A 230,686-nucleotide genomic window follows, 5' to 3' on the forward strand; every position below is an offset into this window, starting at 1 on the left:
ACCAATTTTGAATACACTGCCAAGGCGGTGATTCATAAAGAGTTGGAGCGGTAGTTCAGTTGGTTAGAATACCGGCCTGTCACGCCGGGGGTCGCGGGTTCGAGTCCCGTCCGCTCCGCCAATACAACGAAGCCTCGTCAGAAATGACGGGGCTTTTTTGTGTTTGTAAGAAAAGCATTAGAGCGACAGTTCAGTCAGTATCATCTCTATGCCTATTCCCATGGTATACAGTAATTAGCATTGCACTTGAGCCCTTGCATATTGAGTGATTTACCGGAATAGATGATTTTCCCACTTTCAAGATTAGTCACAATGATGACTAATGACTTTGTGCCTTCCTCACCATAAAAACCATAAACGCCTTGTGGTGGCAGCGTTGGTGCACCGATCCTTCCTTCAACTTGGCCGCTGATCTTTACCGCTTTATCGAAATTGAATAACGGCATGCAAGATTTGATCAACTTATTTTGTTTCATTACGGTCTCACAGAGCTGTTTACCTGATTTGAAATGTGTGAAATTGTTAGTGCTAATATTAGTGTTAGATGTTGCTGCAGTAGCATAGGAACAAAAGACAGCTGAGCTTACTAAGACTGCCACTCGCAGAAGGGATACGTTATTCATTTGCCTATCTCTCTTATAAATCTAATCCTCTGTATCAAATGTATATTCTTTAGGCAGTGAGTAAATAGTTCGGTAATTTATATGCTATTCATTTTTAGGTTGCTGTAATTTTCTGTTTGGAAAGATAATAACGATTGTGATAACTTCACGCTCTATTTTTATTAAGGCATGACATTAGAGTTGCAGTATGAATAAATCAGAGCTCGTTAAGTTTATGGCTGAACAGTCACAGTCTTCTCAGAAAGTGTCTAAATCTGCGTTGGATGCGATACTGTTTCAATTAACAAAAGCATTATCAGAGGGAGAGAAAGTATATTTACCTCAATTTGGTACTTTTGAACTTCGCTATCATTTACCTAAGCAAGGTCGAAACCCTAAGACTGGAGAAACGATTGAAATTGATGGCTACAATCAGCCGAGCTTGAAGTTCTCGGCGAATGTTAAGCAGCAAGTTAATCTTGTTGATTAAGTTTTTCTATAATCGGTTGGTTAGCATCTGGGAATTGATATTTTACTAAGTTACTTTTGCTAACCCACTTTACTTCTTGTCCCTCTAAGCCTTCCGCTTCTCCTTTATAGTCAGTCACTTGATGGATATCTAGCAATACTTGTTTATCAGGGTAATCAAAGCACAGCTTCATAAACGGCCTAGTTTCATTGGCTTGAATCGCCACTTCTTCTTTGAGTTCTCTGATTAATGCCTGCGAGGTAGACTCGTTTTGTTCTAGCTTGCCGCCCGGAAATTCCCATTTACCGCCTTGATGTAGGTGATCAGGACGCTTAGCAATGAGGATATGACCTAGTGGGTTTATGATCACCCCAACAGCAACATGAATACGCTTCATGAGTTTTCCTTAAAAAAATCAGGCTCGTCGTAGCCAAGTTCATCAAGCTGTTGAAGATCAAACTCTGGCTTTACAGGAATCGCGTGCTTTTCTGTGGCCCAATCACCGAGATCAATTAATTTACAGCGCTCACTGCAAAAGGGCTTAAACTGCTGTTGTGTTGTCCATTCAACCTCGGTTTGACAGGTAGGGCATTGTACCGTTAATGGCATATTACACTCTTTGATTGAGAAATAATGGAGATGGTAACCTAAAACGAATGTGGTGTTACTATTATTTTTTATCGACAAGTTGCCAGTTCAAAATTCACATTACCATCAAAATGCTTTTGCGGTCCAAAATCCATGAAGTGGATAGCAAAGCGATTACGGTTGCCACTGATGGTAGGGTAACTGGTTGGATTGGCGTATAAACGAACTCGAATTAAGGATAGGTTATCACCATTACCTTGATAAAATCCGCTTTCCGCTGTTTGTGGTTGAAACTCTGTAGAATTGCGGGTTAACTCCAATAACAGCTTCACGGCCTTAAGAAGTGGCATGAAGTGAGCAACCCAAACCTGATACTCGCGTTGCCTTTCTGCCCATGGCTTAGCTAACCAAAAATGCAGTTGGGGTAAATCGAAATTACAACTGGCGCCTGGCATACTGAATCGTTGCCTAATGGCAGTGAGAAAGCGATCGGCTTTAAGAGGTTCGCAAGGTCTAAATAGCTGCGAAATATTTTGTCTTTTCTCTGTTATACGGTCAATCAGATCGGTGATATGGTTGTGGTCGGTATCAGGTAGTTGTTGCCATTTTTGGAGTTGGTTAAGATGCTTATCAAGCTCTTTGATGACATCATTGCGGTAATCGCAGCGTTCACACAACTCCCAAAGTGAAAACAACGGGTAAAAGCAGGCATGTTGGTGATCTTTTTTTAAGTTGAACTCAAGTTGCTCAGCTAAGTATTCCAAGCGTAAAAAAGAACGTATTTTTTCATTCAGTGGCTGTTCGTATATGAGTTCCGTCATAAAGTATCGTTAGCTTTTTTCAGATAAAGTTAGGTATTTTCTGTGCAGAGCTATAACTGCTTGCTCTAAGTCTTGTATCTCTCCCTGATTACTAATAATGTCATCGGCTTTCGATAACCTGTCTTTCCGTGACATTTGGCTTTTTATTATATTTTTTACAATTTTGGTACTGCTGCTGTCTCTCGATGCTGTACGCTTAATTTGCTGTTCTTCTGTAATATCAATTACTAAAGTGCGATTTACTAAACTATCCAAACCATTCTCAAATAGCAAGGGGACAACCAATAAAGTATATACACTAGAAGATTTTTTAACCAGATCTAACATGCGCTGACGGATCTTAGGATGTAGGCACTGATTTAACCAATGTCTTTGTTCTGGATGATTAAAAACGATTTCCCGCAAGGCACTGCGATTGAGTTCGCCGTTTTCCAGTAGTATTTCGCTACCAAAGTGTTCAGTAATTTCTCTTAAACCTTTGCTACCTGATGCCACCACTTCTCTGGCAATAATATCGGCATCGACAATATCAATGCCTTGTTCAGCAAATAAATCGGCGACGGTGGACTTGCCACTGCCAATGCCGCCGGTTAATCCAATAATAAACTGACTCATACGAAATTAGCCAAATACCAATCTACAATTTGCTGGCCCCAAATTAAGGCAATCCAACCCGCCAGCGCTATGTAAGGTCCAAAAGGAATTGGGTTGTTCGAATGGAGTTTTTTGGTAAGGATCAGAGCAATGCCGATCACAGCACCCACTGCAGAAGATAGTAAAATAACTAAAGGTAACATTTGCCAGCCAAGCCAAGCTCCAAACACGGCCATGAGCTTAAAGTCACCATATCCCATGCCTTCTTTACCTGTTAGCATCTTAAATAGCCAGTAGACGGACCATAAACTCAAATACCCTGCGGCGGCGCCAATCAATGCACTGTTTAGATCCGTAAAGTGATCGTTAAGGTTCAGCAGCAGCCCCAACCATAACAATGGCAAAGTGATCTGATCAGGCAAAAGCATTTCATCAAGATCGATGCCCGTTAAAGCGACTAACCCAAAGGTTAACAAGGCTGCACTGGCAAATTGCAGAGTTGGTCCAAAGTGCCAAGCCAATACCGCAATTAAACTGGCCGTTAATAACTCAATGATAGGGTAGCGAGCCGAAATTGTATTCGAACATTGGGCGCATTTACCTTTAAGTAGCAACCAGCCCACAATAGGGAGATTATGCCAAGGTTTTATGCCTGCATTGCATTTGGGACAAGCTGATGTAGGAACAACTAAATTATAGGTTTCCGGAAAGCCATCAATCGGCTTATTCAGTGCTTGCTCTCCAACTTGCTTAACAATCTCTGGCTGATATTCGCTTAGATACTGATTACATTCTTGTTGCCATTCACGTTTCATCATTACGGGCAGTCTGTGGATCACCACATTTAAAAAGCTGCCCAGCAATGCGGCGAAAACAAAAGCCAGCCCAATAAATAAGGCTGGCTGCTCGGAGAATATTAATATCAGTTGGTTCATTTTAATCCTAGCTGCTTGCTCCTAGGTCTTAAATCCTAGGTAAAAAATTAACAATAGGGGTTTTAGCTGACCACTTGTCCCATTTGGAAAATGGGGAGGTACATAGCGACAATTAGAGCACCAACAATACCACCGATGACCACCATAAGGATAGGCTCAATCAAACTGGAAAGCCCGTCTACAGCATCATCTACCTGCATTTCGTAAATGTTGGCTAGCTTATTAAGCATATCATCTAGAGCGCCAGATTCTTCACCAATCATCACCATTTGTATCAGCATATCGGGGAACAAATTGGTAGTACGCAGCGCCATGTTCATTTGCATACCTGTCATCACTTCTTGGCGCACTTTTAATAAGGCATTGCGATAAACAGCATTACCTGATGCACCTGCGGCAGACTCTAAGCCTTCAATTAAGGGGACACCAGCCGCGAAAGTGGTAGCCAAAGTGCGAGCAAAACGTGCCATCGCACCCTTATGGAGAATTTCACCAATTAAGGGGATTTTAAGTAAGTATGCATCGACTTGATCGCGAAATTGTTGTGATTTACGGTGAGCATTCACAAAGGATACTCCACCCGCAATAATGCCTATGACAAACACCCACCACCATTCTTGTAGCCAACGAGAAATGCCTAACACCAGTTGGGTAAAGGCGGGCAATTCAGCGCCGAAGCCACGGAAGATTTCCTCAAATTGAGGTACCACAAATAGCAGCAAACCGACGGTGACCGCCATGGCAACAATGATGACTGCGATCGGATAAAACATGGCTTTTTTAATTTTAGATTTTAACGCTTCAGACTTTTCACGGTAAGTTGCAATACGATCAAATACGGTATCAAGTGCACCTGAGTGCTCACCCGCCGCCACCAAGTCGACATATAGATCATCAAAATAACGCCCATGGGGGCGCAGTGCATCAGAAAGAGGTACACCCGACTGGACTTCATTTAAGATGCTGCCGAGTAGGTTTCTCATCTTGGGCTTATCATGGCCTTTCGCCAGCATTTCGATGGTGGTCACTAAAGGAACACCTGCCGATAACATGGTGGCAATCTGGCGAGTGATCATGGCGATATCAATCGCCTTTATCGGTTTATCACCACTAAATAAAGGCTTAGCTTTTTTTCGAACCGACTTGACTACAACCCCTTGATTACGCAGCTGAACTCGAACATCAGCCACACTGGCAGCCTGAAGCTCACCCTGAGTTTTATGGCCCTCACGGTTGTTGCCTTTCCACTCAAAGGTAAATACTTTGGGCTCTTTCGATTTAGTCTTTTTCTTTTTTGACTTTTTGGAAGAAACCGCTGCCAATGCCATGTGTGTTATTCCTAGTGATGTTAAAAGCTGGTAACTCGGTTGATTTCATTAATACTGCTAATGCCTTGAACGACTTTACTAAGGCCAGATTCCCGTAAGGTGTCCATACCCTCTTGCTTGGCGATTTCAAGTAAATCCAGTGAATTGCCGCCTTCCATAATACATTTAGCCAGTTCACCAGACATTTTCATGACCTCATAAATACCCACACGACCTTTAAAACCTGCGGTGCACTTGTCGCAGCCAACGGGTTTATAAACGGTAAATTTACTGTCGATGTCTTGTTCGCTAAAGCCAAGACGCTGTAATTCAGGTATAGGTACATCTTCGGGCGCTTTACAGTGCTCACATAGACGACGAGCGAGACGCTGTGCGATGATTAAGGTGACCGAACTGGCAATGTTATAGCCCGCAACCCCCATATTGGATAAACGAGTTAAGGTTTCAGCGGCTGAGTTGGTATGTAAGGTCGATAACACCAAGTGTCCGGTTTGTGCCGCTTTAATGGCTATTTCGGCCGTTTCTAAGTCACGGATCTCACCGACCATAACGATATCAGGATCTTGTCGTAAGAATGAACGCAGCGCCGAAGCGAAGGTTAAGCCCGCTTTAGTATTAATATGGACTTGGTTGACGCCCTCTAAGTTAATTTCTACTGGATCTTCAGCGGTGGAAATATTGCGCTCTTCGGTATTAAGAATGTTTAAGCCAGTATATAAAGAAACGGTTTTACCAGAGCCGGTTGGCCCTGTAACCAAAATCATACCTTGCGGCTGAGCAAGCGCATCGGTATACATTTTTTGTTGAGTTGGCTCATAGCCGAGTTTTTCAATACCCAGTTTTGCGGATTCTGAGTCCAAAATACGCATTACGATTTTTTCGCCCCAAATGGTGGGCAGGGTACTGACACGAAAGTCAGTAGATTTCTTACGGCTGACTCTTAGCTTGATACGACCATCTTGCGGCACACGGCGTTCAGCAATGTCCAGCTTTGACATCACTTTTAAACGGGCGGCAATACGGCTGGCCAGTGAAATTGGCGGCTCAGAGATTTGTTGGAGTACACCATCAACACGAAAGCGGATCCGATAACGTTTTTCGTAAGGCTCAAAGTGTAAATCCGATGCGCCTTTTTTAATGGCATCGGTCAAAATCTTGTTGATGTAAATAACAATCGGCGCATCGTCTTTGCCGTCGTTATCGTTGTCATCTTTACGATCTGTTTCCGCGACTTCAACGCCTGCTAGCGCCTGTTCGTCCATGTCGGATAAATCAAGGCTGGATAAATCATCTTCTAGCACTTTATCAAGGGCGTGGGTGAGCTTGTCGTCTTCAACTAACACCGCTTCGGTGTGTTTGCCTAAATTAAACTGGAAGTCTTCTAGGGCGCGAAAATAAGTTGGGTCGGATGTGGCCACATACAAACGGTTATTTTTTTCAAATAGTGGCAAGCAACGGTGACGCTCAATCAACTTTAAATTGAGAAATTGCTCAGGAATAGTCGTTATGTCAAATTCAGCCAAATCCATTTTAGGCGTATGGTATTCCTGATGCCCCAACTCAAAGATCTCTTTGGCGGTTAATATACCGTCATGAATTAAGGCTTGAATAAAGGTGAGCTGGTGTTTTTTGGCGGATTTAACGAGGTTATCAAGCTGCTGATCATCAATCAGTCGCTGACGCAGCAGTAAAGTAGAAAAAGCAATATGAAGACCGGATTGTGGCATAGGTAACGCGGCCCTTTAAATGAATGTATTTGTTATTATTATGAAGCAAACTGGCATTAAGTAAATCAGTCCTTTGATTGGTTTATTTTGGTTTTAGATAAAGTTAAGAAGGCAGCAGAGCTGCCTTGTCAAAATTAAATATTATGATGATTAAGTACAGTTACCTGGAAGGAACTTATCGTCTAGGTCTGAAGAACAAGACCATACACCTGCAGAAGTCCTACCAAGAGTGATTTTTTTACCATTTACAGAAGCATTACCGCCCTTAATCGTACACTCTAAGCCTCCATTTGAAGCAACTAGTGCTAAGCCACAATAAGTTCCACCAGTTGCTGTTTGACCAACATAGCCTTTTGCTGTAGCTGTTAAAGAAGGAGAAACCCCCTTATTCATAGATACTTCATATTGGGATTTAAGAGATGACACTTCACCATAAGCTGAACCAGCTTGGGATTGTGCTGTGTAATCTTGATAAGCAGGCAACGCTACTGCTGCCAACACACCAATAATCGCTACCACGATCATTAATTCAATTAGGGTAAAACCCTTAGTACCTTTCATGGACTTCATACCTTTCATGGTTACTCTCCGTTTTGTCAAATTCGTTAGGTCTAAGGGCTCTGCTCTTAAAACCTGTTGCATATTAGAGTTTAGAGCCTTAGCTCGTTGTAAAACATTAATTTTAACATTGTTGGTAACACTGCTGATTAATGTTATTGCCGCACGCGTTCCAAATTGCGTTGTTCTTCCTTATTTTTAGCCATGGCTTAGCGGCTGTTGGTCAGTATATCAGAAACCTAAGTGTTTCAGTAATGTTACACGTACCCAAAATTTCGTTTTTCGCTGACTCAGTAAAAAGTATTATAAATTCTTTGAAATTGGAATATTAATTTAGCTAAATTGTGTGAATTATGTATTTCTTTGAAGTTTATTTGATCAAAAAGTGATGTGTTTCGATGAATTGGCTTGGTTTAATAAAGATGAAGTAACAAAATATTGACTGTTTAATGTACATGTCGCGATTTTGACACTGTTTTTAGGTTTATAGTTTGAGTGTGTTCTTAATAGAGTGAGGGAAAGATAACGACACAGCCAATGTGAACGCACATTCAATAAATAAAACTTAATCTTTTTTGTGGTAATGAAACGGTATGATTAACCTACCTTTTTTGGTCGTGAGTGTTAACCATGAGCTTCGATTTAAGTGGACTGAGCGCCAGCCTTCCTGCACCGACAGGGAGAAATATCCCCTTTCCTGAGTTGCTTGATGCGGCACAGCAGCTTCCTCAGCTTGAACTTTCTTTGCTTGATGGTGTTTTTCATGTAGGCAGTACAGAAAGCTCTCCATCTGAGACGTATCAAGTATTACACGTCATAGGTAGACAGCCAATGTCGCGCTTTAATTTAGAGGCTTTTCACCGCCATGACAACGCTACAAGGGAAAACAGAGAGAATCGGAGAAGTCATGATCGAACCTCGTCTGATCTCGATAAAGAAATGCTTGAATTTCTATGGGAGGAGCAAGATTTAACGGAAATGGAAGCGTTTTTTCAGCAAACCACAGCATCATTGGTTCGGTGCGTGAAACACATTGAACACGAAAATGGAAAGAGCCATGCAAAAAGCATTCGGGCACGTAAGATTTATAGCGCTTTTATTAAAGTGGAGGTGCATGTCGATTATGAGCAATATGATGACAGTTTCAGGCAAAGCTTCATTGCACTTATGAATTGTGCCAATAATGAAAGAATAAGGGCCTTGGTTGAAATCATTAATGGTCAATTATTGAATGGAATAAAAGCAGAAGAGCGGATGGATTATACAGAATTTGAGGTATGAGTTTAGATAAAGTGTTTGGTTGTGCAGGTTTGTAAACTATATTTCATTGATTGATCGGGGTTGGTTTCATCTTGTGGCGTTACACTTGCTTTACAGTATGTCGTATGTCGGAGGAGTTATGGCAAAACCTCAAGTCCAAATTGGTGACCATGTAAAAGCCATTTATCAAGAACTGACCCAGCAGGTGATGGAGTCTCGTCTGACCCCTTATCCTGGCCTTCATAGCTCAGACTTTACGGTTGTTTTAAACAACAAGAGGTTTGTCGTTCGACGAGAAGAACGTTATTATGGACCTCGTAATGAGGCTGGTAGAGCAACGATGTCTCATACAGGGTATCTCGCAAAACTCGACACCGATTATTTTTCGCCTATCAATCCTTATGACGACCCTGCGTGCCATCAAATTGAAAGTTTTTTTACAGAACTTAAGCGATACAGTGTTAGTGTCAGAGGCTGTGCTTATCAGGGAATGCAAGAGTATTTGTTTACAATGTTACCCGCTGATTTTGAAGTGCCAGGTTTGGATTCACCTTTTGAACAAGTCATGAGGCGAGACCCAGATCAAGCCATCGTTATGGTAACTACCATGTTTACTGGCAATTTTACCCCAACATCACGCCATATGTATTTAGCTGTGACACATCGTCAGCTAAAGGTGATCGACAAGTTACTTTCTGCGGGGCTAGACATTAATGAACAATTCAACGGCCGGTCTCCAATTTTGCATGCGATAGAAAATTCTGAAGATTGTTATCATACCAATGTTACGCGCGAGCAAGTGGCACTGCATTTAATTGCTAAAGGTGCTAACACTAAGATTTTTATGCGGGAGGATAAAAGTATTCTTTTGCACCAAGCGGTAAAATGCAATATGCCGAATTTAACAGAAAAGTTGCTTCAGCTACACCCAAAAAATGCCGATAGACCCACACAAAATGGAGATACGCCATTACATCTTGTATTAACCACTAATAACCCCAGTTTGAATATTGTTAATCAGCTACTTGCTCTAGACGTGGATGTTAATGAGTCTGACAGCAAAGGTCGATTACCTTTGAGTATGGCAGTCCATAAAGGCAGAAATGATATTGTGTTAGCCTTATTAAAGGCTGGTGCAAAAGTAGGGTTTGAGGATAAATTGGCACCAAAGAGATCTGGAATGCACCCTAAGTTATCACAAGTACTACTAGAGACCTTCCCTAAAGCTTCGTATCCAGATATTCATGAACTGTCGTTTGAAGAACAGAAACACTGCCTTATCAAGGAGTTTGAGGACGCGGAAATCGTAGAATTAGACTCTGCCCCAAGTGAAGAGGAAGCATTAAGAGGAACATGGGCTGCGACAAATCCAGTCATGAAGCGCGCACTTCAACATCAAAAAGAAATAAAGCTTGTTAAGTTAACCTAGCTATAAGGGACAATACGCTGTTGTCCCTTATTTTCTATTGTTTATTTTACGACTATCGACATACAAAACAGTCGTTATTTCATTTGCAGCTTATGCAGGAATGACACTAGTTTAAATGAAGCAAGTTTCATTTTTAGACTGAGTGTGGCTTAACCTTCTACCTATACACTATTAAACAAGATCCCGTGTTTTTTACGGAGAGTGTATGGCAACCCCTAAAGTTGAAGTCGGTGCCCATGTTCAAGTTATTTATCAACAGTTAGTTGATCAAGTCGTGCAATCACGCTTAAAAACAGTTCATAGAGCACACACAAATGGTGTTTTTAGCGTTGTTTTAGGCAGCAATACGTATGAGGTCTATAGTGAGCATCGTGTTTGTCCAGTTTGTAACAAAGCCTGTACTCAATCTCATCAGGAGTTCGTTGCAAAGCTTAGTGTTGGCCCTCTTTCAACTTCAGATCCATATTCAGGTTCTGAGCGGTTTCATATTCAAGCCTTTTTTTCGGAACTTAAGCACTATAGCGAAAGTGTCCACGATGCCAATTACGATGCGATAAAAGATTATTTGTGTAAAGGAGTCCCCGCTGATTTTAAGGTGCCAGGTATACCTTCGCCTTTTGAAAATGCATTGAAACCGAAGCAGCCAGAGAACGCGGCCACGATAGTCGCCACTATGATGTCGGAAGGCTTTACCCCTACGACGTATCATTTAGTTTGGGCTGTGATAGAAGGAAAAATAGCGGTGATTGATCAACTGCTTGCTAGCGGTTTGGATATTAATGGGTCTCATAATGGTCACACTCCATTAATGTGTGCGTTCATGAAGAACAAGTCGAACGTTAACTCTGTTTCTCAAGAAAAGGTTGCACTGCATTTAATTGATAAGGGTGCCAATACTAATACCTTGATAGTTGGACAGAATCTTTGGCACTTCGCGGCAGCGCATAATATGCCGAAGTTGATGAAAGAGCTACTTAAACGGGATCCAACTTGTGCTAATAAGCCGATGGGGAACGGGAATACTCCGTTACATTTGGCATTGAGCAATAAAACAGACAGTTTGGATATTGAAAATCAGCTACTTGCGCTAAATGTCGATGTTAATATACCTAACAGCATGGGCCTGTTTCCTTTGAGTCTAGCCGTTAAATATGGTAAAGAGCGGATAGTGTCAGCCTTATTGAAAGCTGGTGCAAAAATAGAGTTGGTGGGTGGGCTTACGCCATTGGAGAATAAGCTCCTTGCGGAGCTGGTTATGGGAGACGTTGAAAGTGATTCTGTGCAAGCATGAAAGCTGTGTTATCTCAATGAGAGCTGAGCAAGGTGAAAACTTACCTAGCAAACAGGAGTCTTTAAAATAAAATTTTGGTAATCCTACTTCAGTACCAAAGCAGGCATCAAAGGCTTCTACAAAATTAAAGCCAAAGGTAACAACGGGTGCTAGCTTTGCTCTTTATACTCGTAATACCTGAAAGTTGCATCTTTAAGTATCACGAGTTTTAAGATCGTTATTTCAATCTTAACGACAAATCTAATGCTTTAACGTGTTTGGTTAAGGCGCCAACCGAAATAAAATCAACACCCGTTTCAGCAAATTTACCAATAGTATCTAGGGTAACGTCTCCTGAAACTTCCAACTTAGCACCGCCACCTTGAGCTTGATAGTCTTTATTGATTTGCACGGCATCGAGCATCATGGTGACATCAAAGTTATCCAGCATGATGATATCGGCATTGGCCTCAAGCGCTTGTTTGAGTTCATCAAGTGATTCGACTTCCACTTCTACCGTTTTGTTTTGATGATTACCACGGGCAGTTTCAACCGCCTGAGCAATACCACCACAGGCTAAAATGTGGTTCTCTTTGATAAGAAAGGCATCAAATAAGCCGATACGATGATTGTGACCACCGCCGCAAGTGACCGCATATTTTTGAGCTAGGCGCATACCCGGTAATGTTTTACGAGTATCCAATAGTTTTGTGTTCGTTCCTGCCAGTTTATCGACATATAATTTTGTGAGAGTGGCAACGCCCGATAGCGTTTGAATAAAATTCATGGCGGTGCGTTCACCGGTTAAGATCACGTGAGCCGGACCTTCAAATTCACACAGCACTTGGTTGGCGACGATAAGATCGCCATCATCGACATGCCAATGTAGTACGACTTCGCCACCCAATTGATTGAATACTTGCTCTGCCCATGCTTTACCACAAAATATCCCATCTTCACGGGTGATCAAATGACCCTGAGCTTGCTTATCTGTGGGGATAAGAGATGCGGTAATATCGGCTTCAAGTAACTGTTGCGCCCGCAAACTTGCCGTATTATTTGCGGCTGGCGTCAAGCCAAGATCTTCGTTTAAAGCTGTGGTTACAGAGAGTCGAATGTCATTTTCGAGCATGAGTGGAAATCCTTGCAAAACCAAAGTAAAACAGCACAATCCTGTTGGAGTGTCGCTAATGGCGCAAGGGTATCATATTGATCACTGCGCATGAAGATTTGAAGTGTGATTGAGGTTTTACTGCGAGTTTATAAACAAAATTTCACGACATTAAGACGATAAATCTCCGATAATTAGAAGCAAGTTCTCTAAAATCAATATCTTATCGCAACATGAGCCTATCTGTCGAAACGAAAGACATAACAAAGATGGCAGACTCTGTCTCCGCTGAATTAGATTTACACATACCTGATGAAGATTATCAGTCCATTGTCGCGGTTGAGGCCTATTTATATTCAAACTCAAGCCCTGAAAAACACGCCGCCATAAAAGGATTCTTCCGCCAGCTCATTGATTGTCACTCAACCACGAATCATAACTTTTTGATCCACTTCATTAATAGTTATTTGTATCCTCATGCTCAGAGTAAATTAATGATGCTGCCTGAGCAGAGCGGCTCTAAAGTATGGTTGTGTCGTATTACACACACTTCCAGCTTTGATTGTCATTTAAATACACAAGCATTGGTTACGCTAGCTCATCCTTTGAACCCTATACCCAAAATTGAACTGGATAGTTCAAAATGTCGCTCTCAAGCATCTGTGCTCTCTAATCGAAAGCGTCACTGTGACAATCCAAGTCTATTGCCGCCTAAAGTTGTTAAACAAGAGATTTCAGAGCAAAAGAGCCAACCAGAGCAAGAACAACACCCACATGTGCAACAAACAAAGGCTTCGGTGTTCAGTGAAGAAGTACTAGAACGAGTTAGGAGCACTGCACATCAGCAATATAAAGCAGATATGGTGGCTGTTGGAAAGCATCAACAAAAAAAACGGTATATTGATGCATGTACTCAAGTATTGTTTGAGCTCGTCACGGGTAAAATCGCTGACGGTATTACCACATGGTATGAAGACTGTGGTTGGTTACCAGATTATTGTATCGCGAGTGATGGCTTAAAAATAGGAATGTTCAGTGATTTTAAAATCTCGATTGAGTTAGAGATGACGGATTTAACGCAGGCTAAAAAGCAGCATGGCGATGAAGTTAAAAGAAAAGTTGGGCGGTTGAAACAATATCTTTCAGTGGTAAATACTATTATTGATTTTTTTCCTCAATTACCTAAAGAAATCGAGAGTGAAAAGAGTGTTGAAAATCGTCCACCAAAGAGCGCAGCGCAAATTAATGAAGAAAAACAGGCGTTTGTTAAAAGAGAATTAACTGCAGCGCAAGTTATAGTGAGTTTGGCTGAAATGAAAATCATCACAATATTAAAGTCGACGACTGAACTGCAAAGAAAAGAACAAGCTTCACGCTGGTTAACGGTAGAACAAGAGTGGGAAAATTCAGCAGAAGAGATAGTAAGCTTTAAAGCAACCCTTAATTCTGAAGCTAGTTCAGCTGAATTTCACATTCGGTTTTTGAATACGATCAACTCACCCAACCAAAAATCGTAAGTAACGACAATAAGGCCACTAACAAAATAAATGTGCGTTTGGTTAACGTAAGTAAAGCTAAGGTTGACTGTATACACACTGGTGAATCTGATTTTTCTGGTAACATTTCAGCCGCAAGCGCGGTTTCAGTAATAATATCTCTGGCACAAGAGGTTGGGTTGCTGGCGCGAGATATCCATGTGCTTAACGCCAAAGAAAAGTGTCCACTAAGAAGGTAACCAAACGCAAAAATGCGGCTGGGTATCCAATCTACAATGAAAAATAGGTTAGATAAGATGGGGAGCGTTCTTTGCTCTTTTCTTGCTTTATCCGCATAAAAGCGAATGGTGCTGTAAAATACAATACCAACAGGTCCAAGTAACACAAGGTAAATTGCAATCGCGCCATAGTGACGGTAATTGAGCCATGCGACACTTTGCCCGACTTTTTTTCCTAATTCTTTTTCCCCACTGGCATCCAACTTTTGGTGACAATCAAGTTGATCGGCAAAACGAAAACACCCTTGCACGTCACCATTACTTGCGGATTGCATAAATTGTTTGAAAATGTCACGAAGCTCTGTATGACTAAAACAAATGGATGCCGCTATCACCCAGAGCAATAAACTGATGCCGCCCCATAACACACCTTGTGCTAACCAAAGCAGTACCGCCATAACAATGGTAGGAAGGGTCAAACCCAAGAGTAAAAATAACGGAGAGGTCAGTGAATTATCACCAATGAACAGTCGATGAAATCGTTCGAGTATTGCATCAATTTGAAACGACGTTGACACCCATTTCATACGTTCTACAAATATTGCTATCAATAGTGAAAATAATGCCATTTCTGTTCATCCAAACTGAGCTTATCCTTTCCGTTAGGATAAATGAGATAAATAATAATTCCAATTAAAATAGGGGCCTGGATCGGTTTTTCTGTTCGGGGCAATGTCACTATGACCTGTTATGCGCTCTGAAGTTATTTGGGGGTACGCTTGCATGATGTCCTGAGTTAATGAAATCAAGCATTGGTATTGTTGTTCAGAGAAAGGCTGGTGGTCACTGCCCTCAAGCTCTATGCCGATGGCAAAGTCATTACAGTTCTCGCGCCCTTTAAACTCAGATACACCTGCATGCCATGCTCTGTCATCACAGCATACATATTGGTGTAATGTACCATCACGAAAAATAACGAAGTGAGCCGATACTCTCAGGCCTTGTAGTTGTGAAAAGCTTTTATGGGCTTGGCAATCTAAGCAGCCCATAAATAAGTCATCAACATAGGATGTACCAAACTGCTCGGCAGGTAAGCTGATATTGTGTATTACTAATAAGCTGACTTCATTATTAGGTCGTTTATTAAAGTGAGAAGAATGTCGATGTGTAGCGCTTTGGTGCCAGCCATCGCGAAAAGTACGTGCCATTGAGATCTTGCTTGTCGATTTTTAAACACTATAGCAAAGTCTATGTCGAAATATACGAGTATATTTAACTAAGGGTTTTGTAACGGTTTAAACACAAAATCACTCACCTCGAGTTTTTTCGGTCCTAAATTTGGTTTTTTTGCCGCTTCAGCCCAGAATTCTTTGGTTGTAGCAAAGTGGGTATTTTCACTTTGTGGGGTGGTGTAGTGTTGTAAAAAGCTGTTAAAGTCTGTGGCTAAGGTTTCAAATCCTGATTGTTTTAGAAAAGTGATAACACGTGTGATCCTTAGGAAATTGTGATCGAAACCATGAGAGTTATTGACTCGTTTGTCGAAGTTAGCGATTTGTCGCGCATCAGTAAGATCTTCTTCAAACCCTCCATCTGTCAGTTTGATCCCCCAATGGTTTAGCATGGCATTGAACTGCTTGAATATTTCACGTTGCAGTCGTTTGTCATGTTGGATGTCCAATACCATTTCTTGGGTTAACAATGGTGCTTTAGGGTTGTGGCGGCTGCATTCTGTAGAGGGGAATACCAATTGAATAAAATTGTGCTGGTTTTCTCTTTCATCTCCCGTAAATGCGTCAATTTGCGGTAATGTCCAGTTGGATTGGGGAAGAGGAACATCATTGAGCATCCATTTTCTCCAACGTACTGTCATCTTATGACTTTGGGTGTGACTTCGAGTAATGTCATCTTCTAACCAAGGCCAAGAGATGTCAGGTGTTCTCGTTTTGTCACTGCTTTCTTGCTGTATCTGGTCAGTATTGCCGTCATTGCTATAGGCTGATAAATTGAGTGTTTGAGTTACCTCCCATTCTTTCGGTAATACAAGTACATTCTCTTCTGGTGGACGAGCATAGGTGCCACTGTGTTTTACGATTAATTTAATGCCTGTTTTGATGTGACCATTGTGTAACGTCGGAGCGTATGCGAGTTCGTTTTGCCTGGCGAGGAGGTCATTTAATTTGGCTAAGTGGGGAGCCATTTCTCTGCCACTGTCGGCATGAGTTAAATGAAAAAACGCTTCTACAGCATCTGCTTTATTAGAGGTTTGAGTAAAATTATACACTCGTGAGAAAACATTAGTGTAACTAGAAAGTTCTTCTAAGCTTGCCGCGACTTTTATCGTGTTAACTTCTGCTCCTGTGAGGAATTCATTTGTATATGCCGTTTTTAGTTGTAAGCTTGGTGATACCCCTGTATTAGGTGAAGCCATAACGTTAACCTCTTGAAATAGGTCAATAACTATTTTGGAGTGTTACTTTCCCCAAAAGTGAAAAGCCAACAGTATTTATTTGCTCAGCTGGGCAACTGGTTGTGAAGTACAATGTCACAAAACAGCTTTATGGAATCAGGAAACTCAATGATTACTTGTTTTACTTGCTGATGCTCTGATTCGGTTTCTTGCATAATTTCTTGGATCCCGGAAAATAAATCTGCTGTCCAAGGGTCGTCAGCGAGAAGATCCTCTCCGTCATCCTTTTGCTGATTCCTGACGGCTAATAGCTTACTAAATAGAGCTTCGAAACCAGTCATTGATTCTTGTTTAGTACCCTCTATTTGATTGCTGCCTTCAATGGCCACTTCTGTCAAAGGATTTAGTTTAGCTTCTTGGATTTTGGCAAATTCAGTCAATTTATCGTGATGCTCTTCAGGAACACATTGCATAATCGCTGAGGCGATTCGGGTAAAGTTCTCACCTTTGGGGGGCTCTGGTGTGTCTAGTAAAGCAAGCTGTGTTAACAGTTTATCTATATTTGCAGCAGGTACAGTGCTTACAAACGTGACAGCCGTTCGCTGTAACGTTTGAGAAAGCGCTTTATATTCTTGGGTTAAGAGCATTTGGTCGAGGAGGTTCTCGTTTCCTTGTAGTTGCGGGGGTAATTCTGAAGAAGCTGAAATGGCGGCCATGATGAGAATCCTGTGAAAGCTTAACGATTTACCTAGATTGTATCGATTCGTGACTTGAACAAAAGTGAATTATTTTTCATGCGATGTAATTGGTCAGACCGCTCTGATGAATCCCCTCTAATTCACACGATAAAAGGATTTGAGTCATGGATCACACCCCACGTTTTTTCCATTGTGTAGACTTTAACATTTCCATTTGCTAAAGTGCTGCAACTCAAAAAAATTGGTAAGACCAATTTACATATTAACCGCTATGCTTATATGTACTGGTTCTAAGTTCATATAAATAGGAAGGATAACGTGGCATACAGCAAGGTCAGCCAGCCGAAAATTTCTGATGTCATCATGGGTCAACTGGAACAAATGATCCTTGAAGGCAGTTTACAGCCGGGGCAAAAGCTACCGCCTGAGCGTGAGCTCGCGGCGCAGTTTGACGTGTCTCGTCCGTCACTGCGTGAAGCGATTCAGAAATTAGAAGCCAAAGGCTTACTGAGTCGTCGTCAAGGTGGAGGCACCTTTGTTAAAGCTCAGCTTTGGCAGAGTATGGCTGATCCTATTGTTGAGCTGATGCAAAGCGATCCAGAAAGTCAGTATGATTTATTGGAGTTTCGTCATGCCACTGAAGGCATGATGGCCTATTTTGCTGCCCTTCGCGGTACCGATGCTGATTTGCAGTCCATTAAGCGCTGCATTGTCGAAGTAGAACAAGCGACAGAGATTGAGCAAAAGGCTACAGCGATTGTGAATTTCTATCGGTCCATTGCCGAAGCTTCCCACAATGTCGCTATGTTGCATTTGGTACTAAGCTTAGAACCTGTTTTACATAAAAACGTAGCTGAAAATTTAGTGTTACTGCATCGTCGTCCAGAAGCCGCCCAAATGGCTAATGACCATCGCCGTGGTCTGCTGGCAGCGATTGTAGCTAGAAACCCCCATGAGGCACGCGAAGCTTCCAATAAGCACCTTAGCTATATTGAAGAAATCATGTTGTCGACACGGGAAGAAAACAGCAGGTTGCAACGCAGTCTGCGCCGTTTAAAGAGCAATGACTAAGCGCGGGCTTTGTCGTCGTATATAAATAGAAAGAAGGACAGTGTCATGTCTGAAGATTTACTACAAGACGTAGATCCATTAGAAACTCAGGAATGGCTTGAAGCCATGCAAGCGGTATTGGAACAAGAAGGTCCTGAACGTGCGCATTACTTACTAGAAAAAATGATCGACAAGGCGCGTCGTAACGGAACTTATCTGCCTTATAAGTCTACAACCGCTTACTTAAATACTATCCCTGCGGGCCAAGAGCCACAGATGCCGGGTAACCAAGAAATGGAACACCGCATTCGCGCGTTAGTACGTTGGAATGCCTTGGCAATGGTATTGCGTGGGTCGGCAAAAGATCTAGAGCTTGGTGGTCACATTTCAAGTTTCGCATCCAGTGCTACTATCTATGATGTGTGCTTTAACCACTTCTTCCGTGGTCCAAATGAAAAAGACGGCGGTGACTTAGTTTACTTCCAAGGTCACATCGCTCCGGGGATCTATTCTCGTTCTTTCCTTGAAGGTCGTTTAACTGAAGATCAGCTAGCCAACTTCCGTCAAGAAGTGGATGGTGAAGGTCTATCTTCATACCCACATCCAAAATTAATGGGTGATTACTGGCAGTTCCCAACGGTATCTATGGGTCTTGGTCCTATCCAAGCCATTTACCAAGCACGCTTCCTTAAATATCTGACTGACCGTGGTATCAAAGATTGTTCAGAGCAAACCGTATACTGCTTCTTAGGTGACGGTGAGTGTGATGAGCCAGAAGCATTAGGTGCGATTGGTTTAGCGGCACGTGAAGAGCTTGATAATCTAGTCTTCATCATCAACTGTAACTTACAGCGTCTAGATGGTCCTGTTCGTGGTAACGGTAAGATCATTCAAGAGCTTGAAGGCACCTTCGCGGGCGCTGGCTGGCAAGTGGTTAAGCTGATTTGGGGTCGTTATTGGGATCCACTGTTAGCGTCTGACACCAGCGGTAAGCTGCTGCAGTTAATGGAAGAAACCGTGGACGGTGAATACCAAAACTGTAAGGCTAAAGGTGGCGCGTATACTCGTGAACACTTCTTTGGTAAGTACCCAGAAACTGCTGCTATGGTAGCGAACATGTCTGATGATGACATCTGGCGTCTAAACCGTGGTGGTCATGATCCTGTTAAGATTTACGCTGCTCTTGATAAAGCCAAAAAGACCAAAGGTCGCCCAACGGTTATTCTAGCGAAAACCGTTAAAGGTTATGGTCTAGGTGATGCGGGTGAAGGTAAAAACATCGCTCATAACGTGAAAAAGATGGCGGTTGATTCTATTCGTGAATTCCGTGATCGCTTCAACATCCCAGTACCAGATGACAAGCTAGAAGAAATTCCATTTTATCACCCAGGTATGGACTCACCTGAAGTGAAGTACATGCTTGAGCGTCGTCAAACGCTACACGGTTTTGTACCGCAGCGTTTAGAGAAATTCTCTGAAGAGATGCAAGTACCTGCACTGAGCACCTTTGATAATGTACTGAAAGGCTCAAACGGTCGTGAAATTTCATCGACGATGGCATTCGGTCGTATTCTGACTTCACTGCTAAAAGACAAGCAAATTGGTAAGAACATCGTTCCTATCATTCCTGATGAAGCGCGTACTTTCGGTATGGAAGGTCTATTCCGTCAGGTAGGTATCTACGCTCACGAAGGTCAAAAGTACGTTCCACAAGATAAAGATCAAGTGGCTTACTATCGTGAAGACAAGAAAGGTCAGGTACTCCAAGAAGGTATTAACGAGCTAGGTGCAATGTCATCTTGGGTTTCAGCGGCCACCAGTTACTCGGTGAACGACAAGCCAATGATCCCATTCTACATCTACTACTCAATGTTCGGTTTCCAACGTATTGGTGACTTAGCGTGGGCAGCGGGTGACATGAAAGCCCGTGGTTTCCTAGTGGGTGGAACTTCAGGTCGTACAACGCTTAACGGCGAAGGTTTACAGCACCAAGATGGTCACAGCCACATTTTGGCAAATACCATCCCGAACTGTGTGACTTACGATCCTACTTACGGTTATGAGATTGCCGTTATCGTTCAAGACGGTATCCGTCGTATGTACGGTGAGCAAGAAGACATCTTCTATTACCTAACCACCATGAACGAAAACTACGTTCAGCCTGCGATGCCAGAAGGCGCGGAAGAAGGCATCAAGAAAGGTATCTACAAGCTAGAGACGCTTGAAGGTTCTGGTAAAGGTAAAGTACAGCTTATGGGCTCAGGTACTATCCTTGAGCAAGTTCGCAACGCGGCTGAAGCCTTATCGAAAGATTTCGGTATCACGACTGACGTATTCTCAGTCACCAGCTTCAACGAGCTAACTCGTGATGGTCAAGACGTTGAACGTTACAACATGCTTAACCCAACAGCTACGCCGAAGAAGCCTTACATCTGCGAAGTGATTTCAGCAGACAGCCCTGCAATTGCGGCTACTGACTACATGAAGATCTACGGTGAGCAACTGCGTAACTACATGCCAACCGACTATAAAGTGCTAGGTACTGATGGTTTCGGTCGCTCTGACAGCCGTGCTAACTTGCGCCACCACTTCGAAGTGGACGCTAAGTTCATCGTAGTAGCTGCACTGAAGAGCCTTGTTGACCGTGGCGAACTACCAGTAAACGTATTGACTGACACCATCAAGCAATACGGTATCGATACTGACAAAGTTAACCCACAACACGCATAAGAGGAATTAAGACATGGCTGAGTTAAAAGACGTTCTTGTTCCTGATATCGGTGGGGACGAAGTACAAGTTATTGAAATTTGTGGCGCTATCGGTGACAGCTTAGGTGAAGATGATGCGATCCTAACCGTTGAAAGCGATAAAGCGACCATGGACATTCCTGCGCCATTTGCGGGTGTGTTAAAAGAGCTTAAAGTCGCTGTGGGTGACACCATCTCTGAAGGTGCACTTATTGCTAAGCTTGAGTCAGGTGATGCGCAAGCAGCACCGGCTCCAGCCGCTGAAGCGCCAGCACCCGTTGCTGAAGCACCTAAAGCTGAAGCTGCGCCTGCTCCTGTTGTTGAAACGGCGCCTGCTGCCCCAGCGGCATCTGAAGTGATCAACGTAACCGTACCAGACATTGGTGGCGACACTGACGTTCCAGTGATTGAAATTCTGGTTAGCGTTGGTGACCAAATTGACGTTGATGCAGGTCTTGTGACCCTTGAGACTGACAAAGCTACTATGGACGTACCATCGCCAAAAGCGGGTATCGTTAAGTCGGTTGAGCTTAAAGAAGGTGACAAGGTATCGGAAGGTACGTTAGTGATCACGCTTGAGACACAAGGTGAAGCACCAGCTGTTGCGTCTGCGCCGAACGTTGAAGCGCCAAAAGCGGTTGAAGCACCAAAAGCAGCTGCGCCTGCACCAGCGGCACAACCTCCAGTACCTCATCACCCAAGTGCTAAAGCACCTGCGGTAAGCGGTAAAGTGGTTCATGCATCACCAGCCGTTCGTCGTCTTGCACGTGAGTTTGGTGTTGATTTAACTCAAGTGACAGGTACCGGTCGTAAAGGTCGTATCGTTAAAGAAGACGTACAAGCTTACGTGAAATACGAGCTGTCTCGTCCTAAAGCGACCGCTGCACCAAGTGCTGGTGGCGAAGGTGGTTTGCACGTGATTGCTGCACCTAAGGTTGATTTTGCGAAATTTGGTGAAGTGGAAGAAGTGCCGTTAAGCCGGATTCAAAAGATCTCTGGTCCAAACTTGCACCGCAACTGGGTAACCATCCCACACGTGACGCAGTTTGACGAAGCCGACATCACTGAACTTGAAGCCTTCCGTAAGCAGCAAAACGAACTGTTAGCGAAGCAAAAGCTTGGCGTTAAGATCACTCCGCTTGTATTTATGATGAAAGCGGCCGCGAATGCACTACTGCAATTCCCTGTGTTTAACTCAAGTTTAAGCCCAGATGGTGAGTCGCTGATCAAGAAGAAATACGTTCACATTGGTATTGCCGTTGATACGCCAAACGGTCTTGTAGTTCCGGTTATCCGTGACGTTGACCAAAAAGGTGTACTTGAGCTGTCTAAAGAGTTGACGGAAGTGTCTGTTAAAGCGCGTGATGGCAAGCTAAAAGCCGCTGACATGCAAGGCAGCTGCTTCACTATCTCAAGCTTAGGCGGTATTGGTGGTACGGCGTTTACCCCAATCGTGAACTACCCAGATGTAGCGATTCTTGGTGTATCTAAGTCGGAAATGAAACCGAAGTGGAACGGCAAAGACTTTGAACCTCGTCTGATGTTGCCACTGTCATTATCTTACGATCACCGTGTAATTGATGGTGCCATGGCCGCACGCTTTGCGGTAACACTATCCGGTGTATTGTCAGATATACGTAAGTTAGTTCTGTAATTGAAAAAAAGGCTGCCTAAATGGCGGCCTTTTTGTTGGTATTAATCACATTCCCACGCTAAAATGCGAGCTATCGTGATGTTACTTTTTGAAAGAGTGGCATCGTCCCTACGGGAATGAATGATAATAATTGAGGAAGACATGAGCGAAATCAAAACTCAGGTTGTCGTATTAGGAGCTGGCCCTGCTGGTTATTCTGCGGCATTCCGCGCAGCGGATTTAGGTTTAGAAACCGTGATCGTTGAACGTTACAACACACTTGGTGGTGTTTGCCTTAACGTAGGTTGTATCCCTTCAAAAGCGCTACTTCACGTTGCTAAAGTGATTGAAGAAGCGAAGATGGTAAGCAATCACGGCGTGGTATTTGGTGAGCCACAAATCGATCTTGATAAGCTACGCAGCTACAAGGAAGAAGTGATCGGCAAGTTAACTGGCGGTCTAGGCGGCATGTCTAAGATGCGTAAAGTTAAAGTCGTTAACGGTCTGGGTAAATTTACTGGTCCAAACAGCATCGAAGTTGAAGGCGAAGACGGTAAAACCGTTGTGAATTTTGACAATGCGATCATTGCGGCAGGTTCACGTCCTATTCAATTACCATTCATTCCACATGAAGACCCACGTATTTGGGATTCTACTGATGCGTTAGAGCTGAAAGAAGTACCTGAAAAGCTGCTTATTATGGGTGGTGGTATTATTGGCCTAGAAATGGGTACTGTGTACTCTGCATTAGGCAGTCAAATTGATGTGGTTGAAATGCTTGACCAAGTGATCCCAGCGGCTGATAAAGACGTTGCTAAAGTCTTCACTAAGCAAATCAAGAAAGATTTCAACTTGATGCTAGAAACTAAAGTGACCAAAGTTGAAGCTAAAGATGATGGCATTTACGTAACAATGGAAGGCAAAAAAGCGCCGGCTGAGCCTGTTCGTTACGATGCTGTTCTTGTTGCCATTGGTCGTACGCCAAATGGTAAGTTACTTGATGCTGATAAAGCGGGCGTGAACATCGATGAGCGTGGTTTCATCAATGTAGACAAGCAACTGCGTACCAACGTACCTAACATTTTCGCGATTGGTGACATTGTTGGTCAACCAATGTTGGCGCATAAAGGTGTGCATGAGGGTCACGTAGCGGCTGAAGTTATCTCTGGCATGAAGCACTACTTCGATCCTAAAGTGATCCCTTCCATTGCTTACACGGCTCCAGAAGTTGCATGGGTTGGTCTAACCGAGAAAGAAGCGAAAGAGCAAGGTGTTAACTTTGAAACCGCAACGTTCCCTTGGGCTGCAAGTGGCCGTGCTATTGCATCTGATTGTTCAGAAGGTATGACTAAGCTTATCTTTGATAAAGAGACTCACCGCGTGATTGGTGGTGCTATCGTTGGTGTTAACGGTGGTGAACTACTGGGCGAAATCGGTCTTGCTATTGAGATGGGCTGTGATGCAGAAGACATCGCTTTGACGATTCACGCTCACCCAACGCTGCATGAGTCAGTGGGTCTAGCGGCTGAAATCTATGAAGGTTCAATTACTGATTTGCCAAACCCAAAGGCAAAGAAAAAGTAATTTGAAGCTGTCTTGATAAGCATTTAAAGCCTCGATCTCGGTCGGGGTTTTTTTATGGCTTATTAGGGGGAAATTTAACAACATTCATTACTTCAGCTTTCTTCATCGTTTGTGATATATGTGTTATTAAATGTTGTTATAGTTCTTGTTCATCTTGTCCTAATAAATAAAATGACTCTAAAATCCCTTCTTTTAATTCAATCTGATGAGCGATTTGTGATAATCCCATACTCCGAGCAATGTCCAAGGGCGTTTTGCGTTTCCACCATGCCGGAGGTGCATCATACAGCTTCCATTTCGGCCACTTCGTAAGCACAGCCTTTACCGTTGCTAATGATTTAGATCTGACGGCTAAATGAAGAATATTTTCCCCATTGTCATCGACCTCAAAGATATCTGGATCATGCTTTAATAGACATTGAACCATTAATGAACGGCCTTTTTTAATGGCATAGAAAAGCGGTTTATCGAACTGTATGCGTAACCTAAGTAGATCTGGATATTGGGACAATAGCATATCGCAGATGATGGGAGCATGCTGTTTGCTAGAGTCAATAATCGTTTGGAGTATGCTTTTATGAGAGACCGTTGTTATTGTTAGCAACGAATCAAAAAGGTCTTTTTCGGTGTTCTTGAAAATGAGATTAACAGCATCGATTCTTCCATACTGACAGGCTTTAAATAATGCTTCAGCCAGTACATGATGAGAGGGATTGAAATCTAAAATGGCTTCAATTGCGGGTATATTGTTGGCGGATACCGCGTGTAATAACAATTGATTTCGAGCATAAATACCAATGTGGTTGATTTTCCTCTCAGATGCTTGCATTAACCAATATGAAATCGCGTCTTTATTATGAGTTGGGCTTTGTTCGGCTTCAGCAATAATACCTAACATTTGTTGTTGTTGAGGGCTTGTATAACTTAGGCAAAATAGCTTTAGCGTATGCTCTTTAACGCTGGAACTCGGGATCAATTCCGTAAATGGCAATGACAATAGATATTTCAGTATGTGAGGTTGATTGTATTTTATTGCTCGAATGGTAAGTGGAAATGAAACCAGTTGCTTTAAGTTGACGCTAATATTGTTCTGCAAGTTAACATTATAAGTGTTGAATAAGAATATGAGTGACTCTAAGCTCCCAGCCATCACCGCCGTTCTATATGGGGAGCCAGTTGTTTTTACAAGCAAGATCTCTTTGTCATCATTGCTTTGATAATGAGTAAATATTTTTTCCAGTACTTTTACTTTGTTCAGCTCGCAGGCTAACTGGATGGGATCAGTAACTTTTTCTCCCGATTTTGATGATGCAGGAAAATATTCTTGGTAGCACGAAAGAAATCGCTCCGTTAAAAGAAGCTTATCAATAAGGTCGTATAGCTCATTTTTACAGGCCTGATTAAACAAAAAAAAGAATTGGTGGGTAGTGAGGTGCTGCGCTGATAGCATCCAGCCGGGTAAGTATGTGGCTATATGTGAGTGACAGATCCTTGCATCATAGTCGATGGATTTAAGCTTATGTTGCTGTATAAGGCATTTGGCTTGTAATTTAGTCGGAAGATGGGGAAATGCTAGAGTAAGTTGCTGAAAATTAGCTTCTTGTTTTATCCATCGGCTAATCGCTTGATAATTTTGTTTTTCTTCCAAAAACCTTCCGCATTCACAAATCATGGGAGCCAGATGCTGAGGGACCGACTCAATACTGAAGCGAGACAAAAATTGTAAGTGGTCCATAAAGTCATTGGTATTGTTCGCGCAATCTTTATAAATCAATAGTCTAAGAATGGGGTGAGCTTGATGTAATGGAAGATGAACTAAATCAGTTAAAAGAAGACTATTCGACTCAGGCCTATCATTGGTAATGTTAAAAGTGAGAAAATTGTGGGTGGTGACATGCATGGCGCATTGTTGGCTACCGTGTGATTTTGATGAAAGTACGGTTATATCTGAAGACGGCTTTTTAGGTAGATTAAATACATCGAATATCCATTTGACCTTATCATTTCTTGGTTTGGCAAGAGTTAATGTGGATGCGAAGTATAATTCACACCAAAACGCGGTTAAGGTTAAATCAAGTGCTTGGGTTTCTGCGAGGGACAGTCTTAGAGTGGTGTTCTTTGTCTTACTGATGCCGATCACAATTTGTAATTGTGCTTTTATAGCATCATTAATTTCATGTCTAGTACAAAAATTGTTTACTTGGGTACTAATAAACGAATGCAGTTCTTTTGTCGCTTTTGCTTTTGCGGCTCGAAGCAAGCAAAGGCTGGGGTAGGCAAATAACGATTTTCCTAGGGCGGGAGTTTTCATTATTGGTGATGGCAATTTCTTGATTGCCAACCGTCTTGTGGCTTCATCAATGTCGGGGTCAGCCAATAATTGTGTTAATTCTGAGACTTGTTGAGTGATGGATCCGAAAAAGATGTCCCCGTCATCAAGCGTTGACTGTTGATGAATCATGATATTGGCGAACTGAACAAACAGTACGGCGTGATAGCCGATGTCTAAGTGTGATAGCTGTTCACGGTACGGGTGGGCTAAGCTATCGATATCAGGTGCATGTAAATCATGAATGTCAGGTGGGGAAAAGCCTTCGATTTCTGGAAAAGTAAAATAGCCCAGCCTTTCACATAGCGCTCTGAATGCCTTCACTTCAGTTGTGGTTTGGAACTCAATGCCATTCGTTGGTTGTGATTGGGTTGGGAGGTAGCTTTCTTCTGCTTTAGGCGGACAAAAAGCGGGATTCATTAGTATCATTAGCTGGGAGCTATAAAGTGCTTTTAGCTAAATATAATGTGAAGCCGCTATCGAAGATAGCGACTCGGATTAATCTTTGATTAACATTAATTGTGAAAGCCAAATGCTAATCGTTGGATCCGCATTTGGCTGATGATATAAGTTACTCGCCTACTGGTTGCTGCTTTTCAATAATATCTGAGGTAATGGTTAAGATACGTCCGTTTCTGATCAGAGTGATCTTTGCTTTAGAGCCAGGCTTACTTTCAGCAATTAAATCTTTAAGGCTCCACAATCCATTCATTCCCGCTGGAATATCGTGGCCATCGAATTGAGTGATAACATCGTATTTTTGTAATCCGGCCTTTTCAGCAGGTGAGTTGTCATCAATTTGTGTGACAAGCACACCGTTAAAGCTTGGAAGCTTCAGAATTTGTACGGCCTTGGCATTTACCGCATCACCACCAAAACCTATCGCACCACGGATGACTCGGCCATTTTCGATTAATTTTTCCATAATGCTATATGCGAGTCGAATTGGAATAGCGAAATTGATGCCATGGCCGTTCTCGCCGGCCACTTGAAAGGCAGCAGTATTGATACCGATTAAATTTCCTTTGGTATCAATGAGGGCACCGCCTGAATTACCAGCATTAATGGCGGCATCCGTTTGTAGGAAATCTTGAAAGTTAGAACTTAAGCCATTTCGGCCTGTGGCGCTGATGATCCCTTGGGTGATGGTTTGGCCAATATTGTATGGGTTACCTATTGCTAATGCGATGTCACCGACTTGGGCGATATGATGAAGATCGACAGACGCCGTGGGCAGTTCAGTGGCATTAATACGCAGTACCGCTAAATCGGTTTCTGGATCCATACCAATAATTTCTGCATTAAATTGACGACCATCTTGCAAAACGGCATAAATTTCATCGGCTTTTTTGATCACATGATAATTGGTGAGGATGTAACCTTTTTTGTTCATGATCACACCAGAACCTAGCCCTTGTAAGCTCTGGCGTGAAGTTAATGCATTAATGCCATTAGAACGAGAGGGGACAAAGTTAATGTTATAGATATTAACAACAGCTGGTGCCGCTTGTCTGACCGCTGGGGCAAAAGAAAGAGGAGCATCGCTATGTTTACCCCACTGATTAAAATCTAATAGTTTTCCTGAATTGGCGTTTAACAATAAGAAAATCACAGCCATAAACAAACCTAAAACAATGGCTTTGGCAATGTATATTGCAATGTTTTTTACAAGCATGGAAAACCTAATGAGAAGCTTAATTAGCGAGAAATAGTAACAAAGAACACGGCGGTTGCAAAATAGACAAGAAATTGATCTAACAAATAAAAAGGGAAGCTGAGCTTCCCTTAAACAAGTTAGGTAAATGTTTTTCTTAGCGCAGTACTAAGAATAGGTAAGCATCTCCACGACGAACCTTAAGCGCTACCGCTCCCTGCTTATCTTTAAGTGCCTTACGTAGGGCATTTAAATTGCGAATTTTATTGCGGTTGATCCCTACAATCACATCGCCTTTTTGCAGATCACTCATTGCCGCAGGTGAATTTGGCGCAACGTCAGTAATTTCAACGCCACCTTTACCGTCTTTAAGCGCTGCACCAGCCAACATTGGATGCAATTCAGCAGCCCCTTTTTCGGCAACTTGGCTGGCTTCACCTAAAGTGACATTCAGCGTTTTCTTTTCACCATCGCGTATGATGCCGAGTTTGACTTTTGCACCCGCGCCTAAGCTAGCGATCCTTGCCGCAAGCTCAGTGAAAGAGCGAATGTTTTTACCATTAATGCTGACAATGATGTCGCCAGCTTTCATTCCGGCTTTCGCCGCAGCACTATCAGGGGTTACTTCACCAACAAAGCCACCATGTTTAGTATCAAGTCCAAAGCCTTTGGCTAGCTCTGGGCTTAAATCGCGTCCTGATACACCAAGTACGCCACGGCGAACTTCACCATGCTCGATAATTTGATTGGCTAGGTTACGAACCATGTTGATTGGGATCGCAAAACCAATTCCCACGTTACCACCACTGGGTGCAACAATGGCGGTGTTGATGCCAATCAACTCTCCGCGGAGGTTAACAAGTGCACCACCTGAGTTACCACTGTTGATGGCTGCATCGGTTTGAATAAAGTTTTCTAGTTGCTCGATGCCTAAGCCGCTACGACCTAGAGCACTCACAATTCCAGAAGTAACGGTTTGACCTAGACCAAAAGGGTTACCAATGGCTACGGCGTAATCGCCCACATGAAGCTGATCTGAGTCTGCTACTTGAATCTGAGTCAGGTTTTTTGCTTTGATCTGTAGTAAAGCAACATCAGCATTGGCATCACTACCAATTAATTTGGCTGGAACTTCACGACCATCAATTAGACCTACGGTAATGTCGTCGGCATTATCAATCACGTGGTGATTGGTGATGATGTAGCCTTTTTGGGCGTCAATGATGACCCCTGAGCCTAGACCTCTAAAAGGGCGTTTTTGTACTTGCTCTTGTGGTGCATTAGGGCCAAAGAAAAAACGAAACATATCAGGTACACGCTGTTTCGACACTTGAACGCCAGAAACATTTACAGAGACTACCGCAGGGGTGACTTTTTGTAGCATGGGTGCCAAGCTCGGCATGGCTTCACCGTCTTGCACTTGAGGTGCGGGGATCCCTGCCTGAGAAACAACGGGAGTTAATGATAAAGCTGCGCCTAGAAGGGCAGCAGAAAGTAGAGAATGTTTCATCTTCATCTATTTTGCTCCAAATACATACGTCAGTGAGGGTTTTGAACAACACTCATCAAAAGGAAAGGACTAAGCACTTTTGAATCTGTTAATACAAAATCCGACTATTCTGCACAATCAAAGTTCACAAATAATTAAAAAACATTAATTTTTTGATGATTAAAACAGCAGTTTGCTTCCAATAGTTATAATGGTGAATGAAAAAAATTCAAGTTAGCGTAGTGCTAAAGCGGATTGAATTGCAAAATATTATATCTTGATGAAAGGTCTTAAAAAGCATCCTATTCTGCTACTTTTTATACCATACGCCCCGTGCTAGACTTGCGCGGTTTTACAGCAAATTTAGGTGCAGTATTCGGTGACTCAATTAACTCCTTTACAACATTACCAACAAGATTTAACCCGAGATGGTTTTTCACATGATCCCGCGCAAGAGCAAGCGGTTCGAGCTTTGCAACGTGTTTATGATGATTTATTAGTGGCAGAGCAGCCAAATAGCCTGTGGCAGAATATTGGTAAGTTATTTGGGCGTTCAGTCACCAATAAGGTTAAAGGGTTATACCTTTGGGGAGGCGTTGGCCGCGGTAAAACTTATTTAATGGATACCTTTTTTGATGCTTTGCCGTTTGAGCAGAAGTTAAGGGCGCATTTTCACCGCTTTATGCATCAAGTCCATCGCGATCTAGATACTTTAAAAGGAACACAAGATCCCTTGTTGGTCATTGCTGATCAAATGGCTGAGCAATATCGAGTGATTTGCTTTGATGAATTTTTTGTGTCGGACATCACTGATGCCATGATATTGGGTACCTTGTTTCAAGCGCTTTTTCAAAGAGATGTTGTGCTGGTGGCCACTTCTAACATCATTCCTGATGATTTGTATAAGAATGGTTTACAGCGAGCGCGTTTTTTACCTGCTATTGCAGAGCTGAATGCCAATTGCCAAGTATTGAATGTTGACTCCGGTATTGATTATCGCCTTCGCACCCTAGAGCAGGCAGAAATTTATCATTACCCACTGGATGAGCAAGCGGAAACCAATTTGGCGCAATATTTTGCAAGCTTAAATCAAAACAGTGAAGTAACAACTGCTGCTATTGAAATCGAATCACGTGAAATCGCTATCCGTCAGCAAGCTAATGGAATGCTATTGGCCGATTTTATGGCTTTATGTGATGGCCCGCGAAGTCAGCGCGACTATATGGAGTTAGCTCGTTGCTATCACACTGTGATGATCAGTGGTGTAAAGCAAATGGGATTGCAGCAAACCGGTGATGATATCGCGCGTCGATTCTTAGCATTAGTGGATGAGTTTTATGAACGTCATGTTAAGTTGATCATTTCGGCTGAAGTGGCGCTTGAAGATATTTATACCGATGGTCTTTTGAGTTTTGAATTCCGCCGCTGTCGTTCTCGTTTGATTGAAATGCAATCCCATGATTACCTAGCGTTAGAACATTTACCCTAGCTCTCAAGTTTATGATGGCTTTGGTTTTACCTATTTTGAGGTAAGCTCAGAATATTGTTTTCTAACTAATGATGCTTTAGGTAACTCCCCTATTTGATGGCACTGATTCCAAGGCGCTTCTGTATACGAAGATACTCTAGACTGCTGGCTACCAGTTGGTCTAGGTCGAGGGCGTACGATAGAAGCGCAGCCAGAATCAGATAATTCTACTAGCTTTCCTTCAGCAACCTGCCTATATCTGTTTCCTTTTAACGTTGATGGAAAAGAAGGAGGTGGCGGCGGTAAAGTCATAGGATTATCATCATTATTAGTTAGCTTCTTTTCCTCAGAGTCGTCTATATCAATCAATATTTCCTCTGTTTTAAAGTGAATTAAGTCTTTTTCTGAATTGTTGTCATCACTTTTAGGTGTCGAATGAGTATCTATGATGCTATCCGTCATTGTTGGAGCAAGCTTCGGAAAGTAATCTAATAACACTTTTATTTCTTCTAATGAAAAAGCATAGTTAGTTAAGCACTTTTTTAAATCTGTAAGCTCAGATAAACGACCTTGTAAATATAGGGTGAGCTGTGAATGATCCATGGTTGAAATGTAATTCACGAGTTTTTGTGGACGAGGGGCGAGTGTGCATAATACATCTATCATTTCTGTTTGTAGGTCATGCATGTCTTCATTTGACCAATCTGGCTTTATTGACAAATCCGAGATGTGGCTAATTACACTATTTTTCATTAAAAACAGCACAATATAACAGCCGTGCAATCTGTCATTTGCCTCTACGGAATAATCTTGCTGTTTGAATGAGGCGATGAGAGTCATGGAAGAAGGCTTTTGATGAAAAGATTCCCATTGAGCTTGAGATGCTGAGCACGCTCTGTTCATTTGATCTGCTGGTATCTGATATTGCTCGAAAATGGATGAAAAGGCATTTAAGCACAAGTTCTTCTTGTTTACATACTTGGAGACAACAGCATAGGCTACATTAGGTAAGATAGGTTTTGCCTCTAATGCTGTTGCCATGATTTTTGCCTTGAGTGTAATAAGTGGAGCTTAATAGTAAGTGTGAAATAGAGAATCAAAAATAACCGTTTCGACTAAGAAATAATGTCTGTATCAATTGAAAGCAATGTTCGACTTTTAAACGACTAATTTCTGTTGGTCTGGATATGAAGTTCATAATGTAAAAAATAGATGATTTTTAATCCAATTATCTGTATAATCTGCCGCCTGCCCACGTTACTCTGCACGTAAGGTGCAGATTTTGATAGTCATTTCGTTTGCTCGAAGGGGCAAGTGAAGGTAAATTTTACGTTACTTATCCGGTGATAGGTAATTTGTAAACAACGTATTTAACTTTGGGTTTTTGTAATAATGAAGACTTTTACTGCTAAGCCAGAAACTGTAACTCGTGACTGGTATGTTGTTGACGCTGAAGGTAAAACTTTAGGTCGCATCGCAACTGAAATCGCTGCTCGCCTACGTGGTAAGCACAAGCCAGAATATACTCCTCACGTTGACACCGGTGATTACATCGTTGTTATCAACGCTGAAAAAGTAACCGTAACTGGTAACAAAGCGAAAGGCAAAACATACTACTCGCATTCAGGCTTCCCAGGCGGAATTAAGCAAATCAGCTTTGAAAAGCTGCAAGCTCACAAGCCAGAAATGATCATCGAGAAAGCAGTTAAGGGTATGTTACCAAAAGGTCCTTTGGGCCGCGCTATGTTCCGTAAACTTAAAGTTTACACAGGCGCAGAACATAACCACGCTGCACAACAACCTCAAGTTCTTGATATCTAAACGGGATTAAGCAAATGGCTGCAACTCAGTACTACGGCACTGGCCGTCGCAAAACTTCAACCGCTCGTGTATTCGCGAAAACTGGTAGCGGTTCTATCGTAGTGAATAAGCGTCCATTGGACGAGTATTTCGGTCGTGAAACGGCTCGCATGGTAGTTCGTCAACCACTAGAATTGGTTGAGATGCTAGAAAAGCTAGACCTAAACATCACTGTTAAAGGTGGTGGTACAACTGGTCAAGCTGGTGCAATCCGTCACGGTATTACTCGTGCATTGATGCAACTTGATGAAGCTCTACGTCCTACTCTACGTGCTGCTGGTTTCGTAACCCGTGATGCTCGTGAAGTTGAACGTAAGAAAGTTGGCTTCCGTAAAGCACGTCGTAAGAGACAATTCTCTAAGCGTTAATTTTCTACTCGGTATCGAGAACAAGAAAAGCAACGTTTCGACGCTTTACCAAAAAACCCAGCCTTGGCTGGGTTTTTTTATGGGCGTTAGGAAGTGGAAACTTTCCTCTAGCTAGGAAAATTTTCATGACGAGAAAGATCTTTCGTCGCTCCAGCGAAGGCAGGAAACGAAGTAACGACCGCTTTGTATGTCGGTAGCCTAGCATCTTTTAAACTGACAGCTACTGGGTACCAGTTTTCGCACTGGCGAATCCCCATTTTTTGATAAAAAGTGAGGATAAGAAAACGCTGAAACGCTGCAAGCCCATCCATGGGCGCTTGGCCTCGGCATCCATGCCTCGGACATTCAGCTTATTGCTTACCCTCTCCCTTGTATATTCAATCACTTGAAATTTTTTGGGAGCCCTCAGTGCTTTCGCAGATACGACGATTAATCCTTTAAATGAACTGTATTGCATGACGGCAGTGTTTAGCAACTATGCATGAGTTATCACTTTTCTCAAGCCAAAAAAAATCCTCCCGAAGGAGGATTTAATCAGTTCAATCAGAGTTCAAATTAAACCGCTGATTGGAAGATCACTTCTCCCGCTTTCTTAGTGTAACTTTCGATTTGGTCGAAGTTTAAGTAACGGTAAGTATCGGCTGCAGTCGCATCAATTTCTTTCGCGTACTCTTGATACTCAGCTGGCGATGGCAGACGACCTAGAATAGCCGCTACTGCTGCGAGTTCAGCTGAAGCTAGGTAAACGTTTGCGCCTGTACCTAGACGGTTAGGGAAGTTACGAGTCGAAGTCGATACTACGGTAGACTGCTCTGCAACACGTGCTTGGTTACCCATACACAGTGAACACCCAGGAGTTTCGATACGCGCACCTACACGACCAAAGATGCCGTAGTAACCTTCTTCAGTTAGTTGGTCACGGTCCATCTTAGTTGGTGGAGCAACCCATAGGCGAGTTGGTAGTGCTGTTGCGAACTTATCTAGCATCTTACCCGTTGCGCGGAAGTGACCGATGTTAGTCATGCAAGAACCAACGAATACTTCGTCGATCTTAGTTTCAGCCACTTCTGATAGTAATACCGCATCATCAGGATCGTTTGGCGCACAAAGAATTGGCTCTTTGATTTCGTTCAAGTCGATTTCGATGATTTCAGCGTATTCCGCATCGCTATCTGCTTCCATTAGCTCTGGGTTGGCTAACCACTCTTCCATCGCTTTGATACGACGCTCGATGGTACGACGGTCGCCGTAACCTTCAGAGATCATCCACTTAAGCATCACGATGTTTGAGTTCAAGTACTCAATGATTGGCTCTTTATCTAGCTTGATAGTACAACCTGCGGCACTACGCTCAGCCGATGCATCTGAAAGTTCGAACGCTTGCTCAACTTTAAGGTGCTCAAGACCTTCAATCTCTAGAACGCGGCCAGAGAAGGCATTGATCTTACCTGCTTTCTCAACCGTCAATAGACCCATTTGGATCGCTTTGTGTGGGATTGCGTGTACCAAGTCACGTAGGGTGATCCCCGGCTGCATTTCACCTTTAAAGCGAACCAAGATAGACTCAGGCATATCCAGTGGCATAACGCCAGTTGCTGCTGCGAACGCAACCAGACCAGAACCTGCTGGGAATGAAATACCTAATGGGAAACGAGTATGCGAGTCACCACCAGTACCTACAGTATCAGGTAGAAGCATACGGTTTAGCCAAGAGTGAATTACACCGTCACCTGGACGCAGTGATACACCGCCGCGGTTCATGATGAAATCAGGTAGAGTGTGGTGAGTGTTCACGTCAACTGGCTTAGGATACGCCGAAGTATGACAGAAAGACTGCATGGTGAGGTCGGCACTGAAACCAAGACACGCTAGGTCTTTAAGTTCATCACGAGTCATAGGACCTGTAGTGTCTTGAGAACCAACAGAGGTCATCTTAGGTTCACAGTACTGACCTGGGCGAACACCGGTTACACCGCATGCTTTACCAACCATTTTCTGTGCAAGGGTATAGCCCTTACCAGTATCAGCCACATCTTGAGGACGAACGAATACGTCAGAAGCTTCAAGGCCTAGGGTTTCACGAGCGCGATCGGTTAGACCACGACCAATGATTAATGGAATACGGCCGCCTGCGCGAACTTCGTCCATCAATACGTCAGTTTTAAGTGTGAATTCAGAAATGACTTCATCGCTGTCATGACGACGAACTTTACCTTCATATGGATAAACGTCAATCACATCATCCATGTGCATTTTACTTACGTCTAGCTCGACAGGTAAAGCGCCTGCATCTTCCATAGTGTTGAAGAAGATAGGTGCAATCTTACCACCGAAGCAGAAACCGCCAGCACGCTTGTTTGGTACGTTAGGGATATCATCACCCATGAACCAAAGTACTGAGTTAGTCGCAGACTTACGAGAAGAACCCGTACCTACTACGTCACCAACGTAAACCAGTGGGAAGCCACCTTCTTTCATGGCTTCAATCTTTTTGATTGGGCCAATGACACCTGCTTCATCAGGCTCAATACCTTCGCGGGCATTTTTTAGCATGGCTAATGCGTGCAGTGGAATGTCAGGGCGAGACCAAGCATCTGGCGCTGGAGATAAGTCATCAGTGTTGGTTTCACCTAACACTTTGAATACGCGCAGGCTGATTTTTTCAGCTAGCTTAGGCTTAGAGGTGAACCATTCAGCATTCGCCCAAGATTCAACCACTTGCTTAGCGAAAGCATTACCGGCTTCCATTTTCTCTACCACATCGTGGTAAGCATCAAACATCAGCAAGGTGTGAGAAAGTGCTTTAACCGCCAATGGTGCTAACGCTTCATTGTCTAGTTGAGCAATCAATGGCTCAATGTTATAACCACCTTGCATGGTGCCAAGCAATTTAACCGCATGCTCAGAAGAAATAAGTGGAGAAGTGGCTTCGCCTTTGGCTAGTGCATCTAAGAAACCCGCTTTTACATAGGCGGCTTCATCTACACCAGGTGGTATGCGGTTTTCAAACAGATCAAGAATGATTTCTTCTTCACCTGCTGGTGGATTTTTTAGTAATTCGATTAAATCAGCGACTTGTTGAGCGTCAAGGGGTTTTGGTACAACTCCTTCTGCTGCACGCTCTTCAACGTGTTTGCGATAAGCTTCTAGCACGGCAACATTCCTCTATTGATTGCACTATTAAAGTGCTTGGACAACAGTATGGCTTGAATTACGTCTGCATAAACAACAGAGAATAAGCTCAAGTACTGCTTTTATTTTTTGGGGGGATATTATACACCAGCTTTAAAAAAGTATGAATCAAGTCACATAATTATTGGACAATCTTAACGCTAAATTAACCGAATTTTTGTCAATAAATCGTTATACTTGCGCTGAATTTTAGATTTTTGAGTAAGCAAATGTCATTGAATGAAGCACAAGCTGTTATTTTTGATATGGATGGTGTATTAATTAATTCTGAGCCGGTATGGCAACAGGCAGAATTAGAGGTATTACCGAAATACGGTGTGCCACTTACTTATGAAGATACGTTAATGACCACGGGAATGAGAGTCGATCTATTGGTCGATTATTGGCATCAACGTTATCCGTGGACGAAGTATGATAATAATCAAGTAAGTCAGCAATTAGTCACAGCTGTGGTTGATTTTATTCACCGTGACGGTCAGCCGATGAATGGCGTATTAGAGGCTCTTAATTTTTGTCAGCAGCAAGGGTTTAAGATTGGCTTAGCGACATCATCGCCTATGGTATTGGTGGATGCTGTGCTAGATACCCTGAATATTCGCCATTATTTTGAAGCCATTGAATCCGCTGAAAAATTGGAATATGGCAAACCTCACCCTGAAGTGTATTTAAATTGTGCGAGTGAGTTGGGCGTTGACCCAAGTCGATGTGTAGCGATTGAGGATTCCTTTAATGGATTGATTGCGGCAAGAGCGGCATCAATGCAAACCATTGCGATTCCGGCTCCCGAGTTTCAGGAACAAGAACGCTGGGTTATTGCACATACACAACTGAAAGATCTCACACAATTATCCGCAGTATTTAAGTGACATTAAGTACTCATGCAAATGTAATCGAATAATGTTGGTATTATACAGTGGGTTTGAATGCGGCTTGATTATATTGACATAAGATAAGGCCACCTTCTCGGTATTGGCCTGCTAAAAAAATCAGATCTTTATCTTGAATATCTAAAGGACGGTTTAGATTGCTTTCTATTGTTGCTTCATCAATCTTTACTTCACCTTTAGGAGTTCGCAGTAAACCTTTAGATAATACGCCCTTTGGGGCTGCATTTTCGAATAACACGAATTTTATGGTTTGTCGTTTAGGGTCTTCCACTGTGACGCAACGGGCTGAATTCGAGGCTTTTTCAAACTCGAGGTTTAGGGCTCTAGCTTGTCTCTCGGCTTCGATAAGATCGGTTTTTGATAACATTAATTGTTGTAAGCTGAATTGTACGGCTTTTAAATAAGCGATCTCGTCGGATTTACTCGCTTTGTCTAACTGTTGTTGAATGTGTTGTAACCTGAGTTGAAGAGTGTCATCTGGCTCGATGGATTCATCTCGATAAATGCCAGCGAATTCTTGAGTACCCATTGTGACTTCAACCACGGATGTCGTGTGCATCGGAATGGCTTTCCGGAAGATAACAGGCTGTGTATTTTTGCCTTTAGGAATAAAGGAATAATTGCGATATGTACGACCAGCATCTAAAACAGACTTATGAGTGAAATAGTTATGATCTTGACTGCACATGGCATTGAGTCGCCATTCAGCATTATCCAGCTCTGCAAAGTCAGTCGAGGTATAAAGGGTATGTAAATATTCTGCAGCTTTGGCTTTATTGGTACCACATATGGTATCCATAATTTTATTTGTGATGCCGCTGTATGTTTTAGCAACTTCTTGTTTTGAAAGAGACTTAATAGTATCAATTTCTTTTTGCGAAAATGAACGATGTAATATCGTACTACTAGATAATTGAATACCTGACATAACCTCTCCTTGGTCAACAATTCTATGTATAAGATAGCAAAAATAATACAAAGCGCTCGGCTGAGTGTGTTTAAGTAATGAGTCGTCGCTTTATAAACATTAGTTTTTAACTAACGGCATGATAATTAACTGACTGTTAATTTTAATGATTTACATAGTGTTACCTTCGGTGTCTTATATTCGATCCTTGCGCCCCTAATTTAGATGAGAGAAGCATTAAAGATTCGTTTAATGGATTAATTGGCAAGAGCTACATCAATGCAAACCATTGCGATTCTGCCTAAAGAACAGCAGCTGCAAATTGGTTGGGGTGTGGCCCATAATCAACTTGAAGACTTAACTCATCTGGCATCAGTATTCATGGCCTCGACAGTTGAGTGATTTTTGCTCCCTTACCCTTTTCAAGAATGAGGCCACGTAAAGAGTCGTTATGAAACATTGGGTGATCAACGTGATCATTGACGGTTATTCGGCCGTCTTTGTGATGGTTTAGTCCAATTAATAATGTATCTTCTGAGGTTATTGCGTCAGGCAATAGTGCAAAATGACTTGCTTCAGGTTCTTCAATAACCACACAACGCATTCTTGAGCGATGTTCAGCTAATACTTGGTTTATTTGAATACTGGCGTGGATGGCTTGCTTATGGGTACAGTTTGGCTTGGTTAGCTGATTGAGCGCACTGTTTATTTCTGCCATATTCAAACTCGGCTCGGGTTGTGGTGGTTCACTAATATCTTCAGGCAACTCTTCCAATGCACGTCTACGCTCTCTTGTAGTCATCTGTTCTTGGTGTAAGGTATTATTTTCTTTTTCAAGTAATTGGTATGCCTGAAACCTTAGATCTGAAAGCTGTTGTAAATCATGAACTGGCCGCCATTCTGCTCTTCTAACGTCCTCCATTGTGGAGGAATCACTGATGTTAGGAACATCGAGCTGACGAATAGGGGTGGAATATCTTTTCCCTTTTTCTGAATGAAAGTAATAAGTATGTGTGCTTTCTTGAATTCCCACTTCCAGTTGTACGCTAAAAGGGTTGTGATTTGGGCCGCATAATTCATTAAGCTGGTTCATAGCATTATTGGTTTTCTCAGTGCTATCAGACAATAAAAGCTGTCTCAAAAGCAAAGCCACTTCTGTGGAATTGGTTCCACAAATAAAGTCCTTGAGCCTATTGAGTAACGAACTGAATTTTTTTTCAATTTGCTCGGGTGTCGATTCTTTGATTTGTTGTAATTCTGAATCAGAAAATGTACGAGTAATGGGTATTGTTCTCTGCCCTTGTATTGAGATTCCAGACATGTGCTTTAGCCTATTCATGAAACATAAAATAAATATAGACAAGAGTTGCTCGATTGGAGAATGATTCTTAAATTTTCAATAAAGATGCTGTAAATATAATCAATGGCTTAGGAGGTATGGGAAATATCTCATTCCAAAAATGGGTTTTTCAGAAAAGTATGGCCTTGACGGCTAACGTGTTAAGTTTTTGTTCAAGTTGTTATCGGTATAATCAAATATTGTTTTATTTGATGTGAAGTGAAATGTCTGTAGCTATGCCTGTAGAAGGGGCTCAAAAGACTACTTCTACTTTATTACCTTATCAGCCTTTAAGTTCATTTACTTTTTGGTGGACAGGACATTTTTGGCGATACACTCCTGTGCCTTTGAAGCCTTACCATTCAAGATGCCCTCATGATGAGCTACTTCCTTGTAAATATCGAAAAGTACAGAGTTTTCATGTATCGGGTGCATCTCAGCCAGCTGTATCTTCTGATGTAAATTGTTCAAAATACCCATTAAATAAGGTGGTAAAGATTCAAGCACTATATCGAGGGAGGTCCATACGACAAAAATTCTTGAGGCCAGTTCAATTACCTAAAGGCTGTGTATCACCGTTGTTTGCTCAATCGAATGACCCAAAAATCGAAAGCTTTAGATATATTGATATAGGGTCATCTTATGTTTATGTCTGTTGTGGTGGCGTAACAGTATTAGAACATCTAATGAACTGGGCTGCCTATAAAAAGATGCCCCTCATTTTTGTTGTCGATTTCAATCTCAAAATCAAGCACCTTTGGAACGAATTGAAAGCCATTTTGGCTCGTTCGGAGACTGCAAAGGATTTTATCGACTTTTTTAATCAACCGAACATAATTAAGACTTATCAACCTGATACATTTCAACAGAACTGCGATGAAGTCGGGATAAAACCTGAAAGTTATGACTTTATGCAGTTAGTTGATTTTTTTAGAAACATTACTGATGATGGAGATGCTGATAAATTTAACTACTTGAAAAAACTCGTTATCGAAAGGGTATTTTGCATCACCCAACATTGGGCAGATAAAGCGACGTTTAAGTTTATTAAAGAAGTCGCAAGTGTTAACCAGAGAAAAGTGTGTGTGTTGAGCTCAAATATTCCAGAATGTTGCCTACCGTTTCAAGATACATGGCAGCAAGTTAAGGAAAATATTCGATATCTAAAGCCTGCTCTGTTCATCGAAAGTGACGGGGGACGTTATACCGGAGTAACCAGTCGAGTTTACATTGAAAGAAATGGCTCCGAAGTAGAGAAGCTAGATACTTCCTGCGAAGAGTTAACAGATATGCAGTGGTCTAATAGAATGCAGAAATTCAAAAAGTTCTTTAGAAAAGAATAGCCGAGCAGAAGTGTTCCACTCGGCTTTCGTTAAGCGTTAGAAAGATTACCAGATTTTCACACGCTTATCTTCTGGCAGGTACATCTTGTCTGTGTCTTTAACCTCAAAGGCTTTATAAAACTCAGGGATGTTACGTGGCGTACCCATAGCACGGAAGTGACTTGGAGAATGAGAGTCGGTCAATAGACGTTTTGCTAGCTCTTCATCACGGTAGTTACGACGCCATACTTGTGACCAACCGATAAATACTCGTTGCTCACCGGTAAAGCCATCAATCACAGCTGAAGGCTTGCCATTTAGGCTCATTAGATAAGAACGGTAAGCTACGGTCAAACCACCAAGGTCACCGATGTTCTCACCAAGAGTCAAGTCGCCATTAACGAATTTGCCAGGCAATGCTTCATATTTAGAGTATTGCTCAGACAATGCGTTACCACGCTTTTGGAATTCTTCTTTGTCTTTGGCTGTCCACCAGTCACGAAGGTTACCGTCACCGTCGTACTTAGCACCTTGGTCGTCAAAGCCGTGGCTGATCTCATGACCAATAACCGCACCGATACCTCCGTAGTTTACGGCATCATCCGCTTCCATGTTAAAGAATGGAGGCTGCAAGATAGCCGCTGGGAATACGATCTCGTTCATTACTGGGTTGTAATAAGCATTTACGGTTTGTGGCGTCATAAACCATTGAGTTTTATCGATAGGTTGACCAAGCTTTCCTAACATATCTTTGTACTCAAACTGGGTGTAACGTAAGTAGTTACCTACTAAGTCATCACCTTTAATGGTTAAGCCTGTGTAGTCTTTCCACTTGTCTGGGTAACCAATTTTATAAGTAAACTTAGACAGCTTTTCTTGAGCCGCTTTCTTGGTTTCAGGCGTCATCCACTCAAGTTCGTTGATGCTGACTTCAAAGCCTTTGATCAAGTTTTTAATCAGGCCTTCCATGCGCTCTTTCGCTTCTGGTTTGAAGTGCTCTTTAACGTACTGCTGACCAACCAGCTCCCCGATTACGTTGTTCGCGGCATCAACCGCTTGCTTCCAACGTGGTTTTTGCTCTTGGATACCTTGTAGGGCTTTATCGTGGAACTCAAAGCTTAAGTTAGCAAACTCAGGAGTAAGCAATTCGGCATAGTTATCAACAAGGTGGAAACTTAGGTAGTCTTTCCACGCATCAACTGAGAATTTATCAAACTGCTTACCTAATGCCTCAAAGTATGATGGTTGGCTGACAATCACTTCTTTAACATTGCTGCCAATACCGACGTTTTTAGCGAAAGCTTCAAAATCAACATTGCCAAATAGGCTGTTAAGTTGCTTGCGATCCATCTTGTTGTAACGGGCGTTAGCGTCACGAGATTGAACTCGGCTCCACTGATTTTTTGCAATGAAGGTTTCCATTTTCATCACATTATCAGCCGCTTTGCCAGCGTCTTTAACCCCTGCTTGAGTTAACAAGTCAGTGATGTATTGCTGCATTTGCTTACGGTTGTTGGCAAACTTTTCATCATCTTTTAGGTAGTAATCTCTATCAGGCAGAGTCAGACCAGATTGATAGAAGTACACCGCGTACTGATCAGATTTTTTAGCGTCGTTATTAACGTAAAAACCGAAAGGAATACCACCACCGTTGATCATTAGCTTACCCATTACCGCAGCAATGTCTTTATGGGTTTTCGCTGAATTGATTTCCGAAAGTAAGCCATTTAGTGGCGTAATACCGAGTTCTTTGATTTTATCGGTATTCATGTAACTGGCATAAAAATCACCGACTTTTTGCGCGCTAGAGCCATCAACTTTATTAGGCTGTTTGGCGGTTTCTTCGATAATTTTCTTCAGCGCATCTTTGCTATTCTCTTGTAAAACAGAGAAAGCACCGTAGTTTGATTTATCACCTGGAACAGGGGTGTTCTTCAACCAGTGACCATTGACGCTGTAGTAAAAATCGTCTTGGAAACGAACATGGGTATCGAAGTTTTCTTTTTCGATACCGGATTGAACAACTGATTTTGGAACTTCGGTTTTGGCTGCGGTTTGTTGTGGTTCTTGTTTTGAGCAGCCTGCAAGACCAAGGCTGATGGCAATACCAAGAGCCAGAGCGCTAACTTTTTTCATTTTAATTCCTTTGTTCTGATTGAGAACTGAAAAGGCAACTGGAAATGCTCACTCAAGCTTGAGTTTTATACTTTCCAGTGGCCTTTTCTAATTATTTTTCAACGGGTCAACATAACAAAAGCAAAGGTAAAGGAACAGAGAGAGATGTAACAAGATGTAAAAAAATACCGCTCATACTTGAGCGGTATTCAATATTAAGATGCAAAAACTGTTTTAGTTAAATGGGTTTACCAAAATCATAGTTTCATTGCGATCTGGACCTGTAGAAATAATATCAACAGGAGTTTCAAGCAACTCTTCAATACGCTTGATGTAATTGATGGCCGCTTGTGGCAGTTGTTCGATAGAAGTTGCACCAAAAGTGGTTTCTTCCCAACCCGGCATAGTCTCAAGTACTGGCGTTACGTTTTCGTAACCTTCTGCAGCCAGTGGTGTTTGATGAGAAATAGTGCCATCAGGCATTTGATAACCTACACACAACTTCACTTCTTTTAGACCGTCTAATACGTCTAATTTAGTTAGGCAGAAACCGCTGATAGAGTTAATTTGTACCGCACGCTTCATGGCTACGATGTCTAACCAGCCCGGACGACGTTTACGGCCGGTAGTTGCACCAAACTCGTGGCCTTTCACTCCTAAGTGATCGCCAATTTCACACTCAAGTTCCGTTGGGAATGGGCCTGCACCTACGCGAGTGGTGTAAGCTTTAATGATACCCAATACGTAGTCTAAGTGGCGTGGACCAAAACCACTACCCGTCGCTACACCGCCAGCGGTAGTGTTTGAAGAGGTAACAAAAGGATAAGTACCATGGTCGATATCAAGAAGGGTGCCTTGAGCACCTTCAAATAGGATAGGTTGGCCGTTCTTACGAGCTTGATCAAGCAGCTCAGTCACGTCTACGCACATCGATTTCAAGTAATCAGCCAGCTCAAGTGCATCGGCTAAGGTCTTGTCGTAATCAACTGCTTCTACTTTGTAGTATTCAGTCAGCATGAAGTTATGGTAATCCATGACTTCTTTTAGTTTTTTGGCGAACAGCTCTTTATCGAACAAGTCACCCACGCGTAGACCACGGCGAGATACTTTATCTTCATAAGCAGGGCCAATACCACGACCTGTAGTTCCAATAGCGTTGTTGCCACGTGCTTTTTCACGCGCCATGTCTAATGCGCAGTGAATTGGTAAGATAAGTGGACAAGCTTCAGAGATCATCAAACGCTCTTCAACTGGAATGCCACGCTCTTTTAGCATGTGGATTTCTTTCATTAGCGCATCAGGTGCTAGAACAACACCGTTACCGATAATGCATTTCACATTGTCGCGTAAGATACCTGATGGAATAAGATGAAGTACGGTTTTTTCACCGTCAATGACTAAGGTGTGACCAGCGTTATGTCCGCCTTGATAACGCACTACATAACTTGCCTGTTCTGTCAGAAGGTCGACAATCTTACCTTTTCCCTCGTCACCCCATTGAGTGCCGAGAACAACAACATTTTTACCCATTTTTCGCAGTCGGTTGTGGTTAAAACGGGATTTTAACAGATTTTCGCATTAAAACTAGCCACTTTACGTTTGCGTTACAGAAAAATGAATATCAAAACACAGCCTGCCGTAACTAAAGCACCTCCAAGGCGTTGTAAAGACTGGGGTGTTTGTTCTGAAATAGAAGCTAATACTTGCTTCCACTTATTTGGGATTAATAATGGGCCTAAACCTTCGAAAATAAGCATTATGCCAAGAGCCAGCATGATGGTAGCGAATGTCATAGTTACCTCTTGTTAATGGTTTTTATAAAACAATATTAGTTTTACACATTGGCGCAATTTTGTGAGCATAACAAATTGAATTTATTTGCTTAAATGCTATATCAGTAGAAAAGTCATTTTCAATTGAAGTCAAGCCAGTTGGGGAAGCTCATTCTCATAAACATCCAATTACAACCTGTTTCAGTAAACATGAAATAGGTTGCGTTAGTGTAGATGGTGCTTCTATTGTTGTTCAAGCTCATTTTCCCAACCCTTCTTTTATCTATGGCGGAAGCCAACCAAAAAAATATATGACTTAACACAAATGCCATTGGAAGAGTTGATATTAACAAGCAGTAGGTTGACCATAACGACAGTGATTCATCAAGCAGTAAAAGTCTTTTTAACAGAGAAGACGAGAAAGGCAAAAAATCAAATTAAAGGTGCCCAACAGTTGGAATAATTAAGTGTACTCGGGGCTTATATTATTAACTCATATAACAGATAAACATTTATCGACAGAAAAGGAAGCGAGTCTACGGTATATATTGGATAAGGTTCATGAGTATTGACTACACATATGGATTTGAATTAATAACCTTGCAATTATGTGTCGATAATCTGGGCAACTATTTGGTTTTAACGATAATTTACTTGAAGGTAATAAGGTGAATCCGCTATAGTTCATTCTGTGTCGGAATGTAGCGCAGCCCGGTAGCGCACTGTCATGGGGTGTCAGGGGTCGGAGGTTCGAATCCTCTCATTCCGACCATTTTTCTTCTTGTTTTATAAGCAAAAAATTCATCATACCGTACTCGTGATTTTTAAAATGCGCGAGATTTGCGCGAGATTCGCGCGACGCTTAATCGAAATTTAGCCCTTTTTCTTTCCCTGAATGTTCTTATTTTCATTAAATTTATAGGGATGATTGTTTATTTTTATTGATTATTTATTCAGGTGGAGATTTTTTATTCCGTTTTTCGCACAGCCAAGCATTATCAAATTAATGACGCAGTCGGGATAAGACTACAAGATTAATGGGTTTCTCTGATCGAAAGGCTATTCTTTACGAGTAACTTCCCATATGAACTTTAAATATTCGTTTGCGTTTTTGTCGATATTGTAGCTTTCAAAAAGAGGTGTAAAGAAGTCGAATTCAAAATTTGTAATGCTTGTGTGATAAATTTGGTAGGGGAAATTAAATTTACTGTATGTAGTATCGAATGAAGCAATACTATTGACAATGATTATCAAATACTCAACCACATCATGGAATTGAATCAAATGTATCACCTCTACATCTTGATTATGCTGGAGCCTAATGTGGTTTATGACGAGACCGTTTAAGTTTGTTTTTACCAAAAAAAGCGTTAGAACATTCATACACTCGCAAAATTTTTCTTTTCTTTTTTCTTTCGTTTGCTCCCAAAAACTCTGTAGTTCTAATGTACTAAGCTCTAACAAGCTGCTTATATAGACTTTTATACAGTCGCCTACTCCAAAATTACCGTTCATGGCATTTGGGAAAAAAGTGTTGTGTATCTGTCTTGCATTTTGGATATAGAAATTTTCCTTTTTCAAATAGGTTGGTAACTTTTCTGCGTCTATAGCTCCCATATTTTCCAATTCGACTTTTATTTCTTTAGTTAAGTATTTTGTTATATATCGCTCAAATTGCTCTAAGTGATAGTAATAATTGATAAAGTTGTTTTGCTTGGTTGTTAGGCTTATTTGTTTTTTAGTTTGTGATGATCTGTGAATTGAGGCAATTAAAGCAACTAGCGGAAGGGACAGGGTTGCAATACTCAAGGGGAGCTTAAAGCTGGTTAGGAAAAAATTAAAACCTTGAATAGATACGTCTATGACCAAGTGTCTTTGAAAGAAAGAGAAGCATATCAGAAGTAACGCAATCAAATTTGGAACAATTAGCGCAAGCCAAAACGATTTAAGCTCCGTTAACTTGGAATTATCTTTTTGCATAGCAACCTCAATACACAGATAGAAAAATCAGGAATTGCTGAGCATAGCTTCTAAATAAATCACCACATCATTTGCACTGTGAAATCGTTTTTATCAACTTTTTGTGATGCTAATCACAAATCAAAGCATATTTTAGATGGACACTTTTGATTACTATCAAATGTTGATCGTACTTTTCATTTTAGTGGGAATAATTTGATGGCTTAACGTTAACACTTTTCTGTATAAGGTAAGCGCTATGAGGATTGAATTAATAACTGCTGTATTGGCACTAAGTTTCAACTGTATGGCTGCAACTCATAACCATGGAGACATCGACGGGATCACGTTTTGGTGTTCTGGAACTGTGAAATATTGCAGCGTAGATATTCCGGATAGTTGCGGTGTTACTAAAGTCTATCCTGAGTCTCTTACAGTATGTGTTTTTAATAAAAACTATCTAACTATTTCAAGTATAGATAAGAATAACAGAAGAATTAGTGATGTTTTAAGGCTCAATCAATTAGAGCAATCTAATAAAATTACAGGTTTTTTTGATCGACACTATGATGACTCTTATAGGACTGAATATGATATAACAGTTCAATTTCCAAATGAATGAATCACTACGAAATCTGGGATAATTCATGTTATTAGCTAGTTGGCCACTAGAGAGTAGGGTTAATATTTTTCTAGGCAGCATTTGCGCAAAGCTGACCAGAAACAGACTCACACAAGTTCTCTTATCAAAATCGGAAAAAGGTCACCTCGGTTTAAAAACCTACAAATCAGCAATAACTCTTTGAGCTAACAAAGCAAATCTCAAACAGCAAAAAGTGCTGGTTTAAACATCAATTAACTTTGATTTTAGCATATGGCACTTCAACCCATTGGATACTTATTTAATCAGTGGATGTTGCCGTGAATAATTATATCGGCAACCAGATAAAGTAGCTTCAATTTGGAGTAATCGAAATGAAAGCTTTAATACTAATAGCAGCCCTAGCAGCCCTAGCAGCGCCAGCTATGGCTGCATGGCATGATGGAAAGAAAATTAATGGTATAGAGTATCAATGCCATGCAAACATAAAAAAATATCAGGGACACGCATTTCTATATCAAGTAGAGGAAGATGGAACTTGCACTTTTTATGACAAAACCGCTTTATTATCTTTTCCACCTCATAATAACAGGGATATGGAAAGCACAGTTCCATTGTATGACTTAGATATTCCAACGCCATTTTATGCTAATTATCAGATTCAAGCTGGAGGAAAACCAACTAATTTTTTCCTTAGCTATACAGTTACAGTTAATTGGAACAGTGGCAAGCTAAGCAATTTCAATCAGGAGTAGCACATAATGGAAAAATGTAATTCAACTTGAGCCTTGAATTGACGTGGTCTAATGTCTGCTTTACAACCTCGGTACAACAGATAGAACAACTAAAAATTACTCAATATGGTATCTAGAACAACCACCGCAACCTTATCGGAAAAAGGTAACTTTAGTTTCAAAACCTACAAACCAGCCATAACCATTTGAGCAGGCAATATAAATCTCAAACACCAAAAAGTAACTTTTTAGGTAACCAATAAGGAACCAAGTTACTTTTTTCTTTTGCGTCCAATACCAGTTCCAACATCACTTAACCTTAATTTCAGCAAAGGGCACTTCAACCCATTGGACATGATTTTCGGTGTAGATTTTGGTGCTCTTGGCATCGGTGTGTGCCATGCGTGATTGTGGATCGATACCTTGCTTGTCGAATAAGTGCGCAGCTAAGGCTCTAATCTCATGGAATGTTGGGCGCTGCGATAGCGTGAGGTGATCACAACAGCCGACTTGATCACGTACTTTTGAAAAAGAACGGCTGATGTAGTCAGGGGCAACTTGGGTTAAGTGTGATACTTCTTTACTCAGCGTATTACTGCAGCGCTCAGGTAAACGGTGAACAACAAAGTTACTGATCAAGCGGTCACGGCTACGGTCAATAATTTGCTTTAACGTATCACCAATGGGTATTGCGACATGTGCCGCTTCTTTATGTTGTACTTTTTGCCTGTGGATATAGAGTTTGCCGTACACCAAACCACTAGCGGTTAGCTCTGGTTTTTTAAACCAATAGCAGCCACAGGTTTTGGAGTCTGGTGTTTTAAGGTTGTAGCGTATGCGTGAGATCTCTAATCGCGCATGAGTGGTTTGCAAGCTTAAATCCATCGCGGTCTGCAGCCATAAAGGTGCCGCTGCGTGGATCTCGTGATACCAATCTAACTTTAACCGTTGGCGCTTTTTCTCATTGAGACGTTTACGCTTTTTAAATGAAGCGGGATTCACCGTCATTAAGCTTTCGTCAATGGCGTAAGAAAACAGCTTTTTAAGCCATGCTACCTTGCGGTTCTGAACATTGGGGCTGGCTTCAGGGTGATATTCTGCAAGGTAGTCGTTAACGTGTTGCAAGCTGATCTCAGATGCTGGCACATTGATGAAGAACTCTTTAACTCTGAGTGCATCTTTTTCCATGGTACGTTTAAAGTCATCAGATGGCTGTTCTTCTTTAAAAATCCGTTTTAGTAGTCCATCCACATGATGACCAAAGTAGCTTTCCGTTTCACTGTCAGCATTAAGCAGCTTATCTACTGTGATGCCCACTTTAGGTCGAGCAATACGGTTGTATTCCTTAGCAACGGAAATGGCGACTTCTCTGTCTTTCCCTAACTCCTTGTAGCGACCGTCAACTAATTTAATGCGATAACTACCACGTCGAGCATCATAGTAAACATGCTCTGGTAAATGTTTAGTTATTTTACGCTTGCGAACATCAGCCATTACGCCCTCAACAATGCACTCACATCATCTGAAACTTTAGACATCATTCCGGCTCTTTCGTTGGCAAAGACGTAAGCTTTGCCATCAATAAAGCGCCCCTCAATAATGCCAGATTTTATCCAGCTACGGATAGTTTTTGCTGTTGGCATAGAGCCTTGATCAAATTCTCGTTTTGCCCATGCAGAAGCGCGCATAAGTTTGTGGTTCATAGTAAATCTCCTCGTTGAAATACCCAACATTTCACACAGTTCGATTTTTTCATGGTTGGGAATGATTGATTTAAGCGATGGTTCACCGCACTGTTTACGGTTTTTTGCCCTACAAAGGAATGAATACGGCTTATTTTGAGTAGCCGTTTTAGTTCACTGAGCAGCGGGATATGTTGTTTTCTTGCAGCAGCGGCTTCGGCAAATTGGTTCAGGTTGATGGCGATAAGCTGCGGATCTCTTGCGTGATTAACAGAGTTAACTTGCTCTGATTCTAAAAAATCATAAACGTCCCAAAACAATTGCAGTTGGGGATGATCACGACTGGTCGCTTGCTGTCTTTCTTTCGCTATGGCTTCAAGTAACTGTTGAGTTTCTTCTATTTGCCATTGAGGGAGCTGAAATATGCTTGCCATGGCTTCCATTAGTGAGCAGAGTTGAGCATGATTTTTAGCAATGCGATTACTGCGAATATTGCACTCTTGTTTAAGCCGCTTTCGATGCAAAGGCATTCTTTCTTTAACGATAGAAAGAACCTGATCTTCATTCAAAATGGCTTTGAGCATAAACCCTGATACTTGCTCAATTTCAGCTGACTCTAACCACTCAGCCGCTTCAAGGCTTTCAGCTGTTTGGCTTTTGCTATCAACAGATAGTTTTACAATCCGCTGTAATATGGCTTTGTCGGCTTGAACATCAAAGTTTTGCTCAATAAGAATGGCACCACGAAATTTAGGATTACGAGTTTCATTATCGTTACTTTTTATTCCCCTAGTACAAGTAGGTCGCCCGTTGTACAGCATTTTAAATTCTTCCCAATCAAAGCGAGCAAACTTGGAATCTTTACCGGGATCTCTTTCGGCTTCACTGATCACCAAAGGAAGATTTCCCACTTGTGCTAATGTCCTCGCTCTACCTGATGGTGTGGCATTATTGGGATCAAAGCCTTCGTAATCTGAGCGACCACAACACTTCCATAAAAACTCAATAAGAGTGGTTTTACCGCCACCGGGTTCACCTGATAGTTCGAAGAAACAGTACGTTTTTTGTAGTTTTCGGATCTGCTCAACAAACAAACTGCCAAACCAAAACACCAGAGTGACAAAAGCCTTTGCACCAAAGGCTTGCCATAGCTTGTTAAAACAATCTGAATTGAACTGCTCAAGGTCGGTATTAATATTAAGTTGTAGTGAGTAAATGGATTTAACGGTGAGTGGTGGAATGTCGAAATACTCATCTTCATTGAGATGATAAATCCGTCCTTTCTTAACGGCAATATCATTAAAAATATAGGACTCGTGTTCAACGCTGTAGCCCATGTAATCCAGTGCTTGAACTTGTTTGATATCATAAAGCTGCTTTTCGACTAAGTGATCCAATTGGTGCGTATTTCCACGAAAAATCGCGCCTGATGCTACCGTTAATAAGCGTCTTTTAAACTCGTAACTGGAGCTGAGTTGGCAGCCTGAAAACGTCGTTTTTATCGAATAGTTTTGGTGAGGAAAGTCAATTCGAAAGGCATAGCGAACTTCTTTGGTATCGTTGATTTGGTACGAATAAAGCGCTTTCGGAAAGCACTTGGCTAGCATTTTTATTTTGCTGGATTCTCTTATTGCCTGTGTCTTTATTTCAGCCTGATTACTTTTATTAGAATCATTATCTGAAAGTTGTTCTTCTACCTTACGGAAGTTTTTCACATCAATGGTGAACCAATACAAAGAGGAATGAAAATCAAAGGTAAATTCGGTATAACCCTGCTTTTGATAGATCAATAACGCTTTATCCATTGCTGATCTTGCGACCAACAATTTGCCAAGGTGTCGGTAATGTTCAAGATGTTCAGCTGTAAGCTTTTCTCTTAAAAGCAGTTCATTCCAATCCAGTTTTATTTTGGCTGTGTAGGGTTGAGCTGCTGTGGCTTGCCAACCAATTTTTCTTGCTCTATCAACAAACTTTTGAGTAAACGATTCGCCTGCATTGCCCGTATCAAAGGCGAAGACTAAAGTTGGTTTGGGCTTACCGGCTAATAGCACTTCAAGGTGTTGGAGTGCTTTTTCAGGAAAATTGTTACAGCTCATGGTGCTAACAGCAGTTAAGCCAGAATGGAGTAGGGCAATGGCATCAAAGATTCCTTCTGTAAGCCATAACTCTTGGGGTAGGGTATCGACGCAAAAATTGGGTGCTTGCCACCACTCTCCTTGGTACTTGCCATTAAATATCGCTTTTTTACTGCCAAAACGCTCAGGTTTATCAATTATCCTTTCCCAAGAGGTGCCATTGGTTAACGTGAATTTGACCGTCGAACTACTAAAACCAGTGGTTTTATCAGTATAGAAACCTTGTTGATACCAAGCTTTAATAAGGCTGAGCTTAAAACCTCGCCCGTATTTTAAGTAAGCATCAGCGGTATGGGTTGCACCATGACTTTTGTCGTTGACAGGAAAGCGTTCGCTCCAAGAATTAAATAGATCAGGGTAAAGCTGTTTGATATGCAGTTCATGTCCGCATTTGTTTAATCGTCCACAGCGAAGTAACCAAGGTTCATTTTTAGAAGTATAAAGTTCTCTTTTGCCGCAGTTAGGGCAAATGCCTTGTTGTAAAAAGTCAGTACTTTGCTTCTTGAAATCAAAGTCTCTCGGTAATCGGCGCAACACTTCTTGATATAACTCTGGATACATCTCAATACTCCACAGCTAACGATGAATGAAAAATTACAACTTTGATTGTAAAAATAATTCAACTTTACGAACATCGTATCTAATAAGTCCAATATACTTTCCCTCGGGGCGAGGAAACTCTCTGTGTCTTTTCCAGCGCCAGAGCGTTGCTCTATGGATACCAAAGTGATCACATAGCTGAGAATTAGTAAACCAAATTTGCCTGACGATAATTGTTGGTTTCGCTCTCATAAAAAACACCTTTATACAATTTAGGTTGTATTTGGTAGTTAATATGAGTACATGATGACCAATTACTTGTAAAGTCCACTTTTACCTAAAACGACCTCATTTACTCCAAAGTGCGCTAACTACTTGATTTACCGTGTAGAGAATGAGTTTTAGACAGCTTCTATTAAGCTTGTAGAAATTAGCCTTAATACTATCAATGAACGGTAGGTAAGGTGTTAAAGCTATTAATCTTTTCGCGTTATTTAGGTTAGGTGTTCGATTTAAAACCCACTTTGTCAGGGGCATTACTCGTATTGTCTTGGCGGTGTTGCCATGATGACATTAATCAAGTTGAAACCGTCAGAATTAAAAGTGGTAGGCATTGCTGCACTTGGTGGTGCGTTAGAGTTTTACGATTTTATGATCTTTGTTTTTCTTGCCAATACCATCAGCCCACAATTCTTCCCTGCTACACAGCATATCAACTCACTCTTAGGACTCTTTAGTGCCTTTACTGTTGGGTATCTTGCAAGACCAATAGGTGGCTTGGTATTCAGCCATTACGGAGATTTACGAGGTCGAAAAAAGGCGTTTTATCTCTCCATTTTATTAATGGCTGTTCCATCTTTGCTGATAGCAATCCTACCTAATTATCAACACATTGGATTCATAGCACCGATCATTCTTGTTTTACTGCGAATAATACAAGGGCTGGCTGTAGGTGGTGAGATCCCCGGAGCGATAACCTTTACGTTCGAGCATGTAGATGTAAACAAACGAGGTAGAGCAATCGTCATTGTGTTCTTTGCTCTAAGCTTGGCAGTTTTATTTGCTCAAGGCATCACAGCCTTGCTGCATTCATTGTTAACCCAAGAGCAATTTTACCATTGGGGCTGGCGGATAGCTTTTCTAATCGGTGCGATTTTGGGTGTAGTCGGTGGCTATATGAGGAAGAACGTATCAGAAACGCCTTCGTTTAACTCAATAAAAATCCAGCGTAAAGAAAGCTATGTCCCTGCTGTGTATCTAATCAAAAATCACTTCCCACAACTGTTACAGGGCTTGTCGATCTTATGCTTGGATGCCGTCAGCATGTTCTTATTGTTTCTTTACATGCCCACCTTTTTAGTGAACTTCAAAGTGCATAATCTAATTCCGGCTGATGAGGTGCATCTATTAAACAGTATCAGCTTAGGTGTCTTCTCTGTATTTATGCTGCTGTTCGGCTACCTTTCAGATCACATTGGCAGAAAAAAGCTGATTTTTATCGGCTCGATTCTATTAATTCTTTTACCTTATCCAATGTTTACTACTCTGCTTAACGGTTCGATTAAAGCGGTATTGGTTTCACTCATTACTCTTGGCGTGTCTTTCTCTTTAGTGGCATCAAGTTACGGTGCGATGTTAGCCGAACTCTTTCCACCAAAAGTAAGATATACAGGCGTTGGTCTTGCCTACAATCTTGCCTTTGCTGCGTTTGGTGGAACCACGCCACTCATTGTCACTTACCTGATAAAAGTCACCAAGAATCCGTTAATGCCAGCGTACTACCTAATGCTAATTGCAGTGTTAGGTCTGTTAGGAACATTAACGATAAAGCCAAACAAGCTTTATTGAACCATCTTTTTTAGCCGTGGAGTCAACATGCTTCCAGTTAACGATATGATGCTGTTTGTCGATGTGGTTAAGTACAAAAGCTTCACTGCAGCGGCAGAGAAAAATGACAAAACGGCAGCAGCTGTCAGTAAACGCATCTCACAGTTAGAAGCTTCTTTAGGCGTTGAGCTGTTAAAGCGCACAACTCGAAATTTAGCACCGACAGAAGCAGGTGAAATTCTCTATCGGCAGTGTGCGAATATTCAGTTGGAACTTGGCTCTGTATGTGATCAAGTTATCGATGTTCACAACAACCCTAAAGGCAAGATCAAGATATCAGCGTTACAAAATTTTAGTAACTTAGTGTTATCCGACATACTGGAAAAGTTCTTAGCCAAATACAGTGATGTTGAACTTGAAATCACACTTGATGGCGCACTCGGACCATTACCACCCATAGGTGAATACGATATTGCTTTTAGATGTGGACGTTTAGAAGATTCATCAGCGATATCAAGACTGGTTTTTACACACGACTATACCGTTTGTGCCAGTAAGTCATACTTACAGCGAAATGGAACACCGAAAACCCTCAATGAGCTTACAAAGCACAATTGCCTCGATTGTCATCATGGCATTCAACCGAAAGAAAGAGTTTGGACATTTTTTGATGGTGATGAAGCCTATAATATTCCAGTCAAAACCAATGTGTTCACCAATAATGCGCTCTTTGTAAAACACCTTGCTTTGAGTGGCGTGGCTTTAATCTATGCTCCGACCTTTATTGTGGCCGATGCCATTAATGCTGGCTTGTTAGTTCCATTACTGAGCCAGTATAAAACAATCACAAACTCAATTTATCTGATCCACCCTCATACAAACAAGAACTTACCCAAACGAATACGATGCTTTATTGATTTTGTATTCGAGAACTTATCAGTGCCATCAATACAGCTTGAACAACAAGGACGGTAGAGAAGTTTATGCCCTTTTTACTGGATCATGTATTAATTTGGAGTCGCTCATTTGATGAGTATCAAAAGATATTTGCACTCACTAATGATGACCTAGGCAAAAAGATCTTAGGTTGTGCTGATGGCGCAGCGTCATTCAATGTGACAGCAACATCATTAGGGCTTGATGTTACTTCTTGCGATCCCTTGTACGGCTTCAAGCCAAAAGATATCGCCAACAAAATCAGGACATCTTGCGAGTTAATTTATCCCAAAATTGTCAGCTGTGTAGATGATTTCAATTGGAGCTACTTTAAAAATCCCCAAGAGTTGAAAGCAAGACGGCTATTGGCATCAAAGACCTTTTTGGATGATTTTTCGAAAAACGGAGACAGTGGAAGATTCATTAACGCAAAGCTGCCAAGACTGCCATTCAAGGATAATAGCTTTGACCTAGCGCTATGCGGCAATTTCCTTTTTTTATATTCGGAAATCTTGTCAGCAGACTTTCACATCAACTCAGTACTTGAGCTGATAAGAATCGCAAAAGAAGTACGCATTTTTCCGTTGATTGGTAATGATAGAAAAACACCGATGCAGTTAAAACAGGTTCTTAAAGCACTTGATAAGCTGCCCGTTGAATATCGAATAGTTAAGGTCAATTATCACTTTACCAAAGGTGCAGATCAGATGTTGCAAATCAAGAAAAGACTAAGGTGATCCCAATGCCAAAAAAAATGCTCGATGAAAGCACAGGCATTAATATTGTCTATCAACACAACCAGAATGCAGTAGCTGATATGTGGCTGATACATGGATTCACTGAATGTAGTGATAGCCTATCGGGAGTATTCGAAACACCTATCACTGAACAACTGAACATATTCATTCCCGATCTCCCCGGATTTGGCAAAAGCCGATTCGAAGAACAATATCGAGATTTAAACAATATCGTCACTTTGCTTGAGCAACTAATTTCAAAGTATTCATCAGGCAGAAAGCTCATCATCCTTGGTCATTCATTAGGAGCAACCTTAGCCACAATTCTCATACCTAAGTTAGATAACGTAGTGTTGCTTTTAAATATCGAAGGAATGCTGGTCGAAGACAAAATTAACGCCCGTTCTCTAACCAAAGCCAGCGAATTCGAGCGTCCAAATGAGTATGTTGAGTATATGTGTTCTCGATTAAAGATTGGTGCCGAGTCAGATATCTACATCAAGCGCTATCTTGAAAATGTCAAAAAAGCCGATCCTGAGGTTATTCATGCTTGGTCAAAATCTTCTACAGAGTTGTTAGCCGGAAATGCCATTGATTCTATCTATAGGGATTTGAGGTGTGAAAAGTTATACGTCTATGGTGAACATAGTATGTCTAAGCTAGAGGTAGCTCATGTAGAAAAGGCTGAATACGAGCGAGTTGTAATTCAAGATTCTGGTCATTGGTCAATGCTGGAAAGACCTAATAAGTTTTGGCAAATTGTTGGTGCTTTGGCAAATGGAGTTTTAGATTGTTGTTCCGGTTTGGCAAACAAACATGATTAAAATTGAAAAAATGCATATTGATAACATTGTTCTCTGTGCGTTTTCTATGACTATGCTAATCAAACATCATTAATATATGGAGAGTCAGGCTTTTTTATCGGGGAGCATAGGGCTTTGAGGTTTTTAAACTGAAATGTAGTGGCACTAATAAAAGCGCTTCTTGGGTAAAACCATAAGGCACTTTGCTCCCTGTAATATCTTAGGGTCATGATGCTTTTAGGTTGATTTGTAAAGCAGGCGGTTATCATAGGACTTTCTAACAAACCATTTATTGCACGTAAGCTAGCCCCATACTTCATCAATACACAAATAGAGTCAATGTCTCCTTTTTCTGCAGCACTGTGCAATGGTGTTCTTTGGTTATTATCTTTGAAATACACTAAGTTTGGATACGTACTCAATATTAAGTTCAAGACAAATGCGTTTCCGCTCTGAACTAGTCCGTGAGCAGCAGTTGCTCCAAGTCTATTGGACTTACCGATTAATTGCGGATGATTTGACATTATTTCCTGCAGAAATGCTGTATTTTGCCCAGAGCCGACTGTTGCTAGGAGAAATATATTGCTACCTCTATCATTCAGAGTGTTAGGATTAGCTCCTTTTTCTAGTAAAAACCGATAAGCAGCCATTTTTCCACTCCAACAAGCACAGTGGAGTGGTGTCATTCCTCGATAATCAATAGAATCTATTGGGATTCCTTTTTCAAGTAAAATGCGCATACACGATACGCTATCATTATTGGCTGCAATATGTAGAGCTGTTTCCCCTTTTTTATTACGAGCACTCAAATTAACACCTTTGTGCAAAATGCCTTCCAGTTTATGCAAATCATCGTTCGTACAAGCTTCTGATAATTCATCAAAAGAGCTACGTAATCTTTGCTTCAAAAAGCACTTAAAGCTGCTCTCAATCTCTATGGATAATCTGGTTTGTGCGAGAGGTGATACGAAAGCGTTTCCCATATCTGTACTTTCACCTTCAAGTGTCGACATTTGTCTATGGAAATGCAAAACGATTGACCCTGATTTAAGTGCTGTCTCCGTCATAAATTTAAAATGAGCTATGCGAGCTTCTTCACAGTATGCTGATTTTATTCTGACTCTATACGTCGAGGTTGAGCTTTTTTCATTAAATTTAAGAATAAAGACTTTATCTGATAGCTCGCCAATTTGGCTCAAGGTTTCAGTTGATAGGTTCCATTGCAAATCGATAGGAATATCTATGAAAACGTAATTTAAAGATGATTCTGTACTCATTGAATACTCTGTCATTTTGTGATTTTGTGATTTTTATATCTTGACTCAATAGCTTAGAAATTAAAAATTAACTATTTTTTAATTTTGGCTAGCTACCTAATGGTGTCAATTAAAGCAACAAAAATGATAGATGAATGCTAATAACTCAGTTGGATATGATCTCTGGCTTTTAAGGCCAGTTTCAGCCTCATTTATACAATTCTTTCAGGTTCTCGCATTAGTTCTAGACAAAAAAATGCTAAGACAGATAACTTGAATCAATACGGGCAACATAAAGCTAACCCTATAACTGTCAGCCAAAGAAAGGAAATGACTTGATAGAGTGACGATTAACCCAATGAGGTATTGGATCAGGAAAACCGAAGTAAACACCACAACATTCAATGCCGTATTTGCCCTGCCAGAATGTGTCTTTTGGAAGTGTTGAGTCAGTGCTGCATAGGATAAATTAAAAATTTGTGATACCAAACTTAACAGTACCCACCATATCCACTCGTATTGGCCATGAACAGTGATGATCATCAGTTCAATAACGATGTAAACGGTCAGCAGAACAGCCAAAATATTCTCAAGTGTTTTTTGATAATAGCGTGCAATTTTAGCTATAAAGCCAGTCGATAATAGGCTAACAGTCATTGCTATGCCCATTAGCATTAGGTAATCATCAATTGTACTTTGTTTGGCATTTGAAACAGTCTGAAGCCATTTCTCAATCCAAAGCCCATGAATCGCCATAAAGCTAGGTAAAACACTTGCGGTGATAAGTGCAATCGTCCAAAAGTAGTTAGATTTAAAAATTGTGGAGATGCCTTTGAGTTGGCTAGAAAAACTGGATTTTTCTGTAGCGACGTTGCTCTCTGGAACAATGAAAAAGATAAGTAAGGCAACGCCGAATGCTAATAAACAAAAGCCGATGTTTAAAGCCTGCCAACCCAAATGCGTTATCAGATAATCAGTGGGAGTGGCTGATAAAAGGATGCCAACACCACCAAACGTCATCATGATCCCGTTCAGCATCGGGATCTTTTCACTTGGAAACCACTGCACGATCATTTTAAATGCCGCCATTAACCCACCTGACATTCCAATGCCTAGCAAAGCGTGTCCGATAGTGATTGTCTCAATGCTATTTGTGATCCCGGATAGCAACAATCCAAGCCCACCGATAACGAATAGGCAAGACTGAACTTTCTTAGCACCATAGTTATCAAGCAGTGTACCTAGTGGGATCTGAAATAGGGCATAAGCTAGAAAATAAGTGGCATTTAATAACCCAAGCTCAGATGGACTGGCTTTAGTTAATTGCAGCAAGGTAGGCACTAAAACCGCATTCATTGTTCGAAACAGGCAACTGAGGATAAAGGCGATAGCAAACGGCAAAAAAACGATAGCAAAGGCTTTTTTGAAAGTGATGTTTTTAGACTCGTAAGCAGCGTTTATCTTCAATGCTGTCATAACTATTACCTTGTTTTTGTTAAGAGTCTTATTCCATCAATCACCTTAATCTTGATAACAAATTTAACTAACATAGTTTTCAATGGCTTATAAAATAGTTGGTTTTTCTAAGTAAATTAGTTCAACTAATTAATAGGTTACGAATGAAATCTAGCCATTGTTAATGAAATTCAGTCAGCTTAAAAGCTAGCGTTCCTTTTAGTCAATGAGCTAGAAATTAATCTTTGGTTAACTTTGATTGTGAAGTGGTAAGAAAAGGGTTAACAGCAGAAACAGAATGGACTCACTATACGAGGTGGTCTATGACTCAAATTATCCAGTTGGCACTATCAACCAGCAGCGTTGATGAAATGTTAGAGCAATGGCGAACAAGATATCCAAATCTATCGTCCACACTGACCTTATTTTTAATCGAATACTCAGAAGCCGAAATCCCTCTAAAGCTGTTTGCCTATTACCTTTCTGATGCTCTCAGAGTATTCGATGAACCACTGTTTGGGATCTGTTTAGCTCAAGCTATCAAAAGTTACGAACGCTCAGATCTGCAAGGCGATGAACTTGTATGTGATAGATTTTTTGAAACCTTAACCTACATAGCCGCTGCTCTCTTGCACAATATCAAAATAGAAGATCAGCAAGGATCAGAATGGCGAATAGCTGACGGCATTTACTTCACTGATTGGTTTGTATTGAACCCAACAAGGCTAAAGCAGCAGATTAGTATTGTGCCTTTATACTCAGAAAAGCAAACCGTTAGGCGTGCTCAGCAGATGTTGAAAAATAAGATGTGTTTGGCTGCTGCAATTGGATAACGCATACATTCTGAACGAAAACTTGCCTATCAAACAATGTGTTTTTACTTTTACGTCATTTGCTTGATAACGTATTCAAAACACAAGTTTTAAAGTTTTTTGTTGTCAATTGAGAAAAGTTACTGAAATAATTTTGAGATTTCGATCTGTTGTGTAGGAAAAAGTTTGGGGGTGAATATTATGTCGCTTAGTGATAGTGCCATCAGAGCTTATATAAAAAACTCATATGATTTTGGTCTATTCGACCCCAAGGAACCTCTGAGTGAATTAAAAGTAGAAGACGTCGTTTTCACAATTCAGGCTTTTAAGAGTGGTAGATTCAAGGTCATCCCTCTTGAAAAAGGTACTAAAAATACAGCGAAGGCGATCGAGAAATTTTTAAATAAGCCTCTGCCTAGTGCCAAGAGTACGATTGTTGAAATAGGGCACTATCAGACCTTTAACTAATTTATATCGATTTCTGAACTAGCTACCAAATAAATCTAGGCACTAATAATATTCATAAATAGCCTGCTTAACGACACCTAACACTTGTCCATCTTCAAACTTGATCAAAGGATAATTTGGATTAAAAGATTTCAAATAGGTGGCATCAGCTTCATCGACGATTTGCTTAAAGCAAGCAGATGATGAGGTTGGTAGTTTAGCGATAACCAAGTCACCCGATTCGTATTCTGATGTAGATTCAACAATCAGAGTACAGCCCTCAGAAATACAGCGATTCCCTTGACCTTCCATTCCATCACCACGCACTTTAATCGCGTAGCCATCTTCACCGACATTGGTGCTGGATACTTCCCACCAAGCATCAATCATATCCTCTGTGATTTCTGATTTGTTTTGTGGCCAATTGATTACTTGTTTTAGGGTTAATAATGGAACACGACGGATAATTGCACTGGTTTTGAGATCTCTTGAGTAAGTTTCACCAATGCCTTCCATCAACCATTTAGGGCTAACGCTTAGTTCATTACATATAGGCAAGAAGTAACGAGAATTTTTAGTAATGCCAGTGAGCATACGGCTGATTGCTTGTTGCCTGATCCCAATACGAGATGCAAGTTCAGACTGATTAATACCAGCCTCTTTCATGACAAAATCAAGCCGTTCTGCAAGTGTATTCATACTCAAACCTAACATCATCTAGACAAGCGAAAGTGTAGAAAACTGGATAGCTACTCAAAAAATAGTAAAGATTAAACTTTTGTTTTCCCGAATCGAGATAAATTATCACATAACGTGGTAATTCACACATTTAAGAGTCTTAATCTTTGATGCCGAATGATAACTTTAGTTGTTGGTGTGATCGTTTATTGGAATGCTTCCACTCACTGGAATTTGAATTGACGGGTGTACTATTCAAATGCAGTTAAAATCCAAAAAACATCAGTTTTAGTTAACACAATTTAACAATTTATCTTCAAAAAAATTCTAATCTTAAATGACCACCCATCAATTTTAATTATATCTATGGCATTTTTACCAACAGCAATGGCTTCAAATAATAGTTTTGAAGGCTTTGATACTCAAAAGGTAAGCTTAATTCATGGTTCACGAATCAGTGGCACCTTTAATGTAGTAAACAAGGAAACTCAACGATTAAAGGAATTTGAAGTATTGCATGGACAGCAAAACTCAATTTCAAGGATATTGAAAATCACTGAATTTTTAAAACATAACCCTACGATATTTAATCGTGGTCAAAGGGTAGATACTCTCTGGGATTTAGCTTGTGATTCTTTAGAACTAAGGGACTCAGAGTTTGAAAAGGGTGCTTTTGAAAATGTATTAGATTTAAACACCTTGGCAAAAAACTTTTTTATGAATGCTTTGAAAGAATATAAATTTTGTTCAAGTGCAGAGACTGTTGAAGAGCAGAAACAAATTGCAGCGTTTAAATCTAAAGTTCAGAAACATTTGACTACCCTTAGTGCTGATGAAGTAAAAATCAAACAAGCGCAAAGCATGAGCTTGCAGGGTATTTAGTTTATTTTGAACAAACTCTGCTTCCATAACAACTAGTGCAGGATTCGCAAACTGATGGCGTTTGCCGTAGCTTCTGCCAGCAAATGCCGTAACCATTGCCAGCATTTGCCGTACAGGTGAATTTAATCGTTTTAAAACCCCAAAATAGGGACTTTCAACTGTACAAATATCCATCATGACGATAATCTCAAACCTATAAACGGTTGTACTTCACAAAGTTGGAGGTCGTGATGGCGAGGGTTGAAATTCGTTTAACAGACGATGAAAAGTCTAACTGGAAATCATACTGCAAAAGCCAAGGTGTTTCTGAATCTGGCATGATGCGACAACTTATCAAACATTCCGTTCCTGATATTGCTTATAACGAATCTTTCAAACAAGCCAAGACCAATAAAATTACCATTCGGTTATCCAGCCATGAATTTGTAAAGCTGGAATCCCAAGCTAAAGCTGAGGGCTATATAAACCCAACAAGTTGGGTCAAAGCATCCGTCACCGCAAGTCTACAAAGAAACCCAATTATCACCGACTCAGAGGTAAATGCTCTGAGAGAATCAAACCGTCAGCTGGCAGCTATTGGACGTAATCTGAATCAAATTGCCAGAGTGTTGAATATAGAGTTTAGGGAAAGTAACAAAGTCACCAAAGACATGATAGAAATGCTAACCAAACGTCTTAATAGTCACAGAACGAAAGTGAACAAACTGATTCATCAAAGCTATCATCGCTGGCAGCTTGAGAGCGAAGAAGTATATACTGTCAATGACTGTCGAATAGCTAATAACGAGAGCGTTGTAGCTGAATAACAAATGGATTTATGAAAAAAATACTCTTTCTTTGCACTGCGAACATACAAAGAAGTAAGACCGCTGAGGTTTACTTTACCGAAACAAAACCGAATAACACTTATAAGTCAGCAGGGTTAAGCTTTAGATTGTGTGAGAAGTACAATAGCCAAATTTGCAGTGAAGAAATGCTTAATTGGGCTGATATTGTGTTTGTGATGGAGCCCGAACATATCAAACGCATACAGCAACATACGAACGATAAATACCTACATAAGATCATTAATCTAGAAATTGAAGATAAATATCAATTTATGTCGGATAGCTTAGTAGTTGAGCTCGATAGAAAAGTGAGTTCTTTTTTATAATCAGTGTGCATTGAGTTCGTACCGTAATTTGCTAACTATCAAAAAGTAAGCCGATACAGACAGTTCTAATGTGAAGAAAAGAGAGGTAACTGCAATGAGTAGCCTTAGTAATGATAGCATCTTAGGGCTATTATCTGGTGATGTTAGGTATAAAGCCAATCGAATCAAATCACTTTCTCGGCACAGCAAAAAGCCACCAGAAGTCATGGTGAAGATCAGTGGCTATTGCTACACAGCAGCTCATACCCAAAGCCATTTTGATTACATCAGTCGTAATGGAAAACTGGAAATTGAAGATGAATGTGGTCAGATCTACCAAGATAAACAGTCACTTCATCAACTAGCTCAAGATTGGGAAGAACCTCAAACCAATACCAAAAGACGTACTCGTCATAGCACTCATATCGTTCTATCCATGCCTGATGGCACCGAACCCAAAGCCGTAAAAAAAGCCGTAAGAGAGTTTGCCAAAAAGACGTTTTCCAACAATCACCAATACGTTATGGCACTGCATACAGATACCGACAGTCCACACGTTCACTTAACCGTAAAAAACTTAGGTTTTGATGGTAAACGGTTGCATGTTCGAAAAGGATTACCACAAATATGGCGTGAACGTTTTGCTCAAGAAATGGAAAGGCAAGGCATAGCAGCTGAGGCTACGCCTAGCCTAAGAAAAGCAGCATTGTTAAATTCGAGATCAATCCAACAAACGAACGACACGCAGATTTTAGACAGTCGTTAACAGCTAAATATACAGCCGTAGTTTATTCATATGTTCCTTTATCTCTAACAGATTACCTTGGAGTATATGCTTTCGTTCGAGTATAGCTCTATCCTTTTCAGGCATATTTGAGCCATATGTCGTCTCGCATTTAAGCTCTATACTAAAAATCAACTTAGCAAGTTCACTTTTATTATGTCTGAGTTCTTCACTCGGAGTAGATATATCACCAAGTGCAAAAATATCAGCGACATTATAATCAGCACAATGATGAATCCCATTTTTACATCCAGTAATTTCACCAAGGAAGTAGATTGGAAGACAAGAAGTGCATGAGCAATCACAGCATGAACAATTACAAGCTGAAGAACACTCCGGGCAATAAATACCTGCATCGTGGTCATGGTAGCCGTATAATTTATCATCATAATAACAAGTTTGGCAGTTTCTAGTATATTTAAGAGTGTGGTTCAGAATAGAAATTTTAATTTCAAATGAATGACGACAACTTTGAGTTCCTAAATTACCATTATCCGCTGTCAGTTCTTTTATTATCAGCTTAATTAATTCTTTATCCGTGATTTTAGACATTGATGCTTTTCCTTTTTATGCTGCGGTTGAATTAATGCTTTTAAATTGAAGTGTTAACTAAATAAACCTGTTAAAAACTCCCACCAATGAATATGTGCTTTTGACCAATAAAAAGTCTGGTAATTTGCATGATAGTAAAATGATAAAATCATAGTTGGTATTCCAGTTACAATAATAAATACGTAAGCATAATAAACAGGAAATAAAAGCCATCTTAAGAGAAAACATCCAATGTGGTAAATTACATAACCAATTAGCCAACATATAACCTTTGCGATATAGAGAAAGTGAGTGAGTCCAACTTCTTGTATACAAAGCAGGCGTTTAAACTTCACCATCAAATAAGAACCCATAAATCCAAATATTACCATGATTAATAAATTAACAATGTAATACCAATATTCGAGTAACCAAGGATCAGGTCCCTTGCTCAAAAATGAGAAAGGGGCTAATAAGTTCAGAATCATGAGGATGACGCCTAATACGAGGAATACTACTGTAATAATCATTCCTGCTAGCACGGATGTATGTGGGTATTCTTCATCCCAAAAGCCAATAATTAATCCAGCAAACAGATTTGCACATGCAAGGCTTGCCAAGTGCAGATAAAATTTAAAAAGCATACTTCCAAAAAAATCATCATATCTCCACCCATATCCATATGTTGTTTCGAGGTATGTTTCAAACATTTCTATGAAGAATTGAGTATCTTTAGCAATAAAATAATATAAAATTGCAAAAAGCGGAATTAACGGGTTCATAATAAATCCTTGATTAAAAGTAGTGCTTTTTTTATAACTTATGTCTGACACAGTTGATCATTCGAATAAATAACACGGCAAGGTGTTGGTTTAATTATCTTAAAGTTTTATAAGTGGTTAGAACCTATTTTTTATAAGGAAGAACTTTTTTATGAAATTAGGTTTTCATTTGTAATTACTTTAAGTGATGGTGTTATCGTTTAATTTTTAAAATCGATAGAATGACTTTCTCTAAGCTACAAGTTCTTGGCTTTTGTTAAAGAAAATTGAACGGTCGTTTGAGCTATTACTTTTCATGGCTTTAAAAGTAGATAATAACTTATCATTAGGCTTGTACTTCTTTACTTTACTTACGATCTTCTCAGCACTTTTTAAATATTCATCTAACTCAGAAGATACATTAGATGGAAAATCATTATTTATTCTGTCAGAGTAAAAACTTAATACAAATGCTAACTCTTTTGGCATTTTAATGTTTTGGCTAACAGCCTTAGAGTAATATTTAGTTCGACCACACTCTCGTATACAGGTAGACTTCAAATCAAACTCTAATCGGCTAATGTCTCTTTCAATTGTTTTACGACTTACGTCGAAACCGTGAGCCTCACATTTGGATTTAATAGAGTTAATTGAAATTCCCTCAGAATGACTACTAGGTAAAATAGAGTAAATAAATTCAATTCGTGCAGTTTTATCCGTGATCAAAGCCATTTGCATCCCTTAATATGTCGCTAGTGCATGTTGTTTCTTCAAGGCCAAAGTGAAGTGACAGGGCTATCTTTTTTAAGACAGAATTTTTCTACGCTTCAGCACTTGAGTTGATGAATGCAAAGATACTGTTTGGAATTCTCATAAGCAATAAAATCATGAAATTATGCGCAATATGAGAGCCTTGCAAATACTCACTAGTTATTTATTAAAATATGCGTGGTATGATAGGTTTTATGCGCAATACATTTGGAATTTGGAAACAGAAAATATGTCATTGAGTTTATGGATTGCTGACCTCATCGAATACAATAAAGAAAATGCCAAGTATGAACTCCCTCATAGTGTTGAAAGCTTATCAAAACTCTCCAAGGTGCCGGTATCAACGCTCTATCGGCTGCTATCTGGAAAGCATAATGAACGTCCAAGAGCAACAACCATCAAAAAATTAGAGCATGCTTTTAAAGTCGGATATAGCCCTAAATATATGCAGTTAGTAGAACGTGAATCAACCTCAGAAAATTGGCTTGATTCTATTGAGCAAACAGCATTCACTAATACAGGTGACTTGCTTTGCCAGGTATGCCGCAGTGAACCTCCAGTTATTTCTATCAACGTTAATCCCCATATAACGAAACGCCATGCCGACTCCCAACTTAACCAAAGCGAACGTTTTTCATACATATATTCCTGCGATGAGTGTATCGCTGCTGTAGAGAAATGCTCACAAAGTTCTTACCCAGTCATCATTGCGACATTGCTTCATAAAGGCGATAGCCAATTGCAGCTTACGAAAAATGTTGGTGAAGCTGAGGTTGGTACTCCAATTACCAATCAATCTCTATTAGCTCTGGAGTTGGGGGTAGAGCAATCCACAATTTCCAGAATAAAGAACGAAAGAACTGAATATGTTAACCAACAACTTGCTCATAAGTTGCATTGCCTTTGTGCGAGAAAACTACTGAAAAATAAATTTTCTTTACCTGCGTTTATAACTAAGCGTGACGCCGTTTATGATCTAATGGAGCTATTATTTAATTTTTTATATTACCCACCAAGTTTTGTTCAAGCAGACTTTGAAGTTCAAATCACGCCTCATCAAAAACTCCATTGTGACCTTATGGCTTATGAGCCAACAGGGGAGCCTCTTATCGCGTGTTTTGTTATGGATGGCCATATAGACAACAAAAAAGCACTTCAGCAATATACTGGACTTGGTTTAGCACTTGGCGCTAAATATGTTTTAATAACCGAATCGAGCCCGGATATTCAAATAAATATGCATTGCCAAGTTGCGTATTCACTTAATGAGTTCAAAAATGAAATTTCTATTACAGGCATACCATTAGAGAAACTACCTAAATTTGAGCCAATTGAGTAATACCACCTTAAACCTGCCAAGAACACCAACATCTAAGTAATGGTTTCTTGGCAAGCCAGTATAAGTTTGGAATTACCAAAACTAATATGAGTCTCTTTCGTTTTTCTTGCGTACTCGATCTGCCAAGAACACAGAAACAAGGAAAGGTATTGCAAAGAAGAACATGAAGTATACGAATTTACCAAGTAGGAATGTAATTAAGCCCGTAATTACTGCCCAAACAATGCCGTTGCGACCTAAATAGTTGGCTCTCATAGCGACTAATATTAGGCACACAATCGGAATTGGGAAAAACAAAATAGCCAACATTAGCGAAAGTTGTTCACCCATTGCATCAAGAGAAAAAAGCATTTCTACCCCAATAAATTGTTTTAAATTTGCACAAGTTAGTGTGCTTGAATGAGAGAGCTGTTTGGTATTCCGAACCAGCCCGTTGTCTGTTGATGAGCATAATAGAGGAGGGAATGGACACTATCTGTCTCATTGAGGAATTATTTTGAAAAAGACAAAAAGTCTTCAATGATAAAGGTTAATTACTGATTCAAATGTGAACCAGTGATTAGCCTAAATGCTCAGATAAGTAAGGGAGATGTTATGGTGGAAAAAGACTTTGTTGGAATCAAAGCCTGCTCAAATATTTTAAAAGGGTGGGGCTGCTCGAATAATGAAATACAAACGATACTCGGTATAAGTGAACCAATTGGTACCTTATTGCATAGCCAGCCCGAAGCTGTTGTACTTTCTAGTGATCAGTTGATTAGAGTCAGCTACATCCTCAATATTCACGCTGTACTAAGAAGCACATTTGAAAATCCAGAAAACATCAGAGGGTTTATGACCTTTAAGAACCACAATGCTTTCTTTGATGGTAGGGCGCCTATCGAGATAATTCGCTCTGGTAGGGTGGTGGACTTGAAGACGGTTTTTGAAGTGTTGAACAATCATTTTTCACTGGGAGAAGCGGCCGTTTAAGCCGCTTTTTGTAAAACTTGATTGTTCTGTTGTTGAGGTTGTTTTGAATTTTTTGTTTGATCGATGATATCGGAATACTCACCGCCGTACAGACGAATGATTTTTTGTTGAATTTCTCTTTGAGCTGGGCGTAATTTCTTGTTAATCACGCATGCAATTTTTTTGATTTTATCCCAGTCTGCTTTACTTTTCGTTTTTTCATCACTGATGATTTTTTCACGAAATTCGATTTCACTCTTTATTGCATCAAGCGTTGCTTTGAGTTTATCTAGCTCGTTACTGCTTTCTTCTAGCTCATTACCCTTCTTGAGTTCTACTCGTTGAACGTGTAGTTGCAAACTAGCTATTAATAAAGCGAAAGCGCCAATGATTGTTCCCATTATGTTCCCCTTAGGATATGCAATAAATGTTTGTGAAGATGGAAGGAATAATAAGGAAGCGACCAGACACTAGATGTCTAATAGATGAAAATATTTAAGATATTTAGCAAAGAAATGGAATTTAACAAACACTTGATTTCAGCACCCATTTCTTCTTGTTATTGGGCGCTCTGACAATAAGTCCTTTTTTAATGAACTCATTTAAAACTCTGTTGAAGTCAGGTTTTTCGAACTGCACCATAGCCCTGACGGACTCAGCTAGCTTTGGTCTTTTGAAATAATTAAGAATTTTTGCATTAGAAACAGTTACTTTTTCAATCACAGCAGGGATTTTTGTTATTTCCTTCGGAGGTAAAGCAATGAAACACGAAGCTTTGTGAAGCCTACATTGGAACTCAAAAGCCATTACTAATGCGTTATCTTGGCTCCATAATACAAATTTGCAGCTTTGCTTTTGTGGTGTATCTAGTGATGCCAATACCCCTACAAGATTTCCAATGATATGAAAATCAGCTTGGTTGGAACCGGTAGGATAACAAGAAAATACTTGAAATAACTTACGCTCACATAATTCAATCACAGACTCATGTTTACTAAAAACAAACACTTTATCTGTTAACGTAGCCTCAATCTCAGAAACTTTTTGCAGACCAATGTTCTCTGCATCAACAAAAATAAACTTCAAATGACGATCCTTGTATGCGTTCATTTTTTACGAATTGAGGTTTCATCATATCAGACGTAGTATTTGAAACTACATCCAAAGAACCAATTGATTGAAATTTATACTTGAATTTATATGGATAAAACAAATACTCAGAGTGAAGAGCAGTGGCTTACAAGCAAAGAGGCCAAGTCAGTGTTAAAGGTTAGCGATTGTCAGTTGATGCATTTGAGAGAATCTGGCAAATTAACTTTCAAGAACGTTGGTAGGGCTTATTACTACTTACTCAATAATAATTTTAAAAAGTAACAATAAAATGGACGCAGCCACCTTTAAGCAACTTACGTTATTAGTTAAAGCGGGAAAGCATTTACCCGATGCCATATACATTCATAAAGATGCATTTTCAGCTATACCTAAGCAATTACAAGACTTTATTCCTGCAGTTGCAAAAGCGCTATCGGTGCATGACGAACAGTGGGATTTAGTAAAGCTCTTTAAGAAAGAGTTTCGGGTTTCTCTGCTCTCTTATCCAACATTCTATACCGACTCTTATCCTTCTCTGCAACAAAGCATCAATGTCGACCTTATTAAACTTCAGCATAAAATAACGTCATACGATGGCTCAGAAAACCCTCCAATATTACACCGTAAAGAAACGATGGTTTTGCCAGAAAGTGAGCACTATCAGCACTTTGTTGACATTACCCAAGAAGGTGAAAATGCAGGTTTATATGAGAACACAAGGATCATCGGATTTAAACGAACGTGGCAAAACTTGATCCACAGTAAAGGCTATGAGCTTATTGATGGCAGGTTGTTTAGAAGTTCTTCTATTATCACGGTTGACGATAGTTCAGAAAAAATCGATAGGCATAAGACAGCCATTGTTCGTCATGAGCTTTCCGCGCCAATGAAATTATTGGCCAAGCATGGCTTTTTAAGTGGTGATTACTCTATTTTTGATTATGGTTGCGGGAGAGGTGATGACTTACGAGAGCTTCAAGCTCATGGCCTAGATGCTCTAGGTTGGGATCCAAACTACCAACCTGATAATGAAAAAATTAACTCTGATATTGTAAATCTTGGGTTTGTTCTAAATGTCATTGAAGACCAAGATGAACGCCTAGAGGCATTAATTAATGCATGGGAACTTACTGATAAATTTTTAGTTGTTTCCGTCATGTTGGCAGCGGATTCTTACATTGCACAGTTCACGCCATATAAGGATGGCGTGATCACCTCACGAAATACGTTCCAAAAATATTATGCGCAGTCAGAAATCAAAGCTTATATAGAGAGAACCCTTCAAGAAAATGTAGTAACACTAGCTCCGGGCATTTTCATTATCTTCAAAGACAAAATAGAAGAGCAGAATTATCTAATTGCTAAATACAGCCGTCATCATCAATGGCAGCAACTCACTTCCCCCGAGCCAATACAAGCGAAAGATAAAGCAAAGCTCGTCATTACTCAGAATTCAGAGCTTTTCACTGATTTTTGGAACGTGTGCCTTGAGCTTGGTCGTATACCTGTAAATGAAGAATTTTCAAAGTCTGAAGAAATCAGGCAATTAATTGGCTCTCACAAGAAAGTCTTCAGCTTGTTATGTGAAATGTATGATACTCATGCGTTCACAGCAGCACAGAAATCAAGAAAAGAAGACTTACTGTTATTATTTGCTATGGGGTTGTTCGAAAAAAGAAAGCCTTATACTAAGCAGCCAGAAAATCTAAAGCGTGACATCAAAGCCTTTTTCGACAACTACAATATCTGCATCAATGAAGCTAAAGAAGTACTATTTAAGATTGTAGAGACGAGCCTGATCGAAGAACTATGTATTGAAAGCCACAAGTCACTCGGTGCTAGCCTCATTAACTACGAACATGCACAACCTCACTCATTTATTTTCCATAAAAAGTTTGTGGATGATTTGCCATTGTTGCTTCGAGTATATGTTGGTGCAGCACTTCAAATGTATGGAGAGCTAGATACAGTACAGCTAATTAAAATCCACATTCATTCAGGTAAAGTTACTTTATTGAGTTATGAAGGGTTTGATGACTCACCATTGCCTCAACTTGTAGAGCGAGTCAAAATCAAGATGGCGGATCAAGATGTCGATTTTTTTGACTATGTGATTCTAGAAAAGCGGCCTTTGCTACTCAATAAATGCGAGTTTATTGATGATTCCTTTGCTGACTTCAAAAAGCAAAAGGCGTTTAATAAACGCCTTTTGTTAGAATTGGCAAAATACGAGTTCTTAACTGAACCTAATCTTGCAAAGCCAGCGTTAGAGCATATGCTGGCTAAGGAAGGTTTGGTTATTAGAGGATATAGGTTTTATCAAGCTAAGATATCATCCTAGCAACTTGGCTCCGTCTTGCAGGTATGAATATTTCAATTTCATCAGAAGCATACAATTCAAGGTATTTGTAAAAATTGCTTTGAATACTTTTAATATCCTGCCGATACGGAGCGGGATCATCCGACAGTGCATCATGTAGCATTTTGGATATTTGGCCAAAATTTATCCCCCTATCGCTTGAATTCTGAAGCAAGGCGTTTTTGAACCAGAGAAATGCTTTAGTTCTTTTAAAGAAGAGCTTTGCTGTATCTCTGCATTGATTGTTGGCTTCAACGACTGCAAACGGAAGAGATGGATTTAAAGAATATTCTTTAGGAACAACAACACACCCCGGTTCTGATAACGGAAAATCAGACACAAAGATTTTGCTTACACGAGGTAAAATGTCTTCAGGCCAATTAGAAGGTATAGATCTATCATCCTCTGAATATTGTTCTAGCAGTTGCTCCATAGAATCCAATGTTTTTTCCGTTAGTTCTATTGAGGGATTAACAATGTTTTGAATAAAAGCTTTTGATTTGTCTGTTGCCACCACTTGAGACATACATTCAAGGTTTCCCTGCTCTAATAGGGATAAGCCATTGGAGGTAAAATTCGCACTTCCACTATAGATAAGATCATCATCTAGTTGATAAATTTTAGCGTGCAAATTTGATAAAGCCTTGACTTTAAACCCCTCAGATATACATAGTCTTAATGCCTGTAAAGAGCTTGCTCCTTTCGCAAAATCATTAGGAGTAAATCTGCCAACAATTATAGTTTCTAATTTCTGCTGTCGAATATTATCACACAACCAGCTGATAGCTGGTTGTGTGACGTAAGCAGATACAATTATTAATTTATGACAAGTTGGAAGGGCTCGTGATATTTCTGATAAAAAATCATTCCCTGAAATCAAATCAGTCATTAAAAGTCATCCTGATCATCTGAAGGTTTTGAAAGAAAATGGCTAATTGCTAAGCCCCATTCTCTTCTGATTGTATTTAGGAATTGTAATCGTTTTCCATCAGATGTTTCATTCATGACACGTGCAAAACCTGCAATTGCAGTTTGAATAACTTCGAGTTGCTCTTGTTCAAGTTTATTTATGAAATCTTCGTAAAAAATATGGTTAGTATTGAATAAAACTAAAGTTAGACCTTTCTTCGTTGAAACATCAAAAAAAGCCTCTGAATCACGTGCAACATCTTCAATTAAAAAGCGGTTTCCCGTTAGTATCAATCTATCAGCCTTTTCTTCAGCTTCACTGATTGACATACCACCAGTTTTTGTTAAGTGATCGATTACGTCATTTTTGTTTAACTCAGGGATGCTTCCGTCTTTAGTACGTTTACCATGACTCTCCCTATAATCAGAACCCTGTGTTGCTTTAGAGGCAGCTTCTTCAGATGTCGATTTAGTTAGCTCACCTTTATGTTCTTTGCTTTTGCTTTTTTTCCCCGTAACATTAATACTTTCAAGCTCTTTATCTAATGCTGAAACGTGTTTTTTTATTGCAGTTACAACTTTAAGCACTTGCAGGATTGGATCTTCGTTATTTTCTAGCTCTCGTATATATTCTTGTTCTGATTCAAATCCAGCTTGTTCAGATAATAGACTCATATCGTAGGGTATCAGTTTTAAAGCATCTTGCTTGTTATTTGTAACACCGAAAACATTATCTAATGCAGGTGGAAACGAAACTTCAATCCCGCCGAATCTACCTTTATAGTTCCTTAAATCACTTGGTATAAAGCTATCCCGTAAGGCTAACTCTCGGCCTGCTCTAACTATAGAAACTCCAATATTTTTTTTACAATGTTTTCCCCAAGTTGTAGCGCCGAGAGTCTTTGTTTCATTTTTTAAAACTTCATCTGCAATAGACTTTTTTACTAGACTTCTAGTGATAAAAACATGCTCTTGTTTTAAATTACCATCTTGATCGACAAAGTTTATTGGAATTTCCTCTCTATCTTTTAATTCAAAAAAAGCTTCATTTTTATATTCTCCAGGTAACTGAGGTAAAGAAGTTTCTTTTTTCAAATACAAAGGGTCATTTGCTTTAAAATCAAATTTCTCATAAACAGAAAGATTTTCATCCGATGAATTGCGATATATTAAACTTTGAATTTTAATATGATCATCACAAATAAAATTTCTATACATTCTTCCTACTAGGAGCTCACAGTTTTGATAAATGTATTTTCCTGATGTCCAGCTTAAACGATCTAATTTCGACCAAATGATTAAGGTACCTGATTTAGGAGGCTTCGGAAAAAATGCTTTTCTATATTTTTCAGGAACTTCCATTTTTTCTGGTTCGGGAACAACTTCAAGGTCACCAGTTTTCATTAAATCAATATCAAGATATGTGTGATGAGGTTCTCCACCTTCAACCCAACTCCAGATATCGACCCTTCTTGCTTGCGATATTGATGAGTTCGGAAGACCCATGCCAAACTTTCCCATGCCATTAGGATCATTACGATTAGCACTACCACCGAATTGCATTGCTAATCGTAACGTTTCAGCATCCATACCAATACCGTTATCCCATAAGGAAATTTCTGATACTGAATATTTTTTTCTAGAATTTACTTTTTCTGCAGTTTCAACAAAGCCAACTTCAACTCTAGTAGCCTTTGCTTGAACACTGTTATCTATGAGTTCAGCAAGAGCATAAGCCGTGTTGTTATATCCATTATCTCTTAATGACTCGATTACAGTTGCTGCTTGTAAAAATCTATTTCCCATCTCAACCTCTAACTCTTTTCACACCACATTTCATTCCAGTACTCAAAAGCAATATTTACGCTTTTGAACTCGGGTATATCATCCATAACTGTGTATATTCGACATTCGGCATTACCGCCACTATTAGCCCCTCGCATAGCTCTTCCTGCCATTTGTAAGTATTGAACAAGCGAGTTCATCGGTTTTGCAATAAGTGCTACATTTGTTTTTGGTGCATCAAAGCCTGCTGTTAGTACATTAAAGTTTAATAAAACCTGTACCTTACCATCTTTATAGTCTTGTATCTTATACCTTCTTGATTCAACAGTGTCATTTTGGGAATCAATCGAGGCTGCTTTAATTCCTCTATAAAGTAGTGCTACGGATAAATGTCTACTGTGTTCGACTGAACATGCAAAAACAATGATTTGTGAACCTTTTTCACACTCTTTAATAATTGTTTCAATAATTTGCTGATTTCTTTTTTTGTTTTTAGCAAGAGCTTTCAGCGTTTCATTTCCTCCAGAGTCTCTCAGCTCATAAGCAGAGATGTCTGAATTATCATATAATAACGGTTTGAATTCAGCCTTAGCTAAATAACCCTGATCGACTAAATAATCAATAGGAGAAATATAGCCAATACTGTTCATTGACAGCTTGTTACCATTAAAATATTCTGCCAGTAGCCTATCCTCTTCAGATAAACCATCAGATGAGTAGTTTCTCCCCGGAGTAGCTGTTAAACCAACTAATCTAGAATTGAATTTTTCATTTAAAATGAAATCATCTACAACTTCTTGAAACTTCTCAGCAATAATCTTATGTGCTTCATCGAAAATAACTAAAGTTACTTTTTTCATAAGCTCTTGATATAAGATTTTTAAACCCGGATTATCTTTTTTTCTGAGACTCAAAAATTTATATAGACCAGCAACGATGAAACCATTATCAATCCCACTTAAGCTTTCGTAGCTATTTGAGTAAAAAGCATAGAGAGATAAGTCACTATTTCCTAGATTTCCCCATGCTTTTTCAAATTCATTAAACGCTTGAGAGCAAAGCTCTTCTCGATCTGCTAACCAAAGTACTAAAGCATTAGAATTCGCTCGTAAGTGCTCACACGCTATATTCATCGCAGTCCTAGTTTTACCTGCACCAGTTGGAAGGTGAATTAAGACTTTTTCATTAGAGTTCTTTTCTAAGCTTGAAATTACCTTTTGAGTTAACTCCCTTTGATATGGGTAAACAGAGTATTTGGGCTCAATCCTCTTGATCGTTTGGAATAAGTCATTTTCCTCACTTTCTGCTTCAGTTAGTTCTGAAAGACCTATTTTTTGTGAAAAAGTACTAAGGTTTTTTTGAGACCAACTAATAACAGCATCATAATGTTTTGGCTCGACCTCTTTTTCAGTTATTTCGAACTCAGGAAATAGTTTACACAATAGTTTTGGTGTTAGACGTTCAATAAGAAGTGTTCTTAAGTTTTCGTTATACACAAAGTCATATGCATGTGTAATTGATAAAAGTTGAGCTAATTGTTCTTTTTCGGGTTCCTGAGAATTTGAATCTAAATCAATAGCAAACTGGAGAGAGTTTGGCTCAAAAAAATTAAGCAACTCATCCATAGAAAAGTTTTTCAGTATCCTTTTTAGCATTAATAGTCCTTCAAAATAGCTTATCGAAGCCATTAATTAAAATTGTAATCTTTATTGTATTTGCTGTGTAATACTTTGAAATATAACGAGTATATAGAAGAGTATATACGCAATATATTCGACGCAGCGATACATTTTGAGTGTGCTTCACCTCGGCTTCCACTCAACGGCTATTCTAGTGATTAGGTGCAAAAAAATAAACTGTTAATGATCACAATAATCATACACATGTTTTTAGCTCATCCCTTTAAACTGCTTATAAATAGGTATACACTTTACTTCTGGACAAATCCTCCAAAACAGCAGAAGCATGAAAGCAAAATTTACGGGACACGATACCTTCCCTCTTAGATATGGATGGCTTTATAAAGCTGTTAACCATTTGAATTCAGGTGAAAAACTTCAGACGTCTAATGAAGAGTCAGTAAGAAAAGCCATTGTAAACCTCGGTGTTGGTAAAAACATGGTTAATGCCATTCGTTATTGGGCTGAAGCCTGTAACGTAATGTCTACTGATAATAAATCTGAGCAATCCGTCACAAAGCTGGGTCAGTACCTTTTTGAAGATAAAGAGCATGACGGTGACGGAAGCGATCCTTATCTCGAACAAGTTGGTTCGGTTTGGCTGATTCATTTTTGGTTGAATTTTAACTTTGAAACTCTTACAAGTTATCGTTACTTTTTTAACTTTTCAAATGTACAGTATTTTGAGAAATCGAAATTAACTACAGATATTATTGATGAGTGCAGTTCACTTGTTACAAATGATATTGGTAATCCGAATACCATCAAAAAAGACGTAGATTGTTTTCTAAATACCTATTGCAAAAAGATAAAAAACACTTCTTCTAAAAAGAAAGAAACTGTTAACGAAGATCATTTTACCTCTCCTTTAGCTGAGCTTGATTTAGTACAAGATCTGGGTGGTGGTTTTTACATCAGTAAGTTAGATGAACGTGAAAGTCTGCCTATTGAAATTTTTATCTACTCATTGATCCATTTTATGAGAGTAGAGACAGCTGAATCGAAAATTAATACTATCGACTTTGACTCTTTACTGACAAAACCATGTTCCCCCGGACGAATTTTTAGATTATCGGAAGCGGGCTTAGGTCAAAAACTGGATGAAGCACAAGAGATTACCAATAGCGATATATCTTGGATTGACTCACTCGGCTTAAGACAGGTGAAAATCTCAGATTCATTAATAAAAGAACCTCAAGCATTTTTAAACAAGTATTATGGCAACTGATCTCATGGCACAAGAACTCATTACAATCAACCAGAGATACAAAAGTTCAACAAGGATTGATAGCGAAGCACATGATTATCAAGAGTTTGTTGATAGCTTTATCGTTCACGGTACAGCGATAAATGTTCTTGATACTATCAGCCGGGATATTTCTGGAAGTGCTCAAAGAACTTACACTTTAACTGGTCCATATGGCTCTGGTAAATCTACCATCGCGCTGTTTCTGTCTTCACTTCTATCAAAAAATGTAGATGAGCGGCAATACGCTCAATCAAAGTTGAATCAGCACAGTGAAGCGCTTAAAGATTTTCAATCAAGATTGAACGTTAAAAAAGGCTGGCACATTGTCAAGCATGTATGTGGCTTAGAGTCGCCTGCGCACTCAATTCTAGTTAGTGTTAGTGAGTCTTTAGGCATTGAATACGATGTAAAACAGATTGCTCAACTCAATGATGAAGAGTGTCTTGAACAAATTAAATCAGCATTCACATTTAATGCTAAGCAGCATGATGGAATTGTTGTTCTGCTTGATGAGATGGGTAAGGCTTTAGATTTCCAATCCCGAGCCAATAAAGACCTGCATTTGTTTCAGTCTTTAGCCGACATATGCCAACAATCTTCCACACCAGTAGTATTAATAGGCTTTTTGCATCAGGCATTTATCGACTATGCCAAAAACAAAGACACAAAAGCACAACAAGAGTGGGCAAAGGTACAAGGTCGATATCGTGATCTAAGCTTCAATCCATCCATTGATGAGTCTTTAGTTTTAGTCGGTGATTCAATTAAGAAAGACGGAGCGACTGCTACCGCGTTAGAAGATAACTACTCTTCACTAGTTGAAAATGTGGCATGTCACTTTTCTAATCAGAATCGTAATATCAGAGCATTAATAAAAACATTACCAATTGATCCTTTGGTGAGCTTGCTACTTGGGCCAATCTCAAGAAGACGCTTTTCTCAAAATGAAAGGAGTTTATTCGGCTTCCTTGCATCACATGAAAAGTATGGATTTAGAGAGTTTTTATCAGAGAATTATAGTGAGTCAGTATCGACCAATGCTTTGTATTCTCCTGAACAATTCTGGGATTACTTACATCATAATTTACACCATCTAATCGTTACCTCTCATGATAGTAAAGCGTGGCTTGAAGGATGTGATGCGATTCATAGAGCAAGCCAGAAAGGCACTGAACTTCATGATTCGATAACCAAAGTCATCGCCTTATTGACTATTTTTGGATTCCATCATCACTTGCATGCAAGTAAAGAGTTCCTCGTCGCTTACTTTAAAGCTAGAGGTGCGTCTGTAAATGAAATTAAAAAGGCTATTGATGATTTAGAAGCTTGGTCTGTAGTCATCTTCAGAAACAAGCACAATGCCTTGTTTATCTTTCAAGGTAGTGATGTTGATATCCATAACCTCATTCTTGAAAAAATTGAGTCAATAAGTGATGGCGTAGATTGGACATCTGTTTGTGATATGTCACAAAACATTTTGGCGACAGCACACTATCATCAAACGGGTACTATGCGATGGGCTAAAACTCAATTGGTGAGCAAAGTAGACGCAACTTTAATTAGTACCTTAAAAAGCGAACCAACATCCAATGAGTCATTTTTAACGTTTTTAATGCCAATTGACTCTACAATTGAAAAAGCTTTAAAAGACAGTGAAATTGCTAAAGAAAAGCATATCGCTATTGGTGGGTTTAAGTCTGTTAATAATCTAGAAGAAGCCGCTATTGAGTTGATTGCTTTACAAAAAGTAGTCAAAGAAGAAGTAAAGATTAAACATGATCTCATTGCTCAAAAAGAGCTTGAAACAAGAATCATCACTGCTTCTAGAAATGTAGAGTCCGAGCTTAATAAATTGTTTGCTTTTGCGGATTGGGAGCATCAAGGTAACCCTGTTCGTCAATCAAGCTTGTCATTTGCAACTTCTAGTATTGCAGACACCGTATTTAATTTAAATCATAAACAATACGGTATAAAAGGTTTACCTCTTAAAAGCGAAGAGAAACTACATTTTAAGGTCATCAACGAACTTGTAAACCGGACTAAACCTTCAGGCAGTGCAAACAGTGCAATTCGCAAATTGATGAATGCAATGCTTAGTGATGGAGATGAGGAGGATCTAGGTTTTGACAATGATTCATTCCCTCCTGAAAAAGGCGTTTATTTATCATGCCTTAAGGATAAAGGTTGGCACCGTAAGACAGATGAGGGCTTTGGTTTCCCTAGTGCTTGGTCTGATGAAGAACAAAAACGTAATCCAGATATGTATGCCTTATGGCTAGATGGTTTTAACTTTATCAAAGACAGTAATAAGATGGTGACGATTGCTGATTTGTACGACAGATGGATGAAACCGCCATTTGGCTTAACAACAGGCCTTTGTAGACTTTACGCGTTAGCACTGCTTAAGTCACTTGAAGGCAAAATCGCATTCTATGACTACGATTCGAGTCAGCAGTTCATTTTCATTCCTGAACTGGACGAAGAGCTTGTTAATAAGATTTATAAGCATCCAAAAGAAGCTGGTGTACGTTATTTTGAAATGTCTGAAATTCAGACCCATTTGCTCAGTACATTAGCTCAGGCAACAATCGGTTCGCTGAAAAATAATGATGACATACTTGGAATTGCTAAGCACATTGTCAGGATCGTACATGGTTTACCTGCTTGGGTTAAGAAAACCAGTGGCGAGAGCTTCACTGAGAATGGTCAAAAATCAGGGTTAACCAGAGAAGCAAAAGCATTCAGAAACAAGGTGATTGCAGCTAATGATCCGTACAAGCTGATTTTAGAAGATCTGCCTGCAATTTTTGATATATCAAAAGAGCAAAAGGATGCCGACTCTAAACTTGCAAGTCGGTTAAAAACAGCAATTGAAGACTTATCGGCTCAACACGATATGTTACTGACAGGATTTAAAGAGTTAATTAGATCCAATTTGTCAGCTGAATTTGATGAAGAGTTAAAAGCACGTTGTGAGCGAGTCGCAAAAGCTGCCCAAAGACCGAATGTAAAAGAGTTAGCACTTAGACTTATTAAGTTTATAGAGAATAAGGCTAAATTTGAGCAAATTATTAACTTAGCAGCCGGTACACCTGAAAGAAACTGGACAGATAAGCATTTAAGAAATGGTTTTGATGAACTATTGAATTTGTGTGTACAGTTTAGAAGGATTGAATCTTTCAGTAACTTTGAAAACGACACTGGTTCGAAGCCATTGGCATTTATTACGACTGATAGCAAAGGTAACTACAAAGAGTATTCTGCTTACATGAAACTCTCTTGTGAAAGTGAGCAACGTGTCACAAACAAGGTTGATATGCTTAAAAGGGAATTAGCTACAATGTCTAAAGATGAGCAGTTGAATATTGCCACAAATCTTTTGACAGAATTAATGGATGAAACAGGAGGCACTGAAAGCAATGACAGATAAAGTTAAACATGTCTTAGGCTTGTCTGGTGGAAAAGACAGTAGTGCTCTTGCTCTGTATGTAAAGGAAACTCGACCTGATTTGGATATTGAATATTTCTTTACTGATACAGGTTATGAATTACCAGAAACCAATGATTTTATTGATCAGCTAGAGGAAAAGCTTGGCTTCATACATCGATTAAATTCAAGATCTCTGAATGGCATTGAAGGCCGTGGAGAGAAAGAGTTTGCTAGCCTTCTTAAAGAGCATGGAAACTACTTACCTTCACAACGAGATCGCTGGTGTACCGTTCAAATGAAATTGAAACCTTTTGAACGTTGGGTTGATGGCTTTATTGCAGACGGCTATAAAATCATGAACTACGTTGGGATCAGAGCTGATGAACCTGAACGTACGGGTTACATGACCATTGAAAAACCGATTACCTCCGTGTTTCCATTTCGTGAAGGTGGCATTGTAAAAAGCGACATTGAGAACATTCTTCAAAGAAATGGCCTTGAGCTTCCTGCATATTATGAATGGCGTTCTCGTTCAGGTTGTACGTTTTGTTTTTATCAACGCAAAATTGAGTGGATTCGATTAAAAGAAAAGCACCCTCAACTTTTTGAAGAAGCAAAGGCTTTTGAAAAAGGCGATGATAATAATGTTGTCGGAGAGAAGTTCTATTGGATGGGGCAAGGACAACCTCTAGAAACTTTGGAAGATCCCGAAGTTCAGCAAAGAATTATTCTTAACCATGAAAAACAAGTCGCTCGCTTTTACAAGAAAAAGCGCCGCAATGCTTTACTCGGTGATTTTGGGGGCACTTGTGAATTTGGTGATCTCGATGATATCTACGATGAAGTTGAAGGTGGCGGTGCTTGCGTAACCTGCTACAAATAAGCTTCAAAAAAACTATCACTTGAAAAGCGACTAAATTGTCGCTTTTTTTATAGCCTCAACAAAAGTAGAAATCTCATCACGAGTAATATCTAGAGGAAAACTTACTCTAAATGTTTTATCTGCCTGCTCCCTCGGCATACCTAGCGCAGTTAATACATGAGAAGGTTCAATCGTTTTAGAGGTACAAGCAGAGCCTTGGGCAATACAAAATTGATCATCTTGCTGTCTGATCAACAGGGAAGTGTTTGTGTCATGAAGAGTGAGTGACATACAGCTTGGTAATGTGGTCGAGTTACCATTGATAGAAAAACGAATGTCATTTGAATCTAGCTTATCAATTAAATAGTCTTTTGCTTCAGTCTTTTTGAAATCGCTATAGTATTGTGGGAATAACTCAACCGCTTTACCAAAACCAATGATTAATGGCGCAGCGACGGTTCCACCTCTTAAACCATCTTCTTGTCCTGCTCCATGAATGACAGGCTGTAAGTGCTTTTTTCGTAAATCACGAATGTAGACAGCTCCAATTCCTTTTGGTCCAGCAATTTTGTGCGCCGACAACGAAAGAACATCAATATTCATATCATCAACATCAATCTCTTCTTTCATAAAACTCTGAGCGCAATCACTATGAAACAAAACACCTTTTGAAAAACATAGCTCTCCAATTTCGGCAATCGGATTGAGCGTGCCAAGCTCATTATTAGCATGCATGATTGAAACCATAGCAGTATCCTCACGCAATGATTTAGAAACCGCTTCTGCAGTGATGATCCCATTCTCATTTGGCTTGATAAAAGTAATTTCAAACCCTTGAGTTTCAAGATACGAACAAATTGCAAAGATACATTTATGCTCAATTTGTGAGGTAATAATGTGCTTTTTATTGCTTGGAACACTTCCCCCAAACAACAGGCTTTTAAACGCTATGTTATTTGACTCCGTGGCACCACTCGTAAACACTATCTCACTTGGATACGCCCCGATTTCATCTGCAATTTGCTCTCTAACACGCTGTATTTTATCTGAGACTTCAACACCCAATTTGTGACTCGATGCCGAGTTAGCAAAAGAAAGCTTAAAAGCATCAATAAGTGCTTGTTGAACTTCGGGTAAAACAGGGTAAGAAGCAGCTGTATCTAGATAAATCATAAACGGGAGTGGCAATTGATTATCAGAAGATACTAACATGCATTCACATCCTTGATTACAGAAATTTTATGTTTAATAACTCTGATATTTTAGTTCTAGATGCGCAATATTTCTAACCGCAAACTTAGGTAGTGCTTGATATAAATGTGGGTACTTTTCATCATCACCTAAATCCACCGACGCTTTGTCTTTTATATGGTTTCGGATCAAGTCTTTTTCAATTTCTAGCAAATAGACTTCATCTGAACCTTTGAAGAAAGCTTTTATGACTTTCTGGATTTGATGTTCGTAAGCGAGATGGATAAAGCCAACTTGTTTTAAAGACTTGGGCTGATAATGATCATGAAGGTTGAACTGATAAAGCTCTTCGGCTTTTAAGATGTGATACAGCTTGTTCACATATACTCCTTAACGTTGTAATCCATTACTTTGCAGTATTATCCTTGGCTGCAGCGCTTTCCTGTTTTGGAAATCTAACTTTACCATATGGAGTTCTTTTTGTGTGAGAAATACTAAAACAGTATGGTTCTTTGAGGGGGATTTAGTGACTAAAAAAGTTATAAAGGTCTGAAGACATCATCTTAATAATTGTCGTCTATTGTAACTTCAACGATAAAAATAATTAGTTGGCTAAATTGCAAACAGACGTTATGTATCTCCGCATATATAATATACACCTTGTTGTAATTAGGGATCTTTTCTATGGAAGGTAATTCAAATCACCCCTCAAAAGATAATTTATCTTGGGGAATGCTCATCAAAGGTGTATTCATTCAGCTTGACTGGGGTCTTAGCCGAATTCTAGCTAAATCAATTAAATTCTTATTAATGGCGGTCATTGCAATAGTGAGTTTTTTACTAGTACGAAAAGGGCTGATTGGGATTAGTGAATACGGAGAAGGTTTGGCTGAACTTTCTAATGCTGAAATTGGCTTTATTGTGTTAGCAGTAATCTTAGTTTGCCGATTATTCATTTACTCATCAATTACCAGTGTTTCCAGTTGGAGAACTTATGCAACTCCATTCTTTTGGTTTGGTATATTCGTTTTACTGGGTTGGTCAATGGTTAGCCTAATTTTACTGAGTGATATTCAAGGTGCAAAAGAAAATCTAGAGCTGTACTTCCAAACGCAAGAGCACCGTCTTCAACTAATTTTGATGGCCATCTTTTTATTCAGCCTTTATATCTCGGTACCAAGCCAAAAACTTATTGTTGATGATGAGGTTAACAATGAAGAAGTTGAAGAGTCAGCAGACGTAGCGAAGACGCAAAACACTTCTGAGTCCAAACCTGAACAAGATACAAAACCAAAAGATACAAGAGAACAATCTACCAAGGAAGAAGTAAATGAAGCTGATAAAAACTCTGCTGTTTAGTGCATTAATGACCAACATGTTGATTGCTAGCGTTCAGGCAAAGGAGCCCAAAATGTCTCTGATTGAAGGCTGTCATGAACTGGTGAATATTCAGAAAAATAAAAATGAAAGACGATTACTTGCAGCGCAAACAACTTCTTTATCTGAGTCTCTCCGGGCAGGTTATTGTTTAGGAGTTATTGCAGAGTACTCTAAGGCTCATAATTGTCGTTCCGACTGGTTCGAGCGAGCTAAATTTATTGCAAAATTTTATGATGAAAGAGATCGTCTTTCTGAGAAAAATATCTTGAAGCAATCTTGTAAAATCTGACATGGATAATCTATCGCTACCGCAAGCAATAAACAAGCTATTCGGTGTTGAGCTATCGGAAAACAAGGCATTAAAAGATCTTGTTTATCCGTTAGCTCGATTTCCGAAGTCGAGTCCAGCAAAGAACTTTTTAAATGTTGTTCGAGAAAAAATCGAATACAGTGATAAGTACAATATCCTAGTACCTTATGCTAGTTTGATAAAACTGCATAATGCAGTGATTCTGCAGTGTATCTTCGCAGACACAAAAAAAGTGAAAGATATTTTTGTCGAGAGAAAAAAGCGCACACTGGCAGCAGAGTTTATTCAAATGCTCTTGATTGATAGGCAATCAGCTATTGGTATTAGTTTATCTGCAGACAAAAGTTGCCGATTGGTTGAGATACTATTCTCTAATAATCCGCTAGATGAAGTACAGCTTCCAAATCCATTTGAACAATTACCTATATTGTCTGGTTCAAGTTTGGTTCAGGGCATACTCATGCAAAGCGCTGCAATTTCTCAAGGAGAAAAAATGATGATGCATTACCTTAGTGGTGATTTGGAGCTTGCTTATCAAACCTCTCTTTCAATCCGTTCGACAAACGAAGTTATCAATAAGTATCAATTGCTTATTGCTTCTGAGTATCAAGAGGCTGTAGATTTTGATCATCTTTTAGAAAATATTTAATTTTTTGGGGTTGTGAGTGCAGTGCACTCATTCAATCTGTATCTCGTTCGAACAAAGGTAACTTTGGAGAACAACTTTAACTCTTGATAACCAATCATGTTGATTGGCCGAGAAATAATTTAAAGGATATAGAAATGAATACACTTACTATCAAGCCTCAAGATAATAGCTCAAACATGAAAAATGGAAACAAAGGTTCTTCTGGTACTAATCGCCAATATGACCAAGTTCATGGTAATCGTGGTAAGCAACAAAACCCTAACCAAAAGGGGAAGTAATGAGTTTTGTAAAGCTTAGACCATGGAATTGTCGCACTATCTTTTTTGATCTTGAGTTTTATGTTCCTGAATGTAATCGAAAAGATGTAGGTTTAAATTACAATCCTTGGGATAAAAAAAATACACTTATTGGGGGCTCGTTTTTGTCTGTAAACCCTCAAGTAAACTTTGTTCAAACTGATCACAAAAATAGAAGCGAGGTTAAGTCCTTTTGGATTTGGAATTATAATTCTGAAAGAGAACTATTAGTTGATATTTTTAGGTTTATTAAAAGAGAATCAGAGCTAGTTAGGAAATCTCATCAAGGTAGGCATTCATCAGTGTTATGTGGTATTGGAATTACATCTTCAGATGTTCCTGTCCTTTTTGAGCTTTTCAAACGTTATAATATTCTTTCAAATTCGGATGCTTTTATTTTTCAAAATGAACTCAGGGTACTAGATTTATCGCAATTAGCATTAGTATCGTTCAATTGTAAGAGTGACTATTTATACCCAAAAGCAAAAAATGACATATTGAATAAATATCAACAGGGGAAAAGGTTTGAATGCGGCTCCAGTGTATGGGGTCTTTATGAAGATAAAAAATATACAGATATCGAAGACAGAGTTGTAGATGAAGTTATGTGTACATTTTTTTCTTATAATTCAATATTAAAAGATATCCGAAAATTTAAAGCTCTTGAGGCTGAAGATAAGAAAAGAGCTAAATTGAAGTTAGTTGAAAAACTGGAATGTCACGCTAACTAAATGTCATGACAGAAAGCAACGTGGTCTGGTTTATTGAACAGGCCATCTTTCACAGCTCACACTTTCACGTCTACATCTAATGAAGCTACAGTCTTTGTCATGTTTAGCTTAAGTGCACGGCTCATAATTCCATACCGCTTTCAATTTTAGTGTCTTTCTGTTTTGAAATTAACTTTGAAACAGATGTATTCATGGGCTTATTGAGATTTGTTGTTTTTTGATTTTCATGCTCAAGCGACATCACATAACTCTGGATTTTTTCAGCGTCCCTTGAAGCTCTTAATATTTCTTTAGGATCATCCTTTAAAACCTCAACCCACGCATCAATATAAGCGGCATGTTGCCCGAAGTCGTGGCCTATTTGCAGTTCGTCGCCGATCATGAGTGAGGCAATTTCGGCTCTGAGTTCTTCTTTGGCGTAGGATTCATCACCGAAACGGCCTGTCATATCTCGATCTAGTCGGCTAGAATGACCTGTGCTGTGGGCTGCCTCATGAAAAATGGTCGCCAGATAACGGTCTGCGGTTTCAAATTGGGCTTTGGTGGGTAAATGAATGCTATCGGTTACTGGGCTGTAGTAAGCATTATCAAATTGATCATGGTGAATGGCGACACCGACATTGTTTAAGATTTTCTCAGCTCGTTCGTGGCGTTGCCAGTCGGGTTCCGTTTTGATTTCAAGCTCTGGTAAGCCTTCAATTTGTGCGGCATTAAAGACAACAGCACTGAAGACTTTGGGCTTTTCTAGCTTGATGGTTTCTTTTATGGGTTTGCCATCAGAGCCTATGATCTTTTTGCCGTTGCTGTCATTTTTATCTACCTTATCGAACAGCTTCCAGTATTGAACGATAGTGCCATGTTGTCCTTTCATTACTTTGGCATCGAGGCTATTGGCTTGTTTGAAGGTCATCCACCTTGGATCTTGCCTTCCTTGCATAGCTAACCATATCGCATTTGAACCTTTGTACTTAGTACCGCTCACTGGATTGTGAGGCATTCTTGGCTCGCCAGGTTTCCAAGGTAATTGCCACGGTGCGGTGCCTTGTTTGAGTTGCTGAATAAGCTTGTTGGCGATTTGTTCATGGTACGGGACTTTGTTCTTTGAGTTCGTTGGCATGGTTTACTCCTCATCAGTATCAACTTCTACTGCTTCCCATGCGTCTTGTTCCGATAGTGCATCTTCCTCAAATGCGCCTAGTTCTTCGGCTTCTGCTGCTGTGACTTCTACAATGTTTTGTGGAATATTGAGTCGGTATAGCTTTTCATCGAGTTTAGTGTTCGAGTTGGTGTTCATAGTGGGTTTCCTTGTTTGGTGCAAAACGGGATTTGGCAATCGAATTTTGTGGGGAAAACCTCTGCTTAAATCGTTCTAATGCGGATTGGGGTTTGTTTTGTGTGGTAGCTTGCTGCTTTGGTGGTGAAGTGGCTGGCTGAGCTTGGGGCTTTACTATTTGAGTTTGTTGGTGAGCTTGAGCCTGTTGGGATGGCTTGTTGATGGTTCCCCCTTGCTGTGCCAAGCGTTGATAATCCAAGGGGTGTGGTCTGTAGCCTGTGACTTCTATGCCTTTGATTTTAGCTTGCAGCCATGCTTCACGCTTAAAGTTCTGACTGCCTCGAAGCTTGACTTGTTGCCAACCTCGATGCTCGGCAATCGCCAATAAATCCATAATGATTTTGCTGTGCTCAAGCCGTGTTTGTAGCCTGTTGCCTTTGTCGATAAAGGCAAGTGCTGCTGAATTTCGATGAGGGAAATAGCCTTTACCATTGACAGTCACATAACGTAAATACAGATGTTTAGGCATAGGCATTTTGTGAGTTTTGGGTGCATCTTGCGTGTCGTCTTTTTCAGTTTTTGCTTGTGTCTTTGGTTCTGCCACTGAGCTGTGATTACTGGGTGATTCAGCTTGATCTGTTTCATGGAATGAAGTGTATTGCTCTGCTTTTTCAGGGGGCACTTTCTCTGGAATAATGCTGTTAAGTCTTGACAAGATCCGCTCTGACTTTTGATACTTTAGCTCAGGCCAACAACTTTCAATATAGCCTTCGATTTGCTTTTTCACTCGAACCACGCTGCTGCTCATGTGTAGATCATTAAAGTCGGTTAAGCCATGTTGAATTTGTTCTGTGGAAAACTTAGGCGTGAGCCAGTGCCCACCGACTAAGTTGGCTGACTCTCTGGCTTTTTGTATGCCTTTATTGATTTGATTTTTATGGTCATTGTCGGCAAGGAATAGATGTTTGGCATTGGGGTATTTAGCACTAATCTTTTCAGCGACTTTAGGCATATTCCCCGCATCTACTGTCATCACTACGCTACGACCTGTCGCTTCGGCAATACTCGCAGCTGTTGAGTAGCCTTCTGCATACAAAATAGGTTCATCAGTGTTCAGTGGTCTATCGCCGACCACAAAGAAGTGTCCTGATTTTTTTGCCCCTTTTTTAAGACATTTAAAACCATTGGGGCTGATCCGCTGTAGGCTATGAATATTCTGCTCTGTGTCATACAAAGGAATAACTAAGCGTCCTTTTTTATCCTTACATACGCCCGGATACGCCTGCACCAGTTTGCGCTGAAGATACTCTTGCCCTCTTGGTGAGGGCAATAACCGATACAGCTGTGCGCAGCGTTTGGCGTGATGTTGTTGCTTTTGATTAAGACTTTGCTCTCGTTGATAGCGAATATTGGCCATATGGGCTTTTTGATGAAGCCTTGCGGTTGGATTGGCTTGTTTAAAGCTGGCATGCCATTTTTGTGGTTCACTGTGATTGCGGTGATCTTGATACCAGCCAACAGGGAGGCCATCATTGAACACGGCATAGACTCCACTTTTTTGACCTCGTTTGTCATCCTGTGTCGCAACACGATGAATTTGACCGTCCATCATCGGTGGCTCTTTAAGTAAAAAGCCTGCGGTTTCCAGCACATTATTAAATTCAAGCAGAGGATCGGTATCGCTGTGCTGCTTCATCATATTGGGATCGGGCAGCCAAGGTTGAACTTTGCGTTTATCAGTGCCAGCTTTGGCGAACCACAAGCCTTGTTCACCATCAAAGCTAATGCCTGCAACTCCATTGCTGAGTCTGCCAATTTCTTGTTGAGCTTGCGCTCTATCGTCATAACCCACAGCCAAATAGGTTTTATGTTTCAATTGCTCATTACTCATAGTTTTCATCTCCCACTACATTTTTGAAATCAGTAACCAAGTCGTTCATTGGTGTTTTTTGATATATAGGTTTGGGTTCTGTTTGGCTCGGTTGATCTGCAACACTATTGTCAGGTTCAGATTGCTCAACACTTGTTGTATCGCCATCCTCAGCGCAGCGAATTTGAGTGATGGTGATTGAATGCTGTTTGGGTGTGACCTTGGGAATGTTTGGTGTTGCGTAGTAATTTTTATCTGGATGATTACCACGAATACTTAGCTGTTTGTCTTGATACCAACGTAGCTTTTGACATTGTACAGGAGGGCAACTTTCGAGAAGCAAAATGGCGTTATCAGCGCCCATTTGCATCAACTCTTGTGGCAGCATTAAGGCTCTACCGTGGTCGCTGACATTTTCACTTTTCCCACCTTTGCCTGATAACTGGCGGCTGCGACTGCGATTGTTAATAGTGGATGTGCCAAGGCTGTCGGAGATTTCTCTGGCCACTTTTGGGTTTTTCGGCGCAAAGATGATTTGTAGCGCATGGTTATCCATTAAGGTTTCAGCGCCATCGTGACCATAGATTTCTCTTAGCTGTGCTGGCGATTGAATAATGGTAAGCAGTCGCAAGCCATAACCCGCTACATAGCTTATGCCTTTGCTTAAAATGCTGACTTTGCCGATAGCAGCGAATTCGTCCATGAGTAGTAACACTTGGTATTTCAGTAGTGGGTTTTGCTCTGGCAGCTCACGAGTGTTGAGGTCAATCAATTGTTGAAAGAACAAATTGATGAGTGGTGATAAGCGACTTAAATCATCAGGCGTAACCCCCACATAAATCGACATTTTTTGCTGGCGTATTTGGCGTAAATCAAAGTCATTGCCTGCGGTAACCGCATCAATCACTGGGTTGTAAAACAGCTCTAATGCAGAGCTGAAACTTTTGCGAACTGAGCCACGGGTTCGCTCCGGCGTATCGAGGTATTCTTTGAGTGCTAACAGGCATTGACTGGATAAGCTGACATTGGAATCTAATCTCAACTCTAATTGCTGAGCTAGGTATTCATCGCCTTGAGTGAGCAGCCTTAACACTTCGCCCATAGTTACGGGCAGAGGTGGCGACTCAATTAGGTACAAGACTAAGCCTAGCCACAATGATCGAGCTGAGGCTTGCCATACTGGGGCTTCGTTATCGATATTGGGAAACAGCATTTGCCCAATTTTCTGAATATCGTTAATGCGAAAGCTTGGATCACTAGAGATGTAATACAGTGGATTCCAGCGATGGCTTTGGTAGTTTCTAGGCGCAAGATTAAGCAGAAAACACTCCTGACCGTGAGCCTTTCGAAAACCTGAACTGGTGTGCCAATTCTCTTGTTTGATATCCAGCACTACGACTGAATCTTGCCAACTGAGTAAGTTGGGAATCACCACACCGATACCTTTACCGCTTCGGGTAGGCGCAGACATTAATACATGCTGTTGACCTGCAAACTGTAGATATTGCTCTGACAAGCCAAAGCGTTTTTTGCCCACGACAATGCCAGATTTAGCTAACAGTCCAGCTTGCTTGATCTGCTTAGTGTCGGCAAATTTAGCATCACCGTACAGTGGCTGCTTTTTTGTTTTAAGCTTCTTAGCAATAAAGGCAATAACTGGCGCAAAGCCAATGATGACGGATAGAATGAGATAGAACTGAGTGATGCGTTGATGGCCAAAATAGTAAGCGTATTTGAAGATGGTTAACGGACTGGACTCTTTGACATTAAGGTTGGCAAACCACAAGAACAATACACCACTGAACCATAGGCTTGCGATTAACACGCTAATGATACTTGATAAAATAATCCAGCCACGTTTGCTCATTCTGCTTTCACCTCCTTTGGATTAAAGAACACTTCGCTGACAAAGCGCCTGCCATTAACCACTTGCAGCTGCACGATTACATCTACACATAAATTCAAAAGCTGCTTAATGTCTTCTCTGGATAATGACGACCCCGCTTGGCTTTCTTTTAGCAGTAACATCAGTTGTTCCATAGCCAGCTTTGGGCTACCTGCGTGCATGGTGGTGATACTGCCCGGATGCCCTGAATTAATATTGCGAAGAAAATAGAATGCTTCATCGCCTCGAATGAGTTCTGCAACAAACACTCGGTCGGGTTTCATCCGTAAGCTGGCTTCTAACAACTGCTTTTGAGTGATATTGGCAATGCCTTGATTGCCAGCGGAATAGAACAGACTGACAGTATTGGTATGAGTGTTATACAGCTGCAATTCGTCAACGTTTTCTATGGATATTAGGCGTTCTGAGTTTGGCACTTGTTGCAGTAATGAACGCAGAAATGTGGTTTTTCCTGAGCCTGTGGCACCAGAGACGATGATGTTCTTTCTAAGCTGAATGGCGAGTTTCAAAAAGGCAGCTATGGCACCTTGTTGTTTGAGTTCTATTAACTGTTGTTCGCTTTGATGTTGGTTATCCACTTCAATATGCTGAGCACTGAAATAGCCTTGCTGTTGATAATCATCCAAGCTGAACACCACACTCGATGGTTTGCGAATAGTCAGGCTGATTTTGCCGATTAAGGTCACAGGTGGTATGGCGATTTGGACTCGCTCACCATGAGGCAGTGTGGCCGATAAAATGGGGTGAGCTGCATCCAACTTTTGCCCTGAATAGGTCGCAATCAATTTGCTTAAGCGTTGGCAATACTCCAATGAAATGGCATTGGATTTATGTTTATTCCAACCTGTGTTTGACTCAGTTAATACTTGCTTGGACTGATTGATAACAATTTCTGTAACACTGGGCTGCATCAAATAAGCAGCCAGCAATTTCAAATGTTCCAGCAAAGCCAAAGAACGACAATCTTCGATTTTGATATCAGAGCTAGGGCTTTGATTAGTGGCTAAGTTTAAGCTCATAAACACTCCTAAAATCTAAGTCTCTGGCCACAAACACATTGATGTGTTCCCCTTGGTTTTTATACAAAGTTGGTTTGATATGAATCGAGTCTTGAAGTGCAATAGAAGCGAGATCTTTAGTACCTCCAATGGTGTCTCCGAATTGGATTGTGTTGCTATTTCCTTTAGATTTATTGGCGTAATAGGTTCCGACATCACCAATCAAGCTGAGTAACATCGCACTGCCAAATCGCTGTCCAAAATGACCATCGACATAACCACTATGACCGCTACGGCCAAGGCTGTCGGTTCCCGGTGAAGCTAAATCCAAAATCACACCCGTTGGAGTTTCGATGCGATCCCACAATACAAAAATTCGAGCTTGTCCTTGCTCTAATCCAGCTTGGTATTCACCAACAATATGACTGCCTTTTTCGAGCAGCAATACCTTGCCATTGGTAGAGTAAATATCACGGCTGAGTTGACAACGGGTCATGCCTGCTACGTCGCTGCTAATGGCGGTTTCTAAAATGCAGTCGAGAAATGCGCCTTTGGTAATAAACAAGTTGGGATCAATGATTCGACTAGCGATGCTGCCCTGAATTTTAGTGGCTTGTAATTGTTGGTTTAGTGAGTGGCTATTAGGCTGCTCTTGGTTTATGTCTGGCAAGGAGTCTTGTTGTTGAATGTTTCTTGGAACAGCCTGTTGCGAGCTGTTATTGAGTACCAATAAGCCATCTAACTGTTTACGTTTTTGTGGAGTGAGTGTTTTTTTCTGGCCACTTAAACGAGCTAAATGACCAAACTGCGGTGAGTTGGGTTCGTCCAATTGCCCAGTATGAATGATTGAGTTTGTCTCAATGTTTGGTTTTGTTTTTATACTGGTAACAGGTTTATTCGTTGGCTCAGGTGGCGCTCCAAGGTGATCAGCAATGGTGTAATGATGATGGGTTGAGTCTGTGTCTGATTGGGCATGGCTAAAACCGCCATTGATGGCCACTAACAGCACAATCATTAAGGCAGCGATGGCAGACATTACTGCTTTGGTGAGCCACGTATTACTTTGAACTCGGTTGCCTAGCTCTGGAACCGGATTGTTGGAAAGCTCTGGCTCTTGGTTGGTGTGTTGTTCAGCCATGCGAACCTCCACGCCTTTTGGCAATGCGCTTTACTTGTGGGATTTGTGTCTTTTGATAACTTGCAGGCTTTTCTGCATCAAAGGATTGGTTAAACAAGCACAAGACTAATTGGCCTTGTCGCAGCACTAATCTTCTAACTACTCGCCTGATCACTATGGTGTTGGGAAAGTCAGGATTGATATGACTATTCACCAAGCTTTCACTGTTGTCGCTATTGACGGTATATACCGCAGGCAAGTCTTGTTTGGGATTAAACTTGAGGTAAGTAAAGCGGCCATCATCAAAGACCGTTACAGGCAATAAGGCTTTATCACCTTTATAGAAATAATTCTGGCTATTCACCTGTGGCGAGGTGTGAAGGCTTAACTGATCTTCAAGTAACTGCTGTTGATTGTGTTGGTGTAACTGAGTTTTAAGATCATCGGGATAGATAAAATCCACCGCAAACATCATATTACGGCTTGTGGCTTGATTAGTGTTTTTTAGCAGTGACGCATTGAGCTCAAATTGGTACACATGACGATTAGTCAGCACCGTCATATTAGTGATGGCTAGCTGGGCTTTGGGTTTGATAAAAATGTGGTTATCAACGGGAGTCACACTCCATGCAGCACTGTCGCCCATCGCAATCTGTTTGATGGTTTCTCCGTTGGCAAAGGCAATATCGATCGCAAAACCATAATGGCCAACTAACTTCACCACTTGTTGCGGATTGAAGTTGATATGGCGTACTCGTTTATCAAAATGGCCGATATGCGGTGTTTCTAAAGCAAAAGAAGTAAAAGAAAACAGCATTAACGTCATGCCTGTGAAGACGGGCACCCAGTGACTTTTACCTATACTGAGTCTCAAAGGCACTAGGCACCTGCCTTCGCAGGTGCGACGGTGGGAGGTAGATAGTTTACTCATCCTAATCCCCTCCTGTGGCTTGGTCATTGCGATAGCTCAGTACTTGAAAACCGAGAGGATTCAATTGCCTGTCAGATACCGACATAGGTGCATTACGGTAAGTAAAAGTGATGGTAGCAACCCAATGGGTTAACGGGTGATCTTCACCAATTTGCTTTACTCGTTTGGTATATCGAACTAAAGCAGTTGTGGTTGATTCCCCATTGCTTTTATCGTGAGCGATAAAGCTGATGGCATTAACCTTGATAAATAGCTGCGCTGATTGCCCATAAAGATTAATGGACGCATTGGGATTGGATTTGGGATCGGTTTGTATGCCGTAATCTTGTTGAACATTTTCATCAGACATTAGGCCGATAAGCTTTCGGTCATAACTTCGTGTTTGCCACTGGTAGCCTTCTCGATGGCGCAGGTATTGAGCTAAGAAATATTTATCTAGCACTTCCTGAGCCTGTTGTTTGACTTGTCCCTTGCTGCTTAAGGACGATACCACATCCACAAAACCTGTGTTGTTATCGACTCGAATCACAAAGGGTTCGATGGATTTTAGCGGCATTAAGGTGATTAGGCTGACGACCAAAAGCGTGGTAATCAAAGCCAGCAACAAACAGTATTTCCAAGCACGTTGCTCAGATTGTTTGATTTTGACGTTGAGCTCAGCATCCCAACCTCTGGCCTCGGCAAAGTATTTCTGTAATAACTGCTTATCAGTAAGTTGCTGCTCAAGCTCAGCCATGACGTACCTCAACAGACTTAACCACTATCGGATTTACATTCACAGGCTGCAAGCCTTTACCATCGTCTTTACAATGGGGTGGTTTGGGCATACTAGAGCAGTGGGTTAGCAGTAGGATAAAGCACACAGATAGGCATTTCTTCATTGCTCAGATTCTCCCGAAATGCTGTTGCTACTAAAGCGTTGTTGATAGGCTCGATAACCTGCGCCCACAGGTTTCATGGGCATGGACAACGCTTGCCCGGTGTAATTCATGTCTCGTCGGATATTGCGATATTGATTACGAAGCGTAGTCGGACGCATCGCATTAACGCTGTTGGCGATGGCACCGTGAGCCGCAATTGCGACACCACCACCGAGAGCAGAAGCCATTGCGGGTATTTGCTTCATCACTAAAATGCACAACCCTAACACCACACACAGCATTGAACTGTCACTGAGCGTGGTTAAGGCGGCGTGATTGTGAGAGATTTGCGTTAGATACTTGGAGGCTACTGTGGTCATCAGCTGCCCAGACGATACGCCAAGCAGCAAGATGAAACTAAAGTTGAGTACCATTCCCAGCCAGCTTTCAAAAAAGCGTTGAGTGGCTTGAAACAAAAGTAGAACAAAGAAAGCCGGACCTATAGCCAACAACACACTGACCATGACTTTGCTGAGCAAAATAAAGAAGGCAACTAACAAGGTGAGACAGCTGCCAATGATGAGCAACGCCATAGCCAATATGTACATGCCAAAGTTGCCATTCATCACTCCACCCTGTCGCCATGCATTATCGGCAAGAATGAAGATTTGCCCGTAAAGGTGATCTAAAAGCTGCGCCGCATTTTGAGTTTTGGTGCCAGACACAACAGCCGCCAGAAATTGAGGTGTTTCACTTAAAAAGCGCACCACGGTTTGGTTATAGTGACCAACGCTTAACCCCAAGGTCAGAATAAATCCAATGCGCAGTATTCGAAAAAAGCCTTCTTGTAGTGGCTCCTGACTGCGACCAAACATCGTTGAATAACCCCAAATCACCACCCATAAGATCATCATGCTGGTAAATACGGGGATCAGATATTGAATTAGTCTTGCCGAACCTTGTTGCACATAGTTGTGCAAGGCTTGATCTACCAAGCTGAAAATACTGCGATACAAATTACTGGTGGCAGCCATTGTTATTACTCTTTGGGATGATCAAAGTTGATTCGAGGTGGCACGGGATCACCTGCCACAATGTCGTTCGCCGCTTGCTGAGCGTTGATGCATTCTGGATGCTTTCGAAATTTAGCCGGATTGTTACTGCATTGGGTTAAGGTTTGCATCAAGATTTTCTGATGCGTTTTGAACCAAGCCACATCATGGGCTTGGCTTTGATGGTTATGGTGATTGCTCATTTTTGAACAGCCAGCCAATAAGCTGATGAATAGTGAAATGACAATAAGATTGATGGTTTTCATGCAGAGTCCTCATTTGATAAGAGTGGTTCTGCCATCCGTGGTGGGTTAATTCCAATTCACATTAATCGGGTGTAATTCACCAGCCGACTCAATAGCCATTTGAGTGATACGCTGCTGTGCTAAAGCGTCACTGGCTTGCGCTTGAGCTTTCAGTAGTTGCAGTTTGGCTTGCTCATTAGCAAGCATGGCGTTTTCCGCTTGAATTCGGGCTTGTAAGTCTTGAATGTCTTTTTGTTTTGGTGCTTGAGTGATCTTGTTAATAAGCCTTGTGAGTTGGTCATATCTGACTTGGGTTTCTTGCAGAGATAATTGTGTTTGTCCTAACCAACGTCCGCGGTAGCGATTGATAGCATCAAACAGACTTGCACTGTCACCGCCCAGCTTGAGCCATTCGCTGTTGTGTAAGCCTTGTTGTTTGAGAGTTAGGTTGGGATCGACTTTGACTGCCACATCGTAAACAGAATCAATGGCATCACTCATGCCAGTAATACCGTTGATGCTACTCAGTTGGCGTTTAGCGGTATCGAGTTGCTGTTTAAGCGTATCGATTTCTTCCAGTAAGTGACGTATTTCAATGATTTTTTGATGCAGATTAGCAATATCAATGACAGGGAAAGCCAAGCTGGGTAATGGCAGTGTTAGCGTCATCAGTAGCGCTATTATTAAAGAAAGGCGTTTCATACTTCACCTCGCTGTTCATGCAAGGCATTGAAGTATTCAGGGAGCCAGTCTTTGGGATCACTGCCAGCGGTTTCCACTATCTGATACATCAGGTTCACTTTGTCTGTGGTGCCAGAGATCACCGACAGTTCATCATCAAAACCGTTTAGGTCTAATTTAGCGACAACACTTTCATGGCCTTGCTTGATAATGAATTGGCGGGAATTGGGTTGAAGTTCAGTGCGGATTAGCTCAAATTCACGTTCGGTTAAATGGAGTCCATCCATATAATCATCACGTCGAGCTTTGGGATTGGGCATTAAAATCAAAGTCGCACATTGCTCAATCAAGGTATGAGCTATGGGTGAATTAAGAACATCCTTAACTGACTGAGTGCCATAGACCATAATGCCATTTTGTTTACGAATGACTTTTTGCTTGTTTTGGGCTAAATCTTCAAAGTATTCATCCGCCAGTAGTTTCCAAAATTCATCCATAAAGATTTGCAACTTGCGACCATCAATGAGTTTTTCAATGCGATAAAACAGGTACATGACAATGGGAGTACGAATTTCTTCAATGTCTAAAAATTCTGTCACATCAAAGCCAAACAAAGTTTGGTTGGTAATAGATAGCTCATCAACCTCATTATCTAAAACCCAGGATAGTTCACCACCACAACACCACTTTTGTAGCCTTGAGCTACAACCATTTGGGTCAACGGGATCAAGAAACTCCATACAGCGACTTAATCGACGCTGAGGTTTAGGTAAGCTCATTACGCCTTTAACTGCATCAGTCAAATCTTGTTGATGTTGGTGCAGTAGTTCGCCACCGCATAGTTTGGAAATCAAGGCTGTAATAAACAGAATATTGTCGGCAGTAGGTTCAAGCTGAAACGGATTGAAGCCTGTGGGTTTACCCATTTGCAAAGGGAGATATAACCCTTGAGTGGCACGAACGTAGATCTCTAAACCACGGTCTTTATCAAAGATGATTTGAGTCGGCTGATACTTCTTACTTTGGGAAATGAGAAAACCTTGTAGTACGGTTTTACCTGAGCCAGAAGTTCCGATAATTAAGGTATTACCTAAAGCGTGATGCTCATCCTTGAGCGAGTCTTCCTTAGCTTCACGACTTTCATGACCGTTGAGGACTTGGTTTAACCGCTGCTCTTGTGGATGAGAGTGGGGTTCATGAAAGTTGAAGTAGTATGGCGCACCTGACGCTGTTTGCAATACTGTGACCGCATCGCCCCACTGATTGCCGTAAACTTGCCCAGAGGGATAGTTATGAAAACTGCAAAACCCGGCAAAATTTCGAGAAGATATTCGAGCCGGACGAGGACGAAAGCGACTGTTTGCAGGAAGCTGAGAATAGAACGCTGATTGAATAGATAAATCATCTCTAGTCAAAATAATGGCTTGATCGGCAAGCTCAGACTTTAGTGCCGATAAATGCTTATCAAGGGCTTCTGTCGTGTCAGTCAATACGGTTAACACCAAATGATGTTCACCATAAACCATGCGCCCAGCGGTTAAATCATCAAGGCCAATATCAATGGCATCAACTTGGGAATGAGCGAAATCCCCTGTAGCGGTCAGTCTTTTTTGTTGACGGAGCAATATCTCAGTAGCGACAGGTTTCGATAAAAACTGAAAACTTTGTGTCAGTACCAGTTCAAACGGTGCTGATAAAAGTGCATTAAGCAAACCCGCTTCGGTGTGTTCAGGGTACTCCTTGATACTTAAACACGCGCCCAAACGGGTTTGCGTAATGCCTTTCAGGGCTAAGGTGTTATCAGAAAATAATGGTCTTGCTCTGGGCAATGACTTTGCAATATCAGCAGTGGTGATAGCTCTAGGTTGCCACTCGCCATTAGCTAAATAATCCAATAACGTCAGTAATTCGCTGTAGAAAACCTTCTTCTTTTTAATGATATCTTGATTGATGACTTCCTTAGAGTAGATCCCTAATCTTCTGGGCTGATAATTCTCCATTGATGATAAGACAGTAGAAACGACCTCATTCAAAGCAGAGATAGTTTGTTTTTGCTCGGCAAGTAACTGTTCAATCCTTAGGGATTTTAGCTTCAACTTTGATTTAAGCGGCGCATTGGTATCACGATAGATCACTGTCAGATATAGCTCATTCACCATTAACTGACTTTGGCAGATTTTATTAATGTATTTTTGATTTAACTGTTTATCAAAATCGGTTTTAAACTCACCTTTGGGAACGACTTTAGATTCACGACGAATAAGGTGTGTCCATAAACACACATGAGGGCTAGCGATATTTCGCAGCATTAAGTTGAACTGTTCCTTCCACAAATTCACTTGCTCAGGATCGGCGGATTCGTGTGCCACACCTTGCAGCTTGATGATCTGTAAGTAATCACCGCTATGGGTTTTAATCGTATGTTCATCCACATGCGCTTGATAAGGAATAAACTCATCAACGGAGTTTTCTCGCTGCCACTGCTCTTTGAGTTTCTCTATGGCAACAGCACTCATAGCATTCTCTCCTTATTTCGGGTGTTCACAATAGGACTGGCACTGGCGAAGCCCAAGCATCGCCTACAAACAGATTTGGCTTTGGTATTCATCCATAGTTTGAGCAAACGAAACATCAAAGGATCACGTAAACACAGCGAATACATCAGTGCATGAAGGGGAAAATATAGTAATAAAGCAAAGGGATTTTTAGTGGCTATCATCAGTACTGTAACAACAGCAGCAACAATGATAATGCCGTCCAAGGTCACGCCCCACTTCATCGCTGGTCGAGTTACGGCCACAAATAAGGGATCACGAAATTCAGTAAAGGACATAATGATTATTCCCTCTACTTCACAGCAGAAATAATGAGGTCAACAATAGTCGATCCACCAAAGACCAGCACGATTCCGGCGATATACTTACCGCAAGTCTCACCAGTGATACGCCCAAACCAAGCCAAATAACCCAAAATGGCAATCCCAATAATCGCAGCACTGCGAGCAATACCATTGGTAAGAAGTTGCATTACCCAATCCACTCCTTCAGAAATGGGATCGGCAAAGGCGAGTTCGGGAGTCAGCAGTAAAATGGAAACCAAAATAAGGTGGGCGACCAGCGCCCGAGATCTGCTTGATTGAATCGAATTTATGGCAGTTGTGTTGAGTGAATTTACTTTCATTGTCTACTCCAAACATAAACCCAACGTAAGGGCTAGAGCTATTTATGAAAGACACCTCATATCCTTGAAGCATCAAGATAAAAATGGCGTGCTAGCAAGATTACATGGCAAGACCGGGCTGTAAATGCTTTAAAGAATAAACACTTCGAAATGCAACCTAATGCAACATAACAAAACGACATATCAAACTTGTTGAGTAGAGAAAAAGCTAAAAAGGTAATTTTTAAGCGGAATTTTGTCAGAAATGTAACCATTTCTATTTTGTTAAAAATTGTTGGAATAACAGCAAGTAACAAAAGAAATATTGAACTTGATAACCAATGTTACTGTTTTCCGAAGTGGCTCCGAGATTTAGTTAATACGAACAGTCAAATGAAGTATGGCTTTGCGGAACGTTCACAATAAGAGCCTTGTCCCATAAAAAATTTGGTATAGACAAATACTGTCGTTTGCATCCGTATAATCAATAAAAACTTGATCTCTTAATGTTACTTGGAGCGATAACGATGCTATCAGAATCACTTAAGAAAAAGATTTTAACCACTTATTTTTCTTCAGTACCTGAGCTTATAGAAGAAGGCTTTTTCGATGATTTGATAGCTATTCCTTTGTTGCATGCAATGAGTGTTTTACCTGCAAGTTACATGACTAAACTCCAATTCTACTGGTTTAAAGATGCTCAAGTATGTATTGCAGTCGATGTTTCGGACTCCATTGATGAAGGGATACTGCTGGCTGCAGTTGATATTGCTTTGTCGGATGAAAAATGTTTGATGGAAAAAGCTACCATATCTCAAATAAATGAATGCGCTGGAGAAGCGATAGATAAGCTTTCATACAATCAACAGCGTAGCATGGGTGTGACGGTTATAAATCCAAAAGACTTTTTACAGACGATTTTGACTACCTTTGAACAAAAATACTTGTATCCGATGAACACAAGAAATGAGTTGTCTGAAATAAGTGTTATTGTTGGGCTAGAGGAGTCTTGTGAGCCTACTTCAGAGATGAGCGATGAGTCTGATGAAGTAGTAAAAGATGTTAAGTTTCAGTGGGGATATCAAAAAGCAAAGAGTGATACGCTTGAAGATACTGATCATTGGCGAGAGTTTTGTACTGAAGCAAAATTGAAAGAAATTCAGCAAGACAATTCTTTAAATATTCCAGCCACGTTAATAAGTCAGCTTTATTGGGTTAATAGTGCAGTTGGTGTAGAAAATCGAGAGCTGAACCCAGATTTATCCATTAATACTGATGAAGATGAACACTTAATTCCTCGCAAAGTTACAATAAGTGATTTTTTAGTTGCTTTGCTGGGGTGCCGAGAGGGGCTAGAATTTTTTTGTTATTTATTCGACAAAAATACTTATTCAGTTGCATTCCCTAAAAGGGTGTACGAGCAAAGATCATCATTGTTTAGGCATGTGTTAGACAGAACATTCGATGACAGCTCTGGTAGTCGTTCCAATACATCTTGGTTCAAAAAGTCAGAGTTACTTTCTAAGAATGTTGAGCTAGATAAGTATCTGGTTTGTCTATTGAAAATCATTTATTCAAAAGACTCATGTAATGATAAAAAAGGTAACTTGATAAGCTTCCTTGAGTCGCTCAAATGTGAATCAGCAGAGCTAAAATTAGTTTATCAGTTTGTTCATGAATGCAATAAACCAGAACCTTATGAAAAGTATCACTCGATAAAAGCTATTTCTAACAAACTGTATAGCAACATTATTGGTCAACGTGCAGCCGTTGAATCAGTATGTGAGCATCTATTGTCAATCATGTTCAAAGGCGAACCTAATAGAATTTCACCTATGGGAGTATCCACTTTTTTAGGGCAAAGCGGAACAGGTAAAACTTTTTTGGCTCATCAAGTATTTGAATCTATCAATGAATACTTCAAGTTAGGTTATCAATGCAAAGTATTTAACATGGAACAATATTCTGACGATAAAGACGTGATGAAGCTTTGGGGATCGGGTTCTCAATACGTTGATTCTGGCTTAGGTGAGCTTACTACTCTTGCATCCAAATATCCTCGCAACATTATTGTTTTTGATGAAGTGGAAAAAGCAGCTCCTTCAGTGATTCAGTCATTGTTAACGTTGATTGATACGGGGAAGGGGGTTGATCGTACAACGATGAAGTCTGTGGACTTTTCTCAGTGCTACTTTATTTTTACAACCAACTTAGGTGGTGAGGAAGCCAGTAAGTCAATAGGTAACCATCTTAAATTGGATTTGCTGAAGTTGTTATCAAATAAAGACAATAAACGCTCTTTATCTGCGGAGTTCGCCAATCGCTTATCAGCTGGAAATATTGTTCTATTTAGAGATTTACTGGCAAAAGACTTAGTTAAAGTTGCAATTAATACTCAACCTAAGAGTTGCGAGCAATTCTTATGGGGCAATAATCAAATCGAATTGGTACTGAAAACCATAGAAAGCAAGATCACTCCAAGAGCTATTAAAACACAATTTAAAAAATTGGAGGGCAAAATTACGTCTGGAGCTATCAAAGCAATTGAAAATGAAGATGATTATTCAAAGCTTGAAAATATTAAAGTGTTTTCAGATGACGAACAAAGCGTTGAGTCATGTAGGTATGTTTTCTTGTCCAATGATACGCAGCTAGCTCAATTACGCAGCGAACAATATACTGTCGTGAATAGTGCTGACATAAATGACTTGAATAGTGCGTTTTCGATATCCGCTGATGCATATATTATTGATAGAAACTGTTTGGATGTTAGTTTAAGTCAGCTCGATGATATGTTGTCTAGCAATAGTGATAAAGCCATTTACACTTTTGACCATATGGGAAGCCAGAGTAATGTCCCCAGTTTTTTGAGCGCTAACATCCAGAGAGATTTCGAGATCAAAGAACGTTCATTATCACAATTTCAAAAGTTAATAAAAATGCTAGATAGGCATTCTAGTCTTATTACCTATATAAATGAAAATGTAACAAGAGGTAAAAGACCTAAGTATTCAGTTAGGTATGAGTTAACTGACTCTAGTGTAAACGTTATTTTTCACCAATTTTCATCCAGTTTTGAATTAGACCGTTCTGATTTAGACCTACCTTTTCTAAACTTTGAGGGAGTGCCTAATATCAAGTTTGCAGATGTTGTGGGGCTTGATGATATCAAGAAACGGTTAAAGCTAATCGTTAACTCAATGAAAGCTGAAAACTCTTTAACCCATTGCGGCTTTGATATACCAAAAGGATTCATTCTAACTGGCTTGCCGGGTACGGGGAAGACCATGCTTGCTAAAGCATTAGCGAGTGAATGTAATGTCACTTTTTTTAATGTAAATGCAGCTGATTTACTTGTTGGGAATACCATTGAAAATATCAATAATCTGTTTGATGTGCTGGAAAAGTACTCTCCAGCAATTTTGAATTTAGATGAAATTGATGCGATAGCTCAAGATCGGACAAAAAGTTCACATACTATGCAGGTAGCTGTAAATACTTTACTCACAAGGTTAGACGGATTCAGAGGTAATAAAAAACAAGTATTCGTTTTAGCGGCGACAAATCATTATCAAACATTAGATCCTGCACTGCTTCGTCCGGGACGGTTAGAAAAAGTTATAGAGTGTCAGCTGCCATCGAATGAGTTATTGGGTAAGTATGTCGCAAAGAAAGTTATCGATATGGGATATGAAATAACTGATGAGCAAATCGACGATTTCATTTCTTATGCTACAGATATCACGATTGCTAAAGCAGAACTTCTTATTAGGGAGTCGATGATGCATTCGGTAGAAAATAATATAGCTTGGGTGCCTGAAATACTGCTAGAGAAAGCATTGGAAAGCGCTTATGGGAAAGAACTACCCTATGAACAGTTCAATCAAAATGATTTCAAAGCCGTAGCTTATCACGAAGCAGGGCATTTATTAGCAGAAAAGTTACTTTTCCCAAATAGCATATGCAGTCATGTTTCAATTATCCCAAGAGAAAAGTGCTTGGGAGTTGTAAGTGTTAAAGAGGAGCCGAAATTCCATAATATGACGTCTGAAAGTATTAAAAAGCGTATCCAAGTGCTATTAGCAGGTATTGCTGCAGAACAGCAAATCGGTGGAAAAGACACCTCTGCAGGCTCTTTGCAGGACAGACAAAAAGCGACTCACTTAGCAAAAATGGCAATTGAGAAATTTGGACTTAGTGAACAAGCAGGCTTATCGCTTTCCACTGAATTAAATCATGCTCAAGTGGAAATTGCTAAAGAGATTAACAGTTGGCTACAACAATGTTTGACGCAAGTGACGGCTCTATTGGAGAGTCATTCAGATGCTTTACATATGATCAGCGAGAGGCTAATCAAAGACAAGTTCTTAAACGCTAAGCAAATTAATGAGCTTTTTGATTCTATCTCTCAAGATACTGAACTTAGAATGGCGAGCTAAGTTAAGAGTCATTAGTTGTAGTTGTCTTTTCGAGAAATAAACTATCAACAGAATCCATGTCACTATACATTGTATTGGTGCCATTGGGTTTTGTTAGTTTCAATTTGAGGTGTCAACATGACCCATATGAACGCGCAGTGTGCTGATTTAGCCAATAAAATTGTAAATCTAGAAAATAATTATCACTTAGGCTTGGCTTTTTTCTCATTAGTTGGTTTGGGTGTTTGCTCTTTACTAGACCAACTTGTTAGCGCCGACAAAGTGGAGTTGTATATTTATTTTCTTTCGATGTACCTGCTGGCTTTTATTGTTTCCCTTATCACTTATATTCATTTGATTGATTATGTGACTTACAGAAAGATTAAGACGATGCTGCGTGCCGACAAACCGCCCATATCAGCTGCTCAAAAGCTTTTGGTTGCAGTGGACTTGCTTGATATATCTGAGCCCTCATCTAAGGCACTAGATGAATATGTTAGAGGTCGTGAGGGATAAGGATAAGCTTGCTATGTACAAGGCTTATACTTTTATTGGTTAAGGCTGGATTTGATAACAGATTTTGAATAAGTATTCTTATGCTCAATGACACTGTCAAAAATGTCAGTGAGCAGGCTCGAAATACCCCAAAATGCGCGAGATACCCATATAACTCATTGTATCTAAAAGGACTCAAATTACTCAAAATCCCTAATTTACCTCGCAGGTCAAACCAAGGTTTTTTGTTTGTATACAGTAAGATAGGTATGACAGTGAGCGAGTGATGGGGTGTCAGGGGTCGGAGGTTCGAATCCTCTCATTCCGACCATTTTTTCTTTAAATCAACGACTTACATATTTTCCTTCCAATAGCTCTTAAAAATATTTTCCAGTATGTTTTGCGAGAGTTTTGCGAGCAACATAAAAAACTCTTATTTTTTAATCTGTTAATACCAATTTGAGCACTGTCGTAAAACTGGCCATTTGGCAAATGGCAAGATGATTTATGGTGAGGTTAGGATTTATGTGGGGGAATTGAAATCAGTGGAAATATACAGAAAATTAATTACCCAGAAAAATGCCACAAGCTGTGGCACAATTGAACTATGATATGTGCTTAGCTTGTTCAATGATGTCGTTTTGCATTTTTGTTGCCTTTGACATCACTACATCATAAATTTTCTTTTTTTCTTCTACACTGGCACTATTAACAAAATACGAAAGCTTAGAAGCAGTCGTTAAAGACTTTGCAGATTTTGTTGCTTTAGCTGTCATAATTTCTCTCCAGTTGAAGTTTATATTTTATAAGTCTAACAGCCTTTCTAAATCGCTGCGAGAGTATTTTTTATCTATATGTTCGTCTATATTTTCGATGTTATCTCTATACTCTCGGGGGCTACCGTCAGTATTTTTTAATAATAAATCTACCTTTACAGCGTCATCGTACTTAGCTTTTACTCGGCGGATCACTGCTTGAGAGCCGAAAAATTGCTCAATAAAGGTTTCTGGCTTAATTCTTCTTCCTTCTACTTTTTCTCTGGCTTGAACAAATTTCCAAGCTAACAACGGTTCTTGATATACAAAAATAATGAGCACAGAACGTTCACGGTTCAATGAACGATCAATGTTTTTACAGGCAATATCAAAATTAGAGAATGTGCCATCCAATACAAAGCTTTGATTATTTTTAAAGATGAAATCCAGAGTGCGTTCAACAATAAAACTGACACCTTTTTGGAAAAGATAAGAATTGCTTCCAGTGTAATCCTCGAAGTAACCTCTTAGTTCATCCGGATCTAAGCGAATGATGCTTGTATCTGCAAAGGCTTCTAAAAAAACTTTAGAGGCTTCTGTTTTTCCAGCTCCAGGAGAGCCACACATAAAGATTGAAACAGGCTGCTCATCGGCAGGAAACTTTTTGCTGTCGCTTAATTCTCTGCCAATTCGAGTTCTATTTTTCTTGGCGAACTCAATAGCTCGAAGCTCGATTTCTTGTTCAGCTTGATTCATGTTCAATCCGAAGGTGATAAGGAACTTTTATTTTAGCACCATAACTCAAACGGAAGCATTACATGATTAAGCGGGAAAAAAATGTGCACCAAAAGTGATTCGTCGATAGCTTGCTGTAGTTGAAAATATTTTAATTTACGCTTGGTGCACTATCGAAATTTGTCAGGGATTCACGTCTTTGTTATTGTATCATTCATGAAAAAGCTACTCGCAAAACTATTTGCATCTCACTGATTTATATAGGTTAAAAAATTAAAATTATTAACCAAATTAAGCTTTTTAAGGTTAGGTGTACTCATGGTATATTTATATAAATCAGTTGGTTAGGTGTTGAATTTACGTTTTGATGGGGTGTCAGGGGTCGGAGGTTCGAATCCTCTCATTCCGACCATTTTAATTTAAAATCAATGTCTTAATTGGTTTTTCTCATCTTCCATTTATGTATACGTTTTGCGTATAGTTTGCGCGTAGAATATAAACATAATTTATTTCAAACAGTCAATGTCTATTAGAGCATTGTCGCTATACTTAAACTCTATTGAATATAAACGTTCTATTTTTCCCACAACCAAGCCGCGCCACGAACTCCTGATGAACAACCATACTTATTTTTCAATATTGGGGTATTACACTCTTTTCCGAGCACATATTGATTCAAAATAGTAGGTAAACGCTGATAGATTTCATCGATATTTGACATACCGCCACCTAATACAATGGCGTCAGGATCAATCATGTTGATCATGTGAGCCAAGGATCTTGCTAATCTATCAATGTATAAATCAAGGGTCTTAATTGCTAAAGCTTCGCCTTGATGAAAGCGAGTCATAATCTCTACGCCAGTTGTAGCATCATCAGCATGAAGCTGATAGTCTCGAATAAACCCGGTGCCGCTTATATAAGTTTCGATACAATCGTAATTACCACAAAAGCACTGTGTGGAGCGGTGCTCTTGTGCGGTCATCCAAGGCAATGGATTATGTCCCCATTCACCGCCAATACCATTACCGCCACTGTGAACTTTGCCATTAAATACGATGCCACCACCGCAGCCTGTGCCGATGATAACCCCAAATACAACCGCTTTGCCGGCAGCGGCACCATCGGTAGCTTCTGAAACGGTAAAGCAATTGGCATCGTTTGAAACTCTTATTTCTCTGTCTAGCAATTGACCTAAGTCTTTATCTAACGCCTGACCGTTGATCCATGTTGAGTTAGCGTTTTTAACCAAGCCTGTAAAAGGCGAAATGACGCCAGGAATACCAACCCCAACACTGCCTTTTTGTCCTAGAGTTGTCTCTGCGTCAGCAACCAAGTGAGCAATAGCATTTAAAGTATCTTGATATACCTTCGGCGTAGGCACTCGTTTGCGATAAAGCTCTTTGCCTTCGTTGTCTAATGCTACCAACTCTATTTTGGTTCCGCCTAAATCAACGCCAAAACGGATCATACTTTTCTTCCTCTATTTCAAACTAAAAAGTGGACCTTTTAGTCCACTTCATTTTAGTGACAATTAAACTCAGCAACTATTTTGCGTACAGTACGCCATAAGCTGGGAAAATAATTTCAGTTTGCTTTTGATCCGCTTTTACTTGAATAGGATGTTCAAGTAATTGGATTGGTTCTGAGATCGTTACCTTCACTTCTTGTTCAGAGAGGTTGAATCCACAAATCATGGTTTCATCGTTCAAGTTACGCTTAAACATCAAAATGGGTTCTTCAGTAGCGATAAACTCTATGTCACCCGCAATAAGAGAAAGATAGTTTTTTCTCCACGCCATGAAGTTTTTGAAAGAGCTTAATACCGAGTCTGAGTCGTTTTCTTGAATATCCACTGCTAGTGCTTGGTGACTTTTTACTACTGGTAACCAAGGCTTGGTTTCACTAAAACCTGCGTTAGGTTTATTGGTTTCCCATGGCATTGGGGTGCGGCAACCATCACGACCTTTGAATGTAGGCCAAAAGGTAATGCCATAAGGATCTTGCAGATCTTCAAAAGCAATATTCGCTTCTGGCAAACCCAGCTCTTCACCTTGATAAAAACAAATGCTGCCTTTTAAGCTGGCAACCAATGCTGTGATCATTTTGCACTGTTCAGGGTTTACACCTTCTTTACCCCAGCGACTTGCAACGCGTTTAACGTCGTGATTACTCACAGACCAAGAAGGCCATCCTGAAGTTACGTTTTCCTCTAAACGACTAACCGTTTCTCGAATGTAGCTTGCGCTATAGTCATCAGTGAGTAATTCGAAGCTGTAACCCATGTGGATACGACCTTCTTCGGTGTATTCCGCCATAGTAGCTAATGAATCTTCTGAAGAAATCTCACCCAAAGCCGCCGTATTTGGATACTTATCCATCATAGCTCTTAGGCGTTCAAGAAAGCCCAAGTTTTCTGGCTGGGTGTTGTTGTAGTAATGATATTGGAAAGCATAAGGGTTATCTTCTGAAAAGCCGCGACCTTGACGTTTGTCAGCGGGTTTAGCTGGATTATCCTTTAGCTCTTTATCATGGAAACAGAAATTAATGGCATCAAGTCTTAATCCATCAACGCCTTTTTTCAGCCAAAATTCAACATTATCTAGCACAGCTTGCTGTACGTCTGGATTATGAAAGTTTAAGTCTGGTTGCGATGATAGGAAGTTGTGTAAGTAATACTGCTGGCGACGAGGCTCCCATTGCCAAGCAACACCACCGAAAATCGACATCCAGTTGTTTGGCGGTGTGCCATCTTCATTTGCATCTGCCCATACATACCAATCGGCTTTGTCATTGTCTCTTGTGCTACGACTTTGTTTAAACCAATCATGCTCGTTAGAGGTATGGCTAAGCACTTGGTCGATCATGATCTTCAAACCTAGAGCGTGGGCTTTTTCTAACAATTCATCAAAATCAGCCATATTGCCAAAGAGAGGATCGATATCGCGGTAATCGGCAATGTCATAGCCAAAGTCTTTCATTGGAGATTTGAAAAATGGTGAAATCCAAATGGCATCCACACCAAGACTTGCAATGTAATCCAGTTTACTGGTGATCCCTTTTAGATCACCGACACCATCGCCATTACTATCCGCAAAGCTACGTGGATAAACTTGGTAAATCATGGCGCCTTGCCACCACTGGATCTCAGATTGGCTCATTGTTTAATACTCAACTTGTTTGAGGCAAATGAAATAGAGGATTCACTTACTGGTCCTATAAATTATCGCAGATAGTAAACAATGCCTTTGGATTCGTCATTGTGCATACGAATTCAAACAATAATTAACCATTTTGTAACTTAATTTCATGGTGAGCTCATTATTAATAAAAAAGATAAGATAAAACGGCTCTTTTCACTTAAAAATGGAGACTGAATGTAATTTTTTACACAAATGTTTGTTAATTAACATATTGGCGAAAAATCCTTATCTCAGTTGAAAATAAAGCCACCTTTTCTCAATTAGCCAATGATAAATTGCAATACAAAAAAGCAGCAGTTGAATAAAATAAAATCTAGCTTCGATACAAATTTATGCTCTTATTTTTCAGTTGGTTAATTTGTTTTTGGCTATTGCGATATTGATAATTAATCTTCCTCCCACTCTTAATAAAAAGCACTTACTGCTATTATTCCGTCTTTGAATACGTATGTAGAAGTTTGTTAGCCATACATTCATTTGATTAACATTCAGCCGTGATGAATTTACAACTATAGCTTGCCGTTAAATGCTATGGGACATGAGTTGGCTAAACCAGACATATGGAAACGAAGTATAACCATGCTTTAGCCATCAATAATAATAACTACTTATATGGAGATACTATGTCACCGTTTAAGCCAAGCCTATTAACACTTGCCCTTCTTTCAGCAGGTTTAAGCGCAAATACTTACGCTGCTGATGAACAAGTAAAAGAAAAAGAAGCCCAAAAAGATGACATTGAGGTCATTGAAGTAAAAGGTTTTAAAACAAGCATCATAAAGTCAATTAATGCGAAGCGTTTTAACGACACGATTTCTGAAACAATCTCAGCTGATGATTTAGGAGCACTTCCTGACTCATCTATCGCAGATGCATTGACTCGTTTACCTGGTGTTACAGCTGTTCGTACAGGCGGTCAAGCTAGTGGTCTAAACATTCGTGGTCTAGACGGTGACTTTGTTTTCGCAACCTTGAATGGTCGAGAGCAGGTGACCACTGGTGGAAAGCGTGCTATCGAGTTTGATCAATATCCTTCTGAGTTAATCAACCAAGCGGCTGTTTATAAATCGCCAAAAGCATCACTCATCGAAGGTGGCGTTGCTGGTACTGTTGAATTAACAACGGCTGATCCGCTCAAAAATGATAAAGAGCACTCATTTAACATTAATATGCGTGGTGCCTTTAATGATCGTGCCGATCAAGTTTCAGATGCAAACAAATTTGGTAATAGACTCAGTTTCTCATATCAAGGTAAGTTTTTAGAAGATACTCTAGGTGTAGCAGCTGGTTATTCACACTTATACCAGCCTTATGTATCGAGCCAATTTATTGGATTACGCTTCAATGATGGAAAACGTGATTTAAACGGCAATGGTTCTGAAGAGTCGATAAGTGAAGGCTTTGAGATTCAACAAAAAGGTGGTGAAGATAAGCGTGACGGCTACATGGCTGCAATTCATTGGCAACCTAATGATAATTGGAGCATCAAAACTGATGTTTTTCATTCGAAGTTTGACTCAAATAACTTTGCAAGAGGTTACCGAGTAAAAAATCTTAAAGATGGAAAAATCACCAATCCAGTCATCCAAGATGGATCAATGGTTGGTGGTACTGTTTCTTCAGAAGGCAACGGTAACTTTGCAGTTTTTGTTGTAAATGATGACGATACAAAATTATCAGACCTAACATCTGGCGCATTTAACGTAGAATGGAATGATGGAGAAGACCTAACGATTGCGGCGGACATTAGCTATTCAAAGGCTGATGGAAAATTCGTAAACGGTGGTACACGAGCAGTTCTTTATAATGATATTGATGCTCAAACTCGGACTCCGGAATCTGTAACTTATCGTTTGAATGGTTTAAATCACGCTACTGCGAGTTTTTCTGGTGATTATACCGATGTAAACAAGCTTGGCTTACGTCAAATTGGTATGTGGCCTTATGATCAACAAAACGAGCTTGTGGCCTATAAGCTTGATTTTAAATATAGCCTTGATAACGACTATCTTAGTTCAGTTGAATTTGGCGTACGTTACTCAGAGCGTGAGTTCAACGCGCAGCGCTCACAAGCTGGATACGGTAATGAGTTTGGCAAAAATCCAGATAATCAGCCTGTTCTTCGTTTGACCAACGATATGACTAGCGTAGTAGATTTTGGTGGTGAGCTTTCAGGTTTCCCTAGCTTCTTAAAAATTGATTTTGATAAGGCCGTTGAGCTTGTTAATAAACAACTTGCTGCAAGTGGAAAAGGCCCGTTTAAACCAACGGCTAACTGGGGCAACAGCTGGACAATGATCCAAAGTGGCTCAGTGAATGAAGATGTATTAGCTGGCTATGTTCAGGGTAATCTAGATTTTGACTTAGGCGATACTAAAGTTACGGGTAACCTTGGTGTTCGCGTTGTTAATACCGACCAATATTCATCTGGTTTACAGCAAGTTGGTTTCGGTTTAGGTGAAGCTATTGCTGACGATAACGGCAAAATCAGTAAAGATTACATCCGTAATGAAGTTGGTCAAAAATATACTGATTACTTACCATCACTAAACTTGAACTTCCATTTAACTGAAAATGATCAAATTCGTTTTGCTGCGGCAAAAGTCATGGCTCGTCCGCCAATCGATAAGCTGAAATCTGGCCGTGGTAATTGGTATCATGACAAAGTTGTAAACAAAGGCACTCCTCAAGAAAAGACATACAAAGTCTATAACTCTTGGGGAAATACCAGTCCATTATTAGATCCGTTTTATGCTGATCAATTTGACTTGTCTTATGAGCGATACTTTTCAGAAAGTGAAGGGGCGTTTGTTTTTGCGCTATTTTATAAAAACATTAAATCATTTATTAATAACTTCACAATACAGCCTTTTGACTTTGAAAAAGAAGGCTTCATTGTTCCTGATACTGTGACAGACAATGGCGTTACATATGATGTCATTAAAAATGAGGGGCAATATCAGACGGCAATCAATAATGATAAGGGTGGGTATATCCGTGGGTTAGAGCTTGCTTATACTCAACTGTTTGATTTCTTACCGGATCCTCTTAATGGTATAGGCTTTACAGGTAGCTATTCATACTCTGACAGTGAAGTTAAATTTACAACTAATTTAAGCGGTTCAGATTTAGACATTCCTTTACCAGGTCTCTCTAAACATGTACTAAATACCACGTTGTTCTACACATTAGATGGTTTTGATACACGTTTAAGTATGAGATATCGTAGCAAATATGTTTCAGAGCAAGTCGCTGTTGAATCCCAATTAGCGTTCTTCGACGCTGAAACAGTATTTGATTATCAAGCTTCATATGCATTTGAAAATGGCTTAAAACTGTTACTTCAGGTGAACAATCTAACTGACGAAGCTAACAAAACATATTTTGGTAAGAAACACCAGACCGGCACAATCCAAAACTTTGGCCGTCAATTTTTCTTAGGCTTTAATTACTCTCTGTAATTACTAGTAAGTTTCCAGCCCTGCCTTGTGCAGGGCTTTTTTAGTTAAGTGTATTTTTTAATTTCGAATACGTATTCAAAAATACATTTGGAACAAAGCTCATTAGCATGAAGCCATATGTTTGAGCAAAGTGCTTAGCTCTATCGCTAGCCATAAGGTTTACTATGAAAAATAAACTCATTTTACTTTCTACATTTACCGCCAGCATTTTTCTGGCGGGCTGCAAACCCTCAACGGAACCAGAACCAATCACAGCCACAGAGAAAGCCGCTAAGCCAAAGAAACCTGTTGTCTACCAAATGTTCACTCGCTTATTCGGTAATAAAAATAGCACCAATAAAGAGTGGGGCACCAAAGAAGAAAACGGTGTCGGTAAGTTTGCGGATATTGACGATACCGCTCTGAGTGCAATTAAAGAGTTAGGCGTTAGCCACGTTTGGTATACGGGTGTTTTACATCATGCTTTAGTCGCTGATTACAGCAAATATGGCATTAGCCAAGATGATCCAGAAGTGGTTAAAGGTCGCGCTGGCTCACCATATGCGGTTAAAGATTATTATAATGTAAACCCTGATTTAGCCGTCGAACCTGCTAAGCGATTACAAGAATTTGAAGCCCTAATTGAGCGTACCCATCAGCACGGTTTAAAAGTGATCATAGATATCGTGCCAAATCATATTGCACGTAGCTATCAATCTTTGACTAAGCCTAAAGGCGTTGAAGATTTTGGTGCCAGTGATAACACTCAAGTGACTTATCACAAAGACAATAATTTTTATTATGTAAAAGATGAAGACTTTAAACTGCCAACTAGCTTAGATGGCTATCAGGTATTAGGTGGTGAAAGGCACCCACTGATTGATGGTAAATTTGTTGAAAGCCCTGCTAAGTGGACGGGCAATGGTTCACGTAAAGCCCAGCCTCATTTTTATGATTGGTATGAAACCGTAAAGGTAAATTACGGTGTTCGCCCTGATGGCAGCTATGATTTCCCTCGCTTGCCAGAAAGTTTCGCTGAAAAAGATCACCAAGCACACTTTAAATTTTGGCAACAGCAATCGGTGCCAAGTTCTTGGGTAAAGTTCAAAGACATTGCCCTATATTGGACAGAAAAAGGCGTCGACGGATTTCGTTATGACATGGCAGAAATGGTACCTGTTGAGTTTTGGAGTTACCTCAACAGTCACATCAAAATGCAAAATCCAAATGCCTTTTTGTTGGCCGAGATTTATCAACCTAAGATTTATCGTGACTTCATCCATCTTGGTAAAATGGATTACCTCTACGATAAAGTGGACTTGTACGATCGCTTAAAAGAAATCATTCAAGACAAACGCAATACTGACGTGCTTGATGACGTCGCCACTAAATTTGCTGATATTGATGAAAACTTGCTGCACTTTTTAGAAAACCACGATGAGCAGCGTATCGCCAGCCCTGAGTTTGCTGGTCGTGCTGAAAAAGCCCTGCCTGCAATGGTAGTTTCAGCCACCATAGGCAAAGGCCCAACTATGATTTACTTTGGTCAAACCGTGGGTGAAAAAGCGGCTAAAGATGCAGGGTTTGGTAAAGCCAGCCGCACCACGATTTTTGATTACTGGGGCGTGAAAGCGCATCAACAATGGATGAACGGCGGTAAGTTTGATGGCGCTTTGCTTTCGAACGAGCAAAAAGCATTGCAAAATTATTATCGTACTTTGTTGACCTTTACCAAGAGCTCAACGGCGTTAATGGGAGGTTACGTTTCAACGCATCAAGCCAATAAAGCGGCTAAAGGCTACCACCAAAAGTTATACAGCTACGCCCGTTTTGATGAACAGCAACAGCTGGTGGTGATCAGTAATTTTTCAGAAAACTTAGGCTCAGACTTGAGTTATCAACTACCTAAAAATCTGGTGTCAGCATGGCAGTTGGCTGACGGTGAATATCCAATGATAGATAAGCTTTCTGGCACATCACAGCTGCTTGTTGTGGTTAACGGCAAAGGAAGCATCCAATTAACAATGAAGCCATTGCAGTCTTATATTCTTGAATTGCAGAAGTAGGAAGTACATCAATGAAAACAATAAAAAGGCTTCAAAAGGTCGCACTGTGTGTTGCCATCGCATTAAACGTAACTTCGGCAATTCAAGCTGCAGAATTAGAATCTGCGTTTGTTAAAGGCAAGCAGTTGCTGCTAAAAACTGATGAGCATCAAATCGTTATTGATGCTATTGGCGACGGAGCAGTCAGTGTCCATTATCAAGTTGAAGGTATGAAGCAGCTGCCGTCATTTTCGATTGATGAACATGCAGCATTCACCAGTGGCAACTTAAGCAAAACGAAAACAGGGTTTCAATATCAATTAGATGATCTTATCGTTCAGGTTCAAGCCAGCCCGTTTAAGTTGAGTTATCACCACAATGGACAACTTCTACTTGAGGAAGATTCCGGGTTAATTGCTCATGACAGTATTCGAGGGTTCCGCTTTAAGTTAGCCGACAATGAAAAACTGATAGGCGGTGGCGAACGAGTTGTGGGTATGGATCGCAGGGGTCAACGTCTGCCTTTGTACAACAAAGCATCCTACGGTTACACCACTCATGCCGAGCAAATGTATTATGGTTTGCCCGCGGTGATGTCTAATAAAAAATACGCACTGATTTTTGATAATACCGCTAACGGTTGGCTAGATATCGGCAAGACAGAATCTGACGTTCTGCAATTTGAAGCTGAAGGCGGTCGCACAGCTTACATTGTTGCAGCAGGCAAAGACTATCCAGAACTGATTGAAAACCTCACTGAAGTCACGGGGCGTCAACCTATGCCACCTCGTTGGGCATTGGGGAATTTCGCCTCACGTTTTGGCTATAAAACCCAGCAGCAAACGGAAGATACAGTAAATGCGTTTATCGACCAAGACATCCCGCTTGATGCTTTAGTTCTGGATTTATTTTGGTTCGGTAAAGAGATCAAAGGCACCATGGGCAATCTGGCTTGGGATAAAGACAGCTTCCCTGAGCCTGAAAAAATGATTGCTGACTTTAAGCAAAAAGGCGTCAACACTGTATTGATCACTGAGCCATTCATTTTGTCCACTTCAAAGCGTTGGGACGAAGCGGTATCGGCGGATGCACTTGCGAAAAACTTTGCTGGAAAAGTTAAAACGTGGGATTTCTATTTTGGTAACACAGGGCTTGTAGATGTGTTCTCACAAAAAGGGCAAGCGTGGTTTTGGCAAAAATACCAACCGCTTCTAAAGCAAGGCGTTGCGGGTTGGTGGGGAGACTTAGGCGAGCCCGAAGTTCATCCCCATGACACTGTTCATACGCTGAATTCAGTAACAGGCTCCACTCAAGTGACCGCCAATGAAATCCATAATGCTTATGGTCATCAATGGGCGAAAAATTTATACCAGAAGTTAACACAAGCGCAGCCAGAACAGCGGCCTATGATCATGATGCGCTCTGGCTTTGTTGGCTCGCAACGCTATGGCATGATTCCATGGACGGGAGATGTAAACCGCAGTTGGGGAGGTTTAAAACCTCAAGTTGAGCTGAGTCTACAAATGGGAATGCTGGGCTTAGCTTATACTCACTCCGATCTTGGCGGATTTGCTGGTGGTGAAAAATTTGATCCAGAGCTTTACACCCGCTGGCTGCAATACGGAGTGTTCCAACCTGTATATCGCCCACACGCGCAAGATAACATTGCCCCAGAGCCTGTGTTTCACGATGAAAAAACCAAAGACATCGTGAGAAAGTTCATTAAGCTTCGTTATCAATTACTGCCTTATAACTATACCTTGGCGTTCGAGAACTCAACCAAAGGGTTACCGCTGATGCGCCCTATGATGTTTGCTGATTCAGATAACCGCAGCTTTGATAATGCCAGTAGTTATTTCTGGGGTGGTGCGTTTTTAGTTACGCCTGTCGTTGACCCAGCTGTTAAGCAAGTAGAAGTACAGCTTCCACAAGGTGTGTGGTTTGATTTCTTTAATCTCACCAAATATCGAGGTGGAAAGACTGTATTGGTTCCTACTCAGTTAGAAACCCTACCAGTAATGGTTAAAGCAGGAAGCTTTGTCCCTATGATTGAGCCAATACAATCTACCAAAGATTATTCAACTCAAAATCTCACTCTGCATTATTACCATGATGAAAGTGTCAAACACGCTTCAGGGCAAATGTTCGATGATGATGGTAGTAACCCCAAAAGCATCGAGCAAGGTCAATATGAACTGGCATCATTTAAGGCTAGATTTAATGGTAAGGAATTATCTTTCCAATTTGATAGAAAACTCAATCAATATCAACAAGCTGTAAAGCAAAGAGCATTAACGCTAAAAATTCACAATGTTCGCAATGAACCTGAAAAAGTTATGGTTAATGGCAAGCTCGTTAAATTCAAATGGAAAAACAACCAACTAACCATTGATTCGATTTGGAAAGGTAGCCAATCAATTGATGTTAGCTTGTGAATACGTATGTAAAGAGCTGTTGCTACCGTAACAAGCTCGTTACCATTGCGATAACGCTGAAAAGCAAGAAAGCAAAAACAATAATAAGGAAAACCAAATGGTGAACGAAAAGCCGCATTTGAGCTTTTGGCAGATCTGGAACATGTGCTTCGGATTCCTAGGTCTGCAATTTGGATTTGCGCTGCAAAACGCCAATATGAGTCGCATTTTTCAAACCTTGGGCGCAGAGATGGATGCAATCCCTATTTTGTGGATTGCAGGTCCTGTAACAGGATTAATCGTCCAACCTATCATTGGTCATTTGAGTGATAAAACGTGGACTCGACTTGGCCGTCGTCGCCCTTACTTCCTATACGGTGCCATTGTGACCAGCTTAGCCTTGGTATTGATGCCAAATGCCAGTTACTTATGGATGGCGGCGGGTTTATTATGGATTTTAGATGCGTCAATTAATGTTTCTATGGAGCCGTTCAGAGCCTTTGTTGCGGACAACATGCCGAAAAAGCAGCAGCCAAAGGGCTATTCGATGCAAAGCTTCTTTATTGGTATCGGTGCTGTCGTGGCGTCTATGCTGCCTTGGATTTTAGCGCAGTTTGGTGTTGATAATCAGGCACCTGAAGGTGTGATCCCTGATACCGTCAAATATTCTTTTTATGCGGGCGCTGTCGTTTTGCTTGGTGCTATTGGTTGGACGGTGTTTTCGTCGAAGGAATACTCACCAGAAGAACTTGCAAGCTTTGAGCAAGAAGATGATTCGAAAAATGAGTCTACTCCACAGATTGCTGCACAAGTGTATTTCAGAAATGGCTTTGGTTGGTTAGCGACAGGCTTATTGACAACTTTTATGGTTTTCTCAAACCAATGGGACAAACAGCTTTATGTTCTAACCATCAGTTTAGTGGTATTTGGTTTGCTGCAGTTTATTGTGGCACTGCGTCGCAAAAATAATGCTCAGCTGTCGGGCTTCGATTCAGTTTTTGATGATTTACTCTCAATGCCGACAGTGATGAAACAACTTGCGGTCGTACAGTTTTTCTCTTGGTTCGCTCTGTTTGCCATGTGGATTTACACCACAGCTGCGGTTACCTCAGTACATTTCGGTTCAACCGATACCTCATCTGTAGCATACAATGACGGCGCAAATTGGGTGGGTGTTTTGTTTGCGGCCTACAACGGTTTTGCCGCGTTAGCTGCCATCGTCATTCCTTTTGTGGTTAAAACCATTGGTTTGCGAAAAGCTCACTTAAGCAATTTATTCTTAGGTGCGGCTGGCTTAGGGCTATTTTTAGTGATTGATGATCCTGATTACTTACTGATTTCTATGGTCGGTGTTGGTTTTGCATGGGCTTCTATTCTTTCGCTGCCATATGCCATGTTAGCAGGCTCACTGCCTGCGAAGAAAATGGGCGTCTATATGGGGATTTTCAACTTCTTTATTGTGATCCCACAATTGCTTGCTGCCAGCGTACTGGGTGTATTGTTAAAAATTGGATTTGAAAACCAACCTATTTACGCCTTACTGATTGGTGCCATCAGTTTTATGGTTTCAGGTGTTTTAACCCTGAGAGTCACCGCAGCCAAAAGCGAGTAACTGAATATGAAAAAGTTAATATTAGGTATCTCTATTGCGGCTAGTTTTTCTAGCGTACAAGCGCAAGATTTTTACGGCACTTTGCATCCGTTCGCCAAAGAAAATGTGTATTTTGTTATTACCGATCGTTTTGTTGATGGTGATAAAAACAATAATTTTGAGCATGAAACGGGTTTTAACAAACCGCTTAATTGGCCAAATGGTGATAAAGCCAATGTCGGCTACCTAGGTGGTGATTTTAAGGGCTTATTGTCTCAAGCGGATTACATCAAAAACTTGGGTTTTACTTCCATTTGGATGACGCCAATCATTAAAAACCCAGCAGAAGCCTTTACTGGTGGTGATGAAATTAAGCCGACAGGCTTTGCCATGGATAGAGGTAAGTCGGGTTATCATGGCTATTGGGGCGTAAATTTTTACGAGCTGGATAAGCATCTACCTTCAAAAGGATTGGATTATCAACAACTCAACCAACAGCTTGCCAAACATGGCTTGAAAACCATTATTGATGTAGTGATCAATCACGGTTCTCCTGCTTACACTATGCCAAAAGCACAGCTTGATTTCGGTAAGCTGTTTGACAAAGACGGTAAGTTGGTGGCGGATCATCTGAACCTCAAACCTGCCGAATTATCACCAAAGACCAACGCTAAGCATGCTTGGTTTTACACCAAGCCAGACCTAGCTCAATTGGCTGACATCAATGTTGAGAATCCACAAGCATTGAAATACTTTACCGATGCTTATTTGCAATGGCTTGGGCAAGGCGCCAGTGCGATGCGTTTAGATACGGTAAAGCACGTTCCAGCCAAGGTATGGGGACAGTTCAGTAAAACAATTCGTGCAGAGCATCCTAACCTATTTATGTTTGGAGAAGTGTACTCCTACGATGCTAACGAAATAGCCAAATACACCTACCCTGAATTTGGCGGTATGAGTGTATTGGACTTTCCACTAAAACAGGCCATGGATAACGTATTTGCCAATGGTAAAGGCTTTGAAGCACTTAGCTCAGAGCTTCATTTAACTAAAGGCCCTTATGCAAACCCGTACGAGCTAAGTACTTTCTACGACAATCATGATATGCCAAGGATGAATGCCAGTGATAACGGCTTTATCGATGCACATAATTGGCTGTTTACGGCTCGTGGTATTCCTGTGGTGTACTACGGCAGTGAAATGGGTTTTATGCGTGGTAAAGGTGAGCATTTTGGTAACCGTAATTACTATGGTGTTAACAACATCAATAAAGCCAAACAGCACGTAATTGCAAAAGAGCTTAAGAAGATTGCAAAAGTTCGTAGAGACAACATAGCCTTACAAAAAGGACTTCAATTGAATGTCGAATTACAAGGCGATAAAGCGATGTTCTACCGTGTCTATCAGCATAATGGAGTCAACCAAACAGCGTTGGTGATGTTAAATAAAGGAGATAAGGATCAGACTTTCTCTATGCCTAATAACATCCAAACTGGTGGTTGGGACAATGCCATTACTGGTGCAAAGATTGATATTAATGCTCAATCAAATATCTCAGTTCCAGCGCACAGTGTTCAAGTTCTGCTCTACAACTCAGAACTCACTTCAAAGCCATTAATCAAAGCATTAACAGCTTCAATGCAACAGCGATTAGGCACTAAACCGCTTTAGATGAGTTTCTAGTTACTAATTCAGGGCTCAGCATCACTTGCTGTTGTTGATTGCCCTGAATTTTATCAATCAGTACCTCTACCAACACTTCACCCGCTTTATGAGTATCCTGTCTGATTGTGGTTAACGGCGGATTCATAAACTGAGCAATTTGAATATCATCAAAACCAATCACGCTCACATTAGTGGGAATGTGCTTACCGCGTTCTTTTAGCGCTTTAATCGCGCCAATGGCAATTAAATCACTGGCACCAAATAATGCAGTGAACTTTTGACCACTATCTAACAAAGCCAAGGTAGCTTCATACCCTGATTGCTCAGTTGAAATGGCATCAGCTTGCAATCGTGGCTCAATCGGTACACCTGATCTGATCAAGGCTTCGGCGTAGCCTTGGTAACGATCAAAAAACTCAGGGCAATGCACAGAAGCATCGCCAATAAAGGCAATTCTTTTATGACCTTGATTCAGCAAATGTGTTGCCGCTTGAAAGCCGCCATCTTTATTATCGCAACAGACAGAAGGATGCTCAGCCAGTTGAGGTCCCCAACGAACATAATGAGTACCTTGCTCTTCAAGCTGCTTGAGTTTCGGCTCAAAAGCAACGGCATCTCCATAGCCTAATAAAATTAGGCCATCCGCTTTGTGACTATCTTCAAAATCAGCATGCCAGTCATCGGATTGTTGTTGGAAAGAAAGCAGTAAGTCATAATCTTTTTTTGCAGTGGCTTGGGTAATTGAGCCAAGCATGGATAAGAAAAAAGGGTTGATCAGAGAATTATCAGAGGTTGGGTCGGCAAAAATCAATAGTGCCAGCGTATTACTGGTTTGGGTTCGAAGGCTACTCGCATGTTTATCAACTTTATAATTCAGTTCCTTGGCAATGCGTTTCACTTCATCAATGGTTTCTTTTTTTACCAAAGGGCTATTTCTAAGCGCTCGTGAAACGGTAGATTGAGAGACACCTGCAAGGTGGGCAATGTCGAGAGATGTAGCTTTCCCTTTCATGCGGTAGCTTTCCGAATAATTATTATGCTGCCAAAATATATCAAATAACTCACAAAGCTAACAGCGAGTTATTCCATCAACCACATTCTGGCGCTTCTGGCGAGTAAATTGAACCTATGCCATTGGCTTGATATTGGTTGTATATTATTCGATAACCTAATAAACCACCGCCAGTTTTTCTCTATTCATAAATCGTCTTTGTCCATCTATCATTAACGAGCGGGTGTGAGACGTTAAAAAGCGAGGATCGCCATCCATGAGTATCGAACATTGATAGCCGGTAACCCTTATTTTGTTATAGCCCTTAATTATTAAAGCTTGTTTTAGGTGCCCACTAAAAGGCTTTCTACTTAAACTTCTGAGCCACTCTATATTGCTAAATTGATGGGGAGCTCTTGCATATTCTAAATCACTAGGCTTAAATGAAGCGGGCCCATAACTGTCTGCAGAATGTGGGGACATAATCCTTAAATCTTCAATTGCTAATAGTCCTTTTTGTTCTAGGTAATTGGCCAACTGAAACCCGGTATAGTAACCTTCACTACCCATAATACGATCTTCTCCAGCTTTTCCGGCGCCATAAATATACAAGCTGCTAATCCTTTTGGGATCTACTTCTTTTAACGGGTAACATGGGGAGTAATTCGAAGCCAGTGACGCTAAGTGGGCAAATAGAGAGGTGCAGTCGGTTTCATTTTTACTATTAAATTTTAGTGCAACCTGCTTTACATCAAGATTAACAATGTCATTTTTGGCCACTTTCTGTTTGAGTTCTGCTATGTATTCTTTGTTGTCAAAGAAGACAGGAATGGGCTGTTGATGTTGGAAGAAATTAGCGAATTGCTCATTGAACATAGCGACAATGAATGGCTCTTGATCGCGACCAATTTCACCGGGGAGTAAGATAGCTTCGGTTTGGTGGTTTTCATCCAGCTCTGCATTAACAAGATAGTCTTGAAATGTAGCTTGGGGGCGAATGTCTGACTCTTGCCAATGGAGTAAAAAGTCAGTACCAACCTTTGTATAAAGAGGTAATTTTGTTGTGACTCCACTAATCTCAGAAGACATGTGTTTATCCGTTGGCTGCGCTATGCGATCAGATTAAACCAAGTTGTCTTAAGCTTTGCTGTCTATCAGGCTAATTTATCGATTTTTAACTTTTCAGAGTTTGAATGACATTAGAGCCGAAGCTTATTCGACTCTAATGCTGGTGGACAACTAGAAATTTTACTATTTAAAATCCAGAATAACGGTTTGGGTAACCTGCGATTCCTAAAAAGAAACGCTGAGTTATTGCAGGATTTTCACCATCTAACAGTGCCGCATTTACCGTGAGTGGTGATGAGGTTTTTTCTGTTAATTTTCCATCTTCATCCAGATCGAACACTCCAATACTATGGCTTTCAAAACCAAGTACATAAGCATGGCTATTATCGTAAGTGATATAAATATCTTTAGAATCACCTTCTTTTTCCGCTTTTCTGTTGAGGATTTGATCTCGAGTTAACAGGTTTCCTTCAACGTTAAATTTAACGACTTGGTTTGAATTAAACCCAACAGCATAAAGGTGGTTTTTTGTAGTTAACCATGTCCAGCACGCTGCTGGCCTTGTCCCTGTAATGATTGAACCTTTACCAGAAGGTACTGAGTTCATATTAGGAGAACTGTCGAATAAATCATTACTGTTTGTGGTATCGAGTGAAATCAGTGCCGCTTCGTTATCTCGTAAATTTGAATCGATATCATTGATAAATTTACCGGTTAACAATGCGTTTGATACATAGACATAACGGCTATCACTGGACCAACTGAATCCAATGGATGCCAAGATACCGTCATTAGCAAAGTAACGAGAATTTTGAAGAGAGAATTGATTATTTCGCACTTCAACATCATACAAAAAAGTGTGAGCAGGAGTAGACAGTTGTTCACTGGCAGGATACCCCGCATTAGCGATACCCAGTGTAGTCACCACAACCTTTTGATTATCAGGGCTGAAGCTCACTTGTGCCGGACCATTTTGGCGTGCCGAATAAGTAGCAAGCCTTCTTTGCGGGGTTAATACGCCCGTTTGTGGATCAAAACGATAAAGATAGATGTTTCTGCTATTGGTATCCGTATCGGCTAAATGTTCACTAATTGGGTTGTCGTACTGATCTAAACACGTCTCTAATGTATTTGCTTCCGTAGGCTCAACGCAATGGGAAACATTTTGTTGATTGGCAACAATAACCCAAGTGATTCCATTGATGGTTTTTATGTCTAGGCTTACAGGGCGAATACCAAATGAGTCCATGTTTTGGACACCATTACGATCCGCATGTTGGTCGATGCGAGATAAATCTCCGCTTTGATCATCGATTTGAAATACACTGATGCTGCCATTATTTTCAGTAATACTCGAGTCACCAAGGGTTTCGCCAGCATTAACGACTAATAGCTTATCTCCGAAAATACGGATTGCGCCTTGCGCATCAAAGTCACCATCATCGGCATCTCCAACACCACCAGTGTCGAATGCACTTCTTTCGGTTAAATCACCATTTTCGCCGACAGCAAATGAAATAACTTGGTTATTATTGACGTCATTGGTGCTGGTATAGATGAATCGAGTCTGTGGGTTTGTGGTCTTTGAATCTTCATTGTCATTGTCATGACACGCTTGTAAAAGAAATAAGCTTGAGAGTAATACGCAAAGGCTGACTTTAGGGTACATACAACACTTCCTTATGTAACTACGAAAAAACAACATAAGCAGTAAGTATAGTTAAGTTATATCGCCTCACCAGTATGAAATCATATCCCGCAAAGACGAATCATAGCCTTAGCTTTGCAAGGATTTAATTGCAAAGCTAAGGCTATGTTAAGACATAATTAATTGGTAGGAATGGTTAAACGTCTAACTTTGCGTCTTCAGTTTCATCTTGCTGTTTTTCATGTTCGTGCTTAATGAATCCTGCGGCTTCTTCATCCATTTGGTTCAATTGATTTTGCGACTGCATCGGGATTGCACGAGATTGCTGATTGATCTCATGGATTTGTGATGCATTTTGTAAATCTCGGTTACTGGTAATGGACGCGATGGATTCTCTGTCTTTGAGGAATGAAATAATATCGTCGCGAATACCGGCCAACTCTTGCTCATTTTTATGCATTTCTAAAATTAGCCTTGGGTGTTCTAGGTTTTGCATACCTGTAGAAGCAAAGGTACTGGAAACAATGCGACAGACGATGACCCAAGGGGTAATGCTCGAACGTACCAATACATTTTCAGAGCGAGTAGAGTCGTGAATACTGTTACCAGTTGAGATTTTAGACTCAGTAAATGTGCCTTCGACTTTCAGGTAAATTAAATCACTTTCAAATAGGATTTCTGAATAAAACAAATGAGCCGTATTTGTTTGAATTCGAGCAAGAGCACGAAGTAATAATCCACTCAGGAAAATATGCACTATGGTGGAAACTGAATCTGCAAGCTCTTGCAGTTGAGGGGTTGCCATATTGGCGTGAATATTATCAAAACCAATACTGCGAGTAAGGCTGGTTAAGTCTACTACTTGATAAGCCAATATCATGGTCAGAATGGCGCTGATCACAAAGAGTACATTGCCTGATATTAAGCTGACAGCCCGCATCTTTTTAAATACGTCCCCCAACTCCATGGTTTTTACTTTGGGCTGGATTTCTTGGATCATTTCCCCAAAAAATTTACCTTTGCCTTCAACCTGCTGAATTAAATCAGGATCGAGTTCTTGATACACTCGGTTAGGGACTTCTTTATAACGACGGTTGGCCATCACTAAGTTATCAAGATTGATAAAAATCTCATTGGGATGAATGGATTCCTGCCAGTTTTCACGAAGTTCTGAAACCTCTACTTTAGGATCAGAATAGTTCAAGCGCTTTTTCAGCATAATAAAGGCAATGGCACTGGTAACTGCGGCGCCAACTAACAACCCTAATAACAATAAGGTTGAATGAAAGGTGGGAAAGTTTGCACTGACTTGCTGCAATTCGCTGATCGTCGTTTGAGTCATGGAAAGCGCATATTTCAGACTTAGGCCAACGATAACGGGTAACACAATCGCGCCTGCGATGACTCTTACCAGTTCCATATTCCCCATGCTTGAGATGCTTCTATCGGCATTGCGATTAATGCTAGTACCAGCGTTTCGCCATACGTTTAATAAGTAAATTGTGAGGAGTGCGGTATAAAACGGAAACGCAAATTCACCTAATTCACCAGCAAAGCCAGCCAATGAAACAAAGGCAACAAAAGCAAAGGCGATAAGGGCGACAATTGTTTTAATCCATGCTCCAAAGAGACGTTGCGCCATATTTCGGATTGGATAGGGCATGTAGGTCAAGCGCGGAAAAAGACTGTGAACAAAACGAGCCAGAATGCCAATAGGTTCTACAAAGGTAGAGTTCTTACGTCCTACCAGCATTTCAATGAGCTTTTGCTTGGTGTAAGCAACATAAGAACTTTCTGTTTTAGCTGTGCTGGATTCAGAGCGACTGTGATTATACGCGAGAGACGTCGGGTGATTCCGGCCAACAAAATAACGAAGCATAGCAAGAATACCACCCGAAGCAGAAGCGATACCGCCACCGAGTAATAACATGCCAAATCCCACCAGTAGCCAGCCTCCAACAGCTTCATTTTTCACTGTGGCTGCGGCATCGATGAGTAAGTAGACCCCCATAAGAGCAACAATCACACCTCGAATAGTGGTCGCCGCCCCTTCTTTTTTGAACGGATTTCGTAGCCCAAGATCAATGGAACCGTAATCGAATGCCATTGTTATTCTCCCTAATAAACAGCTGGTGATGAATTATTTATTGATGATTCAAATGCTTATATGTTGTAAGCCATTTGAGTTATTGCAAGAGAGGAAGTATATGGTGATAAATTACTCAGGGGAAGTAAAAAGGCATGATAAAATATACCCTCATTGATCAGTGAGTTTTTGTTATGAATTGCCGTTTAGGATGTGGTGCCTGCTGTATCGCCCCTTCTATCAGTAGTCCGATTCCGGGCATGCCTCAAGGTAAACAAGCAGGCGAGCGATGTGTGCAACTTTCAGTTGATAATCTTTGCCAAATTTTTGGTCAGCCAGAGCGACCAGAGGTTTGCCATGCGTTTTCTGCCACAGTTGATGTTTGTGGCGAAACGAATGAAGAAGCCTTGTGGTTACTTACTTCGCTAGAAGTTCAGACAGCTTAGTTTCAGTACCGTTATAGCGTTCAGCAAGAAGCTGAGCAACGGAAGTCACTTGAATATTATGCTGTTTTAATCGGCTGAGGTTATTTTTTAGGTATTCAATCGTTTCTAGGTAAGGATGGGCTATCACAATAAAGTGATCATGAGTTTTGCTCAGCTTGATGATTTGTTGAAACTGATGTTCAAGCCCTTGCGGCGACGTATCGTTATCCAAAAAAATCATTCGCTTAAGGTTAGGTACTTTGGCTTGCTCTGCCGCTTTTCGGGCTTTACTGTAGCGTGTGGTGATGCTGTCGACGAAAAACAATTCCCGTCGTTTTAACTCTGCCATTAACCATTGCATGGGTTGCTCAAGCTGAGTGACATAACTGCCCATGTGGTTATTTACTCCTTTGGCATAAGGAATATCTTTTATTGCTTTGTCGAGGATATTGTTGATCGCTCGTTGATTCATATCACTATTGATACCGCCAATCCCCATCGCTTTACCGTTAAGCGCTTGCATGGGAATATGTAGCATGATTTCATGACCTTGCTGAAAGGCTTGCTTGGCTAACTTATGGCTAAGTGGAGTAAATGGCAAGAACGAAAGCGTGATTTGCGGGGGCAGTTGTAACACCTGTTTGTCGGTATGGCGATAGCCTACATCGTCAATAATGATGGCAACTTGCGCTGCTTGCAGTTTTGTAGAAAGAGATAAAAGAAGCAGTAGCGCAAGTCGTATTATTGTCATAAACCCTGTTATGTATCAGTCTTAAACCATGAAATAGCCGATTTCAGAGCGTTGTCATCTGAGTCTGCTTGTGTGCCATTGATTATAGAAGCATTATTGCTTGCATTGCCAGTCATGCTCGGCAGATTTATGTCTGGTGTGATCCCAGATTGATGAATGTTATCACCTTTAGGGGTTAAGTAGTGGGCAATCGTAAGTTTAACCCGACTGTTTTGGAAGATGGTGGGGATCATGCCTTGAATACTGCCTTTACCATAACTTCTTTCCCCCATTAGGGTTGCCCGTTGGTTTTGCTGTAAAGCCGCGGCTAACACTTCAGCAGCCGAAGCCGAATTTTTATCAATTAACACCAGCATCGGCACGTCTTTTAATAAATTGATGTCAGTGGCACTGTAATTACTGTTGGCCTGTTTGAATCTTCCTTTCGTCGATACGATGGTGCCTTTACTGATAAAGAGGTCGGCGACTTTTACGGCTTGCTCAAACAAACCGCCGGGGTTACGCCTTAAATCAATGATCAAGCCATTGAGCTGTTGTTGCTTCCATGTCGTTAGCTGATTTTTGATTGAGTCGAACGTGCTATTTTGAAAGCCATTGATTCGAATGTATCCGAGATTGTTTTCGAATAAGTTAGCTTCAATGGCGGCGACTTGAATAAGGTTAGGTTTGATATTTAACTGCCACTGTTTGCCTTTGCTATCCGTTACCGTTACATCAATAGGCTGATTGTCTAAAGCTGCGGTTTTTATCTGCTTTAAAATGGCTTCTTGATTATCTAACGTAATGGCCTGTTTACTTAAGTGAGTAATGATATCTCCGAATTCAATTCCTGCTTTATTGGCAGGTGAACCATTAAAAACATTGATCACTTCAAGGCCATGCTCTTTACCATCAACTTCGAAACCGAAGCCTTTGTACTGGCCTTGATTGTTTTCTTCTTGTTTAGCGATATCTTCAGCGTTTAAAAACTCAGAATAGCCATCAAGTTTTTGGAAAATACCTTGAATGGCTGCTTCAATAAGCTCTTCACGGGTGAGGGGAGTAACATAAAAACGTTCGATGCTATCAATCACATCGGCAAGGAGTGGAAATCCATAATAAGAATGATGGGGTACTTCGCGCCCAGCAATGCTAATGCTAATTCCAAATAGCGCACCACAAAAAAACAAAACAACCCGTCGAGCATACTTGATCATACAGCCTCCATTGATCCAGGAGGCGGCGATTATCGTTTGCAGTAACGCGACGGATTAATGGCTTTCCCCTTGTGACGTATTTCGAAGTATAGACCAGGTTCTACTTGTCCACCTGAACGTCCAACCAAAGCTAAGGTTTCCCCTTTATTGACGTGGTCACCAGAGGATTTAAGTAACGCTTGAGCATGACCATAAAGGCTCATATATCCCTTGCCGTGATCGACAACTATCACCATACCAAAGCCTTTTAACCAATCGGCAAAAATGACTTTTCCGTCGGCAATGGCCTTTATCGTTCGTCCCTCAGGTGCGCTAAGCAATACGCCTCGCCAGCGTAATTGTCCGCCTCTTGGGCTGCCAAAGGTGTGAGTTAATCGACCTTGGGTCGGCCATTTCAATTTCCCTCTTAGTGCACTTAACCCAGACAGATTATGCTGTTGTTTTGATTCACGAATGGCTTGCTCAATGGTTTGTTTAAGGCTGACTTCTTCAATTTGTAATTGCTCTAAACGAGCGCCGCGGCGATTGAGTATCCGTTGTAACTGAGTGAGTGTACGTTGACGCTGTTGGCTTTCATTTTTTAATTGCTCAGCTTGTTGCTGTTGTTGCTCAGCCACTATTGCCAGCTGTTGTTTCTGATCTGTGATGGTATTTTGGGTGTGCTTAAGTTCTGATAGCGTGGTTTTTAACTTTGCTATAGCTTCGACTCTGGCTTTATTGAGATATTGATAATAAGTCAGTAAACGCTCAACCGTCGCGGGATCTTGCTGACTAAGCAGCATTTTTGTGTAGTCGTGGTTTCCACTTAAATAAGCACTTTTTAATTGTTTTGCGAGAGTATGTTGCTGAGATTTTTGCTGTTGTTGTAATTGCTTTTGTTTATCGGCCAGCTCTGCAAGACTCTTGTTAAGTTGCTGCTGTTGCTGCTGACTTTGATTGACTTGAGTGGCCACTTTTGCGATGGCTTGTTCGTCACTTTTTAGTATCTTCAACAATTGTTGGTGTTGTTTTTGAGTATCGCTAACTTGTGAATGTTGGCGATTAATTTGATCTTGTAAGACTTTAAGTTGAGATTGGCGCTCTTTTATCGTGGTGGCCGATAATGGAAGTGATAACCCTAGACTTAAGATCATCATAAGGACTATTGAAAATAGACGAACACAATAGCGCACAGATACTTCCTTTTCGTTAAACCAAATGAAAAAAATGCCGCTAAAGTTAGCGGCATTTCATTGTATCGACCTAAGACTATTGTGCAAGTGTGATCAATGGCTGCCCTGACATTTCTTCAGGAATCGCTTCTCCCATCAAAGATAGCATAGTTGGGGCTAAATCACTTAGACGACCGCCTTCATTGATTTTACCTTGACGACCAACATAAATCAGTGGCACTAATTCGCTCGTATGAGCAGTATGAGCTTGACCTGATTGTTCATCTACCATTTGCTCAGCATTGCCATGATCAGCTGTGATTAAGGCTTCGCCTCCCACTTTCTCTAAAGCTTCAACAACACGGCCAATGCAAGTATCTACGGCTTCACATGCTTTTACGGCAGCATCAAAGTTACCGGTATGACCTACCATGTCACCATTAGGATAGTTACACACGATCACATCGTATTTTTCAGACTCAATGGCGCCAACCAGTTTGTCGGTCAGTTCAGTTGAGCTCATTTCTGGTTGTAAGTCGTAAGTTGCCACTTTAGGTGATTGAATCAAAATGCGATCTTCACCTTCAAATGGTTGCTCTTTACCGCCATTAAAGAAAAATGTTACGTGAGCGTACTTTTCGGTTTCTGAGATACGAAGCTGAGTTTTACCACGATTTTGCAGCACTTCGCCTAAAGTATTCACAAGATCGGTTTTCGGGAACGCTACAGGTGCTTTAATATCAGCGGCGTATTCCGTTAGCATCACAAAATTCAGCTTTGGTGTCGCTTTACGCGCAAAGCCATCAAAGTCAGCATTGACAAAACTGCGTGTGATTTGACGAGCACGATCGGCGCGGAAATTCATAAAGATCAATGTATCGTTGTCTTGCATTGTTGCCACGTTGCCTTCGCGGTCAACAATGGCTGAAGCAGCAACAAACTCGTCGTTTTCATCACGTTGATAAGCGGCTTCTAGTGCAGCTGGCGCATTGTCGAATTGATGCTCAGCCTGACCTTGAGTTAATAAGTCATAGGCGGTTTCAACACGATCCCAACGGTTATCACGATCCATCGCATAGTAACGACCTACTATCGATGCAATTCGGCCGTGACCTAGGCGTTCAAATAAAGCATCAAAATGGACAAGGCTTTGTTTAGCGCTGCGAGGAGGAGTATCACGGCCATCAAGGAAGGCATGAAGATAAACTTTCTTGGCACCACGCTTTACTGCGAGTTTACAAGCCGCTTCAATATGCTCTTCATGGCTGTGAACACCACCCGGTGACAGCAAACCCATAATATGAACTGCGCCGTCTGCGGCAATGGCTTTATCAATGGCGTTGCACAAGGCAACGTTTTTATTAAAATCGTCATCGGCAATCGCTTTTGTGATGCGAGTTAATTCTTGATAAACAATGCGACCAGAGCCTAAGTTTATATGGCCTACTTCAGAGTTACCCATTTGACCATGAGGTAACCCAACATCATCCCCAGAGCCTGAAATAAGGTTATTAGGGTAGTGTGCGTATAACTTATCTAATACAGGAGTGTTAGCATGATAAATGGCATTCATGTGGGTATTTTCTCGGTTTCCCCAGCCATCTAAAATCAGCAGTGCCAATGGGCGCTTTGCAGTTATCATTTTTGTACCTTAACTAAATTAAAAACAGGTTTATACCCATGACACCTATTCAAGAGGGTTATGGGTAGCATGGGTATAAAGCCGTAAAATAAGAAAAGCGTCTGTGAGTGTACTCGAACTGAGACATGAGAAAAAGTTAACATCTAAAAATGAGTGGGAATGATCGCAATTTGTGACCCGAAACAGTTATAATCGTTAAATTAAATCTGTCAATGAAGTGAACACATGCAAGAATACATTCAGTTTTTTCAAGCTAATCCTATCCTTTCTTTGGCCTGGGTAGGTCTGTTTATTGGTGTGATTGTTACCACCATTAAAGCATCAACGCTAAAATACAAAAATGTGACCCCTCAAGAACTTACTCAACTTATCAATCGTGAAAATGCAAAAGTGGTTGATGTTCGCTCAAAAGATGAGTTTAAAAAAGGTCACATTGTTAATGCGATGAACGTTCCATTAGCACAAATTAAAAATAATCAAGCCACGAGTCTTGAAAAGCATAAAAGCAGCCCCATTATTCTAGTATGCAATGCTGGCATGACATCTTCGCAAGCGGCTCAGTTGTTGGTAGCACAAGGATTTGAAAACGTGCATAACCTCAAAGGTGGTATGGGTGAATGGACTGCGGCAAACATGCCGGTTTCCAAAAGCAAAAGATAATCGTGTCTAACAGAGTGTTTTATGGTCAATCTAAGGTTGACGTACACGTTAAAGTGTCATAAAACTCTGACAAGCTGATCCAGCGGTCAACATGGTCCTTAACGATTTGTTAAGGTAGTACGACTGATTAGATCGAATTAATAATAAGACCCAGAAGGGGTAAGAAAGCCCCTCCACAGTCGAGACAAATTACATAGGTAGGAAATTATGGCTGAAGCAGCAACTCAAGAACAACAAGCTCCACAATTCAACATCCAACGCGTTTACACCAAAGATCTTTCTTTCGAAACGCCTAACAGCCCAGCGATTTTCCAACAAGAGTGGAATCCAGAAGTTAAGCTTGATCTTGATACTCGCAGCGAAAAACTGGCTGATGACGTATACGAAGTGATCCTTTCTCTAACGGTTACTGCAAAAATTGGTGAAGAGACAGCATTCCTATGTGAAGTACAGCAAGCAGGTATCTTCACTATCGAAGGTCTGACTGAGCCACAACTTGCTCACTCTCTAGGTGCATACTGCCCGAACATTCTTTTCCCATACGCTCGTGAAACTGTTGCTAGCCTAGTTGGTCGTGGTACTTTCCCACAACTTAACCTTGCTCCAGTTAACTTTGACGCACTATTTGCTCAATACGTTCAACAACGTCAGCAAGAAGAAGGCGCAGAGCAAGTTGAAGAAAAAGCAGAAGAAGCTACTGCATAATTCATGAACACTGAAGCCGATATTACGGTATTAGGGGCGGGCTCTTATGGCACCGCCCTTGCCATTTCTTTAGCCCGTAGTGGTCATAAAACGCTACTGTGGGGACATCAGCCGGAACACATCGCTCGACTGCAAAATGATCGCAGTAACGAGCAGTTTTTGCCGAGCATTCCATTTCCAGAAAGCCTTATTCCAGAAGCTGACTTGGCTACTGCATTAGCCGCTAGTCGAAATGTATTGGTAGTTGTACCAAGCCATGTGTTCGGTTTAGTGCTTAAGCAAGCTAAGCCATTATTACGTGATGATGCTCGTATTGTATGGGCAACTAAAGGCTTAGAGCCTGAAACAGGTCGACTTTTACAAGATGTCGCACGAGATATTGTGGGTGAAGATATCGATCTTGCCGTGGTATCAGGTCCTACTTTTGCTAAAGAATTAGCAGCAGGTATGCCAACAGCGATTTCTGTTGCGGGCACTTGTGCTCAGTTTAGCCAAGAGCTGGTGGAATTACTGCACTGTCCGTCACGCCTTCGTGTTTATGAAAATGAAGATTTCATTGGTCTGCAATTAGGTGGCGCAGTTAAAAACGTGATTGCTATTGGCGCTGGTATGTCCGATGGCATCGGATTTGGGGCTAACGCTCGTACCGCTTTGATCACTCGTGGATTAGTAGAACTGACTCGTTTAGGCGAAGCCCTTGGTGCTCAGCCAACCACCTTTATGGGGATGGCTGGTTTAGGTGATTTGGTGCTGACCTGTACCGATAACCAATCTCGTAACCGTCGTTTTGGTTTGGCTTTAGGTCAAGGTAAAGACTTTGAGACGGCACAAACGGAAATTGGTCAAGTGGTTGAAGGTTATCGAAATACTAAAGAAGTGTTTACGTTAGCTAAACGCTTAGGTGTTGAAATGCCCATTACTGAGCAAATCTATCAAGTTTTGTACCAAGGTAAAGCAGCTAAAGAAGCAGCTAAAGCTCTACTTGGGCGAGATAGAAAAGCCGAAGTGCTTGGATAATCTATGTAAACTGGCCGATGTTATCGGCTGGTTCTATACAAGTGTACAGCGTTTGCAGCTGAACCAAGGCCTAGGGAAAGGTTCTTCTGCTATCTGATCTCGTTGTTTCTGGCATTTGATTTCTTCTAATATAAAGCGTTTGTTATAGCTACCGTCTGGATTAAATGCACCTGTGAGTGTTGATGTATTCTTAAATTTAAAAAAGTTAATATCTCGTTGTTCCAAATTTCTTGCAGCATTACCTAAACCAACCTTTTTCAGTGCTTGAATGAGTTGATCCATACTAGGATCGCCTGTTGACGACCACTCACATAAAATGTCGATAAGGTGGTAATATGTCGCGTTGGGACTATCGAGTAGAGCATTTGACGTTATACCCAATGTTTCTCCCAATTCTGTCCAATCACAACTAGAACCGTATAATGCTATGGCTAGCTTAAGAACATCAAATTTATAAAGATTGAGTGCAGAACAGTAACTACTGTCATCAGTCCAGTTATTGAGAGAGCTTGTGCAATGTATACCTGCTGCCATTTCATTGCCTTATTATTAAATCATTATTTGACGTTATCACTTTTAATTCAAGCCGTTAAGTTAATTGCTGTTCATCCATTCACTTCCCTAGAAACAAAAATCTAGGGAGCAGAGAAATTTAAGGCTACAATCCTCTGCTTTGATTTTTAGGTATGGATTGTTATGCAAAGTTTTGACGTGATCATTATTGGCGCCGGCGCCGCAGGATTAATGTGTGCGGCCACAGCAGGGTATCGAGGTCGTAATGTCTTAGTACTGGATCACGCCAAACAAGCCGGAAAAAAAATCCTCATCAGTGGCGGCGGGCGCTGTAACTTTACCAATCGCAATGTTGAGCCCAATAACTTTGTGTGTGGTAATCCACATTTTGTGAAATCCGCATTAGCTCGTTACCCATCCAGTGCTTTTATCGAGCTGGTGGAACGTCATGGTGTTGATTACCACGAGCGAGATCACGGTCAGTTATTTTGTGATGATTCAGCCAAAGACATCGTCAACATTTTGATGACCGAATGTGAGTGGGCAGGAGCCAAAGTACAGCTTCGAACTGAAATTCTGTCGGTCATCAAAAAAGAATCTGGTTTTGAACTTTCAACCAGTAATGGTGATTTCTGCTGTGAAAGCCTTGTGATTGCCACAGGCGGTTTATCAATGCCAAAACTGGGTGCCACCCCTTTTGGCTACAAAGTCGCTGAGCAATTCGGTCTAAAGGTGTTGCCTACCAGTGCAGGCTTAGTACCTTTCACGTGGCACAGTGATGACAAACAAAAATTCGAGCCTTTATCTGGTATTGCCGTACCAAGCACCATCACTGCCAAAAATGGCATGCAGTTTAGCGAAGCGTTGCTGTTCACTCATCGTGGTATTTCGGGACCTGCGGTACTGCAAATTTCAAGTTATTGGAAGCCCGGTGAAACCATTGAAATTAATTTGCTGCCCAATATGGATACGGAGCAAGGGCTATTACAGCAGCGAGAAAAGCATCCTAAACAAAGCTTGCGTAATACCTTAAGCCAATGGCTACCAAAGCGTTTAGTGGAAACCTTATTTAATGAAACTTTGCTGGATAAAGCATTAAATCAACTTATTCATGCAGAGATAGCTCAGCTCGTCAAAGATCTACATCAATGGCCGTTATTGATGAATGGCACTGAGGGTTATCGTACAGCGGAAGTGACGCTTGGTGGTGTTGATACTAATGAGTTGTCATCTAAAACCATGGAAAGTAAAAAAGTTGAGAAGCTGTATTTTATTGGTGAGGTGATGGATGTTAGTGGTCATTTAGGGGGGTTCAATTTTCAGTGGGCTTGGGCGTCTGGCGTAGCTTGCGGGTCAGATTGTTGATGTTTTGAGGGTGTTGATTTACGTAGTCGTTGTCGGCAATAAAATGAGATAAAGGTTTCTCTTTCATCTTTTACAGTGCAAGCACCTGTAGCGATTAACTTTCGGTGGTAAGTTGATTGATAGAATAATGGCGCAATTCGCCAGAGTCGATTCGACGGCGAGCTTTTTTGAAAAAGAGTAGGACTTGGATAGGCTTCTAAAAATCCGATCCTCGTTAATTCATTAAATACTAATAGGGCTGTTTTATCTGATTGTTGTGGTCCGTAGATAGCTGCGACAGCATCGCGTATTACAATGAGAATATTGGTTTCGATTTCAGGTGTATTAAATTGGAATTGAAATAGGGTTCTTATTCGATGAAACATGCCATCGAGTGTAAGCGGCTCTTTGATATTTGAGCCTGAGTGGGGGAATAGGGCTGGCTCTTTACTGTCTTCACAGTCTAATGCAAAGGCACAGCAGAGTAATCCCATGTAATTCGGGGGGCACTGAAAATCGGACTGTTGGAGATGTTTTCCTTGTGGTTTAGGTTTCTTTTTATCTTCTTCTGCTGTCGGGGGAATATCTTCAAACTGGGCAATAATGTGTTTAATTACTGTCTCACGTTGTTCAGTATTTTTAGGAGCATAAAATTGTATTTGTTGGGCAACGAATTGAATTAAATAACGATTGCCATTTAGGCTAACGATGAGTGCTTTAAACGACGACATCAGTTCGTCATCTATCTTGTATTTAATGATGTTATCAATGAGTTGCTTCGATGAAGCCAATTGCTCTTTTTCTGCTAAATATTGTTCATACCTCAGTTCTGTTTCTTCTTCTGCCGCTTGCTCAATATCCACCATATGTTCATTTATGTGATTGAGTAGTGTTACCAATTGTTGCGTGTCTTTTGGGGCGTTTATTGTGATCAAATGAGCAATATATTGAGTGAGCACAATATTTCCATGCAGTCTATCCACCAGTTCATTAAACGATGTATACAGTTCTTCGTTATTTTCAGGTGTGAGCCTATAACCAATGGCTTGCAGTAATAACGATGCGGCTTGGATGATATCGATAGCATGCTCATTAACACCTGTTACTGTGCATGGTGCTAGAGTTTGCCTAAATTCCTGCATATTATTGGGCTCATTCTCAGAAATGACAAATACGTCAATTCTGGATAAGTCTTTTATCATTAATGCTAATTCTGCGGAAGTGAGGCTTTGGCTAGCATTTTCTAGGGTTGTAGAATCAATGATCATCAGCTTTCTTTTTTCAAGGTCGAAATTATCAAGCATGCTCTGTCGTTCATGTTGCAGCCAATGGTTAACATTAAACTGCGGTGGTAGAGCGTACCAATAAATGCCGCCTTGATAATGGCTGTGGTACTCCTCAATCATTTGCAAGCATGTGTAGTGATGCGCCTTAGTATTGGAGCCTGTTAGCCAAATTACAGTCGGTTTCTCAAACGGTTTTTCTTCACTAAGACTTAATAGTGAAAACAGCTGAGTTATCTTCGATGATGCAGAGAGTTCGGTAAATGTTCGTTGCTCAATCAATAAAGAGCAATTTTGATGAAATTGATTGGGTAACTTTCTTTGTAAGGCTTCAAATCTGATATTGCTGCCCATATATTGTGAAGAAGCCCAACAGGGTAAAGCGCCATATTTAGGAATGAGCTGTATTAAGGCATTGGCTTTTTGCATGCTTTCTAATGCAGCTTCACCTTGAGTTAAAAATGAATAAAAGAGATTAAGAAGAATGTACTGACTTTCATCCGGTGCTTTAAATTTGAAGCAAATTACCGCCCTTGCACCCGCAATTAAAAATGCATTGGCGCATGATGTTAATTCGCCTCCCAAGGGGGTTCCCCTTGCACTATTACAACTCGACAGTATCACTAGAGGTTTTGCCAGTAGCTTAGTTGCTGCAATGTCAGTGTGAGTAAGTAAAAGATTGTCCACCGACTTCCCTTTAAAAACGTGTCTGATAACCGTAGGAAGGAAGCGGTTTTTGGGGGCGCCAAGTACAAGAAAACCACCTCCAGCGCTTCCATGGGTGGCAAAATGAATGATTTTACTGTTAGGAAGCTGTTTCAACACATTGTCTTTTGTGGCTAGATCGCTGACTAATGCTTGAGTGCGAGTTCTTGTCGCTGCACATTGCGCCTCTTTTTCTGCATAAGGTAAGGGGCCCAAATCCCACTCGTCTTTGTTGTACATGAAAGGCGGTGTAGATGGGTTTCCCACCAATAACGCAGGCTCGAAAGACGTTTGCTGAACGTCTTGCTGGTAAAGCTCATGTACCATTACGGATGGTATGAGTTGCAATGGCTTATTGTTAAACAGTCTAGGCCCATGCAGATCTTCGACGCTTTTAGGTAAAAGCTCGACAGGAAAATGACTCAAGTGTGAATCAAGCACTAGAGTGATAGCTGAGTGAGTTCGTTGAGTGGCTTCATTTATTGCCTTCAGTATCGGTGTTAGACCGTTGACGAAAACCTCTAATACTGCTTTGTCGATGCAACTGATAGTGTAATCTTGTTTTTTTGCCTTTTCGTCGCTAATGCCTTGTAGTCGGTTGTTGAGGCTAGGGCCGTACTCTTGGTATTTGGCATACCCCAGTTCATCATAGGTGTATAGATGTAAGCCACTGACATCTTCACCTAAGCGATACCTTAAGTAATGATCCAATGTCGTTAAGCTTCCAAAGATAGCCGATTTTGCACTGGAGCCTACGTAAATTGTTGACCCCCGCTTGACTAGCTCGTCATCCTGTTTCCAAATTCCCAAAGTACACAAATGTGTTCCAGTGAACGTCATCGTGATAATGGGATTCGTGAGGTTTGCATATAATGATCTTTCTATGGGATCAAAAAACTGCTGATGCCACGAGCCTGCATCTAGCTCTTTCTGTTTGCTTTTTTCTTCGACCACTTGTGGCTCTATGTTTGGCTTGGGCTCTTCTGACATAAACTTGAATTGTTTTAAGCTGTTAGGGGCGAATCGCGATAGTATCCACAATGAAGATGTCAGGTTGTAAGAGAGTGTAAACACACTCAATGCCGTGTGGACTTTATCGGTTAACATGAGGGAATCTGTTAATCTGTATAAGGCTTTTGCTTGACTTTCTAAGTAATTAACTGCCGTATTTCGATTGGCGTGATCCACATAGTTTCTTAACATAGGGGTTAGCTTTGGCCACACATTCTGCCATACCTTATGGAATTGAATAATTGCTTTGTCTAGCGCTTTGATCTGTGATTCTGAAAGCGCGAGACGTTCACCTTGGTAATTTATCATTGCCACGTCGAAGCGAGCACTGCCTAAGTTGTGATGTGCCACTTCGGCGATAGATGAATCTCTAGTTAGCCTGAGTACTTCGCGATAGTGTTTTATTGCTTCCTTAGGTTGTTTACGTAACATATGGATATTACCAATATTACCGTGGGCTCGAGCATTACCGGCTAGGTCATGCCCAAATTCGGCTTGGCCTAAGGCATCGTCATAACATTGCATTGCTTTATCAAGCTCGTCTAGAGCTTGGTAATAGGTGCCTAAATTGTTATAGGCTCGACCAATGGCTTCAGGGGTAGGCTCGTGCTCTAGGGTTAATTCCAATGCCTGTTTTAGATACTCCCCGGCTTGCTTATTTTGACCTAATGACAGAAGGGTATTCCCCAAGTTTCCGGTAACCCACGCTCTATAAACATTTCCTAAAGCCCAGTGTGCGAGTGCTTTTTGATAAAACACTACGGCTTCTTGATGCTGACCATGCGCATGCAATAAATTGCCTACGTTGAGGTGTGATGCGACTACCCATGACGCATCATCTAAAGGTATTTGCGTTTGGGCGTGATAGACATCAGTGTATTGCTCGACATCCTCAGGGTGATGTACGCTACCAAGGCGATTCATGACAACGCTGGGGTCCACTTTACTTGGTTGATGTACGACAACAGAGTGATCAAGGCGAACACGTATACGCTCAGTAACAAGCTGATGCTCTTCACAGCCTTCAAATATGACTGCTGGATGATGAACATCGCTCAGTTGATGAATGTCGTCATCATCAATTTGCTGATAACTTTCTCCTTGTTGAGAAACTTCAATGGATTTCAAGTAGCTTTGCTGAGAGGCTTCAACTTGTCCCAATGCTTTTAGTTGAGCGGCGAGTTTGAGAAAAATCTCACTGGCTGACACCGCATTCCATCTTAAAAAGCACGTTTGAGGATCTGAGCCTTCATATCGAGCCTCGTAAACTGGAGGGCTAGAAAAAAAGTCTCGCAAAATGTTCTGGTAACAAAAAAGGGCATCTTGGTGTCCACGCTGTTGTGTATAGCATTCTGCAATAAGCACCCAAATAGCCAATCGAAGTTCAGGCGTAATATCTTTTCGGGTTAGCAAGGTGTTGAGGTCGATAATAACCGTGCTATTGACTGGTGTAGGCATTTGAATACTTACTTTTGAACCATGTTGTACTTGCATACTTTCTTCATCCGTTGATTCATGTTTTATGTAAGCAGACAATGTTGCTTCACTTTCGTATTGTTCACAGGGTTCAGTGGATTGTGTTGCCATCCCCTGAAAGCAAAGGGCTCGTAAATATAAATAGTAAGCACAACCTTCTGTTGCTTTGAACTCCTCAAGTTGCCTGATTGCTGCAGTGTAATACTTATTAACAATCATTTTATGTACATCAGTCAGTAAACTGGCTGTTTCTATATTGTGTTGAACGAGAGCGATTGCATCCGGTTTAGCATTCGAGGTTAGTTCTTTAGGTGACGTTGGGGTTGTTTCGCTATCGGAATGAGGCTCACTGTCTATTGCCTCTTCTGAGACCTTCTGTAGAGCAGGTACAGGTTGATTTACTGCTGTTGTTTCATCCTTACCTAAATCAGCCTGCATTTTTACTTGTGTTACTTCAGTGTCATAGCATGATAATTCAGCGGCTTCATTTTCGGTTTCTTTTTTAGAAGTGACGATATGACAAATCGTATCGATAGTGTCTTTATTTGGTAAGTATTCTTCAGCCATATCCGTGCCTATGCCACTGGTATCTTCAATTCGAGACTTGTAAACGTGAGGTTTTGATTTTTCGCCTAGGTTGGTAGCGGCTAACTTTTGAGGCGATTTAGCGTCGGGCAATGGCCTTTTCTGCGAATGAATTAATGAGATGAAGTTAATGGCGGGTTCTGGTCGAGTCAATACGATTGAATTCAGTGTTCCTGAGTACACGAAAGGCGTATGTATCCCAATAAACTCATCACTAGCAAGATAGGCTAAATTTCTTGCAAATGTTGGAAATACCGACGTGGTGGATGGTATGGGTTTAGCGGATAAGGGTTCCCGCTCGTGTCGCTCAATACCAAGTGGAGAGTATTGGGGGGGCTGCTGGAAAGGTCCTGTTCCATGCTGAGCAAACCTTGTTTGTTGCCATATAAATCTTTCGAGGACACAAGAGTTGTAGGTTGCAAAGTGCATCAGTTCTTCAGAAATCGATTCATCGGTGAATGCTTCATCATAGGTGGTGAGATCGGGTGATGCTTCAGCGTGTTGTGGATGTTTTAAAGGGGCCTGATCAGGTCGTTGAATTTGTCCATGAAACTGGACTAAGGCTAAGGTTAGCTTGCGGTTTTGAGCAAGTTTTCTGAGAAAAAAACACGCAAGGCAGGCATCACCACTGCGTTCATCACTGTGGAGTCTCGACTGTTGCTTTTGTAGCTCTTGGCAATGAACTAACCATGAGCAGATCTGATGTAAGTCAACATGCACAACACGTTATTGTCTGTATCTAATAGATACAATACGTTATCAGCTGTTTGGTAAAAATTAGAGTTAAAGATAATTTAGATTGTAAATTGTATATGCTGCGTTACTTCGCCTTGCAATAGAAATGACGACAGTTGTGAATGTCGGTAATAATTATTGCTTAGGGCATGTACCTTGCCTAAATGGCAATGTTTTTAGTTAATAGTATTCTCGCTGAAACTCTGCATTTTCAGGTATCACAAGTATGAAATAAAACGCCGTTTATGATAGCTAAACGGCGTTTGAAATGGTTGGAAACTAGGTGTTAGTTATTACTGTGATACACGAACTGAGAATTTAGAACCGTCCTTACATTCAGTTGCTTTATCAGAACCGTCAACACCTTGGATAAGATAAACGGTATTACCTGGCTTGAAGTCAGCGTGTTGATCGCTGGCACCCTCACGAATATTTAATGTCAACTTGTTGCCATTGTTTTCATCAAAATCACCAATTTTTACAGCTGAATCATCTAAATTACAACTCATGAAATCTTTGCGATTTACTGCAAATAATTCACCCGGTTTTTGAGCCTGAATCACATACTCATCACCCAGAGCAACTGGTTTTGAATTCACGTCAATAACGGCATTTTTGTCGGAAACCTTAATATCTGCTGTGTGCTCACTGGTATCGACAAGTTTAAGCGTAAACTTACCTTTGCCAGTACGGCAAAGATCGCTGGTTACATTTCTAAGTTGGTCTTGATCATAATCTCCGTAGACAAAGTGATATTTGTTGTCAGGCTGTGATTTGGTAAATTTATCACTTTCTAGTGCATAGTCACCAACGATTCTGATCTTCTGTCCTATTGGCAATACCGGTCCTTGGTTAATTGATACCGTGTTATTTTGATCGCCTTTTTCACCATATTTACTGTAATCTGCGAATTGACACTTTTGGTAAAGCTCTGGGGTGACTTGGAAAATTGAACCATTTCTTTCTGGAACGCTGGATACAACTTGTACTTCTGCGCCTTTTTGAATGGTTAGTACATTTCTCTGATTTGTATGGGCTAAATTTTTGTGAACGATATTTAGCTTAGTTTCATATAAAGAGACATTGTCAACAAGAGTATCAGGCCAAAACCTAGGGCTTTCTTCTCCAACAATAGAAATCGTTGTAGTTGCGAGTCTAGGCTTGAAAGTGTATTGAGCTGTCTTCCATTGGTCATCACCTTTTTTATCTACGGTAACGGTAATGGAGTTAGTATGTGGTACTCCTACCATTAGCTTTGTTGGACCATTGTTAGCCATAGTATGCAGAGCATAGTCAAAGCTTAGAGTATAGTTTTTTGAAGTGTCTAAGGAATACAAGCGTTGATATACATTGCTTGGTGTTGCTACGGCTAGATGTTGTGTACCTTTAGCGCCAGCTAATCCAAAACGATGTAAATTATTTAAGTGAACATAGACTGAAGGTCTTGCGAGACCAGTAAACCATGCTCCAATTTGATTTTTTCCATGAAAACCACTGAAGGCATTGAAGCGATGAGGGTTGTTAAGTTTCACCTTAGGATTTTCAAAACCACCGTCGTTAACAAAATTTTTATTACCGAGTGCCAATGGTTCGGCTGAAACCAAATTAGAAGATAATGAAAGAGCTGCAAAAACTAAAGATAATTTAAATTTGTTATTCATAATTAGCACCTAATAATTATTATGCAATTACCCTTTTTATAATAAAGGTACGAAATTTAGCGCACCCTAACTTATTTAGTTTGTTTATTAAAGTTAAAATTTAACGCTGTAATTTTGACGAGTGTCATAATTATGCTTAATTTGTTTTATTTATCTGTTTTTAATGGTTTTATTTATTTTAGAAAATCTAGAGTAAAATGCCTTGTCAGACCAATGCTTTATTTTTGTGTTAGATATTGATTAGTGTTTTATATTAATCGGTCTTTATTTTAAACTTGTTTTAATAGTAATTGCTCTATTTTAAATTTTTAGGAATAAAAGTATTTGCTCTGGTACGATCAGAATATTTAAAATAGACTTTAAATATTAAAAGCTATACCTTTCACAAAAATTTAAATGCGTTATTGGAGTGGTTTTCAAAATGAAAAAACTTACAAAAATATTTACAGCTGTTGCTCTATTTTCTGCGACTCAAGCTGCTCTTGCTGCACAACACCCTTTTTCATACCGTGATATTGGTAAAATTGTTGATTGTAAAACTCAAGAATGTCAGCCACTTGAACAAATTTATATTAATTTAAAATTTGAAAAGAAAAGTCATAGTAAAGGCTATTTTGGATTCATTCCTAAATTGACGGTTGAGCTTGTAGGTAACCATAAAGAATTTGGCCCTTACGATCTTAAGATGGGTGAACAATATATTTATCGAAAAAATCGTAGAGTTAATTTTGAAACTGGTTTGAATTATCAATTGCTTCCTGTTACTGCAACCTTCGAAAATGGTAAGTATGTTTATGATGATAAAAATGCGATTCCAGAAGCTAAGTTTTTACAAGTAAATGAGATTCGCAAAAAAATAATTAATTACTTTATGACCAGCCCAGGCTTCTCTAGTTATAGAGACTTAGCTATGTTGCTTGCTCATAAAAACCAGCAAGATTATTCAGTGCGTGTCGATTTACGCCAAGTTCCAGTTCGAAATAAGCCAAGTGAAAATTACTGGGCGGGTTATTTAGCTCTTTGGGACGATAAAAATGATATACGAGATGATCATCTGGCCGGTCATGTATTAACCTTCGATGGTGGCATTGTTAACGGTATTTCTTATATGAGAGCTGATATTCCGACAACCAAAGGTTACTACGGTGATACTTTCTATGGCCGCAAAGATTCGCAAGGCAATCAACGTTTTGCTGAGTTTATCACTAAAGAAACTGATTTTGGTGATTTTTTGAGCTTCATGCATTCTAAGATTTAACCTTTTCTTTGGTTAATAAAAAAGCAACCCTCGCGGGTTGCTTTTTTATTTTTTAGGATTTAACTATCTGACTTCTACTTATTGTTCTCTCTAAAATTTTTTAACTCTATAGGTAAAGTAAATTTTTAAGTTTTCAGTCAATTTTTTTAAATAGTGTGATTACTCTAAAGAAATGAAATAATGATTAAAGTAAAATGAATCTAGTGCCGATGTACTATATGAAAGATGCGATTATTTTGTCCAAGATGAAGCGATTGGGTTTACTTAAATATAATAATACAAATTAATATTCATATTATAATATTTTTATTTTTTTTATTCAAAAGCAAGTTATTTATCTGGATAAAGCGCAGTTATACTTTTTTCTGAGAATAAAAGGGTGTCGTTGTGATAAAAGTTCTGGGATTTAAACGTGCGCTGATACTGTCCATGATAATGCTTATTTTAGGGTCATTATTAGTATCGAATTGGTTGTCGTATCAAGAAATTCGACAGACCACTATAGATAACGTCAATCAAACTTCTAAGCTCATACTTAGGCAAGAAGCGTCTAAAATACACACTTGGTTCGAATCTAAGGCCGATGTCGTTCGAGGCCTAGTTGAAAGCTATCAAAAGGGCGATTATCGTCAGGACTTTGTGGCGATTGCCAGAACAGTTAAAGATACGAGCAATGTTTCAGGGGTATTTCTAGGATTTGACGACGGCAATACGTATTCCACTGCTGTTGGTGATGCTTGGAATAATGGTGTTGCAGATACCAGTAAATATAATGTGTTAACTCGCCCTTGGTTCCTGCAAGCTAAAAAAGTGGCTGGAACCGATGTCACTGAAGTATATCCTGATGCGACTACCGGCCATGATGTGGTGTCTGTCATACAGCAAATGGGAGATGGTGTAGCACTGATCGATATAGAGCTTAGTATCTTGGCCAAAACGGTGGCAGCAATTGACTTTCCTGGTGCAGTTACCGTGATCACTGACGAGAAAGGTGTGGTCATGGCATCAAACTCCAGCGTTGTCACCAAAGGCCGTAAATTCAGTGAGTTTGGCATGGCGGATATTGAAGCGACCATGTTGAGCAACGCTGAGACAATGCAAACTTATACTCTTAAGGGCGTTGATAAGCTGGCGTTTACCCAAGCCATTCCATTGGTGAATAACAAACAGTGGTATTTATTCATTGGGGTTGATAAATCAGTTGCTTATGCTTCTTTAAATGACGTGTTAACCCAAGCGATTGTCTCATCTATCATTATGGTAGCGGTTGGGATCGGATTAATTATCTTTACTTTAAATGTGCTGTATCGCCCTATTTTGCAATTGAGAACGACGATTATGGACTTGTCGCAAGGTAATGGTGACTTAACTCGTCGACTCGATATTGATACCGAAGACGATTTAGGCGACATGGCGAATGGTATTAACCGTTTTATTGCCCAGCTACAGCAAATGATGTTGGAAGTGCAGCATGCATCGACCACGATCAATAATAGCGTAGATCGTTTACGAGTCGAGGTTGATGCTAACCGTCAAATCTTGTCTGCCCATACTCAAGAAACTGAACAAATTGTCGCAGCGGTTGAAGAAATGAGCGCGACATCCAGCGATGTGGCTCGCAACGCTACTGAGACCGCTTTGTTTACTCAAAATACCAATGGGCAAGCGCTAGATTCAAAACAGCAGGTTAATGATGCGACCCACACCGTAGCAAGACTGGTGTCGGAAGTTGAAACAACGGCAGATAATATTGGTGAAATTGATAAAGATACAGTAGAAATTACCAATGTTTTAAAAGTGATTGGTGATATTGCTGAGCAAACGAACTTATTGGCTTTGAACGCTGCAATTGAAGCGGCTAGGGCGGGAGAGCAAGGTCGAGGTTTTGCGGTTGTTGCTGATGAAGTTAGAGCGCTCGCAGCACGCACCCAAAGCAGTACAGCTGAAATTGAACAAACGATTAATAAGTTACGCCAAGCCTCAAACTCAACTATTGATGCGATGCAAATGACCAAGAATACCTGTGAGCAAACTGCATCTGAAACCGATAAAGTCGCGGTTGATTTGGACGAAATCGTTAATTCAGTTAATCAAATTAATGATCTTAATACTCAGATCGCCACGGCGGCTGAAGAGCAAAGTTCTGTTGCTGGTGAAATCAGTCGCAACATGTCAGCCATTTGTGAAATGGCCAATGAGCTATCAATGAATGGTGAGACAAACGCACAACAAACCGAAAACCTAGCTGAAGCTAATCAAGAATTAGTTGGAGTCGTAAGTAAGTTTAAGCTAGCGTAAAAAACATTAGCGTCGCTCCTGCGAAAGCAGGAGCCTAGCGGCTGAAGGTTTTGGCTTAAGACCATATTCAGCTGATGTTATTGTGGTGCTACTTATGAGTCAGGTGCACAACTTCATGTCGATCATATCAAGCCTCGCTCTAAATACCCTAAACTCGCTCTTGAGCTAAACAACCTCAGCTCTGCATAAGCCAACCTCTACAGTACTGTAGATAAAAATTTAATGTGTGCATTGTAAATCAGAAAGTTATGGATTTCGTTATACAGAGTTGAGATTAAGTAATTTTTCATAGCCTAACTGAACCATATCCTCCCTAGTAACGTAATCCTTAATGTGAGTGCTGAAAATTATAAAATTTGAAGCCATAGGCAATGGATTGCGGAGGTACAGTTATGACGGCGCATATTGATGAACATGAGTATCGGTTTTTAGGCACCTTGCCCACTATAATCGCTACAGCGGATTTATCTCATTACCTTGTTGGTGGTAGAGATAAGCAGGGTAAATTCAGAAATATTTTTTCTGAAGATAAAAGTCAGCCATTACGTTTGGCATCGCTAGATCAAGCGAAAAAGATGTTTGCAGATATTGGTGTCAAACAAGTTATGTTTGAGTCACACACACCCTACGATGAAATGGTGGGGCTAGGTGATCATGGAACAGATGTCTATTGGCTAAAGATCTGAGAAATCATTATGCAAAATAGTATTGCACAAAAAGATTGTTTAAAGCTGTTCAATGCAGTGATAACACAAGGGAATAAGCTCGATATCTATTATGAATTAGATGGTATTCGGGCTTGGTATGACTTCGATGGTTACACCTGTTATCTGCAACACAATCAACTGATAATGACGCTTCAGTTTCACGGAAAGTATCGACTTGAATACCCCAACAAAGATGACCTTCATCAGTTTGAAACTAAGTTAGCTAAAATTTGCGCTAAGTTATGAATCAAGTAAATCCAAAACTACTTATCAACAGTAAATGGACCAAAACAATCGTAGTCAATAAAGAGAAGCACTTTATCGTGGTTAAGGTGATCAAAGACGAGTTGGAAAATATTACAGGTTGTTTAATCGAAGCTGTTATTAATAACCATCAATATCAAATAGATTGGCGAGAGCTAAAAGAACCTTCACTTTGGCGCTATGGTTGGCAGTAGACTATTTACGATAACAAGTGCCGCTATCACATCGAGACTTACTCATTAACAATCGAGAGAGCGTGCCACGGTGACGCGCAAAAAAGCGATAACCCAGTTGATAAATGGGTCGTAGTAGAGGGTTGTTGATAGAGCGAACCCAATGTTCTTTTCCTACGATTTTCCATGCATGGTAAGTGACATCAATACCGTAAATCATCTCGCCATTAAGCTTGGCGTGCAGCTTTTGCATGGCTAAGATTTTGTCAATTTCAGGAAATTTGAACTCAAAGTCTGCTTGATGCAAATCCTCAAGCTGAATTTGATTGTCGCGATCAAGCCGCTTTAAATGTATCATTTCTTTATTACACAGTGGACAGTGGCTGTCGAAAAAAATGGTCAGCATCATGTGGCTCTCTTGTCATTCATAATTAGTATTACGATAAAATGGCAAAAACCGATCTTAATTGACGTGATACAATCCATTTCTTTGCTTTCAGTTCCGTATCTTATGTCATCTCATGCTTCAACTTCATCGACCTCTAAAGGTAGACTGCACCCGAGAAATATTCACAGTAAACCTTATGAGTTTAATAAGTTGGTGGTCGCTTGTCCTGAGCTGAAAACCAAGCTCATCAGCACGCCTCGAGGTGATACGTCGATAAATTTCTCAGATCCAACTTCTGTCAAATTACTCAACAAAGCTTTGTTGTCATCTGAATATGGCATCAAGTTTTGGGAACTGGCTGACGGCTATTTGTGCCCACCCATTCCGGGGCGTGTCGATATGCTCCATTATATTGCCGATCTACTGGCACAGACTTATCAACTGCCAGTGAAAAAGCTGAAGCAGCGCAAAATAAAAGGCTTAGACATTGGGTGTGGTGCGAATTTGATTTATCCCTTGCTTGGGTGGAGTGTTTACGGCTGGGAGTTTGTGGGCAGTGATATTCACAAGCCCTCTATCAAAGCAGCGGATATGTTGATCAAAGCCAATGGATTGAGCAAGGCTATAGAATGTCGATGGCAACCTAAATCGCAGCATATATTTCATGGGATCATTAAGCAGGGGGAGGATTATGATTTCACTCTCTGTAATCCACCGTTTCATAGGAGTGCTGAAGAAGCCCAAGCTGGTAGTCAGCGAAAGCAAGCCAACCTTAATAAAAATAAGCAAGCAAGAGGGAGTCAGCTTAAATCCAGTGACACCCCATTGAACTTCGCAGGGCAACATAATGAATTATGGTGCGATGGTGGAGAGTCAGCGTTTATTCGGCGAATGATCAACGAAAGCTGCCAATATGCTGAGAAATGTCGATGGTTTACCTCTTTAGTGGCAAAAAAAGAGAATTTGCCGATCATTAAGAAAGCACTAAAAAAGGCTAAAGTACGGGAATATAAGATCGTTACCATGAGTCAAGGTCAAAAAATCAGTCGCATGGTGTGTTGGACTTTCCAAGAATAAGGCAAAAAAAAAGCAAGCCCTTGGGAGCAACCCAAGGCTTGCAAACATACCTGAACCAGTATTACAGAACATCAGGCAGGAGGACAAGGAGATGACTGACCAACGTGAGTCATCTATTTTAAAAGACCTGAGATAGCACAAAAAGTATTCAAAATAATTCAAAGTTTTTTATAGACTCATCATCTGAGTGTTATCTTCCATTCAACAAGCTTCTTTAACATGCTAGCCGCTTAGATTGATCACTCTTTGGAGTTCTTGACTAGACTATAGAAAAGCTTATCAATGACAACGATTCATGAGCTAATCACTTGCTGGAGTTCGTTATGAAACGTCACCATATTATATCCTTGCTGGCTATATGGGTATGTGCTTGTCAGCCTGCACCTGATCAGGCTTTAGGAACCATTGAACGCGATCGTGTTACCTCGGCTGCTACAGCGAGTGAAATTATTCGTCAGTTACCTAAGCATGAAGGGCAGAAAGTACAAGTGGGAGATGTACTGGTTCAGCTCGATACAAAAAATCAACAAGCGCTGTTGGCTGAAGCCAAAGCGCAACAAGCAAAAGCCAATGCGGCATTGTTAAGGTTAACTAACGGTGAAAGACCGGAAGACATAGCCGCTGCGAGTGCTCGAGTACAGCAGGCCAAAGCCAAAGATATTCAGGCGGAAAAAGCATTCATACGAATTCGAGATTTATTTGCCCAAAGATTAGTGAGTCAGTCGAACTTAGACAAAGTAAGAGCGGATAGAGATGCTGCCAGAGCAAATTTACATTCTACAACAGAGGCTTTTTTAAAACTGACGGCTGGTGCAAGGGTAGAAGACGTTGAACAAGCGAAAGCTGAACTAGCTGCTGCCCAAGCACAAGCGGTACTGCAACAGCAACGATTAAAGGAATTAACGATTACTGCGACTCGTAACGGTATATTGGACAATTTGCCTTACAATTTGGGGGAGCGGCCACCACTAGGGGGTATTGTGGCTATCATTCAAGCCAATAGTGTGCCCTACGCTCGAGTATATGTTCCGGCTTCTCATCGAGTAAAAATGGTTATAGGTGCGCAAGTTCCTGTGCATGTCGATGGTGTGAAAGGTAGCTTTGTAGGAAAAGTCAGAAGGATTGCCACCGAACCCTCATTTTCTCCTTATTACGCTTTGACTGAAAGTGAGCGCTCTCATTTGATGTATTTAGCTGAAATCACTTTGCCATTGATTTCTGAATCATTGCCATCAGGAGTACCAGCTCAAGCGGATCTTAGTCATATTCAGCCTCCTGAAAATGCCGATGATGAAAGGGGAGTGCAATGACATCAGCTTCCGCCATTATTGCAAAAGGGGTGAGTAAACGATTTGGGAAGTTTACTGCCGTAAAGCAGTTACATTTGAATATCCCACAAGGTCAGATTTATGGGTTTTTAGGGCCGAATGGTAGTGGAAAATCGACCTCAATCCGTTTGCTAACGGGATTACTCGCTCCGAGCGAAGGTGATATTCAAGTTTTAGGTTATCAAGTACCAGAGCAAGCGGAAGCCTTAAAAACTCAAATTGGTTACATGACTCAAAAATTTTCCCTCTATGATGATTTAACGGTGAAAGAAAATCTGGCCTTTATTGGCCGAATTTACGGGCTGGATCCCGTGACATTAGCAACACGCATTGAGCAGCAGTTACTCACTTATGATCTCAAGCCTATAGAGCATCAACGTGTTGAAGGCATGAGTGGTGGTCAGAAACAGCGACTCTCATTGGCCGCTGCTACTATTCATAGTCCAAAGTTATTATTTTTAGATGAACCCACTTCGGCTGTCGATCCAGAAAATCGACGTGATTTTTGGGAGCAGTTGTTTGATCTATGTGATAAAGGCACAACCATCTTAATTTCAACACACTATATGGATGAAGCCGAGCGTTGCCATCAACTGGCTATCATGGAAGCGGGGGAGATCAGAGCCCATGGCGAACCAGAGCAATTGATGCTTCAAATGGGGGTGAATGTCGTTGAAATACTCTGCCCAGATTTACGTCGTTTGAAAGCTCAATTATTAGCGTTGGAAGAGGTGCATTCTGCTGCGCAGTTGGGGGTACGTCTGCGAGTATTGATCAGTAAACACGTTAGTAATCCTATTGATTGGTTAAAGTGGCGGTTTCCTGAATTGTTAACAGCCGAGTTAGAAATAGCCCGCCCCAGTTTAGAAGATGTGTTTGTGTCAGTAACTGGAGAGGGGCGCGCATGAAGTCACGGCAACGCATTATGGCAATGATCATCAAAGAGTTCAGACAATTAATGCGTGATCGTATTACGCTAACCATGACGGTAATGATCCCATTATTTCAACTCATGTTATACGGCTATGCGATAAATACTCAGGTTCGACATATACCAATAGGGGTTGTCGATCAAAGTGAATCAGCTTTTGGGCGATTATTGGTTGAATCGGTGAAAGCGACTCAAATTCCAAAATTGAAAGCGGCTTACCCGACGGTGGTTCAAGCACAAGAAGCACTAAAACAAGGGCGAGTACAAGCTGTTTTGATTTTACCAAAAGATCTCACTCAACGAGCTGCTCAAGGACGAGTATTAGGGCAGTGGTTAGTGGACGGTAGTGATACTTTAGTCAGTGGTGCGATTAAAAGTTTACAAACAATGCCATTGACGGATTTTGATATTCCTATTCGCAAAGAACCGCCTGCAAAGACTTTTGAAGTCGCCATTTTGTATAACCCTGCACAGCGAAGCGCCGTGAGTATCGTGCCGGGGATTTCGGGGATCATTTTAACCATGACGATGATCATGTTTACCAGTTCAGCGATAGTGAGGGAGCGAGAGAGAGGGAATTTAGAATTACTGATCACCACACCAATCCAACCTTTAGAGTTAATGGTGGCCAAGATCATTCCTTATATCTTGATTGGCTTGGTGCAAGTGTCCATTATTTTAGGCGTTGGGCATTTGCTATTTAATGTCCCGATTAATGGCTCCATTTTGCAAATACTGTTAGTTACACTCTGTTTTATTTCAGCCAGCTTAACCCTTGGTTTGTTGTTATCCACTATTGCTAAAACCCAAATGCAATCAATGCAAATGACGATATTTATCCTGTTGCCATCAATTTTATTATCAGGGTTTGTTTTTTCTTACGATGCTATGCCTAAAGCTGCACAGTGGATTGCTGAGGTGTTACCCGCAACTCACTTTATGCGAATGATCCGCGGCGTGATCCTTCGAGGTGCCGATATGATCGACATGTGGCCAGATACCTTATGGATGCTAGGCTTCACTGTTATCGGTATCTGTGTATCAGCGAAGCGCTTCAGTAAATCGCTGGATTAAAATTGAATTGTGGATTTTCCGTTGGTTAGATTGAAGTTGTTCGGGGTGGCAATTAACTGATCCAATGCCTCATGAGCACCTTTCTGGCTGAAAGTGTAAACCTTAGCCTCATCATATTTGTAAGGTAGGAAGCTTCTCACGCTAAAGACATCGCCTTGCCCTAATCCTTTCTGGCCAAGATAGTATAAGGTTCCCATTTTGATGTCACCGCCAATATCTACGCTTCGAGTGCCCGTTTTGTCTCTGGCTACTGTTTTTCCTTGTTCACACTTAGAATAAAATGCAGTGTTTGCGTCTTCGTTATGTAATTCAAAATTGACACCTATTAGTACTCCAGCACCAGCAGGTGACGCTACACACGCATCGTTTCCCGCTAACGACATAAAGCAATTTTTGCCATTGGTGCAGCCAACTTGCAATTGGGCACCAGAACTGTTGGTTTCAGCGACAACTAATCCATTCGGGAAGTGTGAAACCTTCCAATCACCAAAAGCTTGGCTATAGCTAGCACCACTGGTTGTGAGGGATGCCATTAATAGTAAGGAACTAAGCATATATCACCTTTTTAATTTATCTAACTTTCAACAGTGTAAGTACCACTGCTTAACTAGAGCTTAACAAGCTGAAATTGAATTCGTTAAAGTTTGCTTATTGTTGATGGAGGTTGAAATTACTTGGAGTAAGGAAGACTTGCTTCAAGGCTTCAGCTCCGCCATTAGCGCTAAAGGAATACGTTTGAAAAGAACTCTTAACTGAAAAAGCTGGATCGCCGTCGCGGATAGCACTTAAAGCCCCATATTTTCTTGAATCTAAGATATACCCGCTGTCATCGGCGACTAGAGCGTTTTTCGGTTGTATACACTTAGCAAGGTACTCCTCGGATAAATTTTGTACTGTGAGAAAAAAATTTGGAGAATTTTTTCTACACCCCTGAGTAGAATAGATTCCAACAAAACAGTCTTTGCCATTAGTACAACCAATTTGAAATAAGCCTGTTTTCGAATTTAAGGATGGTGTCTCGGCAACCACAAGACCTTTAGGGAAGTAAAAAACATCCCAATCACCGATTTCTTCCCCCACTTTTCCTTGAAGGAGTGAGGCCATTAATATCATTGAACTTAACATGAGCTATTTCCTCTGAGCCTACCTTAAGTATGTAAAGTTGTTTTGTAATTCGAATATCTGTTGAATGGCATCAGCCCCGCCATTTTGACTAAATGTATAAGTGTGTTGACCATTATCACTGCTGACCGTAAATGATCCGGCATCATTACGCATCATGTGTAATGGTCCATGTATGATTTCATTATCCACTTGGGGTGAAATGCCATCTCCAATAACAATTCTATCGTTTTCACAACTGGCATTATCGGTAGAAATGGAGCCATTGATTTTAATTTGAAGCTGATTGCTAGTGGTTATACATGGAGTATTGCTGCTGAGAGTAATAAAGCAGTGCTTACCTAAAAGGCATTGCACAATGAAAACGGCGCTTTTTGAGTTATCTGTCACTTCGGCCATAACGGGGCCATAAAAATAAGCCGAAACAGTCCAGTCACCGTAATGATAGGTGTTTCCGTTTGCCATCAACGTGCTGGCTAATAACAGTGAGCTTAGCATTAGTACGCACCATAAGGTTGCTTAACAGTGAGCACCAATAATAGGGCGTGGCACCTTAATGGTGGGTTAACCTGAGTATAAAATGCGCGTTATTAATTGATCGGTTTATTTTTTCGCAGGTAAGCCGAAATTACTTTGTGACTTAAATAACTCTTGTACCGCATTTGCTCCGCCACGTTGGCTAAATTGATATGTTATTCCGCTGCCATCATCGACGGTAAAAGGTTGGCCGTCATCGTGCATGTGACTAAAGGCTCCATATTGAAGAAAGTATTGCGTACTACCTGGCCCACTTATGGAGTCATCTATCGCGGCCGTATTGGAATTTATGCAGTGAGTCATGGATTCATCTTTATGAGCATCGATCTTAGTGGTCAATATTGGCGGTGTTGGGCCGCAAGTATTGGCTGTTTTTAATTGAATTGAGCATTGACTACCATGCTGACAAAGAATTTGGAGCGTTGTATCGGGGATATTGATACTCTGAGTTTGGATCGCTACGTCATCATCGGAATATCGAGATACTGTCCAGTCACTGTCATCTTGATAGACGTTGCTGAGCGACAATGAGCCTAGTAAGAGTAATGCACTTAACATGATAGCTCCTCAATTATTGGTAGCTTTCGCCCAAAACAGTTGTAGATGGCTACCGTTAATTCTAAATTGACTGATTTTGGCTTGGACATTGGGTTGTAATAAGTAGTCCTCAAGTGCCTGTGCGCCTTTGGCATTGACACCTGAAACTTTGCTTGGATTAACACGAGTAACTGACATGACTCGTTGCAGATGCGGATCACGTGAAACAAGAATGATTTGGGAAGTATGTGTCTTTTGTTTGTAAGCTAAAAATGGGTAAGCGCCCCAGATGTAATAGCCATCTAATGACTCTGCGACTTGAGCTGCAAGTTCTTTTTTCAATCCATCGTGAACAAACCAGCCGTGTTTACAGGGGGTGCCTGCCTGTTCCCAAAAAAGCTCAGTGAGTTTGCTGACTTCATCGAGTTCATTATCAATGTAAAACTGCTTCTGGCGGGCAATGCGAGACATAGCATCGCTCATGCTATTTTGAGTCTGTACATCAGCTGGGTTTGACTGTGGACCGATTAATACCGATTGAGTTGCAAATACCATCTTTGGCCAACTGCCATAGCCATTAAGAACAAAGCTTGGCAGTTGTTGTTTACCAAAGTGAGAAATAACGATATCGGCCTTGCCGGCTTGTGCCAGTTGATACGGATTAGTGCTGCTATTAACTTGAAGCTGATATCCTGTCTGATTTTGAAAATCACTGGTCAGATAGCGGATAAACCCACTTTCAGCCGGAGCGATAACTACTGCCAATCTGACTAAATGACGATTATCAGTGGCATGGCATATTCCAGAAAATAAGAACACCAATAAAACCAGTACTTGATTCCGTGTGATTTTCATCTTTATTTCTCGAATCAGTTAAAACCACAATGTACTGCTAATTACGATGAAGTAGATGAATTTTTAATTCGATTTTTAGCTAAGTCATGCTTTTAATTAACAAATACTCATGTGGCATTAAGATTTAGAATAGCTGTTTTGCCTATCCTTTATATATTGTTCCATGTATGTGTTGGTTGATTTATGTCTTGTTCAGCAAGTGTTAGCGCTTACCATTCAATGCGTTATGATTTTAATTCTGGGGAAGAGTATATCGATGAGTTTCGTAGAATTGAAAATCTCAAAGATCCCCAATCGAGGTTTCAGGAATATCAGCGCCTGCTTGCTGATAAAGGGTATTGCGAGAAAGTGACTTATCAGACCCATGGTGATACTTGTTGGAACCTTGCGGTGGAATATTGCGAGTTAGCAGAAGAGTCGGCGACGGACAATATTGAGCAAGCTATTACTTTTTATAAAGATGCGGAGCATTGGTTTCATGAAGCACTTCAAGATTACCAGAAGATGCCTAAAGACATGCCTAAATCAAGCTCTAAAGAATACAAACAGCACTTAAAAACATCACAGGATTATGCTAGACAAGCGCAACAGCAAGCGCGCTCAATCCAAGCTAATATCCAACAATTACAGCATCGGTATCAACAATGTTTTCCTCAACCCAAAGCGCAATGGTATGCGAGTACTTCTTCTCATCTTGTACTTAAAGCACAGGAACACACTGAATTGTTGCAGTCAAAAATGAAGCCTAAAGAATGTGAGATGGAGGTTGATTCCGCTTCATCACATGAAACATTGTGCGATCACATCGAATTCATTGCTCAAATGGAATCGTACACTGAAAAAGCCCAAGCATTTGAGCAACTACCTGCTAGGGGAGCTCTGACTCGTAAGGAAGAGCTTGATTTAGCCACCAGTTACTGGAATTTGGGTTATAGCTTAGAAAGTGAATACGAAACTGAGATTGAAAAGCTAAAGGGTAAGAATGCTGATAGTGAAGGGCTAGCCGAAACAATAACCATTATTGCGCAACACTACCAGTTGGCAGCACAGGTGATGGAAAGGGCTCAATCACTATATTTTTCAACCAGAGATAAACAGCAATGTAAAGAGCGTCGGCTGCACTGCAGTAATACAGCATTTAATATGTTGAGGGCGATTGAAGACGGTGGCCTTCCTGGAGTATTGAAGTGCATAAATCATAAAGTAGACATTGCTGCAGTATGGAATTATGAGCGAAATGCTGTCGATTCTTTACCATCGCAGCCAATACCTTTAAGTACATTTGACCGTATTGATGAAGAGGGGGGGCTCCTCGAAGATAAGTATTTAGATTCCAAGACTAAGAATGTGCAACTGCAACAGCATATGAAAATTCAATTAACGGCACTTCACCTCAAGGTGGCTAAAAAAAGCGAAGCATTAAAAAATAAACTAGGGCTACTGAAGCTAAGAAAATCGTCATCTTTCGCGAATAAAAAAGGCGAGATAACGAAACTCACAAATGAGTTGCAAAAGCTAAAAATAACGAAGACAAGGCAATCCATTAAAGCGATGCAAAAAGAAATCGAACAACTAACTGTTCAGTTAAAGCGCTTGATTCAAATGGAGTATACACTTGGGGATCCTAAAAGAGCAAAAAGGCTTGGAACCCCTCCTTGTCCAAAGCCTCATGTGAAAAAGCGACGTTTGCAGAGGTATTCGATTTCTTAATACTTGCTCATTTCACTTTCACCATGAGTTTATCCCTTTTTAGTTATACTGGTAAAACTTTGATTTAACGTGGTTTTAAAATGGCTGTAGACACTTTACACCTCACTCAAGAGGGATGCTTAGCTAAGCTCACTGACTATTGTGAATTACCTGACCCAAACCAAAGGCTTGCAGGGCTTAATCAATTACGTAAAACACCTGGATATAGGGACAAAGTGGGTGAATTTGTTTTTGGTAATACCTGTTGGGAAGTGGCGTGTGTTCAACAAACTAAAGCTCAAGAAGAGCTTGGTAATTTGGGCTTCTTTGAGAAAGGTTGGAATATAGAAGATGATCGAGAAAAAAATCTTCGTGGTATTGAAAAAGCAATGCCATGTGCCCAAAAAGCGCTGAGAGGCTTCAAACAAGCCTTAACCGCTTTTAAAAAAGAAAAAGACTTGTTCACGGATCCTAATTATTGTGGTTTCACTGAAGAGCAACAGGCTCATGTGAAGAATTGTCGGGCTTCAATTAGGCAAAGTAAACAGCAAGTTGAATTGGCCAAAAAATTAGTGAAGTCGCTCGAAGATCAACTAAAGCAATGTTCTGAACTTGAAAATCAACTAAAGCAATGTCCTGAATTTGAAGCTCAACTAACGGAGCTAGAAGCTAAAAAAGACATTCATCGTTTAGCAAAGCGCCTTAAAAGAATGCTATCAACCGTTAATAAAGAAGCAATACTAGCCAGCTCAAATAGATCCTCGTATGGTGCCAGACTATGGAACTTAGCAAATAAAATACAAGATGAAGCTAAGCAAAATAATGACTACGAGCTTCCGTACTTAGAAATTGCCGATCAAGTACTGACATTAGCCGAGTATTGTTATATCTCTTCACGTCATAAGCAGGAATGTAGGGAAGAAAGAGCGTCGATTGAATTGAAGTTAAGGGAACTGAATGCTGAAATTGAGCAAGAAGAAAAGGAACGCGTACAGCTAGTGCTTAACGGAGGGGAAGGGATTGCAATGACAGCACAGACTGAGGAAAACTTTCAAGCTCAAGCTGAATTTGTAATAGAAAGGGTCGGTCGTCCTTGGTCTTTAAATGGCGATAGAGAAGTAACAGCTAATGTTAGAATAGTTGAATTTTCTGGAGAAGTAGAAGTGTGTCCACCTGTTGGTGATGTAGCAGCTTATGAAGAAGTGGAAAGCCCTACAGATGAAGAAGTGGTGCCCCAAAATGCGTGGCAAATAGCAACACTTGAGGCATTCATTCAAAATGCAAAAATGCCAGAAGAGCAACTTTCATCCCGTAAGCGGCCTAATAGCAATGGCTTATTGATTTCTTGTGGCACGGATAGCTCACTCGATACCGAGTTTCAGTCGCCCAGTAAGAAAGTTAATCAATAAATTCTTCTAAATCAGGCGTAGTACGAAGTGCTTCAAACCAAGCATCAGGCGCATCTATTTGGCCATTTTCATCAATACGTGGGTAAGGGATAGCCTTTTTACGACACGCTTTCGCATAAATAGGGTGACCTTGTTCGAACAGTAACTTTTGACAGTAGTCATCAGGTAGTTTGTTGGTGCCATAAAGTCCGGCTAGTTCCCGTTGGTGCTTGGCTTCAAACAACATTAATGCCGCAGCGACCGATACATTTAATGACTGCACCATTCCCACCATAGGGATAATCACTTGTTTATCAGCCAAGGCTATCGCTTCTGGGCTGATCCCATCTTTTTCATGCCCTAGTACAATCGCAGTGGGTTTGGTGTAATCAATCTCGCGGTAATCTACCGCTTCATCACTAAAATTAGTGACAACGATCTGCATACCTTGTGCTCGACAGGCATCAAACGCTTCTTTTACTTGATAATGCTTTTTCACATTGACCCATTGCTGGCTGCCAGAAGCGGTATTTCCAGAAACACGCATATCAGGATCTGGCCAAATGGCATGAACTTCATGTATACCAACAGCATCTGCGGTTCGCACTACGGCTGATATATTATTGGGTTTGTGGACTTGATCTAAGCATAACGTTAAATCAGGTTGGCGATGGTTGAGCATATTGTTGATGCGAGCAAAGCGTTCTGGTGTCATGGTTTTTGCGGTCTATCAAATAAAAAAGGCGCTGTCGCGCCTTGAGTTTTGCACATTATAACACAGAGTTATAAAACCATAATGGCGTCCATTTCTACCTGTGAACCTTTAGGCAGTTCTTTTACACCTAGAGCCGCACGTGCTGGATAAGGTTGGCTAAAGTAGCGTCCCATAATTTCATTTACGACAGCGAAGTGAGACAGATCCGTTAAAAAGATATTGAGTTTGGTAATGTCAGATAGCTCACCACCGGCAGCATTACAGACAGCTTTTAGGTTTTCAAATACCTGAACAGTTTGCTCTGCAAAATCATCACTTACCATTTCCATTGTGCTAGGCACTAACGGAATTTGCCCAGATACATATACGGTGTTATCCACTTTAACCGCTTGAGAGTAGGTACCAATAGCGGCGGGTGCATTTTCAGTAGCGATAATTTGTTTTTCTGCCATTTTAAGTTCTCTTTTGAATGAGTCCATGTAGGAATGACAGTTTAACCGTAGATAAATGGGGATAACAAGCGTGTTTTTAGGAACGCTTATTTTGTCTGATTTAACAATTTTCAACAGAACTATATTTGGCGGGAAACGTTTGTACTTGGCTATCCGTAGGGATAGCCCAAGCAGACTATTTATTACGAGAAATGCGTAATACTTCAGCCAGTACACGAATACGGCGCATAACGTTGGCAAGATGAATACGGTCGGTGACCGATATGCGTAAATTGATTAAATACACTCGACCGTCACGTTCTTCGGTACTCAAATTATGAATATTCGAATTTTCAGCTGAAACAATGGCGGTGATTTTAGCTAATGCCCCTTGGTGGTTGACGATTTCAATGCGAAGATTCGCTTCAAACTCTGCACCATCGGCATTATCCCATTGTACGGGTATGTATTTATCTGGCTCTGATTGATAACCACGAATATTGGCACAATTTTCCATGTGAACCACTAAGCCTTTACCCGGGCTAACGTGGGCAATTACTGCATCCCCAGGGATAGGGCGACAACAATTGGCAAATGTAACCAACATTCCTTCAGCACCACGAATGGGCATAAGGTGAGAATCATGGTCGTCGTTATCTTCAGCTGGGCGATCGCCAATCAGCCTTTGGGCCACTACAATGCTCATGGCATTACCCAATCCGATATCAGCTAATAAGGACTCAATATTGTCATGCTTAGTGTCAGTAAGCACTTTATCAATGTTTTCTTGTGGGATAGTGTCGAGCTTATGTTCACCTAAAGCGTGATTGAGTAGTCGACGACCCAGTGCAATAGCGTCACTGCCTTTAACGTTTTTCAGCACTTGGCGGATCTTAGAACGAGCTTTAGCTGTGACAACAAAGTTGAGCCAAGCGGCATTCGGACGAGCGCCATCTGCGGTGATCACTTCTACCGTTTGCCCCGATTGCAAGGGCAAACTCAGTGGGTAAGCGTTACGATCGACTCTAGCGCCTACACAAGTATTACCTACATCAGTATGTACTTCGTATGCGAAATCTACGGCGGTAGCGCCTAACGGTAACTCCAGAATGCGGCCATCAGGAGTGAACACGTAAATTTCGTCTGGAAATAAATCGGTTTTTACGTTTTCGACAAATTCAAAAGAGCTGCTGGCACTTTGTTGAAGCTCCATTAAGCTTTGCATCCATTTACGTGCCCGGACTTGGCTGGTGGTTCCGGTGCTGCCTTTGTCATCTGACTTATAAGCCCAATGTGCAGCTACCCCTTTATCCGCCATTTGCTCCATATCTTCTGTACGGATTTGCACTTCAACTGGGACTCCGTGAGGGCCAATCAAAGAGGTGTGCAAGGATTGGTAGCCATTAGCTTTAGGGATGGCAATATAATCTTTTATTCGACCCGGACGAGGTTTGTATAGCCCATGCATAGCGCCAAGAATTCGATAACAAGTATCTACAGAATCTACAATGATACGAAATGCATAGATATCCATCACTTCCTGAAACTGCAACTCTTTGTTGCGCATCTTTTTATAGATGGAATACAGGTTCTTTTCTCTGCCTTTAACGGTGCCATTGATGCCAGTGTCACTGAGACGGGTGGTGATGGCGTCTTTGATCCCTTGAATTAATTCTTTACGATTGCCACGAGCCGCTTTTAATACTTTTTGCAATACATGAGCGCGGTTAGGGTAATAGGCTTTAAAACCGAGTTCTTCTAGCTCAGTTTTAATGTTATGAATACCTAAGCGATTAGCTATAGGGGCATAAATTTCAAGGGTTTCAAGAGCAATTCGGCGACGTTTGTCTGGGCGCAATGAACCTAGGGTTCGCATGTTGTGAGTTCGATCGGCAAGTTTGATCAGAATAACCCGAATGTCTTGGGTCATTGCCAGCATCATTTTGCGAAAGTTTTCCGCTTGTGCTTCTTTTTTATCGCGAAATTTCAGCTTATCGAGTTTGGATACGCCTTCAACCAAAGCGGCAACATCTTCACCAAACAGATCGGTGAGTTGTTCTTGAGTGATAGGGGTATCTTCAATGGTATCGTGCAGTAAGGCAGCCATCACGGTTTCGTGATCGAGGCGCATTTCTGCAGCAATAGTAGCAACGGCGACAGGGTGGGTGATATAAGGCTCACCGCTGCTGCGCATTTGTCCCTCATGGGCATCTTTGGCAACAAGGTAAGCCTGTTTAAGGAGAGAAATTTGTTCTGCCGTGAGATAACTCGAGGCTACTTCATTAAGACCTTCAAACAGATACAAGCTTCGCTACTCCTTTCATCAATCCTTGCAAGAACTTAGTATTTACTAGGCTCAAATCATCAACTGAGAGAGTCGATGATTACAGTTGACGACCTTCAGCAATGGCCGCAACGGCTGCGATTTCTGCAGCTTCACGCTCACGAACTGATTGACGCTCTGCAGCATCTAAGGTGCCAGCGTTTACAAGGCCAAGCTCGATTTCTCTAAGAGCGATTACGGTTGGCTTGTCGTTTTGCTCTTCAACCATAGGATCTTTACCTTGTACTGCAATTTGGCGAGCACGACGGGCAGCAACCAAAATCATGTCAAAACGGTTGCCAATTTGTTCAACGGCATCTTCTACTGTTACGCGAGCCATGTATTAGAACTCCAATCCAAAGTTTAATCGAAAAAATGACGCAAAATTCTACACGATTATAGAGATTCTGCCAATAGACCCTTAAGCATACCATCATGTCTATGGGTCTGACTAGTAAGTGTTAGGCGTTGAGCGCGAACAATACCTGTAAGATCAGCCAGCGCAGTACCGAAATCATCATTAACAATGACGTAATCATACTCATTGTAGTGGGAAATTTCAGAAACCGCTTGTGCCATACGCCCAGTAATAATTTCAGCGCTGTCTTGCCCTCGACCCGTTAATCGACGCTCAAGTTCGGCCTTTGATGGTGGCAAAATAAACACTCCCACGGCATTTGGCATCAATTTTTTAACTTGCTGTGCACCTTGCCAGTCGATATCAAGGAATACATCAATACCTTGATTCAAAGTATTTTCGATGACGGCCTTAGAAGTGCCGTAATAGTTACCAAATACTTCAGCCCACTCAACAAATTGACCTTCTGAAATTAATGCTTTGAACTCATCTTGATTAACAAAGTGATAATGAACGCCATCTTCTTCACCGGGGCGCGGAGAGCGAGTCGTGTGAGAAACGGATATCTGCATATCCTTTGGCTTATCTTGTAACAAGGCACTAAGCAATGACGATTTTCCGGCTCCACTTGGGGCTGAAATGATATAAAGGGTTCCTTGGGCGCTCATGGGCATTTGATCCGACTTTTCATTAATGTTCTTGAAATTGACACTGATTTTCATAACCTTAGAAGGTACAATTTCAAGTGTAATATTGTTGGGACGTGTTTATCGATTTGTCGATAAACATTTTCTGAATTATAACGCATCTTTATACAGCCTAAATAGGGTTATTACGTGTTACTGAATTCTTTATTTTGTTTTCGTGGTAAAGACTCTGGATTGCGCACACTTGCCATCCTGTCTGCCAGTTATCTTTTAGTCTTAATTTGGATGGCACTATTTGGCCTGAATGCCAGTATTGTTATCCCTACTTTGCTTGCGGCTCCAGTGATTGGTTTAACTGGGCTTCGCCGAGTACGTGATGCCCAAAAGCCTCAATGGTGGAGTTACGGTGTAATTGTGACTTGGCTGATTTGGGCTTTAATGGTTTATTTCACAGAAAGCTGGAGTGTAGGCTTAATAGCTGGAATGCTGATGTTATTACTCTCCAGTTTCATTGCCTTGCCAGCCAGCCAAGGACGAGGACGTTATGTACAAGGTTATCAAGGCCCCGTTACCGCTAACGGGCCAATGAGCCGTCCAGCCCGAAGAGTTGAGCCGAGTCTTGATGGTTCTTCTGAGCCAGTATTTATTGATGATGCCAGTGTTGAAGAGCAGCAAGAAGAGCCAGAGTATCACCACCAATCCAATCGGACTACTTGGTTAGATAAACTGCCTCTGTCGCGTCATCAAGTCATAATGGCTGTCATTGGCATCATGGTTTTAGTGTTATCAGTGATATTTCTGACCTTTGTATTTTCTTCTGAATCCAACGATGATGCTAATGTTGAGCAGCAGGTTGCTCCAGCAGAGCCTGTGATGGAGCGAACTTCTGTAGAGTTTAAAGATGGATTTAATTTATCCCTTGAAGGCGACAAATTGTTTATGTCGTGGAATGGAGATACGGGGCAGCCACAAACCCTGTGGAGTCTTGCTACCGCTAAAGGGGATAAAGACTGCCAAAGTTTGACCTTTAACAATGGTTCAAAGTATCGACCTATTCAGGTAAAACTGTTGCCAAATACCAGTACTGAAGCCCAGTTTTCCCCTTTGGATACGGCAAGCATTATTAAAGATGTAGCATTGCGTGGTAAAGCTCAGCTGTGTGGGTATTCGTTTAGTTTAAAAGGCACTCAGACAGTGCTATCCAAGAATAAGCAATTTAGGGCTTATGTTGAATAACTTAATCGTCCTATTGATAAAAAATGCCGCTGATTCAGCGGCATTTTTTCGTTAAATATGATGGGATTATTCAGGTTGTGGAGGGTTAACGATAAAGATATTATCGCTAATAGTGCCTAATAGACCATCAATCGTTCTTCTTGAGCTATCTTCATGAAAAATTTTGGTAGAAAGCACAATGCCTTCTCTTTCTATAGCGGTCATAGTTACTCGTTCAAGAAGTTCGTTGCTGTCATCTAGTCTTTCAAAGATTAATTGACCTTTTTCATCAAGCTTCCAGCGAATTGTCACAGATTCAGCTGAGGCTGAACGCTCCCAAGATCCCACTTTCCAAGGTGTTTCGTCCGCTGGCTGTGTATTGAGAGTAATTTTGCTTTGCTGGTCTCCATTGTCATCGTATGAAATGAGGGGAGTATCACTTGATGTGAATTCTTCCGGATCTAATACGCCGTAATTCACTAAGATAGGCTGGCAGTTACTTACGTATAAATCATAAGCCGTTTTGGACAATAACTCATTATTTACGCTATTGCCTGAAGCACAAGGAGTGACTCTGCTCTTTAACTTTATTATAAATTGCTCTATCGGAGTGCTACTGAGTTTTTCCGTGTCCATATTATTGGTGATGTCATTCATGGCTGCCGCATTAAAGGCAATGCTGTTCATCGGCATTGAGAAGCCTCTATAACCTTGTCTCACCTTGCCGTCAGCCTTAGTATAAAACATGTCTTTTTTGGTGTTGCCTGAGGTATCAAATGCTAGAACTTTACTGGGTACTTTGAGCTCCGCCATTTGAAACACTAGCGTTGCCGTTACCATCCACTTCCCTGTTGCAAATAAAGAAGATTGTTTCTTGCTGCCGTCGCCATTTGCAACTTGCTGAATAAGATAATAGTTGGCAACACCCTCAGATGTATTCGAATCTGCTGTAATGAGTTCGGCAACAATATAACGACTGCCATTGATTGCAACAATTGGGCCTTTAAGCTTATCTAAGTCTCCACCAGATGGCTCAGATGACTCGATATCACCCAATTCGAGAGGATTTAATACAACGTCGTTGTCATTATGTGAAAAAACCAGAACATGACAATCAGCGCGACCTTCTTTTGCCTTTTCGCAATCCAATTTGTTATCCACCATTAGCACATCTTTGTTGACAGTGGACGTAATTTTCATGGCTTTAGCATCATCGCTAAATGTTGAATCATCAGACATGAGCTTCATATACACGTTCATGTCTGGGTCGTTTAAAAATTGTGTGTCTGTATCCAAATCATTTAAGGTATGTTCTATAGCCGATATTGTGGTTTTTAGATCTGGATTACTTTTGTTGACGAGATCGACCTTATTGCTATCTGCGTTAGGCTTTGCCTCATAAGCATTATCAGGGCGCATCCAATCACCGTTTCCATCAGGTATTAAAAAGTCATGTTTTTCTGGCTTATCACTGGCTGTCAGCGATGGGGCGTCTCTGTCGGCTTTTTTCTGCGTTTCATTTAACATTTTATTTTCAATATTAAATGAGTTCACTTGAATATTAGGCGCAAGATTATCCTCATCTGTAACAAATTGATGCATGGAATCATTAGTAAGAGCATCATTAATGTTGGCTACTGTGCTTGCTGTTGAAGCCTCAAACGCTTTAATTTGTTCTGCCAGCTTAGAGGTAGGTAATTGCATTTTAGCTAATGCGGCTGAATCGATATTTGCAAAGTCTGTATCCTGACTTGCGCCGCTTTCAGCATGTAGGTGAGCGACTTTATGAATGGTCGGCATGCTGTCGATTTGTTTCTGTATGACAAGCTTCATAAGCTGTTTGTGTGTGACATTGACACTATCAGGAATAGAAACACCGTTAAATGCAGGTGCACCGCTTGGGTTTGTTTGGATTCCTTCGTAGGTGTTGCCCATGTTGTATGTCATGACTAAGAACATATTTTTTGCAAGCTTGGCTATGTTTCTTATCTCAGGATCCAATGATTTTAAAGCCTCTTGATAATTCTTATATTGCATGGCTTTCTTACGTACTTCTTCTTCGATCTCCATATTCGCACCAACCAATGCTTCAGCTTCTGCCCTTGTAATCTTGAACTTTTCCATGTAGTGCTTAACTTGAGCCGATTCAGGGCTTACTGTATTTGAGTTAGCTGGAGCCGACATCACATAGGCTCTTTTTACCGCTTTATTGGTATCTGAATTAATGGCTTCAGTACCGACCTCTGCAATCAGAGGTGACTGACTTAGTGCTGCATCAGTGAGGTTTTCAAATTGATATTCACCGTTGGTACCGGAAGTGACCGATGGCTCTGTATCATCACATCTGGCGTTGTCGTTGGTGTCCATACAAATCTTTGCGCCTTGGATATAACCGGCGCCAGCCATGACTTGGCCTGATAAGGTGTTAAGCTGGGGTTTATTCTCTGTGCTGTTATTACTACCACCGCAGGCAGAGAGTAGTCCTGCTAGTAGAGTGGCTAGAACGGTATATTGCATTTTCATTTGAGTGACTCCTTTACTCAAAACAACTGTTCATTAAAGGTAGTCGATAGTTTGAACATTTTCCTATAAGGATTGTTTAACGGTAAATCGAAACTCTAGTCCTTGGATGGAGGGATCTGAATTGATGGGGTAAACCAGATCAATATGACCAACACTATTGTTACTGGATTTTGATGAATAAATTCTCAGTCCTGCACCTATGCTCGAGAGTATTCCTTGATCTTGATTGTTGATAGTACCCGAGCCATAGGCTTGGCCGATGTCGGCAAACGCAACCAAGGCAATATCGGCAAGTTCAAATAAATTGATATTAGGTATACGGCGAATTTCAGCACTCAATAGCCAAGTATTATCACCATGTTGATATTGAAGTGGATAGCCTCTTAGTCCAGAGTCATCCCCCAGCGAGTTTAATAAATCTAAGGGCAAGTTATTGGTAAATGACAGCTTCGCTTTTGAATAAAAGATCCACTTAGGGTTAATGAAATGAAAAAATTCACTTTGAAGTTCTAGACGATAATAGTCACTATGGGAGGTCGCTAAGGTTGCGTTTCCATTTAAACTGAATAGCCATAAATTGTTATCTTGTTGATGGCCTTTGGTTGTATGGATATTGATATGGTAGCCCGGTAAATTATTGTTGCGCTTATCGTCTAATTCAAACCCTAGCTTGAGAGAATGTGTCCAACCTAAATTAATATCTTCATTTTTATCTAGCACCCGCACATTGTTGAACTCATGATAATCATTTTGAATGTACTCGAACCCCACCCATGGATAAAAGAACCGTCGATCTTTTGGGATAACAGACAACGTATTGGTAGGTGAAAAACGATCTTGTTGTTGAGTTACCCCCAATCGAAATCGGGATAAGGCTTGCTGATCATTATTTAATAACCAACCATATTGCCCACTATAAAAGCGTGTGCTGTGAACAAATTTGTTGACGACATCTCCATTTTGCTCAATTTCATCCACACGATGATCATCATCATGGATGATGGAAAACGCGGTTTTAGTCTGATTAGAATAAAAAGGTTTAATCAGAGACCAATCTAACGCCTGACCATCGCTGTTGCGCTCATAGCCGATAGTGGCAATACCATGTTCAATCCAATTGATGGGAGCTGAAACGCTTGCGTGATATCCGTTTCTGTCTCTTTCATGGTTATACCTCAAGCGAGTACGAATACCTAAGCCCATTAGGTTGTCATCTTTAACGCCAACAGAATAGCGATTCTCATTACCTGTACGATTGAAATCTGCGGTAGGCAGCAGTGACCAATTATCCCAAGTTTCTACCACTACCGTTCTGCTCGTTGATTTGGTTTTGTTTGTTAAAGGTGCGAAGTAGACCTTTGCATCACGCAAATAGCGTTTGCTGCGAAGAATACGTTGAGCTTCATTTAAATCTGCGTTGGTGACCTTATCCCCTTGCTGAAAAATAAGATGATTACGGATAACCGACTTTTTGGTGGTCGTGTGTAATGAGTTTGCCCAGTCATGGATAAAGAAGTTGTCGGTGCTGGATTGATCAAAGATAGAATGATTGATGACGGTAATTTGATTGATAACAAAGGCCTGTTCGTCATTCGCCCATACGGGTGAAAGCTTAAATAAGCAGAAAATGAAAGCTAACAACATAACGTGTTGCTTGAACATTGCCATATTATTATCCGACCCTAATGTTAAGTAGGTCTCGTTGGTATTAAAAAATGAAGTGTTTTCTCTAGTGTAGCCTAGATAATTAAAGGAGAGGAGCAAGCCGCCATTTTATTATGGCGGCATAAATGGGAATTAAACAGGAGATTGTTGGGGATTATAACTCTCTACGAGGAGACACAACGACGTTAGCAAAAATTAGCCCTGCGATTAGGGACATAAAAATCAAGAACACTTGTGTACCAATGTGAGATTGATTCAGCATGGTTTCACCCGCAATTAAAGAGTTCAAACCAATATAGGTTTTACTGCCCGGTACCAAAATAACGATGCCTTGTAATAATGCAATAGAGGCAGGGGCTTTCATCCAACGAGCAAATAAATTGGAGTAAATCCCAACGGCCATTGCACCGAAGAAGATACCTATTGAATCACCGATGTATTTACCACCCAAGATCGCAAAAGAAAAGGCGATGATCCCAGCTAATACTCCCCAAGGTGCATCTTTAGGTCTGGCTTTAAACATGATAGCTAGACAGATAGACAGTAATGGTACTGCAGTCCATACCGAACCCGTTGGCAGTGGCATTGATTGGGTTGGAGTCACTGTACCAAATAGGGCATGACCAATGGCTAGCCCAAGAAATGCTCCAAAATACAGTTTAAATAACAGCATTAAGGCATCCATAATTCGAGCGGTACCAGAAATCAAATCCCGAGAGGCTAACTCCGCTAACCCAATGGTTAAGGCTAATCCGGGGACAAAAGCAATTACACCCGATAAAATGACCACGGGAATGTTGATACTCGGGTCTAACAGTGCAGCAACTCCGCACATCACAAAACCGCCAAACAGCGTGGAAAGCGGTTCTAGCATTTCAGCCATTTTTCGAGAGCGCTCAGCAATGAGCACAAAAGCAAAAACAATAAAGCCTAATGCACCAGACCAAAATACATCATTCCAACTGGTGTTCATCAACATGGCAAAAGCGGCAGCAGAGACTGTAAATGCTAGCCAAGTTAACGCGGTACCATAAGGATTGGGTTTATCTGCTATTTCGTCTAATCGATCTAACGCTTCATCTAGATTTCGTTGTCCAGAGATCAACTCGTCAACTAATTCATCGGTTCGAGCTAATGAACCTAAGTCCAACTCTCCCGGTTTTACTCGAGCAAGGTGGTTATATTCATGCTCATCATGGTGATGAAGCACAAAGGTCATTGATGTTGGTGAAATGACGAAGTTGCCTTCAAGGCCAAGGCTTCGAGAGACTTTAGTTAAATGGGCTTCAAGTCGATACGCGGGAGTACCAAACTTGTGTAAAGCTTTGCCTAACTTGATGATAAACTTGCGTTTAATTCGAAATTCGTGGTCGTTCACTGTCAATGCTCAATAAGTAAAGGTTACATCAAAAACAATATAATTAAATCAACCAATTGGTCGTTATAAATTTGCGCGAATAATAGCTGATTTTTTGGAATTATGAGAGCTTTATTTGACCAAAATATGATGAAAATTTGATAATGTTGTCGATACGCTTAAAAATCAAATTTTTAATAGATTATTGTCAATAACACAACTGACGTAATGTTGTGTTATCGCTCAATTTAACCGTATTTAAGATTGGCTGAACTCTGAGCTGGTGCAGTGATTTTTGACTGCCTAGGTTCTAGAGAATATAGAAATGAGCTTGTGCAGTTGAGTTGACAAGGCATCTTCTGTCATTCGCCCCGCATGTTGCTCAGGATGCCAAGAGAGTTAAACACAGTTTAATTTGTTGGTAATAATGAAAAATATTGAATATTTATTTGGTGGAGAGTAACGTTTACTTCGAATGGACGATGATAAAAATGGATGTCACTAATTTTATCTATTGAGGTACTCAATATGAAAATCTCTAAAATCGTCAAAAAACTTAGTCTTCTTGTCCTTGCCCTGCCTATCCTAGCTTTAGCTCAACCCTCTCATTCAACGGACAAAACAGTTCAAGCAAGTAATTATAATGTCAATCCCGGCTGTGTTGGTTCTTCGACAGGGGCTGACTATTGCAAGAGTGCCGCTAAAGGAGCAAAACTGAAAGGTTGTTATCCTATTTTTAACTCGTCCTCTAAAGCGAGGCTGTATTTTGTTTACTCACCATCGTATAAAAAAGGTGAAATGAATCAATGTGTAACAAGCAATAGTCAATTTAGTAAAAGTGATACGCCTACGAATGTTGAAGTGGTGAATATGTCGACTGACGCCATCATTTATAACGGAGAAATTGATAATAATGTTGGCTTGAAGTGTGATGAAAGCGGATGTAAGGCTTGGAATTAGATAAGAATGAGTCCGCTAAAAGGATATCAAGCGGACTCGTGTTAAGCGTTATAGGCCAAAGATCGTTTTTTCACTTTTCAGTGCTTTTTCCATTCCTAAAATAAGACCGATAGAAACGACTAAGGTAATGACGTTAGATACCAATAATGGTGTCATATCGAGGGTTTTACCTTTAATAAAATCTATTAATGCTTGTTGTTGGCCTGATACAGGTAACCATTGCAAGGTGTCAGGAGCCAAATCATAGCTGGTGGCCATAGACAGCATCATAGGCACAAATAAAGTAAATGAAATATAGGTTTGTGCTTCTTTAAAGCTTTTAGCAAAGAACGATACAAACAGTTGCAGAGATGAAGCCATAATGGCAATGGGAAAAGCTAACAAACAACTTAACGCCACAAACCCAAAGCTCACTTTGATGGTAAAGCCAAGCTCTTGCCAAGGTACAATCGTGTAGGCGGCTTTTGATACCAATAGCGTTAATAGTAAGCCTGCCATGGCGAGTGTGGTGACTGCTAACACTTTAGATAACACAATTTGTCGAGTCGACAATGGGTGGCTGAGCAACAGCGTCAGTGAATTACGTTCTCGCTCCCCAGCGCTGGTATCAATGGCGTGATTCATGCCACAAATAAACACCGCATAGATGATGCTTAAAATGGCCATCCCAAAAATGAAACTGCCTTTAGACTCTTTCGTCGCTTGATCTTCTACCACGACTTTAATAGGTTGCACTACAGTAGGGTTAATGCCACGAGCAATCAAACGTAAACTGGCCATTTCACTGCTATAGCCTTGCAAAGCTCTTTGAACACGAACGATGGAACTTTTCAGTTTTTGCTCTGAATTGTCAGCGATAAAGGTAACCGTAGCTGGCTGACCTTGATTCATGCTTTTAGCAAAGTCGTTACTGATCACTAAAGTAATGTCTTTGACGTTTTCACCCTTACCATGAGTAATGTCTCGGCTTTCGAGGTAACGGACCAGATCAGGTGCACCTTGCGGATTGGTGATGGTGATCTTAAGGTCGCTAGGGCTCGCAAGTTTATTGATCAACAGGAAAAACACGCCGCACATCAGTAAAGGCATGCCAGCAGCGTAGTACATAACTGCCATGACCGAACGTTTGTCTCGGCTCGCATCCACCAACTCTTTTTTGAGTAAAATATTTAGAAGCTTCATCATGCTGCAATTCCTTCATCTGTGCCTATCAATTGAATAAAGGCTTCCTCTAATGAAGTTTCACCTGCCATTTCACATAATTGATCTGGGCTACCGACAGCCACCACTTTGCCATTTGCCATCACGATCACTTGATCGCATAAAGCAGCCACCTCTTGCATCACATGGCTTGAAAACAACACGCAGTGGCCTTGCTCTTTGAGCATTTGCAGATTGCTGCGCAGTAAGCGAGTGCTCATCACATCTAAGCCACGGGTTGGCTCATCTAAAATGACATTGGTGGGCTGGTGGACGATAGCTTGTGCCAATGCGGTCTTCATACGCTGACCTTGAGAAAAACCTTTGCAGCGACGATCAGCAATGTCTTCCAGCTTCAGCATGTGAATGGTACGCTCGGTGGCTTCTTTAGCCTGAACTTTAGAAAGACCGCTTAGCTCTGCAAAATAGGCAATGTATTCTCTTGGGGTTAAGCGTTCGTACAAACCGAAAGGATCGGGAAATAACCCCAATTGCTGTTTGGCCGCAATCGGATTTTTTCGAACGTCAATGCCATCAATTTCAGCTATACCTTCATCGGGTTGCAACAGTCCAAATAAGGTACGTAAACACGTGGTTTTTCCTGCGCCATTAGGGCCAAGAAGTCCAGTAATTTGTCCGTCTAAGGCTTTAAAACTCAAGTCATTTAAAGCCTGTACGTCACCAATACGTTTTGATAAATGTTTTACTTCTATCATGGCTTACTCCTTAGCCTGAGTAGGGGCTGGCAATGCTTCAACACTGCTGGCGTTAAGGTAAAATCCACGGCGAACATCTTTGCTGAGGCATTTTGGATCAAGTTCATTAACCTTGCCGTCGTTGACTAGCTTTGCGACCAATTTATTACCACAAGACTGAAAAGCGACACCATGAGTCGCGTAAGGCGCAATAAAGTGCTTAGCATTTGTTAATTTTTCTTCAGCCAGCGTTCCCCATGAAGGAGGAGTGGCTGGATCAAGCTCACCTGATAACAACAGCGTTGGAATATCGCTGTCGATGGCATTACTGAATGAAGCATCTACGGCAGGCATTTTCCATACAGGGCAAGTTTGCTCTATGGCACTGAGTAGACTGCGGCCAAAATAGCTGGCATCGGCTTTGGCTTTAAGTTCAGGTGTGAGCCTAGGTAAATCCTCGCCACATATCACTGAAGCATGCATCCCCATGGCCAAATCTAACCCTGACTGAGTGATAGAATATAAGCCAAGTACTGCCTGATAATTACCTTGGTTAGCTTGATGGATGGCATAAGGCAGTAATGAACGAATGTTACTGGAATATAAGCCCATACGAATGCTGCCAAGAAACTTGCTTTGAGTGAGCAATAGCTGAGAAGGCTCGCCTGTGGATGGATCGTTTACCGTGCCTTGATAAGGATTATTGTGCAAACGTTGAGATGCGGCTTGGTATTCCTGTTTTAAATTAGGAAACGCCTGATCACAAGCATCGGATTGCTTGCAATCTTTAAACAATAAGTCAACCGCACGGTCGATAGCCTCGCCAATAGCAAGCACACTTTGTTGCATTGGCACAACTCCGTCCAACGTCACTGTAGCCAATGATTGTGGATAATGACGCATATACAGTTGCGCCATGCGGCTACCGTAAGAAATACCGTAGAGGTGGAATTTATGATAACCCAGCGCTTTTCTTACTGTTTCAAAGTCACTGATGGCAATATCACTGCTGTATTGAGTGACATCGGCCTTTTTCGACAGTTGAGTTAAGCATTTCGAAGATTCTTTTGGGTTGTCGATGGTTTCATCATTAAATCCTAATGGATCAACGTTATCAAATTCGCAACTAAGAATGTTAGATCGTCCAGTACCACGCTGATCGATCAATAAAATATCTCGGGTTTCCCGAATTTTAGAAAAAACACGATCAAATCCTGCGGCGTTATCGATGGCTGATTGTCCTGGACCACCGGCAATGGCAACAAAAGCTTCATTAGGATGCTGGTTTTTAATGGCGGGCAAAATGGCGTAATGAATGTCAATCATACGACCGTTAGGCTGATTAGTGTTTTCGGCAACCGTAACCTTGCCACAAATAACTTTTTCGCTTAACCCTTTTAGATAGCAAGATGACTGCTCATCTTTTGGTGTCTGTGGGTTTGCCTGCGCACTTGTTGAGGTGAGCACTAGAATCAAGCTGGCAAACACTAGGGTTGCCCCAAGTGAGGATGTCACTGAGCGGGTGCAATAAGGCTTCCATAGCATCATGAAACTTCCCTTAATAGAATGAAATAAACGCTTTAGCCTAATGAGTCACTGATAGAAAATCAAACAGCAAAAAGATCGAAATTGTAATGGAGTGTGAGGGTATCGATTATCCCGTTCGTTATTTCTTTGATTTTAACGGTATGTTGTACCTAATGTTTGAGTAAAAACTCTCTGACTTTCCAATACAGTTTCGTTACAATGCTGAAAAAGCGGAACAGTTGTAAGCTATTTATCATGTCATTAGAGCAGTACCAGTTAATTTCTTTACTTCGTAGCCAAACTCGTAGTCAACCAGACGCCATCGCCCTTGAAGGGTATGATGCTATGGAAAATTGGCGTAGTGTCAGTTGGCAGCGGTTTGAGGATGTAACTCAACATATGGCGCAGTGGTTGCTCCACAATGGCGTTCAAATTCAAGACAGATGTGCCATTATGTCGAAAAACTGCCCGCAATGGACTTGTGCTGACATTGCCATCTTAAAAACCAGAGGCGTTGTGGTGCCTTTATACCCCACTTCGACTACGGAACAAGCGGCGTTCATCATCAATGATGCTGAAGCTAAGATTTTATTTGTAGATGATGAAGCCGCTTACCAGCAAGCACTTGAGCTAAAATCGCTTTGCCCAAGCCTTGAAAAAATAGTTGTTTTTGATGGGCAAGTTGAACTCTCATCCTCAAATGACCTGCATTTTGATGTGATTTTGCAAGATCGTAGTTACTTGTGTGAAGGCGAACTCAAAGCCCGCTTAACCAGTAGTAATCTAGATGACTTACTGACTTTAATTTATACATCAGGTACCACAGGACAACCTAAAGGGGTGATGTTGGATCATCGCAATATCGCCTCTACCGTCCGTCAGCACGACACTAAGCTTAAAGTTAATGCAGGTGAAGTGTCATTGGCGTTATTGCCATTAAGTCATATCTTCGAACGCGGTTGGAGTTTCTACGCGTTATGTCGTGGGGTAAAAAATGTTTATTTAACCGACACCCAAAAAGCGAAAGAAGCCATGGAAGCGGTTAAACCTCATACGTTATGTGTTGTTCCACGCTTTTTAGAAAAAATTTACAGCGCGATTCAAGATAAAGTCAGTAAATCCTCACCAGCGAAGCGCAAGCTGTTTGCCTGGGCATTAAAGGTTGGTGAGCAGCAATTTGAAGTGGCTCAAGGTCGCAAAACGTTAAATCCATTAATTGCCTTACAATGGAGATTGGCAAACAAGTTAGTCTTCAGTAAGTTGCAACAAGCATTAGGCGGACGACTCAAATTTATGCCTTGTGGCGGTGCAGCGTTAGAGACAACAGTTGAACGTTTTTTCCAAGCGATTGATGTACCAGTGCTTTGCGGTTACGGCATGACAGAAACGACCGCGACGGTAACCTGTAATACCGTTGATAATCGAGTACCGGGTTCTAACGGCCAGCCTTTGGATGAAACTCAAGTTAAGATTGGCGACAATAATGAAATCATGGTTCGTGGTGATACTGTGATGCGTGGTTACTACAATCGCCCTGAAGAAAATGCCACAGCATTTGAAGATGGTTGGTTAAAAACGGGAGATGCGGGTAAGTTTGATGACAATGGTAACTTGATCATTACTGATCGCATTAAAGAGTTAATGAAAACCTCAAACGGCAAGTATATTGCGCCACAACGAGTGGAGGGTAAAGTTGGCTGTTGCCCTTACATTGAACAAGTAGCAGTGATCGCCGAATCAAAAAATTACGTGACAGCTTTGATTGTACCAGCGTTTGAAGCGCTAGAAGAATGGGCAAAAGAGCAAGGAGTAAAGTATTCTTCTCCACTTGAGTTAGTGCGTCACAGCAAAGTGATAGAACTATTTGAGCAACGTTTAAAAGTGGTTCAACAAGAACTGGCCAACTTTGAACAAGTAAAAAAATTCACACTACTTTCGGATGCCTTTTCGATGGAAGCTGGGTTAATCACACCGACCTTGAAGCTACGTCGTAAGATGATTTACCATAAGTACGACAGCGAAATTCGTGCTATGTATCAATAATCATAAAAAGCCGCAGTCATCACACTGCGGCTTTTTAGTAAAAGGGAACCAGAAATATGACAAAAGGATACACCACACACTTCTCTCCTCGCTTTAGTGAAACAGATGGCCTTGGCCACATTAATAACACCGTCATTCCGGTGTGGTTTGAATCAGCAAGAGACCCCATTTTTAAAATCTTTGTTCCTTCTCTTGAGCTTGCCCACTGGAACTTAATTTTGGCCAACATCTCAGTAGACTTTAAAGCACCAACCTTTTACGGAAGTGAGGTTAAAGTGGTTACTAGCATTAGCCGTATTGGCAACTCAAGTTTTGAAGTGCATCAGAAGTGTTATCAAAATGACGAGTTGACGGCAGAAGGTCGAACCCAAATGGTGCATTTTGATTATGAAACCAATCTCAGTCAGCCAATTTCACAAGAAATTCGTGCTCAGCTTCAGCAACTAGCAGATTAACCTTTGATTAATCTGTTTTAAAGTTTGAGTAAACAATCAGGTTTATCAGTTAAAGTGGCTTTATTTAATAAGGTCATCATCTATGGCAGTAAAATTAACTCCAAGTGAGCCACCACAAGCTGATTATCATGTAGTTAAGCAAGAAGCTTACATTCAGAATCCACAAAGATTCGGACGCTTTATTATGGAAGCGAAATTTGTTGAGGCGATATCTGAATCCGAATCAGTTGACGCCAATAGTAAATTTACTGAATTTGTCTCTGGAAAGTCTTCAGATTATCAAGATCATAAAACCCAAACTGATCATGGGACTACGTTGGTTTGTTCAGGGTTTGAGCGCGAAGACGTGGGAGATGAATTTAATGTTACTCCCGTTTGGTTCAGTATTGATAAACAAATTGACGATTTCACGGCGATAAGTGATTTATTAAGCCAATACTCGCAAAGAACCGTGCTGATTGTGCTTGAGCTTGAACATGTTTTGGCCAATATCAGCTTGAGTGATTTTGATTCAGATAAACCAGAACAGGTTACCTACACTCCTATTTCTACTGAGTTGTTTGAGCAAATTGCACAATTGCATGGTTTACATACACAGTTAACCTGTATTGTTTTTTCGGCTCTCCCAAATGAACAATTAACGAAGGCGATGGAGCAATTAATCGCATTTGAACGATTTCCTACTAAATCCATCGCTCATTGGGTGAGTGCGGCAAATCGGAAAGGACATTCTAAAATTAATCGATTGCAAGCTTGGATTGCGAAAAAATCGAAAATAGTTGGAAAAATCATTATTGTGGACGATGATACCTCATCATTAGTTGAAGCTAAGAAAACATTCAAAAATGCAGTGAAGACCTTTCAATTTATGGCTGGAATTCCCAATCGCTTGCAATGGTGTAAAAAAATGGAAGGAATTGATGAGGAATCCAGTGAGGAATTTAAATCAGTGTGCCCTGATATGTATCAAGCGTGGAGAGATTATTTAGCTTTTAAACAAACTCAACCTGTAAACTAAACCGATTTACAGGCTGAATCTACAGTGTCTTACAATGAAAGGTCTTTAAAGCTACTGATCTGCTGATATTGTGAATTCACTTCAGCATCACGAGACATAAGACAAACATTGATGCCTGCCGCTTGTGCTGCTTTTAATTCTTCTTGTCTATCAGAAACAAACAACACTTGCTTAGGTGATAAGCTGGTGGTGTTGAGAATATTCAAATAAGCTTGAGGGTCGGTTTTGTTACCGGTTCGGGTATCAAAATGACCGCTGAATAACGGTGTTAAATCACCACCATCACTGTGGGCAAACAATAACTTTTGTGCATCCACTGAGCCAGAAGAAAAGCTATACACTCTCATATTACTTTCTGTGTAATGTTTAATAGCGTCAATAAAATCTGGGTAAATATGGCCAGTAAACTCTTGCTCATCATAGCCTTGTTTCCAAATCAAACCTTGTAAGGTTTTCAATGGCGTGGCTTTGCGATCGTCTTTGATCCACTGCTGTAAAATGGCGGCAACACGAGCGATATCGGCATCGGGTTCGAGTGCCATTTCGCGAACATCACAGAGACAACTATCCACTAACACATCATCTTGATGTTGCTCTAAAAAAGCGGGCAGTTTTTCTAATGAATAAGAAAAAAGGGTGTCTTCAATAAACGATAAATCGGTCGTTGTTCCTGCGGTATCAACAACTATGGCTCGGATCCCCATAATGCGAACTGGCTCCATTTTCTACAAATTTGAGTACGAGATTGATCCTAAATTGAAATCAGGTGTTTGACCAGAAATTTCAGCGAGCTTTAGAGATTAATTCATCATGTTTTGAGTTAAGACAATAACCACTGTTTCAACTCATCATGAGAATGCACTTCAAGTGTTGGGATAATATCGGTGTCATTAGAAAGTCGATGGCGATTATACCAACAAGTATCAATCCCAAAGCGATTTCCACCAACAACATCAGTGTGTAGATTATCCCCCACCATCATAACGCTCGATTTTTCAGGCTGGCCCATTTTTTCAAAGGCATACTCAAAGATTTCTGGGCTTGGTTTTCCTACACCCACTACCTCAGAAATCACCAATAAATTTAAATAGCTTTCAAGCCCAGTGTTCTGCAAGCGTCTTTGCTGTAACTCTGCTAGTCCATTGGTGATGATGCCGATCTTTACTTGAGATCTAATGGCATCAAGCATTTCAATCGCTCCTGATAGAGGCTGGCATATTTCGGCCATGGACGATAAAAAGTTCGAGTTGAGCGTGGTCGCAGGTACATTTAAACGTTGTGACCACAGTTGAAAACGCTGTTCCTGTAGCGTGTTAGTATCAATTTCGTGGGCTTGATAGCGATCCCATAGCGACTTATTGGTACACTGATATTCTGCATAATCCTGTTCAGTAAACTCAACACCATATTGAGCTAATGCCCGTTTTATACCCGCAAAAGCATCAAAGTCAAACAGAGTTTCATCGGCATCAAATAGCAGCCATTGGTAACGAGAAAGGTTCAATGTTTTCAGCCTTAAACATGACAAAAGGAGATCATTTTAGAGTATAAGTGACTTCCACTCTATCGCTGATGGTGATCATTTTATTTTCATAGGTTTGACCGGTGGATTTCTCTGAGTACATCATCGCTTGATCTGATCTTCTACTCGAATACTGGTTGGGTTCATAGTTAATTTCCCACACTTTCCCCAGTTTTTCTCCAAAACCTTTAGCTAACGATCTCGCATTGTTTTGTGCATCTTTAATGGCTGCTAGGCGGGCTTGTTCTTGGTATTCATCCATGCGACTGCTGCTGTATTGGATATAGTTAATTTGATTCATACCCGAAGCAATACTGCTGTCTAATAGCGCATTTAATACCGTGAGATCATGCACTGTGACCGAAACCGTACGAGTGGCTTTATAGCCAATCATTTCAGGTGATTGATTACGAGGATATCGATACTCAGGCTGAACATAAATCGACGCGCTGTCGATATCCTTACTTTTGATCCCCGATCGTTTGAGTTTTTCCGTTAAAGACACCACCGCTTTGTCAGACGCTGTTTTTGCTTCTTTTGCCGTGGGCTGGTTTACAGAAACCGCAACATACATAGTCGCCATATCCGCTTTAACTTCCACAGTACTCGTTCCTACTGTTTGTATGTGAGGTAGGGTTAATTCGGTGCTGTTACCAGTCGCAGGTAAGAATGATAAAAGCGCAGCACTTAATAAGATTAACTTTTGTTGATATGTGGTCATAAGAACTTATCCAAAAAATGAATCGATGAGATATGTGTTGTACCAGTAGCTCTTTAATTGTACAAGTTCTAGCGGTTTGGCTTGCCTTAAGAAAGAACCGATGTGTTCTGTTAATGTTAACAACAATTAACATGACCATAACGTGATTTGGGTTTAACATCCTGAGATTAAATGTATTTTGCTATGTTGTAGAAGGTGGTTTTGTTATGGCAACGTCAAGAGTTGGAACTAGTGAGGCTTTAAGAGCTGGATTTGGTGAGCAATCAGCACAAAACACGGCTGATCGTTTATCAGTGTCAGAAGCCGATAAAAAAGTAATGCAGAAGTATGTTCCTAAACGCCGCGCTGATAGTGGTTTTGACGACTTAACTTTTGCTCTTAAAGGTACTCTTAAAGGAGCTTCTACGAAACAGGCAAGTCTTAAAGTTGCAGTTGACACTCTAAAGCTGGAATTCGAACGCAATGACGGAAAAATGGACAGTGCTAGCAAAGGCTCTAAATGTGCACCTTTTAAAGCACTCAAGCAATTCATTGATATACAAATGCAGTTTCCAGAAATTGCGAATACACTTTCTTATGCCCTAACCGTTGAGAGCAAGCCTGATGTCTGGAGCTTAGAGTTAATCTATAACCAACGAACAATCTGTACTTTTGTTTCAACCTCTGACAATCCATTTCATATGATGGTTTTGCCTGCTCTTGAAAAAATCGGTGCTAAACATCAACTGTATCAACGCTGCCAAGGTAAATTGGATGATGGTTGTAATCTGAGTTACAAGGACTTCACCGGTTTGCTTATACCCGTTTCTCCGTCTACAGCAGATGGGAATATATCGCTAGAAGATGCATTTAAAATGGTTAAAGCCAGTGCTGAGTTAGTGGCTAAGTTACCCGTATCAGCACGGCAATTAATTACACTACAACTCGTTGACGCAGCTCCTACCGTTGATCATTCTGCAGGCATAACAACTCTACCTAAATTTCAAGTGATTAAAATCGTTATTGGTGACGTTGTGGTTGAAGAGCGTAAATATAAGATGCACGTAGAGGACTCAAAAGCAGCACAATCACAAGTAGAAACGCGTGCTTTAATGTATCAAGCGGCAATTACAAAATTGCCTGAAAGAATCGAGTTATTAAAATGGGCTAAACCGAATGCACAGGACGCTGTTGCAATCATAAATAACTCATTAAAAATGATTAAAGAGGCGAAAAGCCTAGCCGATTTGGTAGCCGCCAGAGATGCATTAAAAACCATTCTCAGTCCAAGATACCACAACCGCTTGAAGTTGACCTGTGAAATAATTGATAAACCCAATTTTGCAGTAGGTGCTCGTTTCGCTATCGAAGGACTAAGAAATCAGAGTGTTGAGTTTGCTTTCTGTGTTGAAGAAGATGGCGTACTTATGCCCTCTGCTGATTACTTAACCTGTCTTGAACATAACGTCATACCAAAGCAATTATTAAGTGATTTTAAGTCTAAAAAAGGAAGTGATAATGCAGCCAATACTCCGGTGACTGTAACAAAAGCATCCAGCAAAGCTGATATTCAATATTTGGTTGATTCATTAGAAACAATGCAACAGCAAGTCACTGAGAAACAATACGGTGGCTCTAAGACTTGCCAATTTAATTTAATTGAAAGATTAGGCGAAAACTTGACGATTCCTGATGTAAGAAAGGCTTACAAAGATTTTGTGATGGCACTTAAGCGAGTTGAGTCGGACAATGCAAAAGCTGAAGCACAGAAACAAGTCGCATTAATGGAAGCACAGGCTGCCGCCAATTTAGCCGCCATAGAAGCTAAGCAAGAGTTACAACAGCTGGTGAATTCATTAAATGTTATGCCTGATAACCAGTTGCTGGAAAGTGGCGATGACTTAATGGCTCAATTTGATGATGCAAAGTTATCAATGGTAAGGGACGATGACTTAGTAGAAAGTCTCAAGCAAACTCGATCTCATCTAACAGAACTAAAAGGTATGATTGAGACTGCACAAATGGCACTCTCTGAACTCCATGATGGTCTATCTGCAACAGATGTGGCCACACGAGCAAGTCAAGGTTATGCGAGGTTACAAGCCTATAGGTTCGATTATGCAGAAGCGATAAGTTTAGACGCAACGATAGAACAACAAATCCACATTATAGAAGAAAACCTTCGAACTCATGCCGCAGAAGAAAAGCAAACTCAACTTAAAAAAGCTCAAGAACAGCGTTTAGCTCAAGTACTTCAACAAATTGAACAACATGCTAGTTTGGGAGTTGAATTAAAAATACGAGATGTGAAAATCTTAATCCAAGCCATTCAATCATCGGATTTACCTAAAGATCAGGTCGTTCGACAATTTAATAATCTGCATTCAATCATGTCACCCCAGTATAAGAGCAGGTTCCAAATCCATGAATCACAGATAGATCTGGCAAGCAAAACTTTCATGCTGGAAGTTGATGGAGCGGTATTGGCCAAGTTTACTCTGAATACAGCAGACGACATCGATGAATTAAGTCAGGTGAAGGCTCTAATTGGTACGTTTAAGAGACAGAATCAGAGACCAGAAGTGTCTGACGGAGATAGAGAATGGGTACAAATGCAATGTACAGATTTAGAAAAGTACCTACCTCCTATACATGGTGAACTAGGCGTATTAAAAGTACCAGTCGCTGAGGCTATTGAGAAAATATCGGCCTATTTTTCCATTTTGGAAAAAGAAAGTGCAGATGAGAGACAAGTAAAATTACTCGATGGAAAATTAAATGGCTTAATTCAAGAGTTAGGTGGTACCGATATTTTGAATGAACCAGAAATTAAAAAGTTGTGTAGTTCTCATTGGCTGAAAATTGGTGACGCTACTATGGACTGGAGTGGTGTGATTCACTTTTCTTTAGATGTTTAGTATTTTTCCCAGAAGGTTATAAAAACATAAAAAAGCCAATCTTACGATTGGCTTTTTCCTTTAGTTCTTCAAACATCCAGTACAAGTGAACACACTGTTAAGCTTGGTTAATAATCGTTCTCCCCAATGTAAAAATCCGATATAACTAGTGCCTAATTTATCTTCAAGATCCTTAAGTTATGGGATCGCTAATATAGCATTATTATGAAAGGAGCAAGTTATGGCGGGCGAAGTACGAGCGGAGCTGGCTCAGCAAGTAAGTTCTCAATATTTACCTGAAATACATCATTGTCCACCAAAGCCGTCTAAAGCGCTGCCGCTCAGTGAACTAAGAGATAATTTTGCTCAATGGCGTGACCCAAGCTCTGCTCTTTCTGAGGCTGATATTTCAGAGCGTATAAATCACATAACAAATAGAATTGGTAATAAATTGCCTTCACAGCGGTTGAATGCGTTTATTGAACTAAGAGAAGCCATGCAACCTGAGCATAGGGACAAGTTTGTTTATCAAATCGATCCTAACCCTTCTGCTTGGTCGTTAACCTTGAGTGTTCAAGATGAACAATTCAATACCCAGCTCTATGCTTATGACCCAAACACCGGTGTTCATCATCAAGATGCATCAGCAGTATATGCCTTGCAGGAGAACGAAAGCTTCTATTTTGCGATTAAATCTAGTGAGCAAGGGCGTCCTTTAACACGAGAAAAAGTGAATCAGCATCTCTCTGTCTTATTCAATGAACAGCAACAACCTGAAAGTAGAATTGACGCTTTTACAGAGCTTTTTAATGCCTTGCCACAGAGTTTCAAAAGTAATTTAATGTTACTTCCTCAGCAACCTGTACCCGGAGTGGCTCAGACTCAATCGTCAACGGTAAATTCTTACGTAAATATTATGTTTTTTGGTAGGCACATTAACTGGATACCAGTACCAGAAAGTTATAGTTCAGCACATCTATTAACAACGCCGATCCTAATGGCTTGTCAAAGCCGAAGTGAAGGTCGGCCTTTACAGCTTTTTGAAACAAAGTTAAGGGCATTTGAGAGTGAGAAAGACTTTTTTAGTGCAGTTCAAATTTGTAAAGAGTTGATTGAGTTATCTACTTTATCTGAAAAACAAAACTCTCCTTTTTCAGTGTCGTTTTGCAATGAGTTAATTTCAAGAACCAGTGTGCGCATCAAAGTTTATGATTGTGTTTGTCGATTTGATAATCTCCCTAAATTTAACCAAAGTAGTAATGGTGATTCAGCAGAGATGCAAGCTTGTGGTGATTTGAAAACAAAAGTGGAGCAGACTCAAGATCGGAACCATCTTCAGGAGGTTCGTCAGTACTTCAATCATATCAAGCAACAAGTTACTCACATGCAAGGATTGGGACAAGTACAACAATGTCAGGGAAAATTACAAGAGTTTGAAACAGAATACCGATGGGCAATTGAACATGATGCTGGCCTTAAAAAGGATGTAGAAAGTATGAAATTGGCTTTTCAGGTTTCGCATCAGCTGGCGGAGCAAAAAGCCAAAACCGAAAAGGCTTATGCTGAACTTACCACAAGGTTACAAGAGTTGAATGACCAACAATGCATCGAGTCAGCAAAACAGTTGCTTGAGACCTTTGCAAAGGATCACAGTGCTGCACTAGCGGATGATACTGAGCTGAATACACAATTCAATCAATTAAAAGTAGCAACAGAGACTAAGATTGACAATGCTCAGGAGGCTTATTCTACTGCTCAAGAGGCGTTATCGGAACTTGCAACCAAGATTGAAAAAATGCGGCCTCATCAAGTGGCTGCTGAATCTGAAGCATTGCTCACAACATTTAAGCAGGAGCACCAGCAAGTTCTTGATAGTTACCAAGAGGTAAGTCAAGACTTTGATAAGATAACGAAAGAGGCTGATGAAAGACGTTACCAGTATCAATTGGATGCGACTTTAGCTCTAGGGGATATCCGGACAATGCGGCAATCACTTGATGAGTTAAAAGGCGATGAACTAGTTCAGCAATACGAAGGATTACTGAAAGAGTTTAAAGACAAATATGAACATTGTATGCAAGGCTCTAGCTCGCTAAGGGATAGTTATCAAGCGGCTAGAACGCTTACAGAACAAAGAAAAGATAGATTTCTTGAGCTAAAAAAAGAAGCTGATAGAGAGTTATTGGGTATTAAAGCTCAAATTGCTAAAGTGGAATTACAGTCGGAAGTGGATGACATTTCTGCACAAATTGAAGCTTTCAGGGGTAAGCATGTGGCGCTTCTACTAGAAAGTTGTGAATTAGTATGTGATTTGACCGACCTAGAAAAGCACCTTGAAACGAAGAAAGTGCATTTACAGGTAGCTATCAATGATAAGCAAGATCAAGCAATGAATTCAGCATTTGGTGCCATGTCTCATTTTTTATTAGAGGAAGCTAAACCTGATGAAGCTGGTGTAGTATGCGCGCTGAAATGTAGTGAATTCGAGCAGGAACACAAACAAGCCATTGAGCGGGATGACTCGATGGTTTCAAAACTAGAAAACTTAAAAACCCAAGTACAAACTCTTTTCCTTAAACACAGTATGACACAAGTTGCTTTGGAAGCTGAGAAGCTAAGACAAGAAGAAAAGCGGCGAGAAGATTTGTTGCGAGTAAAAATGGAAGTGACTTTATGCAAAGTTGAGGTGATGGAGCAAGCGTATACCGATCAACTTATGAAGGTGCTGCTTACAGAGTCGTTAGCGTTAGAGGCTAGAGCAAAATGCTTTGTGTATCTGAAGACTACTTCAAGTGATGGTGATATTAAGCAGGGCTTTAAGTTTGTATTTATCGATCCTAAAGATGATCCAGACGGAGCAAAAGTGGTGATGAGTTACGATGGGGTTGAAATTATTAATCAACCATTGTCTATAAAAGACAGTGATAGTAGAGATACAATGAGCCATATGAAAGTTCAATCTGCTAACTTTACAAATTTCGAATCCAAAGACGTTTTAAAGCGGGTAGAACTGGCTGCTGAATTTTGTAACAGTAATTACTTTAAACAGCAGCTAGCAAAAGTTGTTGATAAAGACGAAAGTAAAAAAGCCTCACCAACAACAAGAGTTGCGACCAATACTCGTGGGTTTGTAGCGACACCTGATCAAGTAAACGCGATGGAAAATTTCATTAAAGCACTTAAGCAAGCGCCAGGCCAGGCCGCTAGTTTTGCTGAAGATTTTAGTGAATTCATTTTTGGGGAAGATGGACAAAAAGCATTGACCGCTCTTAAGTTAGAAATTCGTTCAGCTAATCTGCTTAAAGCAAAGGCAATAGCAGAATTAACAGATGCAGTGAAGCTTAATTTTGCGACAGAGGATGGTGGTAAACTACAGCGAGATGAAACTACCTTGACTATCTTACTGGAAGCTTATTTATAAAGCTGAACAAAAAAAGCCAGCTTACTTGCTGGCTTAGCTCAGAGCTTTTAAGGTTAAAAGCTACATAGTTTCTCGGTCACCGAGTCAAAATTCAATGCCGCTTGCTCAAGAAGAGTAGTGGCATTTTCTATATCAGGGCCAAAGTAACGGTCTTTATCGTAGTAAGCGACTTTTTCACGTAATACCGCTTTGGCTTTCGCCACTGGTGCACTTGGCTGCAGTGGTTTACGGAAATCCAAGCCCTGTGCGGCGGCTAGCCATTCCACAGCTAGAATACCACGAGTATTTTCTGACATATCACGCAAACGGCGTGCGGCAAAGGTGGCCATAGAAACATGATCTTCTTGGTTCGCTGACGTTGGCAAGCTGTCAACCGAGGCAGGGTGAGCAAAGGTTTTGTTTTCAGACGCCAATGCCGCTGCGGTTACCTGAGCAATCATAAAGCCTGAATTCACGCCACCATTTTCTACGAGGAATGGAGGTAATTTCGATAGGTTAGAGTCGATCAGTAATGCGATACGGCGCTCTGCTAGTGAGCCCATTTCAGCAATCGCAATCGCAAGATTATCGGCGGCCATTGCCACAGGTTCTGCGTGGAAGTTACCGCCTGAGATAATGTCGCCATTATCAAAGAACACCAATGGGTTATCCGTCACACCATTGGCTTCGGTTTCTAGTACCTCTGCGGCGTGGCGAATTTGAGTTAAACACGCGCCTAACACCTGTGGTTGGCAACGTAACGAGTACGGATCTTGTACTTTTTCACAATTTAAGTGATCTTCGCAGATTTCAGAGGTTTCAGTCAGCAGTGCACGAAAGATGGCGGCGGAATCAATTTGACCTTTTTGACCACGCACTTCGTGGATACGAGGATCAAATGGACTGCGGCTGCCCATTGCTGCTTCAACACTCATGGCACCAATTACTGAGCCTTGTGCAAATAAATCTTCAGCGTGGAACAAACCTTCTAATGCCAATGCCGTTGACGCTTGTGTGCCGTTAAGCAGAGCTAAACCTTCTTTTGCTGCAAGGGTGATAGGCTCAATGCCAGCTTGGGTTAAGCCATCTTTAGCAGGCATGACTTCGCCTTTGTAGCGCACTTCACCTTCACCAATGATTGGCAAACACATATGCGATAGTGGTGCTAAGTCACCCGATGCGCCCACAGAGCCTTTTTCAGGCACACATGGATACACCTCAGCATTCAACATGGCAATCAAGTATTCAATCACACATAAACGAATGCCTGAAAATCCACGGCTTAATGAGTTCACTTTAAGTAACATCATCAAACGAACCGTGGCGTCACTCATCAGCTTGCCCGTTCCGGCAGCATGAGAAAGGACAATCGAGCGTTGCAGTAACTCAAGATCTTCTGAGGCAATTTTGGTATTGGCGAGTAAGCCAAAACCTGTGTTGATGCCATAAACGGTGCGACCTTCATCGAGAACCGTTTGCACGGTTGCCGCACTGGTAGCAATCGCATCAACCGCCATTTGTGATAGCTCAACTTGAACTGGATTACGGCTGATATGGCGCAGAGTTTTAAGAGAAAGCTTACCCGGCTCTAATACTAATTTTTCCATTTGAACCGTCTCCATTACTTATTCATTGGCAAGTCTAGACCTTGCTCTTTCGCGCAGTTTTTCGCAATGTCATAACCGGCATCAGCGTGACGCATAACGCCCGTTGCTGGGTCATTCCATAGAACTCGACCTACGCGCTTAGCTGCATCATCGGTACCGTCACACACAATCACCACACCTGAGTGTTGGCTAAAGCCCATACCTACGCCACCGCCATGATGCAGTGATACCCAAGTTGCACCGCTTGCCGTGTTAAGTAGCGCATTTAATAGTGGCCAATCGGATACCGCATCCGAGCCATCCATCATGGATTCGGTTTCACGGTTCGGGCTGGCTACTGAGCCAGAGTCTAAGTGGTCACGACCAATGACGACTGGTGCAGACAGCTCACCGTTTTTCACCATTTCGTTAAAAGCTAAAGCAAGACGTGCGCGATCTTTTAGACCAACCCAACAAATACGTGCTGGCAGACCTTGGAACGCAATGCGCTCTCTCGCCATATCTAGCCAATTATGTAGGTGTGGATCGTCAGGGATCAGCTCTTTTACTTTGGCATCAGTTTTGTAAATATCTTCTGGGTCGCCAGACAGTGCCGCCCAGCGGAACGGGCCAATGCCTTCACAGAATAATGGACGAATGTAAGCAGGCACAAAACCAGGGAAGTCGAAGGCATTTTCAACGCCTACTTCTAATGCCATTTGACGAATGTTGTTACCGTAATCAAGAGTTGCTGCACCACGTTCTTGTAAAGCCAACATAGCTTTTACTTGAATGGCCATTGATTCTTTAGCGGCTTTTACTACGGCAGCTTCATCTTTTTGACGCATGTCAGCGGCGTGTTCTAATGTCCAACCTTGTGGTAGATAGCCGTTTAATGGGTCGTGAGCAGAAGTTTGGTCGGTAACCACATCAGGGGTGATATTGCGATCGACTAATTCAGCGAACACATCTGCCGCATTAGCCAGTAGGCCAACAGAAACAGGTTTGCCTTCTGCGTCAGCTTGCTTCACCATCTCTAGTGCTTCATCTAAGGTTTTGGCTTTTTTGTCCACATAGCGAGTACGCAAACGGAAGTCGATACGGGTTTCATCTACTTCACAAGCGATAACAGAGAAACCTGCCATCGTGCCAGCTAAAGGCTGAGCACCACCCATGCCACCTAAACCACCGGTTAAGATCCAGCGACCTTGTGCTTTGCCGTCAAAGTGCTTTTTAGCTACTGAAACAAAAGTTTCATAAGTACCTTGAACAATGCCTTGAGTGCCAATGTAGATCCAAGAGCCAGCGGTCATTTGACCGTACATCGCAAGGCCTTTTTTATCTAGCTCGTTAAAGTGCTCCCAGTTCGCCCAGTGTGGCACTAGGTTTGAGTTGGCGATTAATACGCGTGGGGCATCTTTATGAGTTTGGAAAACACCGACAGGTTTACCTGATTGAACAAGTAGCGTTTGGTCGTCTTCAAGACGTTGTAAGGTTTCTACGATTTTGTCGTAGCATTCCCAGTCACGTGCTGCACGGCCAATACCACCGTAAACTACGAGATCTTCAGGGCGCTCAGCTACATCAGGGTGTAGGTTATTCATTAACATGCGCATTGGCGCTTCGGTTAACCAGCTTTTACAGCTAAGCTTGGTGCCGTGTGGAGCTTTGATGACTCTTGTTGGGTCGTGTCGTTTATTCATGATGTCTACCTCTGTATTATTATTGTCATTGTTGTCATACCTGCGAAAGCAGGTATCTAGTGACTTTTTAGAATAGAGTTAAAGGCACTAGACTCCTGCATTCGCAGGAGTGACGTATCTATAAAATCAAAACGTTAAATGTCCACCAAGGTGAAAGTGATCTCCTGGGTGAACCAAGCGCGCAAAACTCACCACTCCTTTTCTAGACCAAGTTCGACGTAAAATTTGTAAGCATGCCGTATTGTCTTCAAGCTTCAATTGCTGTTTTTGAACGTCATTAGCAATGATGGCTTGAACCTTGTGGTGTGCTTCTGTCAGTGGTGCAACTTGGGATAAATATTCGTGGGGGGTGATGGTTAAAAAATCTTGTTGTAGGTAATTGGGGGCAATATACGGATTGATGTATCGATATTCCAACTGTAACGGTTTTTGCTGTTCAAAATGGATCAACATCGAGTAATACACTTTACTGCCAATTTCGATTTCTAAGGCAGCAGCGACCTCTGGTAACGCTGGTTCTTTGCGGAGTACAATTTGACGAACGGAATACTCATGACCGCGTTCGCGAATTTCATCGGCAATGTTGCGGATCACTAACATCGAAGATTGTGCATTAATGCCAGCAACAAATGTGCCTAGCCCTTGACTGCGCTCAAGAACGCCTTGTTCAGTAAGCTCAGTTACCGATCGCCTTGCGGTCATTCGGCTACAACAAAACTGCTCTGCAAGTTGATTTTCTGACGGTAATTTACTGCCACGAGCCCAAGTGCCGTCCTCAATCGCATTGAGAATGTGCTGTTTGATTTCTGAAAACTTCGCTCGTGCCATAGTTATACCCGTGATATTTCAAGATGCGACTTTTCAGTGCCTTTCAGCGCATCATTATTCGAGGCGTGAAAGTGAAGGAATAGCGGGTCTAATTCAAACTTTCGCAACAAAGAAGAATGTTCGCTGAGAGGCACACGAAGTGCGAGTTTAATTGCCATTTATGCTTCGTTATTTATCCTTGAAATAGAACCATTATTACTTCAGATAAATGCCTTGCCTAAATGGCAATTAATTCTCGCTGAAAGAGTGCATTTTGAAGTATCACGGGTATATTCCAATTACAGTTACAATTTTGCTCGATTTGTATAAAATACTAGCTTGTATATACAAGTAAATACAAGTCATAAAAACAACAAAAAATATGAGGTGTGTCATGCCGCAGTGGGATCAAATTTGGATCGACGTCAATATCGCTACTATGAATACTGATAGTGAACAGCCTTATGGCGCGATTCATAATGCAGCTATTGCTGTTAAAGATGGCCAGATTGCTTGGGTCGGAAAACAAGATGATTTACCAGAATTCGATGCACTAGAGACACCGATTTATAAAGGCCATGGTAAATGGATCACTCCTGGATTAATTGACGCCCATACCCACTTAGTATTTGCAGGGAGTCGTGCTAACGAGTTTGAGCAACGCCTCAATGGAGTGAGTTATGAAGAAATAGCTCAACAAGGCGGTGGTATTTTATCGACCGTAAATGCGACTCGTCAGGCGAGTGAAGCCGAGTTGTTTGAACTTGGGCGAAAGCGCTTAAATGCCTTAGCTAAAGAGGGCATGACTACGGTAGAAATTAAGTCAGGTTATGGCTTAGATTTAGATACTGAAGTGAAAATGCTTAAAGTCGCACGCGAGCTAGGGAAGCATCATCATGTGGATGTGCAAACTACATTTTTGGGCGCACATGCTATTCCGCCTGAATATAAAAATAAAGACAATGGTGCTGACGAATATGTAGAGCACATTATTAATGACATGTTGCCACCTGTTGCAGAACAAAGGTTAGCGGACGCGGTTGATGTGTTTTGTGAGTCCATTGCTTTTAACCTCGAACAAACCGAAAAAGTGCTGACAGCAGCAAAAAAACATGGTTTGAAAATTAAACTTCATGCAGAGCAACTGACCAATCAAGGTGGCTCAGAATTGGCCGCTAGACTTGGTGCTTTATCGGTTGATCATATTGAATATCTTGATGAAGCTGGAGTTAAAGCCATTGCTGAAAGTGGTACATGTGCAACCGTACTGCCCGGTGCGTTTTATTTTTTACGCGAAACTCAATTGCCACCGATTGAACTATTAAGAAAGCACAATGTACCTATGGTGGTTGCCAGTGATTTTAATCCGGGTTCATCGCCATTATGCTCAACGCTGTTAATGCTAAATATGGCCTGTACTCTGTTTAAAATGACACCGGAAGAAGCCCTAAAAGGTACAACCGTTAATGCGGCGAAAGCATTAGGTATTGCCGATAATGTCGGTTCTATCGAAGTAGGAAAGCAAGCCGACTTTTGTTTGTGGGACATTCAAAGCCCAGCCGAGCTAAGTTACAGTTACGGGGTGAATCCATGTATGCAAGTCGTTAAAGCGGGTCAGCTTATTGCGATGAATTCATAGATGCTAGGGTTGGCCCTAGTAAGACAACCCTTCACGTTGCTTAATGGCTTTATAAAGATCGTGGATTCGATCCTTTGTGCTTTCTTAGAAACGAGACATTTGCTAAGCCGTATTCCTACAGCTCTAAACATCAATTTTAGTTCGCTGATCTGTCCACTATACAACTCATCTTCCGTTAGACCTTTTTCACAACCGAGAGCTACGGTTTCTATCCGTTCCGTCAAGACTTGGATTTGATATCAGGCTGCTTGGTGTTTGCTTTGATACTGCTAGATAAGGAGTTATACCATTCGTATCAATTAACTATGTTTTAGATGAAGCTTTAGCTTTGTAACTACATCGTTGCAACTCCTCACCATAGCTATGGCTATGATTCGTCATTATGCCTTGCATTTACTTTGCTAACGCTTCCCTTTAACCACAGTTAATTAATGTGAAGGGTATTATAACGAACAGGGATGTATCGAACATGGGTTTCATCAAGCATCGTTCCCAGAAGATAAGATTTTGCTATAGGAGCGCGGTTGGCAACTCATCCAAGTTTGTCTTCTTCGATAGTATGTGGTTTTAGTTTTTCAATGAGCTTAGTAAATTGAGCTCGACCCCTGATGACATCGAGTTAGTAGCACTTCCATAATACTCATGTCAGTGCTTTTGGCTGCCCAACAGATCAAAATTTTTTTGTTGGCTTTCTGTCTCAGTTAACGATGAATTCACAGACGTTATTGCAAAACAGTTGGATGGCATAAGCGCAAATGAGCAGGGGAAATAACGCCTTAATGTTACTCAAGGATGTGAATTTGAATGAAAAGAGAGTAAGGCATAGTCAATGGCTATTCAGCCATAGTGGCCAAAATTGAACTGGAGTACGGTATTTTATTTATGCTATGTTTGAATTAAAGCAAATGGATTAGGGACTTACAATGCTTAATAGAATCGCTCATTTATTGTCAATCGTTGTAATCTTATGTGCTGCTAGTGGTTGTAGTAGTACCATCAAACCTGCATTGAAAGTCAGTGACCATTCTCCTAACTCCATTGCTATAAATACTTCACTTTTTGATACCAACGTGCAGCCATCTTCGATTCAAAGTATCTTCAGCTTGTCCTCAACGCAGCAACAAGACTTTTTGAATTTCTATCATCAGCATCTGGGTGAAGGGAAACGTGCCGATAGAATCATTTCTGAATATCTAGAAGAAAAGCTCAGTAATTTCACTTTTTATGGTGAAACTTATAATGCTACAACTGCATTAACCCTAAATAAAGGTAATTGCATGAGCTTAGCTGTGTTGACTACAGCGTTGGTAAAGTTAGTAAATATTGAGATGGATTATATTGAAGTTAATACCCCACCAATATTTGAAAAGCAAAACGGTGTGGTCGCCTCCTCTACCCACGTACAAAGCCGTCTTTATGCACCGATAAAAGACGGTGAGCAACAATCAAGATTTAAGTGGCAAAGAAAACATACAGTTATCGATTATTTTCCGAGTGTGACTAACTACGCTGGACGTTTGGTTAGTCAGCAAGAATTTATTGCTAAATACTACAATAACTTAGCAGGTAATGCGCTTATTGATAATAAAGTGGACGACGCTTTTGCTTATGCGATGAAAGCCTATCAGCAAGCCCCTAGGTATAGTGAAACCCTTAACTTACTGGCACTATTGCATAATAGAAAAGGGGATCATCAAACTGCAGAGCGAATTTATTTATTAGCGCTCGAAATGGATAAACATAATCTAAGGGTATTATCCAACTATATGGGACTACTTGCTGAGCAAGGGAGATATAATGAAGTTAATGACTATGAAAAAATACTGACTCAATTAGACGATCCCAATCCTTATGCATGGTTAGAACAAGCTTATTATGCTCAACAGCAGGGTAATGATCAGCATGCTATCCGTTTCTTTAAAAAAGTCATTGAAAAAGCCCCTTATGTGCAAGACGCTTATTTAGGCTTGTATCGAATTTATCTCAAGCAGAATAAGAGACTCAAGGCGAGAAAGGTAATGAATAGCGTACTGGAATGGACTTATGATCCTAAGCTCCGCGCCAGATACAATAAAAAGCTATACCTACTAACCAAAAGCCGCTAATGGCTAGCCGTTTAAAAAAACTCTAGTATTTCAAACTTGCTCCTAGCTTCGAAATCCTTTTTTACTTACTGAGTAGTCACATTTCACTGTGGATTGATATTACTATTCGGTTATTGTTTTATGCACCTTTCAAAAAGATACAAAGATAATATCCCCGTTACAAAATAGAAAAGTCCTAAAACGGAAGAATTAGAAAATTTATAGCTGAGTGCAGCACTAGCCAAAGTAGAGGATATAAACATTTGTAATGAACCAAATAATGCACCCGCTGAGCCGCGATGATCTGTTTGAGGACTGAGCGCTAATACTAATGTTGCTCCACCAATGAATATAGCTCCGGACATAGCCGTAATTGAAGTGCCTAAAATACTATAAAGACTTTGCGTGTCGAAAATTACAAATATTAGTATTACTCCTCCACTTATTATCAAGAGTTGAATTCCGATTTGAAGCGCTCTATGTAAACTAAATATCGTGAGCAGTTTTGCTAATGCAAGCCTTGCAATTAAACTGATAATGCCTATAGATGCCGTCAACCAACCAAATTCAAGAACAGAAAAATGAAATTCATTTTGAAATATGAATGAGCTTAATGTGGAGTAAACAATACTCGTAGAACGAGCTATACCCGTGAGTAAGCAACACCCTACAAACGTCTTCTGTTTTAAAAGAGATTTATAAATTGCGAAGAAGTTAAAGTTTATACGCCCATTAATGATGTGTGAATTTGTTTCTTCAAATAAAAAGACAATCACAATCAGTGTAAGGAATAAAATCAAGCCTAAGAGGACAAAGTTAGACTGCCAACCATAGTCCGTTTGTATATAACTTCCAATAATTGGAGCGAATATTGTTGAAAGACTGAGTAAAGTACTAAAGTAGATCCCGGTAGCAGCCAGTTTTTCTTTGGGCATAATATCTGCTGCGATGACTCGTCCCATGCCTACACAAGCACCACTGCCTATTCCTTGTATGAATCTAAATAAAAGAAAGCTTGAAATAGAGTTGGTAGTAATTGATAAAAAGCTACTTATTGAAGCAACTAACACTCCAAAGATTATGACGGGTTTTCTTCCAATGTAGTCCGAAATTGGACCATAAAACAGAATGCTGATTGCTGAACCCAAAAGAAAGGTGGTTGACGATTGCTGAATGCTCTGTTGATCAGTATGTAAATAGTTCATTATTGTCGGTAAAGATGGAAGATGTATTGATAAGCCTAACGGCCCACAGATAACCAACAAAAGGGTTATTAATATCTGCTTCCTTTCTTTACGGGAGAGCTGTTGGGAAATGTTACTGCTCAAAATGATTAAACTGAGATAGTCTTTTTGAGCTGTACTTTATCTATTTTCCCTGTTGGTGTTAGCGGAAACTCAGCCAGAAAATAAACTTCCTCAGGTAACTTAAAAAAGCTAATTTTTGATTTTAAATAATCAATGACTTCTGTTTTAGAGAGCGTTGTTTGAGTATTAAAGACGATGAATGCTACGACTTTTTCCCAATGATGATCTGAAGCAATGCCGATAACAGCTGCCGCTTTGATCACCGGATGGTCGGTTAATGCATTCTCCACTTCTTCTGGGATGATATTATTCCCAGTTTCTGAAACAATAGTGTTTTTCTTCCTACCTGCAAACCAATAAAACCCATCTTCATCTAGATAAGCAAGATCTCCAGATTTATACCACCCATCTACAAATGCACTTTCAGTGTTAATTTTGTCATTGAAGTATCCATTCATCATCCTTTCGGTTTTGCAATAAATTTCTCCAATTTCATTAATTGCTGCAGGCTGTCCATCTGAATTTATTAACTTTAATTTTGCCCCATTTACTGCTTCTCCAAGAGCTCCTAATTTATCTTGTTTATGCGCAGAATTAAGAATGCATGGGCCCGTTTCAGTTTGACCATAAATTGAAAGCAATGGTATCCCAAATTCTTTATAGAATTTTTGTTTGATCTCTGCAGGAGTGTTCGTACCGTTAGCGATACATAATTGTAATTGAGGCTTAATTTTTTTTAGAAAGCTGGAAGGAAGATGAAGTAATTCATTAAAAATATAAGGACTGGATTTTAAGTGAGTTGCTTTATATTGAAGGATGTCAGAAGCGAAGTGGGTAATACCCATTCCAACACTTAATACAATTTGAGCACCAAAATAAAAAAAGTTTAAAAGTAAATTAATGGAACCAGAAAATTGCAAAGGAATATCTAAAATTGTAATAGATGATTGGTTGATAAGAAGTGAGCTAGAAATGGGTTTAAAAATATTTTTATAAGGAATTTCTACACATTTAGGGGTCCCTGTTGAACCGGTTGTTGTGGTGATGATGGCAGTTTTACCCAAACTGATATTAACTTCTTTAAAGATATGTTGGGGCATATAAAGAGAGTCTATGGCGCTATATTTTTCGAATGTTTCCTGGTCTGTATCACCTCTAATGAATACTTTTTCAAAACCATTTAATGTTTGAGAGTCCATGCTATTAGCTTTTTCATCAGAAATGATAATGTTTGTCGCTTGGGTAACTTTTATTAAACGGATAAATTCGTCATCAGTGACCGTATGAGCAACCGGTATAGCTAATACTCCTGAATTTATACAGGCATAAAGAAAAAAAACAAACTCGGGATCATTAGGAAGGCATATAATTAGTGGTTCATTAACTTTGAAATGAAGCTGAAGGCCAGCAGATAAAGATTTAATCTTATCTATGGCGAATTGATAACTATATGAATTACCTTTATAAGTAAGTGCTATGCAATCTTGCTTGTTTAGGGAATTAGGAGCAATTAGTGATTCTACATTCATAGTCAGTAGCCAATTAAATATAAGGAATTACATGTGCGAATGGAGGTCTTCTAGAGTTACCTTTAACAGACAGTTCATTAATAATTTGTGAACATGCTCCAGGGGTTCTAAATACGGTAAAAAAACCTCTTGCAACTTCCGGCGGAAATTCAAGGCAATGAAATAGCATTGAAGCTGCAAAATCGGTATTTGCACCTAATGTTGGGTTTATCTTTCTTGCTTCACAAGCATAGTGATACAATTTTTCGATCACCTCAGCTTTTTTTGGAAAAGCTTGCCTGCATGCGTCAAAGTAAATATGAACACGGGGATCACTGGCAATGATCTCAGGCGGTGTTGCTGCTGTTATTTTGTGTATACGATGTCCGAAACCATAGATTAACTGGTTAGCATTAATTAACTCTTGCACATATTTTTCTGTGCGTTGATCGCTTTTAAGGAATGCAGTGGTTTGCCTCATACACTCTTCAATTGCACCACCATGTAACAGTCCACTTCCGACATTCAAGCCTGCAATTATAGCTCTAGGAAAAGTGGTTCTTACAGAACTTGAGATTAAGCAAACAAATTCAGCTGAATTGAGACCATGGCTAACATGTGCTAAAGCACATTTCCTTAATGCTGAAATTTGATCTTTACTTATCTCTCTTCCTGCAGCTTGGAAAAACATTTCAATTGGGTCAATGGATGTGAAAGCATCAGTATATTTGAATGTTTGTGATTCATTATAAAATAAGGCGACAGTTGAGAGAATTTTTCCAAATAGAAACATCGCTTCTTTTAAAGCTTCAATTCGCCGTTGGTGATTTATATTGTTAGGAGCTGAAGGAATGTACTCATACTGCAATATACTCTTAAATTTTCGGCTTACTTGTTGCTGTAAGAGTTGATAGTTTAAAAGAGACACAATATCCATTTGGACGTTTTGAGCATTGATTACGAGCTTTACTTCTTCATCGCTTAATTTAAAACCATCAACAAAAGAATGTTCAATTACATTTTTACAACTACTATCAAATCCAATAAATAAATCAATAATCGCTGTAAAATAATCTTCATTTTGTGAAAAAATTGACAAATCAACGTTGGCAATTTTGATATTTCCATTTTCAATATGAGTGTTGGAATGTGGATTTAACGGGGGGGAATAAGAGTTTAATTCAGCATTGGTTTCAATGTTTGATAAGTTGTCCATTAATGTATTAAATAAGTGATCAGTTTTTTCTTTTAAAGAGTGATAATTCGATTTAACTAACTGGGTAGTAACTTGGCTGAAGATCTTTTCTAATTTAATTCTAAATAATTTCAACGAAGCGTTACTATTGAATGCGCATATGATTTTTGCTTTTGTTGCGAGTGCCAATTCCTTCTCTTGTTCAGTTAATGTTTTGAAATATTTATCTAAATCATAGAGTAAGTAGGCGAACTTATTCTTCCAAAAAATTTCTTTGGGATCGTGATAAATGTCATGTTTTGTCTGAATGTACTCTTTCATTTTCTTAGTGCCTATTGAAATTAGGAGCATTGGATAAAGCAATATCCTCGTAGTGGACGCGATTATAATTTTCCACTTCACTCTATGACGGTGTGGTATTAAATTAATTCCTTTAACTTACTTAATTAGTTATTAATTTAATTTAATGTTAGAGGTGTAACCAACAGTATGTTTGGTTAATGAATTGAGGGCAGTGGGGAATCAAAAAGTTTTACACTATGGAATTTTTATCAAATATTCATCATATCTATTTAATGCTTGATATATAAAAGTATGAGGTAATTACCCCTACATACTGTTTCAACTCAATTCTGCTAGTGTAAAAAATTGCTTGAAGTCAGCGGTTTTTATCAAATGTGGAGGTATATGTTACATACTTCACGATCTGGATCTGTTTGTTGGATAAAATCTTATAACTGTATTTTTTCAACGTGTTAGTTCTTGGTTTGAGTGTCATTTCATAGATATACCCACCGTTTTACCCACCACTATTTCAATCTCATCATAAACAATGTTATTCAGTTAACAGGGCATAAAATAATACACCATGGATACAGTAATGTCCTTATTTTAAGTTTTTGGTATATAATGGATATCACTGTATCTGTTTTGGTTGTGTTATGAAACTTTCTTTACTCTCGGCTGCTGATGTTCAGTCTGATTTTGCTCAATTTCTACGTGAGCAGAGGAAACAATCTAAGTTATCTCGCTCTGCTTTAGCGGAGCGAAGCACTGTGCCTGCTGCGACTATAAAGAAATTCGAGTTAACGGGTCAAATCTCATTTAGACAATTACTATTGCTCTGGCAAAGTTTGGATGACTTGGGACGCTTGCACCAGCTTACGACAACGCTTGATGAACAACTACAAACTCCAACGTCTATAGAAGAGGTGTTAAATGGCAAGCTTTAACCCTGTGAATAAGTTAGAGGTAACACGTACTCTTTCAACTGGCGAAAGAGCTTTGGTTGGCGTGCTTGCTCAAAATCAACAAGGTACTTTTTTTCAGTATGACGCTGATTACTTAAAGCAGTATTCAAACTTATCGCCTTTTCAATTAGAGGCACTGGCCACCCTACAAAAAGCACCGTCACAACCACACTATGGATTACATGGTGTATTTGCGGATTCATTACCTGATGGTTGGGGGTTGTTACTTCAAGACAGAGTATTCAGACAAAACGACATTCTTCCAGCCCAAGTAACCGCTTTGGATCGGTTGGCTTTTGTTGGTCAATCAGCGATGGGAGCACTGTCTTTCAGCCCTGTTTCACAGTTTGCTGAGCAACATGCGCAGCAGCTAGAGCTTGCCGAACTTGGCTTACAGGCTCAAGCCATCTTTGATGGACAAACTGAAGAAGTATTATCTGCACTGGTGGCTGCTGGCAGCTCTGGTGGAGCTAGACCGAAAGCACAGTTGTATTTTGAAAATGATAATTTTAGCCATTGCACAACCTCTGCAAATGAAAATAGTGATGCATGGTTAGTAAAGTTCACCTCTAAAAATTTACCGTTAGGACACGAAGAAGGTTTATGTGAGGCGGTATATCTCACTTTGGCTGAGAATGCTGGCTTGTCAGCACCAGAGTGGAAATTATTAGAAGCTCCGAGTTCATCATCAGGTTCGTTTTGGCTCGCCGTTAAGCGCTTTGATTATGTCAAAAATGATGAAGGTAATAGCGGTAGATTACATATGCATAGTGCGTGTGGTTTATTAGACGCTGATTTTAGAATGCCAAGCTTGGATTATCAGGATTTGATCAAAGCCAGTAGTATCTTGTGTAAATCACCAGCTATAGGGCAAATGCAATTTAAACGCAGTATGTTTAATTTGTTTGGGTGTAACCAAGATGATCACAGTAAAAACTGGGCTTTTCTGCAAGCCGATAATGGTCAATGGCAATTAGCCCCTTTTTATGATGTAACTTTTAGCCCAACACCCTATGGTGAGCACTCAACATCATACTCTGGCTTTGGTAAAGAACCGTCTAAAGCCAGTATTCAAAAACTTGCGTCAATTGCAAGCTACTCAAACTGGGCTAATGCCAAGTTAGCTGTTGAAGAGGTGGTAAACGCAATACAAGATTTTAGCTCAACGGCTAAACAACTTGATGTAAACGTTAGCACCATTAGGCTGATACAAAAACAGCTCAACAACACATGGCAAGCGAACAAGAGCTTATTGACCTAAGAAGCATTTTAGCCTCACTACCATTCTTCAGACCACGCAGAATCAGAATTATGTGGGTTGTTGGTATTCCTTGGTTTGACTTCAATTTCTAACTTAAGGGCACTTAGTATATTGAAAAAAGTTTCTAGTTTGGTTGATTCAGGAGACTGTTCAAATTTAGATACTGTGTCTTGTCGAATTCCTACACTCCTAGCGATGTCTGCTTGCGAAAGCTTTTTAATACGACGAATATTGCGTAATTCAGCACTTAACAATTCAGGAATTGTAATTTTAGTTGCCATTATTTTATTTCCCCTCGGGTGGGCTGTTTTTGATTGAATTCTTCGGAGAGTAATACTCACTCGATACATTACTACAGATAAAATATAGTTACCTGCTATAGCGTGTAATTAATGTTTTACACGCTATAGGGTGTAGAAAATGAAAGGTGCTGATAAAAACATTTAAAATAGGCGTTTAATGAGGCCAAAATGGCTTTAGTACCAAATGCCAGCAAAGTTGGTACTAAATGCCATCTTTTTGCGAATCCTGCATTAGATAAATGAGGATGATTTACAGATTTTAGGCTTGATGGAAAAAGCGTATACAAGTTGATATAAAGAAATTACTAACTCACTTTTGGACAAAACCTTGTTAGAAACGGGATAATAGTATCAAATAGCAACTAAGATATTTATATTGAATATCGGCTTAGCTTGTCAATTATCCAGCACTGAACTTTGCTAACTTCATACCTTCTGAGGACGTTTGATTATTTCGCAATAATTAGTCAATCTGAAGTGCCTTTTAAGAGTTTTCCAAGCTCAGAGAATTAATCCTCCGATGTACAAATTGAGTAATTTTATATGACTTATTAGTTTTCAATTCTACAGTCAATTCCTATTTTTCAATTCTTATAAACTAAAGAGTCCAAAACGCCTAAACCAGAGTGAACTCCACCTTCTGTCGCATCGGCAGGTTTACTTCTGATGAGATAGCCTGCATACCCTCGATCTTTTGTTGCAGGTTTACCATCTAAGTGCACACTAAAGATGCCTATTTCACTGATTAAATTTTTTATTTCTCTAGATATTCCGTTTCGTACAATAAGAGCCTCAGTTTTTCTCGATTCAGGGTAGATACGTTTCATTAGCGACCATACCTCTCGTTCTTTGTTTTTCAATGATAAAAGCTTTGTAGGTATATCTTTTCCAAACACGCAATGACCGCCTCCTTCACCTTGATTTTTTAGCACCCAATCGTCGACTTTTAGGATTTCTATTTGTTGCTCATTCAAGTCGCTTGCCACTTCCATTTGCCCTATCAGTGATTTTAGTAAAGTAGCCTCTTCCATGTCTATGCCAAACTGGGTAAGTTCTTGTGCGGTCATTTTAGATAACAGTGTCTGAATTCGCTTACTTGTGGCTATCTGTTGAGACACTGTAGCGTTGACAGCCACACGATGCTTTTCTATTAAGACCCTAACCTCCGTTAAAGCGTCACAGCATAGTAAACTATCTAAATCAAAAGCCTCATAGTCCGAGTGTTGATAACCAGCTCTTAGGTACACTACGTCAATAGTTCCTTCTCCTTCTAATAAGAGACGGCCATTTGCTCCAGTTGTTAAGTTGTTATGTAACGACCTAAAAGTCTTTCGAATTGTCTTTATACCTTTTTTATTCAATGCGTATTCAAGCAAATGCTGATCATAGACATTGTTCTCGTTTTCTTGAACAATCATTAGAAATCGTTTTTGCCCAAGATCGTTAAACTCATTTTTGATAATGTGAGCGGCATTCGATATGCCTTCAGACAACCTCTCTATTGCTGAATTTTCAACCAGATGTGAAGACTTAGGATCAGAATAATATGTATATGCCTCTGGATGCTGCACCTTCATGTATTTATGAAGCTCGTGCGCTTTTTGACCGAAAGGACCCATTCCTGCGGCAATACCGTTAAATTCAATCAGCTGGGGTCCTAAATTCTTATCCTCCATAAAATCTGTACGCATTATCAACAAAGGTAACCGTTTTGCGGATTTTCCTTCCATCGTTCCATGTATTTCACTATGCATACTAAGTAGAGCGCTAAAAAACTGGTCACCTTGGATGAGAGGGCTAATTGCATCCCTTAAAAATGAGTGATTTTCTGATACGTTATGGATAAGTTTTCCAAACAAATCTGCAGTGGCTTTAAGCTTATTAAAAACATCTTGATCTATTGAGTATGGCGTTATGGAGAATGCCGTGTGACTGGATGTATTGACTGAGTTTTTCATGGCCACGCCATGACTTAACGCCCATTCTATTGCATGCTCAGCAGTTTCATTGAATTTCATTACTACAACCTTTTATTTTCTTATTTCTAGTATTATGGAAATTAGTTATTATTTCAAGTTAAATTAATTTCAGGATGCCTATTTAATCTGAGTTTCGCGGAATAAAGCCAATAAGATTTTGATTCACAAAAATTTAAAAAGTTTGGACTGCAATGCTGAATATCGCAAAAGTAGGTGTGTCTTATCGGTTTCACAGAGCTGGGGCTTTTACAATATGTTTGATAACGAAATGAAGTTTGAGCCGATTAAGTTAAATCTAGTTGAAAATAAAAATATGACAATTTTATCCAACTGATCGAAGCATCAGATATTCATAAAGAAACTAAGATGAAGTATAAAATATAGCAGTGTTACGAGTAAATAATTCCATAATATTGGAAATATAGTTTGATTTAAGAAAGTAATTCGATAATACTAGAATTACAAATTAGTAATGAGTTCAAAAAATGAGTCCTGAGTTTACAAACATGGCAAAAGAAACACTTAATATGTTCGTTTTTTTAGCCGTCGAATTAACCCTCCTCTTCTTAGCTATTAGCTATTTAGTTGGTGTTCTACAAGAATATATTACTCCCGATAAAGTCAGAAAATGGCTAAGTTCAAGAAGCGGAAGAGGTTATTTTATCGCAGCAATCTTGGGGGCTGTGACTCCGTTCTGCTCTTGTTCAACGATTCCTTTTTTAAAGGGGTTATTAAAAGCGAGAGCTGGATTTGGTCCTATGATGGTATTTTTACTGTCAAGCCCACTGCTCAATCCGATAATTATTGGATTATTGATTGCTACATTCGGTGTAAAAGTCGCAGTATTTTATTTCTCGGTCGCAATGGTCGTTGCTGTTTCAGCAGGCTTTCTACTTGAGAAATTAGGTTTTGAGAAATATGTGCGTCCAGAAGCTTACGGAGAAACAAAAAGTAGCTGTGCATCTTCAACAAGTTGTTCTGCAGTACCCAATGACGAGTCAAATGAGTCAGTCAAATCAAGCGCTACGTCAACAGTAAATGACCCTTCCTTGACTAATACAAAGGGCACATCAAGCACTTGCTCTGCAAGTAGCTCATGTGGTGAAACTCTTCTTAAAAAGGAAGAAACAAAACCAAACCGCTGGATAAAAATCTGGCATTCAACATGGAAGGACTTTAAGCAAACACTACCATATTTACTACTTGGTATAACGATTGGCTCACTGATTTACGGGTTCGTACCAACAGACCTAATCGTTAAATATGCGGGTGAAAACAAGTGGTACGCAATTCCAATTGCTGCTGTTATCGGTATTCCACTGTATATACGTGCGTCTGCGGTTATTCCGTTAGCATCAGCTTTAGTTCAAAAAGGCATGGCTCTAGGTTCAGTAATGGCACTCATTATTGGTAGTGCTGGTGCAAGCTTAACAGAAGTGATTTTACTGAAATCGATATTTAAGAACCAAATGATTGCGGCGTTTCTCACTGTTGTATTAGGGATGGCAATGATTGCCGGGTACTTATATAGCTTCATATTTTAAGCGTTTTAAATAATTTTAGGAGACATATTATGAATCAAGTAAACGATGTGGTAGTTATTGGTGCAGGTCCGATAGGTATAGCGGCAGCTGCACAGCTCGTGCTCAAAGGGATGAACCCTATTGTACTCGAGAAAGGTCCAGCAGCAGGTACAGCGATGAAACAATGGGGCCATGTAAAAGTGTTCACTCCTTGGTCTTATGTGACAAACGACGCTGTCATAACATTACTAGAAAAAAGCGGTTGGACGCACCCAGATCAAGATTATCTCCCAACTGGCTCAGAGATTGTTGAACAGTACTTATTACCTGCTACACAAGTTCCAGAATTAATTGAAAAATTTATATATAAAGCTGAAGTATTAGCGGTTTCGAAAGAAGGACACAGCAAGCATACTTCACGTGAGCGCGATGAATCTAGATTCTCTGTTCACTATAAAGACGAAATGGGCAAAGTGCATTTAATCCATGCCGATGCCGTAATTGATGCTTCTGGTACTTGGTCAACACCTAACCCTATAGGATTAGATGGATTACCTGTGCCAGGGGAGCGGGAAAACAGTCATCGAATTTTCTATGGTATCCCAGATATTAAAGGGCAAGATAGAGCAACCTTTTCAGGCAAAAGGACATTAGTCATTGGTGCTGGCCATTCAGCGATGAATATTTCGTTAGACTTATTGAAGCTACAAGAAAAAAGCCTCGATACTAAGGTTTTCTGGGGATTGAGAAATAATGATATTGACAAATTGATTGGTGGTGGCATCAACGATAAGGTCCCCGCTCGGAAGGAATTAGGGCTTGCAGCACAAAACGCTATCGATGCTGGCAGTCTTGAGCTTTTACTTCAATCGAAGATTAAACGTATTAATGAAAAAAACAGTGCTCTAGAAGTGACCATAGAAAGCGACGATTTTAATGGGGTTATAGAGGTTGATAACATCGCTGTAGCAACAGGGTTTCGCCCTAATCTAGATATAGTCAGAGAATTAAGGTTAGATATTGATCCTGTAGTAGAAGCGCCATCAAATTTAGCACCTCTTATTGATCCTAATCTGCATTTTTGTGGCTCAGTCAGAGCACATGGTGTTGAAGAGTTGTTGCATTTTGACAAAAACTTTTACATCGTAGGTATGAAGTCCTATGGCCGAGCGCCTACATTTTTGATGCTAACAGGTTATGAGCAAGTAAGATCCGTTGTTACCGATCTAGCCGGGAATTATGAGTCAGCAAGAAGTAATCAAGTAATTTTTCCTGATAGCACGATTAACATGTCATCAAAAAATACGGTCAGTATGGGATCTTGTTGTTCATAATGTGCGAGTTTACTTGAAAGTAATAAGGCTTAAAGGTATTCCTTATTACTTTCATTACCGCAAATCTCGAATTAACTTATGTTTAAAGGTAAACTGTCCTTTATACGAACTTAAAGGCATAAATTATGCAAATTGAAAAAGCAGCAAAAATGTTGGCTGAATTGGGACACAAAACAAGACTTGAAGTTTATCGGTATCTTGTCAAGAGAGGAAATGACGGTGTACCTGTTGGAGAAATTCAATCTGAATTAAGCGTACCTGCTTCAACGCTCACTCACCACATAACTAAACTCGTATCTGTAGGGTTAATTGTTCAACGAAGAGAAGGAAGAACCTTGTACTGTGTGCCTCAATACCAAGAGCTGATTAATCTAACTAATTTTCTTATGGAAGAGTGCTGTAGTGAATGAAAGCTTAAAGCTCTTTTATTGACCCTATATAAAAATTATGAGTTGTAATAATCTGAAAAAAATACTCATATAATGCTAAAAATTTAAACGAAAGCACATATTGAATACCTTTATTTGTCTTTTTTGTTAAAAGAAACGTTGTATATATAGCTGTAGGACGACCTTTGTGTTTGATATTTAAAGGTAACGCAATCAAGATGCAATTAATATTTTTTGTCGGAGTTTAGTTTTCAAGCTCTTCTTAATAATTTATGAATTCTCAAATATCAATTTCAAAGAAGAGAAAACTTAACTGAATATCCACTGAGTTGAAAATTCAAAGCTAATTTATAAAAGTCTAAATACTCTCAAGCTCCTGGCTCGGAATGGGGCATTTTCGAGTCAGGCTACTTTCAGAACTGACTCTTCAATGGGCAAAAATACGACAGGCCTAACTTCGATGTTAAAATAGAGGCTCAAAAGTATTCATCTAATTTAGTGCACACTATAGATCAAGTCGATCAAAACTAGATTTTAAGAAAAGCATTCACTTAGATTATGTGAGAAGCTTCAGCTTTTGAAAATTTTCAGCCGCCTGTTTTTGGAGGGTGGCTAATTCCGCAATTGAATAGCCATCAAAAACATTTGGGTCATGCCAAGCTAGAGGAGAAAGTGAGGCCTGCAATCTAAGCAAATTGCCTAGGATCACAACAATTGTTCTACAGTTACCATCAGGAAATAAGTGCATTCGTTCAAGTTGTGCAACGCATTGTGCTATAGCTCGCTCTTTTTCATTAATTGTTGACGCATCATCCAAAATAACGTGGTAACAATCATCAAAGAGTGAGTTGATAATAGCTTCTGTTTTTTCGTTAAACGCTATTCGTCCAAATTCTAGTGATGCGCATTGTTCCGTTAACTTAACATGATACCCATATTTGTTATGGACACACTCATTTTCAGTAGACTTTTGTGATTGAGCTTGAATTTCAGCTATGCCGTCTTCACTTGCGTTTAACCCGATTACTAAGCTTAGTGACAAGGGGGATTCACCATTTTCGATTGGAAATGATTTATCCCTAAAATCAGGTGCTATTTTGATCATATGGATATCACGAGAAGAAAATTTCCATGCCCCCTCAACTGTCTTGGCATGAATTTGAGCAAGTGATGCACATGAAAGCCTCTTTTTTTCCTTAATTAATGCTAAACCAAGTTTAAACCCTTTATAACAGCCATTTAAATAACCAGGTTCATTCTCATAGCCTAATTTCCCCCTAGCTTCATGATCTTTACCATCAATGAATAACCTCCACAGATGATGTGGTTGCAGGCCATCAAATTCTTTAATTTGCTGTAACGTTAAAGCTAAATAGTGCTCGGATTCCTGTATCGCCAAAGTTTCGGTGGCTAAAGCTTGTGCATAAAATGGGATAGCTGTCCATAGCTCAATATCATCAGAAAGCATCTGCAATAATTTGCCTTTTTCTGATGAGTTAGTTAACAGCGCAAAGCTCCATTTAGTTGAATACCAATCCGGTGCATCTTTGAAGTGATTTGTTAAGGTCAGTGCTTTTGTTGACTCTATTTTGTTTTTTATTTTTTTTAGTTTTTTTACTCTTTGAGTCGACGTAGCTTTAATTTGTGAGGTACATTGCTGAAAAAAAATTTCAAGTTCCTTGTCTGATAACTGGTTGAGTTCCTGCGTCGATAACTTGGCTGTAGAATATTCATCAAAAACAGCTAGGAAGTTACGAGAAAACTGTTGAGACATCTCTGTCATGTCCCTTTGAGTTAACTTTTCTGAAGTGGAATTAGATTGTACTAGGTTTGAAACGTGTGCATCCATTGATGGCCTAGTAAACCATCCTCGAATCCATCTTAAGGGTGGACATTGTGTTACTTTGTACACGAAACTTGCAGTGTCACTTCGCACTTCGTATTCACTAGGGAGACTTACTTCTTCAGAACACTGTTCCTTTCTGCTCTCATAGCATGCGGCTGTCTGGCTATGTTTATTCGTAGGTTCCATTAAGTAAATTAACAAACAGGATATATAATAAGTTTAGTCCCACTTTTTTTTTATTCTATTTAGTTCATATATTGCCCATTCAAACGTCACTATATACTCATGCATTAGTTTTTGCTTATAGCTCGAACCACGATGATAGCCCAGATGTTTCAAGCAGCTTATTGACTCCCCCCATGTGACAACAAAAGTTAACCAAAGAATTCAATTAAAAAAATAAGAAAGAATGGTATAGAACACATAAAAACCTGGATGTTGATGGTAGGTTTAGAAAACCAATCAGTATCGTGTTCTGTCAAGCTTTGGGGCATTTTCGAGTTACTTCCTAATTCGGAGAAAAAGAAACAATTTACCGTCACATATTTAGTGGGCTTTGTGGGCAACTTTCTAACTCATTTATCTTCAATAACATTTATCATCATTTTATGTGGACACGCTCATTTTATAAAGTGGGCTGTATGGGCATTGAGTGACTCTCAAACGAGCTTAATAGTTTGTTTTCCCAATCTTAAACATACTCAAGTGAATTTTTACGTGGCACCTTTAGTCTTGAAGTCTTTGTGAATCCACCAATGTCTATGAGGTGCTACTTATGTACGCAGAAGTCCAAGATAAAATCCTCCGTCTTCCTGATGTTCAAATGAAAACAGGTATTGCTCGAAGCACAATTTATACCCTAATGACTAAAGGGGAGTTTCCAAAAGCCATACCATTAACCCATCGTTCAGTAGGGTGGCTCGAAAGTGAAGTGAATCAATGGATTGCAGCGCGTCGTATAGCCATTAGCGAATAGGGGTAGAGATATGGAATTAACATCGAATACTCCTAACCCTCTGCCATCAGGCTTTTATTACGATGACTCTGGTTGGTTAATACGACAAGTCAATGAGAGTCAGGTGGATTTTAGAGTGTGCTCTTGGCTCGAGGTAGAGGCCAGAACTCGAGATACTCAGGGCAGTAATTATGGTTATCTCTTGCATTGGTTAGATGATGATGGTCATCATCGTCGTTGGGCGATGCCTGCTGAATTACTGGCAAGTGATGGTTGTGAATACCGCAGAACACTATTGATGCGAGGTATGCGGATCAGCAATACTTTAAAAGCGAGACAAGCACTGTCTTATTTTATCCAGCGGATGGGAGAGCTAACTCAGCATCGAATATACAGTGTGTCGCATATTGGTTGGCATCAAAACAGTTATATTCATCCCTTAAAAACGATCACTCCACCTCATTCACAAGATCATTTTGTTTTGCAAACGACTAACCCCATTTCAGGGATGAACTGCCAAGGTTCAAGTGAACTTTGGCGACAAAAAGTCGGAAAATATTGCATTAATAATCCATTGCTTATTATGAGTGTATGCTCGGCATTTGCTGCTCCACTTGTTAGTTTGTGTTCGGTAGATGGTTTTGGCCTGCATTTCACGGGAGCGAGCAGTATTGGTAAAACGGCTGCGCTGTACCCTGCGCTATCCATATGGGGAGAACCCACAAAGTTATGTCAGAGTTGGCGAGCGACAGCGAACGGTTTAGAAGGCACAGCATTAGCACGCAATGATTCCTTGCTGGCTTTGGATGAAATGGGGGAGGTGGATGCTAAGGAAATCGGTGATATCGCCTATATGTTGGCAAACGGACAAGCCAAAATCAGAGCGGATGCGGACGGAAAAGCCAGAATTACCCCTCGTTGGAATCTGATCTTTCTCTCAACAGGAGAGGTAACGTTGGAAAGCCATTTAGCCAGTATGGGAAAGCGGATCAAAGCTGGTCAGCAAGTACGAGTTATCGACATTAACGCTGATGCTGGCAATGGGTTAGGTGTTTTTAATGATACTCATAACTTAGATGCCGCTGAATTTGCCGACCAACTAAAAATACATTCTAAGGTTTACTATGGTCACATGGCGTTGGACTGGCTCAAGGAGCTTGTTAATCACCAATCGGAAGTCCTTTGCCACTTTCGAAATATAAAAAAGCGCTTTATTCAGGATATACCGGACTATGCAGATGGTCAGGTTATGCGTGTAGCAGAAAAATTTGCTCTGCTAGCTTTAGCAGGGGAGTTTGCGATCCAGTGGCGTGTCTTAGACTGGGAAACGGATAGTGCTTTTACGGCCTGTCAGCATATGTTTTCTCGTTGGCTAACAGATCGTGGAGGCATAAATGCAGGTGAAGATATTCAGGCCATATTACATGTCAGAAGCTTTATCGAGCAATATGGTGAGAGTCGATTTTCACCAGTCAAATCTACCTACAAACATATCATTCAAAACAGAGCGGGTTGGATAGATAACCGAGAAGAAAAACAGGTTTATTGTTTTTACCCAACGGGCTGGCGTGAAGCGCTCCAAGGTTTATCATCGGCTCAAGCTTCAAATGCATTGATAAAAGCGGGCTTCATGATCACTGATGGTGGAAAAGCGCAGCGCAAAGTCAGCTTACCCGATAATTCACGCCCAAGAATGTACTGCGTTAAAAGCGAAATCTTGGGTGGATAGGTTTCTGCCCATCATTTAGCTATCTTGCCCCAAGCGTTTCCCCTTATTTAGTTTGTGTAACTCTTTGATAAGTTTACATTGCCCGTAAAGACCCCAATGCCCAACTGTTTTAGTTGGAGACTCATGAATGTTAAAGTCAGAATGGCTTAGCTGTGAATAATCTCGTTAATTTTAATATGTAAAAAATAGAATTTTTATGCATGGCGGAGAGCGAGTATGCAGATACTCTAGGCTCTTGTTTAATTAGTATGTTTTTTATTCAAAATGGTGTTTAGGTGCAGAAAAGTGTTAAATGACTACACTTTTATGCGCATAAAAGTGTGGAAATACCACATTTATTGGCGCATAAAAATGTAGGTAAGAGTATTTCGCACATGCCATTATGTGACTATTCTTTCAATTTTTTCGGCAAGTTGCTCTAAGGCTTTTTTGCGTTCTTCAAAGTAATCGTAGCGATTATAGATCCCCTCAACGCCTTTTAATTTGTGGTTTAAACATCTTTCAGCAACATGACCTGTAATGCCAAGTTCAGCCAGTAAACTACGGCAAGTTCTGCGTAAGTCATGCACTGTAAAGTGATCGATGCCAACCATGAGATTTGGTGGCTGCTTCTTTCTCCCTGCTTCGTGACCAAACAGCTTTGTGATAGCTCTGTTAAGCGTGTCCTTTCCCATGTGTGGTAATGTTCCTTTTCTACGGCAAGGAAACACATAATCAGAACCACAAGCCCGTATTTTGAGTTCAGAAATCCAGTTCATGACTATTTCTGGTAAGGGGATCTCAATCCCTACACCTGATTTGCTTCTTTCTTTTGGTAAACTCCAGATCTGGAGGTTTAAATCAAATTCTTGCCATTTGGCTTCGGTCAATTCTGATTTTCTGACGCCTAAAGTTACCAGTAGTGCACAAGCGAGGTAGTTTTCTCGACTGAAAGAGTAGCTGTTTTCTTTGGCAACTTTAAAAAACTGATCCAGTTCTTCAAAGGTTAATGCTCTATCACGGCTTTTTTCTACTCCTCCTGCATCGTTTACATTGAAGGCTACTGCAGGATTAGAATTGGTAAGATCAAGTTTTATGGCATGATTGAACAATTGTTTACAGTAGAGGAGGGCATCATTACAGATGGTTGGTCGTCCAGATGCTTTTATGGATTTTAATACTTCTCGAATATCTCTGGCGTTAATTTTATTGAGTTCGAGTGAACCAATATGAGGCGCAATATCTTTTCGATAAACACGTTCAGGGATCTCGGGATGCTTTAAGCGTTGCTTTAGGTCGATAAACCAATCTTTGAACAAATCATCCATAGTAGTGATAGTGGCATGTTGAAGCCGTTTTCTTGCGGCTAGCGGATCAAATCCTTCTCGGATCTGTTTCATCTTAATTGCAGCTTCTGCTCTGGCGTCTGCCAATGACATTTCACCGTATCGACCTAATGTCATCTCTTTACGTTTTTGCTTGGCGGTAAATCGCAGCATCCAATACGACATACCTGATTTGGGTACAACAAAGTACAGACCGCTTCCATCTGAAAAACGTCCTGGTTCTCCCTTTACCTTTGCGGTGACTTCTCTGGCAGTGAGTTTACTCATAACTCCTCCAAAACACACACATTTGTAAATTAGCTTGAATGGCTAAGGTAGAGATCGATTATACCCACCATTACCCACCACTTGGAAGAGGCATTTACCCACCGATTTACCCACCATCTGTGGTGGGTAACTGGCAAATTTAACAGGATTTATACAAATTTGAAAAAATAAAAAACCGCTTAAAATCAGCGGCTTTTTATTAAAATAGGATGGATATGTTACCTACTCCACGTTCTGGATCTGTTCTCTCATCTGCTCAATCAAAACCTTAAGTTCTACAGCGGCAGAAGTAACCTCAGAACTGATGGACTTTGAAGCAAGCGTATTAGATTCTCGGTTAAATTCCTGCATCATAAAATCAAGACGACGACCTTGTGCACCACCTTTTTTGAGGATTCGGCGAGTTTCTGCTACATGAGCATCAAGCCTATCCATTTCTTCGGCAACATCTTGTTTTTGTGCCAATAGTACCATCTCTTGCTCGATGCGAGCTGGATCAAGCTCACCTTGAATTTCATCTAAACGAGTTTGCAGCTTTTCACGTTGCCATTGCATCACGTTTGGCATGTGCTCACGCACGATTGTCACTTGTGATTCGATGCCTTGTAAGCGGGTTTCAAGCATGGTTTTTATGGCTTCACCTTCACGGCTGCGCGCTTCAATAAATTGATCGATTGCACTATCAAAAGCGATCAATAATTCTTTACCAATGACTTCAATATCTTGCTCATCACTTGAGAGTAATCCTGGCCATTTCATCAGCTCGACGAGGTTAAGATCACCTTGTCCTGCTTGGCTTTTTAAGTTGTTGGCTACATCAATTAATTGGCTTGCTAACGATTGGTTTAGGGTCAGCTCATTACTACTGGCATCAGCAAACTGATAGCGTAGGTTTATTTCCACTTTTCCACGGTTTAGGCGTTTGCGGAGCTTTTCTCTTAGGGCAGGCTCTAGGCTACGAAATTGATCGGGTAAACGAAAATATGTTTCGAGGTACCGCTGATTAACGGAGCGCAGCTCCCATGAGGCATTACCCCAGTCGGCTTTGTGCTCAATACGAGCATAGGCAGTCATGCTTTGGATCATAAGTAAACCTTTGAAATATCATTAGCTGGCAGCGAGTATAACAAAAAATACATCTGATGACGTTAAGGCTTAACAGGCCAAACTAAAGTCGTTTTTGCCCCTCCTAATCTTGTAGAGCGTTCAAGGTATAATTTGCCCTTATGCCACTCCATAACACGAGTGATGATAGCGAGCCCTAACCCGAACCCAGGCTTTGCTTTTTTCCCTTGAATGAATGCTTGGGTAATGGTGTTGTCATTATCAAAGCCTTGTCCATCATCTTCGATTGATAATACCAATGAGTCCTGTTGTTGATAGATCAGAACTTCTATTTGCTCATTGGCGTACTTGGCCGCATTTGAAAGCAGGTTATTGATGGCGCGACTAAGGCTGCGTTCATCGAATGTTCCAGTGATGTCGTGATGGCATTCGATTTTAATTTGTGCATGCAAATGGATTTGGAATTTTTGGATAAGTTGAGCGACTAATGGGCGCAGTGCTTGAGTTTGAAAATCTAACTGTGGTGTCTGGTGTTGTTGTTTACTGAAATTGAGGTAGTCGTCGACTAATTGTTGCATATCACAAGTAAGATCGGTGAGGTGCTGTTGTGTTTTGTGATTGGGGAATTGATCTAGCATGTCAGCAATAAAGCGTATTTTACTCAGAGGTGTTCGCATTTCATGGCATACAGTGGCGGCGAGTTCTTTTTGTAAGTCTATTAATTGGTTAAGCGTATCGACCATGCCGTTAAAACTGTGGATCAAAGGCGACAATAGCATAGGGTATCGCAGTGTTAATGCTTCAGGAATGCCTGTACTTGATACTTTTTGTACCTGTTTATTTAGTCGATTAAGAGTAAAGAACAAGGGGAAAGTGACCAGTAAAAAAAGCGTTGATATCAGACTGTAGAATATCAGTGCGGTGTTGGTTGAAGTCTCGCTGGATTTACTGATTGGAAGTAATATTTTAACAATCTGATCTTGATGTTTAGTGAGTAGCATTTGTTGCTTGTCATCACTAAGTAATAGCATGCCACTATGTTGTAGTTGTTGTTGAAATGACGTATCAAGATGAGCGTCAAGAGGTTCTGCTTTGATGAGAGCACAGGTGGATGTTGTTTTGTCGCAATCGTTTAATAGTTGCTGAATTTGCGTCTGGCTTAGAGTGAGCTTAGGTTCAGTTTCGGTGGCGAAGTATGTATCTATTACCCATGCGGCGCAGAGTACCGTTGTCAGTAACAGCAATAAAATAATGGCGAAATGACGCGACATATCAAGTGTTCTCATTGAGTAGTTAGGATATAGCCCTTGCCCCAAATTGTTTTGAGCGTGAGGGAGGCATGATTTAAGGCTTCCAGTTTTTTCCTTAACCTTACGATGCGTCCGTCTATAGTTCGGGCTAAACCATCGTAGTCACGTCCCACACTGTTACTGAAGAGAAAATCACGGGATAACACTTGCTGATAGTGTTGATTGAACAACTCCAGTAATCGGTATTCTGTTGGTGTGAGATCTAAGGTTTGCTGATTAATACTGACTCGATGCTGGGTAGGTTCAAAGTGAATATTGATGTTATTGGTCTTGGTAATTGTTTCAACGGTCGTAGATAAGTGACGGGTTAAGCGCGCCAGTAATAGTTTAGGGCTAATGGGTTTGATCAAATAGTCATCGGCGCCTAGGGCTAGCCCTTTAATATGATCTGAATCATCCCCCCTCGCGGTTAGCATAATGATCGGGCGTGAAAATTGTTTTCTGATGGTTTGTAATATATGAAACCCATCTCTTCCAGGTAGGTTGATATCGCATAAAATTAAGTCAATGTTATCAAGTGCAATGCCGTTTAGCCCACCTGAATGACTGAGGTGGAGGACTTGATAATGGTGATTGGTTAGGTAAGTACTGACAAGTTCAGCGAGTTCAAAATCATCTTCAATAAGGAGTATGTGCTTCATAGTAAGCTCCATGCATGTTTACGACGGCGGCGTAAATCTTTAGGTTCCATTTTTAGCACGTTAAGCTGAGTTAGCTGTGAACGTATGTTGTTTTTTTTGGATTTAAGATAAAAGTGGCTAGAGGTTTTTAGAGTGATTTTCAGTCGGATGTTGTAATGTCTATTCGCTTTATCCATACAATAAATCGGTGTTGTTTTAGATGCTTGGTATAAGCACAATTGCATAGGCTCTGATGTCGACCATGAAAAAAAGACATGCATTTGGCATGATGTAACCGTTTTTGGGATCACGCAGGATGAAGGGTTAATGTTAAAGCGCTCAATCACTGAAGACGATTGAGATAACACTTGGGCAGAAAAGAATAAGTTCAACCACAAAGTGAAACGGATTAAGTGGATAACATTAATCTGCATAGAGAGCCCAGTTAATGCCAATAAAAAAAGAATGCAGGTCAGTTTGTGTAATTAACCTAGGATCGACATATTTTTCATCAAGGTATTTGTATTGGTAAAAACTAATAAAATCTAATCGTTCACTGATTGGATAGCGGTACTCCAATTTCAACTCGGGTACCCAGCTGGCTTTCACTGGCGCGATGGGAGCGAACCCTCTGATTTGTTCAAACTCTTTAGCAGAAAAGTGAAAATAATACTGGCTATTTTTACGGCTGTAATAGTGTAATCCAGCACTTAAGAGAACATCACCAAACGCCAAACTGCGTTGTAGCAGGTAATTGATATTGCCCTGAAAACCATAATGTACCTTGCTAATGTCTTGTAACAGGCTGAACTCTAGTTGCTGTTGTGGCCAAAAATAGCTGGCTTTGATTCCTGCTAAATAAGCCATGTTACGTTTTGGCTTAAAGCTAAGTTTTTGTGGTAGGCGAGGATGCGTCAGTTTATTTGCAAGGCTGGCGATAATAGCGGCATTATCTATGTAGTACAGCCCTAAGTTATCAGGCTGAGCAATAAGATCAAAATACCAATCTTCATCTTCTAAGAGTGTATAGCCCAAATTGAAATTATGGGCATAAAACCGTTCTGAGTAGTAGTTGATTGAAGGTAAGATGACTAACGGTATGTTGTCTTTATTGTTGACTGGATTAGTCATTTCCCCGAAGCCAGTGGCCAGACTGATCTCCCAAGTATTGGGCTTAATGTAGGCGTCTGAAGTTTCTGCTTGAGTGGGAAAACCACAGAGGCCGAAAACGGCAAAAATCCATACCTTCCAAAATTTTTTCACAACGTTCATAAAGTCTCAACAAATGTATCGTATTTGTATCAAAAACAGCAATTAAGCTGACGTTAACAAATTCGCATGAAATTAAACAGCAGTCGAGTGAAACTATAAAGAGGGATTAAAGATAAGTATGAGATGAATTTACTATGTGTATTAATGGGTTATTTAAATAGTGTTATACGGAAAATTTTCTGAATATCAGATAGTTATAGGTATTTTTAGCCAATCCTCTATTTAATTTTTATTCATTCATAATGAGTGTTCATTGAATTGCGCTTGGTACAAATCGGTACAGTTTATCGGCCTTAAAATCGTTATAACATTAATGCTACAAAAATGTAATAACTATAACTAAGGGATAACCATGAAGGTTTCTAAACTAACCAGTTTGATACTCTCAAGTTTGTATGCGACGAGTATAGCAGCCAGTGCGAATGCATTTGCTAACGATGAAAATAAGATCCGTGGGTTGTCGATGACCGCGGAAGAAATTGAAGCATTCCAAAAAACAAGAACAAACCATGCATCAAGCGTCATTCAAAATGACGGTTACAACGTACAACTTCGCGCTCAAGCCAGTAAAAAGTTTAAACATGAAGAAGGTTTGCAAGGTGAACACGTTTATATCATTCACTTGAATGATAACCCTGTTGCCAGTGAATTTGGCTTAATGACATCAACAGCAGAAAAATCTACCTTAAGTAAGTTGTATAAAAACGGGAAGCCGCAGCAGGCCGAAATTCATTCGTATTCTCAAACGTTACTGGCAAAACAACAACAAGTTATTAATGAAATTAGCCAATTTACGTATGGAAGCCCAGTAAGACGTCAGTTTGTAAATGCGATCAATGGTTTTTCTATGACCATGACTCAAGAGCAAGCAGAACAAGTATCAAACATGGGCAATGTACGCTTAGTTCAACGGTCGAAAATGTATGATTTATTGACAGATGAAGGTCATAAACTCATCCAGTCGGATAAAGTATGGAAAGGTGAAACTCAACAAAAAACCAGCTTCAAAGGTGAAGGTGTCGTCGTTGGTATTATTGATACCGGTGTTAATACCGATCATGTATCGTTCGCGGATATTGGTGGTGATGGTTATGATCATACCAATCCTCGTGGTGAGGGGAATTATGTTGGAGAATGTGCGACTGAAGAGGGTAAAGCACTGTGTAACGACAAGCTAATTGGTGTTCGCAGCTACAAAGTGATCACAGATACCTACAATGAGTTCAGAGGCCGACCACCACAGTTTGGCGAAGATTATAATGGTCACGGCTCTCATACTGCATCAACAGCGGCAGGTAATGTGATCAAAAATGTACCATTGCTAACGGCTGAGCTAGAAGCGAGTGGTGATGGTGTTGTCATTAAAGAAGGATTATTTCCTGAAATAAGCGGTGTTGCTCCACACTCAAATATCATCTCTTATCAAGTTTGCTTACCCGTTGGGGGTTGTCCGGGCGAGGCATTAGTCAGCGCAATCGAAGATAGTATTAAAGATAGTGTTGATGTTCTTAACTTCTCCATTGGAGGGGTTGATCATAAATCACCGTGGGATGATTCTGTTCAGTTAGCATTTTTAGCGGCAAACGAAGCAGGCATTTCTATCGCGGCAGCTGCTGGTAATAGTGGTGGTGTACCTGGAGGTGAACGTCTAAGTTTGATTGATAATGTTGCGCCTTGGTTGCTAACGGTTGCAGCGTCAACGCATGCCAGAACGGTTGAGATACAAACCAAAATTACCAACCCAACACTGGCCGAAGAAAAACCAAATTGGACTGAACTATCTGGCGGTGGTGTTAACGATAGCAGCGTTACAGGTATTGTTGTAAAAGCAGAAGCTTTCGGTGATAAGCTTTGTAAGGAGCCATTTGCTGCAGGGAAATTTGATAACCTAGGTTATAAAGATGCCGATGGAAACGACGCCAATATCATTGTTGCTTGTGAGCGTGGTGAAGCAGGGCGAGTTGAAAAATCTCACAATGTAAAAGCAGGCGGTGCTGAAGGTTATATTTTATATAACAAACATAATTCAGGTCCTGAAGGCAGCGTGATCAAAACAGATAAATACGCGGTACCAGGTATTCACCTAAGTTATGGGGACTTCTTTGGCTTTGAAGGATTGAATCGCTGGATTGATGGTGACGAAACAGGTAAGTATCAACTTACAATTTCTGAAACGGTTATTGAGCGTAAAATCAATCCTGATCGCGCCGATGCACTAGCAATATTTTCTTCTCGAGGTCCTAGCTTAGGCAATCGTGAACATTTAGTGCCTAGTGTATCTGCTCCGGGTGTTGATATTTACGCCGCTTATCGTGATGAAGCACCATTTGAAGCCGCCAATCCAGATCAAACACCAACGGTCGCGGATTTTAGCTTTTTAAGTGGAACGTCAATGGCAAGCCCACACGTTGCAGGTGCATTAGCACTATTGGTTGATGCTCATCCTAACTGGACGCCAGCTCAACGTCATTCTGCACTGCAAATGACAGCCGATCCTGAAATCACCATGGCGTTATTTCCAAATACTCCAAAAGATCAACGTAAAAAAGCAGCCGTATATCGTGCCGGAACAGGACGCATTAATGTTGCTAGTGCGGTTGATGCTGGTTTGGTTCTAGACGAAAGTCACAGTAATTTCAAATTAGCTGATCCTGATAACGGCGGTGTTATGCATCGTTTGAATGTCCCTGAATTAGTTAATCTTTCTTGTGAGCCTGAATGTCAGTGGATCAGAACCTTTACCGCGACTAAAGATGGAACGTATAAGATAACAAATGAGCCAGCTTATAACTTTAATCCAAACCCAGATGCGCAATATGTTCAAAATGGTGTTCAAATTTCAGCAATGCCTGCAGAGTTTTCACTCAAAGCAGGTGAAACGCAAACGGTATTGTTTAAAGCTGGTGTAACAGATACTCAAGATGCGCTTGGTAACTCAGAAGTTGAATTGCATTCGCACATGATTATTTCTGAAACAACGGATCAAGCACCTGAAATGAGATTACCGTTAGTGTTTAAGTTTAATCACGGTAAGCTGCCATCAAACTTAGACATTGTTGCGCATAGGAATGATAGCGAACAACAGCTGAATAACATAATGCTGCCGCAAGTGAGTAATCCTGTCGCTCATGTTTTCAAGCCTGTTAAAGCGGTAGCTAAGAAAATCACGCTACCAAAAGATGATGATGAGTTCGCACCTTGGGAGCGAGATAGAAAACCTGAAGATAGCGACCGATTAGACGAAGCCACACATAGCGTTATGATCGATGTACCTGAAAACAGTAAGCGTTTGCTTGTTGAAATCTTAACGACTCCAAATGTAAATAAAAAAGATGGTTGGAAAACGGGTAATCCAACGATATTTGTTGGTCGAGACTTTAACAATAATGGCAAGATAGACATTGATGATGAAATCATTTGTGTATCTGACAGTAAAGTACGTAAGAATCTATGTAATATTAATCTTCCTGATGCCGGAAAATATTGGGCGGTAGTACATAATCCTTTCCCGTTTATTTCAGATGCAAAAGGCACGAAAGACACTTTTGAGTTTACTCATGCAATCGTGAGCAACGAAGTATCCTCTTCAATTGCATTAGATCTTCCCGCTTCAAATGGTACTGAGCCCGTCAATGCAAAACTGAAATGGGATATGCCTGATATGAACACAGGTGATCGCTACTATTCAGCAATTGAAGTTGGAAGTTCTGAAGTGAATTCGGGCAACATCGGCATAATTCCACTGACACTGAATCGTGGTGAAAGCGATATCAGCATGAAATGGAGTCATTCAAGCCAACATGCTGGCGAAAAAGTTGCGTTAAAATTCAGAGCATTACCTAATCTGACGGGCGCCGATCGCGAATTTACAATCAGCGCTAAAGTACCTGAAGGGCTTTCATTAAAACAAGAGGATATTACGACGGCACAACCAGATCAAGTAACCTCAATGGAGCTGATTGATGGTGTGTTAACCATCAAAGGAATTCAAAAGGATACTTCTTCTGTTGCAAAAGATTATGTCGTCACCACTAATTTGGAAGATGCAACCTGTCGAACGCCAGATATTGGTCCTAATCCAAATGGCAAATACATCAATCTTAGTGATGCAGGTGTTCAACCAAGTTTAGGTTTAGACGTTGCAGATAATCGAGAAGGTTTCAAGTTACCGTTTGCAGCATTAAACAATGGTAGAACTGAATACGCTTTATACAATAACTATGAACACTCAGCATCAACGGCAATGGTAATTCGTCCAATAGGTACTATTGCTTTTGAAGATAGAAATCGACCTCAGTTTGTGCCTGTCCATTACCCATTCCCAAGACCTGTAGTACCAGAAAACTATGTTGGTGTATTGGCTCGTGGATGGGGACCAAATAATGGGCAACTTGTACGGAACGTAATGACGGCACCGAAATCTTATGATACGGGGATTTCTGTGGCAGCAACTAATACAGGTTGGGTTATTGTTGAGTATGATGATGCGAGAAGTATGGTTTACAAAGGATTCGATCCAATTAAACGTGAACCTAAATTTGAAGACTTTGGCGATCGCTTTGACTTTGAATTGATATTCCATATGGACACTCGTTTTGGTAAAAATGAACATGAGTTGATTATGGCTTATGATCAAGCTGACTTTAACGGTGATGTTCGTGGCTCAGTAGGTTTGCAAGGCGTGTCAGGTTTAGATACTTGGGCAGGACGTTTTAGTCCAATTTTAGGTAAGCAATTAGCCTTTGATCATGTCGATAAACTAGTGAAAAAAGGTCTAGTTATTTGTTACGACTATGTTGGACCTGAGTCATCACAGTTTGAAGTGACCGCAGAAGCAACTGTCATGAGTAATATGGCGGGTCAAACATTAGAAATTGAAGCAACCAGTCAAGTTGATGGAATGGCTAACATTACCATGAAACAGTCGCTAGCTGTTTCTGGAAACATTAGTGTCAGTTCGTATCAAAACATGACCGTTTCTGAAGACAGTGACTGGATTGAACTACCCGTTATTTACGCTCATGAGCGAAATAACATCAGCAAAATTTCAGTATCAGGTGATAACCTTGAAACTGAGGTTAGTAGTCATACTTCTGGTAGCATGATTAAGTTTAAGCCAATGGCAAATTTTTCTGGTGAAACCACGGTTACTGTTACCGTTGCCGATGCTGAAAATCCAATGGATAAAGCCACGTCATCGTTCAAACTCATGGTGATGAGTGTTGAAGATGAGCCTGAAATTTCTGAACTGAAAGCATCGGCCAATAACGGCAGCCTTACGTTAACTGTGACGGCAACTGATGCAGATGGTGATGATTTAACTTATGCTTGGGTACAGACGAAAGGTGCGAGTGTCGGTAATTTACCTGCAACCGCTAAAGTTGAATTAAGCAATGTTGCAGCGGGTGACTACAGTTTTGTTGTTACGGTTTCTGATGGTAATAATTCAACCAAAGAGGAAGTGACCATTACTGTTCAATCGCAAGCACCAACTGAAGAAGTGGTTAAACCTAAGAAATCAGGTGGTGCATTAGGTGGCATAGCCATGTTAATGCTGATGGCATTAGGCTTAAGAAGAAAGCTTAAACGTTAAAATTAGTTACGTTTAATGTTTGCTAAAGACTGGGCATGTCCCAGTCTTTTCTTTTAGCGACAAAGTAAAAAGATGTGCAACGAGAGCTTCAAGGCTTATAATGTGCCTCAACTTTTCTAAGCCTTTTCAACAGGAATCCACATGCGTCCAAGTAACCGCACTGCTGCACAAACTCGACCGATCACCATTACCCGAAATTTTACTGCCCACGCAGAAGGTTCAGTATTGGTTGAGTTTGGCGAAACCAAAGTTTTGTGTACCGCTAGTTTTACTGAAGGTGTCCCTCGTTTTCTTAAAGGTCAAGGGCAAGGTTGGGTAACGGCAGAATACGGTATGTTGCCTCGCTCTACTCATAGTCGAATGGACAGAGAAGCGGCGCGCGGTAAGCAATCTGGTCGTACTCAAGAGATTCAGCGTCTTATCGGTCGTAGCTTGCGTGCTTGTGTGGATATGAAAGCACTGGGTGAAAACACTATCGTTATCGATTGTGATGTCATTCAAGCGGATGGCGGTACTCGTACCGCTTCTATTACCGGTGCTTGTGTGGCTTTGGTTGATGCGCTTAATTTTGCTCGCAGTAAAGGCATCATCAAAACTAACCCGCTTAAGTTCTTAATTGCTGCTGTGAGTGTGGGTATTTACAAAGGTGAAGCGATTTCAGACTTGGAATATCTAGAAGACAGCGAAGCGGAAACTGACATGAACGTGATCATGACAGAAACTGGTAAAATGATTGAAGTGCAAGGCACAGCCGAAGGCGAGCCATTTAGCCATGAAGAACTGCTTGTAATGCTTGAGCTGGCGAAAAACAGTATTCGTGAAATTGTGGATGTTCAGAAAACGGCATTGAATTAATATACGAGTCTGCATTAAAGCCTTGAGCGATTTAAATGCCACCTCGTTTTTAGGTGGCATTTTTGTATAAGCTTAGGCGTGTTTGTATCCTACCGATAAAATATAAGAGTTAATCATGAAAGCCTATCAAAAAGAATTTATCGAATTTGCTCTAGAGCGCCAAGTCCTCCGCTTTGGTGAGTTTACGTTAAAGTCTGGCCGTACAAGCCCGTACTTTTTTAATGCAGGTTTATTCAATACAGGTAAAGATTTAGCAAAACTAGGGCGCTTTTATGCGGCAGCGCTTGTTGATTCAAATATCGATTATGATTTGGTATTTGGCCCTGCTTATAAAGGCATTCCGATTGCAACCACTACAACCGTTGCACTGGCTGAGCACCATGATATTGATGCGCCATATTGTTTTAACCGTAAAGAGAAAAAAGATCACGGTGAAGGCGGCTCATTAGTAGGTAGCGAGTTAAAAGGCAAAGTCATGCTGGTGGATGATGTGATCACAGCGGGTACGGCGATTCGAGAGTCGATGGAAATCATTAAGGCTAATAATGCTAAGCTTGCCGGTGTGTTGATTGCCTTAGATCGTCAAGAAAAAGGCAAAGCAGAATTATCGGCTATTCAAGAAGTTGAGCGAGATTTTGGGTGCCAAGTTGTGTCGATTGTGACTTTGGCTGATTTGCTGATTTATCTAGAAAGCCAAGATGGAATGGAAAGTGAGTTAGCGGCCGTGAAAGCCTATCGTGAGCAATACGGCATTTAGTATTTGCTCAGTCAGCACCTGCGATTGCGGGTGCTTGAGCATAGTTATCGACTTAAAAACTCAGAGCGAGTAGAAGGATCTGATTTGAAAATTCCACCTAATGCTGAAGTACTTGTTTCACTCGTCGCATCCATTACTCCGCGGGCTTTAACACAATAATGAACTGCATCCATTTTTACTGCGACATTGTCTGTATCAAGCAATGTTTGCAGTGCCACTAGCACTTGCTGAGTCAGGCGCTCTTGTACCTGTGGGCGCTGGGCAAAAAAGCGCACAATACGATTGATTTTTGAAAGACCAATGATTTTTTTACGTGGCAAATAGCCGACCGTTGCAACGCCATCTATGGTCACTAAGTGATGTTCACAGGTACTGGTTAAGCTGATATCTTTAACCTTGATCATTTCATCGACATTCATTTTGTTTTCGATGACGGTGATTTTCGGAAAATTGCTGTAATCTAGGCCTGAAAACACCTCGCTAACATACATCTTGGCGATACGTTTTGGAGTATCGGCTAAGCTGTCATCAGTTAAATCGAGGGCAAGTGTATTGAGGATTTCACGCATGTGATGCTCAATTTTATCTTTTTGCTGCTCTGGGGACAGTGTATTTTCGCGCATAGGCGTTTCTAAGCCACGCTCAATCAGCGCCTGTTGTACTTTACTGGCAGCGTCACTCAATGTAGGGGGATTAATCGTCACTGCTTGTATGGTCATAACGTTCTCGCACTTAGCCTTGGTTCTTTATTGAATATATAGTCAGTTTAACAGACTGCAAACTGAATATCTGAGTTAGTTACTCAGAAAAGGCGCAAAGCATACCTGATGTTGAATAAAAATCCAGCGAATTATGGCTAATTGTGAGAAAGTTCATAAGAGTGCCTGCACCGTCGATGCAGGCAAGAGTACTTAGATTATAACTTTAGATGTTGTTTGAGGAAGCTCATCATTTTTTCATATTCCTGTTGACGATTTTTATCGTTGTAAAAGCCGTGACCTTCGTCTTCGATTACTAACCGCTCATAAGGATAATTGTGCTTCTTAAGGGCTTTTTCCAGAGATTCCAATTGCTCCATCGGTGCGCGTTCATCATCTTCACCATGAATCAGAAGCAATTTTGCCTTTAATTTCTCAATGTGAAAGCTCGGTGACATTGCAATTAGCTCTTCTTTATTTTGTCCAATTGCTTTTTTTAGATAATTAATGCCAGATTTTCTTTCTTGTATATCACCTTCTTTGTAAAGCATCGGTAGGTCGTACACCCCAAATGAGCCAATCGCGCATTGGAACATATCAGGTTCAATAATGGCACTTTGTAGAGCACTATAGCCGCCGAAACTACCTCCTGCAATACATACACGGTTTTTATCGACAATGTCTTGGTTAATGACAAATTTGGTGGCGTCAATAATATCGTGTTGAATCTTTCTTCCCCACTCCCGGTAGCCTTGCTCTAAAAAGTCTTGCCCAAAACCACCGGAGCCCTTGAAATTGATCTGGAGAACAGCAATACCATGGTGAGCAAAGAACTGGTTCTGTGGGTTGAAGCCCCACCAATCTCGAATACCATGTGGTCCTCCGTGTGGATTGACTACAAGAGGCAAGTCTTTGGCTTTTTTTCCTTGAGGGAGGGTTAAATACCCTCTAATGGTTTGTCCATATCTGTTGGTAAACTCAATTGGCTTTACTTGAGCCATTATTTTGGGATCAAGCCACTTCTTTTGTGAAACCAAATATTGGAGTTTTAATGCCTTGCTATCAAATATGTAGTAATCACCAGGGTTTTTATCATTGTAAGCCAATACGATGAGTTTTTGGCCATCACGATCTTCACTAACTATACGGATTCTATGTCCTGGAATAGAGGCAATTAATTGCTTCAATTGTTTCGCGCGAATATCTTTACTATTTATAAAGGCATATTCAGGGTAGCCAGCATCAAACTCAACCGCATATAGTTGTTTAGTGTTGTTATTTAGCCAATAATTTGTGGGATCAACAATTTTATCTTGTAAAATTTTCTTGGTTTTACCTGATTTGAGATCTAATTTCAAAATAGCTCGAGTTTTATTATCTTTAACCGCAGATGCATATATCGTGTGATTGTTCTCAGCAAAAGAAATTGGTACAAGAGAATCAAGATTTGGATCTAGGTTATCAATATATAGCCAATCACCATCTTTTCTATGGTATACCTTTAGTTTATTTTGTGTATCAGATCCTACAACAATACGCACTTTACCATTATTATCAGTTAAAAACTGTGCTTTAGCTACTGGGGCAGTAACGAGTTTTTTGCGTGTTCCACGATAGAGGTTAACCTTATAGACTTGAAATTTTTTATAGTCAATTGAGCTTGAAGTGCCTCCCCAAGGTACTACTGTAACCAACATATGCTTAGGATCATTCAGTAGTGGATCTAGTGGGTATGCCGAAGCTTGGATAGCGGTGTTTTTTTTGATTCGAGAGCCTGTTTGTGAACCACCTTTATATCCAAATAAATATGTGGCTTTTTTTCCATCAGCATTAACTGCCATTAGCTCACCATGGTACTGTGGTTGTTCACTCCAACCTTTTAGGTAAACTTTTTGTAAAACAACTCGTTCATTATTAACCCATAGATATTCACCAACCTGTGCATTTCCCGGGAAAAAAACGGCATGTAGAGGCTTGTTGGTCTTACTGTCTAAGATTAAAAGCTTATCTTTTCCGTCATGGGTGGTTTTTAGGGCAATATAGTCTCCTGTTGGAGAGATCTGAACATCAAAAAAATCAGCACTTTTACTGTATAGTTCTGCTGCTGACATTGTATTTTTTGCTTCTGTTTGAGAGGAAAGTATTATTCCTGTAAAGAAACAAAGTAGAAAAGTGAGAGCTTTTTTCATTCCACTTCCATGTATTTGTAGTTTTAAAGTGTAATTATTGTAAACGAATTGTATTTGTTGTGAAATTGATTTTTGGTCTTATTTACTTTCTCAACCACATCCTTATGGTTGAGGAAGTAACTAATGATGTAGAAGTTACAGCGAGTTAAAATATATCATGCGCCAGTTGATGCCACGACCTTCAATTTTTGGCTTTAACTTACCGGTTTCAGCCGGGTATTTACCTTCAGAGAAATCATGTAAATACACGATAGCATTAAAGGCTTCAGCGGCAACTGTTGGATATAGGGTTGAGTTCACAATATCGGTTAAGATTGCTTGAGGCTCACCATGCCCAATAGCACCAAAGTATTCTGCAACTCGAATTTTCACCGTAACCTCAGAATCATTCGCAAGCGGTTTGATGCTTGATAACAAATTCTTAGCTTGTTTGCCAAAGTTAGTGGCGGTAGTAACCGCCCAATAGCGCTGCATTGGGTCACTTGATTGCAGTGCTTTTTCTAATTGCGGCTTAGCTTGATTAAATGGAAGTAAACTGAGATCCGCAATCGCAAATAGCTTGTTGATATGGGCTTTATTTTTTTGCGCAAACGCTTGAATGTTTGGCATGGCATAACGGATCAAATAGCTTTCTGGATAGACCCCAAGATCCGTTAAGTCTAATAAACGGGTTTGCAGACGCTCACGTAAATTGGTTAGCAACTTTTTGTATTTGGGATCGGCGGCTAGGTTATTGACTTCGTGGGGATCTTTGCTGCTATCAAACAATTGCTCCACAGGTTTTGGATTGAAAAACTGAGATTGAGCTGCGTTCAGTTTGCCTTGCTTATGCAGTTGACGCCATTCTTGATACGCCAGCATACGATAGCGGTAGTTATTTTGTAGGCCATTAGGTAAGTAACTTTGATAGTTACGAACGTAGCGGAAATTTCCTTTTTTGATTGAGCGAACAAGGTCGTATTTTTCGTCAAAGCGATCGGCATAGGCGATAGACTCGTCTCTTGCATTTACTTCATCAAGTGTTACTTGTTTACCTAGAAAGGCTTTACCATCGAAGTATTCAGGAAGTGCAATACCTGCGAGCGTTAACAAGGTTGGTGCAAAGTCGACAAACTCAACCGTGCCTTGTACTCGTGTGGCTGCCTTGGCATTAACTAGGTGTTTGAAATTTTGTGGAACGTGCACAACCAGTGGCACACGCAAGCCTGCATCAAATAAGTAGCCTTTACTGCGTGGCAATACCCCACCATGATCACCAAAGTAGAAGATAAAGGTGTCATCCAATAAGCCATCTTTTTTCAGCTTATCAACCGTAATGCCAACTTTACCATCAATTTGAACCATCTTTTTCAGATACTTTTGATAGGTAAAGCGAGCCAATTGAGTATCTGGTAAATAGTCTGGTACTTTGATGTTTGTCAGTGTTTGAGAGTTAACTTCTTGCTGATATTGCTTGGTCTTGAAATGCATTCTTCCTTCATGGCTATCATGATGCGTCTCAACATGGAAGAATGGCTGTTCAGAGTTGTTACGGTCACGCCATGAGGCTTGTTTTGACGATTGATGCCAACCTTGTTGCTTGTCGGCTACAACGTTGTAATCGGTTTTGGCATTATTAGTCGTGTAGTAACCATTTTGGCTTAAATAAGTCTGAAACAGTTTAATGTCATTTGTTTGTGGAAGCTTGGCATCTGCACGGTGGAATTGAGTGCCAATACTAGGTGCATAAACACCAGTTGCTAATGTTGTTCGAGCAACAGAACAAACGGGACTGTTTGAATAGGCATTATCAAAGGTCAACCCTGATTCTGCAAGTGCTTCAATATTCGGAGTCGCAATGCCGTTTTCAGAAAAATGTTTAAGGTAATGTGAAGAGTTATCTTCAGAAATGATCCATACAAAATTAGGGCGTTTGGTTTCTTGAGCATAAGTGAATGCAGAAACAATCGCTAGGGAGGATACAATAGCGCATTGATATAAAAGGCTGAATTTCATTTTAGAGTTTTTTGGTTCTGATTTTTTATTGAGGTTAATTAACCTTAAAGTAAATAAAATGTCAATTAAATATGATAAATACCATTTATGTGTGTTATCTTGTGCAGAAAAATACCCATAATGGATAACAAAAATAGGTAGGGAAATGAGCTACAAAAAATTTCTTCCACTAGTTGCAGCATTACTTAGTGGGCACGTCGCTGCTCATAATTCTGATTCCATTACAGACAAGGCTGTTCAGTTACGAGAACAAGCACTTAATCATTCTGATCCATACGGGATCGTCGAATCGCTAACCGTCGAAGTAGGACACCGTTTACCGGGTACAAAAAATGACGAACTTGCTGTTGAATGGGCACTGAAAAAACTTAAATCTTTTGGTTTTGACAAGGTTTACACCGAAGACGTCGACATCCCTGTTTGGCATCGTGGTATAGAGAAAGCCGAAATCGTATTTCCATATCCCCAAAAATTAGTGATCACCGCACTGGGTGGTAGTGTACCAACGCCTAAAGACGGCATCACCGCTTCGGTAGTTCGCTTTGATTCATTTGATGCACTAAAGAAAGCGAAAAAAGGTAGCTTAAAAGGCAAAATTGCGTTTGTTGATGAATTAACTCCTAAGCACAGAGAAGGTAACGGTTACGGGAAAAACTC

Annotated in this window: 191 protein-coding genes, 2 tRNA genes and 1 pseudogene (1 of these 194 cut by a window edge); 84 read left to right on the forward strand and 110 right to left on the reverse strand. The window is 40.6% G+C overall.

Annotation, left to right across the window (positions count from 1 at the left end; all coding sequences use genetic code 11):
• The first annotated feature begins 44 nt into the window (after positions 1–44).
• Positions 45–121: transfer RNA gene (locus AC1EU0_RS10325), tRNA-Asp, on the forward strand.
• A 91-nt stretch (positions 122–212) separates the two neighbouring features.
• On the opposite strand, the gene AC1EU0_RS10330 is transcribed toward AC1EU0_RS10325, so the two are convergent.
• Positions 213–476 carry a hypothetical protein gene (locus AC1EU0_RS10330; protein WP_480302322.1) on the reverse strand — a complete coding sequence of 88 codons (264 nt, stop codon included), beginning with the start codon at positions 474–476 and terminating at the stop codon, positions 213–215.
• Positions 477–810: 334 nt separating this feature from the next.
• On the opposite strand from AC1EU0_RS10330, the gene AC1EU0_RS10335 reads away from it, so the two are divergent.
• Complete coding sequence (locus AC1EU0_RS10335; RefSeq protein ID WP_480302323.1) at positions 811–1,092, forward strand: HU family DNA-binding protein; 282 nt, start codon at positions 811–813, stop codon at positions 1,090–1,092.
• On the opposite strand, the gene mutT is transcribed toward AC1EU0_RS10335, so the two are convergent.
• From mutT to AC1EU0_RS10375, 8 genes are all read right to left on the reverse strand, one after another.
• Positions 1,076–1,468, reverse strand: coding sequence for an 8-oxo-dGTP diphosphatase MutT (gene mutT, locus AC1EU0_RS10340; RefSeq protein ID WP_480302324.1), 393 nt, complete (start codon positions 1,466–1,468; stop codon positions 1,076–1,078). The two genes, AC1EU0_RS10335 and mutT, sit on opposite strands and share 17 nt — an antisense overlap.
• Complete coding sequence (gene yacG / locus AC1EU0_RS10345) at positions 1,465–1,680, reverse strand: DNA gyrase inhibitor YacG (protein ID WP_480302325.1); 216 nt, start codon at positions 1,678–1,680, stop codon at positions 1,465–1,467. Before yacG ends, mutT begins: the two co-directional genes overlap by 4 nt.
• A gap of 68 nt (positions 1,681–1,748) precedes the next feature.
• Positions 1,749–2,480: a cell division protein ZapD gene (zapD, locus tag AC1EU0_RS10350; protein WP_480302326.1), complete on the reverse strand. Its 732-nt coding sequence runs from the start codon at positions 2,478–2,480 to the stop codon at positions 1,749–1,751.
• Positions 2,481–2,489: 9 nt separating this feature from the next.
• Positions 2,490–3,095 (reverse strand): dephospho-CoA kinase, encoded by a 606-nt coding sequence (coaE, locus tag AC1EU0_RS10355; protein ID WP_480302327.1) that lies wholly within the window; start codon positions 3,093–3,095, stop codon positions 2,490–2,492.
• Positions 3,092–4,009, reverse strand: a complete 918-nt coding sequence (locus AC1EU0_RS10360; RefSeq protein WP_480302328.1) for a prepilin peptidase — start codon at positions 4,007–4,009, stop codon at positions 3,092–3,094. Before AC1EU0_RS10360 ends, coaE begins: the two co-directional genes overlap by 4 nt.
• 62 nt (positions 4,010–4,071) lie before the next feature.
• Entirely contained in the window at positions 4,072–5,337 is a 1,266-nt protein-coding gene (locus tag AC1EU0_RS10365; RefSeq protein ID WP_480302329.1) for a type II secretion system F family protein, read from the reverse strand.
• 20 nt (positions 5,338–5,357) lie between these two features.
• Positions 5,358–7,064, reverse strand: a complete 1,707-nt coding sequence (pilB, locus tag AC1EU0_RS10370) for a type IV-A pilus assembly ATPase PilB (protein WP_480302330.1) — start codon at positions 7,062–7,064, stop codon at positions 5,358–5,360.
• 150 nt (positions 7,065–7,214) lie between these two features.
• A complete protein-coding gene (locus AC1EU0_RS10375; RefSeq protein ID WP_480302546.1) occupies positions 7,215–7,634 on the reverse strand; it encodes a pilin in 420 nt (139 codons plus the stop codon).
• Between the two features lie 618 nt (positions 7,635–8,252).
• Between AC1EU0_RS10375 and AC1EU0_RS10380 the strand changes: the two genes are divergently transcribed.
• The 3 genes from AC1EU0_RS10380 to AC1EU0_RS10390 all read left to right on the forward strand — a co-directional run bounded on the left by AC1EU0_RS10380 (position 8,253) and on the right by AC1EU0_RS10390 (position 11,602).
• On the forward strand, positions 8,253–8,903 hold the full coding sequence (locus AC1EU0_RS10380) for a hypothetical protein (RefSeq protein WP_480302331.1): 651 nt from the start codon (positions 8,253–8,255) through the stop codon (positions 8,901–8,903).
• A 118-nt stretch (positions 8,904–9,021) separates the two neighbouring features.
• Complete coding sequence (locus AC1EU0_RS10385) at positions 9,022–10,311, forward strand: ankyrin repeat domain-containing protein (RefSeq protein ID WP_480302332.1); 1,290 nt, start codon at positions 9,022–9,024, stop codon at positions 10,309–10,311.
• A 205-nt stretch (positions 10,312–10,516) separates the two neighbouring features.
• Positions 10,517–11,602: an ankyrin repeat domain-containing protein gene (locus AC1EU0_RS10390; protein WP_480302333.1), complete on the forward strand. Its 1,086-nt coding sequence runs from the start codon at positions 10,517–10,519 to the stop codon at positions 11,600–11,602.
• 217 nt (positions 11,603–11,819) lie between these two features.
• On the opposite strand, the gene nadC is transcribed toward AC1EU0_RS10390, so the two are convergent.
• The gene (nadC, locus tag AC1EU0_RS10395; RefSeq protein ID WP_480302334.1) at positions 11,820–12,713 is read right to left on the reverse strand and encodes a carboxylating nicotinate-nucleotide diphosphorylase; all 894 of its coding nucleotides are present in this window, start codon (positions 12,711–12,713) and stop codon (positions 11,820–11,822) included.
• Positions 12,714–12,961: 248 nt separating this feature from the next.
• Between nadC and AC1EU0_RS10400 the strand changes: the two genes are divergently transcribed.
• On the forward strand, positions 12,962–14,209 hold the full coding sequence (locus AC1EU0_RS10400; RefSeq protein ID WP_480302335.1) for a hypothetical protein: 1,248 nt from the start codon (positions 12,962–12,964) through the stop codon (positions 14,207–14,209).
• Here AC1EU0_RS10400 and ampE read toward each other — a convergent pair.
• The 4 genes from ampE to AC1EU0_RS10420 all read right to left on the reverse strand — a co-directional run bounded on the left by ampE (position 14,184) and on the right by AC1EU0_RS10420 (position 17,529).
• Positions 14,184–15,035: a beta-lactamase regulator AmpE gene (ampE, locus tag AC1EU0_RS10405; protein WP_480302336.1), complete on the reverse strand. Its 852-nt coding sequence runs from the start codon at positions 15,033–15,035 to the stop codon at positions 14,184–14,186. The two genes, AC1EU0_RS10400 and ampE, sit on opposite strands and share 26 nt — an antisense overlap.
• Before the next feature lie 33 nt (positions 15,036–15,068).
• Positions 15,069–15,614: a 1,6-anhydro-N-acetylmuramyl-L-alanine amidase AmpD gene (gene ampD, locus AC1EU0_RS10410; RefSeq protein WP_480302337.1), complete on the reverse strand. Its 546-nt coding sequence runs from the start codon at positions 15,612–15,614 to the stop codon at positions 15,069–15,071.
• 68 nt (positions 15,615–15,682) lie between these two features.
• Entirely contained in the window at positions 15,683–16,834 is a 1,152-nt protein-coding gene (locus AC1EU0_RS10415) for an opioid growth factor receptor-related protein (RefSeq protein WP_480302338.1), read from the reverse strand.
• 83 nt (positions 16,835–16,917) lie between these two features.
• Complete coding sequence (locus AC1EU0_RS10420) at positions 16,918–17,529, reverse strand: hypothetical protein (protein ID WP_480302339.1); 612 nt, start codon at positions 17,527–17,529, stop codon at positions 16,918–16,920.
• Between the two features lie 300 nt (positions 17,530–17,829).
• Between AC1EU0_RS10420 and pdhR the strand changes: the two genes are divergently transcribed.
• The 4 genes from pdhR to lpdA all read left to right on the forward strand — a co-directional run bounded on the left by pdhR (position 17,830) and on the right by lpdA (position 24,526).
• Complete coding sequence (gene pdhR, locus AC1EU0_RS10425; RefSeq protein ID WP_480302340.1) at positions 17,830–18,582, forward strand: pyruvate dehydrogenase complex transcriptional repressor PdhR; 753 nt, start codon at positions 17,830–17,832, stop codon at positions 18,580–18,582.
• A 45-nt stretch (positions 18,583–18,627) separates the two neighbouring features.
• Positions 18,628–21,291 (forward strand): pyruvate dehydrogenase (acetyl-transferring), homodimeric type, encoded by a 2,664-nt coding sequence (gene aceE, locus AC1EU0_RS10430; RefSeq protein ID WP_480302341.1) that lies wholly within the window; start codon positions 18,628–18,630, stop codon positions 21,289–21,291.
• Between the two features lie 13 nt (positions 21,292–21,304).
• Positions 21,305–22,963: a pyruvate dehydrogenase complex dihydrolipoyllysine-residue acetyltransferase gene (aceF, locus tag AC1EU0_RS10435; RefSeq protein WP_480302342.1), complete on the forward strand. Its 1,659-nt coding sequence runs from the start codon at positions 21,305–21,307 to the stop codon at positions 22,961–22,963.
• 141 nt (positions 22,964–23,104) lie between these two features.
• Complete coding sequence (lpdA, locus tag AC1EU0_RS10440; protein WP_480302343.1) at positions 23,105–24,526, forward strand: dihydrolipoyl dehydrogenase; 1,422 nt, start codon at positions 23,105–23,107, stop codon at positions 24,524–24,526.
• Positions 24,527–24,662: 136 nt separating this feature from the next.
• Here the strand turns inward: lpdA and AC1EU0_RS10445 are convergent, their stop codons facing one another.
• From AC1EU0_RS10445 to AC1EU0_RS10455, 3 genes are all read right to left on the reverse strand, one after another.
• A complete protein-coding gene (locus AC1EU0_RS10445; RefSeq protein ID WP_480302344.1) occupies positions 24,663–27,275 on the reverse strand; it encodes an ankyrin repeat domain-containing protein in 2,613 nt (870 codons plus the stop codon).
• A gap of 151 nt (positions 27,276–27,426) precedes the next feature.
• A complete protein-coding gene (gene degS, locus AC1EU0_RS10450; protein ID WP_480302345.1) occupies positions 27,427–28,530 on the reverse strand; it encodes an outer membrane-stress sensor serine endopeptidase DegS in 1,104 nt (367 codons plus the stop codon).
• A 136-nt stretch (positions 28,531–28,666) separates the two neighbouring features.
• Positions 28,667–30,025 carry a DegQ family serine endoprotease gene (locus AC1EU0_RS10455; protein WP_480302346.1) on the reverse strand — a complete coding sequence of 453 codons (1,359 nt, stop codon included), beginning with the start codon at positions 30,023–30,025 and terminating at the stop codon, positions 28,667–28,669.
• A 352-nt stretch (positions 30,026–30,377) separates the two neighbouring features.
• On the opposite strand from AC1EU0_RS10455, the gene zapE reads away from it, so the two are divergent.
• Entirely contained in the window at positions 30,378–31,487 is a 1,110-nt protein-coding gene (gene zapE / locus AC1EU0_RS10460) for a cell division protein ZapE (protein ID WP_480302347.1), read from the forward strand.
• Between the two features lie 30 nt (positions 31,488–31,517).
• Here the strand turns inward: zapE and AC1EU0_RS10465 are convergent, their stop codons facing one another.
• Positions 31,518–32,507: a hypothetical protein gene (locus AC1EU0_RS10465; protein ID WP_480302348.1), complete on the reverse strand. Its 990-nt coding sequence runs from the start codon at positions 32,505–32,507 to the stop codon at positions 31,518–31,520.
• A gap of 351 nt (positions 32,508–32,858) precedes the next feature.
• On the opposite strand from AC1EU0_RS10465, the gene rplM reads away from it, so the two are divergent.
• Together rplM and rpsI are read left to right on the forward strand one after the other, a co-directional pair.
• Positions 32,859–33,287 carry a 50S ribosomal protein L13 gene (rplM, locus tag AC1EU0_RS10470; protein WP_480302349.1) on the forward strand — a complete coding sequence of 143 codons (429 nt, stop codon included), beginning with the start codon at positions 32,859–32,861 and terminating at the stop codon, positions 33,285–33,287.
• A 14-nt stretch (positions 33,288–33,301) separates the two neighbouring features.
• A complete protein-coding gene (gene rpsI / locus AC1EU0_RS10475; protein ID WP_480302350.1) occupies positions 33,302–33,694 on the forward strand; it encodes a 30S ribosomal protein S9 in 393 nt (130 codons plus the stop codon).
• Between the two features lie 555 nt (positions 33,695–34,249).
• Here rpsI and acnB read toward each other — a convergent pair.
• Positions 34,250–36,847: a bifunctional aconitate hydratase 2/2-methylisocitrate dehydratase gene (gene acnB, locus AC1EU0_RS10480; protein WP_480302351.1), complete on the reverse strand. Its 2,598-nt coding sequence runs from the start codon at positions 36,845–36,847 to the stop codon at positions 34,250–34,252.
• 248 nt (positions 36,848–37,095) lie between these two features.
• On the opposite strand from acnB, the gene hxpB reads away from it, so the two are divergent.
• Entirely contained in the window at positions 37,096–37,752 is a 657-nt protein-coding gene (hxpB, locus tag AC1EU0_RS10485; RefSeq protein ID WP_480302352.1) for a hexitol phosphatase HxpB, read from the forward strand.
• A 40-nt stretch (positions 37,753–37,792) separates the two neighbouring features.
• On the opposite strand, the gene AC1EU0_RS10490 is transcribed toward hxpB, so the two are convergent.
• Positions 37,793–38,701, reverse strand: a complete 909-nt coding sequence (locus tag AC1EU0_RS10490) for a hypothetical protein (RefSeq protein ID WP_480302353.1) — start codon at positions 38,699–38,701, stop codon at positions 37,793–37,795.
• 240 nt (positions 38,702–38,941) lie between these two features.
• Between AC1EU0_RS10490 and AC1EU0_RS10495 the strand changes: the two genes are divergently transcribed.
• The gene (locus AC1EU0_RS10495; protein ID WP_480302354.1) at positions 38,942–39,082 is read left to right on the forward strand and encodes a hypothetical protein; all 141 of its coding nucleotides are present in this window, start codon (positions 38,942–38,944) and stop codon (positions 39,080–39,082) included.
• Here the strand turns inward: AC1EU0_RS10495 and AC1EU0_RS10500 are convergent.
• Positions 39,060–40,001, reverse strand: coding sequence for a hypothetical protein (locus AC1EU0_RS10500; RefSeq protein ID WP_480302355.1), 942 nt, complete (start codon positions 39,999–40,001; stop codon positions 39,060–39,062). The genes AC1EU0_RS10495 and AC1EU0_RS10500 overlap by 23 nt on opposite strands.
• A 242-nt stretch (positions 40,002–40,243) precedes the next feature.
• Between AC1EU0_RS10500 and AC1EU0_RS10505 the strand changes: the two genes are divergently transcribed.
• The gene (locus AC1EU0_RS10505; RefSeq protein WP_480302356.1) at positions 40,244–41,362 is read left to right on the forward strand and encodes a hypothetical protein; all 1,119 of its coding nucleotides are present in this window, start codon (positions 40,244–40,246) and stop codon (positions 41,360–41,362) included.
• Between the two features lie 45 nt (positions 41,363–41,407).
• Here AC1EU0_RS10505 and AC1EU0_RS10510 read toward each other — a convergent pair whose 3' ends face one another.
• The 3 genes from AC1EU0_RS10510 to AC1EU0_RS10520 form a co-directional block, all read right to left on the reverse strand.
• Complete coding sequence (locus AC1EU0_RS10510; protein WP_480302357.1) at positions 41,408–43,477, reverse strand: M13 family metallopeptidase; 2,070 nt, start codon at positions 43,475–43,477, stop codon at positions 41,408–41,410.
• 213 nt (positions 43,478–43,690) lie between these two features.
• The gene (locus AC1EU0_RS10515; RefSeq protein ID WP_480302358.1) at positions 43,691–44,986 is read right to left on the reverse strand and encodes an adenylosuccinate synthase; all 1,296 of its coding nucleotides are present in this window, start codon (positions 44,984–44,986) and stop codon (positions 43,691–43,693) included.
• 74 nt (positions 44,987–45,060) lie between these two features.
• On the reverse strand, positions 45,061–45,249 hold the full coding sequence (locus AC1EU0_RS10520) for a DUF2065 domain-containing protein (protein WP_480302359.1): 189 nt from the start codon (positions 45,247–45,249) through the stop codon (positions 45,061–45,063).
• Between the two features lie 674 nt (positions 45,250–45,923).
• On the opposite strand from AC1EU0_RS10520, the gene AC1EU0_RS10525 reads away from it, so the two are divergent.
• Positions 45,924–46,000 (forward strand) — tRNA-Pro (locus AC1EU0_RS10525).
• Between the two features lie 287 nt (positions 46,001–46,287).
• Here AC1EU0_RS10525 and AC1EU0_RS10530 read toward each other — a convergent pair.
• On the reverse strand, positions 46,288–47,208 hold the full coding sequence (locus AC1EU0_RS10530) for a hypothetical protein (protein ID WP_480302360.1): 921 nt from the start codon (positions 47,206–47,208) through the stop codon (positions 46,288–46,290).
• A gap of 238 nt (positions 47,209–47,446) precedes the next feature.
• Here AC1EU0_RS10530 and AC1EU0_RS10535 point away from each other — a divergent pair, with 238 nt between their 5' ends.
• Both AC1EU0_RS10535 and AC1EU0_RS10540 read left to right on the forward strand, forming a co-directional pair.
• Positions 47,447–47,809 (forward strand): hypothetical protein, encoded by a 363-nt coding sequence (locus tag AC1EU0_RS10535; RefSeq protein ID WP_480302361.1) that lies wholly within the window; start codon positions 47,447–47,449, stop codon positions 47,807–47,809.
• Positions 47,810–48,162: 353 nt separating this feature from the next.
• On the forward strand, positions 48,163–48,543 hold the full coding sequence (locus AC1EU0_RS10540) for a hypothetical protein (protein WP_480302362.1): 381 nt from the start codon (positions 48,163–48,165) through the stop codon (positions 48,541–48,543).
• 288 nt (positions 48,544–48,831) lie between these two features.
• On the opposite strand, the gene AC1EU0_RS10545 is transcribed toward AC1EU0_RS10540, so the two are convergent.
• Genes AC1EU0_RS10545 through AC1EU0_RS10560 form a run of 4 tightly spaced genes read right to left on the reverse strand, consistent with a single transcriptional unit; the run spans position 48,832 to position 53,131 of the window.
• Complete coding sequence (locus tag AC1EU0_RS10545) at positions 48,832–50,016, reverse strand: recombinase (RefSeq protein ID WP_480302363.1); 1,185 nt, start codon at positions 50,014–50,016, stop codon at positions 48,832–48,834.
• Positions 50,016–50,225: a hypothetical protein gene (locus AC1EU0_RS10550; RefSeq protein ID WP_121839211.1), complete on the reverse strand. Its 210-nt coding sequence runs from the start codon at positions 50,223–50,225 to the stop codon at positions 50,016–50,018. The genes AC1EU0_RS10545 and AC1EU0_RS10550 overlap by 1 nt, the downstream gene beginning before the upstream one ends.
• The gene (locus tag AC1EU0_RS10555; protein WP_480302364.1) at positions 50,222–52,900 is read right to left on the reverse strand and encodes a toprim domain-containing protein; all 2,679 of its coding nucleotides are present in this window, start codon (positions 52,898–52,900) and stop codon (positions 50,222–50,224) included. Before AC1EU0_RS10555 ends, AC1EU0_RS10550 begins: the two co-directional genes overlap by 4 nt.
• A gap of 33 nt (positions 52,901–52,933) precedes the next feature.
• A complete protein-coding gene (locus tag AC1EU0_RS10560; protein WP_480302365.1) occupies positions 52,934–53,131 on the reverse strand; it encodes a hypothetical protein in 198 nt (65 codons plus the stop codon).
• Between the two features lie 312 nt (positions 53,132–53,443).
• Between AC1EU0_RS10560 and AC1EU0_RS10565 the strand changes: the two genes are divergently transcribed.
• The 4 genes from AC1EU0_RS10565 to AC1EU0_RS10580 are packed head-to-tail and all read left to right on the forward strand — an operon-like array spanning position 53,444 to position 57,203.
• Positions 53,444–54,727 (forward strand): MFS transporter, encoded by a 1,284-nt coding sequence (locus AC1EU0_RS10565; protein WP_480302366.1) that lies wholly within the window; start codon positions 53,444–53,446, stop codon positions 54,725–54,727.
• Positions 54,728–54,754: 27 nt separating this feature from the next.
• A complete protein-coding gene (locus AC1EU0_RS10570) occupies positions 54,755–55,681 on the forward strand; it encodes a LysR family transcriptional regulator (RefSeq protein WP_480302367.1) in 927 nt (308 codons plus the stop codon).
• 8 nt (positions 55,682–55,689) lie between these two features.
• Entirely contained in the window at positions 55,690–56,379 is a 690-nt protein-coding gene (locus AC1EU0_RS10575) for a hypothetical protein (RefSeq protein WP_480302368.1), read from the forward strand.
• 5 nt (positions 56,380–56,384) lie between these two features.
• Complete coding sequence (locus tag AC1EU0_RS10580) at positions 56,385–57,203, forward strand: alpha/beta fold hydrolase (RefSeq protein WP_480302369.1); 819 nt, start codon at positions 56,385–56,387, stop codon at positions 57,201–57,203.
• Positions 57,204–57,262: 59 nt separating this feature from the next.
• Here AC1EU0_RS10580 and AC1EU0_RS10585 read toward each other — a convergent pair whose 3' ends face one another.
• Both AC1EU0_RS10585 and AC1EU0_RS10590 read right to left on the reverse strand, forming a co-directional pair.
• Positions 57,263–58,459 (reverse strand): ankyrin repeat domain-containing protein, encoded by a 1,197-nt coding sequence (locus AC1EU0_RS10585; RefSeq protein WP_480302370.1) that lies wholly within the window; start codon positions 58,457–58,459, stop codon positions 57,263–57,265.
• Between the two features lie 204 nt (positions 58,460–58,663).
• Positions 58,664–59,914, reverse strand: a complete 1,251-nt coding sequence (locus AC1EU0_RS10590; RefSeq protein WP_480302371.1) for an MFS transporter — start codon at positions 59,912–59,914, stop codon at positions 58,664–58,666.
• Positions 59,915–60,216: 302 nt separating this feature from the next.
• Here AC1EU0_RS10590 and AC1EU0_RS10595 point away from each other — a divergent pair, with 302 nt between their 5' ends.
• Together AC1EU0_RS10595 and AC1EU0_RS10600 are read left to right on the forward strand one after the other, a co-directional pair.
• Complete coding sequence (locus AC1EU0_RS10595; RefSeq protein ID WP_480302372.1) at positions 60,217–60,726, forward strand: hypothetical protein; 510 nt, start codon at positions 60,217–60,219, stop codon at positions 60,724–60,726.
• Between the two features lie 180 nt (positions 60,727–60,906).
• Positions 60,907–61,173, forward strand: a complete 267-nt coding sequence (locus AC1EU0_RS10600) for a hypothetical protein (protein WP_480302373.1) — start codon at positions 60,907–60,909, stop codon at positions 61,171–61,173.
• A 42-nt stretch (positions 61,174–61,215) separates the two neighbouring features.
• Here AC1EU0_RS10600 and AC1EU0_RS10605 read toward each other — a convergent pair whose 3' ends face one another.
• Positions 61,216–61,851 carry a LexA family protein gene (locus AC1EU0_RS10605; protein WP_480302374.1) on the reverse strand — a complete coding sequence of 212 codons (636 nt, stop codon included), beginning with the start codon at positions 61,849–61,851 and terminating at the stop codon, positions 61,216–61,218.
• 345 nt (positions 61,852–62,196) lie between these two features.
• Here AC1EU0_RS10605 and AC1EU0_RS10610 point away from each other — a divergent pair, with 345 nt between their 5' ends.
• The 4 genes from AC1EU0_RS10610 (at position 62,197) to AC1EU0_RS10625 (ending at position 64,610) form a co-directional block, all read left to right on the forward strand.
• Positions 62,197–62,712 carry a hypothetical protein gene (locus AC1EU0_RS10610; protein ID WP_480302375.1) on the forward strand — a complete coding sequence of 172 codons (516 nt, stop codon included), beginning with the start codon at positions 62,197–62,199 and terminating at the stop codon, positions 62,710–62,712.
• A gap of 230 nt (positions 62,713–62,942) precedes the next feature.
• Positions 62,943–63,518 (forward strand): plasmid mobilization relaxosome protein MobC, encoded by a 576-nt coding sequence (gene mobC / locus AC1EU0_RS10615; protein WP_480302376.1) that lies wholly within the window; start codon positions 62,943–62,945, stop codon positions 63,516–63,518.
• Positions 63,519–63,529: 11 nt separating this feature from the next.
• Positions 63,530–63,865, forward strand: a complete 336-nt coding sequence (locus AC1EU0_RS10620; protein ID WP_480302377.1) for a hypothetical protein — start codon at positions 63,530–63,532, stop codon at positions 63,863–63,865.
• A 94-nt stretch (positions 63,866–63,959) separates the two neighbouring features.
• Entirely contained in the window at positions 63,960–64,610 is a 651-nt protein-coding gene (locus AC1EU0_RS10625; protein ID WP_480302378.1) for a relaxase/mobilization nuclease domain-containing protein, read from the forward strand.
• A 3-nt stretch (positions 64,611–64,613) separates the two neighbouring features.
• Here AC1EU0_RS10625 and AC1EU0_RS10630 read toward each other — a convergent pair whose 3' ends face one another.
• The 3 genes from AC1EU0_RS10630 to AC1EU0_RS10640 all read right to left on the reverse strand — a co-directional run bounded on the left by AC1EU0_RS10630 (position 64,614) and on the right by AC1EU0_RS10640 (position 66,652).
• Positions 64,614–65,180, reverse strand: coding sequence for a hypothetical protein (locus AC1EU0_RS10630; protein WP_480302379.1), 567 nt, complete (start codon positions 65,178–65,180; stop codon positions 64,614–64,616).
• 53 nt (positions 65,181–65,233) lie between these two features.
• Positions 65,234–65,941 carry a hypothetical protein gene (locus AC1EU0_RS10635; RefSeq protein ID WP_480302380.1) on the reverse strand — a complete coding sequence of 236 codons (708 nt, stop codon included), beginning with the start codon at positions 65,939–65,941 and terminating at the stop codon, positions 65,234–65,236.
• A gap of 231 nt (positions 65,942–66,172) precedes the next feature.
• Positions 66,173–66,652, reverse strand: coding sequence for a hypothetical protein (locus tag AC1EU0_RS10640; RefSeq protein WP_480302381.1), 480 nt, complete (start codon positions 66,650–66,652; stop codon positions 66,173–66,175).
• A gap of 268 nt (positions 66,653–66,920) precedes the next feature.
• On the opposite strand from AC1EU0_RS10640, the gene AC1EU0_RS10645 reads away from it, so the two are divergent.
• On the forward strand, positions 66,921–68,030 hold the full coding sequence (locus AC1EU0_RS10645) for a helix-turn-helix domain-containing protein (protein ID WP_480302382.1): 1,110 nt from the start codon (positions 66,921–66,923) through the stop codon (positions 68,028–68,030).
• An 81-nt stretch (positions 68,031–68,111) separates the two neighbouring features.
• Here the strand turns inward: AC1EU0_RS10645 and AC1EU0_RS10650 are convergent, their stop codons facing one another.
• Complete coding sequence (locus tag AC1EU0_RS10650; RefSeq protein ID WP_480302383.1) at positions 68,112–68,381, reverse strand: hypothetical protein; 270 nt, start codon at positions 68,379–68,381, stop codon at positions 68,112–68,114.
• A gap of 243 nt (positions 68,382–68,624) precedes the next feature.
• Here AC1EU0_RS10650 and AC1EU0_RS10655 point away from each other — a divergent pair, with 243 nt between their 5' ends.
• On the forward strand, positions 68,625–69,002 hold the full coding sequence (locus tag AC1EU0_RS10655) for an antitoxin Xre-like helix-turn-helix domain-containing protein (protein ID WP_480302384.1): 378 nt from the start codon (positions 68,625–68,627) through the stop codon (positions 69,000–69,002).
• On the opposite strand, the gene AC1EU0_RS10660 is transcribed toward AC1EU0_RS10655, so the two are convergent.
• Positions 68,999–69,382 carry a hypothetical protein gene (locus AC1EU0_RS10660; protein ID WP_480302385.1) on the reverse strand — a complete coding sequence of 128 codons (384 nt, stop codon included), beginning with the start codon at positions 69,380–69,382 and terminating at the stop codon, positions 68,999–69,001. The two genes, AC1EU0_RS10655 and AC1EU0_RS10660, sit on opposite strands and share 4 nt — an antisense overlap.
• A 121-nt stretch (positions 69,383–69,503) precedes the next feature.
• Positions 69,504–70,067 (reverse strand): hypothetical protein, encoded by a 564-nt coding sequence (locus tag AC1EU0_RS10665; RefSeq protein WP_480302386.1) that lies wholly within the window; start codon positions 70,065–70,067, stop codon positions 69,504–69,506.
• A 295-nt stretch (positions 70,068–70,362) separates the two neighbouring features.
• Here AC1EU0_RS10665 and AC1EU0_RS10670 point away from each other — a divergent pair, with 295 nt between their 5' ends.
• Positions 70,363–72,414, forward strand: coding sequence for a DNA phosphorothioation-associated putative methyltransferase (locus tag AC1EU0_RS10670; protein WP_480302387.1), 2,052 nt, complete (start codon positions 70,363–70,365; stop codon positions 72,412–72,414).
• On the opposite strand, the gene AC1EU0_RS10675 is transcribed toward AC1EU0_RS10670, so the two are convergent.
• The 3 genes from AC1EU0_RS10675 to AC1EU0_RS10685 are packed head-to-tail and all read right to left on the reverse strand — an operon-like array spanning position 72,398 to position 76,781.
• Positions 72,398–73,321 (reverse strand): phospholipase D-like domain-containing protein, encoded by a 924-nt coding sequence (locus AC1EU0_RS10675; RefSeq protein WP_480302388.1) that lies wholly within the window; start codon positions 73,319–73,321, stop codon positions 72,398–72,400. The two genes, AC1EU0_RS10670 and AC1EU0_RS10675, sit on opposite strands and share 17 nt — an antisense overlap.
• On the reverse strand, positions 73,321–75,147 hold the full coding sequence (locus AC1EU0_RS10680) for an ATP-binding protein (protein WP_480302389.1): 1,827 nt from the start codon (positions 75,145–75,147) through the stop codon (positions 73,321–73,323). The genes AC1EU0_RS10675 and AC1EU0_RS10680 overlap by 1 nt, the downstream gene beginning before the upstream one ends.
• A gap of 8 nt (positions 75,148–75,155) precedes the next feature.
• A complete protein-coding gene (locus AC1EU0_RS10685; protein ID WP_480302390.1) occupies positions 75,156–76,781 on the reverse strand; it encodes a DEAD/DEAH box helicase in 1,626 nt (541 codons plus the stop codon).
• Positions 76,782–77,091: 310 nt separating this feature from the next.
• On the opposite strand from AC1EU0_RS10685, the gene AC1EU0_RS10690 reads away from it, so the two are divergent.
• Genes AC1EU0_RS10690 through AC1EU0_RS10700 form a run of 3 tightly spaced genes read left to right on the forward strand, consistent with a single transcriptional unit; the run spans position 77,092 to position 82,367 of the window.
• Positions 77,092–78,033, forward strand: a complete 942-nt coding sequence (locus AC1EU0_RS10690; RefSeq protein ID WP_480302391.1) for a DUF4007 family protein — start codon at positions 77,092–77,094, stop codon at positions 78,031–78,033.
• A complete protein-coding gene (locus tag AC1EU0_RS10695) occupies positions 78,023–81,484 on the forward strand; it encodes a DUF6079 family protein (RefSeq protein WP_480302392.1) in 3,462 nt (1,153 codons plus the stop codon). The genes AC1EU0_RS10690 and AC1EU0_RS10695 overlap by 11 nt, the downstream gene beginning before the upstream one ends.
• Positions 81,474–82,367 (forward strand): phosphoadenosine phosphosulfate reductase family protein, encoded by an 894-nt coding sequence (locus AC1EU0_RS10700; RefSeq protein ID WP_480302393.1) that lies wholly within the window; start codon positions 81,474–81,476, stop codon positions 82,365–82,367. The genes AC1EU0_RS10695 and AC1EU0_RS10700 overlap by 11 nt, the downstream gene beginning before the upstream one ends.
• A 30-nt stretch (positions 82,368–82,397) precedes the next feature.
• Here the strand turns inward: AC1EU0_RS10700 and AC1EU0_RS10705 are convergent, their stop codons facing one another.
• Together AC1EU0_RS10705 and AC1EU0_RS10710 are read right to left on the reverse strand one after the other, a co-directional pair.
• On the reverse strand, positions 82,398–83,558 hold the full coding sequence (locus AC1EU0_RS10705) for a cysteine desulfurase family protein (protein WP_480302394.1): 1,161 nt from the start codon (positions 83,556–83,558) through the stop codon (positions 82,398–82,400).
• A 33-nt stretch (positions 83,559–83,591) separates the two neighbouring features.
• On the reverse strand, positions 83,592–83,918 hold the full coding sequence (locus AC1EU0_RS10710; RefSeq protein ID WP_480302395.1) for a DUF952 domain-containing protein: 327 nt from the start codon (positions 83,916–83,918) through the stop codon (positions 83,592–83,594).
• 303 nt (positions 83,919–84,221) lie between these two features.
• Between AC1EU0_RS10710 and AC1EU0_RS10715 the strand changes: the two genes are divergently transcribed.
• From AC1EU0_RS10715 to AC1EU0_RS10735, 5 genes are all read left to right on the forward strand, one after another.
• A complete protein-coding gene (locus AC1EU0_RS10715) occupies positions 84,222–84,896 on the forward strand; it encodes a hypothetical protein (RefSeq protein WP_480302396.1) in 675 nt (224 codons plus the stop codon).
• Positions 84,868–85,206 carry a hypothetical protein gene (locus AC1EU0_RS10720; protein ID WP_480302397.1) on the forward strand — a complete coding sequence of 113 codons (339 nt, stop codon included), beginning with the start codon at positions 84,868–84,870 and terminating at the stop codon, positions 85,204–85,206. Before AC1EU0_RS10715 ends, AC1EU0_RS10720 begins: the two co-directional genes overlap by 29 nt.
• A gap of 1 nt (position 85,207) precedes the next feature.
• On the forward strand, positions 85,208–85,876 hold the full coding sequence (locus AC1EU0_RS10725) for a hypothetical protein (RefSeq protein ID WP_480302398.1): 669 nt from the start codon (positions 85,208–85,210) through the stop codon (positions 85,874–85,876).
• Between the two features lie 134 nt (positions 85,877–86,010).
• Positions 86,011–86,154 carry a hypothetical protein gene (locus AC1EU0_RS10730; RefSeq protein ID WP_170308347.1) on the forward strand — a complete coding sequence of 48 codons (144 nt, stop codon included), beginning with the start codon at positions 86,011–86,013 and terminating at the stop codon, positions 86,152–86,154.
• Positions 86,154–86,903: a hypothetical protein gene (locus AC1EU0_RS10735; protein WP_480302399.1), complete on the forward strand. Its 750-nt coding sequence runs from the start codon at positions 86,154–86,156 to the stop codon at positions 86,901–86,903. Before AC1EU0_RS10730 ends, AC1EU0_RS10735 begins: the two co-directional genes overlap by 1 nt.
• A 121-nt stretch (positions 86,904–87,024) precedes the next feature.
• Here AC1EU0_RS10735 and AC1EU0_RS10740 read toward each other — a convergent pair whose 3' ends face one another.
• The 14 genes from AC1EU0_RS10740 to AC1EU0_RS10805 form a co-directional block, all read right to left on the reverse strand.
• The gene (locus AC1EU0_RS10740) at positions 87,025–88,020 is read right to left on the reverse strand and encodes an ArdC family protein (protein ID WP_480302400.1); all 996 of its coding nucleotides are present in this window, start codon (positions 88,018–88,020) and stop codon (positions 87,025–87,027) included.
• Positions 88,021–88,023: 3 nt separating this feature from the next.
• Positions 88,024–88,197 (reverse strand): hypothetical protein, encoded by a 174-nt coding sequence (locus AC1EU0_RS10745; protein WP_480302401.1) that lies wholly within the window; start codon positions 88,195–88,197, stop codon positions 88,024–88,026.
• Entirely contained in the window at positions 88,175–90,067 is a 1,893-nt protein-coding gene (locus tag AC1EU0_RS10750; protein WP_480302402.1) for an LPD7 domain-containing protein, read from the reverse strand. Before AC1EU0_RS10750 ends, AC1EU0_RS10745 begins: the two co-directional genes overlap by 23 nt.
• Complete coding sequence (locus AC1EU0_RS10755; RefSeq protein ID WP_480302403.1) at positions 90,060–91,913, reverse strand: type IV secretory system conjugative DNA transfer family protein; 1,854 nt, start codon at positions 91,911–91,913, stop codon at positions 90,060–90,062. The genes AC1EU0_RS10750 and AC1EU0_RS10755 overlap by 8 nt, the downstream gene beginning before the upstream one ends.
• Entirely contained in the window at positions 91,910–92,971 is a 1,062-nt protein-coding gene (gene virB11 / locus AC1EU0_RS10760) for a P-type DNA transfer ATPase VirB11 (RefSeq protein ID WP_480302404.1), read from the reverse strand. Before virB11 ends, AC1EU0_RS10755 begins: the two co-directional genes overlap by 4 nt.
• Complete coding sequence (gene virB10, locus AC1EU0_RS10765; protein WP_480302405.1) at positions 92,949–94,088, reverse strand: type IV secretion system protein VirB10; 1,140 nt, start codon at positions 94,086–94,088, stop codon at positions 92,949–92,951. The genes virB11 and virB10 overlap by 23 nt, the downstream gene beginning before the upstream one ends.
• Positions 94,081–94,998 carry a P-type conjugative transfer protein VirB9 gene (gene virB9, locus AC1EU0_RS10770; protein WP_480302406.1) on the reverse strand — a complete coding sequence of 306 codons (918 nt, stop codon included), beginning with the start codon at positions 94,996–94,998 and terminating at the stop codon, positions 94,081–94,083. Before virB9 ends, virB10 begins: the two co-directional genes overlap by 8 nt.
• A 1-nt stretch (position 94,999) precedes the next feature.
• A complete protein-coding gene (locus AC1EU0_RS10775) occupies positions 95,000–95,734 on the reverse strand; it encodes a VirB8 family type IV secretion system protein (protein WP_480302407.1) in 735 nt (244 codons plus the stop codon).
• A 141-nt stretch (positions 95,735–95,875) separates the two neighbouring features.
• The gene (locus AC1EU0_RS10780; protein ID WP_480302408.1) at positions 95,876–96,892 is read right to left on the reverse strand and encodes a TrbL/VirB6 family protein; all 1,017 of its coding nucleotides are present in this window, start codon (positions 96,890–96,892) and stop codon (positions 95,876–95,878) included.
• Positions 96,893–96,897: 5 nt separating this feature from the next.
• Entirely contained in the window at positions 96,898–97,176 is a 279-nt protein-coding gene (locus tag AC1EU0_RS10785; RefSeq protein WP_480302409.1) for an EexN family lipoprotein, read from the reverse strand.
• A gap of 45 nt (positions 97,177–97,221) precedes the next feature.
• A complete protein-coding gene (locus AC1EU0_RS10790) occupies positions 97,222–97,857 on the reverse strand; it encodes a type IV secretion system protein (protein WP_480302410.1) in 636 nt (211 codons plus the stop codon).
• Positions 97,854–100,352: a VirB4 family type IV secretion/conjugal transfer ATPase gene (locus AC1EU0_RS10795; protein ID WP_480302411.1), complete on the reverse strand. Its 2,499-nt coding sequence runs from the start codon at positions 100,350–100,352 to the stop codon at positions 97,854–97,856. The genes AC1EU0_RS10790 and AC1EU0_RS10795 overlap by 4 nt, the downstream gene beginning before the upstream one ends.
• Positions 100,349–100,669: a VirB3 family type IV secretion system protein gene (locus AC1EU0_RS10800; RefSeq protein ID WP_480302412.1), complete on the reverse strand. Its 321-nt coding sequence runs from the start codon at positions 100,667–100,669 to the stop codon at positions 100,349–100,351. The genes AC1EU0_RS10795 and AC1EU0_RS10800 overlap by 4 nt, the downstream gene beginning before the upstream one ends.
• A gap of 14 nt (positions 100,670–100,683) precedes the next feature.
• A complete protein-coding gene (locus tag AC1EU0_RS10805) occupies positions 100,684–101,016 on the reverse strand; it encodes a TrbC/VirB2 family protein (protein ID WP_480302413.1) in 333 nt (110 codons plus the stop codon).
• Positions 101,017–101,522: 506 nt separating this feature from the next.
• Here AC1EU0_RS10805 and AC1EU0_RS10810 point away from each other — a divergent pair.
• Together AC1EU0_RS10810 and AC1EU0_RS10815 are read left to right on the forward strand one after the other, a co-directional pair.
• A complete protein-coding gene (locus AC1EU0_RS10810; RefSeq protein WP_480302414.1) occupies positions 101,523–105,434 on the forward strand; it encodes an AAA family ATPase in 3,912 nt (1,303 codons plus the stop codon).
• 117 nt (positions 105,435–105,551) lie between these two features.
• Positions 105,552–105,929 carry a hypothetical protein gene (locus AC1EU0_RS10815; protein WP_480302415.1) on the forward strand — a complete coding sequence of 126 codons (378 nt, stop codon included), beginning with the start codon at positions 105,552–105,554 and terminating at the stop codon, positions 105,927–105,929.
• A 584-nt stretch (positions 105,930–106,513) separates the two neighbouring features.
• On the opposite strand, the gene AC1EU0_RS10820 is transcribed toward AC1EU0_RS10815, so the two are convergent.
• From AC1EU0_RS10820 to AC1EU0_RS10835, 4 genes are all read right to left on the reverse strand, one after another.
• Positions 106,514–106,684 (reverse strand): hypothetical protein, encoded by a 171-nt coding sequence (locus tag AC1EU0_RS10820; protein ID WP_480302416.1) that lies wholly within the window; start codon positions 106,682–106,684, stop codon positions 106,514–106,516.
• A gap of 27 nt (positions 106,685–106,711) precedes the next feature.
• Positions 106,712–107,419, reverse strand: coding sequence for a zeta toxin family protein (locus AC1EU0_RS10825; RefSeq protein ID WP_480302417.1), 708 nt, complete (start codon positions 107,417–107,419; stop codon positions 106,712–106,714).
• Positions 107,420–107,972: 553 nt separating this feature from the next.
• Positions 107,973–108,869, reverse strand: coding sequence for a fructokinase (gene mak / locus AC1EU0_RS10830; RefSeq protein WP_480302418.1), 897 nt, complete (start codon positions 108,867–108,869; stop codon positions 107,973–107,975).
• 76 nt (positions 108,870–108,945) lie between these two features.
• Positions 108,946–110,559, reverse strand: a complete 1,614-nt coding sequence (locus tag AC1EU0_RS10835; protein WP_480302419.1) for an alpha-glucosidase family protein — start codon at positions 110,557–110,559, stop codon at positions 108,946–108,948.
• Between the two features lie 665 nt (positions 110,560–111,224).
• On the opposite strand from AC1EU0_RS10835, the gene AC1EU0_RS10840 reads away from it, so the two are divergent.
• The 5 genes from AC1EU0_RS10840 (at position 111,225) to AC1EU0_RS10860 (ending at position 121,762) form a co-directional block, all read left to right on the forward strand.
• Positions 111,225–114,062 carry a TonB-dependent receptor gene (locus AC1EU0_RS10840; protein ID WP_480302420.1) on the forward strand — a complete coding sequence of 946 codons (2,838 nt, stop codon included), beginning with the start codon at positions 111,225–111,227 and terminating at the stop codon, positions 114,060–114,062.
• Positions 114,063–114,226: 164 nt separating this feature from the next.
• Entirely contained in the window at positions 114,227–116,107 is a 1,881-nt protein-coding gene (locus AC1EU0_RS10845) for an alpha-amylase family protein (protein ID WP_480302421.1), read from the forward strand.
• 11 nt (positions 116,108–116,118) lie between these two features.
• Positions 116,119–118,521 (forward strand): TIM-barrel domain-containing protein, encoded by a 2,403-nt coding sequence (locus tag AC1EU0_RS10850; protein ID WP_480302422.1) that lies wholly within the window; start codon positions 116,119–116,121, stop codon positions 118,519–118,521.
• A gap of 97 nt (positions 118,522–118,618) precedes the next feature.
• Complete coding sequence (locus AC1EU0_RS10855) at positions 118,619–120,112, forward strand: MFS transporter (RefSeq protein ID WP_480302423.1); 1,494 nt, start codon at positions 118,619–118,621, stop codon at positions 120,110–120,112.
• Positions 120,113–120,118: 6 nt separating this feature from the next.
• On the forward strand, positions 120,119–121,762 hold the full coding sequence (locus AC1EU0_RS10860) for an alpha-amylase family glycosyl hydrolase (RefSeq protein ID WP_480302424.1): 1,644 nt from the start codon (positions 120,119–120,121) through the stop codon (positions 121,760–121,762).
• On the opposite strand, the gene AC1EU0_RS10865 is transcribed toward AC1EU0_RS10860, so the two are convergent.
• From AC1EU0_RS10865 to AC1EU0_RS10880, 4 genes are all read right to left on the reverse strand, one after another.
• A complete protein-coding gene (locus AC1EU0_RS10865; RefSeq protein WP_480302425.1) occupies positions 121,749–122,768 on the reverse strand; it encodes a LacI family DNA-binding transcriptional regulator in 1,020 nt (339 codons plus the stop codon). The two genes, AC1EU0_RS10860 and AC1EU0_RS10865, sit on opposite strands and share 14 nt — an antisense overlap.
• A gap of 156 nt (positions 122,769–122,924) precedes the next feature.
• Positions 122,925–123,836, reverse strand: a complete 912-nt coding sequence (locus tag AC1EU0_RS10870) for a hypothetical protein (protein WP_480302426.1) — start codon at positions 123,834–123,836, stop codon at positions 122,925–122,927.
• A 166-nt stretch (positions 123,837–124,002) separates the two neighbouring features.
• Positions 124,003–125,484: a lactonase family protein gene (locus AC1EU0_RS10875; RefSeq protein WP_480302427.1), complete on the reverse strand. Its 1,482-nt coding sequence runs from the start codon at positions 125,482–125,484 to the stop codon at positions 124,003–124,005.
• 175 nt (positions 125,485–125,659) lie between these two features.
• Positions 125,660–127,570, reverse strand: coding sequence for a hypothetical protein (locus AC1EU0_RS10880; RefSeq protein ID WP_480302428.1), 1,911 nt, complete (start codon positions 127,568–127,570; stop codon positions 125,660–125,662).
• A 173-nt stretch (positions 127,571–127,743) separates the two neighbouring features.
• On the opposite strand from AC1EU0_RS10880, the gene AC1EU0_RS10885 reads away from it, so the two are divergent.
• Entirely contained in the window at positions 127,744–127,995 is a 252-nt protein-coding gene (locus tag AC1EU0_RS10885) for a YkgJ family cysteine cluster protein (RefSeq protein ID WP_480302429.1), read from the forward strand.
• On the opposite strand, the gene AC1EU0_RS10890 is transcribed toward AC1EU0_RS10885, so the two are convergent.
• From AC1EU0_RS10890 to gpmM, 4 genes are all read right to left on the reverse strand, one after another.
• The gene (locus AC1EU0_RS10890; RefSeq protein WP_480302430.1) at positions 127,967–128,725 is read right to left on the reverse strand and encodes a divergent polysaccharide deacetylase family protein; all 759 of its coding nucleotides are present in this window, start codon (positions 128,723–128,725) and stop codon (positions 127,967–127,969) included. The two genes, AC1EU0_RS10885 and AC1EU0_RS10890, sit on opposite strands and share 29 nt — an antisense overlap.
• 8 nt (positions 128,726–128,733) lie before the next feature.
• Complete coding sequence (locus AC1EU0_RS10895; protein ID WP_480302431.1) at positions 128,734–129,921, reverse strand: S41 family peptidase; 1,188 nt, start codon at positions 129,919–129,921, stop codon at positions 128,734–128,736.
• Between the two features lie 29 nt (positions 129,922–129,950).
• Entirely contained in the window at positions 129,951–131,057 is a 1,107-nt protein-coding gene (locus AC1EU0_RS10900; protein WP_480302432.1) for a murein hydrolase activator EnvC family protein, read from the reverse strand.
• Between the two features lie 112 nt (positions 131,058–131,169).
• On the reverse strand, positions 131,170–132,714 hold the full coding sequence (gene gpmM / locus AC1EU0_RS10905; protein ID WP_480302433.1) for a 2,3-bisphosphoglycerate-independent phosphoglycerate mutase: 1,545 nt from the start codon (positions 132,712–132,714) through the stop codon (positions 131,170–131,172).
• 225 nt (positions 132,715–132,939) lie between these two features.
• Here gpmM and AC1EU0_RS10910 point away from each other — a divergent pair, with 225 nt between their 5' ends.
• From AC1EU0_RS10910 to gpsA, 3 genes are all read left to right on the forward strand, one after another.
• Positions 132,940–133,374 carry a rhodanese-like domain-containing protein gene (locus AC1EU0_RS10910; protein WP_480302434.1) on the forward strand — a complete coding sequence of 145 codons (435 nt, stop codon included), beginning with the start codon at positions 132,940–132,942 and terminating at the stop codon, positions 133,372–133,374.
• A gap of 207 nt (positions 133,375–133,581) precedes the next feature.
• Positions 133,582–134,079 (forward strand): protein-export chaperone SecB, encoded by a 498-nt coding sequence (gene secB, locus AC1EU0_RS10915; protein ID WP_480302435.1) that lies wholly within the window; start codon positions 133,582–133,584, stop codon positions 134,077–134,079.
• A 3-nt stretch (positions 134,080–134,082) separates the two neighbouring features.
• Positions 134,083–135,096: an NAD(P)H-dependent glycerol-3-phosphate dehydrogenase gene (gene gpsA, locus AC1EU0_RS10920; RefSeq protein ID WP_480302436.1), complete on the forward strand. Its 1,014-nt coding sequence runs from the start codon at positions 134,083–134,085 to the stop codon at positions 135,094–135,096.
• A 33-nt stretch (positions 135,097–135,129) separates the two neighbouring features.
• On the opposite strand, the gene AC1EU0_RS10925 is transcribed toward gpsA, so the two are convergent.
• The gene (locus AC1EU0_RS10925) at positions 135,130–135,630 is read right to left on the reverse strand and encodes a hypothetical protein (RefSeq protein WP_480302437.1); all 501 of its coding nucleotides are present in this window, start codon (positions 135,628–135,630) and stop codon (positions 135,130–135,132) included.
• 162 nt (positions 135,631–135,792) lie between these two features.
• Here AC1EU0_RS10925 and AC1EU0_RS10930 point away from each other — a divergent pair, with 162 nt between their 5' ends.
• On the forward strand, positions 135,793–136,974 hold the full coding sequence (locus tag AC1EU0_RS10930; RefSeq protein WP_480302438.1) for a BaiN/RdsA family NAD(P)/FAD-dependent oxidoreductase: 1,182 nt from the start codon (positions 135,793–135,795) through the stop codon (positions 136,972–136,974).
• On the opposite strand, the gene AC1EU0_RS10935 is transcribed toward AC1EU0_RS10930, so the two are convergent.
• Both AC1EU0_RS10935 and AC1EU0_RS10940 read right to left on the reverse strand, forming a co-directional pair.
• Entirely contained in the window at positions 136,929–142,733 is a 5,805-nt protein-coding gene (locus tag AC1EU0_RS10935) for a CHAT domain-containing protein (RefSeq protein WP_480302439.1), read from the reverse strand. The two genes, AC1EU0_RS10930 and AC1EU0_RS10935, sit on opposite strands and share 46 nt — an antisense overlap.
• Before the next feature lie 308 nt (positions 142,734–143,041).
• Positions 143,042–144,409 carry a DUF642 domain-containing protein gene (locus tag AC1EU0_RS10940; RefSeq protein WP_480302440.1) on the reverse strand — a complete coding sequence of 456 codons (1,368 nt, stop codon included), beginning with the start codon at positions 144,407–144,409 and terminating at the stop codon, positions 143,042–143,044.
• Positions 144,410–144,830: 421 nt separating this feature from the next.
• Between AC1EU0_RS10940 and AC1EU0_RS10945 the strand changes: the two genes are divergently transcribed.
• From AC1EU0_RS10945 to AC1EU0_RS10970, 6 genes and pseudogenes are all read left to right on the forward strand, one after another.
• On the forward strand, positions 144,831–145,667 hold the full coding sequence (locus AC1EU0_RS10945) for a hypothetical protein (RefSeq protein WP_480302441.1): 837 nt from the start codon (positions 144,831–144,833) through the stop codon (positions 145,665–145,667).
• A 387-nt stretch (positions 145,668–146,054) separates the two neighbouring features.
• Positions 146,055–147,965, forward strand: a complete 1,911-nt coding sequence (locus AC1EU0_RS10950; RefSeq protein WP_480302442.1) for a methyl-accepting chemotaxis protein — start codon at positions 146,055–146,057, stop codon at positions 147,963–147,965.
• Positions 147,966–148,055: 90 nt separating this feature from the next.
• Positions 148,056–148,154 (forward strand): annotated as a pseudogene (locus tag AC1EU0_RS10955) (HNH endonuclease); the annotation flags it as partial.
• Between the two features lie 203 nt (positions 148,155–148,357).
• A complete protein-coding gene (locus AC1EU0_RS10960) occupies positions 148,358–148,651 on the forward strand; it encodes a DUF6482 family protein (protein WP_480302443.1) in 294 nt (97 codons plus the stop codon).
• Between the two features lie 9 nt (positions 148,652–148,660).
• Positions 148,661–148,918 (forward strand): DUF3081 family protein, encoded by a 258-nt coding sequence (locus AC1EU0_RS10965; RefSeq protein ID WP_480302444.1) that lies wholly within the window; start codon positions 148,661–148,663, stop codon positions 148,916–148,918.
• Positions 148,915–149,130 carry a TIGR02450 family Trp-rich protein gene (locus AC1EU0_RS10970; RefSeq protein ID WP_480302445.1) on the forward strand — a complete coding sequence of 72 codons (216 nt, stop codon included), beginning with the start codon at positions 148,915–148,917 and terminating at the stop codon, positions 149,128–149,130. Before AC1EU0_RS10965 ends, AC1EU0_RS10970 begins: the two co-directional genes overlap by 4 nt.
• Before the next feature lies 1 nt (position 149,131).
• Here the strand turns inward: AC1EU0_RS10970 and AC1EU0_RS10975 are convergent, their stop codons facing one another.
• Positions 149,132–149,518, reverse strand: a complete 387-nt coding sequence (locus AC1EU0_RS10975; RefSeq protein WP_480302446.1) for a thiol-disulfide oxidoreductase DCC family protein — start codon at positions 149,516–149,518, stop codon at positions 149,132–149,134.
• Between the two features lie 9 nt (positions 149,519–149,527).
• Here AC1EU0_RS10975 and rlmF point away from each other — a divergent pair, with 9 nt between their 5' ends.
• From rlmF to AC1EU0_RS10995, 4 genes are all read left to right on the forward strand, one after another.
• Positions 149,528–150,574, forward strand: coding sequence for a 23S rRNA (adenine(1618)-N(6))-methyltransferase RlmF (gene rlmF, locus AC1EU0_RS10980; protein WP_480302447.1), 1,047 nt, complete (start codon positions 149,528–149,530; stop codon positions 150,572–150,574).
• 323 nt (positions 150,575–150,897) lie between these two features.
• Positions 150,898–151,884 (forward strand): HlyD family secretion protein, encoded by a 987-nt coding sequence (locus AC1EU0_RS10985; RefSeq protein ID WP_480302448.1) that lies wholly within the window; start codon positions 150,898–150,900, stop codon positions 151,882–151,884.
• Positions 151,881–152,810, forward strand: a complete 930-nt coding sequence (locus tag AC1EU0_RS10990) for an ABC transporter ATP-binding protein (protein WP_480302449.1) — start codon at positions 151,881–151,883, stop codon at positions 152,808–152,810. Before AC1EU0_RS10985 ends, AC1EU0_RS10990 begins: the two co-directional genes overlap by 4 nt.
• On the forward strand, positions 152,807–153,907 hold the full coding sequence (locus AC1EU0_RS10995) for an ABC transporter permease (protein ID WP_480302450.1): 1,101 nt from the start codon (positions 152,807–152,809) through the stop codon (positions 153,905–153,907). Before AC1EU0_RS10990 ends, AC1EU0_RS10995 begins: the two co-directional genes overlap by 4 nt.
• Here the strand turns inward: AC1EU0_RS10995 and AC1EU0_RS11000 are convergent.
• From AC1EU0_RS11000 to AC1EU0_RS11020, 5 genes are all read right to left on the reverse strand, one after another.
• On the reverse strand, positions 153,904–154,461 hold the full coding sequence (locus tag AC1EU0_RS11000; RefSeq protein ID WP_480302451.1) for a hypothetical protein: 558 nt from the start codon (positions 154,459–154,461) through the stop codon (positions 153,904–153,906). The two genes, AC1EU0_RS10995 and AC1EU0_RS11000, sit on opposite strands and share 4 nt — an antisense overlap.
• Positions 154,462–154,555: 94 nt before the next feature.
• The gene (locus AC1EU0_RS11005) at positions 154,556–155,032 is read right to left on the reverse strand and encodes a hypothetical protein (protein ID WP_480302452.1); all 477 of its coding nucleotides are present in this window, start codon (positions 155,030–155,032) and stop codon (positions 154,556–154,558) included.
• An 18-nt stretch (positions 155,033–155,050) separates the two neighbouring features.
• Positions 155,051–155,527, reverse strand: coding sequence for a hypothetical protein (locus AC1EU0_RS11010; protein WP_480302453.1), 477 nt, complete (start codon positions 155,525–155,527; stop codon positions 155,051–155,053).
• 105 nt (positions 155,528–155,632) lie between these two features.
• Positions 155,633–156,124 (reverse strand): hypothetical protein, encoded by a 492-nt coding sequence (locus AC1EU0_RS11015; RefSeq protein ID WP_480302454.1) that lies wholly within the window; start codon positions 156,122–156,124, stop codon positions 155,633–155,635.
• Positions 156,125–156,133: 9 nt separating this feature from the next.
• The gene (locus AC1EU0_RS11020; RefSeq protein WP_480302455.1) at positions 156,134–156,958 is read right to left on the reverse strand and encodes a substrate-binding domain-containing protein; all 825 of its coding nucleotides are present in this window, start codon (positions 156,956–156,958) and stop codon (positions 156,134–156,136) included.
• A gap of 183 nt (positions 156,959–157,141) precedes the next feature.
• On the opposite strand from AC1EU0_RS11020, the gene AC1EU0_RS11025 reads away from it, so the two are divergent.
• Together AC1EU0_RS11025 and AC1EU0_RS11030 are read left to right on the forward strand one after the other, a co-directional pair.
• Positions 157,142–158,668: a hypothetical protein gene (locus tag AC1EU0_RS11025; RefSeq protein WP_480302456.1), complete on the forward strand. Its 1,527-nt coding sequence runs from the start codon at positions 157,142–157,144 to the stop codon at positions 158,666–158,668.
• A gap of 80 nt (positions 158,669–158,748) precedes the next feature.
• Positions 158,749–160,056 carry a V-type ATP synthase subunit I domain-containing protein gene (locus tag AC1EU0_RS11030; protein ID WP_480302457.1) on the forward strand — a complete coding sequence of 436 codons (1,308 nt, stop codon included), beginning with the start codon at positions 158,749–158,751 and terminating at the stop codon, positions 160,054–160,056.
• Here AC1EU0_RS11030 and trmH read toward each other — a convergent pair.
• From trmH to gmk, 5 genes are all read right to left on the reverse strand, one after another.
• Complete coding sequence (trmH, locus tag AC1EU0_RS11035; protein ID WP_480302458.1) at positions 160,046–160,750, reverse strand: tRNA (guanosine(18)-2'-O)-methyltransferase TrmH; 705 nt, start codon at positions 160,748–160,750, stop codon at positions 160,046–160,048. The two genes, AC1EU0_RS11030 and trmH, sit on opposite strands and share 11 nt — an antisense overlap.
• A 68-nt stretch (positions 160,751–160,818) precedes the next feature.
• Positions 160,819–161,202, reverse strand: a complete 384-nt coding sequence (locus AC1EU0_RS11040) for a RidA family protein (protein WP_480302459.1) — start codon at positions 161,200–161,202, stop codon at positions 160,819–160,821.
• Between the two features lie 175 nt (positions 161,203–161,377).
• Positions 161,378–163,486, reverse strand: coding sequence for a bifunctional GTP diphosphokinase/guanosine-3',5'-bis pyrophosphate 3'-pyrophosphohydrolase (spoT, locus tag AC1EU0_RS11045; RefSeq protein WP_480302460.1), 2,109 nt, complete (start codon positions 163,484–163,486; stop codon positions 161,378–161,380).
• Positions 163,487–163,565: 79 nt separating this feature from the next.
• Complete coding sequence (gene rpoZ, locus AC1EU0_RS11050; RefSeq protein WP_121839600.1) at positions 163,566–163,844, reverse strand: DNA-directed RNA polymerase subunit omega; 279 nt, start codon at positions 163,842–163,844, stop codon at positions 163,566–163,568.
• 56 nt (positions 163,845–163,900) lie between these two features.
• The gene (gmk, locus tag AC1EU0_RS11055; RefSeq protein WP_480302547.1) at positions 163,901–164,530 is read right to left on the reverse strand and encodes a guanylate kinase; all 630 of its coding nucleotides are present in this window, start codon (positions 164,528–164,530) and stop codon (positions 163,901–163,903) included.
• A 168-nt stretch (positions 164,531–164,698) separates the two neighbouring features.
• Between gmk and AC1EU0_RS11060 the strand changes: the two genes are divergently transcribed.
• A complete protein-coding gene (locus AC1EU0_RS11060; protein ID WP_480302461.1) occupies positions 164,699–165,745 on the forward strand; it encodes a hypothetical protein in 1,047 nt (348 codons plus the stop codon).
• Positions 165,746–165,811: 66 nt separating this feature from the next.
• On the opposite strand, the gene AC1EU0_RS11065 is transcribed toward AC1EU0_RS11060, so the two are convergent.
• From AC1EU0_RS11065 to AC1EU0_RS11075, 3 genes are all read right to left on the reverse strand, one after another.
• Entirely contained in the window at positions 165,812–168,247 is a 2,436-nt protein-coding gene (locus AC1EU0_RS11065; protein ID WP_480302462.1) for a hypothetical protein, read from the reverse strand.
• Between the two features lie 63 nt (positions 168,248–168,310).
• Positions 168,311–169,915: a BamA/TamA family outer membrane protein gene (locus AC1EU0_RS11070; protein ID WP_480302463.1), complete on the reverse strand. Its 1,605-nt coding sequence runs from the start codon at positions 169,913–169,915 to the stop codon at positions 168,311–168,313.
• A gap of 151 nt (positions 169,916–170,066) precedes the next feature.
• Positions 170,067–171,290 (reverse strand): threonine/serine exporter family protein, encoded by a 1,224-nt coding sequence (locus tag AC1EU0_RS11075; RefSeq protein ID WP_480302464.1) that lies wholly within the window; start codon positions 171,288–171,290, stop codon positions 170,067–170,069.
• A 507-nt stretch (positions 171,291–171,797) separates the two neighbouring features.
• Between AC1EU0_RS11075 and AC1EU0_RS11080 the strand changes: the two genes are divergently transcribed.
• Complete coding sequence (locus AC1EU0_RS11080) at positions 171,798–172,229, forward strand: hypothetical protein (protein WP_480302465.1); 432 nt, start codon at positions 171,798–171,800, stop codon at positions 172,227–172,229.
• A 48-nt stretch (positions 172,230–172,277) separates the two neighbouring features.
• Here the strand turns inward: AC1EU0_RS11080 and AC1EU0_RS11085 are convergent, their stop codons facing one another.
• From AC1EU0_RS11085 to AC1EU0_RS11095, 3 genes are read right to left on the reverse strand one after another with little or no spacing between them, the layout of a single operon-like run.
• Positions 172,278–173,411, reverse strand: coding sequence for an ABC transporter permease (locus AC1EU0_RS11085; RefSeq protein WP_480302548.1), 1,134 nt, complete (start codon positions 173,409–173,411; stop codon positions 172,278–172,280).
• Positions 173,411–174,145: an ABC transporter ATP-binding protein gene (locus AC1EU0_RS11090; protein ID WP_480302466.1), complete on the reverse strand. Its 735-nt coding sequence runs from the start codon at positions 174,143–174,145 to the stop codon at positions 173,411–173,413. Before AC1EU0_RS11090 ends, AC1EU0_RS11085 begins: the two co-directional genes overlap by 1 nt.
• Before the next feature lie 3 nt (positions 174,146–174,148).
• A complete protein-coding gene (locus tag AC1EU0_RS11095) occupies positions 174,149–175,672 on the reverse strand; it encodes an alpha/beta hydrolase (protein WP_480302467.1) in 1,524 nt (507 codons plus the stop codon).
• 234 nt (positions 175,673–175,906) lie between these two features.
• Here AC1EU0_RS11095 and AC1EU0_RS11100 point away from each other — a divergent pair, with 234 nt between their 5' ends.
• From AC1EU0_RS11100 to AC1EU0_RS11110, 3 genes are all read left to right on the forward strand, one after another.
• Positions 175,907–177,694, forward strand: coding sequence for an AMP-dependent synthetase/ligase (locus AC1EU0_RS11100; RefSeq protein ID WP_480302468.1), 1,788 nt, complete (start codon positions 175,907–175,909; stop codon positions 177,692–177,694).
• A gap of 56 nt (positions 177,695–177,750) precedes the next feature.
• On the forward strand, positions 177,751–178,149 hold the full coding sequence (locus AC1EU0_RS11105) for an acyl-CoA thioesterase (protein WP_480302469.1): 399 nt from the start codon (positions 177,751–177,753) through the stop codon (positions 178,147–178,149).
• Positions 178,150–178,231: 82 nt separating this feature from the next.
• Entirely contained in the window at positions 178,232–179,167 is a 936-nt protein-coding gene (locus tag AC1EU0_RS11110; RefSeq protein WP_480302470.1) for a hypothetical protein, read from the forward strand.
• Between the two features lie 29 nt (positions 179,168–179,196).
• Here AC1EU0_RS11110 and mtnC read toward each other — a convergent pair whose 3' ends face one another.
• From mtnC to AC1EU0_RS11125, 3 genes are all read right to left on the reverse strand, one after another.
• Positions 179,197–179,871 carry an acireductone synthase gene (mtnC, locus tag AC1EU0_RS11115; RefSeq protein WP_480302549.1) on the reverse strand — a complete coding sequence of 225 codons (675 nt, stop codon included), beginning with the start codon at positions 179,869–179,871 and terminating at the stop codon, positions 179,197–179,199.
• 116 nt (positions 179,872–179,987) lie between these two features.
• A complete protein-coding gene (gene yjjG / locus AC1EU0_RS11120; RefSeq protein WP_480302471.1) occupies positions 179,988–180,671 on the reverse strand; it encodes a pyrimidine 5'-nucleotidase in 684 nt (227 codons plus the stop codon).
• 31 nt (positions 180,672–180,702) lie between these two features.
• Entirely contained in the window at positions 180,703–181,410 is a 708-nt protein-coding gene (locus tag AC1EU0_RS11125) for an SIMPL domain-containing protein (RefSeq protein ID WP_480302472.1), read from the reverse strand.
• A gap of 206 nt (positions 181,411–181,616) precedes the next feature.
• On the opposite strand from AC1EU0_RS11125, the gene AC1EU0_RS11130 reads away from it, so the two are divergent.
• Together AC1EU0_RS11130 and AC1EU0_RS11135 are read left to right on the forward strand one after the other, a co-directional pair.
• The gene (locus AC1EU0_RS11130; RefSeq protein ID WP_480302473.1) at positions 181,617–184,307 is read left to right on the forward strand and encodes a hypothetical protein; all 2,691 of its coding nucleotides are present in this window, start codon (positions 181,617–181,619) and stop codon (positions 184,305–184,307) included.
• A gap of 220 nt (positions 184,308–184,527) precedes the next feature.
• The gene (locus AC1EU0_RS11135; protein ID WP_480302474.1) at positions 184,528–187,707 is read left to right on the forward strand and encodes a coiled-coil domain-containing protein; all 3,180 of its coding nucleotides are present in this window, start codon (positions 184,528–184,530) and stop codon (positions 187,705–187,707) included.
• A gap of 53 nt (positions 187,708–187,760) precedes the next feature.
• On the opposite strand, the gene hutH is transcribed toward AC1EU0_RS11135, so the two are convergent.
• The 3 genes from hutH to hutC all read right to left on the reverse strand — a co-directional run bounded on the left by hutH (position 187,761) and on the right by hutC (position 191,803).
• Positions 187,761–189,293, reverse strand: a complete 1,533-nt coding sequence (hutH, locus tag AC1EU0_RS11140; RefSeq protein ID WP_480302475.1) for a histidine ammonia-lyase — start codon at positions 189,291–189,293, stop codon at positions 187,761–187,763.
• A gap of 14 nt (positions 189,294–189,307) precedes the next feature.
• A complete protein-coding gene (gene hutU, locus AC1EU0_RS11145) occupies positions 189,308–190,975 on the reverse strand; it encodes a urocanate hydratase (protein WP_480302476.1) in 1,668 nt (555 codons plus the stop codon).
• 126 nt (positions 190,976–191,101) lie between these two features.
• On the reverse strand, positions 191,102–191,803 hold the full coding sequence (gene hutC, locus AC1EU0_RS11150; protein ID WP_480302477.1) for a histidine utilization repressor: 702 nt from the start codon (positions 191,801–191,803) through the stop codon (positions 191,102–191,104).
• A 373-nt stretch (positions 191,804–192,176) separates the two neighbouring features.
• On the opposite strand from hutC, the gene hutI reads away from it, so the two are divergent.
• On the forward strand, positions 192,177–193,421 hold the full coding sequence (gene hutI / locus AC1EU0_RS11155; RefSeq protein ID WP_480302478.1) for an imidazolonepropionase: 1,245 nt from the start codon (positions 192,177–192,179) through the stop codon (positions 193,419–193,421).
• A 923-nt stretch (positions 193,422–194,344) separates the two neighbouring features.
• Entirely contained in the window at positions 194,345–195,526 is a 1,182-nt protein-coding gene (locus AC1EU0_RS11160) for a tetratricopeptide repeat protein (RefSeq protein WP_480302479.1), read from the forward strand.
• Positions 195,527–195,636: 110 nt separating this feature from the next.
• Here the strand turns inward: AC1EU0_RS11160 and AC1EU0_RS11165 are convergent, their stop codons facing one another.
• The 3 genes from AC1EU0_RS11165 to AC1EU0_RS11175 are packed head-to-tail and all read right to left on the reverse strand — an operon-like array spanning position 195,637 to position 199,836.
• Positions 195,637–196,833 carry a multidrug effflux MFS transporter gene (locus AC1EU0_RS11165; RefSeq protein WP_480302480.1) on the reverse strand — a complete coding sequence of 399 codons (1,197 nt, stop codon included), beginning with the start codon at positions 196,831–196,833 and terminating at the stop codon, positions 195,637–195,639.
• A gap of 5 nt (positions 196,834–196,838) precedes the next feature.
• The gene (locus AC1EU0_RS11170) at positions 196,839–198,341 is read right to left on the reverse strand and encodes a class I adenylate-forming enzyme family protein (RefSeq protein WP_480302481.1); all 1,503 of its coding nucleotides are present in this window, start codon (positions 198,339–198,341) and stop codon (positions 196,839–196,841) included.
• A 13-nt stretch (positions 198,342–198,354) separates the two neighbouring features.
• Positions 198,355–199,836 (reverse strand): citrate/2-methylcitrate synthase, encoded by a 1,482-nt coding sequence (locus AC1EU0_RS11175; protein WP_480302482.1) that lies wholly within the window; start codon positions 199,834–199,836, stop codon positions 198,355–198,357.
• A 620-nt stretch (positions 199,837–200,456) separates the two neighbouring features.
• Between AC1EU0_RS11175 and AC1EU0_RS11180 the strand changes: the two genes are divergently transcribed.
• Positions 200,457–200,747 (forward strand): helix-turn-helix domain-containing protein, encoded by a 291-nt coding sequence (locus AC1EU0_RS11180; RefSeq protein WP_480302483.1) that lies wholly within the window; start codon positions 200,457–200,459, stop codon positions 200,745–200,747.
• Complete coding sequence (locus tag AC1EU0_RS11185; protein ID WP_480302484.1) at positions 200,734–202,026, forward strand: type II toxin-antitoxin system HipA family toxin; 1,293 nt, start codon at positions 200,734–200,736, stop codon at positions 202,024–202,026. Before AC1EU0_RS11180 ends, AC1EU0_RS11185 begins: the two co-directional genes overlap by 14 nt.
• Before the next feature lie 17 nt (positions 202,027–202,043).
• Here AC1EU0_RS11185 and AC1EU0_RS11190 read toward each other — a convergent pair whose 3' ends face one another.
• Both AC1EU0_RS11190 and AC1EU0_RS11195 read right to left on the reverse strand, forming a co-directional pair.
• Positions 202,044–202,307: a helix-turn-helix domain-containing protein gene (locus tag AC1EU0_RS11190; protein ID WP_480302485.1), complete on the reverse strand. Its 264-nt coding sequence runs from the start codon at positions 202,305–202,307 to the stop codon at positions 202,044–202,046.
• 605 nt (positions 202,308–202,912) lie between these two features.
• On the reverse strand, positions 202,913–204,346 hold the full coding sequence (locus tag AC1EU0_RS11195; RefSeq protein ID WP_480302486.1) for a glutathione synthase: 1,434 nt from the start codon (positions 204,344–204,346) through the stop codon (positions 202,913–202,915).
• Positions 204,347–204,792: 446 nt separating this feature from the next.
• Between AC1EU0_RS11195 and AC1EU0_RS11200 the strand changes: the two genes are divergently transcribed.
• The 3 genes from AC1EU0_RS11200 to AC1EU0_RS11210 all read left to right on the forward strand — a co-directional run bounded on the left by AC1EU0_RS11200 (position 204,793) and on the right by AC1EU0_RS11210 (position 207,574).
• Positions 204,793–205,851 carry a permease gene (locus AC1EU0_RS11200; protein WP_480302487.1) on the forward strand — a complete coding sequence of 353 codons (1,059 nt, stop codon included), beginning with the start codon at positions 204,793–204,795 and terminating at the stop codon, positions 205,849–205,851.
• 29 nt (positions 205,852–205,880) lie between these two features.
• On the forward strand, positions 205,881–207,164 hold the full coding sequence (locus tag AC1EU0_RS11205) for an FAD-dependent oxidoreductase (protein WP_480302488.1): 1,284 nt from the start codon (positions 205,881–205,883) through the stop codon (positions 207,162–207,164).
• 125 nt (positions 207,165–207,289) lie between these two features.
• Positions 207,290–207,574: an ArsR/SmtB family transcription factor gene (locus tag AC1EU0_RS11210; protein WP_480302489.1), complete on the forward strand. Its 285-nt coding sequence runs from the start codon at positions 207,290–207,292 to the stop codon at positions 207,572–207,574.
• A 535-nt stretch (positions 207,575–208,109) separates the two neighbouring features.
• Here the strand turns inward: AC1EU0_RS11210 and AC1EU0_RS11215 are convergent.
• Positions 208,110–209,402: a hypothetical protein gene (locus AC1EU0_RS11215; protein ID WP_480302490.1), complete on the reverse strand. Its 1,293-nt coding sequence runs from the start codon at positions 209,400–209,402 to the stop codon at positions 208,110–208,112.
• Positions 209,403–210,174: 772 nt separating this feature from the next.
• Here AC1EU0_RS11215 and AC1EU0_RS11220 point away from each other — a divergent pair.
• Both AC1EU0_RS11220 and AC1EU0_RS11225 read left to right on the forward strand, forming a co-directional pair.
• Positions 210,175–210,375 (forward strand): helix-turn-helix transcriptional regulator, encoded by a 201-nt coding sequence (locus AC1EU0_RS11220; RefSeq protein WP_480302491.1) that lies wholly within the window; start codon positions 210,175–210,177, stop codon positions 210,373–210,375.
• Between the two features lie 10 nt (positions 210,376–210,385).
• A complete protein-coding gene (locus AC1EU0_RS11225; protein WP_480302492.1) occupies positions 210,386–212,083 on the forward strand; it encodes a DUF927 domain-containing protein in 1,698 nt (565 codons plus the stop codon).
• Between the two features lie 380 nt (positions 212,084–212,463).
• Here the strand turns inward: AC1EU0_RS11225 and AC1EU0_RS11230 are convergent, their stop codons facing one another.
• The 6 genes from AC1EU0_RS11230 to AC1EU0_RS11255 all read right to left on the reverse strand — a co-directional run bounded on the left by AC1EU0_RS11230 (position 212,464) and on the right by AC1EU0_RS11255 (position 217,942).
• Positions 212,464–213,675: a tyrosine-type recombinase/integrase gene (locus AC1EU0_RS11230; protein WP_480302493.1), complete on the reverse strand. Its 1,212-nt coding sequence runs from the start codon at positions 213,673–213,675 to the stop codon at positions 212,464–212,466.
• A 222-nt stretch (positions 213,676–213,897) separates the two neighbouring features.
• Entirely contained in the window at positions 213,898–214,761 is an 864-nt protein-coding gene (locus AC1EU0_RS11235) for a YicC/YloC family endoribonuclease (protein ID WP_480302494.1), read from the reverse strand.
• A 62-nt stretch (positions 214,762–214,823) separates the two neighbouring features.
• Entirely contained in the window at positions 214,824–216,011 is a 1,188-nt protein-coding gene (locus tag AC1EU0_RS11240) for a sensor histidine kinase (protein WP_480302495.1), read from the reverse strand.
• An 11-nt stretch (positions 216,012–216,022) separates the two neighbouring features.
• On the reverse strand, positions 216,023–216,691 hold the full coding sequence (locus tag AC1EU0_RS11245; protein ID WP_480302496.1) for a response regulator transcription factor: 669 nt from the start codon (positions 216,689–216,691) through the stop codon (positions 216,023–216,025).
• Positions 216,688–217,104: a DUF3019 domain-containing protein gene (locus AC1EU0_RS11250; RefSeq protein ID WP_480302497.1), complete on the reverse strand. Its 417-nt coding sequence runs from the start codon at positions 217,102–217,104 to the stop codon at positions 216,688–216,690. Before AC1EU0_RS11250 ends, AC1EU0_RS11245 begins: the two co-directional genes overlap by 4 nt.
• Complete coding sequence (locus AC1EU0_RS11255; RefSeq protein ID WP_480302498.1) at positions 217,094–217,942, reverse strand: MipA/OmpV family protein; 849 nt, start codon at positions 217,940–217,942, stop codon at positions 217,094–217,096. The genes AC1EU0_RS11250 and AC1EU0_RS11255 overlap by 11 nt, the downstream gene beginning before the upstream one ends.
• 352 nt (positions 217,943–218,294) lie before the next feature.
• On the opposite strand from AC1EU0_RS11255, the gene AC1EU0_RS11260 reads away from it, so the two are divergent.
• The 3 genes from AC1EU0_RS11260 (at position 218,295) to pyrE (ending at position 225,147) form a co-directional block, all read left to right on the forward strand.
• Positions 218,295–223,535, forward strand: a complete 5,241-nt coding sequence (locus AC1EU0_RS11260) for a S8 family serine peptidase (protein WP_480302499.1) — start codon at positions 218,295–218,297, stop codon at positions 223,533–223,535.
• A 141-nt stretch (positions 223,536–223,676) separates the two neighbouring features.
• On the forward strand, positions 223,677–224,390 hold the full coding sequence (rph, locus tag AC1EU0_RS11265) for a ribonuclease PH (RefSeq protein WP_480302500.1): 714 nt from the start codon (positions 223,677–223,679) through the stop codon (positions 224,388–224,390).
• Positions 224,391–224,505: 115 nt separating this feature from the next.
• Entirely contained in the window at positions 224,506–225,147 is a 642-nt protein-coding gene (gene pyrE / locus AC1EU0_RS11270; RefSeq protein ID WP_480302501.1) for an orotate phosphoribosyltransferase, read from the forward strand.
• Between the two features lie 44 nt (positions 225,148–225,191).
• Here the strand turns inward: pyrE and folE are convergent, their stop codons facing one another.
• The 3 genes from folE to AC1EU0_RS11285 form a co-directional block, all read right to left on the reverse strand.
• Complete coding sequence (gene folE, locus AC1EU0_RS11275) at positions 225,192–225,866, reverse strand: GTP cyclohydrolase I FolE (RefSeq protein WP_480302502.1); 675 nt, start codon at positions 225,864–225,866, stop codon at positions 225,192–225,194.
• A gap of 197 nt (positions 225,867–226,063) precedes the next feature.
• Entirely contained in the window at positions 226,064–228,034 is a 1,971-nt protein-coding gene (locus AC1EU0_RS11280; protein WP_480302503.1) for an alpha/beta hydrolase family protein, read from the reverse strand.
• A 135-nt stretch (positions 228,035–228,169) separates the two neighbouring features.
• On the reverse strand, positions 228,170–230,029 hold the full coding sequence (locus AC1EU0_RS11285; protein WP_480302504.1) for a sulfatase-like hydrolase/transferase: 1,860 nt from the start codon (positions 230,027–230,029) through the stop codon (positions 228,170–228,172).
• Positions 230,030–230,174: 145 nt separating this feature from the next.
• Between AC1EU0_RS11285 and AC1EU0_RS11290 the strand changes: the two genes are divergently transcribed.
• On the forward strand, positions 230,175–230,686 hold the beginning of the coding sequence (locus AC1EU0_RS11290; RefSeq protein ID WP_480302505.1) for a M20/M25/M40 family metallo-hydrolase. The gene runs 883 nt beyond the window's last position; the window shows 512 of its 1,395 coding nt (coding positions 1–512); its start codon is at positions 230,175–230,177; its stop codon lies off the right edge, out of view.

Source organism: Parashewanella sp. 2210YD4-3 (assembly GCF_056591735.1).

Excerpts from the sequence above, each read along its gene's own strand:
- AC1EU0_RS10330 (WP_480302322.1), bottom strand. The coding sequence starts at position 476 with ATGAAACAAAATAAGTTGATCAAATCTTGCATGCCGTTATTCAATTTC.
- AC1EU0_RS10335 (WP_480302323.1), top strand. The coding sequence starts at position 811 with ATGAATAAATCAGAGCTCGTTAAGTTTATGGCTGAACAGTCACAGTCT.
- mutT (WP_480302324.1), bottom strand. The coding sequence starts at position 1,468 with ATGAAGCGTATTCATGTTGCTGTTGGGGTGATCATAAACCCACTAGGT.
- yacG (WP_480302325.1), bottom strand. The coding sequence starts at position 1,680 with ATGCCATTAACGGTACAATGCCCTACCTGTCAAACCGAGGTTGAATGG.
- zapD (WP_480302326.1), bottom strand. The coding sequence starts at position 2,480 with ATGACGGAACTCATATACGAACAGCCACTGAATGAAAAAATACGTTCT.
- coaE (WP_480302327.1), bottom strand. The coding sequence starts at position 3,095 with ATGAGTCAGTTTATTATTGGATTAACCGGCGGCATTGGCAGTGGCAAG.
- AC1EU0_RS10360 (WP_480302328.1), bottom strand. The coding sequence starts at position 4,009 with ATGAACCAACTGATATTAATATTCTCCGAGCAGCCAGCCTTATTTATT.
- AC1EU0_RS10365 (WP_480302329.1), bottom strand. The coding sequence starts at position 5,337 with ATGGCATTGGCAGCGGTTTCTTCCAAAAAGTCAAAAAAGAAAAAGACT.
- pilB (WP_480302330.1), bottom strand. The coding sequence starts at position 7,064 with ATGCCACAATCCGGTCTTCATATTGCTTTTTCTACTTTACTGCTGCGT.
- AC1EU0_RS10375 (WP_480302546.1), bottom strand. The coding sequence starts at position 7,634 with ATGAAGTCCATGAAAGGTACTAAGGGTTTTACCCTAATTGAATTAATG.
- AC1EU0_RS10380 (WP_480302331.1), top strand. The coding sequence starts at position 8,253 with ATGAGCTTCGATTTAAGTGGACTGAGCGCCAGCCTTCCTGCACCGACA.
- AC1EU0_RS10385 (WP_480302332.1), top strand. The coding sequence starts at position 9,022 with ATGGCAAAACCTCAAGTCCAAATTGGTGACCATGTAAAAGCCATTTAT.
- AC1EU0_RS10390 (WP_480302333.1), top strand. The coding sequence starts at position 10,517 with ATGGCAACCCCTAAAGTTGAAGTCGGTGCCCATGTTCAAGTTATTTAT.
- nadC (WP_480302334.1), bottom strand. The coding sequence starts at position 12,713 with ATGCTCGAAAATGACATTCGACTCTCTGTAACCACAGCTTTAAACGAA.
- AC1EU0_RS10400 (WP_480302335.1), top strand. The coding sequence starts at position 12,962 with ATGGCAGACTCTGTCTCCGCTGAATTAGATTTACACATACCTGATGAA.
- ampE (WP_480302336.1), bottom strand. The coding sequence starts at position 15,035 with ATGGCATTATTTTCACTATTGATAGCAATATTTGTAGAACGTATGAAA.
- ampD (WP_480302337.1), bottom strand. The coding sequence starts at position 15,614 with ATGGCACGTACTTTTCGCGATGGCTGGCACCAAAGCGCTACACATCGA.
- AC1EU0_RS10415 (WP_480302338.1), bottom strand. The coding sequence starts at position 16,834 with ATGGCTTCACCTAATACAGGGGTATCACCAAGCTTACAACTAAAAACG.
- AC1EU0_RS10420 (WP_480302339.1), bottom strand. The coding sequence starts at position 17,529 with ATGGCCGCCATTTCAGCTTCTTCAGAATTACCCCCGCAACTACAAGGA.
- aceE (WP_480302341.1), top strand. The coding sequence starts at position 18,628 with ATGTCTGAAGATTTACTACAAGACGTAGATCCATTAGAAACTCAGGAA.
- aceF (WP_480302342.1), top strand. The coding sequence starts at position 21,305 with ATGGCTGAGTTAAAAGACGTTCTTGTTCCTGATATCGGTGGGGACGAA.
- lpdA (WP_480302343.1), top strand. The coding sequence starts at position 23,105 with ATGAGCGAAATCAAAACTCAGGTTGTCGTATTAGGAGCTGGCCCTGCT.
- AC1EU0_RS10445 (WP_480302344.1), bottom strand. The coding sequence starts at position 27,275 with ATGAATCCCGCTTTTTGTCCGCCTAAAGCAGAAGAAAGCTACCTCCCA.
- degS (WP_480302345.1), bottom strand. The coding sequence starts at position 28,530 with ATGCTTGTAAAAAACATTGCAATATACATTGCCAAAGCCATTGTTTTA.
- AC1EU0_RS10455 (WP_480302346.1), bottom strand. The coding sequence starts at position 30,025 with ATGAAGATGAAACATTCTCTACTTTCTGCTGCCCTTCTAGGCGCAGCT.
- AC1EU0_RS10465 (WP_480302348.1), bottom strand. The coding sequence starts at position 32,507 with ATGGCAACAGCATTAGAGGCAAAACCTATCTTACCTAATGTAGCCTAT.
- rplM (WP_480302349.1), top strand. The coding sequence starts at position 32,859 with ATGAAGACTTTTACTGCTAAGCCAGAAACTGTAACTCGTGACTGGTAT.
- rpsI (WP_480302350.1), top strand. The coding sequence starts at position 33,302 with ATGGCTGCAACTCAGTACTACGGCACTGGCCGTCGCAAAACTTCAACC.
- hxpB (WP_480302352.1), top strand. The coding sequence starts at position 37,096 with ATGTCATTGAATGAAGCACAAGCTGTTATTTTTGATATGGATGGTGTA.
- AC1EU0_RS10490 (WP_480302353.1), bottom strand. The coding sequence starts at position 38,701 with ATGTCAGGTATTCAATTATCTAGTAGTACGATATTACATCGTTCATTT.
- AC1EU0_RS10500 (WP_480302355.1), bottom strand. The coding sequence starts at position 40,001 with ATGTCTGGAATCTCAATACAAGGGCAGAGAACAATACCCATTACTCGT.
- AC1EU0_RS10505 (WP_480302356.1), top strand. The coding sequence starts at position 40,244 with ATGTCTGTAGCTATGCCTGTAGAAGGGGCTCAAAAGACTACTTCTACT.
- AC1EU0_RS10510 (WP_480302357.1), bottom strand. The coding sequence starts at position 43,477 with ATGAAAAAAGTTAGCGCTCTGGCTCTTGGTATTGCCATCAGCCTTGGT.
- AC1EU0_RS10515 (WP_480302358.1), bottom strand. The coding sequence starts at position 44,986 with ATGGGTAAAAATGTTGTTGTTCTCGGCACTCAATGGGGTGACGAGGGA.
- AC1EU0_RS10520 (WP_480302359.1), bottom strand. The coding sequence starts at position 45,249 with ATGACATTCGCTACCATCATGCTGGCTCTTGGCATAATGCTTATTTTC.
- AC1EU0_RS10530 (WP_480302360.1), bottom strand. The coding sequence starts at position 47,208 with ATGCAAAAAGATAATTCCAAGTTAACGGAGCTTAAATCGTTTTGGCTT.
- AC1EU0_RS10535 (WP_480302361.1), top strand. The coding sequence starts at position 47,447 with ATGAGGATTGAATTAATAACTGCTGTATTGGCACTAAGTTTCAACTGT.
- AC1EU0_RS10540 (WP_480302362.1), top strand. The coding sequence starts at position 48,163 with ATGAAAGCTTTAATACTAATAGCAGCCCTAGCAGCCCTAGCAGCGCCA.
- AC1EU0_RS10545 (WP_480302363.1), bottom strand. The coding sequence starts at position 50,016 with ATGGCTGATGTTCGCAAGCGTAAAATAACTAAACATTTACCAGAGCAT.
- AC1EU0_RS10550 (WP_121839211.1), bottom strand. The coding sequence starts at position 50,225 with ATGAACCACAAACTTATGCGCGCTTCTGCATGGGCAAAACGAGAATTT.
- AC1EU0_RS10555 (WP_480302364.1), bottom strand. The coding sequence starts at position 52,900 with ATGTATCCAGAGTTATATCAAGAAGTGTTGCGCCGATTACCGAGAGAC.
- AC1EU0_RS10560 (WP_480302365.1), bottom strand. The coding sequence starts at position 53,131 with ATGAGAGCGAAACCAACAATTATCGTCAGGCAAATTTGGTTTACTAAT.
- AC1EU0_RS10565 (WP_480302366.1), top strand. The coding sequence starts at position 53,444 with ATGATGACATTAATCAAGTTGAAACCGTCAGAATTAAAAGTGGTAGGC.
- AC1EU0_RS10570 (WP_480302367.1), top strand. The coding sequence starts at position 54,755 with ATGCTTCCAGTTAACGATATGATGCTGTTTGTCGATGTGGTTAAGTAC.
- AC1EU0_RS10575 (WP_480302368.1), top strand. The coding sequence starts at position 55,690 with ATGCCCTTTTTACTGGATCATGTATTAATTTGGAGTCGCTCATTTGAT.
- AC1EU0_RS10580 (WP_480302369.1), top strand. The coding sequence starts at position 56,385 with ATGCCAAAAAAAATGCTCGATGAAAGCACAGGCATTAATATTGTCTAT.
- AC1EU0_RS10585 (WP_480302370.1), bottom strand. The coding sequence starts at position 58,459 with ATGAGTACAGAATCATCTTTAAATTACGTTTTCATAGATATTCCTATC.
- AC1EU0_RS10590 (WP_480302371.1), bottom strand. The coding sequence starts at position 59,914 with ATGACAGCATTGAAGATAAACGCTGCTTACGAGTCTAAAAACATCACT.
- AC1EU0_RS10595 (WP_480302372.1), top strand. The coding sequence starts at position 60,217 with ATGACTCAAATTATCCAGTTGGCACTATCAACCAGCAGCGTTGATGAA.
- AC1EU0_RS10600 (WP_480302373.1), top strand. The coding sequence starts at position 60,907 with ATGTCGCTTAGTGATAGTGCCATCAGAGCTTATATAAAAAACTCATAT.
- AC1EU0_RS10605 (WP_480302374.1), bottom strand. The coding sequence starts at position 61,851 with ATGAATACACTTGCAGAACGGCTTGATTTTGTCATGAAAGAGGCTGGT.
- AC1EU0_RS10610 (WP_480302375.1), top strand. The coding sequence starts at position 62,197 with ATGGCATTTTTACCAACAGCAATGGCTTCAAATAATAGTTTTGAAGGC.
- mobC (WP_480302376.1), top strand. The coding sequence starts at position 62,943 with ATGGCGAGGGTTGAAATTCGTTTAACAGACGATGAAAAGTCTAACTGG.
- AC1EU0_RS10620 (WP_480302377.1), top strand. The coding sequence starts at position 63,530 with ATGAAAAAAATACTCTTTCTTTGCACTGCGAACATACAAAGAAGTAAG.
- AC1EU0_RS10625 (WP_480302378.1), top strand. The coding sequence starts at position 63,960 with ATGAGTAGCCTTAGTAATGATAGCATCTTAGGGCTATTATCTGGTGAT.
- AC1EU0_RS10630 (WP_480302379.1), bottom strand. The coding sequence starts at position 65,180 with ATGTCTAAAATCACGGATAAAGAATTAATTAAGCTGATAATAAAAGAA.
- AC1EU0_RS10635 (WP_480302380.1), bottom strand. The coding sequence starts at position 65,941 with ATGAACCCGTTAATTCCGCTTTTTGCAATTTTATATTATTTTATTGCT.
- AC1EU0_RS10640 (WP_480302381.1), bottom strand. The coding sequence starts at position 66,652 with ATGGCTTTGATCACGGATAAAACTGCACGAATTGAATTTATTTACTCT.
- AC1EU0_RS10645 (WP_480302382.1), top strand. The coding sequence starts at position 66,921 with ATGTCATTGAGTTTATGGATTGCTGACCTCATCGAATACAATAAAGAA.
- AC1EU0_RS10650 (WP_480302383.1), bottom strand. The coding sequence starts at position 68,381 with ATGCTTTTTTCTCTTGATGCAATGGGTGAACAACTTTCGCTAATGTTG.
- AC1EU0_RS10655 (WP_480302384.1), top strand. The coding sequence starts at position 68,625 with ATGGTGGAAAAAGACTTTGTTGGAATCAAAGCCTGCTCAAATATTTTA.
- AC1EU0_RS10660 (WP_480302385.1), bottom strand. The coding sequence starts at position 69,382 with ATGGGAACAATCATTGGCGCTTTCGCTTTATTAATAGCTAGTTTGCAA.
- AC1EU0_RS10670 (WP_480302387.1), top strand. The coding sequence starts at position 70,363 with ATGGACGCAGCCACCTTTAAGCAACTTACGTTATTAGTTAAAGCGGGA.
- AC1EU0_RS10675 (WP_480302388.1), bottom strand. The coding sequence starts at position 73,321 with ATGACTGATTTGATTTCAGGGAATGATTTTTTATCAGAAATATCACGA.
- AC1EU0_RS10680 (WP_480302389.1), bottom strand. The coding sequence starts at position 75,147 with ATGGGAAATAGATTTTTACAAGCAGCAACTGTAATCGAGTCATTAAGA.
- AC1EU0_RS10685 (WP_480302390.1), bottom strand. The coding sequence starts at position 76,781 with ATGCTAAAAAGGATACTGAAAAACTTTTCTATGGATGAGTTGCTTAAT.
- AC1EU0_RS10690 (WP_480302391.1), top strand. The coding sequence starts at position 77,092 with ATGAAAGCAAAATTTACGGGACACGATACCTTCCCTCTTAGATATGGA.
- AC1EU0_RS10695 (WP_480302392.1), top strand. The coding sequence starts at position 78,023 with ATGGCAACTGATCTCATGGCACAAGAACTCATTACAATCAACCAGAGA.
- AC1EU0_RS10700 (WP_480302393.1), top strand. The coding sequence starts at position 81,474 with ATGACAGATAAAGTTAAACATGTCTTAGGCTTGTCTGGTGGAAAAGAC.
- AC1EU0_RS10705 (WP_480302394.1), bottom strand. The coding sequence starts at position 83,558 with ATGTTAGTATCTTCTGATAATCAATTGCCACTCCCGTTTATGATTTAT.
- AC1EU0_RS10715 (WP_480302396.1), top strand. The coding sequence starts at position 84,222 with ATGGAAGGTAATTCAAATCACCCCTCAAAAGATAATTTATCTTGGGGA.
- AC1EU0_RS10720 (WP_480302397.1), top strand. The coding sequence starts at position 84,868 with ATGAAGCTGATAAAAACTCTGCTGTTTAGTGCATTAATGACCAACATG.
- AC1EU0_RS10725 (WP_480302398.1), top strand. The coding sequence starts at position 85,208 with ATGGATAATCTATCGCTACCGCAAGCAATAAACAAGCTATTCGGTGTT.
- AC1EU0_RS10730 (WP_170308347.1), top strand. The coding sequence starts at position 86,011 with ATGAATACACTTACTATCAAGCCTCAAGATAATAGCTCAAACATGAAA.
- AC1EU0_RS10735 (WP_480302399.1), top strand. The coding sequence starts at position 86,154 with ATGAGTTTTGTAAAGCTTAGACCATGGAATTGTCGCACTATCTTTTTT.
- AC1EU0_RS10740 (WP_480302400.1), bottom strand. The coding sequence starts at position 88,020 with ATGCCAACGAACTCAAAGAACAAAGTCCCGTACCATGAACAAATCGCC.
- AC1EU0_RS10745 (WP_480302401.1), bottom strand. The coding sequence starts at position 88,197 with ATGAACACCAACTCGAACACTAAACTCGATGAAAAGCTATACCGACTC.
- AC1EU0_RS10750 (WP_480302402.1), bottom strand. The coding sequence starts at position 90,067 with ATGAGTAATGAGCAATTGAAACATAAAACCTATTTGGCTGTGGGTTAT.
- AC1EU0_RS10755 (WP_480302403.1), bottom strand. The coding sequence starts at position 91,913 with ATGAGCAAACGTGGCTGGATTATTTTATCAAGTATCATTAGCGTGTTA.
- virB11 (WP_480302404.1), bottom strand. The coding sequence starts at position 92,971 with ATGAGCTTAAACTTAGCCACTAATCAAAGCCCTAGCTCTGATATCAAA.
- virB10 (WP_480302405.1), bottom strand. The coding sequence starts at position 94,088 with ATGGCTGAACAACACACCAACCAAGAGCCAGAGCTTTCCAACAATCCG.
- virB9 (WP_480302406.1), bottom strand. The coding sequence starts at position 94,998 with ATGAGTAAACTATCTACCTCCCACCGTCGCACCTGCGAAGGCAGGTGC.
- AC1EU0_RS10775 (WP_480302407.1), bottom strand. The coding sequence starts at position 95,734 with ATGGCTGAGCTTGAGCAGCAACTTACTGATAAGCAGTTATTACAGAAA.
- AC1EU0_RS10780 (WP_480302408.1), bottom strand. The coding sequence starts at position 96,892 with ATGGCTGCCACCAGTAATTTGTATCGCAGTATTTTCAGCTTGGTAGAT.
- AC1EU0_RS10785 (WP_480302409.1), bottom strand. The coding sequence starts at position 97,176 with ATGAAAACCATCAATCTTATTGTCATTTCACTATTCATCAGCTTATTG.
- AC1EU0_RS10790 (WP_480302410.1), bottom strand. The coding sequence starts at position 97,857 with ATGAAACGCCTTTCTTTAATAATAGCGCTACTGATGACGCTAACACTG.
- AC1EU0_RS10795 (WP_480302411.1), bottom strand. The coding sequence starts at position 100,352 with ATGAGTGCTGTTGCCATAGAGAAACTCAAAGAGCAGTGGCAGCGAGAA.
- AC1EU0_RS10800 (WP_480302412.1), bottom strand. The coding sequence starts at position 100,669 with ATGTCCTTTACTGAATTTCGTGATCCCTTATTTGTGGCCGTAACTCGA.
- AC1EU0_RS10805 (WP_480302413.1), bottom strand. The coding sequence starts at position 101,016 with ATGAAAGTAAATTCACTCAACACAACTGCCATAAATTCGATTCAATCA.
- AC1EU0_RS10810 (WP_480302414.1), top strand. The coding sequence starts at position 101,523 with ATGCTATCAGAATCACTTAAGAAAAAGATTTTAACCACTTATTTTTCT.
- AC1EU0_RS10815 (WP_480302415.1), top strand. The coding sequence starts at position 105,552 with ATGACCCATATGAACGCGCAGTGTGCTGATTTAGCCAATAAAATTGTA.
- AC1EU0_RS10820 (WP_480302416.1), bottom strand. The coding sequence starts at position 106,684 with ATGACAGCTAAAGCAACAAAATCTGCAAAGTCTTTAACGACTGCTTCT.
- AC1EU0_RS10825 (WP_480302417.1), bottom strand. The coding sequence starts at position 107,419 with ATGAATCAAGCTGAACAAGAAATCGAGCTTCGAGCTATTGAGTTCGCC.
- mak (WP_480302418.1), bottom strand. The coding sequence starts at position 108,869 with ATGATCCGTTTTGGCGTTGATTTAGGCGGAACCAAAATAGAGTTGGTA.
- AC1EU0_RS10835 (WP_480302419.1), bottom strand. The coding sequence starts at position 110,559 with ATGAGCCAATCTGAGATCCAGTGGTGGCAAGGCGCCATGATTTACCAA.
- AC1EU0_RS10840 (WP_480302420.1), top strand. The coding sequence starts at position 111,225 with ATGTCACCGTTTAAGCCAAGCCTATTAACACTTGCCCTTCTTTCAGCA.
- AC1EU0_RS10845 (WP_480302421.1), top strand. The coding sequence starts at position 114,227 with ATGAAAAATAAACTCATTTTACTTTCTACATTTACCGCCAGCATTTTT.
- AC1EU0_RS10850 (WP_480302422.1), top strand. The coding sequence starts at position 116,119 with ATGAAAACAATAAAAAGGCTTCAAAAGGTCGCACTGTGTGTTGCCATC.
- AC1EU0_RS10855 (WP_480302423.1), top strand. The coding sequence starts at position 118,619 with ATGGTGAACGAAAAGCCGCATTTGAGCTTTTGGCAGATCTGGAACATG.
- AC1EU0_RS10860 (WP_480302424.1), top strand. The coding sequence starts at position 120,119 with ATGAAAAAGTTAATATTAGGTATCTCTATTGCGGCTAGTTTTTCTAGC.
- AC1EU0_RS10865 (WP_480302425.1), bottom strand. The coding sequence starts at position 122,768 with ATGAAAGGGAAAGCTACATCTCTCGACATTGCCCACCTTGCAGGTGTC.
- AC1EU0_RS10870 (WP_480302426.1), bottom strand. The coding sequence starts at position 123,836 with ATGTCTTCTGAGATTAGTGGAGTCACAACAAAATTACCTCTTTATACA.
- AC1EU0_RS10875 (WP_480302427.1), bottom strand. The coding sequence starts at position 125,484 with ATGTACCCTAAAGTCAGCCTTTGCGTATTACTCTCAAGCTTATTTCTT.
- AC1EU0_RS10880 (WP_480302428.1), bottom strand. The coding sequence starts at position 127,570 with ATGGCATTCGATTACGGTTCCATTGATCTTGGGCTACGAAATCCGTTC.
- AC1EU0_RS10885 (WP_480302429.1), top strand. The coding sequence starts at position 127,744 with ATGAATTGCCGTTTAGGATGTGGTGCCTGCTGTATCGCCCCTTCTATC.
- AC1EU0_RS10890 (WP_480302430.1), bottom strand. The coding sequence starts at position 128,725 with ATGACAATAATACGACTTGCGCTACTGCTTCTTTTATCTCTTTCTACA.
- AC1EU0_RS10895 (WP_480302431.1), bottom strand. The coding sequence starts at position 129,921 with ATGATCAAGTATGCTCGACGGGTTGTTTTGTTTTTTTGTGGTGCGCTA.
- AC1EU0_RS10900 (WP_480302432.1), bottom strand. The coding sequence starts at position 131,057 with ATGATGATCTTAAGTCTAGGGTTATCACTTCCATTATCGGCCACCACG.
- gpmM (WP_480302433.1), bottom strand. The coding sequence starts at position 132,714 with ATGATAACTGCAAAGCGCCCATTGGCACTGCTGATTTTAGATGGCTGG.
- AC1EU0_RS10910 (WP_480302434.1), top strand. The coding sequence starts at position 132,940 with ATGCAAGAATACATTCAGTTTTTTCAAGCTAATCCTATCCTTTCTTTG.
- secB (WP_480302435.1), top strand. The coding sequence starts at position 133,582 with ATGGCTGAAGCAGCAACTCAAGAACAACAAGCTCCACAATTCAACATC.
- gpsA (WP_480302436.1), top strand. The coding sequence starts at position 134,083 with ATGAACACTGAAGCCGATATTACGGTATTAGGGGCGGGCTCTTATGGC.
- AC1EU0_RS10925 (WP_480302437.1), bottom strand. The coding sequence starts at position 135,630 with ATGGCAGCAGGTATACATTGCACAAGCTCTCTCAATAACTGGACTGAT.
- AC1EU0_RS10930 (WP_480302438.1), top strand. The coding sequence starts at position 135,793 with ATGCAAAGTTTTGACGTGATCATTATTGGCGCCGGCGCCGCAGGATTA.
- AC1EU0_RS10940 (WP_480302440.1), bottom strand. The coding sequence starts at position 144,409 with ATGAATAACAAATTTAAATTATCTTTAGTTTTTGCAGCTCTTTCATTA.
- AC1EU0_RS10945 (WP_480302441.1), top strand. The coding sequence starts at position 144,831 with ATGAAAAAACTTACAAAAATATTTACAGCTGTTGCTCTATTTTCTGCG.
- AC1EU0_RS10960 (WP_480302443.1), top strand. The coding sequence starts at position 148,358 with ATGACGGCGCATATTGATGAACATGAGTATCGGTTTTTAGGCACCTTG.
- AC1EU0_RS10965 (WP_480302444.1), top strand. The coding sequence starts at position 148,661 with ATGCAAAATAGTATTGCACAAAAAGATTGTTTAAAGCTGTTCAATGCA.
- AC1EU0_RS10970 (WP_480302445.1), top strand. The coding sequence starts at position 148,915 with ATGAATCAAGTAAATCCAAAACTACTTATCAACAGTAAATGGACCAAA.
- AC1EU0_RS10975 (WP_480302446.1), bottom strand. The coding sequence starts at position 149,518 with ATGATGCTGACCATTTTTTTCGACAGCCACTGTCCACTGTGTAATAAA.
- AC1EU0_RS10985 (WP_480302448.1), top strand. The coding sequence starts at position 150,898 with ATGAAACGTCACCATATTATATCCTTGCTGGCTATATGGGTATGTGCT.
- AC1EU0_RS10990 (WP_480302449.1), top strand. The coding sequence starts at position 151,881 with ATGACATCAGCTTCCGCCATTATTGCAAAAGGGGTGAGTAAACGATTT.
- AC1EU0_RS10995 (WP_480302450.1), top strand. The coding sequence starts at position 152,807 with ATGAAGTCACGGCAACGCATTATGGCAATGATCATCAAAGAGTTCAGA.
- AC1EU0_RS11000 (WP_480302451.1), bottom strand. The coding sequence starts at position 154,461 with ATGCTTAGTTCCTTACTATTAATGGCATCCCTCACAACCAGTGGTGCT.
- AC1EU0_RS11005 (WP_480302452.1), bottom strand. The coding sequence starts at position 155,032 with ATGTTAAGTTCAATGATATTAATGGCCTCACTCCTTCAAGGAAAAGTG.
- AC1EU0_RS11010 (WP_480302453.1), bottom strand. The coding sequence starts at position 155,527 with ATGCTAAGCTCACTGTTATTAGCCAGCACGTTGATGGCAAACGGAAAC.
- AC1EU0_RS11015 (WP_480302454.1), bottom strand. The coding sequence starts at position 156,124 with ATGTTAAGTGCATTACTCTTACTAGGCTCATTGTCGCTCAGCAACGTC.
- AC1EU0_RS11020 (WP_480302455.1), bottom strand. The coding sequence starts at position 156,958 with ATGAAAATCACACGGAATCAAGTACTGGTTTTATTGGTGTTCTTATTT.
- AC1EU0_RS11025 (WP_480302456.1), top strand. The coding sequence starts at position 157,142 with ATGTCTTGTTCAGCAAGTGTTAGCGCTTACCATTCAATGCGTTATGAT.
- AC1EU0_RS11030 (WP_480302457.1), top strand. The coding sequence starts at position 158,749 with ATGGCTGTAGACACTTTACACCTCACTCAAGAGGGATGCTTAGCTAAG.
- trmH (WP_480302458.1), bottom strand. The coding sequence starts at position 160,750 with ATGACACCAGAACGCTTTGCTCGCATCAACAATATGCTCAACCATCGC.
- AC1EU0_RS11040 (WP_480302459.1), bottom strand. The coding sequence starts at position 161,202 with ATGGCAGAAAAACAAATTATCGCTACTGAAAATGCACCCGCCGCTATT.
- rpoZ (WP_121839600.1), bottom strand. The coding sequence starts at position 163,844 with ATGGCTCGCGTAACAGTAGAAGATGCCGTTGAACAAATTGGCAACCGT.
- gmk (WP_480302547.1), bottom strand. The coding sequence starts at position 164,530 with ATGAGCGCCCAAGGAACCCTTTATATCATTTCAGCCCCAAGTGGAGCC.
- AC1EU0_RS11065 (WP_480302462.1), bottom strand. The coding sequence starts at position 168,247 with ATGAAAATGCAATATACCGTTCTAGCCACTCTACTAGCAGGACTACTC.
- AC1EU0_RS11070 (WP_480302463.1), bottom strand. The coding sequence starts at position 169,915 with ATGGCAATGTTCAAGCAACACGTTATGTTGTTAGCTTTCATTTTCTGC.
- AC1EU0_RS11080 (WP_480302465.1), top strand. The coding sequence starts at position 171,798 with ATGAAAATCTCTAAAATCGTCAAAAAACTTAGTCTTCTTGTCCTTGCC.
- AC1EU0_RS11085 (WP_480302548.1), bottom strand. The coding sequence starts at position 173,411 with ATGAAGCTTCTAAATATTTTACTCAAAAAAGAGTTGGTGGATGCGAGC.
- AC1EU0_RS11090 (WP_480302466.1), bottom strand. The coding sequence starts at position 174,145 with ATGATAGAAGTAAAACATTTATCAAAACGTATTGGTGACGTACAGGCT.
- AC1EU0_RS11095 (WP_480302467.1), bottom strand. The coding sequence starts at position 175,672 with ATGATGCTATGGAAGCCTTATTGCACCCGCTCAGTGACATCCTCACTT.
- AC1EU0_RS11100 (WP_480302468.1), top strand. The coding sequence starts at position 175,907 with ATGTCATTAGAGCAGTACCAGTTAATTTCTTTACTTCGTAGCCAAACT.
- AC1EU0_RS11105 (WP_480302469.1), top strand. The coding sequence starts at position 177,751 with ATGACAAAAGGATACACCACACACTTCTCTCCTCGCTTTAGTGAAACA.
- AC1EU0_RS11110 (WP_480302470.1), top strand. The coding sequence starts at position 178,232 with ATGGCAGTAAAATTAACTCCAAGTGAGCCACCACAAGCTGATTATCAT.
- mtnC (WP_480302549.1), bottom strand. The coding sequence starts at position 179,871 with ATGGGGATCCGAGCCATAGTTGTTGATACCGCAGGAACAACGACCGAT.
- AC1EU0_RS11125 (WP_480302472.1), bottom strand. The coding sequence starts at position 181,410 with ATGACCACATATCAACAAAAGTTAATCTTATTAAGTGCTGCGCTTTTA.
- AC1EU0_RS11130 (WP_480302473.1), top strand. The coding sequence starts at position 181,617 with ATGGCAACGTCAAGAGTTGGAACTAGTGAGGCTTTAAGAGCTGGATTT.
- AC1EU0_RS11135 (WP_480302474.1), top strand. The coding sequence starts at position 184,528 with ATGGCGGGCGAAGTACGAGCGGAGCTGGCTCAGCAAGTAAGTTCTCAA.
- hutH (WP_480302475.1), bottom strand. The coding sequence starts at position 189,293 with ATGGAAAAATTAGTATTAGAGCCGGGTAAGCTTTCTCTTAAAACTCTG.
- hutU (WP_480302476.1), bottom strand. The coding sequence starts at position 190,975 with ATGAATAAACGACACGACCCAACAAGAGTCATCAAAGCTCCACACGGC.
- hutC (WP_480302477.1), bottom strand. The coding sequence starts at position 191,803 with ATGGCACGAGCGAAGTTTTCAGAAATCAAACAGCACATTCTCAATGCG.
- hutI (WP_480302478.1), top strand. The coding sequence starts at position 192,177 with ATGCCGCAGTGGGATCAAATTTGGATCGACGTCAATATCGCTACTATG.
- AC1EU0_RS11160 (WP_480302479.1), top strand. The coding sequence starts at position 194,345 with ATGCTTAATAGAATCGCTCATTTATTGTCAATCGTTGTAATCTTATGT.
- AC1EU0_RS11170 (WP_480302481.1), bottom strand. The coding sequence starts at position 198,341 with ATGAATGTAGAATCACTAATTGCTCCTAATTCCCTAAACAAGCAAGAT.
- AC1EU0_RS11175 (WP_480302482.1), bottom strand. The coding sequence starts at position 199,836 with ATGAAAGAGTACATTCAGACAAAACATGACATTTATCACGATCCCAAA.
- AC1EU0_RS11180 (WP_480302483.1), top strand. The coding sequence starts at position 200,457 with ATGAAACTTTCTTTACTCTCGGCTGCTGATGTTCAGTCTGATTTTGCT.
- AC1EU0_RS11185 (WP_480302484.1), top strand. The coding sequence starts at position 200,734 with ATGGCAAGCTTTAACCCTGTGAATAAGTTAGAGGTAACACGTACTCTT.
- AC1EU0_RS11190 (WP_480302485.1), bottom strand. The coding sequence starts at position 202,307 with ATGGCAACTAAAATTACAATTCCTGAATTGTTAAGTGCTGAATTACGC.
- AC1EU0_RS11195 (WP_480302486.1), bottom strand. The coding sequence starts at position 204,346 with ATGAAATTCAATGAAACTGCTGAGCATGCAATAGAATGGGCGTTAAGT.
- AC1EU0_RS11200 (WP_480302487.1), top strand. The coding sequence starts at position 204,793 with ATGAGTCCTGAGTTTACAAACATGGCAAAAGAAACACTTAATATGTTC.
- AC1EU0_RS11205 (WP_480302488.1), top strand. The coding sequence starts at position 205,881 with ATGAATCAAGTAAACGATGTGGTAGTTATTGGTGCAGGTCCGATAGGT.
- AC1EU0_RS11210 (WP_480302489.1), top strand. The coding sequence starts at position 207,290 with ATGCAAATTGAAAAAGCAGCAAAAATGTTGGCTGAATTGGGACACAAA.
- AC1EU0_RS11215 (WP_480302490.1), bottom strand. The coding sequence starts at position 209,402 with ATGGATGCACACGTTTCAAACCTAGTACAATCTAATTCCACTTCAGAA.
- AC1EU0_RS11220 (WP_480302491.1), top strand. The coding sequence starts at position 210,175 with ATGTACGCAGAAGTCCAAGATAAAATCCTCCGTCTTCCTGATGTTCAA.
- AC1EU0_RS11225 (WP_480302492.1), top strand. The coding sequence starts at position 210,386 with ATGGAATTAACATCGAATACTCCTAACCCTCTGCCATCAGGCTTTTAT.
- AC1EU0_RS11230 (WP_480302493.1), bottom strand. The coding sequence starts at position 213,675 with ATGAGTAAACTCACTGCCAGAGAAGTCACCGCAAAGGTAAAGGGAGAA.
- AC1EU0_RS11235 (WP_480302494.1), bottom strand. The coding sequence starts at position 214,761 with ATGATCCAAAGCATGACTGCCTATGCTCGTATTGAGCACAAAGCCGAC.
- AC1EU0_RS11240 (WP_480302495.1), bottom strand. The coding sequence starts at position 216,011 with ATGTCGCGTCATTTCGCCATTATTTTATTGCTGTTACTGACAACGGTA.
- AC1EU0_RS11245 (WP_480302496.1), bottom strand. The coding sequence starts at position 216,691 with ATGAAGCACATACTCCTTATTGAAGATGATTTTGAACTCGCTGAACTT.
- AC1EU0_RS11250 (WP_480302497.1), bottom strand. The coding sequence starts at position 217,104 with ATGCAGATTAATGTTATCCACTTAATCCGTTTCACTTTGTGGTTGAAC.
- AC1EU0_RS11255 (WP_480302498.1), bottom strand. The coding sequence starts at position 217,942 with ATGAACGTTGTGAAAAAATTTTGGAAGGTATGGATTTTTGCCGTTTTC.
- AC1EU0_RS11260 (WP_480302499.1), top strand. The coding sequence starts at position 218,295 with ATGAAGGTTTCTAAACTAACCAGTTTGATACTCTCAAGTTTGTATGCG.
- rph (WP_480302500.1), top strand. The coding sequence starts at position 223,677 with ATGCGTCCAAGTAACCGCACTGCTGCACAAACTCGACCGATCACCATT.
- pyrE (WP_480302501.1), top strand. The coding sequence starts at position 224,506 with ATGAAAGCCTATCAAAAAGAATTTATCGAATTTGCTCTAGAGCGCCAA.
- folE (WP_480302502.1), bottom strand. The coding sequence starts at position 225,866 with ATGACCATACAAGCAGTGACGATTAATCCCCCTACATTGAGTGACGCT.
- AC1EU0_RS11280 (WP_480302503.1), bottom strand. The coding sequence starts at position 228,034 with ATGAAAAAAGCTCTCACTTTTCTACTTTGTTTCTTTACAGGAATAATA.
- AC1EU0_RS11285 (WP_480302504.1), bottom strand. The coding sequence starts at position 230,029 with ATGAAATTCAGCCTTTTATATCAATGCGCTATTGTATCCTCCCTAGCG.